The following is a 227,219-nucleotide window of genomic DNA, read 5'->3' as shown; positions in this document are numbered from 1 at the left end:
GACGAGGCCGCCGAAGACAAGCTTGCCGAAGATGCCGATGCCGCCTTTGCGGAAGGCGACGAGGCCGAGGACGACAAGGGCGTGGCGGTTGCCTCCGAGAGCGATGACGCCGACGAAAGCGACGAGCGGCCGCTGACCCCGCCCGACTGGTCCGAGGAGACGGCGGCCGCGGACGCACCCAGCGCCGAGCCCGCCGCAATGACCCTTCCCGCCGTCGCGGGCGAGACGCCGCCGGTCGACGAGGAAGCAGCGCTCGAAGAAACGATCAGACGCGTGATCCGCGAGGAACTGGTCGAAGGCGAGATCGGCAACAACATCAGCCGCAACGTCCAGCGCATGATCCGCGAGGAAGTCGAGCGGATGCTGGCCCGCCGCGGCCTCTGAGCCCCGGCCATCGTGTATTGACGGACGGCCGCATTGCGGCCGCCGCGCCCCTTTCCCTCGCCCCGTGCTCGCGTTAAGAGACACCTCCCAAACGACGCTTGAGAGACGGGTGCGATGGACAAGACCTTCGACGCGGCCGAGGCCGAGGGCAGGATTTATGCGAAGTGGGAGGAGGCCGGCGCCTTCCGTGCCGGGGCGAACGCCTCGCGGCCCGAGACCTTCTGCATCGTCATCCCGCCGCCGAACGTCACCGGCTCGCTCCACATGGGGCACGCACTCAACAACACGCTACAGGACATCCTGATCCGCTGGCACCGGATGCGCGGCTTCGACACGCTGTGGCAGCCGGGGCAGGACCATGCCGGCATCGCGACGCAGATGGTGGTCGAGCGCCAGCTTGCCGCCGAGCAGCAGCCCTCGCGCCGCGAGATGGGCCGCGAGGCCTTTGTCGAGAAGGTGTGGGAGTGGAAGGAGAAATCCGGCGGCACGATCGTCAACCAGCTCAAGCGCCTCGGCGCCTCCTGCGACTGGTCGCGCAACCGCTTCACCATGGACGAGGGGCTGTCGGCGGCCGTGCTCGAGGTCTTCGTCGCGCTCTATAACCAGGGCCTCATCTATCGCGGCAAGCGGCTGGTCAACTGGGATCCGCATTTCGAGACCGCAATCTCGGACCTCGAGGTCGAGAACATCGAGGTCGACGGCCACATGTGGCACTTCAAGTACCCGTTGGCCGGTGGAGAGACCTACGAATACGTCGAGAAGGACGAGGACGGAAACGTCATCCTGCGCGAGACCCGCGACTACATCTCGATCGCCACGACGCGGCCCGAGACGATGCTGGGCGATGGTGCGGTCGCGGTTCACCCCTCGGACCAGCGTTATGCGCCGATCGTCGGCAAGCTCTGCGAGATCCCGGTCGGACCCAAGGAGCACCGACGCCTGATCCCGATCATCACCGACGAATACCCCGACCCGAACTTTGGCTCGGGCGCGGTGAAGATCACGGGCGCGCATGACTTCAACGACTATGGCGTGGCCAAGCGGGGCAATATCCCCTGCTACCGCCTGATGGACACCAAGGCGCAGATGCGCACGGACGGCGCGCCCTATGCCGAGGCAGCGGCCATCGCGCTCAGGATCGCAAGGGGTGAGGTCGCGGACCTCTCGGAGAACGAGATCGACGCGATCAACCTGGTGCCCGACGATCTGCGCGGCCTCGACCGCTACGAGGCGCGCAAGCGCGTGATCGAACAGATCACGGCCGAGGGGCTCGCGGTGATGACGGTCGACGAGGAGGGGAACGCCATCCCCCTTGTCGAGAAGAAGAAGATCACCCAGCCCTTCGGCGATCGCTCGAAAGTCGTGATCGAGCCGATGCTGACCGACCAGTGGTTTGTCGACGCCAAGGCCCTGGCCGAGCCTGCGCTGGAGGCCGTCCGCGACGGGAGCACCGTCTTTGCCCCGAAGGCATGGGAGAAGACCTATTTCCAGTGGCTCGAGAACATCGAGCCCTGGTGCATCTCGCGCCAACTCTGGTGGGGGCACCGGATTCCGGTTTGGTATGGGCCGACGCCAAAATTGATCAAAGAGACTGGTGCCGGACTATGGGGCCATCGCGCGCAATATTTGGCCGATTACAGCCCGGGCAATTTGGTCCCCTTCTGTGCTCCAAATCAGGAAACCGCTATTCAGTTGGCTAAGGAGTACTATGAAGCCTATGGGGGTGCCGAAATCCAAGTGGTGGATACACTAGATCAAGCCGTAAACTTCGACGACACGGACGGTGAGGATATTCCGATATTTCGCGATCCCGATGTCCTCGACACCTGGTTCTCCTCCGCCCTCTGGCCGTTCTCGACCCTCGGCTGGCCCGAGAAGACGCCGGAACTCGCGCGCTATTACAAGACCGATGTCCTCGTCACCGGCTTCGACATCATCTTTTTCTGGGTGGCCCGGATGATGATGTTCGGCCTCTTCGCCATGAAGGAGGTGCCGTTCCACACCGTCTATGTCCACGCTCTCGTCCGCGACGAGAAGGGCAAGAAGATGTCGAAGTCGCTCGGCAACGTCATCGACCCTCTCGACCTGATCGAGAAGTTCGGGGCGGATGCCGTGCGCTTCACCCTGACCTCGATGGCGGCCATGGGGCGGGACATCAAGCTCGCGGTCTCCCGCGTCGAGGGCTATCGCAACTTCTCGACCAAGATCTGGAACGCGGCGCGCTTTGCCGAGATGAACGGCTGCAAGCCTGTCACGGGCTTCGACCCCGCCAGCGTGAAGGAGCCGGTCAACCGCTGGATCGTGGGCGAGACGATGCGGATCGCCCGCGCGACCGACGAGGCGCTGGCCTCCTACCGCTTCAACGACGCGGCGAACGGGCTCTACAGCCATGTCTGGGGCGTCTTCTGCGACTGGTACCTCGAGCTGACCAAGCCGCTGCTGAACGGCCCCGACGGCCCGGCCAAGGACGAGACGCGGGCGACCATGGCCTGGGCGCTCGACCACTGCCTGATCCTGCTCCACCCGGTCATGCCCTTCGTGACCGAGGAGCTTTGGGGCCAGATCGCGCCGCGCGAGAAATTGCTGGTCCACACCGACTGGCCCGACCTGCCGGAAAGCCTCGCGGATGCCGAGGCGGACGCCGAGCTTGGCTGGGTCGTCCGCGTCATCGAGGGCATCCGCTCGGTCCGGGCCGAGATGAACGTGCCGCCGTCGGCCGAGATCGACATGGTGATGACCGGGCACAACGCTGCCACGGGCGAGCGCCTCCTGCGCAACTCGGCCCTCATCAAGCGCCTTGCCCGGCTTGGCGAGATCGCCGTGGCCGACGCCGCCGACAAGGGATCGGTGACCCTCGTGCTCGAGGACTGCGCCGTGAACCTGGCGCTTGCCGGCGTGATCGACGTGGCCGTCGAGAAGGCGCGCCTAGGCAAGGCGCTCGACAAGGCCGGAAAGGAAATCGGCGGGCTTCGCGCGAAGCTTGGCAACGAGAAGTTTCTCGCCAATGCGCCCGAGGACGTCGTCGAGGAGAACCGCGAGCGTCTTGGCGCGGCCGAGGCCGAGGTGGCGCGGCTACAATCCGCTCTGGCGCGGCTGGCCGAACTCGGCTGATCGCACGCCTCGTCATCCCGAACGTGAAAGGCCCCGGAGCGGAGTCGCTCCGGGGCCTTTGTCTTGATCAGCGCATCAACATGGCGCGGCGGGCAGTTCACTCCTCGCCGTCGCCTTCGGTGCGTTCGATCTTGGTGTATTCCGCGGCCCGATGCCCGTCGTCGCGCGTGCGCGGCTGCCGGCGGAGGGTCTGGACCTGCTCGCTCTCGCCACCCGCACCGCTCTCGCGCTCGATCTTGGTATAGGCCTTCGTGCGCGCGCCGTCGTCGCGCTTCTTGGGTTTGTCGATGATGTGCTTGCTCATCGTGCGATCCTTTTGTTGCTTGCTTTGACGGTGCGTCGGATCCGCCTTCGAGTTGAAACATAGCAGACGCGGCCCCGGTGAAAAACCCGCGCACCAGTTCATCATGCGATACGCGCTGGAATCGCCGCGAGCGCCCGGATAGGGTCGCGGCCATCCGATTCACAAATCCTCAACATTCGCCGGGGAGGCCGCGCCAATGGACGCGAAGACGCATGACAAGACCAGGCTCGTAAGCCGGCACGTGACCGAGGGGCCGCAGCGCGCGCCGCACCGTTCCTACTACTACGCGATGGGTCTGACCGAAGAGGAGATCCATCGTCCCCTGATCGGTGTCGCGACCTGCTGGAACGAGGCCGCGCCTTGCAACATCGCGCTCAATCGCCAGGCGCAGGCCGTGAAGCTGGGCGTGAAGGAAGCGCTTGGCACGCCACGCGAATTCACGACCATTACGGTGACCGACGGCATCGCCATGGGGCACGAGGGGATGCGCTCGTCGCTGCCGTCGCGCGAGGCGATCGCGGATACCGTCGAGCTGACGATGCGCGGCCACGCCTATGACGCGATCGTGGGCCTTGCCGGCTGCGACAAGAGCCTGCCGGGCATGATGATGGCGATGGTTCGCCTCAACGTGCCTTCGGTCTTCATCTATGGCGGCTCGATCCTGCCGGGACGGTACGAGGGCAGGGACGTCACCGTGCAGGACGTCTTCGAGGCGGTCGGCCGTCATCAGGCGGGCACGCTGTCGACCTGCGAGCTCGAGAAGCTCGAGGCGGTTGCCTGCCCGTCGGCCGGATCGTGCGGCGGGCAGTTCACGGCGAACACCATGGCCTGCGTGTCCGAGGCGATCGGGCTCGCGCTGCCCAACTCGTCGGGCGCGCCGGCGCCCTACGAGAGCCGCGACCAGTATTGTGAGACGTCGGGCAGGGCGGTGATGAACCTGCTCGCGCGAGGGATCCGCGCCCGTGACGTGGTCACCCGCGAGAGCCTTGAGAACGCGGCCCGCGTCGTCGCGTGCACCGGCGGCTCGACCAATGCCGGCCTGCACCTGCCGGCCATCGCGCACGAGGCCGGGATCAAGTTCGACCTCGACGATGTCTGCCAGATCTTCCGCGAGACGCCCTACTTCGTCGACCTGAAGCCCGGCGGGCGCTACGTCGCAAAGGACCTCTACGACGTGGGCGGAATTCCGGTGGTCATGAAGATGCTGCTCGAGGCCGGCCTGTTCCACGGAAACTGCGTCACCGCCACCGGCAAGACCATGGCCGAGAACCTCGCCAATATCGCAGGCGAGGCCGATGGCAAGGTCATCCATCCGGTGTCGAAGCCGCTGAGCGCCACGGGCGGCGTCGTCGGGCTCAAGGGGAACCTGGCTCCGGAAGGCGCGATCGTGAAGGTCGCGGGCATGAAGAAGCTGAAATTCGAAGGGCCCGCGCGCGTCTTCGAATCCGAGGAGGATGCCTTCGCCGCCGTGCAGCGGCGCGAATACAAGGAAGGCGAGGTGATCGTCATCCGCAACGAGGGGCCCAAGGGTGGCCCCGGCATGCGCGAGATGCTGGCCACGACCGCCGCGATCTCGGGGCAGGGGATGGGTTCGAAGGTGGCGCTCATCACCGATGGCCGCTTCTCGGGCGCGACCCGCGGGTTCTGCGTTGGCCATGTTGGGCCCGAGGCCGCGGTTGGCGGCCCGATCGCGCTCTTAAAGGATGGCGACATCATTCAGATCGACGCCCGGAAAGGGACGATCAAGGTCAAGCTATCGGCAAAAGAGCTGAAGGAGCGCCACAAGGCGTGGAAGCAGCAACCGCCGCGCGAGACCTTCTACGGCTCTGGCGCGATATGGAAATACGCGCAGCTGGTCGGGCCCGCGAAGGATGGCGCGGTGACCCATCCCGGGAAGGACGGCGAGCGGCACGTCTATGCCGACCTCTGAACTGTGCCGCGCGGGGCGTTCCCGCGCGCGGCACCTCGCGCTTTCGGCTTCCGTGGCACTGGCGCTCTCGGGATGTCTCGCGGTCGGTGAGAGCGGGCTCGACGCTGAACTCGAGCGGATCCGAGCGATCCGCGGTTTCGCCGTGGTCTCGGCATCGCCCGAGAAGGCGGTGCTTGCCGCGCGTGGTCGCCGCGTGATCGTCGAACCGGCGCCGGGGTCCTGCATTGCGAGGGATTCGATCGAGGTCTCGTCCAGTCTCGCGTTCCTGATCATCTCGGACTGCGTGATCGAGCATGCCGCTGCTCTGTTGCCCGTGACCTCGGACGCCATCGAGATCGAGCTTCCGCCGGCGTTTCCCGGCGTCATTACGGTTTCGGTTTCGGGCGCGCCGATGGATGACGACGAGGGCGGGGGAAGCGAGGCCGTCGGGAATCTCCGGGCCTATCTCGAAACCGTCGAAGGGAAGGCACAGCTTGGCCGCGGGGGCGACGCCACGATGGTCGAGATCGAGGAAACCCGCATCGTCGGCGACACGCTCTACGTGCTGGTCCGGGATCGAAGCGAAGACGCGTCGCCACTGTTGGCGCCGGCTTTCTGGCGTGCGTTCGTCGAGGTCAACGGCCGGATGGTGATGGCAACGGTCAGCGGGTTCCGCGATCGGCCGGTCGGTTCGGAGGCGATGCTGCGCAAGCTTGCGGCTCAAGTCAGTGCCCTGCGGGCTGCGAACGGCCTCGACCGCTTCGAGGCGGTCGCCGGCGAGTTGCCAGCCGCACTGCCGCCTGATCGCGAGAACGAACGTGCGACGCGGATCGCGCCTTATCTTTCCCCGATGGTTGAGCCAGCGCCGCGCAAGCGCCGCGCGAAGACCGTGACGGCGGAGGTCAAGGCTCCCTCACCGCCCGCCGCACCCGCCAGTGTCGACACCGGCAGCGCCCAGGCACCCAAGAATGCGCCCGCCGCTCTGCGGCGCCCGAGCGGGGCCTGACGCCGCCCAAGGTGGCGGCGATGCCGGATCAGACGTCGAGTTCGACCCAGACGGGAACGTGGTCCGACGGTTTTTCCCGGCCGCGAACGTCCTTGTCGATCCCCGCCGCGACCAGCCGGTCCGCTGCTTGCGGCGTGAGCAGAATGTGGTCGATGCGGATCCCGTCATCCTTCTGCCAGGCCCCGGCCTGGTAGTCCCAGAAACTGAATACCCCGTCGTCCTGGGTCACCTCGCGGGTCGCGTCGTGAAATCCGAGATTCACAATCCGCCGCCACGCATTGCGGGTGTCGGGCAGGAACAAGGCGTCCTTGACCCAGGCATCGGGGCGCGCTGCGTCCCGGCGCTCGGGGATGACATTGAAATCGCCGGCGACGATGCAAGTTTCTTCTTGTTTTATAATTGACTGGGCGCGATTCTTTAGGCGCTCCATCCATGCCAGCTTGTAGTCGTACTTTGGCCCCGGGGCCGGGTTTCCATTGGGGAGGTAGAGCCCGCAAAGCCGGAGCGCGGTCTTCGGCCCGACGACCGTGCCTTCGATCCACCGTGCCTGCTCGTCGCTCTCGTCGCCGGGAAGCCCGCGCTCGACATCTTCAATCGGGAACTTAGAAAGGATCGCAACGCCGTTGAAGCCCTTCTGGCCGTGCGTCTCGACATTGTAGCCGAGGTCCTCGATCGGGCCGCGCGGGACGTTCTCATCGACGGACTTCAGCTCCTGAAGGAGCACGACGTCCGGGCTCGTATCTGTCAGCCACTCGGTCAGCGACTCGATGCGTGCCTTGATGCCATTGATGTTGAAAGTCGCGATGCGCATGCCGCCAGTGACCCCGGCCCGTCGGGCAATGTCAAGCGACTCGCCGAGGTGGACGCGAGTCGCGCTGGTTTGCATGCATCGCGTGCTTGGGGATACTGCATTCTGAGCATGTCGGGTCAGACCGATTCGCGAGCGCCGGTCAGGAACATAGAAGCGATCCCTGACACGATGCTGGGCGTCGGCCACCGATCCGATCGGCAGCGCGCAGGAGATGCGAATGGCGAAACTGGAAGAAGCGGTCGGGAGGCTGACGGCAGCGCTTGAGCAACTGGAGCGCGCTGTGGGCGATAGTGGTTCCTCTGCCAGCGGCGGAGAGGCCGGCGGCCGTATCGCCGCCCTCGTGGCGGAGCGCGACCGTCTCGCAGCCGAGGTCGAACGCCTCGAGCGCCAGGTTGCGGAGGATGCCGAGCTTCGCACGGAGGCCGCCGAGGCGGTTCGCGCGGCGCTTGGCGATCTGCGTGCAGTTGCGGGCGAGCAGGGGGGACGTCATGGCTGAGGTAACGGTTGACGTCGGAGGGCGAAGCTACCGCCTTGCCTGCGAGAATGGCGAGGAAGAGCATCTCGCGGCGCTGTGCGCGCGGATCGACGCTGAGGCCCGGCGCCTGGCCCGTGGAATGGGGCAGATGCCCGAGGGGCGGCTGATGCTCATGAGCGCGCTCATGGTCGCGGACAGGCTGCATGACGCCGAGAAGGAGATCGCGGCGCTCGGGCGCAAGCTTTCTGAGACCAAGAAACAGGCCGAGCAGCGCGATGCCGGCAGTGATCTCTTCTCGAAGGAACGCGAGGCGAGCCTAGAATCCGAGATCGCGGATCTTGCGGCGCGTCTCGAGGCGCTGGCCGAAGTGGTGACGCCCGCACCGAGCCTTCCGCTCGACGGCGGCGGTAGCTGAGTTCGAAATCAGGTCTTTTCAGCGCGCGGCAGCTATCCTACATCTGGTCTCGGCGGGTGCTATCCTTCTCGTGCGAGGACAGTTTCCTGGTGGCCTAAGCATCTTCGCGGGAGCTGGCTCTGCGCTTGACCGTGGTCTCGCGTAACTGGCGCCCACCTGGTTATCCAGGCTCGCGAGGATCTGAAACCTTCACGGTCGCGACGGGCCCGCCACCTCTTCTTCTTGCCGTGGGCGCATCGCCGCGCTACGCGGAAGCATGACCCAAGCCCTGAGCGAGACACCTGCCGATCCTGTGGACGCGAAGGCGCGTTTGCGCCGCGAAGCCTTTGCCGCACGCAAGGTTGCCCATGCCGCGAGCGCGGCCGACGCGGCGGCAGCCGCTGCCGCGCGCTTTCAGCGGGATGGGCTCGCGGCAGGGCATCACATCATCTCGGGATACCGACCGATCCGCACGGAGATCGATCCGACCCCGCTGATGGAGGCGCTGGTCGCGCGTGGGCATCGCCTGTGCGTGCCGGTGATCGAGGGGGCGGGCTTGCCCTTGTCGTTCCGCGAGTGGACGCCAGGATGCGAGATGGTGGAAGGGGCCTTCGGTGCCGAGGTTCCGGCGCAGGGCGAGTGGCTTGTTCCCAGCCTGCTGATCGCGCCGCTGGTGGCCTTTGACCGCGCCTGCAGGCGCCTCGGGTATGGCGGCGGCTTTTACGACCGGACCCTTGCCAAACTTAGACCTTCGGGCCCGACCATGGCCGTTGGCCTGGCGTATTCGGCTCAGGAGATGGCGCAGATCCCGGATGAGCCCACGGATCAGCGGCTCGATGCCATCGTGACCGAAGCCTCGGTGATCCGGCCGGAGGCCGCCTGATGCGGCTGCTCTTCCTCGGAGACCTTGTCGGACGGGCAGGGCGGAGCGCCGTGATCGACGCGCTTCCGGCCCTGCGCAAGGATTGGCGGCTCGACTTTGTCGTGGTCAACGCGGAGAACGCGGCCTCGGGTTTCGGTCTCACCTCCTCGATCGCCGACGAGCTGCTGGCCGCGGGTGCAGATGTCGTGACGCTGGGTGACCACGCGTTCGATCAGCGGGAAATGCTGACCCATGTCGAGCGCGAGCCGCGGCTCCTGCGTCCGCTGAACATCGCGCGCGAGGCTCCGGGCCGCGGCGCAGGCGTGTTCGAGGCGACCCGTGGGCGCAAGGTGCTCGTTGCCTGTGCGCTCGGGCGCATTTTCATGAACAAGCCATATGACGACCCCTTCTCGGCGCTCGAGCCGGTTCTGCGGCAGGCCCCGCTGGGCGGGGCGGTCGATGCCGCGGTGGTCGAGATCCATGCCGAGGCAACGTCGGAGAAGATGGCGGTCGGACATTGGTGCGATGGCCGCGCCAGCCTCGTGGTCGGCACACATACGCATGTGCCCACCGCCGATGCCATGATCCTCTCGCGCGGCACCGCCTACCAGACCGATGCCGGCATGTGCGGCGATTACGACTCGGTCATCGGCATGGACAAGGTCGAGCCGTTGCGCCGCTTCATCACCGGCATGAGCACCACACGGTTCGAGCCCGCCTTGGGGGAAGCCACGATCTGTGGGACGCTGGTCGATACCGACGATCGGACGGGCCTTGCGCGAAAAGTCCAGCCCATCCGGATTGGCGGGCATCTCGCGCGCACGGATATCGGCGCGTGACGCGGGGTGCGAATTCGACCCGGGCGATGATGCACCGGAACCCGGCTCCTTGGGTTTTCCACTTCTATCGTTGCTCCGAGCGCGCTAATCCTGAATCGGACGCGGGGATCAATGCCCCGCCGCGTTCATGACGCCAGCATCTCCGGGCGCGCGCCCGGGCCCGAGCGCCAAAGGATCCGCCCCCGAATGACAAGCCTCACCGACCCGAGCCTCTGGCCCGCGCTGGCGACGCTGATCGTCATCGCCGCGATGTTCGGGCTCTTCTGCACCGAACGGTATCCACCCGAGGTCGTGGCGATTTGCGGGGCGGCGGTGCTTCTGGCGCTGGGCGTGCTGGATACCTCGGACATGCTGGACGTGTTCTCCAACCCGGCGCCCTTGACGATCGGGGCGATGTTCATTCTCTCGGGCGCGCTCGTCCGGACCGGGGCGCTCGACGCGTTCAGCCGTGGCATCGCTTCGCGCGCCGAGACCAAGCCGAAGCGGGTGGTTGCGGGGTTTGCGGGGTTCACGGTCGGCGCCTCGGCGTTCATGAACAACACGCCCGTCGTGGTCATGCTGATCCCCGTGGCGATCCGAACGGCGCACGCGCTCCGCGTGACGGGGAGCCAGGTGCTGATCCCGCTCTCGTATGCCGCGATCCTGGGGGGCATGTGCACCCTGATCGGCACCTCGACCAACCTGCTGGTCGACGGTGTCGCGCGGTCCCAAGGGCTGAAGCCTTTCGGGCTCTTCGAGGTCACACCCGTCGCGCTGATCGTCGTCGCCGTCTCGATGACCTTCATCATCTGGGCGGCGCCCCGTTTCCTGCCCCGCCGCGACGCGATGATCGACTTCCTCAGCGAGCGGAAGAAGCTCAAATTCTTCACCGAGGTCGTCATCCCCGAGGGATCGACGCTGATCGGGCGGAAGGTTCTCGAGGTCGGGCATTTCACCCGGTCGGGCATGACCGTGATCGACGTCATTCGGGGCGATCTCTCGCTGCGTCGCGCGATGCAGTCGGTCGAGCTGGCCGCTGGCGATCGCGTCGTCATCCGGACGGGCGTGAACGAGCTCCTCAGTCTTCGCGACAACAAGTCACTGTCGCTTCTGGGCCAGATCGATCCGATCGGGCAGAAGTCCACGGTCACGGTCGAGGCCCTGATCACCCCCGACTGCAAGCTGGTCGGCAGGCTGATCGGTGATCTGCGTCTGCGGCGGCGCTATGGCGTCTATCCGCTCGCGTTGCATCGTCGGGCCGAGCGGGTGGGGCCGGTGCTGGACGAGGTCCGCATTCGCGTCGGTGACACGCTGCTGCTCGAGGGCGATCCCGAAGACATCCAGCGGCTTGCGACCGAGCAGAACCTCGCGGACCTCACGCGGCCATCGGACCGGCCGTACCGGCGCGAGAAGGCGCCGCTGGTGCTGGGCATTGTCGGCCTCGTGGTGCTGGGCGCGGCATTCGGGATGATGCCTATCGCCGGGCTTGCGGTGATCGGCGTGGCGCTGGTGCTGGCGACACGCTGCATCGATGCGGACGAGGCCTTCCAGATGATCGAGGGGCGCCTGCTTGCGCTGATCTTCGCGATGCTCGCCATCGGCAAGGCGATGGACAGCACCGGCGCAGTGACGCTGATCGTCGATCAGATCGCGCCGTGGATGAAAGGATTGCCCGCGCCCCTGATGCTATGGCTGGTCTTCGTTCTCGCCTCGGCGCTGACCGAAGTCGTCTCGAACAACGCCGTCGCGGTCGTGATGACGCCCGTTGCCATCGCGCTGGCCGGATCCCTTGGGGTCGATCCGCGCCCCTTCGTGGTCGTGGTGATGATCGCCGCGTCGGCCAGTTTCGCGACCCCGATCGGATACCAGACCAATACCCTGGTTTATGGCCCGGGCGGTTATCGGTTTACCGACTACATGCTGCTTGGGATTCCACTGAACCTGATCGTCAGTGTCGTCGCTTCGCTGAGCATTCCGCTTTTCTTCTCCTTCTGAGCGGGGCTTGCCGCAACGGCCGGCCACGCCTAAAAGATCGCCCGACATGCATGACGGAGGTTGAAGATGGCCGGCCATTCCAAATGGGCGAACATCCAGCATCGCAAGGGCCGGCAGGACGCCGCCAGATCGAAGCTGTTCTCGAAGCTCGCGAAGGAAATCACGGTCGCCGCCAAGATGGGCGATCCGGACCCGGACAAGAACCCCCGACTGCGCCTGGCGGTGAAGGAAGCCAAGGCCAGTTCCTGCCCGAAGGACGTGATCGAACGTGCGATCAAGAAATCGCTGGGCGGGGATGCCGAGAGCTACGAGGAAATCCGCTACGAGGGCTACGGCCCCGGCGGCGTTGCGGTGATCGTCGAGGCGATGACCGACAACCGCAACCGCACTGCATCGAACGTGCGCGCGACGTTCGGCAAGAACGGCGGAAACCTTGCTGAAACCGGTGCGGTCAGCTTCATGTTCGACCGCAAGGGGCAGATCCTCTATCCGGCAACGGCGGGCGACGCGGACGCGGTTCTCGAGGCGGCGATCGAAGCGGGTGCCGAGGACGTCGAGTCCTCGGAGGACGGTCACGTGATCTGGTGCGAGGCCGGCGACCTTTCCGAGGTCTCGACCGCGCTCGAAGCCGCGCTGGGCGAGGCCGAGTCGACCAAGCTGGTCTGGAGGCCCCAGACACTGACCCCCGTTGATGAGATCGCGGGCGCGACGCTGATGAAGCTGATCGGTGCGCTTGAAGACGATGACGATGTCCAGTCGGTGACCACCAACTTCGACATGTCCGACGAAGTCATGGCGAAGCTCGCAAGCTGACGTCATCGCCGCGTGTCCGCTCGGGAGGAAGGCCAATGACGCCGCGTGAGAAGCTCGAGGCACTCGGCGGGCGCGTCCCGGCGCGCTGCATATGGCTGGGGCTTCCGTCGGGAACGACGGCTGAGATCGCGGGACATGCTGGAGCGGAGATCGCGGTGATCGACGCCGAGCACGGCCCGATCGGTGTCGAGCGGCTCGCCGAGATGGTCCGCGCCTTGTTGCCGTCGCGAACTGGCGTCCTCGTCCGTGTCGGCGAGTTGTCCGAGGCCCGCATCAAGCATGCGCTGGATTCCGGGGCAGGGGGCGTGCTGATCCCTTATGTCGAGAGCGCTGGCGAGGCCGAGGCGGCGGTGCGTGCGTCACTCTATCCGCCGCACGGCGCGCGTGGCCAGGCGGGCGCGGTCATTCGCGCGACCGGTTATGGTCGCGATCCGGGATACGCGGAAACGTGGAACGATCGCGCCGTCGTTGCCGTCCAGATCGAAAGCCACAAGGGCCTGACCAATGTCAGGTCCATTGCCGAGGTCGAAGGCGTCGACATGCTGTTCTTCGGCCCGTTCGATTACGCTCAGGACGCCGGGCTCGACCCGGCAACCGATGGCGCGGTGCTTTGGGAGGTGTTCGGCCAGATTGCCACTGCGGCCCGCGAGGCGGGAAAAACGGTGGGTGTTTTCCCGTGGCCCAACGCGGCTCCGGCCGAGCTTGCGGCCGCCGGAGCCGATCTCGTCACCGTTGCGTCCGACGTCGCGACTCTGTCCGGCGGACTGGAAGCCGCGGTTCAGGCGATCTCGCTTTCGATCTCGGACGTGTCGTAGCCGAGGATCTCGAGACCCTCCTCGAGGTGATCGCCAAGCATCGGTGACCCCAGCAGGTACCGAGCCGTGCCGCGATGCTGGTTTCGGCGGGCTTCGGTGACCAGATCCGGCAGATCCGCGGCATCTCCCGAATCGCGTCCCAGCCAGAAAAGCGCAACCAGCTCCGCCTTTTCGGTGTCGGTCAGGTCCTCGATCCAGCTGGTGAGTTCCGTGACGGTCGGATCGTCGTCACGATCTGCGAGGACGCCCAACGGGTTATCCTCGTCTCCTTCGATATCGGCAGCGTCGCTGCCCATGTCTTTGACGTCGAACTCACGTGCCTTGACGATGATCCAGGCAACAGTCGAAATCGGTATGGTAAGCATGGCTTTCCTCCCTGGCGCGTGCCGACACTGCGGAGCCTTCGGAGCGGGCGCCTTGATCTTGCGCAACCCTGCGACGACGGAGCGGTGACAAATAATGGCAAAGACAGGCGCGCACGCACTCGACCCACGTGGGCTGATCCTCGAAGCCTACCGCATGGACGGCCTCACAATCGAGGAGGCGCGCGCCATTTTTCTCGACTGGGCGCTGGGCCTCGCGGCTCAGGAGGACCCGCGCGCCGCGGCGCAAGCGCTGCTCGCCCATCACGGTGCGCCCGAGGCACATCCGATGACACGGTTGCTGCGCGAAGCGTCCGACAGCGCCGAGGCTGCGCCGCGCAGGTCCGGTGGCCGCGCCGGCCGGATCGGGCGGCTTTAGGTCGAGCCAGCAGAACGAGCGTCAGGGCCGAGCCCCAAGCTCTCCGGCGATCGGACGGGTGAAGAAGGCCTCGGCCTCCGCGTCGCTCCAGTGCCGCGTTGCGGCGAGCGCGAGGGTAACATGCAGCTTGGCCTGCGCGGCGGGCATCGTCATGTCGCCCGTCGGAAGCACGCCGATCTCTCCAAGCCACGAACCGGCGCCATAAATATCCGGCGCGACCGCGCCCGCGGGCACCTGCGTGCCGATCGCGATCATGATCCCGCGTGCCCGTGCAGCGCGCAGCTGTGGAGCGACTTGCCGAGGCGCCGGAATGTTGCCTGTCCCGTATCCAAGCAGCAAGATCGCGCCGAGGCGCTCGCCAAGCGCCGAAACCACTCCCGCAAGGCCGGCGGCCAGCGCCGAGGGTGGATTTGGGGTCGGGCCGACGGCGATGACCGCACGATGGCCGAGTTCCGGTGCGAGCTCGTCAAGCTGGTCGATCAGCGCCGATGGGTCCGCGGCGGGAAGTGTCGCAGCCCGGACCGGCCCGTTCGGACAGTCGAACGCGTGATCCTCGAGCGTCGACACCTTGAGCACGCGGGGTCCCGGGTAGGTGCCGCCGGCGAAGACCAGGTGCACGCCTGGCTCCATGCCGCGCATGCGGGAAAGCGCATCCATGACATTGGTGAAAGCGTCGGTCCCCTCCCGGATGTTGCCGGCGTCGTCGAACAAGGGACGCTGGGCTCCTGTCAGGACGACGGGAATGTCCAGGCGCGCGATCGGTGCGCCGGATGTATCCAGAAGCGTCGTCATGTAGCCAAGTGCTGCGGCGCTTGCAGCCATTGTATCCGTGCCATGCAGCAGCACGACAGCGTCGGCGCCGACCTTGGCGGCGCTCAGGACCGTTCGGGTAAGCCGGGCCCAGTCCGTGGGTTCCGCCTGGCTTGAATCAAGCGGCGGGTCGAAGTCGATCCAGAACGGCGCAACACCCTCGGGCAGCTCAGGTGCGATCTTCCGCGCCCACCAGTCACGGAACTGGGCAGCCGGCATCGGATCGAGCGGCTGGCCGACCGACCCGATCGTTCCTCCGGTATAGGCGAGCGCGATACGCATCCCGACGCTCCGCAGGCTCAGGCTTCAGCCAGAGCCGCCAGGACACGCGCCCAGCTCCGCCTGCCCTTGTCAAAGGATCGAAGGTCATACTTCTCGTTCGGCGAGTGGATCCGGTCGTCGTCCAGCGCGAAGCCGATCAGCAACGCGTCGAGGCCAAGCTTGCGCTTGAACTCGCCGACGACCGGGATCGAGCCGCCCCCGCCGACAAAGACCGCGTCTGTCTCCCACTCGTCGCTGAGCGCCTGGCGCGCCCGGGCGAAGGGCGGGGCCTCGACGGGCATCGTCACCGCGGGCGAGCCACCATGTTCGATGAACTCCGCGCGGCAATCCGGTGGGATGCGCGCGTTGATGAAGGCGCGGAACGCCTTCGACACCGCCTTGGGATCCTGCTCGCCGACTAGGCGGAACGAGACCTTGGCACTCGCCTGGGCCGGGATCACGGTCTTGAAGCCAACGCCCGTGTAGCCACCCGTGATGCCGTTGATCTCGGCCGTCGGTCGCGACCAGACCAGCTCGAGGCAGCTGCGGTCGGTTTCACCAGCGGGATGCTTGAGGCCGACCTCTCCAAGGAACTCTTCTGCTGTGAAATCAAGCGATTGCCACTGTTCTTTCACCTGATCAGAGGGTTCGGACACGCCGTCATAAAAGCCCTCAAGCGTGACGCGCCCTTCGCCGTCGTGCAGTTGGCCGAGTGCGCGCGCCAGGATGGCGATCGGGTTCGCAGCGGCGCCGCCGTAGTAGCCCGAGTGGAGGTCGCGGCTGGCGGCGTGGATGATGACCTCTTCGCTCGCCATGCCGCGCAGGCTGGTGGTGATCGCAGGGGTGTCTGGGCTCCACATGCTGGTGTCGCAAACCAGGGCGATGCCGGCCTTGCTCAGGCGCTCCTTGTGCGCGTCGAGAAAGCCCGGAAGATGCGCGCCACCCGATTCCTCCTCGCCTTCGAGCAGGATCGTCACCTTGCAGGGCAGGCGTCCTGCGGCCCGCTTCCATGCCCGGCAAGCCTCGATGAAGGTCATCACCTGGCCCTTGTCGTCCGATGCCCCACGACCACAGATCTGCCGCGTACCATCCTCACGCGCGGTCACGGCGGGGTCGAACGGATCGCGATCCCAAAGCGAGAGCGGATCGACGGGCTGCACGTCGTAATGACCGTAGAAGAGGACATGAGGGCCCGCGGAATCATGATCTTCCGCGAGAATGATTGGATGTCCCGCAGTCTGATGCGCCTGCGCCTTGAACCCGATCGTCTCTAGGTCCTTGACGAGCCAGTCGGCCGTGCGCGCGCAGTCCGCCGCGAAGGCGGGATCGGTCGAGATCGAGGGGATGCGCAGCAGTTCGAACAACCTCTCGATTGCGGCGTCCGTGTCATTGTCGAGATGGTCGAGCACCGAGGCGAGTGCGGACATATGAATGGCTCCAGCTGAAACTGGAGCCAACCTAGCAAGGCCCGGCAATGGTGTCATGCATCCGTCGATGGCTCAGCGCTCGGGCGAACCAGATCGGACCAGCGCAGTTGTGCCGGCTCAAGAATTCGAGCAACTGCGCCCGGCCATGGCCTCACGATCGGCCCTGATCCAGCCGCCACCCAGAACGCGGCTGCCCTCGGGGGCATAGAACACGCAGGCCTGACCCGGAGCGACACCTTCCTCGGGCGTCAGCAGTTCCACGATGGCCCCCGTTTGGGTCGGATGCAGCCGGGCCGGCACGGGCTCGCGGGTCGAGCGCACGCGGGCCAGGATCTCGTACCCCTCGTCGGGTGCCTCGTCGAATGCGGTGTCGCCCAGCCAGTTGACCTCGGCCAGCGTGATCCGTCGTGTTGCGAGAGCCTCGCGCGGGCCGACGATCACTCGCCGGGTCTCTGGGTCGAGCCGCACGACGAAGAGCGGTGCGCCACCGCCGATCCCGAGGCCGCGACGCTGGCCGATCGTGTAGTGAATGATGCCTTCGTGCTCGCCAAGGACGCGCCCGTCGAGATGGACGATCTGCCCCGGCTCGGCGGCGCCGGGGCGGAGCTTCTCGATCACCTGCGCGTAGTTGCCGTTGGGCACGAAGCAGATGTCCTGGCTGTCGGGCTTGTCGGCCACGGGAAGTCCATGGCGCTCGGCCATCGCGCGGGTTTCCTGCTTGGACGCGATGCCGCCGAGCGGGAAGCGCAGGTATTCGAGCTGGTCCTGCGTTGTCGCGAAAAGGAAATATGACTGGTCGCGGCGCGGATCGGCCGCGCGATGGAGCTCGGGCCCGAGCGGGCCGTCCTTGCGGCTTATGTAGTGTCCGGTCGCAAGGCAATCCGCGCCCAGATCGCGCGCGGTGGCGACGAGGTCGCGGAACTTCACGCGCTCGTTGCAACGCACGCAGGGGATGGGCGTCGCCCCGGCAAGGTAGGAGTCGGCGAATTCGTCCATCACGCTTTCGCGGAACCGGGTCTCGTAGTCGAGAACGTAGTGGGGGAAGCCCATGCCCTCGGCCACCCGGCGCGCATCGTGGATGTCCCGTCCGGCGCAGCAGGTCTTGCCCCTGCCGACGGCCGCTCCGTGATCATAGAGCTGTAGCGTGATCCCGACGACGTCGAACCCCTGCGCGGCAAGTTCTGCCGCGACGACCGAGCTGTCGACGCCGCCCGACATCGCGACAACCACGCGCGTATCGGCCGGCGCTCGATCGAAGCCAAGGGCATTTAGGCGTGTCATCGCGCTCCAGCCGCCATTTTTCCTTTAACCGCAGGGCTTCACCGCTCCTTAAGTGCGGCGGGCTAGCCTCCGGGCTACATAGGTGGATGCAAGACGGAGGACAATGACCAACACTGTTCGGGTTAGCCATGTCATCGGCCCTGATGGTGAGCGGATGACGAAAAAGGACCTGCCCGCGCCCGACAACGGACGCTGGGTGCCGAGGCGGAAAGCCCGGGTTGTAGTGGCGGTCGAGGGTGGCCTGATCACTCAGGAAGAAGCCTTTAGCCTCTATGACATTTCGGAAGAGGAGCTACGCTCTTGGCAACGGGCGTTCGGACAGCTGGGCCTGAAAGGCCTGCGGATCACACGCCTTCGCGAAACCCGGCCGGCCTCAGAATGAGGCCGCTGCGGTTCACGATCGGAAATTGATGGGAACCCGTGCCGTTTCGTCGTCATTCTATTGACGTAAGCAGTAACCAAGCGTTTACCCAATGCATCTTAACTGTAGCGCGAGGTAAGGTTAGCTTGCGGGACGGAGTGGTTGAGCATGCGGATTCTGTTGATCGAGGACGACCCATCCACGGCCCAGAGCATCGAGCTGATGCTGAGACGGGCCGATCTGAATACCTACGTCACGGATTCGGGCGAAGAGGGGATCGAACTCGCGAAGCTCTACGACTACGACCTTGTCGTTCTCGACCTCTCTCTGCCGGACATGAATGGGTATGACGTCCTGCGAAAGCTTCGCCTTGCCCGCATCGAGACCCCGATCCTTATCCTGACCGGACTGCACGGCGCCGAGAATAAGGTCAAAGGCTTCGGTGCCGGGGCCGATGACTATCTCACCAAGCCGTTCAATGCCGATGAGCTGGTGGCGCGGATCCACGCGATCGTGCGGCGCTCGAAAGGGCATGCCCAGTCGGTCATCAGCACGGGCAAGATCTCGGTCAATCTCGACGCCAAGACCGTCGAGGTGGCCGGCCGTCCGGTTCACCTGACCGGCAAGGAATACCAGATGCTCGAGCTCCTCTCCCTCCGGAAGGGATCGACGCTGACGAAGGAGATGTTCCTGAACCACCTCTACGGGGGCATGGACGAGCCGGAGGTGAAGATCATCGATGTCTTCATCTGCAAGCTCCGCAAGAAGCTCGCATCCGCCACCGGTGGTGACAACTACATCGAGACGGTCTGGGGCCGCGGATACGTTTTGCGGGATCCGGTGTCTGAGGCGAGGCTCTCCGTGGCGAGCTGAAGCCCGCGAGCGAAGGGGGGAGACGCCGAGCCTGGCACTGGCTGCGAAATTTCGCATAGCCAACAAAGAATTACGGGCGCCATTGGCGCCCGCATTCATTTTTCGGAACTTTAAAGTCGAGCTCAGCTCGCGTCGGAGGTCGCGCGCGGCGACGAGCGGTTTTTCGAGTCGCCCAGCGGGTCTTCCTGACGCTGGACGGATCCCTCGAAATGGGCGCCAGACTCGATCGCGATTGTCTTGTGAACGATGTCGCCCTCGACGCGCGCGGAAGCCGTGAGGCGGACCTTCAGCCCACGCACTCGACCCACGACCTTGCCATTGACGACAACGTCGTCAGCGACGATCTCGCCGTGGATCTCGGCGCTCTCGCCGACGGTCAGAAGGTTTGCCCGGACATCGCCTTCCACCTTGCCTTCGACCTGGATGTCGCCGGAGGTGATGACGTTGCCCTTGATGGTGAGGTCGCTCGAGAGAAGCGACGGCGACGGCTTCGGCTTTGCCGAATAGGTCGGAGAGGGCGCGGCGCTGGCGCTTGTGCTGGGCGCCGGCGCGCTTGCCGAGTTGGTCGATCCGACCGTCGGCGTCGCAGCCCGGGGCTGCTCGGACTTTTCGTTGGTTTCAGAGATCTTGCTCTTAGAGAACATCGCGTGCCGCCTCTATGAACTTCATCGGATTGACGGGTTCAGCGTCGATCCGGACTTCGTAATGCAGATGGGTCCCGGTACTCCGACCGGTATTCCCCATGTCTGCGATGAGATCGCCCCGCTCGACGCGTTGACCCAAGGTTACGCGGGCGCGGTCGAGGTGAGCATAGACGGTTTCAAACCCGAAAGCATGCCTAATCTTGACCACGATGCCGTAGCCTCGCTGGCGTCCGGCATAGGTCACAACTCCATCCGCGGTGGCATGCACCGGAGTGCCGCGCGGACCTGCAATGTCGATACCGGCATGCATCGACATGCGTCGCCGCAGCGGATCGCGCCGCGGCCCGAAGTTCGACGTGTAGCGCCCGCCCTTCACGGGCATCGCAAACGGCAGTCGCTCCGCCGCGAAGCGCATGAGGTTCACCTGTTCGAGATCGTGCATCAGGCTCGCGACGCGCCGATCGGCCTCGCCGTCGGGCGCGTTGGCCTCATCGAGCGGCAGGAACGGTCCACCCGATCCCGAGTAATCGCGCGACAGTTCACCAAGGATCCGGTCGAGGTCCACGTTCGCGCGCCGGAACATCTTCTCGAGCCCCGACAGCCCGAACTGCGTCGCGCCTTCGAGCTGGGCAAGCAGGCGCTCCTGGCGGTCCTCGTAGCTCGAGACCTCGCTCTCGAGTTCGGCAACGCGATCGTTGAGCGTCTCGCGGCGCGCGATCGCGAAATCGCGCTCGACGATCACGCGATCGATCGCCCCGCTCACGGATCCGAGCGACGCGGCAAGGCCGTTGCGCGACGCCTGGGCGTCAGCGACGCCGAGCCGGAGCGCGATCAATTCGCCACCCAGTCGCTCGAGTCTTTCCTCGGCCTCGCGCCGGGCGCGGTTGAGCGTATCGACCTCGAAGCGCAGGGCCGCAGCCTCGGTTTCGACCTCGTTGAGTTCGTGGGTGACGCGCACCAGACGCTGCTGTTTCTCGGAGAGGCGGGCGGTGGCGGCGTCGCGCCGCTCATTGGCGCGGTTGAGTTCTGCCTCGAGCGCCAGCTGCCGGTCTTCCATCGCGCCGATGCGGGCCTCGTAGGCCTCCTTCATCGCGCTGAGCCGGGACTCGGCGCCCTTCACGTCAAGCGCGCGAGAGACAAATGAATGCGTCGCGAAGCCCGTCCACCCGACCGTGGCGAGCAGCGCCGTGGCGATTGCGAGCTGTGAGACTGGCCCAAGCGCAAAGTACCGGGTTCGCTGACCCGTTCGCAGATAAACCCGGCGCTCCGGCAGCAGTCGGGACAGCAACCGTGAGGCTTGCCCCTCATCACCAGATGACATTCAGTGCTGCTCCCTCACTGATCCCATTCCGAAATATTTTTGTCATGCGTCTTTTGCGCAACGCTATATCGGATGACAGCGACTCAGGCAAACGATTTTCCGTCGCTCTCGCCTTCGAGCCGCAGGAGAAAACACGCTGGTTACGATCCGGAAAACAACTCGAGCGGAGGCCCCACACCCTCCGCGAAACGCTGGCTCGCGCAACTGCAGCGCGGGCCTTCAGCGTGGTGTCGAGGCAACCCCAACCCCGATCACCTGGGTAAGTTATAGTCCGGCCCCGCTCGACCCGGCAAGCCATGGATTGATGGAGAGCCTCACTTGGCCCAATAGCTGGTGTATCCGAACAGGGCCGCGCTGCCGCCAGTGTGCAGGAAGACGATGCGCTCGCCGGATTTGAAGTGCCCCTTGCGAACCAGATCGATCAGGCCGGCCGCACCCTTGCCGGAATAGACGGGGTCGAGCAGGATCCCCTCGCATCTCGCGAATAGGTCGATTGCGGCCAGTGTGTCCTCGCGCGGAATGCCGTAGCCCGCCCCGACGTAATCGGTGTTTGCAACGACGTCCTCGCGGGCCACGACACCGGGAACGCCCAGCTTCTCGGCCGTCTTTTCTGCGAGGGCGAAGACGTTGGCTTCCTGCTTCTCGCGCGGCGCCCGCACGCCGATGCCGAGCAGCGGCAACCCCGCATTGATCGCCTTGAGCCCGACGATGAGCCCTGCCTGCGTGCCGGCGCTGCCGGTCGCCGTGACGAAGTGGTCGAACACCAGCCCCATGTCCTGTGACTGGCCCATCAGCTCGTAGGCGCAGTTGACGTAGCCCAGCGCACCTGTCGCGTTCGACCCCCCACCCGGGATCACGTAGGGCGTTCGGCCCTCGCTCCGGAACCGCTCGGCGACGGGCTCCATCTCGGCGTTCATGTCCCGGCCGTCGCCGGGTCGCTCCTCGGTCGTCGCGCCATGCAGGTGGTCGAGAAACACGTTCCCGCTGCCACGGTAATTCGCGTCATTCGATCCGGTGCGGTTCTCGAGGAGAATGTGGCACCCCATGCCCAGGCGCGCTGCAGCAGCCGCGGTCTGGCGGGCGTGGTTCGACTGTGTCGCCCCTTGAGTGATGACGATGTCGGCGCCTTGCGCCTGCGCTTCCGCCATGAGGAACTCGAGCTTGCGGGTCTTGTTGCCGCCGGTCGAGAGCCCCGTGCAATCGTCGCGCTTGATCCAGATCTCCGGGCCGCCGAGATATTCCGAGAGCCGGGGCAGAGGTTCGAGCGGCGTCGGCAGATGGGCAAGACGAATGCGCGGAAAACGGGCGAGGTTCATGTCGTCACTCCGGAGCTTGGCGAATGCCAGACCCAAACATGAACCGCGCCCGCAGGCAAACGCGATGTGCTGGCGCAGGGCCCCATCAAAGAGCGCGCACCGCCGAGAGAACCTCGTCGACGTGTCCGGGAACTTTCACCCCGCGCCACGCCTGCACGATGTGTCCATCTTTGCCGATGAGGAAAGTGGATCGCTCGATGCCCATGTACTTCCTGCCGTACATGGATTTCTCGACCCAGACGCCGTAGCGCTCGCAAACGTCGCTCGACTCGTCCGATGCCAGCAGGACCTTGAGATCATGCTTTACTGCGAACTTGTCGTGCTTCTTCGCAGGGTCCTTCGACACGCCGATCACCACCGCGCCAGCGGCATCGAAATCGCCGATGGCTCCGGAGAACTCGACCGCTTCGCGCGTGCATCCGGGTGTATCGTCCTTGGGGTAGAAATACAGCACGACCGCCTTGCCCGCATGGTCGTCGAGCGCGACCGTCTGGCCGCCAGTGCCGGGGAGCGAGAACGTCGGAGCCTTTTCTCCGACCGCGGGGGAGGGTGTGTCCGTCATGTAGGCCGATCCTCGTCCGTTCTGGTGAAGCCGCGTGTGGCCGTTCCTGAGAGTTGGCGGGGCCGCAGGCAGTTGCAACGCCGCCGCGCAGCGAGCAAATTAATCCAGGGGTGTGATCTGACAAGCCGTCAGTGGCGGCCGGGCAGGGCGGGGCGCATCGGGCCATGACCCACGCCCGCGGAACGGAGCGGATGAACGTCCTCGCGACATCGCAGGAAGCGCAAACAGCCTCGCGGCCTCCGCAGCGACCGGGGAAGGTCATGCGGGCTTGCGCCGGGACGGCGGATTTGTGCTGGTCATTCTGCCGGAACGGGTTTCGCGCTTTTCTTGCGCTTGCGACATTGCTCGTGATGGCCGTTGGCCTCGTGACCCTGTCGCTGCGTTCGGGTCCGATCGAGGTCCAGACATTCGCGAAGTTCGTCGAGCATGGCGTTAACGACGGTCAGCATGAACTCCGCCTCAGCGTCGGGTCCGCGTTCCTTGCTCTCAGCCGACGCGCAGGCGAGCCGGCACTGCGCTTTCGCGACGTCGAGCTGCGGTCGATCGAGGGCGACTTGCTGCTCGCCGTCCCCCGGATCGGCGCCCGCTTCAACCTGTCGGACCTCCTGGTGGGTGAACTGAGGGTCACCAACCTGTACCTGCGCGGCCCCGAGGCCGAGATCGTTCGCAGGCGCGATGGCCGATGGCAGCTTGGCCTCGGGATCGGAATGACGATCACCGAGGCCTCCGGCGACGACGCCATCGGCGATGATCTCCAGGTTGCTGAGGGGGACAGGCAAGACCTGGCGCGGGGCTTCGCCGTGGCCACCGCGATTCTCGACGGCCTCGCGGGCGGCGATCCGGCCTTGCCCGAGCTTGCGCGCCTCGAGTCGGTCACCATCCGGGATGCCGCGCTCACATACCGGAATGCCGAGACCGGCGCGGTCTGGTCGACCGAGGGCGCGACGCTTCGAGCCCGCCGATCCGGTGACGGCCTGGCCGCAGCGCTCGGGATTGGGTTGGAAGAGGATGAAACGTCTCCCCTTCGGACGATCCGCGTGGCCATCCGCCGACAGCGCGGGGTTGCGGGAACCGACATCGATCTGTCGCTTCACGGTGTGCGCCCCGCGACCCTCGCCGTCGGTGTGCCTGAATTCGACTGGCTCTCGCTGATCGACGCCCCGATCGACGCCACGCTGACCGGCCGCCTCGCGGACGATGGTGACCTTGGCGTTGTGTCCGGAACGATCTACGCGGGCGAGGGCAGGCTTGTCGGCACGGACGGGGCCGAACTTGCCTCCACCGGTTTCGACCGGCTCAAACTGGATTTCAGCTACGACCCCTCGGCCGAGCGTCTCGCCCTTGCCGAGCTGTCGGTCGCGGCCGAGGCGGGATCGGCCAGCCTGTCGGGCTTCGTGGACGTGGAGCGCACGGAAGCCGGTCAGCTACATGGCCTGGTCGGGCAGCTTGGCATCGGTGCGCTCGGCATCGACATGGCCGAGGTCTTCGCCGAGCCGATCGGCTTTGACGGCGGCGAGGTCGTGGCGCGTGTCGGGTTCTCGCCGGTCACGGTCGATATCGCGTCGGCGCGCCTGGACCGCGGCGCCTTAACGATGGGCGCATCAGGCCGCCTGCAACAGGAAGGCGGCGCTTGGCTCAGCGACATCCGCGCCGAGGCGCACAACCTGACGATCGCGGGCCTCAAGTCACACTGGCCTTTGCCATTCGCGCGCAACGCCCGGACCTGGGTCGTCGAGCACCTGCAGTCGGGCGTGGTCGACACGCTGGTCGCACATGCACGCATCGGACACGGCCAGCCGCAGATCGCGCTCGATTTCAGCTACCGCGACCTTGTCTCACGCTATCTCGGAGACATGCCGGCGATCCGCAACGCCCACGGGCGCGGCTATCTCAGATTGCACGATTTTGTCCTCGAGATGGATGGCGGCCGGGTGGCTGTCGGCTCCGGTGAGGACATCGCGCTGGACGGGTCCTGGCTCAGGATCAGCGAGCTCTGGGCAGAAACCACGCCAGCGGACATTCACCTGCGGGGCGCCGGGCCGCTGGGCGGGATCCTTGCCCTGATCGACGAGAAACCCCTGGGTCTCGTCTCGAAGCTTGGGCTCGATTCCGGGTCGATCAGCGGCGATGCGCAAGTCGAGACGCGGCTAAGCTTTCCACTGATCAACGATCTCCTCCTCGAACAGATCGACGCTGATGCGAAAGCCGATGTCGTGGGCCTCGTGATGGAATTGCCTTTCGGCAGGGACGACCCGATTGCCATTACGGGCGAGGCGGTGGCGCTTACGGCCTCGACCACGGAGATGACGGTGGCGGGTGACGTGCTGGCGGACGGCATCCCGCTGAACATCGACTGGCGTGAGATCTACGGAGCGACGCCCGATCGCCGGGAAGTGATCGCACGCGGCCAGGTGACGCCAGGCCTGATGACACGCCTCGACGCGTCGCTTCCCGGGTTCGAGTCGGGGACCGCGGATCTCGTGGTCCGCATGTCGCAGGAGGGGGCGTCGCCGCCCGAGATCGTCGCGAATGCCGATCTCGCGGCGTCCCGCCTGGCGCTCCCGGTTCTCGGGTGGTCCAAGGCGCCTGGGATCAGGGGGACACTCGAGGCCCAGGTGCGGCTGCTCGACGGTGGGGCGGCCGAGATCACGCGGATCAAGCTCGACACCGCGGGTCTCGCGGCTCAGGGATCGCTCGGCATCTCGCCGTCCGGAAGGGTCGATCGAGCCACGATGAGCCGGGTCGTCCTCGACGAACGGGCCGATCTGAGCGTCGAGTTCTCGCGGCCCGGCGATCGGGGCCTCGCGGCAACCCTGCGCGGCCGCAAGCTCGATCTCGCCTTGATTGACCAGGCTCTGGGCGACGGCGACATCACCGCGGGATCTGCGTCGGAGACCGACGCGCAGGGCGAGGGGGCGACGGCGCTTCCCGAGATCGCCGTCGAGTTCGACCTCGCCGAGGTCGTCGTCACGCCCGAGCTCAGCGTGACTTCCGCGCGGGGTCGGGCGGATTCGAGCGACGGCGGCGGTGTTACGGTCTCGCTTGACGGCAAGGTGAACGATCTGGCCCCTGTCGACGCCGAGCTGAGCCTGCCGCCTGACGGCGAGGGTTCTCTGCGCATGGACGTTTCGGATGCCGGAGCGTTCCTGCGGGCAACCGGCTTGTCCGAGACCGCGCGCGACGGCCAGCTGAGCCTCTCGGCCAAGGTGCTCGACAGTGCGTTCACGCAGTTTTCGGGCGAAGTTCGGATGAGCAATGTGACGCTGCGCGAAGCATCGACATTCGAGGGCATCCTGAACCGCGGTGGCATTTCGCAGACCGTGGCCGGCGGGCTCGCGTTTTCCAAGGTCCAGATCCCGTTCGAGTACCAGGCCGGGACCATCACCTTGGGCACGTCGATCGCGACGGGGCCCGCGCTCGCGGTCAAGCTCGACGGCACGATCGAGCAGGAGAGCCGCGCGCTCGATCTGTCGGGTGTGATTTCGCCTGCCTACGCGCTCACCGGCGCGCTGGACAATGTCCCGCTGCTTGGGGCGCTGCTGTCTGGCGGCAAGGGGGAGGGGATCCTTGCGATGACCTTCACGGTCGGAGGCACCATCGACGACCCCAGCTACAGCGTGAATCCGCTGTCACTCCTGACGCCGGGCATCCTTCGCCGGATCTTCACCTCGAAGGCGCGCGAGCCGGACGAGCGCTTCCTCGAAGGGCTGCGAAGCCCCGACTGACCGGTCCCTGCTCACGCCCGCAGGCCGAGGCCCCTGAGGACTTCCTCGGGCGTGGCGCCGGCCGCACGCAGGGCGCTCAGGCTGAGGTCGCGATCACGCTTGGCCAGCCTGCGCCCGGATTCATCCCGTATGAGCCGGTGATGGTGGTATTCGACCTCGGGCAGACCCAGCAGCGCTTGCAGCAGCCGCTGCACCGGGGTCGCGACAAAGAGATCGCGGCCGCGCGTGACGCGCGTCACCTCCTGGAACGCATCATCCACGACGACCGCGAGATGATAGGCGGGCGCGCCGTCGCGCCGGCGCAAGACGATGTCGCCGGTGCCCTCGATCAGGGCTCTCGCATCGAGCGCGATCCGGCCCGACTCGCCATCGGGGCCTGCACCGGTTTCCGTGAACCCGATCCGGGCGACCACGTCGGCGCCGCCCAGCCATTCAACCGCGCGTGCCATGTTCAGGCGGATCGCGGCCGGGCTATCGCTCACGGGCTGTGCCCGACAGGTTCCCGGGTAGACGAGGCCGTCCGGTCCGTGAGGTGCGGACGCGCCCTCTTGCGGCGCCGAGGCGGCTTCCAGGATGTCCCGCCGCGAGCATGTGCACCGGTAGGTCAGGCCCTGGGCCCCGAGGTGCTCGAGCGCAGCCAGATGCGCGGGGATCCGCGTCGACTGGAACAGAACTTCGCCGTCCCAGTCGATCCCCAACCAGCGAAGATCGCGCAAGATGTCATCGACGAACCGGGCGCGAACGCGGCCCTCGTCGAGATCCTCCATTCGCAGCAGATAGCGTCCGCCACCAGCCCGGGCATGGGACCAGCCCACACATGCGGAGAACGCGTGCCCCAGGTGCAATTCGCCCGTCGGGCTCGGTGCGAAGCGGTCGGTCAGCATGCCGCCGCCATGCCCGCGACCGAAGGCGCGACGCTCGAGAGGGCTGGGTCTAGCGCATGCTTGGCGGGGCGCGGCGTCCGCCGCGTGCGGCAGCGTGACTTATTGCGGCGCAGCATGGCTTCAGGTAATGTCTCGCAAATGCAGCAATCCGACAGGCGAGCAGGATCGATATGATGTTCACTAAGCAGGTCGAAAGCTTCGAGGCGTGGACGAAACCTACCAAGGCGGCGTTTGACTTCTGGGTCAGCTTCTGGCCTGTCGCACCCGCCTTTGGCGTGGAATGGCGCTTTGCTGACGCGATGCCGCGCTTCACGCCCCGGATCCTCGAAACGGGGATGGAGCGGGACGAAGACGGCAAGAAGGCCGGCACGCGCGCCAAGCCCGCGGCCAAGCCGACCCGCAAGGCTGCCACCAGCAGCAAGGCAAAGGCGCCGGTGCCCCATGCCGAGCCCGCGGTCGCGGTCATCGAGGCGGTCGAGGAAGCCATGGCCCCGGTCGAGGCCGTGGTCGAGGCAGCCATCGAGAACGTCGAGGACATCGTCGACGCGATGAGTGAAGCGGTCGCCGCACCCGCCGCGAAGCCGGCGCCCGCGGAAAAGGCCATGGCCACCGAGACCGCCGCGGCCTCGGGCAAGCCTTCCTCGCTGATGGCCAAGGCCCCCGCGAAGATCGACGATCTCAAGCTGATCAAGGGCATTGGACCGTCGCTCGAGAAACAGCTCAACGGGCTTGGCGTCTACACCTTCAAGCAGATCGCGGGCTTCTCGGAAGCCGATCTTGCCTGGATCGACGATCACCTGACCGCGTTCAAGGGCCGTTGCTTCCGCGACGACTGGATCGGCCAGGCCGGCGCTCAGCTCGGCTGACGCCACCCGCGGGTATCCCTTGCCCTCAGGATCTTCGAGGCCCGTGCCAGCAACTGGCGCGGGCCTTTTCACGTCAGCTTGCCGCGGCAATGATCGGCAGGAAGTCCGAGGCCTTGAGGCTCGCGCCTCCAACAAGGCCGCCATCGACGTTGGAAACGGCGAAGATCTCGGCGGCGTTCCCGGGTTTGACCGAACCGCCATAGAGCAGGCGGATCCCGTCGGCCGCCTCGGTGCCGAAGCGGTTCGCCAGGTCAGCACGCATGAAATCATGTACTTCGGCGATTTCGGCGAGAGTGGGCGTCCTGCCGGTGCCGATCGCCCAGACCGGCTCGTAGGCGATCACGGTGTTCGCGGCTGTTGCGCCCGCGGGCACCGAGCCGCGCAACTGACGCCCCACGATGCCGAGGGTATCGCCTGCATCGCGCTGGCTTTCGGTCTCTCCGACACAGATGATGGCGACGAGACCGGCGCGCCAGGCCGCTTCTGCTTTCGCGCGCACCGTCGCATCGTCCTCGGCATGATCTGCCCGGCGCTCGGAATGGCCGACGATGACATGCGAGCCGCCGGCGTCGCCGATCATCTCGGCCGATATGTCGCCGGTATGGGCGCCGGAGGCGGCGGGATGGCAGTCCTGGGCGCCGATCTTCACCCCTGTTTCAGCGGCGCGCGCGGCGAAGGACGCGAGCAGCGTTGCCGGCGGGCAGATGACCACCTCGGCCGAACCGGTCGCGCCCGCGATCATCGCGTCGAGCTCGGCCGTCGAGGCGCCCAGCCCGTTCATCTTCCAGTTCCCGGCGGCAATCTTCACGCGCGGCATCGCGGCCTCTCTCGCTTCTTCAGGGCTTGGCGAAAGTCATAGGCGAGCCGCACGGGCTGGGCAACGTCTCCGGCGCAGCCAGGGGGCTCAGGCGTCCTTGAACTTGATGGATTCGCCGCAGCCGCAGGATTCCGAGACGTTCGGATTGTTGAAGACGAAACCCGACTCGAGCAGCGAGGTGCGATAGTCGATCTCGGTTCCTATCAGGAACATCTGCGCCATCGGGGCAATGAGCACGCGCGCGCCCTCGCGCTCGACGATCGCGTCGTGCTGACCGATCTCGGTCGCGTGCTCCATGGTGTATTCCATGCCGGCGCATCCACCCTTCTTCACGCCGATCTTGAGCCCCTTCACCGCGCCGTCCGACGTCTCGATCAGCTTGCGGATCTGGCGCACGGCGGCAGGGGTGAGCGTCACCGGGTCTTTGCCGGGGATGCCGAACATTGGGGTCTCCTGTTCATCTCACACAGAAAGTAAGGCGCATAACGTTGCGCCTCAAGGGGAAGGGATCGGCGTGAAGCCTCGGCAGATCCGGATGCAAGCGATCCTCAGATGAACCCAAGCTCGAGACGCGCCTCCTCGGAGAGCTTGTCCATGCCCCATGGCGGCTCCCACACGAGCTGGACATTCACGGTCTTGACGCCAGGAAGCGGCTCGACCGCCTCCGCCACCCAGCCCGGCATCTCGCCGGCCACGGGGCAGCCGGGCGCCGTCAGCGTCATGTCGATCTCGACGTTGCTCTCGTCGTCGATCGAGATCCGATAGATCAGGCCGAGATCGAAGATGTTCACCGGGATCTCGGGGTCGTAGACCGTGCGGCAAGCCTCGACGATGTCGCCGTAGAGAGGGTGGTCGGTCGAGGAGGGCGCAACCAGCGGCTCGCCCTCGTTCTGGGTCATCGCGTCCATTGTGCTCACCTTTGGGACGAGAGATTCGCGATCAGGGCTTCGGTCTTGCGGCGGATCTCGTCGGCCAGCTTATGCGCCTTGTCCTGGTCCCCGAGTGGGTACTTCAGCATGACGTCGACCGTGCTCTCCTGCGTATGCTGCGTGGCTTTCCTGATCGCGCCCTCGATCGCCGCGACGATCTCGTCGCGCTTCTCGGCCGAAAGCTGATCGCCCAACGACTTCTCGATCAACTCGATCGCTTCGTCACGGAAACTCTTGAGGTTGGCCATCGCGCGACTCCGTGTGCATTTCCGAGTGTTCATATAAGGAATTGGCCGTCTGCGTCCAGACCACAGGCGCGTCACGACGGCCGCGTGCGCGCCCTGCGATCGGTTTGACGCGCCGCCGATCGACCGCGCCGCCGGGGGCGTCCTCGTGGCGTAGCGTCTCCATGACCGGCGCGCCGTATGGCACCAAGCGAGCAGCGCCACCGGATTGCGCGCGTCGGGCACACACTTTAGGACGACCGCAGGCAGCAGGGGACCCGGACAGGCATGACCTCACCCTTTCGTTTCCAGATCGAGGCGCGCGATGGGCGCGCGCGGCGGGGGCGCATCTTCACGCCGCGGGGCGAGATCCGTACGCCGGCCTTCATGCCGGTGGGCACGGCCGCGACCGTCAAGGCGATGATGCCCGAAAGCGTCGCGGCCACGGGGGCCGACATCATCCTCGGCAACACCTACCACCTGATGCTGCGGCCTGGCGCCGAGCGGATCGATCGGCTCGGCGGCCTGCATCGCTTCATGAACTGGGGCAAGCCGATCCTTACCGACTCGGGCGGCTTCCAGGTCATGTCGCTTGCCGAGCTTCGCAAGCTGACGGAAGAGGGCGTCCGCTTTTCGAGCCATGTCGACGGCTCGCGTCACCTGCTGACCCCCGAGAGCTCGATGGAGATCCAGCGGCAGCTCGGGTCGGACATCGTGATGGCCTTCGACGAGTGCACGCCATACCCGGCTGACGAGCGGACCGCGCGGCAGTCGATGGAACTGTCGATGCGATGGGCCCTGCGCTCGCGCGAGGCCTTCGGGGACCGGCCGGGCCATGCGCTGTTCGGCATCCAGCAAGGCAGCGTCTATCCCGAACTGAGGGCCGAGAGCGCCGAGAAGCTGACGGCGATTGGCTTCGAGGGCTACGCGATCGGCGGTCTTGCCGTGGGCGAGGGGCAGGACCAGATGTTCGGCGTCCTCGACTACGCACCGGGCATGCTGCCCGAAGATCGGCCGCGCTACCTGATGGGGGTCGGCAAGCCGGACGACATCGTCGGCGCGGTCGAGCGCGGCGTCGACATGTTCGACTGCGTGTTGCCGACCCGGTCGGGCCGGACGGGGCAGGCCTTCACCCGGCGCGGCCCGGTCAACATCAAGAACGCGCGCCATGCCGAGGACCCGCGACCGCTAGACCCCGACTGCAGCTGTCCCTGCTGCGCCGCCTATAGCCGGGCCTACCTCCACCACGTCTTCAAGGCGGGCGAGATCATCGCCTCGATGCTGATGACCTGGCACAACCTCCATTACTATCAGGAGCTCATGGCGGGCCTGCGCCGGGCTATCGGGGAGGGGCGCCTGACCGCGTACGCTGCGGCCTTCCACGCTCAGCGCGCCGAAGAGGATATCGAGCCGATCTGAGGGGCTCGAGGGAGCCGGTCTTGACGCCTTTCACGCGTGAAAACGATGTTAAATAATTGAAATAAATAAGAGAGGCGCGCGTCCTGGCCGGACGCTCCGGCCGCGAGGTTAAAGAGTCTCGGGCAATGACGGGCGCCGGAAGACCCGGCGCCCGACTGCTCGAAGGCAGTCAGAAGCTGATGGTGCCGCCAAGCGAGAAGATGTGGGCGCCGGCGTCGTATTCGAGCGAGGTCCCGGCAAGGGGCCCGTTGCGCAACGTCACCTCGGGATTGCCGAGGGCGTGCAGGTAGGAATAGGCGGCGTCGAGCGACATGGTCTCGGTGAGCCGGTAGCTCGCGCCGGCGGACATCCAGAGCCGGTCCTCGTCGGGCACGCGCACCGTGCGGTAGGCATCGTTGGTCGGCGTCTCGTCCCAGGCCACGCCGCCGCGTAGCGTGAAGCTGTCGGAGATGTCGTACTCGGCGCCGAACGAGACGAAGAACGCGTCGTCATAGTTCTGCGCGTCCGAGAAGTCGAAACCTGCCGTGGTGCTCACATCGATCCGGTCGAAGCGCGACCAGTTGATCCAGCGGCCCTCCACCATCAGGCGCAGATCGTCCGTGACGTCCTGGGTAACTCCGATCTGGACCCAGCTGGGAAGCTCGGTCTTGGCCGTGCCGGTGATGCCAGCGGATTCGGGGATGCCGCCTGCAAGCCCGCCGAAGATCGCCGTGTTGAGGCCGAGATTGTAGCCGTGGTGATAGGCCGCGCCGAGCCTCGTGCCCTCGATGGGCTCGTAGAGCGCGCCGGCCGAGAAGCTGACGGCGAACTCGCTGCCGTCGAGGTTGACCGCCGCGCTGGTGAGGCGCGCGTCGACATAGGCGAAGTTGACGGCCAAGCCCAGAGTGAAGTTGTCGAGGACGTCGTATGCGATGGTGGGAGCAACCACGACCATGCGCAGTTCGGACGTGCGCCCGTCGGCCTGGCCGGGCCAATTGGTGGGATACTCGGTCTTCAGGCCGAACGGCGAGTAGCTGGTCAGGCCGACGACGAGATCCTCGTTCACGCGCAACCCCGCGGCAAAGGTGGGGACCACGCCCATTCGGTCGGCGTCGTATTCCTGTCCCGCGAATGGCCCGTTCTGGAAGGTGCCGTCGGCGATCGGCGCGACGATCGAGATGTTTCCGCCGACCTCGATGTTCTCGACGGTCGTGAGCGAGGCGGGGTTGAACGCCGCGAATGTGACGTCGGACGCTGCCGACGCCGTGCCCGCAAGCGACGTGCCCATCGCCTTCGCCGATCGTTCGTTGAGCTGGAAGGCGCCCGCACCGGCCTCGCCCGTCGAGATGCCGATCGCCATCATTGCGGTGGCTGCGATCCTGCCACCGGCCATAGTCAGTCTGTCCACGCGAATCCTCGTCAGTCCTGGTGTCGTCCTCGCCTTTCGGCGCTCGCGGTTGCATTTCTCGCGCCGCGTTACGCCGGGGCCGCTCAATGGTGGGTTACGCGCGCGTAAGCAAGACGTGACGTTGCGGAAAGGGGACCGAATTCGGGAGAACGTGCCGCTGACGACCGAAACGATCCCGTGACGGTGCAGTAATGAAACAGTGACGGCGAGCGAGTCGCGGCGTGGGCCTGCGGCCAAGCGGCACCGGCTTGCCGGGGCACTGGACGTATCCCGGCGCCCGCGCCATTATCGCGCCGCATCGAAGGGAACGAGTCGCATGAGCATACTCAGCCAGATCTTCACCTGGTGGAACGGCCAGACCCTGGGCACGCGGGTCTATACCGCGCGCAACGGGCAGCTGGTGGGCGAGGACGAGGCGGGCAACCGCTTCTACCAGAGCCGCGACGGCAAGCGCCGCTGGGTGATCTACAATGGCGAGGCCGAGGCGAGCCGCGTCTCGCCCGACTGGCATGGCTGGCTGCACCACACATTCGACGACGCCCCGTCGAGCACGCCGCTGCCCAGGAAGGCCTGGGAGAAGCCGCATGTGCCGAACATGACCGGCTCGGCCGAGGCCTATCGCCCGCCCGGAAGCGTCCTGACGGCAGCAAGCCGCCCGCGCGCGACCGGCGACTACGAAGCCTGGCAACCCGAGTAACCGGCATGGCAAGCAACACGGCCGAGACGCTGATCGGCGCGATCGTCCTGGCCGTGGCCGGGGGGTTCCTGGTCTATGCCGCGAACACCGCGGACCTGGGCCTGAACAAGGGCGACGGGTACCGCGTCGTCGCGAACTTCCGCAAGGCCGAGGGAATCGCGGTTGGGGGTGATGTTCGGATCGCCGGCGTCAAGGTCGGATCGATCACGAATATGGAGCTCAATACAAAGACTTATTTCGCAAAACTCACGCTGAACCTGCGTGAGGGGATCGAGGTCCCCGAGGACTCGGTCGCCAAGATCACCTCGGCGAGCCTGCTGGGCGATTCCTATATCGCGATCGACCCGGGCGGGGCGGAGTTCATGCTCGCCGATGGCGACGAGCTGGTGAACACGCAAAGCTCGGTCTCGGTCGGCGACCTGATCGGTCGCTTCATCCACGGGCAGTCCAGCGAGTGAACTCCGGCGGGTCCGACACCGCGCGCGAGCCGGGGCGGGAGGACGCCTGGTCAGCCGGGGACTATGCCCGCAACGCCCGCTTCGTCTCGGACCTGGGCGCGCCGGTGGTGCAACTCCTCGACCCGCGACCGGGCGAGGAAATCCTGGACCTGGGCTGCGGCGATGGCGTTCTGAGCCAGCGGCTGGCCGAGGCCGGTGCGCGGGTCGTGGGGGTCGATGCCTCGCCCGACATGGTCGCGGCGGCGCAGGCGCGCGGCGTGGATGCGCGGCTGGCGGATGCACATGCGCTGCCGTTCGACGCGGCCTTCGACGCGGTCTTCTCGAATGCGGCGATGCACTGGATGACCCGGCCCGACGCCGTGATCGCGGGGGTCGCGCGGGCGCTGAGGCCCGGCGGGCGCTTCGTGGCCGAGTTCGGCGGCGCCGGGAACGTCGCGGCGATCCGGACGGCGATCATCGCGGTGCTCTCGCGCGATTACGGGATCGACACCACCCTGGACCAGATCTGGTACTTTCCGACGGATGCCGAGCATCGCGCCCGGCTCGAGGCAGGCGGCTTCGCGGTCGAGGAGATCGCGCTGATCCCGCGGCCGACCCCGGTCACCGCCGGGATCGAGGCGTGGCTTGCGACGCTTGCGGCGCCGGCGCTGCGGCTGCTGCCCGAGGCGGAACGCACCGAGGCGGCCGCCCGCATCGGAGCGCTGCTGGCGCCGGCCCTGCGCGACCAGGCCGGGAACTGGCGTGCCGATTATGTGCGATTGCGCTTCCGCGCCCGGCTGCGCTAGGACAAGGCCGATGCGCAGCACCCTTTTCATCGCCGCGATTCTGACGGCCGGTCTTGCCGGTCCGGCGTGGCATGCCGCGGCGCAGGATCAGGGTTCGACGATCGAGACCGCGCCGCTCGAGCCGCTGCGGCCGCGGCTGCCCGGCGGGACCATTGTTGGCCCCGAGACCCGCCCGAGCCTGCCCGAGGGCGTGACGGTGGCGACGCCGCCGCAAACCGCGGCGCCCGGGGTTCAGGAACCAGGCGTCACGCCAGGGCAGGGCGCATTGGGTGAGGCCCCCTCAGGCGAGGGCGCGGCGGTTGAGGTGGTTACGCCGGGGCAAGGCGCAGCGACCGAGGGAGCCGGGCCCGATGGTGCCGCCGCGGAGGCTGTTGCCCCGTCGGACGGCACGGCGCCGCAGGGCGCGCCCGGCACGGTGGGCGAAGGCGGTGTCGCCGTCGGTGCCGCGACGACGATCGTCCCGCCCGAGTCCGAGGAAGCGCCGGCTACCGACCTCTTCAAGCGCGCGCCGCCGGGGACGGGGACCACGCTGGGTCCGCAGTCGCCGCAGCTGATCGACCCGGTCTCGCGGATCGACGCGCCGGGCGCCACGCTGCGCCAACTCGACAAGCTGACGGGCGAGATCAGCACCTTCGACCTGACGGCCGGCGCCGAGACCGAGGTCGATCGACTGCGCGTCGCGCTGGTCGAATGCCGCCTGCCGTCCGACGGCACCACCTCCAACCACATCGCGTTCCTGCGGGTGTGGGACACGAAGCACCCGGACGAGCCTCCGGTTTTCTCGGGATGGATGTTCGCGGACAGCCCCGCGCTCTCGGCGATGGATCACCCGCGTTACGACGTCTGGCTGATCCACTGCACGACCGTGCCGGGGTCGGCGTCGGCCGAGAAGCCGTAGAAGTCGGCCCGCTGACTGACCGCCTCGTCGAGCAGCCGCAGATACACGGCACGCGAGATGCTGATCGCGCCGAGGCTTTCGAGATGCGGCGTCAGGAACTGCGTGTCGAGCAGCGTGTAGCCGCCGGCCCTCAGGCGCGCCACGAGATGGGCAAGCGCGAGCTTCGAGCCATCGGTGCGGCGGGAGAACATGCTCTCGCCGAAGAAGGCGCCGCCCCGGCTGACCCCGTAGAGGCCGCCCGCAAGCTCGCCATCCATCCAGATCTCGACGGAATGGGCGTGTCTCATCTCGAAGAGCGCGGCATAGAGATTTCGGATCGGCCGGTTGATCCATGTCTCGGGCCGGTCGGCGCAGGCGGCGAGCACGGCCGGAAAGGCGTGATCCACGGTGACCACGTAACCGCCGCGCCGGATCCGGCGGCGCAGGCTGCGCGAGAGGTGAAAGCCGTCGAGCGGGATGATCCCGCGCTGGCGGGGCTCGACCCAGAAAAGCTCGTCGGCATCGGCCGAATCGGCCATGGGAAACACGCCGGCCTCGTAGGCACGCAGCAGGAGTGCCGGGGTAATCTCGGGCGATTGCGGGTCGTGGTCCTTCATCAGCGGAACCCTAACGCAGGAATACGCCGAAATTAGGCTCCACGAATGCGCTGCGCCTTGAGCGAGATCATGTCATCTCGCGTTTCAGCCATTCCTCGAGCCAGTGAATGTTGTAGGCGCCTTGCTGCACGCTCGGCGTCTCGAGCAGTTCGCGGAACAGCGGCGCGGTCGTGTCGATGCCATCGACGACGAGTTCGCCAAGCGCTCGCTTCAGCCGCTGGATCGCGACCTCGCGCGTGGCGCCGTGCACGATCAGCTTGCCGATCAGGCTGTCGTAGTAGGGCGGCACCCGGTAGCCGGAATAGAGGGCCGAATCCATGCGCACGCCATAGCCGCCCGGCGCGTGATAGGCGGCGACAAGGCCGGGGCAGGGCGAGAAGCTGGGCACGCGCTCGGCGTTGATCCGCACTTCGATGGCGTGGCCATTGGGCACGAGCTCGTCCTGCGTGACCGAGAGGCCCTCGCCCGCGGCGACGCGAAGCTGCTCGACCACGAGGTCGATGCCGTAGACCATCTCGGTCACGGGGTGCTCGACCTGCAGGCGAGTGTTCATCTCGATGAAGTAGAACTCGTCGTTCTCGAACAGGAACTCGATGGTGCCGACGCCGCGATAGCCCATCTCGGCGATCGCCTTGGCGCAGGTCTCGCCGATCCTTGCGCGGGTCGCGGCGTCGATCACGGGCGAGGGCGCCTCCTCGAGCACCTTCTGATGCCGGCGCTGGAGCGAGCAGTCGCGCTCGCCGAGATGCACGGCATTGCCTCGGCCGTCGCCGAGCACCTGGATCTCGATGTGCCGGGGAAGCGTCAGGTATTTCTCGAGATAGACGGCGTCATCGCCGAAGGCGGCCTTGGCCTCGGACCGCGCCTGGCTGAAGGCGGCGGGGAGCTCTGCGGCGGTCTTGGCGACCTTCATGCCGCGTCCGCCACCGCCGGCTGCGGCCTTGACCAGCACCGGGTAGCCGATCTCCTCGGCGATCTTGCGGGCCTCGTCGACCGTGGCGACGCCGCCCTCGGACCCTGGCACGCAGGGCACGCCGAGACGCAGCATCGTCTCCTTGGCCGCGATCTTGTCGCCCATCAGCCGGATATGCTCGGAGCTGGGACCGATGAAGGTGAGCCCGTGCTCCTCGACCATCTGGGCGAAGCCCGCGTTCTCGGACAAGAAGCCGTAGCCGGGATGCACCGCCTCGGCGCCGGTGATCTCGCAGGCCGTCAGGATCGCGGGCTGGTTGAGGTAGCTCTGCAAGCCCGGCGGCGGCCCCACGCAGACGCTTTCGTCCGCGAGGCGGACATGCATGGCGTCGGCATCGGCCGTCGAGTGGATCGCGACGGTCTGGATGCCCATCTCGCGCGCCGCGCGCACGACGCGGAGCGCGATCTCGCCGCGGTTCGCAATCAGGATCTTCTTGAACAAGGCTCCGCCCCGCTCACTCGATGATCATCAGCGGCGCGCCGAACTCGACCGGTTCGGCATTCGCCACGAGGACCTTGACGACCTTGCCCGCGCGGGGCGCGGGGATCTGGTTCATCGTCTTCATCGCCTCGATGATGAGCAGCGTCTGACCCTCGGTCACGGTGTCGCCCACCTGGACGAAGGGCGCCGAGCCGGGCTCGCTGGCGAGGTAGACAGTGCCGACCATGGGCGAGGCCACCGTCCCGGGATGCGGGCCGGCATCGGCCTGCGGGGCCGGTGCGGGGGGCACCGCCGGCTGCGCCGCGGGGGCGGGGGCCGGGGCGTGAACGATCTGCGGGGCCGGCGCCGCATGGACGACCTGAGGCGCGGCACGCGAGAGCCGGACCTTCATCTCGTCGTCCTCGCCATACTCGCGTTCGACCTCGATCTCGGTCAGGTCGGAATCGCGCAGCAACTGGGCCAGCGCGCGAATGAAGGCAACATCGTCCTCGGTACTCTTGCTCATCGGTCCTCCCGTGCGCCTCGGAGGCCGGCGCCGTCACTGCGCGAGGGATGCTGCGCGATGCGTCGCCGTGCCTTTGCCCGCCCGGAGCGCGCGGTCCCGCTGCCATGCAAGGCATGGGCGGGAATGCACACGGGCCCCGTGGGGCAGAGAGTGGGGTTATACCGAAAGGCGGCGCGCGTCAAAGGCATTGGGGGCCGCCCGCGCGCCTTGCGCAGGCGGCCCGGCCGCTCAGTTGGCGGCGCTTGCGCGCGCGCGGTCGACGGCCGCGAGCATCGCGTCGGCCTCGACATAGCCGCGCACGATCTCGCCGCCGATGATGAAGCTGGGAGTGCCCTGGATCCCCAGTGCGTCGGCAAGCTCGTGGTTGGCGCCGATCTTCTCGGTCACCGCTTCACTTGCGGCGCGCTCCTTGAGTTCGGTCAGGTCGTAGCCGGCATCGGCGGCGATGCGGTAGGCGGCGGCCTCGGTCAGATTGCCCTGGAATTCCATGAGCTCGTGGTTGAGGTCTTCGTACTTCTCGGGGTCAAGCTCGAGCGCCGCCATGGCCATGCGCGCCGCGGCGACCGAATCGGGGCCGAGGATGGGGAATTCCTTGACGATCAGCCGGACGTTCGGATCGGCCTCGAGCACGGCCTGGACATGCGGGTGCGCCCGCTTGCAATAGCCGCAGCGGTAATCCGAGAACTCGACGATCGTCACGTCGCCGTCAGGGTTGCCGCCGACCCAGGAATGCCCGTCGTCGAACAAGGCGCCGGAATGCGCGATCACCAGGTCGCGGTCGGCGCTGGCGGCGGCGGCGTTGCGTCGCTGCTCGAGGATCCGGATGGCGTCGTAGATCACCTCGGGATTCTCGAGAAGATAGGCGCGCACGGCTTCGCCAAAGGCGGCGCGCTCCTCGACGTTCATCCCGCGGAAATCGAGGCCGGCCTCCTGGGCACTGGCGGGCAGCGCGGGCAGGGTGATCGCGGCTGCGACTGCCAGGCTTGCGGTGAGGCGCTTCATGGGGTCGTTCTCCTTTCCGGTCCTCGATGGGCTGGCGCGACAGTGCACCGGGCGCCCGAGTGGTCAATCCTTCTCGTCCGCCAAGGCGACGATGTCTTGCGCCCGCAACCAGCCGGGCGAGCCTTGCGGGAGTATAGTGGATGCGCGGCGGGCGTGAAGCGCCGCATCCTTGCGGTCGCCGTTCAGGGCGAAGCGCTCGGCCGTCACCAGCGCCGCCATGCCGTCGTTGCCCGCGCGGCTGTAGGCGATCGCGAGATCGCGCAGCATCGAGGGGTCGCCGGGGTCGTCGCGCCGGGCAGATTCGAGCACCTTCAGCGCCTCGGCATCGGTCGCCTTGGTGTTGAGCGCGATCAGCACGCGCCCGAGCCCCGCCTTCAGCAGGGGTTCATCGGGTGCAGCCGCGACCGCCTTGCGGTAATAGCTGACGGCCTCCTCGGGGTGGGCCTGCTCGAACAGGAGCTGACCCTTCAGTTCCAGGTAGAAGGGGTCGTTCGGCCGCAAGGCGAGCAGGCGGTCCATGGCCGCGAGCGCCTTGGCCTGGTCGGGCAGGCGATGGTAGGCGACTGCCTTGGCATAGAGCACCTGCTCGGTTTCCTCGGCGTTCTCGTACTTGTCGAGCACGCGCTGCGGGTTCGAGAGGAAGCCTTCGAGCTTGGCTCGCATCCGCCCGTGCCAGTAGTCGCGCTCGGGATCGGAGGGATAACTGCGGCCCTTGCTCTCCGCCACCTCGCGCTCGATCAGCTGCATGCGCTGGGTCGAGAGCGGGTGGGTCAGGGTGTATGGGTCGAGGTTGCCGACGCTGAGCACCTCCTGCCCGCGGAACCGCTCGAGAACCTTGAGCATCCCCTCGGGATTGACGCGGGCGCGCGCCATGTAGTCGAGCGCGGCCTGGTCGGCTGCGGCCTCCTCGCCCCGGTTGAAGCGCAGGAGGTTGCGGGTGATCAGGCTCTGGCTGCCCGCCGCGATGGCAGCGCCCGCATCGCCCGAGCCCGCGGCTGCCGCCGCGGCGATGCCAAGCAGCAGCCCGATCAGCGCCGGGCCCTGTGCGTTGCGCAGATTGATCATGCGCCGCGTGAGGTGGCCGCCGGCGATGTGGCCGGTTTCATGCGCGATCACGCCGATGAGTTCCTCGGGCGTGCCAAGCTGGACGAGAAGGCCCGTGTGCAGGAAGACGTTGCGCCCGCCCGCCACGAAGGCGTTCAGGCTGGGGTCGTTGATGATGTAGATGTCGATCGTCGCCGGGCTGAGGCCGGCGGCCGAAAACACCGGTGCCGACATGTCCGCCAGGGTCCGCTCGATCTCGGCGTCGCGGATCAGGCCGAATGCATGGGCAAGGTTCGGGAGCGTCGCCCCCAGTCCGATCACCGCGGCGGCCGTGAGGCGCGCCAGGCGCGATGCTCTGCGTGTCACGTGTCCTTCCCCTGCCTGTCCAGGCCTGTCCCCCGGCGGCTCCGGGTTTGTCCTTGCCCGCCGCCGGTACAACGAATATCGGGATCGGATCCGTCAATGTCCATCCGAGGAGACGGCATCGTGAAGATCTCGCGCCGCAGCCAGACCGCCCCCTTCATTGCCATGGATGTTCTGGCCGAGGCCGGGCGGGCCGAGGCCGAGGGGCGCCACGTCATCCATCTCGAGGTCGGCGAGCCCGCCCATGGCGCGCCGCAGGCCGCGCGCGAGGCGGTGGCGCGTGCGATCCGGGACGGGGTGGGCCTTGGCTATACCGGCGGCCTGGGCCTGCCGCGGCTGCGCGAGGCGCTGTCAGGGCTCTACATGGCGCGCTACGGGGTCTCGGTCGATCCGGAGCGGATCGTCGTGACCGCCGGGTCGTCGGCGGGTTTCGTGCTTTCTTTCCTTGCGCTGTTCGATGCAGGCGCCCGCGTGGCGATCGCCGATCCCGGCTATCCCTGCTACCGCAACATCCTGCAGGCGCTGGATCTTTCGCCGGTCCGGCTTGCCGCGGGCCCGGCCACGCGGTTCCAGCCGACGCCCGAGTTACTGGCCGAGGCCGGGCCGATCGACGGGCTGCTGGTCGCGAGCCCGGCGAATCCGACCGGCACGATGATCGACCGCGACGAGATGGCGGCGCTGATCGGGTATTGCGACGCGGCAGGCGCGCCGCTGATCTCGGACGAGATCTATCACGGCATCACCTACGAGGCGCCGGCGGTCTCGGCCCTCGAGCTCACCGACGAGGTGGTGGTGATCAACAGCTTCTCGAAGTTCCACGCCATGACCGGCTGGCGGGTGGGCTGGATGGTCGTGCCGCACGACATGGTGCGCACGGTCCAGAACCTCGCGCAGAACCTGTTCATCTGCGCCCCGCACCTGGGCCAGATCGCCGCCCTCGCGGCGATGTCGGCCGACGGCGAGGCCGAGGTGGCGGGGCATCTTGCGCAGTACCGGGCCAACCGCGCGGCCCTGATCCCGGCGCTCGAACGGCTGGGATTTCGCGACATCGCACCCGCCGATGGCGCTTTCTATGCCTATGCGCGCCTGCCCGAGGGGTGGGAGGACAGCCGCGCGTTCTGCGCCCGGCTGCTGGCCGAGCATGACGTCGCGGCGACGCCGGGGCTCGATTTCGACCCCGAGCGCGGGGCGGGGACGGTGCGCTTTTCCTTCGCTCGGAGCGGCACCGAGATCGCCGAGGGGATCGCACGGCTCGAGCAGATGATCGCCGCGGGCCCCAGGCCCGAGAAGGCGAGCGCGCCCGCAGGCTGAACGCATCCACAGCCCGGAGGCGGCGGAACGATCAAGGGGGCGGCCATGACGGCCGCCCCCTTTGTGCATGCGTCAGCGGTGGAGCCGGGCGGGCGCCGGGCTCAGCGCAGAGACCACCAGCCGCGGCGTTTCGGGCGCGAAGGCTCGGCCGCCGGCTCTTCCGGCGCGGGCTGCAGCTGGACCTCGGCCTGGGCCTCGGGCTCCTGCTCGGGAGCGGCAGGCTCCAGCGCTTCGGACGCCGCGATGGGCTCCGCAGTCGCGACGGTGTCCGGCTCCTCGACGGGCGCGGCATCGGGCTGCGGCGCGGCTTCCGGCTGCGGCTCGGCTGCCGTTTCCGCGGGGGCGGGTTCGGCGGCTGCCTCGGCGGCGGCGGCCTTCGCCGATTTCCGGCGGCGCGGCGCGGGCTTCTTGGCGGGCTCGGCCTCGGCCGGTGCCTCGCCTGCATCCGCCTCGACGTCGGCCTTCTTGCGCCGGGTGCGCCGCTTCTTTGGCGCGGGCTCGGCGGTCTCGGCCTCGACGGGCGCAGGTGCGGCTGCCGCCTCGTCCGATGCGCCTGCCTCGGCGGGTGCGGCGTCCTGGACCGCGGCTTCGGCGGGCTTCGCGGGCTCGGCATCCGATGCGCCTGCCGTTTCGCCAGCTTCCTTGGCCTGGGCATCGTCGCCCTCGCCCGAGGACTGGCGCCGGCGTCCGCCCCGCTTGCCGCGGCGGCGGCGCTTGCCACCCTTGCCCTCGGCGTCGTCGCCCGACGGCGCCGGGCGTGCCGGCGCGGGGGCTGCCGCTTCCTCTGCGACTTCCTCGGCGTCCTCGATATTGGTGTCGAAGTCGAAGTCGCGAGCCACGGACTGCGCGGTGATGGCGGGCGCGCCGCTGGTCATGACCGCGCGCGACTGGGTCTTGGAGCGCTCGATCTTGTAGTTCGGCGTGAGCAGCGTCGCGTCGCCGAAGACATTGATCACCATCTCGTAGCGCTCCTCGATCGAGGCGAGGTGGCGGCGCTTGAAGTTGATGAGGTAGTTCGCGATCTCGACCGGCAGCGTGACGCTGACCTCGGCCGAGCGGCCGCGCACGCCCTCTTCCTCGATCTCGCGCAGGATGGCGAGCGCCATGTTCTCGTCCGACCGGATGATGCCCTGGCCATGGCAATGGGGGCAGGGCTGGGTCGTCGCCTCAAGCATGCCGGGGCGCAGGCGCTGGCGGCTCATCTCCATCAGGCCGAAGGCCGAGATGCGGCCGACCTGGATGCGGGCGCGGTCGGTCTTCAGACGCTCCTTCATCCGCTTCTCGACGGCGCGGATGTTGCGGCTGTCCTCCATGTCGATGAAATCGATCACGATCAGGCCCGCGAGGTCGCGCAGCCGGAGCTGCCGGGCAACCTCGTCGGCGGCCTCGAGGTTGGTCTTGGCGGCGGTGTCCTCGATCGAGCCCTCGCGGGTCGAGCGGCCCGAGTTCACGTCGATCGCCACCAGCGCCTCGGTCACGCCGATCACGATGTAGCCGCCCGACTTGAGTTGGACCACCGGCGAGAACATGCCGTTGAGGTAGCTCTCGACCTGGTATCGGATGAAAAGCGGAACCTTGTCAGCGTATTGCTGGACGTTCTTCGCGTGCGAAGGCATGAGCATCTTCATGTAGTCCTTCGCCTCGCGGTAGCCCGCATCGCCGGCCACGAGGATGGTGTCCACGTCCTTCGAGTAGATGTCGCGGATCGTGCGCTTGATCAGCGAGCCTTCCTCGTAGATCAGGCATGGCGCCGAGGATTTCAGCGTGAGCTCGCGCACCTGCTCCCACTGGCGCAGCAGGAACTCGTAGTCGCGCTTGATCTCGGCGCGGGTGCGCTCGGCGCCCGCGGTGCGGACGATGAGGCCCATTCCCTCGGGCACGTCGAGCTCGGCCACGATCTCGCGCAGCCGCTTGCGGTCGGCGGCCGAGACGATCTTGCGGCTGATCCCGCCGCCGCGGGCGGTGTTCGGCATCAGCACGCAGTAGCGGCCGGCGAGCGACAGATAGGTGGTCAGCGCGGCGCCCTTGTTGCCGCGCTCCTCCTTGACGACCTGGACCAGCATGATCTGCCGGACCTTGACCACGTCCTGGATGCGGTAGCGGCGGCGGCGGTGGGCGCGGGCCTCGACCTCTTCCTCGCGCAGATCCTCGGAGCCGATCGAGTCGACCTCTTCGGCCGCGGGGACGTCGTCGCCGTTATCGTCGGCGGCGCTGGCTTCGGCGGTCTCGCCCTGGCCTGCCTCGGCCTTGGGCGCATCCTCGCGCGAGCCGCGCGAGCGGCGGCGGCGGCGGCGCGATTTCGGGCGCGAGCCTTCGGCGGGGGCGTCCTCGGCTTCGTCGCCATCGGCCTTCGCGGCTTCGGCCGTGCCGGACTCGTCGGCGCCGGTCTCTTCGGCTTCGGATTCTTCGGCGGCGTCACCTTCGGCAGGCACCGCCTCGGTCTCGGCGGCGGCCTGAGCGTCAGTGCCCGCGGCTTCGGCCTCGGCGGCGTCCGTCTCTTCCTTACGGGCCGGGCGGGCGCCGATCTCCTCGGTCACGCGCTCGTCCTCGCCGTCGAGGCCGGTGTCCTCGGCCATCGAGCGGGGCGTGCCGCCGTCTTCCTCCGTCTCGTCTGCCGCATCGGCGGTGTCGGAGCCGGTTTCTCCCTCGGCGGGCCGCGGCGCCTCGTCGGCCATTATCTCGTCGGCCTCAACCTCGGCGGCGGTGGTCTCGTCGGTCGCGGCCTCGGCGGTCGCAACGCCAGCATTCTTGTCGCCGGCGGATGCCACGGCCGGGGTCTCCTCGGCGCCGCTTTCGGCGGCGGGCGCGGCGGCCGGTGCGGTTGCATCGCCCATCGAGAGCGGGCCGTCGTCGTCCTCGGCGCTGTCGCCCTCGGGCTCGATCACGGCGAAGCCCGCGATCTCGGCCCCCGGGGCGGGAGCGGCCTCGCGCTGCGAGCCCTTCGCACCGCCAGTCCCCTGGTCGCGCTTGCCGTCGCGCCGGTTGCGGCTGCGGCGGTTGCGGCTGCGGCCGCCACCTTCGCCGTTCTCCTCCTCGGCAGCCTCGCGCTGGGCCTGGGCCTCCTCGCGCAGCAGGGCCTGCCGGTCGGCGACCGGGATCTGGTAGTAATCGGGATGGATCTCCGCGAAGGCCAGGAAACCGTGGCGGTTGCCGCCATAGTCGACGAACGCCGCCTGCAGCGAGGGTTCGACCCGGGTTACCTTCGCGAGGTAGATGTTTCCGGCGAGCTGGCGCTTGTTGATCGACTCGAAGTCGAAATCGTCAACCTTGTTTCCGTCCACCACGACGACCCGGGTCTCTTCCGGATGCGTGGCATCGATCAGCATTTTCTTTGACATAAATTCCTGCGCCACACCTTCCCCGTCCGCCGCGTGCGCGGCGGGCAGGGGATGGGCGTCTCTCGATCTGGGGATGTGCCTGCCCGGCGCCGCGCGCGTCGATCGCCGGGGAGCGGTGCTCGCTGGCGGTAACGCGGTCTTGGCTGTGCGGGCGGGTCATCACTGTCTCTTGTCCGGGCGCCGCATGGCGCGGCGCGATGATGTGTTCTGTCGTCTGTTGCGCAATCTGCGCGGCCGGAGCCCGGTGCCGGACCCGGTTCCGGCGCGCCGCTCAGCGGGCGCCATGGCCGGATGGGCCGGTCTGATCCTCGGGTCCCTCGGTCCCGGACGTATCGCCGGTCACGATCAGGGCCGATTGGCTCCGACTCCGCTATAACGGCGCGCCACATTCATGACAAATGGATTTTGTCACTGCGCGGCCTCGCGTGCTAGGCTGCGCAGAGAGGCAGACAGACCGCGGCGGCAAAGATCGCGGCAGCATTGAACCGGAGCAGGAGCATGTCACGAGGGTTGAGCCGGGCACGGCACCCGGTGCGCGCGGCGCGATGGTTCGCGGCGCTGGTCGCTGCGTCCCTTCTCTGGGCGCCGCTGGGCGCAATGGCGGCGAGCGAACCCGCGGGGGCCGACGTCCCGGACGAAGACGCATCCACTGGGGCTCGACGGGGCGCGGCGAGCGTCCCCGAGGTGCGGCTGAGCGGGCTCGCGACGCGGGACATTCCGGGCGGGATCGTGCTGTCGATGACGCTCAGCGAGGCCGCGCCCTTCACCTTCTTCACGCTCGACGAGCCACGGCGGCTGGTGATCGACTACGTGTCGTCGACCGGCGAGGGCCCGGCCCGAACCCCGGCACTGGAGACGCCGCTGGGAACGCCACGCTTCGGTCTGTTCCGGCCCGACCGGGCGCGCGTCGTCGTGCCGCTCGACCGCCCGATGCGGGTGAGCCGGGCGGCGCAGGTCGATGGCGGGGCAGGGGTCGAGTTCACGCTTCTCCAGGTGTCGGCCGAGGATTTCGCGGCCCGTGCGGGTTGGCCGGCGGGCGCGCGCTGGGAGGCTGGCGGCGCGCCGGTACCGCCAGCGCAACCGGGCGACCCCCGGCTGGTGGTCGCCATCGATCCGGGCCATGGCGGGATCGATCCCGGCGCGACGGCCGGAGACGTGATGGAGAAGCACGTGGTGCTGGCCTTCGCGCAGCGGCTTGCGCGCCACCTCGAGGCGAGCGGCGAGGCGCGCGCCGTGTTGACGCGCGACCGCGACATCTTCCTGCCGCTGGGCGAGCGGGTGCGCATCGCGCAGCGCGCGGGAGCGCACGTCTTCATCTCGCTCCATGCCGATACCGTCACGGAGGGCGAGGCCTCCGGGGTTTCGGTCTACACCCTCGCGCCCGAGGCGACGGATGCCGCCGCCGCCCAGCTGGCCGAGCGCGAGAACCGCGCCGACGTGCTTGCCGGCGCCGAGGCCGGGGCGGTCGGGGACGACGTGGCTCGCGTGCTGATCGAGCTGGCGCACCGGGGCAGCATGGCCGAGGCAGACCGGCTGGCTGAGGTGACGCTGACGGCGCTGAACGACGAGGTCGAGTTGTTGCGCAGCCGCCCGCACCGGCGCGCCGAGTTCCGGGTCCTGAAGGCACCGGGGACGCCGTCGATCCTGATCGAACTGGGCTTTCTCACGAGCCTCGTCGACCGGGAGCGCATCAACACCCCGGCCTGGCAGGAAATGGCAGCCGGCGGGGTGGCGAGAGGCGTTCTCGACTGGGCGGCCGAGACCGCGCCGGCATGGCGCGCGCCCCGCACCGCCGCGCGGCCCTGACCCCGTGGCGGCGGCCCCGGGTCCGGGCCGCGATCTGGGCATGGTCTGCGGCCGCGTTCTGAGGTATGAGGAGCGATCCATGCAACGCCTCGCGCACGAGATGCGTTCGCAGGGCAGGCATCGAATGACATACCGAGCACCATCAGGGGACCAAAGTCCGGCATGATCCGCTTTTTCGGCTCTATCTTCAGCGCGTTGACCTCGGCGGCCCTGTTCGCCGTCGCGGGCGCTTTCGCGCTGGTGCATCTGTTCGGCAATGACCTGCCGAAATACGACGAGCTGGTGAACTACCAGCCCAAGATGTTGAGCCGCGTCTATTCCGGCGAAGGCAAGGTGATCGCGCAGTTTGCCACCGAACAGCGTGTCTTCGTGCCGATCGACGAGGTGCCGGAACTGGTGAAGGAAGCCTTCATCTCGGCCGAGGACAAGAACTTCTATCTCCACCCGGGGGTGGACGCGGTGGGCATTGCCAAGGCGGTGGTGCGTTTTGCGCAGGCGCGTGCATCGGGTGGCGACACGCGGCTCTCGGGGGCCTCGACGATCACCCAGCAGGTGATGAAGAACTTTCTCGTCGGTAACGAGCGGTCGGTCGAACGCAAGATCAAGGAGGCGATCCTGGCGGTGCGCCTCGACGGTGCGCTGTCCAAGGACCAGATCCTCGAGCTCTATCTCAACGAGATCTTCCTGGGCGCGCGTTCCTACGGGATCCTCGCGGCGGCCCAGAACTATTTCGGCAAGGCGCTCGAGGACCTCACGCCGGCCGAGGCCGCGTATCTCGCCGCGCTGCCGAAGGCGCCCTCCGACCTGCACCCGGTGCGCAACCGCGACCGCGCGATCTCGCGGCGCAACTACGTGATCCGGCAGATGGAGGAGAACGGCTACCTGAGCGCCGAGGAAGCGCAGGCGGCCATGGAAAGCGCGTTCGAGACGCTGCTCGATGGCGACGCGCCGGTGGCCGCGCTCAACCCGGATCCCGACTACTTTACAGCCGAGGTGCGGCGCCAGATGGTGCGCGAGGTCGGGCAGGACCAGCTCTACGAGGGTGGCCTGAGCATTCGCGCGACCATCGAGCCCGACCTTCAGGCCATTGCCGGCCGCGCGCTGCGACGCGGGCTGGAGGGATATGACCGAGGCCGCGCGGTCTGGCATGGGACGCTGGGCGAGATCCAGAGCATCGCGGAGGGTACGACCGACGACTGGCGCGCGGCGCTGGCCGCGTACCGGGTGCCGCGCGACATCGAGGGCTGGAACCCTGCCGTCGTGCTCGAGGTCGGCGAGAAGACCGCGATCGTCGGGGTCGAGGGGATCGACGCCGAGGGGCCCGACGGTCCCGGCACCGTTCGCCTGCAACTGGCCGACGAGAAATGGATTCGCGCGGTCAGGCGCGGCGGCAAGTCGGCGCGCGCGCCCCAGCGGGGCGACGACCTCTGGCAGAAGGGCGACGTCTTCTACGTTGCCCCGGCCGAGGAGGGCGAAAGCTGGCGGATGCACCAGATCCCGGACGTGCAGGGCGCCTTCATGGCGATGGACCCCGCATCGGGACGCGTCCTGGCGCTGTGGGGCGGCTTCTCGTACGAGCAGTCCGTCTTCAACCGTGCCACGCAGGCGCTGCGCCAGCCCGGCTCGTCGTTCAAGCCCTTCGTCTACGCCGCGGCGCTTGATGCCGGGTACACGCCCGCGACCATCGTGCTGGACGCCCCGGTCGTGGTGCGCCAGGCGGGGGCCGAGGACTGGAGGCCCAAGAACTCGTCGGGCCGGTTCTACGGGCCGTCGCCGCTGCGCGTGGGGCTGGAGCAGTCGCGCAACCTGATGACGATCCGCATCGCCCAGCAGGTCGGCATGGACCGCATCGCGACCTATGCCGAGCGCTTCGGTGTCTACGAGAACATGCCTCACCACCTGAGCTATGCGCTGGGTGCGGGCGAGACCACGCTTTACGAGATGGTCGCGGCCTATGGCATGTTCGCCAATGGCGGAAAGCGGGTGCGGCCGACGGTGATCGACCGTATCCAGGACCGCAACGGCAACACGCTTTACGCGCACGACCCGCGGTTCTGCCGGGGCTGCGAGATCGAGGGCCCCGCGCCGCGCGGCGAGCCCCTGCTGTTCGACCAGCGCTCGCAGATCATGAACCCGGTGACGGCGCACCAGATCGTCTCGATCCTCGAGGGCGTGGTCGCGCGCGGCACCGCGAGCCGCACGGTGGGCGGCCTGGGTTTCCCCGTGGCGGGCAAGACTGGCACGACCAACGACGCCAAGGACGCCTGGTTTATCGGCTTCACGCCGAGCATGGTGGCCGGCTGCTTCATCGGCTACGACAACCCCGAGCCGATGGGCCGCGGCGCCTATGGCGGCACGCTGTGCGGACCGGTGTTCCGCGAGTTCATGGCCGAGGCGATGAAGACCCGCGTTCCCGGCGAGTTCCGCGCCCCCGAGACCGGCGGCATGGTCACCGTCAAGATCGACCGTCTGAGCGGCGAGCGCCTGCCCGACGACGCGTCGGGCCCCGACGTGATCGTCGAGGTGTTCCAGCAGGGGACCGAGCCCGAGCTTTACGCCGAGGCCAGCGCCATCGCGGGCGACGAGGAGCTGTTCGGGAGCTTCGGCGGCGATCTGCCCTTTGCCCTGGCGGGCGAGGAGGCGGATTCGGGCTGGGGATCGGGCGCGCTTCCGCCGGACTCGGAAGGGAGTGGCGACGCGGGCGCGCGCCGGCCGCAACCCAACGTGCCAAGCGTGGGGCTTGGGACGGGCGGACTCTACTGAAACCGGCCTGCCGCTTTACCCGCAGCGTTTCCGCCGCTATGTGACGCGGAAGACGCATCCGCATCACGACGAGAAATTCGCATGAAATCCGAGACCGCCGCCATCGTCGCCGATATCGAGAAGTCGCTCGCGCTGCTTCGCCAGCGGCTCAACTGGGATACGGCCGAGGCACGGCTCGAGGAGTTCAACGCCTTCGCCGAGGACCCGGAACTGTGGAACGACCCGGCACGCGCGCAGAAGCTGATGCGCGAGCGCCAGATGCTCTCGGACGCGGTCGAAGGATACAAGGAACTGTCGCACAGCCTCGACGACCACCGCGAGCTGATCGAGCTGGGCGAGGCCGAGGGCGACGATGAGATCGTGGCCGAGGCCGAGGCCGCGCTTGCCACGCTGCGCGAGAAGGCGGCCGCCAAGGAGGTCGAGGCGCTGCTCTCGGGCGAGGCGGATGGCAATGACTGCTATCTCGAGGTCCATGCCGGCGCCGGCGGCACCGAGAGCTGCGACTGGGCGCAGATGCTGGCGCGCATGTATGTGCGCTGGGCCGAAGCGCATGGCTACAAGGTCGAGCTCCAGTCCGAGAGCGGCGGCGAAGAGGCGGGGATCAAGTCGGCGACCTACCTGGTCAAGGGCGGCAACGCCTATGGCTGGCTCAAGACGGAATCGGGGGTGCACCGGCTGGTTCGCATCTCGCCCTTCGACAGCCAGGCGCGGCGGCACACCTCGTTCTCGTCGGTCTGGGTCTATCCGGTTGTCGACGACTCGATCGAGATCGACATCCCCGCGAACGATATCCGGATCGACACCTACCGCTCGTCCGGTGCGGGCGGCCAGCACGTCAACACCACGGACTCGGCCGTGCGGATCACGCATATCCCGACCGGGATCGTGGTCACGAGCTCGGAAAAGTCGCAGCACCAGAACCGGGCGAACGCCATGGCGGCGCTGAAGGCGCGCCTCTACGACCTCGAGATGAAGAAGCGCACCGCCGCGATCCAGGAGGCCCACGAGGCCAAGGGCGAGGCCGGCTGGGGCAACCAGATCCGGTCATACGTTCTGCAGCCCTACCAGATGGTCAAGGACCTGCGGACGGGGGTCGAGACGTCGGACACCGGCGGCGTGCTGGACGGCGATCTCGACCGCTTCATGGCCGCCGCGCTGGCGCAGGAGGTGACGGGCAAGACCCGCGCCGAGGCGACGGCCGAGGAAGTCTGACGCGGCAGGACGCGCGAGGGGGTCGCGATGAGCGAGACGCCGGCCGCTGACCTCGACCCGCAAGAGGCGAAGGCCGAGATCGCGCGCCTGTCGGCCGAGATCCGGCGCCACGACAGGGCCTATTTCCAGAAGGATGCACCCGAGGTCGCGGACGCCGAGTACGATGCGCTGAAGCATCGGCTGGCGGCGCTGGAGGCGGCGTTCCCCGAGTTCATCGCGCCCGACAGCCCCTCGCTGAAGGTGGGGGCGGCGCCGGCCGAGGGGTTCGGCAAGGTGCGACACCGCGTGCGCATGCTGTCGCTGGGCAACGCCTTCACCGACGAGGACGTGGCCGACTTCGTTGATCGCATCCGCCGCTTCCTGAGCCTCAAGGAAGAGGCGATCGTCTTCACCGCCGAGCCGAAGATCGACGGGCTGTCGCTGAGCCTGCGCTACGAGGGAAGGCGGCTGGTCGAGGCCGCGACCCGCGGCGATGGCGAGGAAGGTGAAAATGTCACCGCAAATGTCAGAACCATAAAAGAAATCCCGGACAGCCTTCCGGAAGATGCCCCCGACCTCTTCGAGGTCCGCGGCGAGGTCTACATGCGCCACGCCGATTTCGCCGCGCTCAATGCCGCGCAGGCCGAGGCGGGTGACAAGATCTTCGCGAACCCACGCAATGCCGCAGCGGGGTCGTTGCGCCAACTCGATCCGGCGGTGACGGCGAGACGGCCGCTGCGGTTCTTCGCCTATGCATGGGGCGAGGCGCCAGAGCTTCCGGGAGCCACGCAGTACGAGGTGGTGCAGGCGCTCGGCCGCTGGGGGTTCCCGATCAACGACCGGATGGAGCGCTGCAAGGGCGTCGAGGACATCCTCGCCCATTATCGCGCGCTCGAGGCCGACCGCGCCAGCCTTGGCTATGACATCGACGGCGTGGTCTACAAGGTCGACCGGCTCGACTGGCAGGAGCGGCTCGGCTTCGTCAGCCGCGCGCCGCGCTGGGCGATCGCGCACAAGTTCCCGGCCGAGCACGCCACCACGGTTCTGGAGGGGATAGACATCCAGGTCGGTCGGACGGGCGCGCTCTCTCCGGTGGCGCGGCTCAGGCCCGTCACGGTCGGGGGCGTGGTCGTTTCCAACGCGACGCTGCACAACGAGGACTACATCGCCGGGCGCGGCGCGAATGGCGAGCCGATCCGCGAGGGTCGCGACCTGCGCATCGGCGACACGGTGACGATCTACCGCGCCGGCGACGTGATCCCCAAGGTGCTCGACGTCGACATCTCGCGCCGGCCCGCCGATGCGGCACCCTACGAGTTCCCCACGGTCTGCCCCGCCTGCGGCAGCCATGCCGTGCGCGAAACTGGCGAGGCGGTGCGCCGGTGCACCGGCGGGTTGATCTGCCCCGCCCAAGCGGTCGAGCGGCTCAAGCATTTCGTCAGCCGCGGCGCAATGGATATCGAGGGATTGGGCGCGCGGCAGGTCGAGGCCTTCTGGGAGAAGGGTTGGGTGCGTGAGCCCGCCGACATCTTCACGCTAGAGGCGAGGTTCGGACCACAGGGGTCTGAAATACAAAGACTGTCGAAGCTTGAAGGCTATGGCCAGAAATCCGCGGACAACCTCTTTGACGCGATCCGCGCGCGGCGTGAGGTGGCGCTCGACCGGTTCATTTTCGCACTCGGCATTCGGCATGTGGGCGAGACGACGGCACGGCTTTTCGCGCGCCAGTATCTCGGCTGGGATGCCTTTGCGCAGGCGATGATCGCGGCGGCGAGCGACCCGGAGGCGCGCGACGCGATCCTTGCGATCGACGGGGTCGGCGAGGTGTTGGCGGATGCCGTGATCGCCTTCTTCGACGACGAGCATAACCGTCGCGCGCTCGACCGCCTGCTCACGCATGTGACGCCGCGCGACGCAGAGCGGCCAAAGACCGAAGGCAGCCCCGTTGCGGGCAAGACGCTGGTTTTCACCGGCACGCTGGAGCGCATGAGCCGGGCCGAGGCCAAGGCACGCGCCGAGGCGCTTGGCGCCAAGGTCTCGGGCTCGGTCTCGGCCAAGACCGACCTGGTGATCGCGGGGCCCGGCGCCGGGTCGAAGCTCAAGCAGGCGACGGCACTTGGCGTCGAGGTGATCTCGGAGGATGACTGGCTCGCGCTTCTGGGCGCGGGGGAGGGCGCATGACCCATCGCGCGAGTTGCCATTGCGGCGCGGTGCGCCTGAGCTTCCCGAGGCTCGACCTCGAAAGCCGGCGGCGCTGCGACTGCTCGATGTGCCGGCGCCGCGGCGCGATCGTCGTCAGCGTGCCGGTTGCCGAACTCACGGTCGAGGCGGACGAATCCTTGCGCATCTACACCTTCGGCACGCATGTCGCGAAGCACTATTTCTGCGGAATTTGCGGGATTTACACCCATCACCGGAGGCGGTCGAACCCCGACGAGTACGGCGTGAACCTGGGCTGTGTCGAGGGTGTCGAGCTGCGCGGGCTCGAGGTGCCCTGGGTCGATGGCGTGAATCACCCCAGCGACAAACCCGGATGAACCCGCGCGCTTGACGGCTCGCGCGGTGCGCGCCATCACGAATGCGATGGCACGCCCCGAGATCCTCTTTCCGCTTTTTGCCGACGCCGCCGGGATCATGGGGGTCGGTCCGCGCACGGCAAAGGCGCTGGCGCGGATCGGTCTCGAGCGGGTCATCGACCTGATCTTCCACCTGCCGACCGGCGTGATCGACCGGCGGCCGCGCGAGAGCCTGATCGGCGCGACCGCGGGCGAGGTGGCGACGGTTCGCATCGAGGTCGGCGAGCATCATCCCCCAAGGCGCGAGACGCAGCCCTATCGGATCGTCGTGCATGGCGGCGGCATCGTGTTCGAGCTGCTCTACTTCCGGCCGCGCAAGGACTGGCTGAAGGGCGCGCTGCCCGAAGGCGCGGTGCGGGTCGTCTCGGGCCGCGTCGACTTCTACGACGGCCGGCTGCAGATGGCGCATCCGGACCTGGTGATGACCGAGGCCGAAGCCGCCGGTCTGCCGCCCTTCGAGCCCGTCTATGGCCTGACCGAGGGGGTGACCGGTCGGCTTATGGCAAAGGCCGTGAGCGGCGCCCTGGCGCGCGCGCCCGATGTGCCCGAATGGCTCGATCCCGCAATGATGACGCGCGAAGCCTGGCCCGACTGGCGTGCGGCGCTCGGCGCGCTGCACATGCCCGACGGCCCGCCCAGCCTGTCGCACGGCGCGCCGGCCCGGCGGCGGCTGGCCTATGACGAGCTGCTGTCGCATCAGCTTGCGCTGCAGATCGCGCGCGAGAAGATGCGCCGCGGCAAGGGACAGGCGACCGCGGGCGACGGCAGTCTTCGCGCGCGCGCCGCGGCTGCCTTCGGCTACCCGCCGACCGGGGCACAGAAGCGCGCAATCGCCGAGGTCGGGGCCGACATGGCCGAGGACACGCGCATGATGCGATTGCTGCAAGGCGATGTGGGCGCAGGAAAAACCTGGGTCGCAGCCATGGCACTGATGATCGCGGCCGAGGCGGGGGGGCAGGGCGCGCTGATGGCGCCGACCGAGATCCTCGCGCGCCAGCACGCGGCCAACCTCGCGCCCATTGCGGCCGCCGCCGGCGTCGAATGTGTCCTGCTGACCGGGCGCGACAAGGGCGGCGCGCGCGAGGAGAAGCTCGCGGCGATCGCCGGTGGGCGCGCTCGGCTGGTGATCGGAACACATGCGCTGTTCTCGGGCGATGTCACGTTTCGCGACCTGCGGCTCGCGGTCATCGACGAGCAGCACCGCTTCGGCGTGCGCCAGCGCATGGAGTTGACGTCGAAGGCGCCAAAGGGCTGCGACCTGCTGGTGATGACGGCGACACCGATCCCGCGCACGCTGGCGCTGGCGGGCTATGGCGATCTCGACATCTCGGTGCTGGACGAGAAGCCGCCCGGACGCCAGCCGGTCGAGACGCGGCTGGTCTCGCTGTCGCGCGCCGACGAGGTGGTGGCGCGGCTCAAGGCGGTTCTGGCCGAGGGGCGGCGGGCCTATTGGGTCTGCCCGGCGGTCGAGGAGAGCGACGCCTCGGACCTGGTGGCGGTCGAGACCCGCCACAGGCTGCTGGCGGACGCGCTTGGCGCCGAGCACGTGGCGCTGGTGCACGGCCAGATGCCGGCCGACGCCAAGGACGCCGCGATGGCCGCCTTCCAGTCCGGCGAGCGGCCGGTGCTGGTCGCGACCACCGTGATCGAGGTCGGCGTCGACGTGCCCGAGGCCACGATCATGGTGATCGAGCAGGCCGAGCATTTCGGCCTGGCGCAGCTGCACCAGTTACGCGGCCGGGTCGGGCGCGGGGCAGGGCGTTCGTTCTGCCTTCTGCTCTACGCTCCGCCGCTGGGCGAGACGGCACGCGCGCGGCTCGAGATCATGCGCGCAACCGAGGACGGCTTCCGCATCGCCGAGGAGGATCTGCGGCTGCGCGGTGCCGGTGATCTGATCGGCACGGCGCAATCGGGGCTGCCTCGTTTTCGCATCGCCGATCTCGATGCCGACCGCGGCTTGATGGAGATGGCCCGGGACGACGCACGCCTGGTACTGACCCGTGAGCCGGGGCTCGACGGTCCGCGCGGCGTGGCGCTGCGCACGCTCCTTTACCTCTTCGAGCGCGATGCGTCGGTCCGGCTTCTCAAGGGTGGGTGAGGCACGCCCGGAACGGATGTTCTAAAAATGTTCTGGACTCTTTGTGGAACTTGTGGTGAACATAATGACAACACCGCAAGTTTCGATGGAGAAGCCATCATGGCACAGATGATCAAGGCCCGGGACTTTCTCGCCCACGCGCCGCGTGAAGCGCTGAGCGACGTCGCCGGTCTCGCCGTGATGTGCGCGCTGATCTTCGCCGGATTTACGCTGCCCGCGATGTTCTGACTTCGCCTGCGGTCCAGACGGGATCCAAGCCGGGCCCACCTCACCCCATGTGGCCCGCGACTCCCGAAGCCGGTGCCTGCTGCCGGCATCCCTCGCTGCGCTCCGGTCTGCCACGCCCGGGTCGCATCGATCCCGATTGATCTGGAACGCCAACTCGGCCGCTGCCCGGAAACGGGTAGCGGCCTTTTTCATAATCGGGATAGCCGATGCGCGCGCCACCCGGGCGGATTGGCCCGGGCGGGCAGGGAATGCGACAGATCAGGCGGCGCGATGCGGTCCGCGCAGGAGGTAGTCGAGCGTCGAAAACGTGCCCGAGGCGGCCACGCTGCCCGCGGCCCGCTCGATCGAATCCGACCAGTCGAGGGCGGTAATCTGCGCGTCCTCGGACAGGCCGCAAAGACTGTCGCCGAGTCCCGCCTTGAGCCGCGCGACCAGCGAGATCACCGCCTCGAGGCGATAGTTCTCGAGTGGGCGTCCTGCCAGGGCGCGGTCGAAGTTCAGGATCCGCGTCTCGGCCGCCGAGCGGAAGCTGTGCACGGCGTCTTCCTTCGCGGCGGCCAGCGTATGCCGCGCCGAGGCGAGGTAGCCGCGCACCGTCGCGTTCTCGAGCATCAGGCGCTTGTAGTCGAAGATCGGCCCTTCGAACACGTCCTTGCCGTCACCATGGACGCCGTAGACCGAGACGCTGCCGCGATAGAGATCGACGGTGATCGGCTTGAGGTCGAGCCCCGCGGGCTGGGCCATCAGGATGTCATAGTCGCCGGAAAGGTCGACGAAATCCGGCTCGCCGAACAGGGCACAGAATTCGAGCGCGGTGCTGAGCGCGCCGATATCGCCCTTGCGGATTTCCTGGCGATGCGCCGGGGCCTCCTCGACCATCATGTCCGAGTCGGGAGCGTGGATGAACATCTCGGCCATCTCGCGGCCCTTGAGCGCGCGCGCCGCGATCCCCCGCAAAGCATGCGGCACGGAAGGGAAGTGCAGACCGCGGCCTGCCTGCCATTTCGCATTGGGTCGGCGTTCGCGGATCCGGATCGACGCGGTGACGGTCGGAAAGCCGACACCCGTCACGGCGGCAAGATGGCGCGAAAGCTTTTGATCAAACTCGGTAAAGACGTTGCGGTAGACGACGTGAGAAATCTCGCACTCACGATCATCGACAACATCAAAACAACGCACGTCGACGAGCGGGATACGTTCCACGCTCGTTTCGACGACTGCCTCGAAGACATTGAGGTCACGCATGGCGGTAACTGCCGTACTCCAAGAAAAAAGTTTTAGGTCTCGTTACTCTGCGATTCTATCTGAGATCAGGGGGGCGTGAAAGCATATTGCTGTTCCAATGCGGCACATTCACACGGATCTTCGTCGATAGTGGTCCCGTAATCCAACATTCCGGGGCTTATATCGGAAATGCGCAGAAGAGATATTATGTTAAATAAAGCATGATGTGCTTGCCGGAGATCACTGAGCCGCAAGCGCTTCGCGCCGCAAGACTTCAGCTTTCTCGCCGAACTCCTTGCGGAACTGGAAGAACTCCTTCTCGGTCATTTCAATGTCGAGCCGCGTGCCATGCTCGTCATCCTCGCGCTCGCGCACGTCTGCGTGGCGATACAACCAGGCGACCGCCTGGCCGTCGCCATGCCCCAGGTGCAAGGAAAGCGCGAGCCGCCGCGGGAAGATCCGCGCCTCGATTTCACGCAGCAGCGCGCCGCAACCCTGGCCGGTCACCGCCGAAAGAGCGATCGCGTCGAGGTCGCGCCCGGCCTGCGCCTCGACCGCTGCCGCCGCCTCGGCGTCGAGACGATCGATCTTGTTGAGCGCCACGACCATGCCCTCGCGCTTCTCGGACGGGACGCCGAGATCCTCGAGCACGGCCATCACCTCGGCCGCCTGTGCCTCGGTCTCGGGATGCGAGATGTCGCGGACATGAACGATGAGGTCCGCTTCGAGAACCTCCTCGAGCGTCGCGCGGAACGCGGCCACCAGCTGCGTCGGCAGATCCGAGATGAAGCCCACGGTATCGGAAATGATCGCCGTCCGGCCCGACGGCAACGCCAGCTGCCGCATGGTCGGATCGAGCGTCGCAAAGAGCATGTCCTCGGCCAGCACCGTGGCATCGGTCAGGCGATTGAACAGCGTCGACTTGCCCGCGTTGGTGTAACCCACCAGCGCGACGATCGGATAAGGTACCCGCTTGCGCGCCGCGCGATGGAGCGTGCGTGTCTTCACGACCTTGGCGAGCTGCCGGCGGATGCGCGTGATCCGCTCGTCGATCATGCGCCGGTCCGCCTCGATCTGCGTCTCGCCGGGACCGCCGACGAACCCAAGGCCGCCGCGCTGGCGCTCGAGATGGGTCCAGCTGCGCACGAGACGGGTCTTTTGGTAGTTCAGATGCGCGAGTTCGACCTGGAGGACGCCTTCGCGCGTCTGCGCGCGCTCGCCGAAGATCTCGAGGATCAGGCCGGTCCGGTCGAGAATCTTGACCTTCCATTCGCGCTCGAGATTGCGCTGCTGGACCGGGCTGAGCGGACCGTTGACGATGACGAGCTCGACATCCTCCTCGGCGAAACGCGCCTTGAGCTCGGCGACCTTGCCGGCGCCGAAGAGCATTCCCGCATGGGGCTTAGGCAACGGCACGACCACGCCGCCGACCGGATCAAGGCCGATGGCACGGGTAAGGCTCAGCGCCTCCTCGAGCGCGGCCCCAGGCTCGGGCGAGTCGGGGGCCCTCAGGTCCACGTGAAGGACAAAGACGCGCGTCACGCCTCCCCTGCCCCGGACAGGCTCATTGACTGCCGTCTCCGTCGAAGAGGCTGAATGGCTGTGCCGGCATCACGGTCGAGATCGCGTGCTTGTAGACGAGTTGCGACTGGCCGTCGCGGCGGAGAAGCACACAAAAGTTGTCGAACCAGGTAATGACACCCTGCAGCTTGACGCCGTTCACGAGGAAAACGGTGACCGCCACCTTCTGCTTCCGAACATGGTTCAGAAAGGTGTCCTGCAGGTTCTGCTTGGTCTCGCTGGCCATCTTGTTTCTGCCCTTTTTTGGGATTTGGTATTGGCGCGTCGTGGCCGTTCCGGTGACTCACCAGCCCGAATGTGATGGTCCGGGACGCGCTTTTCCAGAGGTTTTTTTACGGTTCTGCAAGCGGCGCCATAACTCGGGGCTGAAGAGTGCAATTATGGCAAGGGCCTCGATGCGCCCGAGGATCATGCCAACCCCCAGGATCGCGCGCGACACGGGGTCTAGCAAGCCGAAGCTTGCCTCGGGCCCGAGCACCGTCTGGTAGGCAGGGCCGGTATTGGAGATCGCGGCAAGTGCCGAAATCAGCGCGCGCTCGAAGCTTTGCCCCGCAAGCCCCATGCCCAGCGTCACCGAGAAGACGGCAACGACATAGAGCATGACGAAGGCCCAGGCGATGAAGGCGCCGCGGGTCGTCTGGCCTCGAAGGCCGGTGCCGCGGCCGAGCACGATGTTCGGCTTGGCGAGCCGGTCGAGTTCGTGGCGCCCGTGACGCAGGAGCTCGACCGCGCGAACCAGCTTGATGCCGCCGGCGGTCGTCGCCACGCCGCCACCGATCGAGCACAGGCCGAGCAGGATCAGGCCGGGGTTTGAGAGCCCCGACCAATTGCGCGCCCTGTCCCAGAAATCGCTTTCGAATCCGGTGGTTGTGAGGAAGCTGAGCGTCGTGAAGAAGATCCCCCAGAACGCCGCGACGGCATCCGCGAGGCCGGCCCGTGCGACGGCTTCGATACCGAGCACCCCGAGCCAGTGCCGCAGGAAAAGCGCGAGCGTGACCATCATGACGAGCGCGGCCATCAACCGCAGTTCGGTGTCATGGAACGCCGAGGTGCGCGAGCCGATCTGGCTCGCGCGGGAATAGATCAGCCGCGTCGCGGCGAGCACCATGAACGCCGCGGCAGCCACCTCGGCCGGGAGGCTGGGCTGCGCGGCAAAGCCCCCCGCATAGGGCGAAATGCCGCTGGTCGAGAGGATCGACATCGCGTGGATCCCGGCCACGACCCCTTCCTGCCCCAACATGTGGAGGATCAGCGCCAGCGCGGTCGTGAGCCCGGCATAGACGGGAAGGATCGCGCGCAGCGCCCGCTCGACGCGGCTTTCCACGGGCGCGATCCCTGCCCCGATGTCAATCCTGCCCGTTTGCCCGTGCGCGGGATCCTGTGCGCTGGGATCTTCGTGGCCCGAGTGCATCAGCACCTCGAAACCGCCGAGCCGGCGCGGTGCGAGGATCGCGTAAGCGGCCGTGAGCGTGAGCAGGCCGCCGAGCCAGCCCACGAGGCCGCGCCAGAAATGCACCGACAGCGGAAGCGTGTCGGGCGTCGCGTAGACCGTGCCGCCGGTGGTGGTCAACGCTGCGACCATCTCGAACCACGCGCCGCCAAAGCCGATGCTTGGCGTGATCAGGTGGAGAGGAACCGCTGCAAAGATCGGGAGGATCAGCCAGCAGGACACGAGCAAAGCGAGCTCGCCCGGCCCGGGCGGCAGGCGGCGCGGGCCCGAAAGTCCCACGCCGAGGATCGCGGCGACGAAGCCCGTGGCGATGGCGCTGTAGAGGAAGCCGCGCGCCGGTCGCCATTCCCCCATCAGGGCAGCCGCCCCGCAGGACACGAGCATCCCAACCGCCAGCACGCTCACCGCAAGCGAGAAAAGGGGCGGAAGGGGGCGGCGCATCGCTTTAGAAGTAGTCGACGCTGACGCGGAACATCTGCTCGACCTGATGCACCGCGCTGCGTTGCGCGAAGATGACGAGCACGTCGCCCACGCGGATCCCGAGGTCGCCGTGCGGCATCTTCACCTCGCCGCCGCTCTGGATCGCCCCGACGATCGACCCGGCCGGAAAGTTGATGTCTCTCAACCTCTTGTCGGCGAGAGGTGAGGTTGACATGACCTGCGCTTCGATCACCTCGCCCTCGCCGCCGCCGACCGAATAGACCGCACGGATCTTGCCTCGGCGCACATGGCGCAGGATGGACGAGACCGTGGTGGCACGCGGGTTGATCAGCGCGTTGACCCCCAGCGGGGCGGCGATCCGCTCGAAGGTCGGGTCCTTGGAAAGCGCGATCGAGATCGGGCAACCCGCCTGCCCCGCCAGCGCACAGCCCAGCAGATTGGTGCGGTCGTCATCCGTCAGCGCGACGATGGCGTCGGCATCGGCGATCCCCGCCTCGGCAAGGATGGCGGAATCGAGTGCGTCGCCGTGGAGCACGATGGTCCGTTCGAGCCGGTCGGCGGCGAATTCGGCGCGGTGGCGGTCGCGCTCGATCAGCGTGGCGCGGAAATGCGGTCTCTGTTCCAGTTCGCGGGCGACCCGCAGCCCGACATTGCCGGCGCCGACGATGACCACCCGGTTGGCCTGGAGGTTCTGTCGGCCGAAGATGCCGAAGGTGCGCTGCACGTCCTCGCGCGCCGCGATGAAATAGATCTCGTCATCCGCGTAGAGCTGGTCCGAGGGGCTGGCGACGAACAGTCGGCCTTCGCGCCGCACCGCCACGACGATCGCGCGCAGTGTAGAGAACAACTCGCTGAGCTGCCGCAACGGCGTGTTGAGGACCGGGCAGTCGGCCTCGAGCTTGACACCGACGAAATGGACGGCGCCGTCGAGGAAGGGCTCGATGTCGAGGGCCGCCGTCGCGCCGAGACGGCGCAGCGTCACGCGGGCGACCTCGGTCTCGGGCGAGATGATCACGTCGATCGGCATGTGGTCGCGCCGGAAAAGGTCCGACCACTCCGCCTCGAGGTAGCTTTCTGTGCGCACGCGCGCGATCTTGGTCGGCACCTCGAAGACCGAGTGCGCGACCTGGCAGGACACCATGTTGACCTCGTCCATCGAGGTCGCGGCGATGATCATGTCGCAGTCGTGTGCGCCGGCGCGAGAGAGGATGTCCGGGTGCGAGGCGAAACCGATCACGCCCGAGACGTCCAGCAGATCGGTGATCCGCCGCACGAGTTCGGGATTGTTGTCGATGACGGTGACGGCGTTGCCTTCGTCCGAAAGGTGTCGCGCGATCTGGAAACCCACCTGACCGGCGCCGCAAACGATGACCTTCATGCGGTCCACTTCCCTCGCGGGCACTGCCCCGCTGCCGGCCCAGGAACATACCGGGTGGCGCAGCGAGGGCAACCCGTCCGCGCGGCACCGGTCCGAGGCACAACGTGGGCGAGCCTAGGGCCGCCGCGCCGCGCGCGTCAACGGCCCTTTCGGCGCAGCGGCGCGAGCGCTCGCACCATGCCTCACTCGTTTGAACTCACGCAAGAATCGCACCAAGGCAAGGGCCGGCGACTGCCGCGCTTCCGGGTGTGAAGCGCCCTGCCCGCTTTGGCCGACCGCGCCGACGCTCGACCAGTCGATCAGAGCTCGGCCGCCTCGTTCTCGGCGTCGTCGCCCTCCTCGGCGCTGGCGACACGGACACCGCCGCGCGAGATGGTCGACACGCCGAGCATCTTCAGCTTGCGATGCAGGGCCGAGCGTTCCATTCCGACGAAGCTCGCGGTCTTCGAGATGTTGCCGCCGAACCGGTTGATCTGGGCGATCAGATACTCGCGTTCGAAGAGCTCACGCGCCTCGCGCAGCGCGAGCGACGCCACCGCGCTCATCAGACCCTGAAGCCCACCTTCCGTCGCTTGCGTCGGGCCCGCGCCCGGAAGCTCGTCGGGGTCGATCGTCGTGCTGTCGGCGCCAAGGATCAGCAGCTGCTCCATCATGTTGCGCAGCTGGCGCACGTTGCCGGGCCAGGTGCGCGTCTGAAGCGCGGCGATCGCACCGTCTGACAGACGCCGCCGCGGGAGGCCGTGCTCGCGAGCGAACATCTCGAGGAAATGCTCGGCCAGCGCCGGGATGTCCTCGCGCCTGCGCTCGAGCCCCGGCACATCGATGGGCACGACGTTGAGTCGGTGGTAGAGGTCCTCGCGGAACCGCCCCTCGCGGATATGCGCCTGCAGGTCACGATTGGTCGCCGAGATCACGCGGACATCGACACGGACGGTCGTGCTGTCGCCAAGCCGGGCGAAGCTCTGGTCCACCAGAATGCGCAGAATCTTTGACTGCGTCGCGAGGGGCATCTCGCCCACCTCGTCGAAGAACAGCGTGCCGCCATGCGCCTTCTCGAGCAGGCCCGGCTGCGGCGGCGCGCCCTCGGGCGTGCGGCCGAAGAGAACCTCCTCCATGCGGGGCGCTTCGATCGAGGCTGCATTCACGACAACGAACGGCCTGTCGGCCCGATCCGAGTGCTCGTGGATGTAGCGCGCGGCGATCTCCTTGCCGGAGCCCGGCCCACCCGTCAGCAGCACGCGCGAGCCGCCGCGCGCGACACGGTCGAGCTTCTGCTTGAGCGAGACGAGGGCGGGCGAGCCGCCGATCATCTGCCAGCCCCGGCTTTCGGTTTCGCGCAGCCGGGCGTTCTCGCGGCGCAGCCGGGACGCCTCGAGCGCACGGCCGACAACGACGAGCAACTGGTCCATGTTGAAGGGCTTCTCGATGAAATCGTAGGCGCCCTGCTGGACGGCCGCGACGGCGACCTCGATGTTGCCATGCCCCGAGATGATGACGACAGGGACGCCCGGATTGTCGCGCTTGACGGCCTTCAGGATCTCGATCCCGTCCATGCGGCTGCCCTGCAGCCAGATGTCGAGGATGATCAGGTCCGGCGCGGCGCGCTCGATCGCGGCGAAGGCGCTGTCCGCGTCATGGGCCATGCGCGTCTGGTGCCCCTCGTCCTGCAACAGATCCGCGATCAATTCGCGAATGTCGGCCTCGTCGTCGACGATCAGGATGTCTGCCATGCTGCCTCCTTCGTCTTCTCGTTAGGCTTGCGTGGCGCCCGCTTGCGCCACGGATTTCTCTGCGCCAGAGGTCTTGTTCCCGGCAGGCCGCGGCAGCTTGAGGACTACCTGCGCCCCATCGAGGCCGGAGGCTGCCGGCGCATCGCCCAGCACCAGTTCTCCGCCATGTTGCTCGACGATCTTCTTGACGATCGCAAGCCCCAGCCCGGTCCCCTTCTTGCGGTTCGTGACATAGGGATCAGTCAAGCGGTCACGCCCTTCTGCAGGCAGGCCGATCCCGTTGTCGACGATCACCACGTGCAGGCTGCGCTCGCCCTCGCGCAGGCAGACCGAGATGCGTCCCGGGGGAGCATTCTCGCCATCGCGCTCGCGCCGACCCTCGATCGCGTCGGCCGCGTTCTGCAAGAGGTTCGTGAGGCATTGATTGAGGAGGCCGCGGTCGGCCATGACGGTTACTGCGTGTTCGGGCAGGTCAAGGGCGTAGTCGATCTCGGCCTGCCCCTCGCTCTGAAGCAGCACGGCCTCGCGCACCAGCGCGGAGAGGTCTTCCTCGCGCGCCACGGGTTCGGGCATTCGCGCGAAGCGTGAGAACTCGTCCACCATGCGGCGGATATCCCCCGCCTGGCGGGTGATGACGTCGAGCAGGCTTTCCAGCTGTGCGCCGTCCTCGCCCAGCCGGCCGACGAACTTGCGCCGCATCCGGTCCGCCGAGAGCTGGATCGGCGTGAGCGGGTTCTTGATCTCGTGCGCGATGCGGCGAGCGACATCGCCCCACGCGGCCATGCGCTGCGCCGCAGCCAGCGCCGTGACATCGTCGAAGGTGAGAACATGGCCCTCGTCGGGACGGCCCGGCAGCTTTGGCGCGACGCGGCACAGGAACTCGCGCGGCTGCCCGGCTACGCTGATCGAGACCTCGCCGCGCGCGATGCCCGAGGGCGCGTCGCTTGCCGCCCCCACCAGCTCCGCGAAATCGGGCGCCGCCTCGGCGAGGGGACGGTGAAGCAGATCCGTGGTTTCGAGGCCCAAGAGCTCGGAGGCCGCGAGGTTCACGAGGTCGATCCGCCCGTTGCCGTCGATCCCGACGACGCCTGCCGTGACACCCGAAAGCACGGCCTCGATCAGGCGGCGGCGGCGCTCGCTCTCGCGGTTCGTGGCGACCAGGGCGTCGCGCTGGCCCTGCACCTGTCCCGCCATGCGGTTGAAGACGCGCGAGAGGAGCGCGATCTCGTCCTTGCCGCGCTCCTCCTTCACGCGCGCGTCGAGATCACCGCCCGCGATCCGCTCGGCAGCGCCGACAAGCCGCCCGACGGGCCTGGCCAGTCGCTCGGCAAACCACAGGCCAAGCATGATCGCGGCGACGATCACGAGCAGCGCGAAGCCGAGATAGATCAGCGCGAAGTCGAACAGGATGGTGCCGCGCTCGCGCTCGAGCTGCTCGTAGAACTGCACCGTCTCGCGGGTTCGGTCGAGCAGGCGCAGCACGTCGCCCTCGACGTCGCGGCTGACATAGAGAAACGCGTCGAAGAAATTGGTCAGGTAGACCAGCGCCCGGATCTCGTTGTTGCGCTCGTCTTCTGTGACCACCACCTCGCCGGCGCGTGCGCGCGCGAGCTGCTCGTCCGTCGGGGGCTCGAAGCTGAAGAGATAGCTGAACTCGCCGCGCGCCACGATCTCGCGCTCGGAGTTGAAGACGAAGGCCTCGGGCAGCTCGCGCAGCAGCGCCTGCCTGACGACCAGGTCCTGAAGCTGCGCACCGGTCAGCCCGTTGACGGCCGCCCGGTTCAGGTCGTTCGCCATGGCAAGCACGTCGCCCTGGATGTTCATCCGGTGCTCGCGCTCATAGGCCTCGGCGGTCGCGAGCGAGTTTCGCACCACGCTGCCGACGCGCTCGGAGAACCACGCTTCGATGCCCAGGTTGATCGAAATGGTCGCGAAGACCGCGACGATGATGGTCGGGATCAACGCGACGGCCGCGAAGACCCCGGTAAGGCGAAGGTGCAGCTTGGAGCCGGCCGAGCCGCGCCGGCGCGCCGCGATCAGGGCGCCGATGCGAACGCCGATCAGGCTTGCCAGGATGAGCAGGTAGCAAAGGTCGGCCAGCAGCACCGCGCGCAGCAATGCGGACGATGCGCCGCCCTCCTGCCTGCCAAGCGCTAGGCTGGTGAGGATCGCGAGAACTGGTCCGAGCGCCGCCAGGGCGACGGCACCTTGCCGTCCCATCCAGCGCGACAGCGCCCTTCCGCGCTCGCCGCCGGAGAAGGCGCCCGCAAGAGCGTCCAATCGAGACACTGCTCTCCCTCGGACCTTTGCCAAGGCGTGTCGGCGCGAATGCAATCCGCCGACTGTTGCCAATCTACATCAGCTTCTTGCCACGTGTGACCGGGATGTCAAGCTCTCTGATCTTCTTGCGCAATGTATTTCTGTTGATGCCCAGAAGATCCGCGGCCTTGAGCTGGTTGCCACGCGTGGCGCTGAGGGTGAGCGCGATCAACGGCAGCTCGATCTCGCGCAGCACCCGGTCGTAGAGACCTGCCGGCGGTAAGCTCTCGCCATGCATGTCGAAATACCGCTTGAGATGCATCTCGACCGAGGCCGAGAGAGTGCGCCCCTCGGCACCGTTCATGCCGGTCTCGCCGCCATCCTCGCCGCGGGCCGTGAGCTCGGCCTCGACTGCCGAGGCAGGGACAAGGTCGTCGGGGCAAAGCGCCGCGATTCGCCGGATGATGTTCTCGAGCTCGCGAACGTTTCCTGCCCAGGAGTGCGTCTTGAGCCGCTCGATCGCTTCTTTCGATAGCGTCTTGCGCGGCAGCCCCTCTTCCTCGGCGCGCCTGAGGAAATGACGTGCGAGATCGGGAATATCGTCGAGACGCTCGCGCAAGGGGGGAAGGCGGACCGGCACGACGTTGAGCCGATAGAACAGGTCCTCGCGGAAACGCCCCTCGTTGATGAGGTTCCTCAGCTTCTGGTGCGTGGCCGCGATGATCCGCACATCCGCGCGCCGGGGGACCCGGCCGCCCACGGAGGTGTACTCGCCCTCCTGCAGCACGCGCAGAAGCCGCGTCTGCGCCTCGGCGGGCATGTCGCCGATCTCGTCGAGGAAGAGCGTTCCGCCCTGCGCCTGCTCGAATTTGCCGACGAAGCGCTCGGTCGCGCCGGTGAAGGCGCCCTTCTCGTGGCCGAACAGCTCGGACTCGATCAACTCGCGCGGGATCGCAGCCATGTTGATGGCGACGAAGGGGCCGCGCGCGCGCTTGCCGAAGTTGTGCAGGGCGCGCGCCACGAGTTCCTTGCCCGTGCCGCTCTCGCCCGAGATCATCACCGTCAGGTCGGTATGCATGAGCCGGGCCATGACCCGGTAGACCTCCTGCATCGCCGGGCTGCGTCCGATCAGGGGAAGATTCTCGTCCTTGCCCGCCTGCTGGCGGTCGGCTTCGGGTGCGCGCTCCCTCTTGCGCCGGTCGTCGAGGCCCTTTTCGACGACAGCGAGCAGCTCTTTCAGATCGAAGGGCTTGGGCAGGTACTCGTAAGCGCCGACCTCGGCCGCACGGATCGCCGTCAGAACGGTGTTCTGGGCGCTCATCACCACCACGGGCAATTCGGGCCGCTTGCGCCGGATCGCCGGCAGCAGGTCGAGCGCATCGCCGTCGGGCATGTGGACATCGGTGACGACGAGATCGCCTTCGCCGTCCTCGACCATCCGCCACAACGCGTTGGCCGAGCCGGTGGCCCGCACCCGGCAGCCGATCCGGGCGAGCGCCTGGCTCAGGACGGTGCGGATCGTGCGGTCGTCATCCGCGATCAGGACTGTGCGGCCCTCGCTCATGCTGCACTCTCCTCGCGATCGCCGTCGCGGTCTTCACCCAGCAGTTCAAGATCGCGCGCGCTCGCGATCGGCAGGCGCAGGCGCATTCGCGTCCAGCCTGGTTCGGATTCGCACGAGATGACACCGCCATGGTCGGCCACGATCTTCGAGACGAGTGCGAGGCCGAGCCCCGAGCCGGTGGATTTCGAGGACACGAAAGGCTCGAAGATGTGCCGGCGGATCGACTCGGGCACGCCCGAGCCATTGTCGGCGATGACCACCTGAAGCGGCAGGCTCTCGTACTTACCCGTCGGGCCGCGCACCTTCATCCCGGCCCGGTACGAGGTCCGCACCGTGATGAGCCCGCCAACCTTCGGTGTCGCTTCGGCGGCATTCTTCAGAAGGTTCTGCATCACCTGCATCAACTGGTCGGGGTCGCCGAGCGTCGGAGGGAGCGAGGGATCGTATTCCTCGATGAAGCGGGCATGGCTTGCGAAACCCGCCTTGGCAGCGCGGCAGGCGCGATCGAGCACGTCGTGAATGTTCACCGGCACGTGTCGCGCGGGGCCCATCGCGCCGAACTGCTCGACGCGCTCGAGCAACTTTCCGACGCGCTCGGTCTCGCCGCGGATCAGGTCGGTCAGCTCGCGCTCCTCGGGGCCGAGGGTCATGGCCAGAAGCTGCGCCGCGCCCGAGATTCCGGCGAGCGGGTTCTTCACCTCGTGCGCGAGCATCGCCGCCATGCCGGTGACCGAGCGCGCCGCATCGCGATGGGTGAGCGAGCGATCCATCGATTCCGCGATGGCGCGAGGATGGAACACGAGCAACACCGCTTCTGCGTCCTCGCCCAGCGGCGCCGCGTGCAGATCCACAAGCCTTGGCGGCGCATCTGGCCAGGTGAACTCGACATCGTATTCGGCCATGTTGACGCCCTTGTCGGCGACCTGCTGGACAAGGGCTGCGATCCGGCTCGTCTCGCCGGCAAATGCCCGCAAGGATTGCCCGATCATGTGCCGCTCGGACGCGCCCAGGAAGCTCTCGGCCGAGCTGTTGACGGCGGCAATCAGCCCGTCGCGCCCGACCGAGATCGCGGGATTCGGCAAGCTGTTCCAGATCAGCGCGAAGTCGCGCGATGCCTGAGTCGTCGTCATGCCGCAAGCCTCCCCTGCCCGTTCGCGGACCCAATCCCGTTCGCCAGCAGGCGGGCCACATCTTCGGGTGTCGTTGCGCGCATCAGTCTTGCCCGGAGTTCGTCTGCACCATCGAGCCGTTCGAGATACCATGCGAGGTGCTTTCGAGCGGTCCGCAGGCCGAAGTCTCGGCCGTAGAAGGAAAGCTGAGCCTCGTGGTGCCGGGCGATCAGCTCGCCCAGCGCCCGGCCTTCGGGAATCCTGGGGCGCCGCGTGCCGTAGAGTTCGGCCGCCACCAGCGCCGGCACCCAAGGCGCGCCGCGTGCGCCGCGACCGATCATCACCCCGGCCGCGCCTGACGCCGACAGTGCTGCACGCGCCGTCCTGGCATCGACGATGTCCCCATTCGCGATCACGGGGATCCGCACGGCCTCGACGACGGGTCGAATTGCGGCCCAATCGGCGTGACCCTTGTAGAAGTCGCACCGCGTGCGCCCGTGGACGGTGATTGCGCGCACCCCTGCCCGCTCGGCACGGCTCGCGATTTCGGGCGCATTCATGCTTGCCCGGTCCCAACCGAGCCGCATCTTGAGGGTCACGGGAACCGCGACGGCGCCGACCACCGCTTCGATCAGGCTCAGGGCGTGGTCAGGATCGCGCATCAGGGCCGAGCCCGACATTCCGCTGGTGACCTTCTTGGCCGGACAGCCCATGTTGATGTCGATGATCCGCGCGCCCTCGCCTTCGAGCAGACGAGCCGCCTCGGCCATCCAGCGTGCCTCGCGCCCGGCGATCTGCACGGCGCTGCCCGGCGCGTTGGCTGCGAGCTCGGCCTTTGCGCGAACGGAGGCCTTGGCTTGCACCATTTCCTGCGATGCCACCATTTCGGACACCACGAGACCGGCGCCGAATTCCGCGACAAGTTCTCGGAACGGTCGATCGGTAATGCCCGCCATTGGGGCAAGTATCACCGGCGGTGTGATCGACTCGCCACCAATCGTGACCATCGTGCTCAATCCCTGTGCATCGCAGCCCCGGCTTACCCTGCGCTCTTGTGCAGTGCAAGAGGGCGCACTAGAACGCAAAGCCGCATTTCGCTGCAGTCCGGGGGTTTGATCCATGCGTGCGGGCGCGATCATCGTGGCCGCGGGACGCGGGCTGAGGCTCGGCGGTCCGGTCCCGAAACAGTATCAGGCCATCGCGGGTGAGGCCGTGCTCGCGCGGACCATTCGTGCGGCGCTGGCCTGTCCCGAGCTTTCCTCGGTGACCGTGGCCATCCATCCGGACTTCGCCGAGCATTACCGGCGCGCCGTCGCGGCCATCGACGACGCGCGCCTTTCGCTGCCCGTGCATGGCGGCGCGGAGCGCGCGGACACGGTGCGCCTTGCGCTCGAATCACTCGAGGATGCGGCACCCGAAGTCGTGCTGATCCACGACGCCGCGCGGCCCTTCGCGTCGCCCGGGCTGTGGTCGGCCTTGGTGGCGGCCACTTCCGGGGGTGCTGGCGCGATCGCGGCGGAGCCGGTCGTGGATGCCCTCTGGCGCCAAGACGGCGAGTGTGCCGACGTTCCGGTTCCGCGCGCGGGCCTCTGGCGGGCGCAGACACCGCAGGCCTTTCCGTTCGCGCCCCTGCTGGCGGCGCACCGTGCCGCGGCCGCATCCGACGCGCCACCGGCGCTCGACGACGCCGAGGTGTTTCGCAGGGCGGGCGGCATCGTACGGCTCGTGCCGGGCGAGCCCGACAACTTCAAGATCACGACGGCTGCCGATCTCGCCCGCGCCGGGCGCATGGTCGCTGCAAGGGAGACCGAGATGGACATCCGCATTGGCCACGGATTCGATGTGCACCGCTTCTGCGACGGAGACCACGTCACCCTGTGCGGTGTGCAGATCCCGCATACGCGTGGTCTGCTCGGGCATTCTGATGCCGATGTCGGCCTGCACGCGCTTGCCGACGCGATCTACGGCGCCCTGGCCGAGGGCGATATCGGCACCCACTTCCCGCCCTCGGACCCGAAATGGAAAGGCGCGCCAAGCCACATCTTCCTGTCGCACGCGGCCGAGCGCGTGCGCGCCCGCGGCGGCAGGATCACCAATGTCGACGTGACACTGCTGGCCGAGCGCCCGAAAATCGGGCCCCATGCCGCCGAGATGCGCGCGACCGTGGGGCGCCTGCTGCGCATCGGCGCCGATCGCGTCGGGATCAAGGCCACGACGATGGAACGAATGGGCTTCGTAGGCCGCGAGGAAGGCATGGCCGCCATCGCCACGGCGACCGTCATCCTCGGTGCCGCGGGGGAGGCATGAGCGCCCTGCCCCGCCTGATCGCCACCGGCCTTGGGCTGGGGCATCTGCCGGCCCCGGGGACGGTGGCCTCGGCGGCAACGATCCCGCTTGCCTGGGTTCTGCACGCCGCAGGCGGCTTCTGGCTGGTCGCAGCGGCGACGCTCGCGGCCATCGCCGGGGGGTATTGGGCAGCCGCGAGATACACGCAAGGCAAGGCGGATGCCGACCCGTCCGAGGTCGTCATCGACGAGGTCGCCGGAATGCTGATCGCGCTCTGGCCCCTGTCGTTTGGCCTGACGCTCAGCGGTGCCGAGCCGCATGTCTTTCCGTGGCCGGGCTGGGTTCTGGGCTTCCTTCTCTTCCGGTTTTTCGACATTCTCAAACCTCCCCCCGTGAGCTGGGCCGAGCGCGCCCCCGGGGCGCTTGGCATCATGCTTGACGACCTTGTTGCCGGAGCGCTGACCGGCGTTATCGCGACGATCGCGGCGGGAGTTGCACATGGCTGGTTCTGACGGACGTGAGCCGGGCGCCATGGCGCCGGGAGATCCCGTCGTCGATGCGATCGGTACGGAAGAACTTGCGGAGCTCGCGGTCGAGCTGCTCGACGTCTGCCGCAAGAAGCGACTGATGGTTGCAACTGCCGAAAGCTGCACGGGCGGGCTGGTCACGGCGTGCCTCACGGATATCCCCGGCTCGTCCGCGGCGGTCGACCGGGGCTTCGTCACCTATTCGAACGAAGCGAAGACCGAGATGCTGGGCGTGCCGGCCGCCCTGATCGCGCAGCATGGCGCGGTCTCGGAGCCCGTCGCCCGGGCAATGGCGAGAGGCGCGCTGGCTCGCTCACGCGCGCATCTGGTCATCGCGATCACTGGAATTGCAGGCCCGGGCGGAAGCGCCGTGAAGCCCGAGGGGCTGGTGCATTTCGCCTGCGCCACGCGGCGAGGCGATCTGAACCACAAGCGCATCGAATTCGGGCCGATCGGCCGCGGCGCGGTGCGCGCGGCGGCGGTGACACACGCGCTCAGGATGCTTCTGGAGGCGGCGCAGGCATGACAACCTCTCATCCTTCCCCGGACGGTCTGGCGGAGATCGCGGCCGAGGCGTGGTGCAGGCTTGCCCGCGGCGCCGCCGACCGACGCACGTCCTTCCACCGCATGCAGGTTGCAACTCTGGGGCACCAGGGCTGGCCCGAGTTGCGGACCGTGATCCTGCGCGAGGTCGACGAGCCGGCCCGCCGGGTGGCGTTTCATACCGACCGGCGCTCGGCCAAGGCCGCCGAGATTGCCGCGGATGGGCGTGTGGCGCTGCATCTGTGGGATACGCGCGCCGAGCTGCAGCTGCGCCTGTGGGGTCAGGCCGCGCTCGAGACCGAGGGGTCGGCGGTCGAGGCCGCATGGTCGAAGCTGACCACGCGGCAAAGGGACGTGTACGGCGCCCCGCATGCGCCGGGTGCCGTGCTGTCCGCGCCCGACGAGGCCGATCCGCCGCATGCAGGTGCGGACGCCCGCGGCGCTTTCGCGCTCGTGCAGGTGACCATCGCGCGTTTCGAATGGCTGCAACTGCGCGGGGCGGGTCACCGGCGCGCGCGGTTTGACTGGCGGAAGGAATGGCAGGGCCGCTGGCTCGCTCCCTGAATGCGGCGCTGCCTTCAGGATGGGCCGTAGAGCGCGGCGGCACGCGCCTCGAACGCGCGCACGATGCGCTGCATCGCCTCGTTGAACACCACGCCGATGATGGCCTGCAGCGTGCGCGAGCGGAACTCGAAGTCGACGAAGAAGTCGACCTCGCAGCTTTGACCGTCAAGCTCGCGGAACTGCCAGTGGTTGTTCAGATAGCGGAACGGGCCGTCGAGATAGGCGACGTCGATGCGGTTGGCCTCGGGCCTGAGAACGACACGGCTGCCAAAGCGCTCGCGGAAGACCTTGAACGAGATCACCAGGTCCGCGTCGATCACCTCGGTCCCGTCCGGCTGCGGCTTGCGCCCACGGATACGCGCCGCCGAGCACCAGGGAAGGAACTCGGGATAGGCCGAAACATCCGCGATCAGCGCGAACATCTGATCCGCGGAATACGGCAGTTCGCGCGTCTCTGCGTGTGTCGGCATGCTGCTCCCCCGTTTGCCGATCATCGTTACCGAACCCTGCCCGTAGCAAGAAAAAGGACGCAGGGTCGCGGCGTCTTGGCAAAATCGCGTGACAGTGGTCAAGAGCGGCCTTGGCCCGAGAGCCGCCAAGACTAAGCTTAGTTGCATGATGCTGCTTGCACCCCGCCGCACAGATCGGACCGGCGACGACACCCCCGCCCGGTCGCTGGCCGGCTATGTTCGGCGCATGTCCGGATGGCACCAGGCCGGCGTGGCCGCCTTGGCGGTCGCCGTCTCGTCGTTGGGCCTCGTGCCTCTCGAACTTCAGCGCCGCATCGTCGACGACGCGATCTCGGCGGGCGATGGCGGGCTGCTGGTGACGCTCGCCGCCGTCTACCTGGGCATCGTGATCGTCCAGCAATGCCTGAAGCTCGCGCTGAGGATGGCCCAGGGCTGGCTCGCGGAGAGTGCGGTTCGCTACACGCGAGGCCACCTGATGCGCCTTCAGGTCGAGCGCGCCGAGCGCGACGGCGCGGGCGAGCGTGTTGCGGTGCTGACCTCCGAGACCGACCAACTGGGCGGCTTCGTCGGCGAGGGGCCGAGCAGTGCCGCCGCCAACATCGCCACGCTTGCCGGTGTCCTCGCCTACACCTTCTGGGTCGAGCCGCGCATCGCGCTCATCGGCCTGGCGCTGCTGGTGCCGCAGATCGCGGTGGCCCCCCTCATGCAGCGCAAGGTCAACCGGCTGACGGCCGAACGCCTTGGCATGCTGCGCGCCTTCGGCCGGCGCGTCTCGGACCTCGATGCATCGGAGCCGAGCGAGATCGACGCGCTCTACGGCAATCGCATGGCGATCCATCTCTGGAAGGGCTTGATGAAAGCGGTGCTGAACCTCGCGAACCAGCTTGCGCCGCTCGGAATCCTGCTCTGGGGCGGCTTGATGGTGATCCAGGGAGAGACGACCCTGGGCGTGCTGGTCGCCTTCACAGCGGGGTTCGAGCGCATGGCGGGACCGGCGCGGGAGCTCATCGGCTTTTATCGCAAGGCCCAGCAGGCCGGCGTCCAACACCGCATGATCGCCGAGTGGATGCAGGCGCCGAACTGACGCTCAGACCTTGGCGTGCCTGTGCTGCCTGGCCGCCCGCAGCCGCGCGAAGTCCTCGCCCGCGTGATAGCTCGACCGCGTCAGCGGCGTCGCGGAAACCATCAGGAAGCCCTTGGCGTAGGCGGATTTTTCGTAACCGGAGAATTCCTCCGGGGTCACGAAGCGCGCGACGGCGTGATGCTTCTGGGTAGGCTGCAGGTATTGACCGATGGTCAGGAAGTCGACATCGGCCGCGCGCATGTCGTCCATCACCTGCATCACCGCCTGGCGGTCCTCGCCAAGCCCCACCATGATGCCGGACTTGGTGAACATCATGGGATCGATTTCCTTCACCCGCTGCAGCAGCCGCAGCGAGTGGAAGTAGCGCGCACCCGGGCGCACCTCGGGGTAGAGCCCCGGCACCGTCTCGAGGTTGTGGTTGAACACGTCCGGCTTCGCCTCGACGACGCTCTCGAGCGCTTCCGGGCCGCAGCGCAGGAAGTCGGGCACGAGAACCTCGATCGTCGTCTCGGGCGTGCGGCGGCGAACCGCGCGGATCGTCTGGGCGATGTGCGCGGCGCCCCCGTCGTCGAGGTCGTCGCGATCGACCGAGGTGATCACGACATGTGCAAGCCCCAGCTTCGCGACCGCGTCGGCCACGCGCGCGGGCTCGAACGGGTCGAGCGCATCGGGCCGGCCGGTCGCGACGTTGCAGAAGGTGCAGCCGCGCGTGCAGATCTCGCCCATGATCATCATGGTGGCGTGGCCCTGCGCCCAGCACTCACCGACATTCGGGCAGCCCGCCTCCTCGCAGACCGTCACCAGCTTGTGCTCGCGCATGATGCGATGGGTCTCGCGGTAACCCTCGCTCGTCGGCGCCTTGACGCGGATCCAGTCGGGCTTGCGCGGGCTCGCATTATCCGCACGGTGCGCCTTCTCGGGGTGGCGGGCGGCAGGGTTCTTCAGGTCTCGGTCCAAGGTTCGTGCTCCCGGCTTCGGGCTCGAAGCGAATATAGGTAGGCGTGGCCGGCAAGTCTCGCGGCAAATCCACGGTGCGCCGCCAATTTCCACGTCATGCGGGTTGGTTGACGCGGCGCTGCGCCAACTGCCGGCAGGACTCAGGCGGCGCGTTCCGGAAAGAGTTCGAGCAGACCCGCCGCCGAGGCCGTCGTCACGCCGCGTTCGGTCACCAGCCCGCTGACCAGCCGCCCGGGCGTCACGTCGAAGGCGGGATTGGCGGCGCGGCTTCCGGGCGAGACGACGCGCGCCTGCACCAGATGGCCATTGTCGGTCAGGCCGGTCACATGCGTCACCTCGGTCGCGGCGCGCTCCTCGATCGGGATCTCGGCGATCCCGTCATTCACGGTCCAGTCGATCGTGGGTGACGGCAGGCAGACATAGAACGGAACGCCGTTGTCTTTCGCGGCCAACGCCTTGAGATATGTGCCGATCTTGTTGCAGACATCCCCCGTCGCCGTCACCCGGTCGGTGCCGACGAAGCACAGGTCGACGTCGCCGTGCTGCATCAGGTGACCGCCCGCATTGTCGACGACCACGGTGTGGGGAACGCCGTGATTGTGAAGCTCCCACGCGGTGAGGTGACCGCCCTGGTTCCTGGGGCGCGTCTCGTCGACCCAGACATGGACCGGAATTCCCGCGTCATGGGCATGGTAGATCGGAGACGTTGCCGTTCCCCAGTCGCAGGTCGCGAGCCAGCCGGCATTGCAGTGGGTGAGGATGTTGACGGGGCCTTCCTTGGCGCGGGCGGCCTCCTCGATCAGTGCAAGGCCGTGGCGGCCGATGAGGTGGTTGATCTCGACATCCTCGTCCGCCATCTCGGTGGCGCGGGCATAGGCGGCGTCCACGCGCTCGGCCGGCGGCAGGCTGCGCAGGCGCATGCGCATGTCGTCGAGCGCCCAGCGCAGGTTGATCGCGGTCGGCCGGGTCCGCATCAGCCGCTCGTGCGCCTCGGCCAGCCATGCGTCGCCGGGATCCTCGCGCATCGCCAGTGCCATGCCGTAGGCGGCGGTCACGCCGATCAGTGGTGCCCCGCGCACCAGCATGTCGCGGATCGCGCGCGCGGCATCCTCCGAGGTTTCGAGCGTTGTCACCTCGAAGGCAAACGGAAGCCGCGTCTGGTCGATGATCCTGACGCGCCAGCCATCCGCATCGAGCCAGATCGGCCGGTAATGTTTGCCTTGCACCTTCATGCTTCGCTCCTCGGGTGGATGCTTTCGCCAATCATGCCGTCACATGCGCCCCGACGCAAAGGCGCGGCGGCCCGGTTGCATCGCCGGCCGCGGCGCTGGCACGGGCAGCCGGCGACCAATGCACAGGTTTGGCCGACGCATCAACCGCAGTGCTTGCGTTACATCAATTTCATCGTTCTTGAAGGCAACGCAATGCGTTCACACGTGTTAGGCTAACACGTACGGCAACCGCAGATGGACCGCCTCCATGACCCGGAAAACCTATGACGACGACTATGACGACGCACCCGCGAGCGAGCCGCGGCGCGATCGGAAGCCTGTCTGGATTCGCGGCGCCTTCATGCTCTTCTTCCTTGCGGCCTTCTCCCTCGCGCAGGGGCTGCTGGCTGCAACCGCGGTGATCCAGTTCCTTTCGCTGCTGATCGCCGGAAGCCCAAACGCGTTCCTCGTTGATTTCGGCAAGTCGCTGGGGCGCTGGCTCGACCAGACCGCAAAGTTCCAGTCGGCGGCCAGCGAGGAGCGTCCCTTCCCCTGGGCGCCGTGGCCGCGGGCCGACTGAGGCAGAGAGGGGCAACAGGCCGTCGCGCGCAGGGCATGATCTCCTGATGTGGCGCGCGCCGGCCTGCGCCCGACGGGGGACTCGACGCGGGCGCTCCAATCGCTAGCATCCGCGCCATGAACAGCGCTTACCCAACGCCCGCCTCCCCCGTTCGCGTCGGCCTGATCGGCGCGGGCAAGTTCGGCTCGATGTTCCTGTCGCAGGTTCCGACGACACCGGCACTCGATGTCGTCGCCATCGCCGACCTCGATCCCTCACGGGCGCGCCGTGCCTGCGAGGGTGTGGGCTGGGATGCCGACCGGATCGGCAGGACAACCTTCCTGGACGACGGCGGCGCCATGGCGCGCGAGGTCGATCTCGACGTCGTGATCGAGGCCACCGGAAACCCGCTTGCCGGGATCCGGCATGCGCGCGCGGCAATCGGCGCGAAGCGCCACGTCGTCATGGTCAATGTCGAGGCTGACTGCCTCGTCGGCCCGCTACTGGCGGCCGAGGCGGCCGAGGCCGGTGTCGTGATCTCCATGGCCTATGGCGACCAGCCTGCCCTCGTCGCCGAACTGGTCGACTGGGCGCGCGACTGCGGCTTTCGGGTGATCGCGGCCGGCAAGGGCACGAAGTACCTCCCCGGCTATCACGAGATGACGCCCGACCGCGTCTGGGATCACTACGGTATCACGGCCGAAGGGGCCAGGGCCGCCGGTATGAACAGCCAGATGTTCACGTCGTTCATGGACGGCACGAAATCCGCGATCGAGATGGCCGCTATAGCCAATTCCTGCGGCCTCGATGCGCCCGCGATGGGGCTCGCGTTCCCGCCCTGCGGGGTCGACGATCTCGCGCATGTTCTCAGGCCGCGCGACGATGGTGGAATTCTCGACGCGAAGGGGATGGTCGAGGTCGTCGCCTGCGACGAGCGCGACGGCCGCCCAGTCTATCGGGATCTGCGCTGGGGCGTTTATGTCGTGATCGAGGCGCCCAATGACTATGCCGCCGCCTGCTTCGCGCAATATGGCGTCAAGACGGACAAGACCGGCCGCTATGCCGCGCTTTACCGGCCATGCCACCTGATCGGGCTCGAACTTGGGCGATCGGTCCTCAGGATCGCCCGCGAGGGCCATTCGACGGGCACGGTGAGCGAACTCAGAGCCGATGTCGCGGCCGTGGCCAAGCGCGACCTGAAGCCCGGCGACAGGCTCGACGGCGAAGGCGGCTACGCCGCGTATGGCCGGCTGGCACCCGCCGCCCGGACGATGACCGAAGGCGCACTGCCGATCGGTCTTGCCCATGACGCCATCGTGAGGCACCCGATCGTCCGAGGCGAGGTTATCCGCTGGGATGCGGTCGAGATCGACGAGATGCGCACTGACGTGCAGGCCCGGCGCGAGATGGAGGTGCGGTTTGCGCCGAAGGGCTGATCGCTCGCTTTCGCGGCCGGGTTTCCCCGGGCGGGACGTGGCCCTTCCCTTGACCCTTCCGGCCCGGGTGCCTATCCCCACCGCATGACAGACCCCATCCACATCATTGGCGGCGGCATGGCCGGGTCCGAGGCCGCCTGGGCTGCGGCGTGCCTCGGCGTGCCCGTCGTGCTTCACGAGATGCGCCCCGAGGTGGGGACCGACGCGCACCAGACCGGCGGCTTTGCCGAGCTTGTCTGCTCGAACTCGTTCCGCTCGGACGATGACGAGTCCAATGCCGTAGGGCTGCTGCATTGGGAAATGCGCCGCGCGGGCTCGATCATGATGGCCGGGGCCGAGCATGCCTCGGTGCCGGCAGGCGGCGCGCTCGCCGTCGACCGCGATCTGTTCTCGGACTTCGTCACCGCGAGGCTCGAGGATCACCCACTCATCACCATCGAGCGCGGCGAGGTCGCGGGGCTCCCGCCCGAGACCTGGTCAAGCGTCATCATCGCGACGGGCCCCCTCACCTCGGCGGGGCTGGCGCAGGCGATCGGCAGCCTGACCGGCGAGGAAAGCCTCGCCTTCTTCGACGCTATCGCCCCCATCGTCCATGCCGAGAGTGTCGACATGTCCCGGGCCTGGTTCCAGTCGCGCTACGACAAGGGCGAGACCGAGGACGAGCGCACCGCCTATCTCAATTGCCCGATGTCGCGCGAGGAATACGAACGCTTCATCGACGCGCTGTTGGCCGCACCCAAGACCGAGTTCAAGGAATGGGAGCGCACGACGCCCTATTTCGAGGGCTGCCTGCCGATCGAGGTGATGGCCGAGCGGGGGCGCGAGACCTTGCGCTACGGTCCGCTGAAGCCTGTGGGCCTCACCAATCCGCACCAGCCCGATATCAAGCCGCATGCCGTGGTCCAGCTGCGGCGCGAGAACCGGCTCGGCACGCTCTACAATCTCGTCGGATTCCAGACAAAGTTAAAGTATGCGGCGCAAGCTGATGTTTTTTCATTGATTCCTGGCCTCGAGAATGCGCGCTTTGCGCGTCTCGGAGGCATCCACCGCAACACGTTCCTCAACTCGCCGCGCCTGCTCGATGGCGAGATGCGCCTGCGCGCCCTGCCCCGGCTCCGCTTCGCCGGGCAGATCACAGGTGTCGAGGGATATGTCGAATCCGGCGCGATGGGCATCCTCGCGGGCCATTTCGCGGCAGCCGAACGCCTGGGCCGCCCGCTTGCCCCGCCGCCGCCCGAGACCGCGATGGGCGCGCTTCTCGCCCATATCACCGGCGGCGCCGATGCCACGACCTTCCAGCCGATGAACGTGAACTTCGGTCTTTTCCCGCCTCTGGACGCGATGAAATCCGGCCGGAAGGGGAAGCGCGACCGGGCACGTGCCTACACCGCGCGGGCAAAGACGGCGTTCGATGCATGGATCGCGGCCGCGCGGCCCTCGGCGGCGGCCGAATAGCCCGGTGAATCGTCCGGGATGTTATGATTCATCCGAATCGGCTTGGAGCGACTGCATGATTGCGCCTCTCATCCCTGACGAATCCGACGCGCCCGAGGCGTCTGACGAGCCCGAGGATCTCCGGGCCTTCTACGATGCGCGCGCTTCGGATTACGAGGGGGATGCGGGGGATCCGACCTATGCCGAGGCGCGTCGTTGTGCCGAGGCGCTGGCCCGGTTCGCCACCGACCAGCGCGCGCCCCTGGCCGAGTTCGGTTGTGGCGCCGGCCTCGGCGGTCTCGCGCTGAGGGCCGCAGGCTTCGACTGCATCGACGGGTTCGATGGCTCCGAGGAGATGCTGGAGCGCTCGGCCGAGAAGGGCATTTACCGCAGCTTGTCGACGCTCGACCTCTCGGGACCCCTCGGGGTCGAGCCTGGCCTCTATGCCAATGCGGCAGCAATCGAGAGCATCGATCCCGCCTCGATGCCCGCGACCGTGGTCGATGCGATGGTACGAATGCTGCCGTCGGGAGGCTGCCTAGCCTTGTCGCTCGGCGCAGGCGCGGCCGCCGATGGATCGATCCGCGGCCGCATCTTCGAGCTGACCGATACCGGCTGGGCCGATCTCATGCTGGCCGAGGAGGCGGGCTCGAACGATGCCGGCGCAACGATCTACGTGCTGCGTCGCCGCTGACCGGGCGACTTTTCCGCGAAGGCTCACCACCGTCCTGTCAGTGCGCGCGACAGCAGGTTGATTGCCCGACGGGCCCCGTCCGGCGCGGCAAAGCCCGTAACGAAGTCGAAGTCGGGCCTGAGCGCCGCCTTCAGGTCGCGCTCGGCTCGCCACAGGTGAAGGAACGCGGGCGCCGCAGCGCGTCCCAGCTTGCCGCGGTCCGCACGGGCCGACGACAGTGCAGCAAGCCCTTCTTCGGCAAGCCCTTTTGCCACGCGCCGCAGCGCCTCGCCGGTCTCGCCACGCGCGAGCGACAGGCGCGCACCATCGTCGAGGTCCGGCAACAGGCTGCCGCCGGAGTGGGCGGCCATCGTGGCGGCCTGGCGCAGGACGAAGGCGATGCCGCAGGCACGACCCGCCGATTTCGCTGCTTCGCTGCCAGCCTCGGCCACCAGCACACCCTTCGCCAGCCGCGTAAGCCCCCCGAACCGGGCGTCGAGCCAGCCGTCGAACTGCGCCCTGTCGAACGGTACCGCAAGCTCCATCTCCCGCGCCTCGATCAGGCCTTCCAGAAGGTCGCGCCGCACCACCCCGTCGGCGATCAGCGCCGCGAGCGGGCCGGCAACCTCGTGGCGCTCGACGCCTTCTCCTGCGACGACGTCACGCCAGAACTGGAGCCGCATCCGGGCGATGATCGGGCCCGCGTCGACCCGGTCCGCGCGCTGCACGGCTCGCGAAAGCTCGATGTCGAAGGCATAGAGCACCATGAGGCGCTCGCGCGCGGGCTCGGGTGCGAAGAGTGCGGCTTGAAACAGGTCCGGATCGTAGCGCCGCACGATGGCGGCCGCGGGGCTCAGCGTCGGCTCAGCCATGCACGGCCATGCGAACGGCGGGCGCCTTCATCCGGATCAGCTTGGTGACGATGGCGTCCTCGAGCGCCTGGAACGACGCGTCGACTATGTTGGCCGACACCCCGACCGTCGACCAAACCTCGCCGGTGTCGTCCGAACTGTCGAGAAGAACGCGGGTCACTGCTTCGGTCCCGGCGCCAATTATTCGCACCTTGAAGTCGACCAGACGCAGATCGTCGATGTATTCTTGGTAGCGCCCCAGGTCCTTCTGCAACGCGAGAGCCAGCGCGTTGACCGGGCCCTGGTCCTGGTGCGTCACCGGATCGATGGATTCCGAGGCCGAGATCATCCGCTCGCCGTCGACATGCACGGCCACGACCGCCTCGGAGGCCGTCACGCGCTCGCCCAGCGCGTTGTAGCGCCGCTCGATCGAGACGCGGTAGCGGTCGATCTCGAAGAACACCGGCAGGCAGCCCAGCATCCGGCGCGCGAGCAGGTTGAACGAGGCCTCGGCCGAGTCGTAGGCAAAGCCCTGGTCCTCGCGCTCCTTCACCGCGGCCAGCAGATGGCCCAGGCGCGGGTCGTCGCGGTCAACCTCGATCCCCGCGTCGCCCAGCCGGCGTAGCAGGTTCGAGCGCCCCGCCTGGTTCGACATCGGGATGACGCGCTGGTTCCCGACCATGTCGGGGTCGACATGCTCGTAGGTCGAGGGGTCCTTGATGATCGCCGAGGCATGCAGCCCCGCCTTGTGGGCGAAGGCCGCGGCGCCGACATAGGGCGCATGCCGGTCGGGCTGGCGGTTCAACACCTCGTCAAGCAGGTGCGAGGCGCGCCGCAACTCCTTCAGGCCGTCCTCGCTCACGCCGATGTCGAAGCGCTCGCGATAGGGCGATTTCAGCATCAAGGTCGGGATGATCGAGCACAGATTGGCGTTGCCGCAGCGCTCGCCCAAGCCGTTCAGGGTGCCCTGGATCTGGCGCGCGCCGGCATCGACCGCCGCGAGCGTGTTGGCCACCGCGTTCTCGGTGTCGTTGTGGGTGTGGATGCCGACATGCGTGCCCGGGATATGCGCGGTCACGGCCGCGGTGATCGCGCCTACATCGGCGGGAAGCGTGCCGCCATTCGTGTCGCACAGCACGACCCAGCGGGCGCCCCCTTCCATCGCCGCGTCGAGGCAGGCCAGAGCGTAGTCGGGATTGGCCTTCCAGCCATCGAAGAAATGCTCGGCGTCGAAGATCGCCTCGCGGCCCTGCGCGACCAGGTGCGCCACGGACTCGCGGATGTTTGCCAGGTTCTCGTCGAGCGAGATTCCCAGCGCCATTTCAACGTGATAGTCGTGGGTTTTGCCGACCAGACAGACCGCACCGGTGCCGGCGTTCACCACCTCGGCCAGCACGTCGTCATTTGCCGCCGAGCGCCCTGACCGCTTGGTCATGCCGAAGGCTGTGAACGTCGCGCGCTTGAGCTTCGGTGCCTGGCGGAAGAAATCCGAATCCGTCGGGTTCGCGCCGGGCCAGCCGCCTTCGATGTAGTCGATCCCCAGCGCGTCGAGCGCCCTCGCGATCTTCACCTTGTCGGCCGCCGAGAAGTCGACGCCCTGCGTCTGCTGCCCGTCGCGCAGCGTGGTGTCGTAGAGATAGAGGCGCTCGCGGGTCATTCTTCACCCTCCAATCGGAGCGCCTCTAACTCCGCATCCCAAGCCGTGGGGAAAAGCATGGTAAGTTCACGAAAAGTACGGGTGTCTCTCAGCCGCCAAAACCCTGAGTCATCTTTTACAGCGTTGTACTCGGCATCTTTACGAGATCCGCTATCGCGTTTCGCAGCAATGATCGCGCGGATGCGTTTTTTGATCTTTTGATGTGCTCCTCGCTCAAGCTTGCGCCACCGCCAGTCTCCGTTTCCATCTTGATATACCTGAATACCGCCCTCGAGCTTTTGACGACTCCCCACTTTCCACTCGGTACCTTCCTTGGTATCGAGCGCAACAACACCACACTCGGTTATCGCCTCTCGGATTATGTCGGATAATTTGAAGTTTCGATGCTTTCGCGCTTCTCCCCTCACCTCTACCAATGCATCGATGTGAGCGCGCAAGTCCTCATCGATGGCTTGTTCTCCAGCCCAGCCGCTCAACTCGTCGCTCAGTAAGCCAAGCATCTCGGCCCCACGCCGCAGCGCAGCTGCGTCGCTCGCGGCGAGCGCGTGCAACTCGGCAACCGCCTTCGGCGTGTTGAGATCGTCTGCCAATGCCGCAACCACGCCTGCCGGCACGGCCGGCGATGGCTCGACGCCTTCGGTGAGCGAACGCCACTTGCGCAAGGTCGCCTCGGCTTCCTCGACCCGCTTCTCCGTCCAGTCCAGCGGCTCGGTATACTTTGTCGAGAGCAGGACGAAACGGATCACCTCGCCCGGCACGCCCTTGTCGCGCAAATCCTTGACCGTGAAGAAGTTGCCGAGCGATTTCGACATCTTCTCGCCTTCGACCATCAGGTAGCCGTTGTGCATCCAGACATTGGCCATCACGTCGGTGTGGTTGGCGCAGCAGCTTTGCGCGCGCTCGTTCTCGTGATGGGGAAACACGAGGTCGATGCCGCCGCCATGGATGTCGAAGGTCTTACCCAGCAGCGCCTTGGACATGGCCGAGCATTCGATGTGCCAGCCCGGACGCCCCCGGCCCCAGGGGCTGTCCCAGCCGGGCAGCGTCGGGTCCGATGGCTTCCACAGCACGAAATCCATCGGGCTCTTCTTGTAGGGCGCGACATCGACGCGCGCGCCGGCCAGCAGCTCGTCGGTCGAGCGGCGCGAGAGCGAGCCATATTCGGGCCAGGACGGCACATCGAACAGAACATGCCCCTCGGCCTCGTAGGCGTGGCCCGAGGCGATCAGTTCCTCGATCATCGCGATCATGTCGCCGATATGCTCGGTCGCCCGCGGCATGTGGGTGGGCCGCAACGCCCCCAGCGCATCCATGTCCTCGAGATACCAGCCCGCCGTCTCGTCGGTGATGCGCCTTATTGCCTGCAGCTCGGTCTCGCCCGCGCGCTTGGTCTCGGCCGCGCGGGCATTGATCTTGTCATCCACGTCCGTGAAGTTTCGCACGTAAGTCACAGCTTTATCGCCATAAACGTGGCGCAGAAGCCGGAACAGGACGTCGAACACCACCACCGGGCGCGCGTTGCCGATATGGGCGCGGTCGTAGACCGTGGGGCCGCAGACATACATCCGCACGTTCTGCGGATCGATCGGACGAAACACCTCCTTCGTCCGGGTTCGGGTGTTGTAGAGCTTCAACTCGGTCATGGCCCATGCTCGCGGCGGTTTCCCCGCGGCGGGCTAGCATTTCCGGTCGGATGTGGAAAGGCGAGAACGCGCCGCGGACAATATGTCAGCGGGTAATGCAGATCCGGCAGATGAGGATCGCGGCGTTCATGCGTCTTCTGTGCCGCCTGCCGGCCCGCCTGTCAACCGCGGTGGCGCCAGCAGCGGCATCAGTGCCGCCATCTCGGGGCCACGGTCGCGCCCGGTCAGCACCCGGCGCAGCGGCAGGAACAGGCCTCGGCCCTTGCGCCCGGTCTTCGCTTTCACCGCATCCGTCCAAACCTTCCAGGTCCCCTCGTCCCACGGGCGCGGCGGCAGGATGGCAAGCGCATCGGCCACGAAGCCTTCGTCCTCGGGCGCGACGACAGGCTGCGCCCCGTCGCGGCAGATCGACCACCATTCGCCCGCATCTTCCAGCCGGTCGAGGTTCGGGCCGATCGTGCTCCAGATGTCCGCAGAGATTTCTTTTGGTATACCAATGCCTTCCAGGCGATCTCTCACGTACTCGAATGGCATGCCGCGAAGGGTCTTCGAGGAATGGGCGGTAAGTTCGTCCGGGTCGAAACGCGTGGGCGAGGCGCCGAAACTCGAAATATCGAAGCCGTCGATCACCGCCTGCATGTCGCTCACCACCTCGACCGGCGCCGACGAGCCAAGCCGCGCGAGGAAGCTGACCAGCGCGACGGGCTCGACGCCCGCCTCGCGCAGGGCCGCGACCGACAGGCTGCCCAGCCGCTTCGACAAGGCCTCGCCCCCGGGGCCCGTGAGCAGCGAGTGATGGCCGAAGGCAGGCGGCTCGGCCCCCAGCGCCGAGAAGATCTGGATCTGGGTGCCCGTGTTGGTGACGTGATCGGCGCCGCGGATGACATGGGTCACCCCCATCTCGGCATCGTCGACGACCGAGGCCAGCGTGTAGAGGATCTGCCCGTCCTCGCGGATCAAGACGGGATCCGACAGCGAGGCCGGATCGACCCGCTCGTCGCCGCGGATCAGGTCGTTCCACTCGATCGGCGCGTGCTGGAGCAGGAAGCGCCAGTGGGCCGCCCTGCCCTCAGCCTGAAGGCGCGCGCGGTCGGCATCGCTCAGCTTCAGAGCCGCGCGGTCGTAGACTGGCGGCAGGTGGCGCGAGAGCTGGACCTTGCGCCGCAGATCAAGTTCGGCCGCGGTCTCGTAGCAGTCATAGAGCCGCCCCGCGTCCCGCAACCGCCCAGCGGCGTCATGGTAGAGGTCGAGGCGCTCGGACTGCCGATGCTCGGCGTCCCAGGTCAACCCCAGCCATTCCAGATCGCGCCGGATCGCGTCGACAAAGCGCTCCTCCGATCGCTCGGGGTCGGTGTCGTCGATCCGCAGGATGAATCGCCCGCCCTGCTTGCGGGCGACCAGCCAGTTGAGCACCGCCGTGCGCAAGTTGCCCGCGTGCAGCAGGCCTGTGGGCGAAGGGGCGAAACGCGTCACGGTCATCACGGGCGCTCCAGATCCGGGCGCAGGCCGCGACAGGCCAGCACCATCGCGTCGAAGCCGCGTGGCACGAACCAGTCGCTCACCACCAGGTCCGCGCCCATCATCATCCGGTTCAGCGAAATCTCGCTCTGGCGCCGCCGCGGGAGGACGCGCCGGTCGGTCAGCCACACGGCAAAGACCGTTTGGTGCAGCACCGGCAGCCACGGAATCCGGCGACGCGCGATACCCCAGCCCGCAACCGCATTCCAAGGCAGGTGAACGAGGCCCAACATTCCCACGGGCATCGATATCCCGGCCTCGTCGGCCTCGAACACCGGACGCCAGCGCAGCGCCAGTCCCGTTCCGCAGGCCAGCAAGATGATGGCGAGCCCCATCACGAACGGTGCGAAGACGAGCAGATCGACGACGCTCGCGCGCTGCGGCCCGGCCATCACGAGCATCATGCTGGCCAGCGCTGCGCCTAGCGCCACGAGGATGACCGCGTTGCCGCGCGAGGCATGGATGCGGATGCCGTCGCCCCCGTCGGTCAAGCCAGATCCCTCCAGCGGTTCACGACCGGGTAGCGGCGATCGAGCCAGAACGCCTTCTTGGTGAGCTTGGTGCCCGGAGCGGACTGGAAGCGCTTGTATTCCGAGATGTAGAGCAGCCCCTGGACCTTGAGGATGGTCGCGCGCTCATAGCCCTCGTCGACCAACTCCGCGACCGAAAGCTCGCGCTCGACCAGGCCCTCGAGAATGCCGTCAAGAATGGCGTAGGGTGGCAGGCTGTCCTCGTCGCGCTGACCCTCGCGCAGCTCGGCCGAGGGCGGCTTGTCGATGATGCGCGGCGGGATCACCTCGCCTGCGGGCGCCTGCATCCAGGGGTGATGCGTCTCGTTGCGCCACCTCGCCGCCGCAAAGACGCGCGTCTTGTAGAGATCCTTCAAGGGGTTATAGGCACCATTCATGTCGCCATAGAGCGTCGCGTAGCCGACCGCGATCTCGGACTTGTTGCCGGTGGTCAGCAGAAGCTCGCCAAACTTGTTCGACAGTGCCATGAGATAGAGGCCGCGCATGCGGCTCTGGATGTTCTCCTCGGTCACATCCGGCGCGTGCCCCTCGAACAGCGGTGCAAGACCGGCATTCACGGCAACGACGGCGTCCTCGATGGGCAGGGTCTGGTGCAGGACGCCCAGGCGGCTCGCGCAGCCCTCGGCGTCCTCCAGGCTCTCGCGCGACGTGTAGCGCGACGGCAGCATGACGCAGCGGACGTTGTTCGGGCCCAGCGCGTCGGCGGCGATCGTCGCGACCAGCGCCGAGTCGATGCCGCCCGAGAGCCCGAGCAGAACCCGCGAAAAGCCCGACTTGCGGACGTAATCCCGCGTCGATTCCACCATAGCGCGGTAATCGAGCGCCGCCGGCCCGGGCACGGGCGCCAGCGGGCCCTGCACAAGGCGCCAGCCCTCGTTCGTGCGGCGCACCTCGATCGTTTCGATGGCCTCGTCGAAATAGGGCATCTGGAACGCGAGCTTTCCGCCCGGGTTGATGCCGAAGCTGCCGCCGTCGAAGACCTGGTCGTCCTGGCCGCCGATCAGGTTGAGGTAGACGAGCGAGAGGCCCGTCTCGACCACACGCCCGACGGCGTGGTTGGTGCGGATATCCAGCTTTCCCGGCCCCTCGTAAGGCGAGCCATTGGGCGAGAGCAACAGCTCGGCCCCCGACTCCTCGAGCGTCTCGCACACATCCGGGAACCACATGTCCTCGCAGATCGGAAACCCGATGCGCACGCCGGCGATCTCGATCGGCCCGGGAAACGGCCCTTCGGCGTAGAGTCGCTTCTCGTCAAATACCCCGTAATTCGGTCGATGATGCTTGAGAAAGCTCGCGCGAAGATGGCCCCGCTCGATCAGGTGGTAGGCATTGTAGACGCCCGCACCCTCGGGGTGCGGCGCGCCGATCCCAAGCGCCGGCCCGTCGGCGCAATCGGCGGCCAACTGGCGCACCGCGGCGTCGCAGTCGCGCAGGAATGCCGCGCGGACCGACATGTCCAGCACCTGATAGCCGGACAGGAACATCTCCGGAAGCAGGACGAGATCGGCGCCCGCGGCGCGTCCCCGCGCCCACGCCCGGCGGGCGAGATCGGCATTGCCCGCGATGTCACCGGCGACCGGGTTCATCTGGGCAAGCGTGATCCGGATCAGGTCGGGCTCGGACATCAAGGGGCACTCCGCTCAGGCACGCGCACGGGGATTACGCATCCCCGGCATCCAGAGCAAGCCCGGCATCGCTCTGCAACACCTTGCGTATGCTCCATATGGGCCCGCAATGGGCCGTTGTCTTGCCACAGTTTGGTTCATAGACTGCGCAAAACCACAAGACACAGGGACGGGCGCACGAGCATGCCTGCCGACAGTCGAGGGAAGACAGGAATGCGCAGGATCGCAACTGCGGCCGCCGCGGCGGCTCTTGCAAGCGGGCTCGTCATCGGGGCGGTACAGGCACAGGACGCGTCGACCGCCGTCGCGACCAAGGAATACGAATCGGGCGCGATCTACCAGGGCCAGTTCAAGGACGGCAAACAGCATGGCGAGGGCACCTACATCGCCCCCGACGGCTACGAGTATTCCGGTCAATGGGTCGATGGCGAGCGCGAGGGCAAGGGCCGCGCCAAGTTCGCCAACGGTTCGATCTACGAAGGCGATTTCCTCGACGACGTACCCAACGGCCAGGGCACGATCACTTATGCGAACGGCGGCAGCTACACCGGCCAGTGGCGCAATGGCGTGATCGAGGGGACGGGCGTCGCCGATTACGGTAACGGCATGACATACGAGGGCGAGTTCAAGAACTCGGCCCATCACGGTCGCGGCGTCATGACCCGTGACAACGGCTATCGCTACGATGGCGACTGGGTCGAGGGCGTCCAGCAGGGCAAGGGCACCGTCGCCTACCCGGACGGCGCCGTCTACGAAGGCGACTTCGTCAACGGTCTGCGCCACGGACAGGGCAAGATCACCCTGCCCGACGGCTTCGTCTACGAAGGCGAGTGGTCCGAGGGCCAGATCACCGGCAAGGGCGGCGCGACCTACGCCAATGGCGACCGGTACGAAGGCGACTTCCTCGAAGGCCGCCGCCACGGCCAGGGGGTCGCGACCTATGCGAGCGGCGATCGTTACGAGGGTGCGTTCCGCGACGGCGACCGGCATGGCAAGGGCAAGTTCATCGGCATCGACGGCTATGTCTACGAAGGCGACTGGGTAGCCGGGCAGATCGAGGGCCAGGGCGTCGCTTCCTACCCGAACGGTTCGCGCTACGAGGGCAGCTTCGCGGCAGGTTCGCCCGAGGGCAAGGGCAAGATCACCTATGCCGATGGCGGCTCGTACGAGGGCGAATGGAAGGGTGGCGTGATCGCCGGCAACGGCATCGCCCGATACGCCAACGGCTCGGTCTACGAGGGCCAGTTCGCTGCCGCCCGCCACGACGGCGAGGGGATGATGAGCTATCCCGACGGCCATATCTACACCGGTGGATGGAAGGCCGGCATTCAGCACGGGACGGGCAAGCTGACCTACCCCGATGGCGCCGTCTACGAGGGCGGCTTCGTCGAGGGTCAGCGCGAGGGCGACGGCAAGCTGACGCTTGCGGACGGCTTCATCTACGAGGGCGGCTGGCTCGGCGGCGACATCCACGGCGAGGGCAAGGCCACCTATCCCAATGGCGACGTCTACACCGGCAACTTCATCAAGGGCCGGCAGCACGGTTTCGGCGTGATGAACTATGCGACCGGCTCGGTGTTCGAGGGATGCTGGGAGGATGGCGCGCGCGGCGGACCTGCCGACCAGAATGGCGACTGCCCCATTCCCGAGGCCGAAGCCTCGGACAGCAATGCAGCCGCGGCCAACTGATCCACCGGGTGCGTCGGCCGTCATAATGTCGGCGCGCAGGATGCGATTTCCGCTTCACTTTCACCATCGACGCGATATTGTGCGCGCCATGTGTTTCGACATCGGCATCGCGATCCGCGCATACCCTGCCCTTTCCGGCGGGCTCCTTCTGCTTAGCCGCCCCTGAGCGTGCCGCGATCCGCGGTGCGCGCGCTCAGGGGATTGAGTGACGCACCGCCGAGACCCAAGGCACAACGAAGCACAAGGCCACCGACATGACCGATCGTATTCCCCCCGCGGACCAGGACCGCGTGAAGATCTTCGACACCACCTTGCGTGACGGCGAGCAGTCGCCCGGCGCATCGATGACGCTGGACGAAAAGCTCCAGATCGCGACTCTGCTCGACGAGATGGGCGTCGACATCATTGAGGCCGGGTTCCCCATCGCATCGGAAGGCGACTTCGAAGCGGTCAGCGAGATCGCGAAAGTCATCCAGAATTCGGTCGTTTGCGGACTGTCGCGCGCCTCGAAGCGCGATATCGACCGGGCATGGGAGGCGCTGGCGCACGCCAAGCGCGGCCGCATCCACACCTTCATTTCGACCTCGCCGCTCCACATGGAGTACAAGCTGCAGCTCTCGCCCGCCAAGGTCATCGAGAAGATCGCCGAGAGCGTCAGCCATGCGCGCACGCTGACCGACGACGTCCAGTGGAGCCCGGAAGACGGCACCCGCAGTGAGCATGAGTTCCTCGTCGAGGCCGTGACCGTCGCGATCCAGTCTGGCGCGACGACGATCAACATCCCCGACACCGTCGGCTACACCGCGCCGGGTGAATCCGCGGCCCTGATCCGCATGCTGCGCGAGCGCGTGAAGGGCATCGATGCGGTAACGATCTCGACGCATTGCCACAATGACCTGGGCATGGCCGTGGCCAACGCCCTCGCCGCAGTGCAGGCGGGCGCGCGGCAGATCGAGTGCACGATCAACGGCCTCGGCGAGCGCGCGGGCAATGCGGCGCTGGAAGAGGTCGTAATGGCGATGCGCGTGCGCAACGACATCATGCCCTTCCGGACCGGTATCGACACGACGAGGATCATGCAGGCCAGCCGTCTGGTCTCGAACGTCACCGGCTTCCCGGTGCAGTTCAACAAGGCGATCGTCGGCAAGAACGCCTTCGCGCATGAAAGCGGCATTCACCAGGACGGCATGCTGAAACACGCCGGCACCTACGAGATCATGCGCCCCGAGGATGTCGGCCTGTCCGAGTCGAACCTGGTCATGGGCAAGCACTCGGGCCGCCACGCCTTCCGCACCAAGCTGACCGAGTTGGGCTTCGACCTGGGCGACAATGCCTTCGAGGACGCGTTCGTGCGCTTCAAGGCGCTGGCCGATCGCAAGAAGGAAGTCTTTGACGACGACATCATCGCCCTGGTCAGCGAAGCCAAGGCCGACGAGGCGGCCGAGCGCATCAAGCTCAAGTTCCTGCGCGTCATCTGCGGCACCGAGGCGCCGCAGTCGGCGGACATCATCCTCGAGATCGACGGCAAGGAGCACCGCCACACCGCCACCGGCGACGGCCCGGTCGACGCGGCCTTCAACGCGGTCAAGGCCCTGGTGCCGCATGACGCGCGGCTCGAGCTCTATCAGGTGCACGCCGTGACCGAGGGGACAGACGCCCAGGCCACCGTCAGCGTGCGCATGCGCGAGGGCGGCAAGATCGTCACCAGCCAGTCCTCGGACACGGACACAGTGGTCGCGTCCTGCCGGGCCTATTGCCACGCGCTGAACAAGCTGCTCGTGCGCCGTGAGAAGGGCAAGCCCGAGGCGATGGCAGGCGAATAACCCCCCGGTGCCGCCGGGCGCTCGTGCTTGATGAGCCCGCCATCGCCTTTGCGATGGCGGGTTCTTCGCGATTGACGGGCGTTATCGGGCCATTCTCCCTTTGCAGCCTCGCGCGCGCGGTCCTATAAGCGACAAATCCCGGTATGGACGGCAGGCCAGAACGGGCAACAATGCCCCAGCGTGGAAAGCGCGGGCACGGAACGCAGGCACGAAACGGAAGGCACGCGCATGTTCGGCGGACTGTTCGGCATGTTCTCCAATGACATGGCCATCGACCTTGGGACGGCGAACACGCTCGTGTACGTCAAGGGCAAAGGGATCGTGCTCAACGAGCCGTCTGTCGTCGCCTACCAGACGATCGCCGGCAAGAAGGAAGTCAAGGCGGTCGGCGAGGACGCCAAGCTGATGCTGGGCCGAACGCCCGGCTCGATCCAGGCGATCCGCCCGATGCGCGACGGCGTCATCGCGGATTTCGACGTCGCCGAGGAGATGATCAAGCACTTCATCCGAAAGGTGAACCCGCGCAAGTTCCCGGGCGGCGGGCCTCTGGTCGTCGTCTGCGTGCCCTACGGCGCCACCGCGGTCGAGGAACGCGCGATCGAGCAATCGGTGCTCTCGGCGGGCGCACGCAAGGCCTACCTCATTCCCGAGCCGATCGCGGCCGCCATCGGCGCCGGGCTGCCGATCACCGAGCCGACGGGCTCGATGATCGTCGATATCGGCGGCGGCACGACCGAGGTCGCGGTGCTGTCGCTTTCGGACATCGTCTATGCGCGCTCGGTGCGCGTCGGCGGCGACAAGATGGACGAGGCGATCATCAGCCACCTGCGCCGCCAGCATAACCTCCTGATCGGCGAGTCCACCGCCGAGAAGATCAAGACCGCGATCGGCACCGCGCGCATGCCCGCCGATGGCGTCGGCAAGACCATGACGATCCGCGGCCGCGACCTGCTCAACGGCGTGCCCAAGGAGCAGGAGATCACGCAGGCGCAGATCGCCGAGTCCCTGGCCGAGCCGGTGCAGCAGATCGTCGAGTCGGTTATGGTGGCACTCGAATCCACCCCGCCCGACCTGGCGGCGGACATCGTCGACAACGGCGTCATGCTGGCGGGGGGCGGCGCATTGCTTGGCGAGCTCGACCTCGCGCTGCGCGAGCAGACCGGCCTCGCCATCTCGGTCGCCGAGGAACCGCTTCACTGCGTGGCGCTTGGCACCGGCCGTGCCCTCGAGCACCTCGAGCGCCTTGCGCATGTGATGAAGATCAGCGTCTGAAGCCAGCGGAGGGCGCAATGGCACGCCCGGGCGACGACAGGACAGGCGACGTCGAGCGCAGACTGCGCCGCGCGCTTCTGGGCATGGCGACAGTGATCTGCCTCGCGCTGTTCCTGCTCTGGCGGATCGACAACCCCCGTATCGAGCGGCTGCGGATGGAGCTTGCCGACGCCGTGCTGCCGGGCATGTCCTGGGTCGCGGGACCGATCGAGCTTGGCACGGCGATGGTCCGCGACTACCGAAACTTCCTCGATGTCTACGACCAGAACCGCGAACTTCGCCGTGAGATCCAGCGCCTTCGCGTCTGGCGCGAGACCGCCCGCGCGCTCGAGGAAGAGAATGCCCAGCTCCGCGCGCTCAACCACGTCCGGCTGGCGCCGCGCACGGTCTTTGTGACCGGTGACGTGATCGCGGACTCCGGCGGCCCATTCTCGCACACGGTGATGGTGAATGTCGGTGAGCGCGACGGCGTGCTCGACGGATCGGCCGCCGTGGACGGATCGGGACTGGTCGGCCGCGTTGTCGGCACGGGACAGACGGCGGCTCGGATCCTGCTGCTGACCGATTTCTCCTCGCGCGTGCCGGTGATGATCCGCCCGTCCGGACGCCGTGCCATCCTGGCCGGCGATGGCGCGGCGGCGCCTCGTCTCGAGTTCGTCGACGGGATCGACGAGCTGCGCCCCGGCGACCAGGTCGAGACCTCGGGCGATGGCGGCGTGTTTCCCTCCGGCCTGCCCGTGGGGCGCATCATCGCGATGCCCGATGGCAGCCTGCGCGCGGCGCTCGCGGCCGACTACAACCGGCTCGAGTTCCTCCGCGTGCTTCGCTACAAGCCCGATACGCAGATCGACCGGCCCGGTGGGATGGTCGTACCCCCGGGGCCGGCCTCGAGCCCGTTGATCGGGCCGACGCGCCCGCTGGGAGCGATCCCGCAAGGCGCGCTCCCAGCGGATGGTCTGCCCTCGGCGACGGCGGGGAACTGAGGCGATGCGGCTTTCCACGCTCCCGTCGGGTGCTCGGCTTCTTCGGATGGCGCTGCTCGCCAGCCTCGGCACGCTTGCGATCTTCGTCGAGGCGGCGCCGATCGGGGTGGGCGCTCAAGCGACCCCCTCGCCCGATCTTCTGTTCTGCGTCACCGCCGCGATCGCGGTTCGGCGGCCGGCTTCCGCACCGCTCCTCATCGTTCTGACGCTGGGCCTGATGCGCGATCTGCTGACGGATCTGCCGGTGGGAATGGGTGCCCTCGCCCTGGTGCTCGGCATCGAGGCACTGCGCATGCGCTCGGTCGCGATGGCGCGGCGCTCGCTGTTGACCGAGTGGAGCCTCGTGAGCGTGGTCTTTCTCGGTATCCTGGCCATGCAGTGGCTGGCGCTCTTCATCACCTTCGTCCAGCCCCCCTACCTCTTCGATCTCGGCCGCCAATGGGTCGCAACGATGCTGGCCTACGTGCCCGTCGTGGCGACCGTCCGCTGGGTGTTCGGCATCGGCTGGCGTCGTGTGCCGGCGCCGGGCCGGGTCGGTTTCAAGGGCGAGGCCTGACCGATGCCGCTTTTCCGCAAAGCCACGACAGGTCCACGCCGCTTTCAGCAGCCCGTTGCCGACGACAACGCGCCCGCGCGTTCCACGACGCGCCGCGGCGCGATACTCCTGGGCGCGCAGTTTCTGGTCGCGGGCGCGCTCGCCTGGCGGATGCGCCAGCTCCAGATCGTCGAGACCGAGCATTATCGCCTGCTGGCCGAGGAAAACCGGATCAACATTCGCCTCATCGCGCCTGCCCGTGCCGAGATCTTCGACCGCAATGGCGTGCCGCTCGCCGTGAACCGGCAGAACTACCGCATCGTGATGGTTCGCGAGCAGGCCGGCGACCCCGAGGAGATGCTCGACCGCCTGGCCCGGATCATCGACATCCCGGACCACGAGATGCGGCGTATCCTCAAGGAGTTCCGCACGAAGCCAGCATTCGTGCCGGTCCCGATCGCCGATTTCCTCGACTGGGAGAGCTTCGCGGCGGTCAACGCCAACGCGCCCGCCCTGCCCGGCGTGCTGCCGGAGGTCGGCCTCTCGCGCCACTATCCGCACGGCCCCCAGACCGCCCATGTCGTCGGCTATGTCGGGCGCGTGACCGAGCGCGATCTCGAGAACCCCGACGACCAGGATCCGATCCTTCAGGTGCCCGAGTTCCAGATCGGCAAGGACGGAATCGAGCGCGCCGCCGAGAGGGAGCTGCGCGGCTCAGCCGGCACGCGGCGGATCGAGGTCAACGCGGTCGGGCGCGTCATCCGCGAGATCGACCGTGTCGAGGGTGCCGGCGGAAAGGACCTCCAGCTGACGCTCGATCTCGGTCTTCAGCGCTACTGCCACGAGCGGCTGGGCAGCGAGAGCGCGGCGGTCGTCGTGATGGATGCGACCAACGGGGATCTGCTCGCCCTCGCATCCAACCCGACCTTCGAGCCCAATCTCTTCGTTCAGGGCATCTCGCAATCCGACTATGCGGCGCTGATCCAGAACGACCACCGGCCCCTGCATAACAAATGGGCCTCGGGCATGTATCCGCCGGGCTCGACATTCAAGATGGTGGTGGCACTGGCCGCGCTCGAAGCCGGCATCATGGGGCCTGGCGACACCGTCTTCTGCAACGGCGGCTACCAACTGGGCAATCGGCGCTTCCACTGCTGGCGCCGCGGCGGGCATGGCCATGTCGACATGCGCGAGTCGCTCGAGCAGTCCTGCGACGTCTATTACTACGATGTCGCGAGGAGGGTCGGCATCGACCGCATCGCCGCGATGGCCAACCGGCTGGGCCTGGGCGTCGAACATGATCTGCCACTGCCCTCGATCAAGTCGGGGCTCATTCCCACGCGCGACTGGAAGCGAGCCGCCAAGAAGCAGGGCTGGCAGGCCGGCGACACCCTCAATACCGGCATCGGCCAGGGCTTCGTCCTCACGACACCGCTCCAGCTGGCGATCATGACATCGCGCATCGCGACCGGCCGGATCATCGCGCCGCGCCTCGTGCGCACGCGCGACGGCGTGCCGATCCCCGAGCAGGAGGCACCGCCCCTGGGGCTGAGCGAGGCGCAGCTTCGGGTGGTCCGCGATGGCATGCACAGTGTCGTCAACAGCCGTCGCGGTACCGCATGGCGCTCACGCATCGTCGATGATGCGGCGCTGATCGCCGGGAAGACGGGCACCAGCCAGGTCCGCAACATCACCGCCGCCGAGCGTGCGCGGGGCGTCTTCCGCAACGAGGACCTTCCCTGGGCGCGGCGTGACCATGCTCTCTTCACCGCCTACGCCCCGTCGGACCGCCCGAAATACGCGATCGCGGTCGTCGTCGAGCATGGCGGCGGCGGCTCGGCCGCGGCCGCCCCGGTCGCACGCGATATCCTGATGCATGCGCTCTATGGGCCCGAGCCACCGCTGACCGCCTATCCGGCCGACCAGAGGCCCGAGCGCCCGACTGCCGAGCCGCCGGCGGACGCCCCCGCCACTGGCACCTCGCGGATGCCGACATGATGCCGGTCGCCGAAGCCCGCGCCCGCCGCAATGCGGGGCGCCTCACGCTCATCGGGCGGCTGTTACGGCTCGACTGGGCGCTGGTCCTGCTGATCGGCGCCATCGCGGGTGTAGGCTTCCTGATGCTCTACTCGGTCGCCGGGGGCGACCTCGACCCGTGGTCGGGCCGGCAGATGACGCGTTTCGGCGCTGGTCTCGTGATCATGCTGATCGTGGCCATGATCGACATCCGCTTCTGGAAATGGGCCTCGCCGCTGGCCTACCTGGTCGCTCTCGGCCTCCTCGTCGCGGTCGAGATCGCGGGCGAGACGGGAATGGGTGCGACCCGATGGATCGCGCTGGGGCCCATCCAGCTGCAGCCGTCCGAGCTGATGAAGATCGCGATCGTGCTGGCGCTCGCGCGCTACTACACATGGCTCTCGCAGGACCTGGTGAGTCATCCGCTCTGGCTCGTGCCGCCCCTGATCATGATCCTCCTGCCGATGGTGCTGGTCCTCAAGCAGCCCGATCTCGGCACCGCGCTGATGATCGCGATGAGCGGCGCGGTGGTGCTCTTTCTCGCCGGCGTCTCGCTTTGGTACTTCATTTTCGCGGCGGCGGCGGCGGGCGGCGCGGTCTGGGTCGTCATGGCCTCACGCGGGACCGAGTGGCAGTTGCTCAAGGACTACCAATACCGCCGGATCCTGACCTTCCTCGACCCCGAGCAGGACCCGCTCGGCGCGGGGTATCACATCACCCAGTCCAAGATCGCGATGGGGTCCGGCGGGTTCTCGGGCCGCGGGTTCATGCAGGGGACGCAGTCGCGCCTCAACTTCCTGCCCGAGAAGCACACCGATTTCATCTTCACCACGCTGAGCGAGGAGTTCGGCTTCGTCGGTTCCGCCTCGCTTCTCGGGCTCTACGTCCTTGTCATGGCCTTCTGCTTCGTGTCGATGGCGCGCAACCGCGACCGCTTCGGTTCACTGATCACCGGCGGCCTGGCGGCGACCTTCTTCTTCTTCTGGGCCATCAACATGGCGATGGTGATGGGCCTCGTCCCCGTCGTGGGCGTGCCCTTGCCGCTGGTCAGCTATGGCGGATCTGCGATGATGGTCCTGCTCATCGCCTTCGGCCTGATCCAGTCCGCACACATTCACCGCAAGTAACGAGGTCCGCTCGATGGCCCCTCTCGTCCTCTACGCGGGCAAGCCCGCAGACCGCGCTGCCTACGAGCGCCACATCGCCCGCGCAGCCCGCGAGGCGGGCGTCGAGATCCGCCTGTGCATGGATCTCGCCGAGGTCGATCCCGCCGAGGTCGACTACCTGGTCTTTGCCGGCAGCGGCCCGGTGAGCGACTTCGCGCCCTTCACGAACCTCAAGGCGATCCTGAGCCTCTGGGCGGGCGTCGAGAACATCCTCAAGCTGCCCCTGCCCGCTGACGTGCCACTCGTGCGCATGGTCGAGGACGGGCTGACGCTCGGCATGATCGACTATGTCGTCGGCCACGTGATGCGCCATCACCTAGATATCGATCAGTATATCGAGGGCAACTTCGCCGGTGAGTGGGGCGTCGGCTACCCGCCGCTGGCTCGCGATCGGCATGTCGGCGTGCTCGGCCTCGGCACCCTCGGCACCGCCTGCGCCGAGCGGCTTGCGGCCAACGATTTCCGCGTCAGCGGCTGGTCGCGCAGCGAAAAGAGCGTCCCGGGTGTGCGCTGCCTTGCCGGCGAAGAGGGCCTTGAACGTGTTCTTGCCGAGGCCGAGATCCTCGTCCTTCTTCTCCCGCTCACGCCGGACACCACCCGGCTCCTCGACGCGCACCGCATCGCCATGCTGCCGCAAGGCGCCTGCATCGTGAACGCGGGTCGCGGCCCGCTGATCGACCACGACGCCCTGCTCGCGGCGCTCGATGCCGGCCGCCTGCGCCATGCCACCATGGATGTGTTCGATATCGAGCCCTTGCCCGCGGGCCATCGGTACTGGGGCCACCCGCGGGTGACGGTCACCCCGCATATCGCGTCGGCGACACGGCCCGAGACGGCCTCGGAATCGCTTGTGCGCCAGATCGCGCGGGGCGAACGGGGCGAGCCCTTCACCAACGTCGTCGACCGCGCGCTGGGTTACTGAGCCCCCCTGCCGCCGCCCATGCGAGCGCCATTGCGGAGCGCGCGCCATGCCACTAAGTCTTTGGCGCGAGTGACGGGGAGCGGCAGGCGATGGCCAATGGAAACGGAAACGGTGGACGCAAGATCCGGACCTCCCGGCGGCGCCGCGTTTCGATGGGACATCGCCTGAGGGCGAATTTCCTCACCGGCCTGATCGTCGTGGTCCCGGTGGTCGTGACGCTCTATCTGACCTGGGCGTTCATCACCTTCGTCGACGGCCAGGTCCTGCCCCTTGTCCCGGCCCCCTACAACCCCCGCACCTATATCGACGCAGACATCCCCGGCTACGGGCTGATCGTCTTCCTGATCTTCACCACGGTCGTCGGCTACTTCGCCAAGAAGGTCTTCGGCAAGCAGCTGATCCGGCTGGGCGAGGATTTCGTCGACCGAATGCCCATCGTCCGGTCGATCTACAACGCGCTCAAGCAGCTCGTCGAGACGGTGCTGAGCCAGTCCAAGACGTCCTTCCGCCAGGCCTGCCTGATCGAGTATCCCCGCAGGGGCCTCTGGGCGATCGCGTTCATCTCGACGGACACGAAGGGCGAGATCCTCAAGCGCTCGAACTCGGGCGAGATGGTGTCGGTATTCCTGCCGACCACGCCCAACCCGACCTCGGGCTTCCTGCTCTTTGTGCCGAAGAGCGATGTCGTTCTTCTCGACATGACGATCGAGGAGGCAGCCAAGCTGATCATCTCGGCCGGTCTCGTGAGCCCGCCCTCGCACGAGGAGGTGGCAGCCGAGCAGGCCCGCATCGCGCGCCGCAAGGAACAGCTCGCCCGCGTCGCGGGCGCCGACATGAGCAACGACAAGAAGAGCTGACGCCGCCCGCACATCGCACGGCCGGGGGCTCAGCGCCTCTTCAATCCCAGAGCGAAGGCGCCGAAGCCGACGGCCAGCACCGCCACGCAGATCGCCAGCAGCTTCGAGTACTTGTGCTCGAGCCCCGTCAGATCGCCCACGATCCGCATGCCGCCCTCGCTCTCGACCCCGTAAGCCGCCGCGCCCGCCACGGCCGCGAGGAATGCCGCCAAATAGGCCCAGCGCGCCACCTCGCGCCGGCCGAGGATCGACACCACCGCGACCGGCGCAAGGAACATCGAGGCGGTCCCCGAGACCGCGACCGCGGTGTAGAGCTCGTCCCAACCCAGCGCGAGAAACCCGAGCCCACCGGCCATGCACGACGCCATGGCAACCCGCCCGTTCGCCAGCGTTGCCCGCGCGAGCCCCATGTCGACGACCGCGAGCTTGGCCGCGCTCGACAGCGTCGAGTCCATCGTCGACACGGCCGAGACGATGAGCGCCAGGTTGACGAGCACCATCAGCGGGGCCCCCAGAAGGCCCGCCAGTGCCTGCTGGAAATCGGTCGCACCGCCGGCATGATGGGCCGCCACAACCCCCAGCATCGCGAAGGCGAAGATCGAGCCCATGCCGAGGAGCCCCGCCAGCCAGAAGCTTCGCCGCGTGGTCTCACGGTCGGCGATGAAGCCTCGGTCCGTCATCACCGGGTCGTGCAGCGGATAGCTGATCACCTGCAGGAGCGCGACCACGAGCAGGACCCAGCCCGGCCCCTGGTCGATGCGCGCAGGCGTCGCCAGATCGCCGGCATTCACCTGCGGAAGCGCCGCCACGGCCAGCCAGACGGCGGCGAGAAGCCCCAGGAAGACCAGCATCTGCACGACGTCCGTTCGCAGCGATGCCGAGAGCCCGCCCATCATCGAATAGGCCAGCGTGAGCACCGAGATCGCCGTGATCGCGCCCCAGTAGCCCAGGCTACCCGTCCCGCCAAAAACGAGCCCGACCACGAGAAGGTTCGCGAAGACCTCGGACAACAGACGCGCCGCGACGACGATGTTGAAGCAGGTGGTGCCCGCCGCGCCGAAGCGCGCGCGCAGGAACTCGTGGATCGAGCCGGACCCTTCGGCCGCGCGCAGCCGGTCGATCACCAGCCCGCCCGTAAAAAAGCTCAGATAATAGGCCGTGTAGGCCAGCGCGCCGGCCACGCCATAGTGAAACGCCAGCACGGCCGCGGTCAGCAGCGACCGGGCGAAGATCCAGGTCGTCACCTGGCTCAGCACAAGCGTCCCGAGGCCCGGCGCACGGCCATCGACGCCGGTCCCGCGAAAGAACCCGTCGGGGGTTGCCGCGCGGCGCGACGCGGCGAACGAGGCGGCCAGCACAAGCGCCGTCGCACCCAGTGCGAGCGCGGTATCGAAGGTCATGCTAAGCTCCCGGCAAATAGCGGCAGGCCAGAGCGTTACCAGCCGGACGGCTGAAATCGAAGTCAACGAGGCGTGAGACGATGCAGGCGCATGACGAGTGGCTGATGGCGATCCTCACGCGCCCGGCCACGGTCGACGATTATTTCTTCACGCCGGACATCGACCCGCCGCACGCAACCGAGGCCGAGTTCGCGGATCACCTGGCCTGGCTGCTCGACGCGCCCGGTGCGCACATGGCCCCGTATGACGATCTGTCGGTCGCTGCCGGACTGCGCTGGATCTTCGATTCGTCCGAGCCCCTGATGTTCCGCTGCATCGGCGCGCCCGGGGTCACGCAGGACACGCGTATCGCGATCGCCGCAGGGCTTGTCCCCCTCTTCTCCGAGGTCATCGCGCCGCGCTGTCCGCAGTCGCTCGGCCATCGTTCCGAGGATGGCGGCCCGCTCGCGCTCACGGCCTACATGTTCTTCGATCTCATCTGGATCGACCCCCCCGGTTTTCCCGCCGAGGCCGAGGCCCTCGACGCGGCGATGATCGAGGCGATGGGGGCGATCCTCGCCCTGCCCCATGCCGCCTGCCAGGAAGCCGCGCTCCACGGTCTCGGCCATTGGCATGACCGCGCGCCTGGGCGGGCATCGGCGCTGATCGACGATTATCTCGCCGGGGACCGCGCCGCGCGGCCCGAACTGGTGGTCTATGCGCGCGCGGCGCGCACGGGCTGCGTGCTCTGAGCTAGCCGGCCGCTCGGATCACCTCGAGGAAAGTGTCGCCATAGCGCTCGAGCTTGGCCGCTCCAACGCCATGGACGTCCGCCATCGCCTCGGCCGTCGCGGGCCGGTTCTGCGCCATCTCGACGAGGCTTCGATCCGAGAACACCACATAGGCCGGCACATTGGCGGCGCGGGCGATCTCGGCGCGGCGCGCTTTCAGGGCGGCCAGCAGCTCGGCATCCTCGGGCGCCATGTCGGGCGCGACGGCCGCGGCACGCCTGCGTTCAAGCCGGCGCGGCGTCTCCCGCCTCAGCTCGACGGTCCGTCCGCCCCTGAGCACCTCCCAGCCCGCGTCTGTGACGCTCCAGGCGCCGCCACGGCTGCCGTCGATGCCACAGAGGCCCAATGCCAGCATCTGGCGGAGCCAGGCCTGCCAGTCGCTGCGTGCATGGGCTGCGCCGACTCCGAAGGTGCGGATCTGGTCGTGGCCCAGACGCTCGATACGCTCGTCGCTCTCGCCGCGCAGGACCGAGACGACATGACCGGCACCGAACCCCTCGCCGGTGCGCAGCATGGCCGACAGTGCCATCTGCGCGATCTCGGTGCCGTCGATCCGCTCGGGCGGCTCGCGGCACAGGTCGCAGTTGCCGCAAGGTTCGGCATCGCTCTCGCCGAAATAGGCGAGCAGGGTCTGGCGGCGGCAGCGCGGCGCCTCTGCCAGCGACAGCAAGGCCGAAAGCCGCGCATGATCGGCGCGCTTGCGCTCGGGCGGCGCGTCGCCCTCGTCGATCCGCGCGCGCGCCAGCCGGATGTCGTCCGCGCCGTAAAGCGTCAGCGTGTCCGCCGGCAACCCGTCGCGGCCGGCGCGGCCGATCTCCTGGTAATAGGCCTCGATCGATTTCGGCAGGTCGGCCTGCACCACGAACCGCACGTCCGGCTTGTCGACACCCATGCCGAAGGCCACGGTCGCCGCCATCACCACGCCGTCGCCGCGGGTGAAGAGCGTCTGCCGCCGGCTGCGCTCCTCGGCCTCCAGCCCCGCGTGATAGGCCTGCGCCTGGCAACCGGCGCCGCGCAGCGCCTCGGCCATCGCCTCGGCCCGGTCGCGGGTCGCGCAATAGACGATCCCGGACTGGCCACGACGCGCGGTGACGAAGTCCAGCACCTGGCGACGGGGGCTCGCCTTGGGCTGGAAGGCGAGGAACAGGTTGGGCCGGTCGAAGCCGCGAATGAACTGCTGGGGCGCACGCCCGTCGAACAGCCGCCGGACGATCTCGGCGCGGGTCTCCTCGTCGGCAGTCGCGGTGAAGGCGCCAACCGGCACGGCCAGCCGCGACGCGAGATCCCCCAGCCGAAGGTAGTCGGGCCGGAAATCATGCCCCCACTGGCTGATGCAATGCGCCTCGTCGACCGCGAGGCGGGTGACGCCCAAGCCGCCGAGCCAGTCGCAGAAGCGCCCGGACGCCAGGCGCTCGGGCGCGACATAGAGCAGCCGAAGCCGCTCCTCGCGCGCGGCGTCCAGGATCCATGCCCGCTCGTCGGCGCCGGTGGCGGACGACAAGGCCGCCGCGGTGACGCCGTTCGCCCGCAGCGCCGCGACCTGGTCCTCCATCAGCGCGATGAGCGGCGAGACCACCACGGTCAACCCACCCCGGACCAGAGCCGGCAACTGGTAGCACAGCGACTTGCCGCCACCCGTCGGCATGATGGCCAGCACGTCGTCGCCCGCCAGCATTGCCTCGACGATCTCGGCCTGGCCCGGCCGGTAGCCGTGAAAGCCGAAGACCCGCGCCAGCGCCTCGGATTCAGCCGTGCCGGGTGCAGCTGCCGCGGCCGTCATTCGCGCCACCAGGTCGCGGGCCCCGCCCACCATCCCCACCAGCCATAGAGCGGCGCGCGCTCGGGCCGGTGCATCGCGGACGAATGGGCGATCCGGTCGGAAGGCAGCACTCCGAATGGCACGACGTAGATGCCCGCGCTCAGAACCCGGTCGAGCGCGCGCACGGCGGCACGGAAATCGGCCTCTTCCTCGGCGGCAAGCATCGCGTCGATTGCGGCCTCGACCGCGGGGTCCGCGACGCCCATGTAGTTGCGCGTGCCCGGCGCGTCGCGCCCCGCGGCGCCGAAATAGAGGCGCTGCTCGGTCCCCGGGCTCAGCGACATCGACCACCGGTTCGTCACGATGTCGTAGTCATATTCCTGGCGCCGCAGCTGGTATTGCGCGGCATCGACGCGCCGCACGCTCAACGTCACGCCCAGCCGCGCCAGCGCCTGCGCCCAGAGGCTTGCCAGCGTCTCGTCCTCGGTCGACAGGACGAGCGCCTCGAGCGTCAGCGCCTCGCCACCGGGTCCGCGGCGTTGGCCGTTGCTGACGGTCCATCCCGCCTCGTCCAGCAGCCGCGCCGCGCGCCTCAGGTTGCGCCGGTCGCGGCCGGTCCCGTCCGAGACCGGCGGCCGCCAGCCCTCGTCGAGCGTCCCCTCTGGCAGGCTTGCGGCGAAGGGCTCGAGAATCGCGCGCTCGTGCCCCTCCGCACGCCCCTCGAACCCCAGAACCGAGTTGTCGAAATAGGACCGGATGCGCCGCAACTGGCCGCGGTAGAGGCGCTCGTTCATCCACTCCCAGTCGAACGCCAGCGCCAGCGCCTCGCGCACCCGCCGGTCGTCCAGCGGCGCGCGGCGCGTGTTGAACACGAAGCCCTCCATGCCCGTGGGCCGGCCGTGCTCGATTTCCGCGCGGCGCAGCTTGCCCTGCGCCGCGGCCGGAAAGTCATACCCCTCAGCCCAGCGGACCGGGTCCGAATCGGCAAAGAAATCCACCGCTCCGGTCTGCACCGCCTGCCAGAGCGCATCGGCATTGCGGAAGAACTCGTAGCGGATCTCGTCGAAATTGTTCAGGCCGCGGTTCACCGCGAGGTCCGCGCCCCACCAGTCGGGGTCGCGACGGAAGGTGATATAGCGGCCAGGCTCGAAATCGGCGATGACATAGGGCCCCGAGCCGATGACAGGCTCCAGCCCGGACTCGGCGAATCCCCGGCCATCGGCGCGATTCTCCCACTGCTCTCGCTTCAGGACCGGGCGCAGGCCGAGGATCAGCGGCAGTTCGCGGTTCGGCTCCGAGAAGTCGATGCGCAGCGATCGCGGCCCCGTCTTTCGGATATCCGAGACCGCGTCCCATGCATTGCGGTAGCGCGGATGCCCCTCGCGCCCCAGCGTCTCGAATGACCAGATCACGTCCTCGACCGTGACCTCGCTGCCGTCGGAGAATCGGGCGCCCTCGCGCAGCGTGAACGCCACCCACGACCGGTCCGGCGGCGTTTCGATTGTCTCGGCAAGCAGCCCATAAAGCGTAAAGGGTTCGTCATAACTGCGCGCCATGAGCGACTCGACCATGTGCGGCGACACCGCCCAAGGCGCCCGGCCCTTCAGGATGAACGGGTTCAGACTGTCGAAACCACCGATCTCTCCGAAGGTCGCACGCCCCCCGGAACGAGCTTCAAAATTGGTGTAAGGAAGAGCCGTAAAGCCCTGAGATAATTCTGGTTCACCGTGCATCGCGATACCATGGGATTCCCCCTCGCCAGCCCCTGCGCGGGGGGCTTGGACCGTTATGGCAAGAACCGTGAAAAGCGCGATGGCAGCGTGTCTTACAACTGTCACTGAATCTGCCGCGAAAACCCCCTTGCCGAAACGGGTAACTTTGCGTATCTTGATCTCACTGCTCGATAGGTTTCTTGCCTGTATGAAACCTGCCTCAACACCTGACGCGCCCCCTTCGTGGGGCGCTTTTTTTTGGCTCTGCGTCCTGCCCGCCGCGCTGCTCGCCTCGGTCATCCCGGGAATTCACTCTCGCATTTTTGCATTGCAACATTATGCTGGCCGCCGCATCTCAGCAGCGGCCGCCCGGCAGGGTGGCCCGGAAGGCGAGCCAAGGTAAAGGGGCAATGGACATGACGCTCAACGGCAAGGTCGCGGTGGTCACCGGATCGAATTCCGGCATCGGGCTGGGGATTGCCCAGGTCCTGGCAGAGCGCGGCGCGAAGGTCGTGATCAACTCGTTCACCGACCGGCCGGAAGACCACCAGCTCGCCGCCCAGATCGCCACGGACACTGGCTCGGAGGTCACCTACGTCGCCGCCGACATGTCCAGCGGAGATGACTGCCGCGCGCTGGTCGAGAAGGCCAAGGCGCGCTTTGGCTCGGTCGACATCCTGGTCAACAACGCCGGCATCCAGCATGTCGAGCGGATCGAGGACTTCCCCCCCGAGAAGTGGGACGCGATCATCGCGATCAATCTCAACTCGGCCTTCCATACCTCGGCTGCCGCCCTTCCGATGATGCGCGCGGCCGGCTGGGGCCGCATCGTCAACATTGCCTCGGCCCATGGCCTCACTGCCTCGCCCTTCAAGTCGGCCTATGTCGCGGCCAAGCATGGCGTCGTCGGCCTTTCGAAGGTCACGGCGCTCGAGACCGCCGGCGAGGGCATCACCTGCAACGCGATCTGCCCGGGCTACGTCCTGACCCCGCTGGTCGAGGCTCAGATCCCCGACCAGATGAAGACCCACAACATGGACCGCGAGACCGTGATCCGCGAGGTGATGCTCGCGCGCCAACCCTCGCGCCAGTTCGCGACGACCGACCAGATCGGCGGCACCGTGGCGTTCCTGTGCTCGGAGGACGCGGCCCAGATCACCGGCACCACCATCTCGGTCGACGGCGGCTGGACGGCGCTCTGAGCGGTCAGCTCCAGCCCGACAGGACCTCGCCGACCTCGACCCCGCGCGGCGGGCCCGAGGCGATGACGTCGCCAAAGCGCGGAGCCGGACCCGGCATTGGCGGGATACCCCCGATGGTCGCGCGATCGGCGATATGGGGGTGGGCCGCCGCCTCGCCGAGGGCGAGCACCGGCGTCACGCAGGCATCGCTGCCGGCGAAGCGCGCGGCCCAGGCGTCGCGATCGCGGGTCGCGAACCGCTCGGCCAGTGCCTCGGCAAGCTCCGGCCAGCGCGCGCGTTCGGCCTGGTCCCAGGTATCGGGGTCGAGCCCGACCCCCTCCATCATCGCGCGGAAGAACTGCGGCTCGATCGCGCCCACCGCGACATAGCCACCGCAGGCGCAGGCGTAGCAGCGGTAGAACGGCGCGGCCCCGTCCAGCAGGTTGTCGCCGCGGCGGTCGCGCCACACGCCCGAAGCGGTCCAGGCGTAGATGAAGGCCATCTGGCTTGCGGCGCCGTCGACCATCGCCGCATCGACGACCGGGCCGCGTCCGGTGCGCGCAGCCTCGATCAGGCCGCCCAGCATGCCCAGCGCGGCCAGCATGCCCCCGCCACCGAAATCGCCAACGAGGTTGAGTGGCGGCACCGGAGGCCTCTCGGGTTCGCCGATCGCGTGCAGCGCCCCGGTGAGCGCGATGTAGTTGATGTCGTGGCCCGCCGTCTGAGCCAGCGGGCCGCCCTGCCCCCAGCCGGTCACCCGAACGTAGCAAAGGCGCGGGTTCGCCGCCTGCGCCTCGGCAGGCCCCAGGCCCAGACGTTCCATCACGCCGGGCCTGAGCCCCTCGATCAGCCCGTCGGCGCGTGCGGCGAGCGAGAGCGCAGCCGCGCGCCCCTCATCGGCCTTCAGATCAAGCGTGACGATGCGCTTGCCCCGGTCCATGGCCGCCGCACCCGTGTCCTCGATCAGCGGCCCGCGCGCGGCCGAGGGCCGGGCGATCTTGACCACGTCCGCCCCCATGTCGGCCAGCAGCATCCCGGCATAGGGTGCCGGCCCGATGCCTTCGAACTCGATGATGCGGTTGCCCGCCAGCGGTGCTGCCATGGCGCTCGCCCCCCCTCGTGATTTTCAACCAGAGTGTCGGCGTGCATCCGCGCTTGCAAGCGCCAGCCCCTGTTGCGCCCGCTGGCCGCGCGTATAGGCTTGGCGCGCAAGAGCAGGATGGGGGCACGGATGATCCGGCCGGGACCGCGGAACTCGATCACTGATGTTGCCGGCCTCGCCGTCGGCAACGCCGAAGACCGCACCCTTCTCACCGGCGTCACGGCGGTCATCCCCGCAACGCCAGCCGTTGCCGCCATCGACGTGCGCGGCGGCGGCCCCGGCACGCGTGAGAGCGACGCGCTCGGCCCGCTCGGCACGGTCGAGGTCGTGCATGGCATCGCGCTTTCGGGCGGCTCGGCCTATGGGCTCGATGCCGCCGGCGGCGTGATGGACTGGCTGCGCAGCCAGGCGCGCGGCTTTGCCGTGGGCGACGCGCGGGTCCCAATCGTGCCGGGCGCGATCATCTTCGATCTGGCGACCGGCGGCCCGAAGAGCTGGGAGACGCCGCCATGGTGGCGCCTCGGCCGCGCCGCGGCCGAAGCCGCGGCTGCCGATTTCGCGCTCGGAAATGCCGGGGCGGGCCTTGGCGCCAGGGCTGGTGGGTTGAAGGGCGGGCTCGGCACCGCCTCGTTCGTGGCGGATGGCGTGACGGTGGGCGCATTGGCCGTGGCAAATCCGCTCGGATCGGTCGTCATGCCGGGCACGCGCGCGCCCTGGGCCTGGTGGCTCGAGCAGGCAGGCGAATGGGGCGGTGTCACCCCGCCCTCCGGCGCACCTTCCACGCTCGAGCACGCTTTCTCGGGCGGGGCGCGCGCGAACACGACGCTCGCGGTGGTGGCGACCGACGCGCGCCTCACGCGGGCCGAGGCGGGCCGCATTGCCACGATGGCCCATGACGGCTTCGCCCGCGCGATCCGCCCCGTTCACGCGCCGCTCGACGGGGACACGGTGTTCGTGCTCGCGACCGGCAGCGCAGGGCCGCCAGGCGACCTTGCCGCGCTCTCGCGGCTTGGTATGCTGGCGGCTGACTGCGTAGCGCGCGCCATCACGCGCGGCGTGGTCGAGGCCGAGCCGCTCGCGGGGCTGCCCGCCTGGCGTAACCTCCCGGGTTGAGGCGTTCGCGCGTCAGTCGTGCTCTTCCGGACCCAAACCCTTCACTCGCGCTCGATCAGCGTGATCGAGCTTTGCGCCCCGCTGGCAGCGTCGAAGGCGCGCAGGCGTTCGACGCCCTCGGCGTCGCGGGTCGCGATCAGGACGCGGCCGCCGCCCTGCCCCATCGCCACGATCATCTCGCCCGCCGGCAGCACCAGCCGCTCGGCCGCGATCGGTGGCGCCGCAGCGGGTCCCAGCGCGCCAAGCCGGATGACAAGCGTCGCGGCAACCGTTACCACCCCAGCGATGAGAACGAAGATCAGGGCGCTGACCATCAGCCTCAGGCGCCGCACAGGCGCGGGCTCGGGCAGTTCCTCCTCGGGGTCGTAGCGGCGGGCATCGGACATGGACGATCCTCTCGACGACGATCTGCCGGTACCGGCCGAAGCATCCGGCACGGGCGGGCAGATCCACGACCTTACCATCCCGGACGACGCCGATGGCCTGCGCCTGGACAAGGCCCTGGCCGAGGCTGCCGCCGGCATCGCGGGGCTGTCGCGCTCGCGGCTTGCGGACGCGATCGCGGCCGGACGCGTGACCGACCCGAGCGGCGCGACCGTCACCGCGCCGCGCGCGAAAGTCAAGGCGGGCGCGATCTACCGCGTCACCCTGCCCGAACCGGCGCCCGCCCGGCCCGAGCCCGAGGACATTCCGCTGGTCGTGGTCCACGAGGACGCGGACCTGATCGTCATCGACAAGCCCGCCGGCATGGTGGTCCACCCCGCACCGGGGGCCGAGCGCGGCACGCTGGTCAATGCGCTGCTCGCCCATTGCGGCGGCAGTCTCGCGGGGATCGGCGGCGAGCGGCGGCCCGGCATCGTGCATCGCATCGACAAGGACACCTCCGGCCTCCTGGTCGCTGCCAAGACCGAGGCGGCCATGGCCGGCCTGGCCGCGCTGTTCGCCACCCACGACATCGAGCGCGAATACCGCGCGATCCTCTGGGGCATGCCTGACCGGGCCGAGCCGCGCCTTGCGGGGCTTCCGGGCGTGAGCTTCGAGGATGGCTGGATCCGAGTCGAGGCAGCCCTTGCCCGCCACCCGGTCGACCGCAAGCGCATGGCGGTCGCGCGTTCGGGCGGCCGCCACGCGGTGACGCGGCTCAGGCTGGACGAGGGCTTCGGCGCGCCGCCCTTCGCCAGCCTCGCGACCTTCCGGCTCGAGACCGGGCGCACCCACCAGATCCGCGTCCACGCCGCGCATATTGGCCACCCTCTGGTCGGCGATCCGGTGTATGGCCGGCCGAGGCGGCTTTCGCCCGACCGAGTCGACGAGGGAACCCGTGCCGCGCTTGCAGCGTTTCCACGTCAGGCGCTTCACGCGACGCGGCTTGGCTTCCAACACCCGGTTACGGGCGCATATCTTGACTTCGAGAGCCCGATTCCTTCGGACATGAACACGCTTTTGTGTCTTTTGCGCCGGAATCCGTCACACGCGCGTTGATAGGATAGGCACGCGGGACGGGGATATTATATCTCGCCGACCGCAGACCCCGCGCGCCTGGACAAGAACAAGAGAGAGAGGGATCAATGAGCAGCACCTATTCGGCGCTTCCCGCGCCCTCGCCGGAACAGGGAATGAGCCGGTATCTTGCCGAGATCCGCAAGTTCCCCATGCTGGACCCGGACGAGGAATTCATGCTGGCCAAGGCCTGGGTCGATCACGGCGACCGCGAGGCCGCGCACAAGCTCGTCACCTCGCATCTGCGCCTCGCGGCGAAGATCGCGATGGGCTATCGCGGCTATGGGCTACCCACGGCCGAGGTCGTGTCCGAGGCGAATGTCGGGCTGATGCAGGCGGTAAAGCGCTTCGACCCGGACAAGGGCTTCCGGCTCGCCACCTATGCGATGTGGTGGATCCGCGCCTCGATCCAGGAATACATCCTGCGGTCGTGGTCGATGGTGAAGCTCGGCACCACCGCGGCGCAGAAGAAGCTTTTCTTCAACCTTCGCAAGGCGAAGGGCAAGATCGGCGCCCTGGAAGAGGGCGACATGCGGCCCGAGCATGTGAAGAAGATCGCGACCGACCTTGGCGTGTCCGAGGACGAGGTCATCTCGATGAACCGCCGCCTCTCGGGCGGTGGCGACAGCTCGCTCAACACCTCGATCAAGGGTGACGGCGAGGGCACCACCGAATGGCAGGACTGGCTGGCCGACGAGGACGCCGACCAGGCGGCGCAGTATGCCGAGACGCAGGAGATGGACGCCCGCCGCGAGCTCCTGATGGAGGCGCTCGAGGCTCTGAACGAGCGCGAGCGCCATATCCTGACCGAGCGTCGGCTGAAGGACGAGCCGGTCACCCTTGAAGACCTCTCCAAGGTCTACGATGTGAGCCGCGAACGCATCCGTCAGATCGAGGTGCGCGCCTTCGAGAAGCTGCAAAAGCGCATGCGCGAACTGGCGACGAGCAAGGGCCTTGTCCCCGCCGCCGACTGAGCTCGCCGCCCCGCTTTATCAGCGGACAGACCGAACCGAACAAGGCCCTGGCGCGCAACGCCGGGGCCTTCTTCATCCTGATCCTCGAGCCGGTCAGCCGGCCGGTGCGGTGCAACCCCTGATGTCGGCCGCGACGTCGCCGGCAAAGACGCTGATGCGCAGATTGCCACGCCCGACCCACGCTGACGGGTCGCCCAGCGACAACTTGGCATGGACTTCGATCTCGGCCCCCTGCGCGGCGATCTCGGTTCCGTGGAACCAGCTGTCGGCGGGTCCTTCGAGGACCACGACCGGATCCGGCAATGCCTGCACGAACGTCAGCCGCGCCTCGAAGGCACGATCAGCGCCCGCGCCGGTCAGCCGGCAAACCGCCGAGACAAGCCCCTGCCCCTCGCCGGGCCCCGGAACGGCGGCCCGTGCCGCCGCGATCAGCGCCGCGCCGTCGCCAACCTCGGCGACAGGGATGTCGCGCACGACGCGCGTCTCCTCGAGCACGCAGATATCCGAGCACACCCCGAGGGCAAGCTTCAGGTCCAGGCCGATGGGCGCCAACGGGTCTACCGGATGGATGCGCAGCGGCAGCACGACCTCGCGTGCATATCCCAGCGTGCGCATCCCGAAGCTCTCGAAGCTCAGCGGTCGCGGCCAGTCGATCTCGATATCCGCGATGTTGGTCGACCCCGCCCAGTCGAACGAGGGCGGGATGCCGGCCTCGCCCGGATTGCGCCAATAGGTCTTCCACCCCTTCGACATGTTCAGGACGAGCCCCGCCTCGCGCACGCCGGACGCGCTCCGCGGGCCGACGGCAAGGTCGGCACGGAGGAAGGATTCTCCGCTCGACACGAGGGCTTGCGCCTGCACCGTGCGGGCAGGCAACGCCGCCACCAGCGCGGTCGCGAGGATGCCAAAGGCGGTGGTCCAGTCGAGTATCGCTTTCATGCCTCCTAAATAGTCGCGGGGGCATGAAATGAACATAGCATCTGCGTTATTACGCGTGTGCCTGGTCCACGCGCCCCCATGCCGCCTTGCCCTTGCCCAGATGCGGGTCCACATTTGAGGGATGAGCCAGACACGCGAGAACGATGGCGGCATGGAAGGCGGCCCCGGGCACGATCCGGGGGTGGCTCAGTTTCTTGACGGCCAGATCCTGATCGCCATGCCCTCGATGCGCGACCCCCGGTTCGAGCGCAGCCTCGTCTATCTCTGCGCCCATTCGGCCGAGGGGGCGATGGGCATCGTCATCAATCGCGAAGCGGGTGAGCTGACGCTCTCGGATCTTTTCGGGACGCTCGAGATCCCGATCGGGGCCGCGCTGCGCGCCGTCCACGTGCGCTATGGCGGCCCGGTCGAGCCCGGCAGGGGTTTTGTCCTGCATTCCTCCGACTACGAAAGCCCCGAGGCAACGATGCAGGTCGACGAGGAGATCTCGATGACCGCGACGCTCGACATCCTGCATGCCATGGGCGCGGGGCATGGCCCGCGCGACGCGATCGTGGCGCTCGGCTATGCCGGCTGGGCACCGGGCCAGCTCGAGGACGAGCTGCGCAACAATGGCTGGCTGACCTGCAACGCCGACCGCGAGCTCCTGTTCGGCGACGAGCAGGCTCCGAAATGGGAACGCGCGCTGGCCAAGCTCGGCATCAGCGCCTCGATGCTGGTGTCGCCCGGCGGCTCGGCCTGAGGCCAGCCCGGATCCGGACGACGGGGCGCGTTCACCGCGCCATGTCGTCCACCCTGCCCCGCCGATCGGACCGCAGCGATGCATAGAGGACGTGGTTGCGCCACCGCCCGTCGATCTGCAGATAAGCCTGCGCCACGCCCTCATACTTGAACTGGCAGCGCTCCAGCAGCCGCCGAGACGCCGCGTTGTCGGGCAGGCAGGCGGCCTCCAGGCGCGAGAGATCCATCTCCGCGAAGGCATGCTCGCGCAAGGCGCCCAGCGCTTCGGTCATGTAGCCCGCACGCGCGAATTGCTCGCCGATCCAGTAGCCGAGCGTCCCCGCCTGCGCCGGCTCGCGCCGGATGTTCGAAAGCGTGAGCCCGCCCAGAACCGCGCCGTCCTCGGTTCGGATCAGGAACAGCGGCAGCGCGTCGCCCTGCTTGATCGCGCGCTCGGCCCAGATCACGCGGTTTCGGAACGAGCGCGAGCTGAGGTGGTCGCGGGCCCAGGCCGGCTCCCATGGCTGCAGGAACCCCCGGCTCTGGCGCCGCAGCTGCGCCCATTCCGGATAGTCGACCATCTGCGGCGCGCGCAGCAGCAGCCGCGCGGTCTCGATCTCGGGCAGCCTGTTGCGGGGGCGACGCAGAAACATCGGCCTCAGGCGGCGAGGCGCCGCGCCAGCTCGGCCGCAGGCCGCGCACCCGACACGGGACCGTAAAGTGCCACCGCGGGCGCTGCCGAATGAGTGAAATCCGCGACAGCGGCACGCGCCGCGGCGACATCGACACGCTCGACGCGGGCGACGGTCTCGTCGACCGGGATCGCCCGGCCCCAGATCGATACCTGCGTGGCCAGCCGCTCGGCCCGGGCCGAGGCGCTTTCCAGCCCCATCACCAGCCCCGCGCGGGTCTGCGCACGGGCGCGCGCCACCTCGGCCGCCGAGAGGTCCTCGATCGCGCGGTGCAGCTCGTCCACCGTCAGGTCCACCAGCCCGCCGATCGCCTCGGCACCGCTTCCGGCATAGACGGTCAGCATTCCCGAATCCGCCCAGCCCGCACACTGAGCAAAGATCGTGTAGCAAAGGCCGCGCTTCTCGCGCGCCTCCTGGAACAGGCGCGAGGACATGCCGCCCCCCAGCGCCGTCGCGGCGATCTGTGCGGCGTAATAGCGCTCGTCGCGATAGCTTGGCGACGACAGCGCCAGCGCGAAATGCGCTTGCTCGAGGTTCTTTTTCACCCGCCGCTCGCCGCCGCGGAAGGCGGCGGGCTCGGGCAGCGGCTCGGCCCCGGGGGTCATGTCGCCGAACAGGCCCTCGGCCAGGCGCAGGATCGCGGCGTGATCGACGGCGCCGGCCGCCGCCAGGATCATCCGCTCGGGCCGGTAGTGCTCGGCGATGAAGCCCGCCAGGTCGGCCCTTCCGAACCGTCTGACCTCGGACGCGGGCCCCAGGATCGAGCGGCCCATCGCCTGCTCGGGGAATGCGACCTCCTGCAGCCAGTCGAAGATGATGTCGTCGGGGGTGTCCAGCGCCTGCCCGATCTCCTGCAGCACCACCCCGCGCTCGAGCTCGATGTCGGCCTCGGCCAGCTTCGGCTCGCGCAGGATGTCGGCAAGGATGTCCAGGGCCAGCGGCACGTCGCCCGGCAGAACCCGGGCGTAATAGGCGGTGCGCTCGCGCGAGGTATAGGCGTTGAGATACCCGCCCACGTCCTCGATCGCCTCGGCGATGTCGAGCGCAGAGCGCCGCGCCGTCCCCTTGAACGCCATGTGCTCGAGGAAGTGGGCGATACCGTTCTGGTCCGCGCGCTCGTGACGGGTTCCGGCGTCGATCCAGATGCCGATGCTGGCCGAGCCGAAGCCCGGCATCACCTCGGTGGCGACGCGAAACCCGTTCGAGAGGCGCGAGATCTCGATCGTCATTGGCGACGCTCCCGGACCACGGCCTCGATCCGCTCGAGATCGTTGGGCACGACGCTCACACGCTCGGGCCGCTCGTAGAGATCGGCCATCCGCGCGGGCAGCGCCGGGCGCACACCGCAGGCGGCTTCGACGGCATCGGGGAACTTGGCGGCATGGGCGGTACCCAGCGTGACCATCGGAACCTCGGCCTCGCCGCGCGCTCGATCGGCCGCCACCACGCCGATGGCGGTGTGCGGGTCCAGCACAAGGCCCGTGTCGCGATGCATGCGCGCGATCAGCGCCATCGTCGTGTCCTTGTCCGAGCGCGCCGAGGCAAACCCCTCGCGCAGCTGCGCCACCGCGCCCTGCGGCAGCGCGAAGCGTCCCGTCGCCTTCAACTCGTCCATCGCCGCCGTCACCGACGCACCATCCTCGCCATACAACTCGAACAGGAGCCGCTCGAAATTCGAGCTCACCTGAATGTCCATAGACGGCGCGATCGTCGCAACCACGCCGCGGCTTTCGTAGACGCCGCTCTCCAGCGTCCGGTGCAGGATATCATTCTCGTTGGTGGCAATCACAAGCGTATCGACCGGCAATCCCATGCGGCGCGCGATGTGGCCCGCGAAGATATCGCCGAAATTGCCCGTCGGCACCGAGAAGCTGACCCGTCGTCCGGGCGCGCCCAGGCTGACCGCGGCGGTGAAGTAGTAGACCGCCTGCGCGAGCACTCGCGCCCAGTTGATCGAGTTGACGGCCGCCAGCCCCACCTCGTCGCGGAAGGCGAAGTCGTTGAACATCGCCTTCACAAGCGCCTGGCAGTCGTCGAAAGTGCCTTCCACGGCCAGTGCGTGCACGTTGCCCTCGACCGGGGTGGTCATCTGGCGGCGCTGCACCTCGGACACCCGGCCATGCGGGTAGAGGATCACCACGTCCACGGTATCGAGCCCGCGGAACGCCTCGATCGCCGCCGAGCCCGTGTCACCGCTGGTCGCGCCGACGATGGTCACCCGCTCGCCGCGCCGCCCCAGAACCGCCTGGAACATCTGGCCGATGAGCTGCATGGCCACGTCCTTGAAAGCCAGCGTCGGGCCGTGATGCAGCTCCATGATCCAGTCGTTCGGGCCGATCTGGACCAGCGGGCAGCGGGCCGGGTGCGGAAAGCTGGCATAGGCCCGCGCGATGATCTCGCGGAAGGCGCTGTCGGTGAAGCAGTCACCGATGAACGGGCGCATGACCCGGAACGCCACTTCCTCGTAGCTCAGCCCCGCCAGCGCCGCGATCTCGGCGGGCGCCATGTGCGGCACCTGCTCGGGGACGTAGAGCCCCCCGTCGCGCGCAAGGCCGGTCAGCATCGCCGCCTCGAAATCGAGCGCCGGCGCCTGGCCTCGGGTCGAAATGTAACGCATCGGATGGCTCCCCTCGTTCCTGTCGCGCGTCATACAGCAGCGCGCGAGGGGGGACAATGTCCATGCCGGATGCGGCGTACGGCGTCGCGTTTCACCCGTCTTTCGAGGCCGCCAGCTCACGCCTCAGCCAGACGCCCGCCATCACCGCCCAGACCAGCGCCAGCGATCCCCAGGTGATGGCGTAGTTGAGGTGGCTGTTCGGCAGATCCACTGTCAGAGGCATGGGCTGCGGCCACGCCCCGCCCACCGCCGTCGGCGTCTCCGACACGACCAGAACGGGCTCGGTCCCGAAGATTCGCGCCATGGCCGCCAGATCGCGCGCGACCCAGACGTTGTCGCGGGCGCCGAAGGGCGGGTCCGCGGTCTCGTCGGGAAAGCGCAGCGCACCCGTCAGCGTCAGATCCTCGGCCGGCGCGGGCGTGGGCCGCACGGCGCGGCCATCCTCGTTCTTGAGCGATGCCGGCAGGAAACCCCGGTCCACCATCACGTGCCGCCCGTCGCTGGTCGCGAAAGGCTGGATGATCCGGTAGCCGGGCTCGCGCTCGCGCGTCGTCAGGAAGGGCGCGTCGGCGAAGCCATGGCCGCCGGGCGCGTCGTCGAATCGCCCCGTGATCCGCACGCGCAGAAACTCGTCAGCTGCGTCCGGTCCCGCGGGCAGCGCCACCGGTTCGCTCGAGAGCCGCGCCTCGAGCGTGTCGATCAGCGCCTCCTTCCAGGTCATCCGCTGGATCTGCCAGACGCAAAGACCGATGAGAATCGCGACCCCGCTCACGCCGATCACGATCGGGGCGAATATGCCGCGGTGGCTTCGGGTCATGCGCAACGCTCCGTCTCCAAAACGAAACCGCCGCCCGGGGTGCGGGCGGCGGCCAGGTCCATGTCCCGCGCTGAGGCTCAGCCGCCCCAGATGTAGACGCAGGCGAAGAGGAACAGCCAGACGACGTCGACGAAGTGCCAGTACCAGGCGGCCGCCTCGAAGCCGACATGCTGCTCGGGCGTGAAAGCCCCGGCCCGGGCGCGCATCAGGCAGACGAAGAGGAAGATCGTCCCGACGACGACGTGGAAGCCGTGGAAGCCCGTCGCCATGAAGAAGTTCGCGCCGTAGATGTTACCGCTGAAGCTGAAGGCCGCGTGGCTGTACTCGTAGGCTTGGAACATCGTGAAGAGCGCGCCGAGCAGGACGGTCGCCAGCAGGCCATAGATCAGCGCGGGCCGCTTGCCCTCGAGCAGCGCATGGTGTGCCCAGGTCACCGTGGTGCCCGACAGCAGCAGGATCAGCGTGTTGATCAGCGGCAGGTGCCACGGGTCGAAGGTCACGATCCCCACGGGCGGCCAGACGCCGTCGGGGGCGTCGGCGGTCGCGATGGTGCCGAAATCGCCCGTCATCGGGAAGATCGCGTGCTTGAAGAACGACCAGAACCACGCCGAGAAGAACATCACCTCCGAGATGATGAACAGGATCATCCCGTAGCGCAGGCCGATACGCACGACCGGAGTGTGGTCGCCGGCATTGGCCTCGGCGATGACGTCGCGCCACCAGACATACATCGTGTAGAGGACGACGGCGAGGCCGAGGAGCGCGATGGCGGGCGTGCCGCCCTTCATGAACACGACCATGCCGGCCAGCATGGTGAACGCGCCGACCGCGCCCATGAAGGGCCAGGGGCTTGGCGGCAGGATATGGTAGTCGTGGTTTTTCTCGTGGGCCATGGCCTCTCCCTCCAATGCGCCGTCAGTTCCGCCCGGCGGACGCGGCGGCGCCACCCGGTTCCGTGTCGAGCCGGGCCTGCTGCTCGGGCTCGGTCTCTGTCTCGTAGAAGGTGTAGGACAGCGTGATCGTGTGCACGCGGTCGGTCTCGGGGTCCTGCAAGATGTCGGGGTCGACGTAGAACGTCACCGGCATCATGACCCGCTCGCCGGGCTGAAGCGTCTGCTCGGTGAAGCAGAAGCAGTCGATCTTGGTGAAATACGCGCCGGCCGCGAACGGCGTCACGTTGAACGTCGCGGTCCCGGTGATCGGGTGGTCGGTCGGGTTGTGCGCCTCGTAGAAGGCCAGCCCGGTCTCGCCGATCCTGATTTCCATCGGCGGCGTCGCGGGCCGAAACTCCCACGGCATGCCGCGATTGGTCGAGCCGTCGAAGCGCACCGTGACCGTCTGGTCCAGCACCTCGACGTCGGTGCCTGCCGCCGCCACCTGCGTCGTGCCGGCAAAGCCCGTCACGCGGCAGAACCAGTCGTAGAACGGCACGGCGGCATAGGCCATGCCAAGCATGCCGAACACCACGCCGACCAGCGGCACGGCTTTCTTCCAAAGCCGCTTCTCGCCGTTTCCGCTTCGTCTCATGTCGAGCTTCGTCATCTCAGCCCCACGGGTTGCCTGCGTGGGTACCCATCTTAACGACGGTCACCCAGAAGAGGAGGAACACGAAGGCAACAAGCACCGCAAGCACCCCAAGGTTCCGCCCGCGCCGGCGCCTGTGCAGCTCGTGGTCCTCTCGCATCGCCACCGCTCCCCTCAGAACCACACTGGCCAGGCAAGGGGCCCGACCGCGGCGCGCAGGGCAAAATCGGCGATGAAGGCACCGAAAATCGCGAAGAGATAGAGGATCGAAACGCCGAAAAGCTTCTTCTCGGCGCGGAACCGGTCGGCCTCGGCCGAGGCAGCATCGCGCCGGCTCACGGTCCAGGCGCGGCGCAGGAAGTCGGCCGTCGCCAGCACCGACACCGCCAGATAGATCGGCCCGCCAGCCACCGTGAACGCCGGCGCAACCGCCACCGGGGCGAGCAGCAGCGAGTAGATCCAGATCTGGCGCCGCGTCTCGGCGTCGCCGGCCACCACCGGCAGCATCGGCACCGAAACTTTCGCGTAGTCCGCGCGCCGCCACAGGGCCAACGCCCAGAAATGCGGCGGCGTCCAGAGGAAGATCACCAGGAACATCAGGACCGGCGCGAGCGTGACCTCGCCCGTCACCGCCGCCCAGGCGATCATCGGCGGGAACGCGCCCGCCGCGCCGCCGATCACGATGTTCTGCGGCGTCGCGCGCTTGAGCCACATCGTGTAGATCACGGCGTAGAAGAAGATCGTGAAGGCCAGCAGCGCCGCCGCCAAAGGATTGGCGAACAGGCCCAGCATCGTCACCGACAGGATCGACAATCCAAGCCCCAGGGCCAGCGCCTCGCCGGGCTCGACCTGCCCCGTGGGCACGGGGCGGCCCTTGGTGCGCGCCATCTCGGCGTCGATGTCGGCGTCATACCACATGTTCAGCGCACCCGAGGCGCCCGCGCCGACCGCGATGCAGACCAGCGCGGCGAAGGCCTCGACGGGATGGACGACCGAGGGCGCGGCCAGCATCCCGGCCAGCGCCGTGAAGACCACGAGCGACATGACGCGCGGCTTGAGCAGGCGCACATAGTCCCCAAAGCCCGGCTCGGCGGCCCCGGCGCGTGCGGTGAGATCGGGAGCGATGTCGGTCACGCAGTCACCATCTCTCGGCGGATCGGTCACGGCGCCCCCGCATGGGGCGCGCTCGGCGCCGGGCCATCGCGCTCAGCGGCGCGCGGCCCGGCATCGGTTCAGTTCGCGGCGTTGGCGACCTTGGTCGCGCCGTCGCGCGCCGCGGTCTGCTCGAGCACCCAGGCGTCGTAGTCCTCCTGGCTCACGACCTCGACCACGATCGGCATGTACGAGTGGTCCTTGCCGCACAGCTCCGAGCACTGGCCGAAGAATGTGCCGAGCTGCTCGGCGCGGAACCAGGTCTCGTTGGTGCGCCCGGGGACGGCGTCGATCTTCACGCCGAAGGCCGGCACCGCCCACGCATGGATCACGTCCGAGCCGGTCACCAGCACGTGCACGTTCTGGTTCACCGGCACGACCAGACGGGTATCGGTCGCCAGCAGGAACTCGTCGTCGGTGTAGCCCGCATCGGCCAGCTCGGCGCGGATCTCGTCGGTCAGGTGGGCATTGCCGCCGCCGATCATGAAGGCATCCATGCTGATGTCCTGGTCCGGGTACTCGTAGCTCCAGAACCACTGATTGCCGGTCGCCTTGATCGTCAGGTAGGGCTCGGGCACGTCGAGCTGGTTGAACAGCAGCTTCAGCGACGGCACGGCGATGACGAAGAGGATGACCACCGGGATAGCCGTCCACACCACCTCGAGCACGGCGTTGTGGGTGAAGCGCTCGGGGTTGGGATTGGCCTTGGCGTTGTACTTCATCACCACGGCGACCAGCAGGCCCAGGACGAACAGCACGATCAGGGTGATGATCACCAGAAGCATGTCGTCGAGCCAGTGGATGTCTTCCGCCACCGGCGTCGCGGCGACCTGGAATCCGGTTCCCAGCGGCACCGGCTTGCCCGTCACGATTTCCTGCGCCTGCGCCAGCCCCGCGGACGCTGTCATCAGCGCCGACATAGCGAACGCGGAGATCCTTGCCATCTGCATCATGCCTTCCCCGTCGAGATGCCCAGTTCTCAGGGCAAAGCTAGGGCCGCGGGTGTGCCGCTCAAGCTCCCGTACCTTGCCGTTGTGCCTCTATCACCATATTGACCGTAAGAGGGCAAGCGGATGCTGCGCGGCAAGACGCCGCTTTTTGATTTCGATCAAGGCTTGCTGTCGTCACAACCAAACGCTGGAGCGCCCATGTCTGCCCCCGAATCCCCCTTCCGGCCCTTCGAGACGCATCTCGACGAGGCCCGCGCCCTCGCGGTCCTGCGCGAGGCCGTCGCGGGGGCCGATGACGGCGAGCTTTTTCTCGAGCGCTCGCGCTCGGAGATGCTGGTCTTCGACGACGGGCGGCTGCGCACCGCGTCCTACGATTCGGGCGAAGGCTTCGGGCTGAGGGCCGTGGCCGGCCCGACAGCGGGCTACGCCCATTCCACCGAGCTGAGCGAAGCCGCGCTGCGCCGCGCCGCCCAGACCGCCCGGCTCGCCGCCCGCGAGGGCGGCGGCACGCTTGCAGACTCGCCCTCGCGCACCAACCGCGTTCTTTACCCCGCCGCCGACCCGGTGGGCGAACGCCCGCTCGCCGAGAAGATCGGGCTGCTCGCCGAGATCGACGACTGGCTCAGGGCACGCGATCCGCGCGTGGTGCAGGTCACGGCCGCCCTCTCGGCCAGCGTGCAGGAGATCGAGATCCTACGCCCCGATGGCTGGCGCGCCCGCGACCACCGCCCGCTGGCCCGGCTCAACATCTCGGTGATCGTCGAGGGCGACGGCCGCCGCGAATCCGGCAGCGCGGGCGCCGGCGGCCGCCACGGACTCGACGCGCTCCTGTCCACCGCGAACTGGCAGAGCATGGCGAGCGAGGCGCTGCGCCAGGCGCTGATCAACCTCGAGGCCCGCGATGCGCCCGCCGGCGTCATGGAGGTCGCGCTTGGCCCTGGCTGGCCCGGCATCCTGCTGCACGAGGCCGTGGGTCACGGGCTCGAGGGTGACTTCAACCGCAAGGGCACCTCGGCCTTCTCGTCGCTCATGGGCAAGCGCGTGGCCGCGCCCGGCGTGACGGTGGTCGACGACGGCACCATCCCCGACCGGCGCGGCTCGATCACCATCGACGACGAGGGCACGCCCTCGGGGCGCACGGCGCTGATCGAGGACGGCATCCTCACCGGCTACATGCAGGACCGGCAGAACGCCCGCCTGATGGGGGTCGCCCCCACCGGAAACGGGCGCCGTCAGTCCTATGCCCACATCCCCATGCCGCGGATGACCAACACCGTCATGCTCGGCGGCGACGCCACGCCCGTCGAGATCGTGGCCAGCGTCAAGGACGGCATCTACGCCGTCAATTTCGGCGGCGGGCAGGTCGACATCACCAACGGCAAGTTCGTGTTCTCCTGCACCGAGGCCTATCGCGTGAAGAACGGCAAGGTCCTGCACCCGGTGAAGGGCGCGACCCTGATCGGCGACGGTCCGACCGCGCTCCACAAGGTGCGCGCCATCGGCAACGACATGGCGATGGACCCCGGGATCGGCACCTGCGGCAAGAACGGCCAGGGCGTGCCGGTCGGCGTGGGCCAGCCGACCTTGCTGATCGAGGGGCTGACCGTGGGCGGCGCCGGCGGCTGATCAACGCGCCGCCCCGCGCGGCCCGCGTCACGCCGACGACCATGATCCATGTCATGCAGGGGCGTCGGGAAGGCTGGCTATACTGCGGGGCGAGAGCGTGAGCATCTCACCGGCAATACAGGAGCCCGCCCCGTGCCCGACGACCATACCAGGCCTGCGCCTGCCCATCCCGTAGCGCCGACCGACGCGCACCCGCCGCAGATGATTGCCCGGCTGGTCGAGGAGGTCGGCGTGCGCAAGGCGACGCTCGGCCTCGTCCCGATGGTCATGCTCGGGCTGCTGGCGGGCGCCTTCATCGCCTTCGGGGGCATGCTCGCCACGCTGGTGCTGACCGATCCGGTGGCGGGCTTCGGGCTCACCCGCTGGCTCGCGGGGATCGCCTTTTCGCTCGGCCTCGTCCTCGTCGTCGTGGCGGGGGCCGAGCTTTTTACCGGCAACAACCTGATCGTGATGGCCTGGGCTGACGGCAAGGTGACGACCCGGCAGCTCCTTCGCGCCTGGGCGATCGTCTGGGCCGCGAACTTCGCGGGCGCCCTCGCCATGGCGATCGCGGTCTGGATCTCGGGCGTCTACGCCGCCGGGGACGGCGCCGTCGCGGACACCGCGATCCGCATCGCCGAAGCCAAGACCGCGCTCGGCCCGCTCGCCGCGCTGACCCGCGGCATCCTGTGCAATGCGCTCGTGTGCCTTGCGGTCTGGCTCGCGATGGCGTCGCACACCGTCGCCGACCGCATCCTGGCCGTGATCTTCCCCGTCGCAGCCTTTGTCGCAATGGGCTTCGAGCACTCGATCGCCAACATGTACCTCATCCCCGCCGGCTGGCTGCACGGCGCGGCGGTCAGCCTCGCGGGCTTCATCGGCAACATCTTCTGGGTGACGCTGGGCAACATGATCGGCGGCGGCATCTTCGTCGCCGGTGTCTACTGGGTGGTCTATCTGCGCCATGCCGAGCGGGGCTGAGCCCTGCCCGGCACCCGCCGTTCGGCGCGTCAGCTCTGGGGCTCGCCCTTGCCGCCCGCCATGCCGCCCAGGCGCCGGGCCGCGAGTCCCAGGACGATCATGCCCCAGCCTTCCATGATGAACGAGAAGCCGGCGATCAGGCCCAGCACCACGACCGCCGAGGCTGGGAAGTTCGCCCAGATCACGACGCCCGCCAGTGTCGAGGCCAACCCGCTCAGGACGATCCAGCCCCAGCCGTCCTCGGGCCGCAGCTGCCATCCGGCGACCAGCCGAACCACGCCGCCCGCGAGGAACGTCGCGACGACGACCAGCGTGACCGCCATCAGCCCCGCCAGCGGCTTGAACAGCACCAGGAGCCCGCCCACCGTGTAGAGCACGCCCGCGAGCACGTGGAGCGTGCCGCCCTTCCAGCCCTGCGCCCCGAAGGCCTGCACGATCTGCGCGACGCCCGCGAACAGGAACACGACCCCGATGATCGACAGCACGAAAACGCTCGCGACGAAGGGCGAGAGCACCGCGCAGGTGCCACCCACCACCAGGACGCCTCCCAGCACCAGAAGCCATACCGAGTTGCGCCGCAGCGCCTCGGGCATCTCCTCGATCTTCAGCATGTTGTCCATCGACGGGGTCCTCCTGAAGCATGCACCGGACCGAGACTTCCGGTCTTTCGCGTCAGTGTCTACCCCGCAGCGTGGATTTGCCGTGTTTCAGCCGCCCTGCGTGCGGCGGAACGGTGATGCGGGGTAGACGCCCAGGATCTTCACGCGCTTGGTGAAGAAATCGAGCTCCTCCATCGCCAGCCGCACCGGCGTGTGCTCGGGATGGCCCTCGATGTCGGCGTAGAACTGCGTGGCGGTGAACGAGCCCCCGACCATGTAGCTCTCGAGCTTGATCATGTTCACGCCGTTGGTCGCGAATCCCCCCATCGCCTTGTAGAGCGCGGCGGGCACGTTGCGCACCTCGAAGACGAACGAGGTGATCGCGTCCCCGCCCAGCGGATCGGCCTCCAGCTTCTGGCGCGACATCACGTAGAACCGCGTCGTGTTGTGCGCGGCGTCCTCGATGTCCTCGGCCAGGGCCTCGAGCCCGTAGACCTCGCCCGCAAGGCGCGAGGCGATCGCGCCCCTCCCCGCGAAATCGCCCTCGGCCACCTGCTTGGCGCTGCCCGCGGTGTCGCCCCCGGTCACGGGCTTGATGCCGTGCTTCTTCAGGAACTCGCGGCACTGGCCCAGCGCGACGGTGTGGCTCTGCGCCTCGCGGATGTCCTCGAGCCGCGTGCCGGCCTTGGCCAGCAGCTGCAGCCGGATCGGCACGAAATGCTCGCCGATGATGTAGAGGCCCGAGTCGGGCAGCAGGTGGTGGATATCCGCGACCCGGCCGTAGAGCGAATTCTCGACCGGCAGCATCGCCAGCCGCGCCGCGCCGCCACGCACGGCAGCGATCGCGTCCTCGAACGTGGCGCAGGGCATCGGCTCCATCGCGGGATAGACCTCGCGGCAAGCCTGGTGCGAAAACGCGCCGATTTCGCCCTGGAAGGCGATCTTGCCGGTCATGTCGCTGTTCATCACACCCCTCCCGCGCCGCGCCGAGCGCGCCCGTCACCCGAAAAAACCTGCCCTTAGGCGTTTCGTCGCGGCTTATACGGCTTGGCAAGGCCTTGGGGAAGGCGCTATTCAGCCCCCCAAACGGCTGTGCCCCGCTGCGGGCGATGGAGGATGTGAGATCCATGGATTCGGGCGAGTTCAACAAGATCGCTGGCGCCGTCATCGGCGCGCTCCTGCTCTTCTTGCTGCTGGGCTTCTTCTCCGAGCAGATTTTCCACGGCGGGCATGAAGACACTCTGGCCTACGCGGTCGAGGTCGAAAGCGCCGAGGCCGCCGAGGCCGAAGCCGATGCGATCGACCTCGCGATGCTGGTCGTCGAGGCCGACGCGGCCGCGGGCGAGAAGCTCTTCAAGCAGTGCGCCGCCTGCCACAAGGTCGAGGACGGCGTGCACGGCGTCGGCCCGTCGCTGTGGGGCGTGGTCGGCCGCGAGGTCGCGGCCGCCGAGGGCTTCGGCTACTCGGATGCGCTGGCGGGCAAGGACGGCGTTTGGGATCTCGAGCATCTCAACGCGTTCCTCGAGAACCCCAAGGGCTACGCGCCGGGCACCAAAATGGCCTATGGCGGCATGAAGAAGGCCGAGGACCGCGTGAACCTGATCGCGTGGCTCAACGAGGCCGACGGCTCGCCGATGGAACTGGCTGCCGCTCCGGCCGAAGCCCCGGCCGAGCCTGCCGCCGAAGCGCCCGCTGAAGCAGCGCCCGCCGAAGAGGCCTCGACCGAGACGGCCGCCGCGCCCGCGGAGACCGCTGCCGAGGCGCCGGCCGCCAGCGCAGGCGGCGTCTACGCCGCTGCCTCGGCCGAGGCCGGCGCCAAGGTCTTCAACAAGTGCAAGGCCTGCCACACCCTCGAGGAAGGCAAGAACCGTGTTGGCCCCTACCTGTGGGGCATTATCGGCCGGCCCGTGGCCAGCGCCGAGGGCTACGCCTATTCCGATGCGCTCAAGGCCAAGGGCGGCGAGTGGACGGCGGCGAACCTCGACGCCTTCCTGGCCGATCCCAAGGGCTGGGCGCCGGGCAACAAGATGTCCTTCGCCGGTGTCCGCGACGCCGAGGACCGCGCCAACCTGATCGTCTATCTCAACGAGGCCGACGGAAGCCCCGAGCCGCTCGAGTAACGCACCTCGCGAGCCAAACCTGAACCGCGCCGCAACGAACATTGCGGCGCGGTTGCTTATTTTTAATCCCCCGGAACGAGCGCCTTCGCTTGAAACCCCCAGCGCCAGCCCCTAGTCGTTAAGGCGGGTGCCATGGAAGGGGTCGACATGCGCTGGACACGCCGGCAGATCGGACAGCTGGGACTTGGCCTGACGGCCGCGAGCCTCCTGCCCGCGGGGTTTGGTGCGCGGGCCTCGGAGGGCATCATCCGCGCCCATGGCGTCTCGGCGTTCGGCGACCTGAAATACCCTGCGGACTTCGCGCATTTCGACTACGTGAACCCCGACGCGCCCCGTGGCGGCACCTTCTCGACCGGCGGCGGGCCGGGCACCTTCGACAGTCTCAATCCGTTCATCCTCAAGGGGAACCCTGCCACCCTGATCGGGCTGACCTTCGACTCGCTGATGGACGGATCCGCCGACGAGCCGGATTCGATGTATGGCCTCGTCGCGTCGTCGATCGAATACCCCGAGGACCGGACCTGGTGCGCCTTCGAACTGCGACCCGAGGCCCGCTTTGCCGATGGCTCGCCGATCACGGCCGAGGATGTCGCCTTCTCGTTCAACATCCGGCGCGAGAAGGGGCACCCCTCGTTCCGCCTCCAGTATGCCGCCGTCACCGGGGTGACGGTCGAGGGGCCGCACCGCGTGCGCTTCGACTTCGACCGGAGTGCGGCGCTGCGCGACATGCCGATGGCGGTGGCCGGGCTTCCGGTCCTGTCCGCGAAGTGGTGGGAGGGCCGCGACTTCGCCGCATCCTCGCTCACGCCGATTCTCGGCTCGGGCCCCTACCGCATCGAGACCGCCGATCCGGGCCGCGTGATCTCCTTCGTCCTGCGCGACGACTACTGGGGTTGGGACCTGCCCGTGAACCGCGGCCGATGGAACTACCAGCGGATCAGCTTCGAGTATTACCGCGACCGCTCGGCCAGCTTCGAGGCATTCAAGGCCGGCAAGTTCCTCTTCAACGAGGAGTTCTGGTCCAAGCAGTGGGCGACCGGCTACGACTTCCCGGCGCTCAAGCGCGGCGACGTCGTGCGCGCGACCCTGCCCGACAATCGCCCTTCCGGCACGCAGGGCTACTGGTTCAACACCCGGCGCTCCAAGTTCTTGGATCCGCGCGTGCGCAAGGCAATCGCCATCTGCTTCGACTTCGAATGGTCGAACAAGACGCTCTTCTTCGACCTCTACACCCGCACCGACAGCTTCTTCGAGGGCGGGCCGATGGAGGCCTCGGGCTCACCGACGCCCGGCGAGACGACGCTGCTCGAAGGCCTCGCCTCAAAGCTTCCGCCCGACCTGCCCGAGGACGTCTTCGGCACCGCCTACGTGCCGCCGGTCACTGACGGATCGGGCCGCAACCGCCGCGAGCTGCGCGAGGCCGCGCGCCTGCTCGACGAGGCCGGCTGGAAGATCGTGGACGGCAAGCGGCGCAACGCGCAGGGCGAGGTTCTGGAGATCGAGTTCCTCGATGCCTCCTCGGCCTTCGAGCGCATCACCGTGCCGTTCATCCGCAACCTCGAGCGCATCGGCATCGTCGCGACCAACCGGGTCATCGACCCCGCGCAGTACCGCAAGCGCATGGAGGATTTCGATTTCGACATCACGACCGACCGCAAGGTGATGTCGCTGACGCCGGGGGTCGAGCTGCGCGACTACTTCCACTCCTCCAGCGCCAACTCGCCGGGCTCCGACAACACGGCGGGCGTCGACAATCCCGCGGTCGACGCGCTGATCGAGACCATCGAGCGCTCGAACGACCGCGAGACGCTGACCAACGCGGTGCGCGCCCTCGACCGCGTTCTGCGTGCGATGCACATCTGGGTGCCGCAGTGGTCCAAGGCCTCGCACCACATCGCCTACTGGGACATCTACGACCGCCCCGAGGTGAAGCCCGCATACTCGCTGGGCAACTTCGACCTCTGGTGGGTCGATCCCGACAAGTTCGCCTACCTCAAAGACCGGATCGGGGGCTGAACCCCGAATGGGCGCCTACATCCTCCGACGCCTGCTACTGATCCTCCCCACCCTTCTGGGGATCATGGCGCTGAATTTCCTGATCATCCAGTTCACCCCCGGTGGACCGGTCGAGCAGATCCTGGCCCAGATCGACGAGGGCGCCCATGGCGGCGGCGCCACCGAGCGCTTCAGCGGCGGCGGCGAGGGCACCGGCGGCGGCGCATCGGCGAGCGCGGGCTCGGGCGAGAGCAGCTACCGCGGTGCCCAGGGCCTCGACCCCGACTTCATCAAGGACCTCGAGCGCCAGTTCGGGCTCGACAAGCCGCCGCTCGAGCGCTTCGGCATCATGGTCTGGAACTACCTGCGCTTCGATTTCGGCGAGAGCTTCTACCGCTCGGTCTCGGTGATCGACCTGATCCTCGAGAAGATGCCGGTCTCGGTCTCTCTGGGGCTCTGGACGACGCTGATCTCCTACCTCGTCTCGATCCCGCTCGGCATCGGCAAGGCCGTGCGCGACGGCTCGCGCTTCGACGCCGTGACCTCGGGCGTGATCATCGCGGCCTACGCGATTCCGGGCTTCCTGTTCGCGGTCATCCTTCTGGTCTTCTTCGCAGGCGGCTCCTACGTGCAGTGGTTCCCCCTCAGGGGCCTGACATCCGACAATTGGGAGAGCCTCAGCCTCTGGGGCAAGCTGGTCGACTACCTGTGGCACATCGTGCTGCCGGTCAGCGCGATGATGATCTCGGGCTTCGCGACGCTGACGCTGCTGACCAAGAACTCGTTCCTCGACGAGATCCGCAAGCAATACGTCATGACCGCGCGCGCCAAGGGCCTGAGCGAGCGGCGCGTGCTCTACGGCCATGTGTTCCGCAACGCCATGCTGATCGTTATCGCGGGCTTCCCCGGGGCGTTCGTGTCTATCTTCTTTACCGGCGCGCTCTTCGTCGAGACCGTGTTCTCGCTCGACGGGCTGGGGCTCCTGGGCTTCGAGTCGGTGGTCAACCGCGACTACCCGGTGGTGCTGGGGACGCTCTACCTCTTCGGCCTGATGGGCCTGGTGGTGAAGCTGATCTCGGACCTCACCTATGTCTGGATCGATCCGCGCATCGACTTCGAACGGCGGGAGGGCTGAGATGGAAGCCCCTGCCCCCGCCGTCACCGCCCCTGCCCCGAAGCGCGGCCTGTTCGAGTTCTCGCCCCTCAACCGGCGCCGGCTCAGGAACTTCCGCGCCAACCGCCGCGCGCTCTGGAGCCTCAGGCTCTTTGGCCTTCTGTTCCTGCTCAGCCTCTGCGCCGAGCTGATCGCGAACGACCGCCCGGTGCTCGTCAGCTTCCGGGGCGAGATCATCTCGCCGCTTCTGAACACCTACCCCGAGACCTTCTTCGGCGGCGACTTCGAGACGGCGGCCGACTACTCCGACCCGGTGGTGCGGTGCCTGATCCGCACCGGCGGCAACATCGACGGCTGCCTCGACGAGTCCGACGGGCTCGGCCCTGCCCAGACGGTCGAGGGAGAAAGCGCCGGCTGGGTGCTGCGGCCGCTCATCCCGTTCAGCTACGCGACCGTCGACTACGAAGTCGCAACCGCCCCCTCGCCGCCCGACGCCCGCCACTGGCTCGGCACCGACGACCAGGCGCGCGACGTGCTGGCCCGGGTCATCTACGGCTTTCGCCTCTCGGTGCTGTTCGGCTTCGGCGTGACCGCGCTCTCGGCCATGATCGGCGTGCTGGCGGGCGCGGCGCAGGGCTTCTTCGGCGGCTGGGTGGACCTGACCTTCCAGCGGATCGAAGAGGTCTGGTCCTCGATGAACACGCTCTACGTGATCCTGATCATCTCGTCGGTGCTGGCGCCGAACATGTGGGTGATGTTCTTCATCTTCGTGGCCTTCGGCTGGACCCAGATCATCGGCGTGGTCCGGGCCGAGTTCCTGCGCGCGCGCAACTTCGAATACGTGCGGGCGGCGCGCGCGCTGGGCGTGGGTGACTGGCGCATCATGGTGCGCCACCTGCTGCCCAACGCGATGGTGGCGACCGTGACGCTGCTGCCCTTCATGCTGACCGCGTCGATCGGGCTGCTGGCGGGTCTCGACTTCCTCGGCTTCGGCCTCGGCCAGGGCTATCCCTCGCTGGGCGAGCTGGCGCTCCAGGGCAAGAAGTACCTGCAGGATCCGCACCTGGCGATCACCGCCTTCCTGACCTTCGCGATCATGCTGTCGCTGATGGTCTTCGTCTTCGAGGGCATCCGTGATGCCTTCGACCCCCGCAAGACCTTCCGGTGAGAGCGCGATGACCGAGCCTCTGCTTCAGGTCCGCGACCTGTCGATCACCTTCCGAACCGAGGGCCGAACCGTCCGCGCCGTCGACGGCGTCTCGCTCGCGATCGCCCGCGGCGAGACGCTGGCGCTGGTCGGCGAATCCGGCTCCGGCAAGTCACTCACCGCCCTCTCGACCGTCAAGCTCCTGCCCGACACGGCCGAGGTCGAGGGCTCGGTGACCTGGCGCGGGCACGAGATGATCGGCGCCGACGCCCGCAGCCTCCAGCAGATCCGCGGCAACGACATCAGCTTCATCTTCCAGGAGCCGATGACCTCGCTCAACCCGCTGCACACGATCGAGAAGCAGATCGGCGAGAGCCTCGCGCTGCACCAGGGCGTCACCGGCGACACCGCACGCGCGCGTATCATCGAGCTGCTCACCAAGGTCGGCATCCGCGAGCCCGAGTCCCGCCTCGGCGCCTTTCCGCACCAGCTCTCCGGCGGCCAGCGCCAGCGCGTCATGATCGCGATGGCCCTTGCGAACAAGCCCGAGCTCCTGATCGCGGACGAGCCCACCACCGCGCTCGACGTCACGATCCAGGCCCAGATCCTCGCGCTCTTGGCCGAGCTGCGCGACGCCGAGGGCCTTGCCATGCTCTTCATCACCCACGACCTCGGCATCGTGCGCCGCGTGGCCGACCGGGTGGCGGTGATGCAGGCGGGCAAGATCGTCGAGACCGGCCCGGTCGCCGAGGTCTTCGACAACCCGCAACACCCCTATACCCGCAAGCTGCTCGCGGCCGAGCCCAAGGGCCGGCCCGGCCCCTGCCCCGATGGCGCCGAGCCGCTTCTGGCGGGCGAGAAGGTCCGCGTCTGGTTCCCGATCAAGCGCGGCTTCTTCAAGCGTACGGTCGGGCACATCAAGGCCGTGACCGACATCGACCTCACTCTCAACCGCGGCGAGACCCTTGGCGTTGTCGGGGAATCGGGCTCGGGCAAGACGACGCTGGCGCTGGGGCTCATGCGGCTCATCGCGGCGCAGGGACGCATCAGCTTCCTCGGGCGCGACATCCAGGGGCTGCGCGGCTCGGGCCTGCGCGCGCTCAGGCGCGACATGCAGATCGTCTTCCAGGACCCTTACGGCTCGCTCAGCCCGCGGATGTCGGTGGCCGAGATCATCGCCGAGGGCCTTGGCGTCCACGGCGTGCGCGAGCCCGGCGTCACCCCGCGCGAGGCGGTCGCGCGCCAGATGGCCGAGGTCGGCCTCGACCCCGCGACGATGGACCGCTATCCGCACGAGTTCTCGGGCGGCCAGCGCCAGCGCATCGCCATTGCCCGGGCGATGATCCTCAAGCCCGAATTCGTCGTGCTGGACGAGCCGACCTCGGCGCTCGACATGACCGTGCAGACCCAGATCGTCGACCTCCTGCGCGACCTTCAGCGGCGCTATCGGCTGGGCTATCTCTTCATCAGCCACGACCTAAGGGTCGTGCGCGCCATGGCGCATCGCATGATCGTCATGCGCCAGGGCGAGGTGGTCGAGAGCGGCACCGCCGACGAGGTGTTCGACAATCCGCGCACGGAATACGCTCGCGCGCTGATGGCCGCGGCCTTCAACCTCGAAGCGGTCGAAGGCGTCGTCGCCGACTGAACGCCCGGGCCTTGACGTTCCCCCTCTGTTCCGGCCATCCTTGCCGCTGATCAGAGGCAGGAGCGATGCGCGCAATCCCCACCACGCCCGAAGCACCCGGCGTCACGCTCGCACGCGGCGTGAACAGGATGCTGGTCCAGCGCGGGCTTGCGGCGATTGTCGAGTTTCCGACGACCGATGGCCGGCGCATGGACCTGTGCGCGCTTGGACCCAAGGGCGAGATCTGGTGCATCGAGGTCAAGTCGTCGCGCACCGACTTCATGTCCGACATGAAGTGGAGCGATTATCTGCCTTGGTGCGACCGATTTTTCTTCGCAGTCCCCGAGAATTTTCCTGCCGAGATCCTGCCGCCCGAGCACGGCCTCATCCTCGCCGATCAATGGGGCGCCGAGGTGATCCGCATGGCGCCGCACGACCCCGTCGCGTCGGCCCGGCGCAAGGCCGTGACCCTGCGCTTCGCCCGCATGGCTGCCGAGCGCCTTACGCGCCTCACGGACCGCTGAAGCCACTTGCTCGCCACCGAAACGCATGTGAAGAACTCAGCGCAACCACCTCAAGCTGCGACGAAATGCACCCCGGAAAAGCGCTGCCGGAAGCCGCTGACATCGGCGGCCACCGCCTCCGGGTCGTCTCCCAACCCCCGGACGATCAGGCGTGCAAGTTCGGGCATGTCGCCAGGCCCCATCCCTGCCCGCACGATCTCGGGCACGCCGAGGCGCAGGCCGTTCAGATCGCCCTCGACCGGCGCAACCGGCAGGCCTATGCCGCAGGTCAGGATGTTTGCCCGCCGCAGGTGCCGCGCGGCGGCCTGGCCCCCGCCCAGCGGCGCCGCCTTCAGCGCGAACTGGTGCGAGCGCGTGGCGACGCCTCCGGGTGCGAACAGCGCGACCCCCTCGGCGGCCAGCTCCGCCGCCAGCGCCGCTGCCGTCTCACGCATGGCCGCGGCATAGGCCGCACCCTGCGCCTTCCAGTCGGCCAGCGTCACGGCCAGGGCCGCCACACGGCCCGCGTCAAAATTCGCCGTCAGCCCCGGAAAGGCGATTGCGTCGAGCCGCTCCGCAAGCTCCGCCTCGGTGGTGACGATCAGCCCACCCGCGGGGCCACCCAGCGACTTGTAGGTCGACATCGTCATCAGGTGCGCGCCCTCGTCAATCGGATCGGGCCATGCGCCTCCCGCGATCATCCCGCAAAGATGCGCCGCGTCGAACATTAGGCGCGCATCAACCTCGTCGGCGATTTCCCTCACCATGCCAACCGGATGCGGGGCAATGTTAAGGCTTCCGCCAATGGTGATCAGGCGCGGTCTGACCTTGTGCGCCAACGCGCGCAGCCCCTCGACATCCACCGTGTAGCCATCCGCGTTCACCGGGGCCCGATGGATCTCGAGGCCGTAAAGGCCTGCCGCACCCGCCTCGTGATGGGTGACGTGGCCACCGATCTCGGCCGGCGGAACGATGACCGCGTCGCCCGGCTCGGCGCAGGCCATGAAGGCATAGAGGTTCGACAGCGCGCCCGACGCTACCCTGACCTCGGCAAAAGGCGCACGAAAGACCTCGGCCGCCAACTCGGCTGCGATTACCTCGATGCGCTCGATGGCTTCGAGGCCCATCTCGTATTTCGCGCCGGGGTATCCCAGCGATGGGCGCGGCCCTAGGCCCGAGGCCATCAGCGCCTCGGCCCGCGGGTTCATCATGTTGGTCGCGGGGTTCAGGTTGACGCAGTCGCGTTCGTGGATTTGCCGGTTCCAGCCGGCGAGGCGCTCGATCTCGGCCGCAACGTCACCGGCCGCGAGATGCCCGGCCGCGGCCGCGATCTCCTGCACCAGTCCCTTGACGTCCGTCGGAACCCAGTCTCGCTGTGCCAGTCGCGTCATCGTCGTCTCCCCTGATCCGGCTGCGCGTCAGCCCTGCCCGCGCGTGCCCCGGCGCTGTGGTCCGATCCCGTCGACCCGGATCTTGCTTCGGCGCGACGACGTCGTGCGATCCGCTCTCGTGGCGGCGTCGTGCGACAGGAAGTTCCACACAATGAATCCGATTCTCACTTTATTTCAGTGGGTTGACCTGTTTTTCACGCGTGAAAGTCATGCCGTCTCCGCCAGTGGCAGACACCTCGCGGCGGCGAAGCCCAGGCGCATCTGCGCCCCCGTGGCGCTGCCCGTCGGCAGATCCAGCGTCCCCCCGGCCATTGCCGCAAGCGCGCGGAGCTGAGGGTCCGGCCGTGGCGGCAGCCGCGCCGGGTTCCGTGCAAGCGAGCGCAGCGTCGCCGCCTCCCCCACGCTCGTCGATGGCTTCGCGACGATCGTCAGCGCGATGCCGCCATCGGCCTCGACCTCGATCACCGGGCTCACCCTTCCTCCCGCCCCGGCCCCACGGATCGCACGCCGCAACAGGTCATCGATCACGCCCCACAGCACGGTCTCGTCGGTCAGAACTCCCGCCATCACACCGCAGGTCGGCGCTGCGATCGGCTCGAGCGTCACCGACGCGGCATCGGCATCGGCCAGCGCCATCCGGCGGGCGCGTCGCGCCAGGCGACAAAGGTCGACCTCGACCAGCGTCTGGCGCGCGGCGCCCTGCCCGGCGCGGTCGATCTGCGACAGCTCACCCGCAAGCCGAAGCACCCGCCACGACGCCACCGCGACATCCGATGCATGCCGCTCGACCGAGGCGGGCTCGGGCGCCGGTCCCTCCCCCCTCAGCGCCTCGGCCGTGGCGATCAGCGCTCCCAGCGGCGCGTGCATCTCGTGGGCGATGCGCGCGACATCCGGATGGAAGCCGCCATGCGATGCCGGGGCCTCCGACGATCCGGCGGCGAAGGCAGCGACCAGGCGCAGCTTGTCGCCGCCTCGCTGGCGCCACAGGCTCACGCGGAACGGTCGCACGCCCGCGGCCGTGATGAGCGCCGCGCGCGCCTCCGCCGCGCCCTCAGCCACGGCCCGCGCCAGCAGGGCCTCGCCTGCCAGCGGATCGGCAAACCGCTCGACGAACCTCTCGGCCGCCTCGCCGAACAGTGCGAGATCGACCGGGCTGCGCTCGCGGCACTGCCCCGCGACGGTAACGGCGGCGAGCGCGATGGGCAGATCGGCATCCGGACCCGTCGCGTCCTCGCTCTCTCTCGCACTGTGCATGATCACCGACCGGCTGAGCCGCCCATAGCGCCGCGCTCAGCGCGCGCGCTCTTTCGGCGATGAACTGCCACCACGAGGCGCGCTGCCACGCGCCTTCTCGGCCGCCGCGCGCAGTTCCTCGGCAATCTCGAGGGCCTCGTCCGGGTCGAAATCCATCGGAATCTCGAAGCCTTCGCCCTCGATGTAGATCCTGACCATCCCGAGCGAAGTCGGCCCGATCGCGAGCGTCGCCGCAACGTCGCTTTGCTTGTTTATGCCCATGCTTGAACGCCCCCGCCGCTTTGTAATTGTTACGGTTCTGCGAGATGCTACGCCATTCCGTTAATGGATACAGCCCCGATCGCTGAATCGCTCAGAGGTTCTTGAAAATTCCGACACCGGGCTGTAAACGAGCCCCCACGTGCCGACGTAGCTCAGTTGGTTAGAGCACCGGATTGTGGATCCGGGGGTCCGGGGTTCAAGTCCCTGCGTCGGTACCATTCCTTCCCTTTGGATCAGTTGATATTTCCCGCGCCGGCGGGCGAACAACCCGTCCCCGAGCACATTGGAAGTGCCGAGCCCGACGGCCGGCATCAACGCGCCTGGCCGCCCACTCCATCGCGCGCGCCGCCGAGGTTCTTCCGGGATGAGGGCCCGGAATTTCCCTCGATGGCTGGCCAGACCCAGGCTGGCCGCTCGCCCCCGCTGATCAACCAGCGATAGGCTGCAAGCATCTGACCGGCGACCGCTTCCTCACGGAACGCTGCTGACATCCATTCACGACCGTTGCGTCCCATCTGGGCGCGCACCTGCGGCGCGAGATCGAGGGCAGCGAGAAGCGCCTCGGCGAGGGGCTCGACACCGTGGTCGACCCACCAGCCGCACTTGTTCTCGACAAGGCCTGCCCATGGCGCTCCCTTGGTCGAAATCACCGGCGTGCCGCTGGCGAGGCTCTCGGCCACCGTCATCGCGAAGTTCTCGCCCAGCGTCGGAAGGACGAATACCTCGGACGACGCGAGGCGTTTGATCTTGGCCTCGCCAAGGAGCGCGTCATGTATCTCGACAGTTGTCAGCCGAAGCTCGTGGATGAGCGAGCGAAGCTCGGCGACGTGGCCCGCTTCGTCGGGTCCCACGATCACCAGGCGCCAATCTGGCCTGAGGGGCGCGACCTTGCTCCATGCCCGGATCAGTCGGTCGATGCCTTTCTTCGGATGAATGCGGCCCAGGGTGATGACAGTCCTTCCGTCCTTGGGCGCAGCGTCGAGCAGGACAGGGTCCGGTAACGCGATGCCATTGGGGACCACGGCGATCGGTTGCGTGAAGCCCAGCGCCCGAATTTCCTCCGCTTCTGCCTCGCTGGTCGCGTGGAACATGTCCACGCGTTCGAGCGCCTTGCGCTGGAACAGAAGGCTGAAGATTGCTTTCCGAGAACGTGAGAACCGAAGCGCGACGGGCGAAAGCATCCCCCGAGGCGCAAGGACGAACTTCGCGCCCAACATCCCGGCCGCACGGGCCGCATAGATGTTCGGCATGAGCCAAAGGCCATGATCGTGGATGATGTGGGCGTGACGCGAAACAAGGCCCCGCCACAGGTCCGACGAGAGCATCATGCGCCCTAGGACCGGCCACCCGCAGAAGTCCGCGCGATACCGCAGATCGTCAAAGACATGGCCCGAAGGGTCCGGATCACCCACCGACAACACAGCCACGTCGGCACCAAGGCGTGCTTGTGCATTGGCGAGCGCGGTGACGGAGTATGACGGCCCCGCCGTCGCGCGGTCGAGTGAGGCCACGACATGGCTGACCGCGCAGTCCCCCGCGCCGTCTGCGTCAAGGCGGGTCGCGACGGGGCGATCGTCGCGCGCTGCGCTCATGGACGGGTCGTATGCATGTGAGGGCTCAGGCCACACGGGGCGTCATCTCCGGGTGGCTCGGCCCAGCGTCAAATTGCCGGCGGGATGCGCCTTTCTCTGGGCAGTCGCGCTGGTTGGCGATAAAGTCCGTTGCAGTCATGAAAGCCGCTTGCCGAGGGGCGGCGCCGCGGGGAAGAGGCTCGCCTTGTCCGATAAGGGGCTCAGCTTCAGGCCCATCGCAAACCTGGAACTCGATCGGTTCGAGCGGCCGGAGATCCCCGGCGCGCCCGGCTTCGCGCGTCGCGCGGCGTGGTACCTCGTGAACGCAATGTTCTTCCAGGGGGCGGTGCTGGGGCTGGTTCCCGGTGGCCTCAAGTGCGCCCTGCTGCGAGGCTTCGGCGCCAGGGTGGGTCGCGGCATAACAATCAAGCCCCGGGTCTCCATCAAGTCGCCCTGGTTCCTCGAGATCGGCGACCATAGCTGGATCGGCGAGTGCGCATGGATCGACAATCATACCGCGGTCCGCATCGGCTCGAATGTCTGCATCAGCCAGGGCGTCTACATCTTCACGGGAAATCACGACTGGAGCGACCCGAAGTTCGCGTTCTTCTGCAAGCCGGTCGAGATCGGTGACGGAGTCTGGGTCACGGCATTCCAGCGGATTCCTCCCGGCACGGTGGTGCCCCCGAATGTCGCGGTCCTGACGGCCGCGACCACGACCAGCAACGAACCTTGACCCGAGCATCGACTTCGCCGCGCACCGGCCGCGCCGAGCCATCTGGCGCGGCTGATGCCGCCTGTCACCGAACCCCGTAATACTTGTCGATCGAGCGGTACGAGTAATAGCCGTATCCGTAGCGCGCGAGCTTCTTGGGGTTGATCTGGTTCATCACGATCCCGGTCACCGAGAGGTCGGCGTGGTTATAAAGCTGCAACGCCGAGCGCAGCACCTCGCGCGTCGACACGTTCCAGCGGATGGCGAAGACCGTTGCATCCGCATGGCTCGCGATGACGCGCGCATCCGGAACGACCAGGACCGGCGGCGTGTCCAGGATGATGAAGTCATAGTAATTGCGCAGTTCCGAGATCAGGCGCGCAAAAGCCTCCGACGAGAACACGTCCATCGTGTAGTTGCGCGTGCGCTCGGCAAACATCACGTCGATGCCGCTTTGCGCGTCGTGATGGATGGCGTCCTCGAGTTGCGCCTCGCCGCCGAGATACGAGATCAGCCCGTGCGTCGCGCCATCCTTCTGCGCGGGGTCGCCGAAGAATTCCTTCATCACGGGCCGGCGAAGGTCACACTCGATCAGGATGGCCTTGCGCTTGGTGCGCGCGGCCATGATGGCGAAGGATACCGAAAGCGAGCTCTTTCCGTCGCCCGGCACCGCCGAGTTGAACATCACGACCTGCGGCGGCGAGTCGACGTTCGAGAGCATGAGCGTCGCGTGCAGATTGCCGATCGCCTCCGCAAAGCGCGAACCGGGCTGCTGGGTCAGCGAATTGACAAGGCGCTTGCGCCCGCGCGCGCTGGCCAGGGGCACCTCGGCGATCACGGGAATGCCCGTGATCCGCGCAATATCGTCCCGGGTCCGGATGCGCGTGGTCAGGAACTCGGACGTCAGCGCATAGAGAACCGCGAACACGCCGCCACCGACGATGGCGAGGAGCAGCGTCGCCATCTTGTTCGGGGATGTCGGCGCCGAGCGCACGACCGCCGACGAAAGGACGCGGGCATCGGCCTCCTGCAGCCCCTGCTGGACCGAGATCTCGTTCATCCGCTGAAGGAAATACTCGTAGAGGGTCCTGGTCGCCTCGGTCTCCCGCTCGAGCTCCCGCAGGCGGATCAGGTCGGCCGATTTCGCCTCGCGCCGCGCCTCGAGATCAGCGATGGTTCGCTCGAGCAAGGGCAGGTTCTGCGCCGCCTCGTCGGCGCGCTGCGCCGCGCGATCAAGTTCGAGCTGGACCAGCGCGGCAATCGGTTCGACATGCTCGGCGGGATAAGGCCTGGCCAAGTTCGCAATTCGCTGCAGCCGCGAGGCGAGTGCCTGCGATGGATCCTGGATCAGACGCGCCGCTTCGACAGCCTGGCCAGATGCCAGAAGCGCCTCGATTTCGGCGCGATTGCCCGACAGTCCGTCGAGCTGGGCGCGGCCGCGGGCGACGCGGTCCCTGAGTTCCTTGATCTGCCGGTTCTCGGCTTCCAGCGCCTCTTCGCTGAGGACGCTCGAACCCGCGGTGTAATCTGCCAGCCTCGCCTCGGAGGTCTCGAGCCGGACCTTGAGTTCGGCGACACGGTCCGAAAGCCAGAGCGTCGCCTGCTCGGTCGCGGCGAATTTCGACTCGAGCTGGTCGAGGATGTACTTCTCGGCGACCGTGTTCGCGATCAGCGCGGATTTCGCCGCGCTCTGGGTTTGCACCGAGATCGTGAAGACGGGCGCCCAGTCATCCGTCACGACCTTGACCTTGGCGGCGAGGATGTCGACGGCCGTGATCATCGTCTGCCGGGCCGCCTCCTCGGGGGATGGCGACGCGGGCGCATCACTTGCTGGAGCGGGGAGCAGGGCAGCGATGGCCAATCTGACGCTACCAATGACCTTGCGGACGATCCCGACGTCATCCGAGGCGGCAAGGGAAGGATTGAATTCGGGGTCGTTCGTGAGGTCCAGCGCCTTCACGACGCGCTCGAACAGCGTGCGCGACCCGATGATCTTGGCCTGTAGCTGAACGCTGGAGAAGTCGCTCTGGACGCCCGCGACGACTGAATCGAGATCGACGACGTTGGTCTTGCGACTGTCGAGCGCGACGACTGCGTCCGATGTGTAGAGCGGCGTCGCGACGGAGAGCCGGTAGACCGCGAACGTAACCGCCATGGCTGTGATCAGCAGGATCGTCCAGATCCTGCGGCGAAGCGTCATCGCAATTGCGCGAAAATCGAGGTCGGAAGATCCATCGCCCGAAGTCACGTGATCGGGCACACGCGCAACTCTGCCCCTCAGAGGCTTGCTCTCATTCATCCCCAAATCGCCCCCAATGAGCTCTTACGCAAAGCGCCAGCGGCGGTCCGTGCCACCGAAAGAAACTCTCTACCCACCACAGGAGAGGAGTACCATGATCACCTCCCCGTCACAACCTGCACCGGGCCCGGACGCGGGCATGCGCGCGGTCCTCGGGCAACCGCGCAACACCCCGTCGACCGGGCCAAACATGCGCGCAAACACCAACGCGAATGGAGTGCTCTCGATGCGCATGAAGGACTGGCTCAGCCGGAAGCCCTGCCCCGTAAGCTTCGGGCGCCGCGGAGGTGGCATCACCTCGCTGCAACGCGACGCCTCGTCGATGTTCCTCATCTCCGACACGGGCGCGACGATCGAGATCCCGCCGGCCGGAAGCGGCATGGCCGGCATTCTCGATTCAGACGGCCGTGCGCGGCTCGATGCGATCCAGGTTGCAGGCATGTCCCGCGCAAGCGCAGGATCCGTCGACACCGCCACGACGCTCAACGTGCCAGCCACGGTCCGATTCCTCGATCTTGGGAGGGTGGGCCCGCAACCGGCCCCATATATCCGCGTGGCGCAGGAGCCCTCTCACACACTCAAGCTGAGAACGGCAGATCGCTTCCTGCCCGACACGGGCGAGGACCCGACCCATGGCGGCTGGTGGGAATTCGCGCCCCAGGGCCCGATCTATCTGAGCATGGCCGGTGTTGTCGCGGACGGGGTGACCGACAATGCTTCTGCACTTGCCGCGGTGCGGGACTTCTGCACTACGAAGGGCCGGGATCGCCACTGGCATTGGATCTTCCCCGAGGGGATCTGCCAATACACGGCGAACAAGTGGGCATTGGGCCTCACCGATCTTCGGCTCACCGGCTACGGCACGACACTTCAGAACGTGACCGATCTGCCCTTCTCCAGCGACTATTTCCCGCTGCCGCGCGAGGGGATATTCCGCGGGAACGGCTTCCTTCAGTCCAGCTTCCCCGCAACGCTTGTCGTCCAAGCGGGCCAGCGCTTTGGAACCGCCGCGGCTGGCAGCACCACGATCGCCATGACGGCACCAGCGGACGCTGCGCTCTACGCGCCGGGGGACCGGGTGTTCCTGCACGGCTTCTGCACGCAGGTTGGCGGATACTCTCCGAACCTTCGATACTTCGAGTGGCACGAGATTGCCGAGGTCGATGCCGCAAGCGGCGTGATCACGCTCGAGCGGCCGCTGGCATATGCGTACAATGGCGATTGGCCGGATATTTACTATCGCGGCGCGATCACGACGGCGAGTTTCCCCGCCCTCTCGGCTGGTGAGCCCGAAACGCGGTTCGGCAAGCCCCGGATCCTCAAGCTGAACGGCCGCCCCCAAGCCGATGGGAGCCTGCATCACTATCCCGAACGCCTGACGATCGAGGGATTCCGGTTTGCCGCGAACCCCAATGCCTCGACTTCGCAGCGATTTACCGCCCAGGCACGCAATGTCGTCCTGCGTGACCTCGACCTGGGCACCGACGCGACGAATGGCTTCTTTCTCGATCCACGTGAGGCAGAGAATTTCGTGATCGAGCGTTGCAGGGTCAGTCCGCTGATCGAACTCGACAAGATCGTCCAGCACTGCGCGATCCGCGACTGCATCGTAGGGGGCGAGCCGACGTCGCAAGCGTCGATCCTCAACGGAACGGGGGTCAACACCCTCGAGATCACCGGGTGCACCACGGCGAGGCGCGTGCTCGTGACCGCACGCGACGGTATTCACATCCGTGGGAATCGCATCGCGAGCCTCGACCTCAGCAACGTCGTCACGCGCGGTCCGGTCGAGTTCGTCTCGGGCCACTGGGGAGGCGCCTATGCCGAGATCGCGGGCAACACCTACATCAAGGCGTCCGCACAGGCGAAGGTCGGCGAGTCGAGCTTTCTGCGCGAAGCCACAATCCCCGCAGTGGATGGCGACGGGAACGCGCTTGTCGCCCGCATTAAGGATGCGTCCGGCAATGACACCGACACGCCATCGCTTGTTCGCGCGATGCGTCCCGGCGTTGTCGTCTGGCTGAAATCCGACCCTCGCGTGCGCGGCATCGTGGCCGACGTGGTGGACGATGGCGCCGGCAACTTCTGCGTCAAGTGGGCCGCGAGCGGCAACCTGAAGAGCCGGCTGGTTCCCGGCAGCGTCATCGAATGGCACCATATGCAGGCCGTTCGCCTCGACGGGACCAACCCCCTCGACCGGTTCGGGGTGCAGACGCCGAACCCGGGGCTCCTGCGCTGGGAAAGCCTCGTGCTCGGCAGCCCCTGGTCCGCCAATGGCGTGACCCTTTCGGATACCGGAGCGGGGACCATCGGCAATGCTGCGAAGTGGCCGGGCGCGCTCCTTGCCGGCCGGGCCTATCGCCTGACCTACGACATGACGCGCACCGCGGGCTCGGTCATCATCCGAACCCCGGCGGGGACGACCAATCTGGCGACGCTCAGCACGACGGGCACCGGTCTGCAGGCAAGCTTTGTCGCCCAAGGATCGGATTTCGACCTCCGAACCAATGCGTTCAATGGCTCGATCACGCCGATCTCGCTCGTCGAGTTGTGACCGGCCGGCGGTGGAGCGGCGATGCCGCTCCGCCCACCCCCTCCCCCACTGCACCGCGGCTAGCGCGATGCGACGTCCTCGGCTTCGATGAACCGCAGTAGCGCCCTCGCAACGATCTCGGCTCCCTGGACGCTAAGGTGGTTGGTGTCACCGTAGAGCAATTCGTCGTCTCGGATCACGGCGCAGTTGACGTCGTCGCACAGCACGGTTGCCGGATCGAAGATACGCACGTTGCCGAAGCCGCTCGCGGCTTCCCGGATCCCGGCTTCGGTCAGAGCTTTCTGCCGGTCGTAGGCATCGCGCGTCATGCGGCATTCAGGAACCGCGGCCTGGATCGGCCGCCTGATGCAGCGCGACGGGTGAAAGGGCAATTCGGGCATGCCCAGCACGATCACGATCGTCCCCGAACTTGGTGAAAGGGCCGCCAGCATCTGGCGGAGCCCGTCCGTCAGCCCCGCTATCGCTTGCGGATCGAGGGGCTGCCAGTAGGGCCGGAAGAAGTATCCGTGCAGGATCACGGCGTCGGGCCGCGCCGCAGCGACCCTCCGGGCAATATCCGCCATCGCCGTGGCACAGCCGAGCGGCTTGCCGTGGCGAACACCGTCGCCACCCAGAACCGGGATGCAGGCGCGCTTGCCGATCATCGCAACGCCATGCGGGGCGACACGCGACAGACCCGAATAGAGCCGGTTGGCGTGCGAATCCCCTAGAACAACCATCCGCGAGAGATCCGATCCGCTCGCGACACAGAAATCCCGTCCGGGGTTGAACCCCTCACGAAACAGGTCCCCATGCGCACTGACACATGTCCTGGTGTGCAGCTCGTCCGACGCGGGTGCCTGCGGTGCTTCTGCGAGGTTCCAGGGGCCGCGCAACTCGGCGGCGCCACGGGACGCCACGAGGCTCGTGGCGACCAGCACCACCATGGCCATGCCGGCACTCAGTTTCAGCGCCTGGCCGTACCGGACGCCCCGGCGGAGCGGCAGTTCGAGGAAGTGATACGTCGCCATCGAGGCCAGCAGCGCGAGCATCACCGCGGCAAGTTCCGCGACAAGCCGCAACTCTTGATCCTGGATCTGCACGATCGCGATGAACGACAGCAGCGGCCAGTGCCACAGATAGAGCGGATAGCTGATCAGGCCGATGTAGACGACAGGCCGACGCGCCAGCACATATCGATTGACCAAGCCGTTCGGCCCCGCCGCGATCATCAGGACGCTGCCGAGCACCGGAGCCACCGCAGCCCATCCCGGATAAGCGAGTGTCTTGTCGAGAGAGACGAACGACAGGATGCAAAGCACCCCTCCGCCGAGCGATGCCGCATCCGCAAGCGGCTGAGGCAGAAGCTGTCCGTCGCGCAGGAATCGGCGCCGCCTGAGCTCCCAGATCGCCAGCCCGCCACCTGCAAGCAACTCCCAGAAGCGCGTGACGGGAAGATAGAAGGCACCGTCGGGGTCGGACAAGACGAGCATAAGATTCGCCGCAAACGACGCGAGCCCGATGGTCACCACGACGGCGACCCGTCCCCGTGCGAGGCGCCACGTCGCGGCCAGGAGCACGGGCCAGAAGATATAGAACTGCTCCTCGACACCCAGAGACCACAGATGGAGGAACGGCTTCCGGGCCGCATCGATGTCAAAGTAACCCGCTTCCAGCCAGAGCAGGATGTTCGACGAGAAAAGCGCGCCCGCAATCGCATGACGTGCGAGTGACTCGTACTCGTCCGGCAGAAGGATCCACCAGCCCAGACCCAGGGTCGCGGCGATCACGAGGACCAGCGCGGGAAAGATCCGCCGGATGCGCCGCCCGTAAAACCCCGCGTAGGAAAAGGTCCCGCTTTCGATCTCGCGAAGGATGATCCGCGTGATCAGGAAGCCCGAGATGACGAAGAAGATATCAACGCCCGCGAAGCCGCCTGGCAGGCCTGAGCTGGCAACGTGAAACGCCACGACAGAGAGCACGGCGACGGCGCGCAAGCCATCGATGTCGGCACGGTAGTCGGCGTCATTCGGCCGGAGTGGTGATACCATCGCCCCCTCGTCCGATCTGGGCCGGGCCCATGGCTGCAGCACCGCGCAGTTGCTCCCTCCGCCGCGCCGACATCGCGGCCGGAATACCGATGGCCAACGCCATCACCGTCGCGACGATTGCACCCGTCATGGCAAGGGCAAAGCTCGACTGCATCATGACCCAGGTGACGGGAAGAACGACGAAGATGTAGAGCCAGGCCGATCCGTAGCGCTCGACATTGCGGACGCTCAGGCACCACACCTCGAAGCGACGGAGAGCGAACCCGTAGACCACGCCGACGAACACGCCGCCCCACCCGAAATTCAGATAGGCTTCTGTCGGAAGCGGCGTGTTGATGCCGCCAAGCGCACGACCGACGCCGTAGATCTCGGTGCGGACAAAGATCCCGACCGAGATGGCAGGCTTGTCGGGCCAGAACTCGCGCGGAATGAACGACGTGACGAGACGAGTAAAGCTCTCGCCCATCAGCAGTTCATGATCCTCCATGCGCCACATGATGGTCGCGAGATTGTTGATGTCGGTGAAATAGGTCGATCGGAAGACATGCATAAACGCGATATCCGCGGCTTGCTGCAATCCGATACCGCCGCTGTCCGCGCCGAAATGACGGAACACGCTCATCGCCGTGAAGACCCCGAACATGACGGGGAAGGTAATCGCGAGACCTGCCCACATCTTCGTCGAGATGTGCCCCCGCACGATGTAGCAGGCAATCACGAAGAACAGCAGAATGTTGATCAGAGAAAGCCGTTTTCCACGGATCAGCGACTCGAACAGGACCAGCGCCAGAAGAATTAGAACCGCCGCAACATGACTGCGCGTTCGATTATCCGAAAGCGACGAACAGACGATGACGATGAAGCTGAACCAGATGACGCCGAGAAAGGCGAAAATGAACGCATATGATTTGCCGAAACCCTCGACTCTCGAGATCATGTCGAGCTTGGAACGGTTGAGATCGGCAATCTTCTCGAACGTGAGCAGGTCCGTCAGGTCGGAGAACCCGTGCTTCCGCGACTGCAGCAGGACGAGCACGATCGCGAACATCGCGACCGACACGACGAGCAGCACCAGCGTCGCTTGCGGCCCGATCGCCTGAGCGCGCAATACCGGGCGCGCGTCGAAGCGTTCCTCCCTGCGCATGCCAAGCGCGTATCCCACCGACACGAGCACCATGAACAGCAGGATGTAGACGAGCGCATATTCCAGCGCACTGTCCGGCCGCTGGAACCACGGCGCCGAGAGATCGGATGCGAACAGGTAGGTGTAGGCGACCTTCATCGGCACGCCGAGGAACAGCGCGAAGGATACCAGCAAGAGCGGCCCGCCTCCGGGTGCGAAGGCATAGCGCCACGCCGTCAGCAACGGCACGAGCGGCACAAGGAGCGCGATTGCGAGATATGCGGCGACCATCCCGCTCTCAATCCTCCGGATAACCGGCCAATGCAAGTTCGCGACCGAAATCTTCGGCGAAGCGGGCCTGCAGATCGGCTGGCATCTCGGCACGCCATCCGCCGGCGCTGCCTTGGCGCCGGGTGCGCGCGAGGTTGTCGACCCGGGACGTGGCCCGTGCCTTCTGCCGCTCGATCGCGTTGCGCTCGACTGCGAAATCGATGACGAAATCCTCGGGCACGGGCATGCCAAGCGCCGCGATCGTCTCGCGCAACGCGCTCCTTGGGTCCTGTTTGAGGGCCTCGAAGCGGATGATCGTGGCTGCCGCGCCATCGTCGGGGGCGAGCCAGTTGCGAACGTGCTTGCCCCAACTTGCACTCGTGCCGACCGGGCGCAGGCGCCACTCGTCGTAGAAGCGGACCATGCGACGCTGGGTCCCGCCGTGGTCCTCGGCAAGGCTCGGGTGGTATTTCAGGACGCGCCGCCGAGACGCGGTGCCACCTTCGACCGCCGCCATCGCATGCCAGAAATGCGACACGAACACATCCCGCCCGTCACGCAGGACATAGGCGACAGGGGCGCTTCGGATAGGATCGGGACTGTGGGTCTGCAGGATCGCCGGAAAGGTCACGGGAAACAGCGGGTGCCGCGGGACCGGCAGTTGCAGGCAGTCGCCGAGCAGATCGCGCACCCAGTTCACACCCGAGCGCGGAAACTCCGCAAGCATGATGAAGGGACAATGCGACGGGAAATGCCGCGCGACGAAATCGTTCGCCTTCGCGGAAGACATGATCATCGCGGCACGCAGATGCGGGATCATCGATTTCATCGTTGCGTTGCCTGCCACCGGCAGTTGTCCCTGCCGCACTCGCTCGAGCTCACAGGGTCCACCCAAATCAAAGCTAGAATGTGGCGATCCGGGTTTTCGCACGTACGGCGACGCTCATGACGCCGTTCAGCAGAACCGTCATGGTGACGGTCCCAAGCGCAACGCCGGGTGCGCCAAGGAACATGCCGCCGATCACGGCGACGAGCGATCCGATCACCAGCGCACCAATTCTGACCGACAGCGTAAGGCGTTCCAGCCCGCACTGGCTCGCATAGATGATCGAGAGCCCGAGGAAGGCCGTCGCGAGATTCGCCGCGAGCAGCAGCGCCAGCACCAGCCAGGGCCAAACCGCGTCCAGAGGCACATGGTAGAGGTAGAACCAACCGGGCGACGTCAGCGCGAGCACCGCAGCCCCGGCGATGGCCGGTTGCGTCGAGAGCCGCCGGCCATCGGCAAGACATTCACGCAGGGCATCTGAGTCACCAAGCGCCCAGGCGCGCGCCACGCGCGTGGCGATCGCCCAGTTCGCGATCATGCGCGGGATCGCGACCAGGTTCGCCACGTTCCTGATCAACGCGTAGCTGCCAAGTTCCTCCTCGTGGACGAACGCCGCTGCGATGACGATGTCGACCTGCGTGGCAATGGTGATCAGCAGCCCGTTGCCCCAGAATGGCGCTGCCTCGCGCATCGCGCGGCCCAGGTCCAGACGTGCGCCGCCGGCGCCGATAACCCCCGTTCGCCGTCGCCACTGCCAGAGGATCAGACCCGCGGTCGAAACGAGCAGCAGCGCTGCGGCAACGAGCAACAGTTCCGGCACACCATAGCGGACCCCGAACAGGCGCGGCACGAACGCGAGCGCGATCGCCGCGAACGGTAGCGCCTGCTGCACGGCCATGCCGGCGAAGCTTCCCGAGCCGACGCGCACCAGCGTCCCTGCCGTGGAGACGAGCGAAAGCGCAAATCCCAAGATGAGAACGGTCGCCACGAGCAGCCCGCCGCCGGTCGCGACCTCCCGGAACGACATGAAGTCGACGGGCAGATCGCGAAGCGCGACCCAGGCGAGCAAGCAGATCGTCAGCGGAATTCCGACAGACAGCACCGCGAGCTGAGCGGCCGGGACGGGCCCCCGTCCGGTCGCAAGCCGAGCGGGGAGTTCGCGAAGCAGGTATCCCGGCACACCGCAGGAGATCCCCGACGCTGCCATGCGGGCCACCGCGAACGCGAACGCAAATCGCCCGAACTCATCAGGCGCCATCACCGCAGCAAACGACAGGAATACCACCGCCTGCAATGCGACGACGAGACCGCGGGCGGCGTAGAGCCACCAGTCCGACCGGCGCCGCCGGCCGGAGACGTGCTCGGGGGTCGGGCCCTCAGCCATTGCTTGCCCCGGCCCGGCGCAGGATCGCGACCCGTTGCCCGGTGATTTCCGCCACGTCGTCCTCGATCCCCGCGAAACGGTCACGAAGGCGCGCGATCGTGTCCTGCGGAAGCGAAACCTCGATACCCTCGGATTTGCGCGACAGGGCGGACTTGACGGCGGCGCGCAGGCGCCGGGGGAGGACAGCCCTCACGCCATAGCGGTAAAGATCCGACTGCGTCAGCCGGGCGACGCGGCCCTCGCGCAACGCGCGTACCTCGTTCGACGCATTCGAGATCCCGCCGTGCACACGCACGCGCCCCGGATCCCCGCCAAGAAAGCTCACCACGCGTGCGACGGTGACGTCCCGTCGGGTGCAGAGATCCTCGAACGAGACACAAAGCAGGCTCTCTTGACCGAAATTGTCGACCCACGGCCGAAGACGGTTCGGATAGTCGCTGACAGCAACGTAGTGGTTATCCTCCGAGAACAGCTCATCCGCCGCGGCGCCCGAGATGCGTCCAGCCGCGTGGTCATGACGCAGATGGCTCAGGATGCGCTCCACCGGATCGCGCAGGATCATCACCAGGCGAAGGTCTTTCCCGCAGACTGCACGAGCCCGTGCCGCGACATCGGGATGCTTCGGTTGCTGGGTGTAGATCGTGCTCGCCTCGCCGCGCAGCCGGCCCTGAACCCCGCTGAAGTGCCTTGCGTAGCGTCTGGCAGCCTCGGCGTCTTCACGCGACGTGGCGAGGATCCCGGGTTCCTTGATGTCCGATAGCGCGAACTCGTCGCTCGAACGAAGATCGTCGTAGAGGGTCGTTGTCCCCGACTTCATGGCGCCGAGGATCAGGAAATCCGGAACCGGGGTCATATACGCGTCTCACGCACGCAGCCCCCGCGATCGGTTGCTCCCCCGCCTGTCATCGGGCTGCCGCGTGCGCCGTTCCGACCATCGATCTGCTCGCTCACTGTTCTGTCATGTAGTGCGGGCCGTTGGCGTTATGCGCGAGATCGGAGCGAGATGCCAATGCCAACGAGCGGATCGTCTTGGATGACGGCGCATCTGCAGCAATCGTGGGCTCTTCCGATCCGAGGCCGGATCGCGCCATCCGGTGAGCCCCGTTTGCGGGGTTCCATGTTCCTTGCTCCCGATGCGTCATCTCGCACGGCGGCCAGACCTTCATTCACATGCCGTGACGTTGATCGCGCGGCTTCTGCGAGGCACAGCACGTCCTCATGGCCCGCCCTTGCGCCTCGCCTCCCACAGCTTCGCGTCCACGAGGAAGCGGTACCAGAAGCCTTGGAGAAAGTGGAAGACGAGCCCCGGCAGGCCGTCGAGGAATCCGCCCCGCAAGACGTACCGGAAGACCCAGTAGGCAAAGGGGCGAAAGAACATCGGAAGGCGCATGTAGACCCGCTCCTTCAGGATTCGGACATGCGCCGCCTGTCCCGACGGTTTCTCGTTGCTCGTGGCGCCCGTTTCCGCCGCGAGGATGTCGAGAACTTCCAGATCCGCATATCCGTTGTGCTTCGCGATCCAGAACCCGATGCCCTTGTGATTCTCGTCGATGATGTCGTGCTCGAGCGCGATCTCCCGACCTTCTGTCAGCACCACGTGCTCGTCCATCCAGCGCGACTCGACCCGGGCCTGCCCGGTGCGCCAGACCCTTAGCAACCAGACGGGGTAGTATCCGCCATGCCGGATCCAGCGCCCCCAGAACCAGACCTGCCGCTTGACGTTCAGGCCGCCGACGTCCGATCCGAGCCGGGACAGGCGATCGTTCAGTTCGTCAACGAGTTCGGGCGTAAACCGCTCGTCGGCATCCATGCGCATGGTCCATGGCGCATCGGTCTCGATCGTGTCGAGCGCCCAGTTGAACTGGTCGGCATGGTTCGTCCATTCGCGAACATGAACGGTTGCGCCCGCGCGTTTCGCGATACCGACCGTATCGTCCGTCGAGCCCGAATCGACGACGTGCAGGTCGAGGTCGAGCGCACGCGCGCTCTCGAGAAGGAACGGCAGGTTCGCCTCCTCGTCCCTGGTGAGAACGATCAGGCAAATGCGGCTCACGTCGCGGCTCGTCGGGTTACGAAGGCGAACGTCATGACGTCATCGCACTGCGTATTGGCCAAGCTTGCCGAGGGGCTTGGCGAAGAGTGCCGCGTCGACGATGCCCGATCCGAGCCATTTTCGCCGCGCCTTCAGGGACTCGAGATTGCCGCGCAGATAAGCGCTCCATCCCGCGGTCGAGGTGCCGCCGGCCAACATGTCCACCAGAACCCGGTCGAGATGCGCGACGCGTGGCGACGCGCCCCCGCGATCGAGCTCGAGAGCGCGCAGCATGTAGTCGTAATCGGCCGCGATCCTGTAGCCGGTGTCGAAGAGCCCCGTCCGCTCGGCCAGTTCGCGCCGAATGTAGAAGGTCGGGTGCGCGGGCATCCAGCCACGCCGAAAGGCGCCGGGTCTGAAAGGGCGTCCGCGCCAACGGCGAACGACCCTGCGCGAGGCGTGGTCGGCGATGAAATCAAGATTGCCGGTCACCGCATCGCTCGCGCGCAACGCCTCGGCGATGGCAGCCAGTGCCCCGTCATCGTGATAGCTGTCGTCGGCATTGAGGAACCCGACCGCGTCCCCCGAAAACAACCTCAAGCCCTTGTTCATCGCGTCGTAGAGCCCCTCGTCGGGCTCGGAGATTAGCCGAACGCGCGGGTCGTCGTAGCCTTTCACGATCGCGAGCGTCTCGTCGGTCGAGGCGCCATCGATGATCAACAATTCGGCGTCGCGATGGGATTGCCCGAGGAACGACTCGATCGTGTTCCCGATGGTGCCCTCGGCGTTCCAGGCGACGGTGACGACCGAGATCTTCATGCGACCAGCCCCCGCCCCTCGCCGGACAGGAAGGCTGCATAAGCCGACGCAAGCCCGTCCTCGAGCGAGATCGATGGCCGCCACCCAAGGCGGGCGAGGCGCGCCCCGCTCGCGAGTTTTCTCGGGGTTCCGTCCGGCTTGCTCAGATCATGGGTCAGTTTCCCCTCGAAGCCCACGACCCGCATCACGGACCGCGCGACCTCCTCGATCGTCAGGTCCTCGCCAGAGCCGACATTGATCGGTGTATCGCCCGAATAGACCTTCATCAGATGGACCAGCGCGTCGGCGCAATCATCGACATGAAGGAACTCCCGCCGCGGCGTTCCCGTCCCCCAGATCTCCATCGACGGCCTTCCCGCCGTCTTCGCTTCATGCGCCTTGCGGATGAGAGCCGGGATCACGTGGGACGACGCGAGATCGTAGTTGTCTCCGGGACCATAAAGATTGGTTGGCATCGCTGCGATGAAATCGCAGCCATGTTGCCGGCGGTAGGCCTGCACCAGCTTGAGGCCCGCGATCTTGGCCACCGCATACCATTCGTTGGTCGGCTCGAGCGAGCCGGTCAGCAGCGCCTCCTCGACGATCGGCTGCTCGGCGAACTTCGGATAGACACAGGTGGACCCGAGGAAAAGAAGCTTCTCGACGCCAGCCAGCCATGCCGCGTGGATGATGTTCGAGGCGATCATGAGGTTGTCGTGGAGGAAATCCGCCGGGCGGCGTGAGTTCTCGAGAATACCGCCGACCCGCGCTGCCGGAACGAAGATTGCGTCTGGGCGCGTGCCGGTCAGCCAGTCCTCGACCGCGGCCTGGCGCCTCAGGTCAAGCTTGTCGCGTCCGACCGTCAGCACCTCGCAATCCTCGCGCGCCAGCCGCCGGCACAAGGCGGACCCGACCATGCCGCGATGACCGGCAACCCAGACCCGCTTGCCCTTCAAACTGTAGACTTGTGCCGCCATCCGTCGGCTCACCCCGTCCGGCGCGGCTTTTCAGCGAGCAGGACCATCGATTTCGCGAGCGCTGGAACACGCCCGACCCGCAACACCTCGACGACATCGAGCCCTGCCTCGGCGAGCAGCTCCGTCAATGTGCGGACCGACCAGAACTTGATGTGTCCGTGATCCCAGAGCGCTGTGAAATGCGCGTCCATCTTGCCCGTGACTGCAAGCGCGAGGTTCTTCAGATACCCGTGATACGGCGTGGAGATGATCGCGTGCCCTCCCGGCTCCAGAAGATCGGCAAGCGCGCGCGCGTAGTCGCGCGGCGCGTAGACATGCTCCACGACCTCGAGGCTCAGAACAATTGGAAAGGTGCCGTAGGTCTCGCTCAGCGGCTCGTAGGCGCTCCCCTGCGCAAGGCGCAGGTGGGGGTAAGCCTCCCGCGCGCGGGCGATGCCCTCGTCGGACGGGTCGACGCCAGTCACCTCCCACCCTTCGGCGGTGAGGATATTCGCGACCGCGCCATTGCCGCAGCCCACCTCGAAGATCCGCCGATCCGCCGACCCGCACCGGGACAGAAGCCTGCGAACCGCCGGGAGCAGATAGGCGTGAGACGGGTTAACGTTTGCAGAGTGGTAGCGATAGCCGCGCGACGTGTGCACGGGCGCTGCCCGAAATTCATCCATGCCGGTCCCTCCGCTCGTGCTCACGAGCGACGGCGCCGAGATCCGAGGTGACCATCTCTGCGACCATCTCTGTCAGCGACACGGTATGCTGCCAACCAAGGCGTTGGCGCGCCTTGCCGGGGTCGCCGACCAGCAGGTCGACTTCGGTCGGTCGGAAATAACGCGGATCGACCCGCACAACGATGTGGCCATCCTCCGCGCAGCGGCCCGTTTCATCGACGCCTTCCCCGTCCCATTCGATCGTTCTCCCGGTCTCGGCAAAGGCGAGCTCGACAAAATGACGGACCGAGTGAGACTCGCCGGTGGCCAGCACGTAATCGTCGGGCTCGGCCTGCTGGAGGATTCGCCACATGCCCTCGACATAGTCGCGCGCATGCCCCCAGTCGCGCCGCGCATCGAGATTGCCGAGCCAGAGGCAGTCCTGCAGCCCGAGGTGGATGGCGGCCGCAGCCCGCGTGATCTTGCGGGTTACGAACGTCTCGCCGCGGATGGGGCTCTCGTGATTGAAAAGGATCCCGTTCGAGGCATGCAGCCCATAAGCCTCGCGATAGTTCACCGTGACCCAATAGGCGTAGAGCTTTGCCGCGGCATAGGGCGAGCGCGGATAGAAGGGCGTCGTCTCGCGCTGAGGCACCTCCCGCACCATGCCGTAGAGCTCCGAGGTAGAAGCCTGGTAGAAGCGCGATTTCCCCTCGAGCCCGAGGATGCGGATGGCCTCGAGCAATCGCAAGGTGCCCAGCCCGTCGGCGTTTGCGGTGTATTCGGGGGTCTCGAAGCTCACCTGCACATGGCTTTGGGCTGCGAGGTTGTAGATCTCGTCCGGCTGAACTTCCTGCACGATGCGGATCAGGTTGGTCGCGTCGGTCATGTCCCCGTAATGGAGGAGCAGACGAACGTCCTGCTCGTGCGGGTCCTGGTAGAGATGGTCGATCCGCTCGGTATTGAACGAAGACGAACGCCGCTTGATGCCGTGGACCTCGTAGCCCTTCGACAACAGAAGCTCGGCCAGATATGCGCCATCCTGGCCGGTCACTCCGGTTATCAAGGCTCGCTTGGTCATTCCCCACCCGCGCGCGGCATCGGCTTTGGCCGAGGCTTGTCATATCGCCGGGAACCGTTCAAGCGCTTTGGCCGAGCGGAAGGATGACCGCCGCGCGGCGGGAATGGGGCAATATCAATGGCCCGTCAGATGATCCAGCGCCGTGTCTATTACGTCCCACGCGTCCGGCTCGAGCGCGACCTGCACCACCATCACCTCGCGCCTGAACGCGGCAGGAAGGCGTGCGGCATCCTTTTCCGTCGTTACCAGCATCGCGCCACTGCCACGCGCGAGCCGCAGCATTCGCGACAGAACGCGTGCGTCATAGACGTGATGATCCGGGAACCCCTCGGCCGCTACGATCCGCGCACCCAGTTGGCGGAGCGTGTCGAAGAACTTGCCGGGCCGGCCGATCCCGGCGAAGGCAACCACGGGCTCTCCCTCAAGCGGCAGGCCGGTCGCGACCGGGACGAGCCGTGCGCCCACGATCTTGCGGTCACGAAGCTGCGGCCATTCCGAGATCACCTGCGCCCGGGCCTCCTCCGCACCGATCAAAAGCACGAGATCCGCGCGGCGAAGGCCCGTCTCCACCGGCTCGCGCAGCGGGCCCGCCGGGATGAGGCGGCCATTGCCAAAGCCCTGTTCGGCATCCACGACCAGGATCGAGAGTGCCTTCAGCACATGGGGGTTCTGAAATCCGTCGTCCATCAGCACGACGCGCGCCCCGGCCCTGGCAGCGGCGCGTGCGCCCGCGAGCCGGTCGCGCGAGACCCATGTCGGCGCAATGGCGGCATGAATGAGCGCCTCGTCACCAACTTCCGCCGCGCCGTCGCGATCCGGGTCGACGCGGTGAGGGCCAGAGACGCTCCCGCCATGACCACGCAAGAGAACATGCGGCTCGACGCCTTGCGCCTGCAATCGGCGCGTCAACGCCACGACGGTCGGCGTCTTCCCAGCGCCGCCGGCTGTGAGGTTTCCGACGCAAACCACTGGCACGCCTGGATCTTCCGAATCCCCGCTCGCGCGGATCGCGGCGCCGACACGCCATAGCGCCGCAAGAGGCGCGAGCAGCCGCGCCTGCCAGCCCGGCCGTCGCGGTGACGCCCACCAGAACTCCGGCGCCCGCATCATTCCGACCTCGGAAGGAGGGCCAGCGCCTCGGTCACCAGCGCGCCGACATCCGGACGCGATTGTTCGAGCGCCTCTCTCGCAGCCGCGACCAGCGCCGATCTGTGGGTGGGATGCAGCAACAGCGTCTTCGCGGCTTGAGCCAGCGACGCCGCATCGCTCACGACCAGCGCCCCTCCGGAGGCCGTCAGAACAGCATAGGCGGGCGCGAAGTTCTCGACATGGGGCCCATGAAGGATCGCCGCGCCCAGCTCGGCGGGTTCGAACGGGTTGTGCCCTCCCATGTCGGCCAGCGATCCGCCAACCAGCGCGATCGGCGCAAGACGCAGCCAGAGATCCATCTCGCCCAGGGAATCGGCCAGGTAGATCTCGGTCTCTCGCGTCGGCAGGTCACCCTCGGACCGCAGCGCAAGCGCGAGCCCCTCCTGTCTCAGCCAGCGCGACAGTTCCGCTGCCCGTTCTGGATGGCGGGGCGCGAGGATCGTGAGCAGATCGGGCACGCTCTGCGCGATCAGGCGGTGCGCGGCCAGCACGACCTCCTCCTCGGGCGGATGGGTCGACGCCGCCAGCCAGACCGGGCGGTCGCCCAAGGCGTCGCGGAATTCTTCAAGGGTGGCCTGGTCGACGCGTGGCGGCATTGCCAGCATCTTGAGGTTCCCGCCTTCGCGCACGCGCGCGGGATCCGCGCCCATCGCAATCAGGCGCTCTCGCGTGGGGGCGTCCTGCGTCACGATCCGGTCGAAGAGGCGCACAAGGATCCGCGCCATGCCGGGAAGGCGCCGCCAGCGGCTTGCGCTCCGTGCCGACACGCGCGCATTGACCAGCATCATCGGGATGTGACGGCGCGAGGTCTCGATCATCAGCCGCGGCCAGAATTCGCTCTCGGCCCAGATAGCGAGATCCGGCCGCCAGCGATCGAGAAACCGGCGGACGCTGCCCGCCGTATCGAGAGGGACGAACTGGTGCACGGCATAGGCGGGAAGCTCGGACGCCAATCTTCGCGCCGAGGTTACCGTGCCGGTCGTGACCAGGACATGCAGGTCGGGGTCCCTCGCGCCGAGTTCACGGATCACGGGCAGCAGCGACACGGCTTCGCCGACGCTTGCGCCATGCAGCCAGACGAGGCGTCCCGCTGGCCTCGCCACATCCGCGCGGCCGAGGCGCTCGGCAAGCCGCGCCGGATCCTCTTTGCCACGCGCGAGACGGCGCCTCAGTATCATCGGCGCGACCAGACCTGCCGCGCGGCTTGCGATCAGGTATGCCGACAGGGCCGCCGAGAACGTCATCCCCCTGCCCCGGGCTGCCCGGCACCGGGATCGCTTGGCACGCGACGCGGCACCGCCGCCGGAACGCGCTCGCGCTCCATCAGATCGTCTGCGCGGTTCATGACGCTGGTGGTCTGGGCTTCGATCGATTGCCGGAATTGCTCGATCGCTTCAAGGCTTGCCGGCGGAGGGTCGAGCGGAGGGCCATAGACGAGCGCACCGCGGCCAAAGGGGAAAGGGACCAGGAAGCGGTCCCAGCTCTTCAGGACGACGCCGCGCCGGGTCGAAAAGGCGACCGGCAGGATCGGCACCCCCGTCTCGATCGCCAGCATCGCGGCGCCGGTCTGGGCGTGCATCCGCGGGCCGCGCGGCCCGTCAGGGGTGATTGCGACCACGGCGTCGGCGCCGGTCAGCTCGACGGCCGCCCCGTCATATGCGGCGCGCCCGCCTTTGTCGCGGTGCTTCTGCTTGTCATATGTCGAGCCGCGCACCGTGTGGACGCCGAACCAGCCCACCACACCGGCGATCAGGTCGCCATCGGCATTGTTCGAGATCATCGCCACCGTGCGCCGCCCCGGTGGCGCCCAGGTCGGCGACATGAAGAGCCGGCCGTGCCAGAGACAGGGGATGAACCCGCCGCCACGGCGAAGCAGCGCGTCGAGATGCTCGGCACCCTCCACCTGCCAACGTGTCGTGCGCAGGACCAGCCAGATATAGAACGCCCCAAGCGCCGCGAGGATGCTGCGGCCCACCGCCGAATGGCGCAGGCCGCGCAGGATCGAGGCACCGACGCCTGCCATCCCGGAACTCAGTTCTCGAGAGCGGAAACTTCTGCGCTGTCGCGCTTCTCCTCGTCCCGCAGGCGGTGCAAATGGGCAATGAAGTAGCGCATGTGGGCATTGTCGACGGTCGCTTGCGCCTTGCCTTTCCAGGCCGCGTAGGCGCTTGCGTAGTCAGGATAGATCCCGACGATATCGATCGCCGAGACGTCGCGGAAGGCGGACTTCTGCGGGTCGACGAGTTCGCCACCGAACACCAGGTGAAGGCGCTGCGCCATTGTGTGCTCCCGTAACTATCGGCACCGGTTCATGTTGCGCCGCACATTGGCCTTCGCGCGGTCGCGCGTCAATCGAGCGTACGCGGACGCCTGTGCTCGATGAACGCCTGATGGAGCGCGGGCGGGGCCGCGATCACGCCCGGAAGCCGCGCGCTGCGGCGATTGAACTCGAGCGTCCCGCCGTCCCGGTCACTCACCGCGAGTCCGGCCTCGGAGGCAATCAGAGCGCCGGCCGCGATATCCCATTCCCAGGTGTCGCGAAGCGTCAGCATCGCATCGAAGCGCCCTTCCGCGACGAGACACAAGCGCCAGGCGAGCGAGGGCCGAAAGCTTCGCACGACGCTCGGAGCGCCGCCCGGCCAGTGGGCGGGGTCGAGGTGAGGTCGCGCTGCCAGGGTCTGCGCACCGGTCAGAATCGCGCGGCCGGATCCGCGGATCGCCGCTCCGTCCAGCGTTGCCCCTTCGCCCAGCGCCGCCGCGAAGCTTCGGCCCTGCGCAGGCAGGTGAACCGCGGCTGCAACCGGCCGCCCCGCCTCGATGACAGCGACCGCGATGGACCAACCCACTTCGCCTGCAATGAAGGCGCGCGTGCCGTCGATTGGGTCCACGATGAAGACGCGCTCGCTCGAGAGCCGGCTTTCGTCGTCCTCGCTTTCTTCGGAGAGCCAGCCATAACCGGGCCGCGCAGCCAGCAGGTGCTCGGCCAGGCACTCGTTCACCGCCTTGTCGGCCACGGTCACCGGGCCGGCGCCCCCGGGCTTCTCCTCGACCGCCAGCGACGTGCGAAAATGCTCGAGCGCCACCTGCCCCGCCTTGCCCGCCACCGCGGCGAGCAGGTCGCGATCCTCGCGCGCGTCAGGCACCGACAGTGAGCCCTTCGACCAGCAGCGAAGGCACAGACACCGCCTTCTCGGGATCGGCGTCGTTCGCGGCCACGATGGTCGGCAGCATCTCGGGAAGCGAGCCCGCCAGGGTGATCTCGTTGACCGGGTGCACGATCTCGCCGCCCTCGACCCAGAACCCGCTGGCACCTCGGCTGTAGGCCCCGGTCGTCGGATTGATCGACGCGCCGATGAACGAGGTCACGATGAGGCCCCGCCCCATCTCGCGAACCAGATCGTCGCGGGTGCGGCTTCCTTGCGTGACGCGGATATTCGTGGTGCCAGGCGATGGCGTTCCCGAGATGCCGCGTCGCGCGTTTCCGGTCGTGCGCATGCCCAGTTGGCGCCCCGTCGCAAGGTCGAGCACCCAGCTTTGCAGGACACCATTCTCCACGAGGTTACGGCGCGCCGCCGCGATCCCCTCGGCGTCGAACGGGCGCGAGGCGCGTCCGCGCAGGATCAGCGGATCCTCGATCACGTCGAAACCTGCGGGCAGGATCTGGCGGCCCATGGCATCGCGCAACCAACTGGCGCCGCGGGCGACCGAACTGCCATTGATCGCGCCCAGCATGTGGCCGATCAGACCACCTGCAACGCGCTCGTCATAGATCACCGGGAAATTGCCCGAAGGCGGACGGCGCGGCGACAGCAAGGCCGCCGCGCGGTGGCCGGCGCGGGTGCCAACGACGCCGGGGCTCGGCAGGTCCGACCAGAACCTCCGCGTCTCGGCCGCCCAGTCGCGCTCGCGCGCCAGTCCGTCGCCGGCGATCGCAGACACGGCGATCGAGCAGGACGAGCGCGTATAGCTTCCCGAGAACCCGTTCGTCTGAACGATCGTGACACGGTCGCGAGACCATGACGTCGCGGCTTGCTCCACCTGCGTGACACCCGGCACCGCGCTCGCCGCATCCTCGGCCTCGCGCGCGAGGGCCTCGAGCACGTCCGGGCCCGGCATCTCGGCCGGGTCGGACAGCTCGAGCGACGCGGCGTCGACCGCTCCACCGGTCTCGCCCGGATCCGCCAGCCCGCACCAGGGGTCGTCGGGAGCGGCACGCGCCATCGCGACGACACGCGCGGCCATCTCGCTGACGGCAGCCTCACGCAGGTCCGATGACGACACGCTGGCCTGCCGTTTCCCGAGAATGACGCGCAAGCCGATATCCGTCGCCTCCGCCCGCTCGGCTTCCTCGAGCGAGCCGCCGGCAACCCCCACGGCGCTGGAGATCGCGCTGACGACCATGGCGTCCGCCTGGTCTGCACCCTCCCGCCGCGCCGCCTCGATCAGCTGAGCCGCAAGGCCAATGTGGTCGATGTCGTTCATGCCCCCACCATCAGACGCAATGCCGAGTGACCTACCAGACCGACCGAAAGCGCGGCGATGGTGCCGACGGTCAGCACCATGCCCCAGAAGCGCAGGCGCATGGGCTTGGGATAGGTCACGAAATGCACGCCATGCAGCACCCGTCCTGTCAGCAGCGACAGGCCCGCGACATGCAGGATCCAGCCCGGCGTTCCCATCCCTTCGGCAAGGCCAAGCAGGATCAGCCCGATCGGGATCGTCTCGGCCGCGTTGCCATGAGCCCGGATCGCCCGCTCCAGTTCCGGCTCGCCCCCGGACCCCAGCGACACGTCATAGCGCCAGCGACGGCGCACCACCTCATAGGCGAGAGCGAGCAGCCAGAGGCCGAGAAGTCCTGCGTAGAGCGCGGTGACAGGCAGTGCCGACATGCGATGCGGGGCCCTTCGGGTTGATCATTTTTCGCGGCGCGCGGGGTATGCGCGGACCCGTGCACAGCCACATAGCCCCCAAGCGCGGCAGAGGGAAGGCCGAGGCGGACTCGCGGGCCTCGGCGCCTGAGGCTCAGCCGCGGGCGTAGTCGTCCTCGTAGCGCACGATGTCGTCCTCGCCAAGATAGACGCCGGACTGCACCTCGATCAGGCGCAGCTCGACCTTCCCGGGGTTTTCGAGCCGGTGCACCGCGCCCAGCGGTACATAGATCGACTGGTTCTCGGTCAGCAACCGGACGTCCTGGTCGACGGTGATGCGCGCCGTGCCGGCAACCACGACCCAGTGCTCGGCGCGGTGAACATGGCTTTGAAGCGAGAGCCGCGCCCCGGGCTTCACCACGATCTGCTTCACCTGGAACCGGTCGCCGAGGCCGATGGTCTCGTACCATCCCCATGGCCGGTAATGCCGCGGGAACTCGGTGGCCTGGCGCGCACCAGCAGAGGTGAGAGCCGTGACTGCCTCGCGCACGTCCTGCGCGCGGTCCATGTTCGCCACCAGAACGCCGTCCCGGGTCGCGACGGCAACGATCCCCTGCAACCCCAGACCCACGAGCCGGACGTCAGGATCGTCCGATCGCAGCAGGGTCGCCTCGCAGTCGAGCGCGATCGCGCCGCCCTCGGTGACCACGCCGGCATCGTCGGGCGCGCTTTCCTGCCAGACCGTGCGCCAGTTGCCCAGGTCGTTCCAGCCGCACTCCACGGGGACCACCTTGCCGGCGACGTGCTCCATGACCGCGTAATCGATCGAGATGTCCGGGCTGCCAAGGTACTCGGCGGCGCTCAGGCGCAGGAAGTCGAGGTCTTCCCGGCCCGCTGCAACCGCGCCACGCGCCGCCGCGATGACCGCCGGGGCGTGCTTCTCGAAGGCGTCGATGATCGCACCCGCACCAAACAGGAACATGCCCGAGTTCCAGAGATAGCGGCCGGACGCCAGCATCTCGGATGCGCGCGCGGCATCAGGCTTCTCGACGAAACGCGCGAAGTCCAGAACCTCGCCCTCCGCCCCCGGCGAGAGCTCGATGTAGCCGTATCCGGTCTCGGGGCGGTCGGGACGAATCCCGAAAGTGACCAGGGCACCCGTGGCGGCCGCCCTGGACCCCGCCTCCACCGCGCGATGAAAGGCGGCATCGTCACGAAGCACGTGGTCCGAGGGCAAGACCAGCATCAGCGCATCGGGATCGGTCTCGGCAATGATGAGCGCAGCGGCGCAAATCGCGGGGCCGGTATTGCGGCCATCGGGTTCGACGACGATGCGTCCGCCATCCACACCCGAGGCGGCCAGTTGTTCGGCGACCACGAAGCGGAAGTCCTGATGCGTGAGCAGGATCGGAGCCGCATAGCCCGCCCCAGCGACGCGCCCAAGCGTGCGCATGAAAAGAGAGCCGCCGGAAAGGAGCTGCGTGAACTGCTTGGGGTGCGCCTTCCGGGACACCGGCCAAAGGCGCGTGCCCGAACCGCCGCACATGATGACCGGATGGACGCGCAGGCTATGCGGCATCGCTCACTCCTCGGCACGAGCGCAGCCGCAATGTTCGCCCGGCGCCGCCGCGATCATGCTTTGTCGCAGAATTCAGTGCGTCCAGGCGATGCGGCGGTTGTGGGCATAGTTACCGCCATACCCCAGCGGGCGGATCGTCTTGCCGCGCTTCTTCGGCTCCTCGACGCGATGGGGAATTCCGTGGCGCACGGCATAGTCGATGGCGGCCTCGCGCGTCGCGAAACGCAGGCGAACCTGAGACCCCATGTCACCCGTGCTGGTCCAGCCCATCAGGGGATCGATCGACTTGCGCTCGGCCGGTTCGAACTCGAGCACCCACGATCGCGTGTTCCCCTCGCCCGAGGTCATGGCGCTCTTCGCGGGCTGGTAGATACGTGCGGTCATCGGTTCCGTCGCCTCGCCTGCTCGGTTTGCATGATGCCTTGCGGCGGAAGGTATCGCCAGATTCCGAGAGGAAGGCAAGTTGCATCACGCCGCATGAACGGGGCTATGGCGACACGAGGGCCAAGCCATAGATCCCGGCATGCAGGCCACGCAATCATGCGAAGATCATGTAGAGGATAACGCCCCAGATACCGGCACCGATCACGGGCGCGAGGAAAACCGCCAAAGCGGGATCGTGGCGCTCGATATCCGACTGAACTCGCGGATGCTGCGAGTCGTGAATTCCGTGCTTTCTCGGGAAGTCACGCCGCCAACCTGATGCAGGGAGCGAGGGTGGGGTGGATGTTGCATCAAGCTGGCGGCGATCTGCTGCTTGCAGGAACATCTTTACACCTATAGCGCGAGCGCCGTCAATCAGCGACTACTCTTGAAACCCCATCGTGAGGCGAATTAATTAACGTTCGATTAATGTTCGCCGGTGCATTGCGCGCCAACGCCCCATGTTCCATAGCTTTGCGCACCAGGTTGGAGAGAACGAATGACCCTCACGCTGCCGACTCCGAATCGCCCGGCGCGCGAGAAACTCGAAGGTGGCCGGCGCATCGTCATGCACACCGCGTTCGAGCCGGCAGGCGACCAGCCGCGCGCGATCGAGGAACTCGTGGCCGGTGTCGATGGCGGCGAGCGCGACCAGGTGCTGCTGGGCGCCACGGGAACCGGCAAGACCTACACCATGGCCAAAGTGATCGAGGCAACGCAGCGGCCAGCGATAATTCTTGCGCCAAACAAGACACTTGCGGCCCAGCTTTACGGTGAGTTCAAGTCGTTCTTTCCCGACAACTCGGTCGAGTATTTCGTTTCCTACTACGACTATTACCAGCCGGAAGCCTACGTCCCGCGCTCGGACACCTACATCGAGAAAGAGTCACAGATAAACGAGCAGATCGACCGGATGCGCCACGCCGCGACCCGGGCGCTGCTCGAGCGCGACGACGTGATCATCGTCGCGTCCGTCAGCTGCATCTACGGCATCGGGGCGGTCGAGACATATGGCGCGATGACCCAGGATCTCGTGGCCGGCGGACAGCACGACTTGCAGGCGGTCACGCGTGAGCTCGTCGCCCAGCAGTACCGCCGCAACGACGTCGCCTTTCAGCGCGGCGCCTTCCGGGTGCGTGGCGACGCGCTCGAGATCTGGCCGGCGCACCTCGAGGACCGGGCCTGGCGCTTCAGCTTCTTCGGGGACGAGCTTGAGAGCATTACCGAATTCGACCCGCTGACGGGCGAGCGCAGCGGCAAGCTCGAGCGCGTGCGCATCTACGCGAACTCGCACTATGTGACGCCGCGCCCGACGCTGAACCAGGCCATCAAGTCGATTCGAAGCGAGCTTCGCGAACGGCTCGATTTCCTTACGAAAGAGGGCCGCCTCCTCGAGGCGCAGCGGCTCGAGCAGCGGACCAATTTCGACCTCGAGATGCTCGAGGCGACGGGCGTCTGCAACGGCATCGAAAACTACTCGCGCTACCTCACGGGCCGGAAGGCGGGCGAGCCGCCGCCGACGCTGTTCGAGTACATCCCCGACAACGCGCTGGTGTTCGCGGACGAGAGCCACGTCACCGTCCCGCAGCTGGGCGGCATGTACCGGGGCGACTACCGCCGCAAGTTCACCCTCGCGGAGTACGGCTTCCGCCTGCCCTCGTGCATGGACAACCGGCCCCTCAAGTTCGAGGAGTGGGACGCCATGCGGCCGCAATCGGTGTTCGTCTCTGCGACGCCGGGGCCGTGGGAGCTCGAGCGCACGGGCGGCGTCTTCGTCGAGCAGGTGATCCGGCCGACCGGCCTGGTCGATCCGCAGGTCGAGGTGCGTCCGGTGCGCGCGCAGGTCGACGACCTGCTCGACGAGTGCCACAAGGTCGCCGCCGCGGGGGGCCGCGTGCTCTGCACCACCCTGACCAAGCGCATGGCCGAGGATCTGACGGAATACCTGCACGAACAGGGCGTGAGGGTGCGCTACATGCACTCGGACATCGACACGATCGAGCGCATCGAGATCATCCGAGACCTGCGTCTGGGCGCCTTCGACGTGCTGGTCGGGATCAACCTCCTGCGCGAGGGGCTCGACATCCCGGAATGCCAGCTGGTCGCGATCCTCGACGCCGACAAGGAAGGGTTCCTGCGCTCCGAGACCTCGCTGATCCAGACGATCGGCCGTGCCGCGCGCAATGCCGAGGGCCGCGTGATCATGTATGCCGACCGCGAGACCGGCTCGATGAGCCGCGCCCTGGCCGAGACCGAGCGCCGCCGAGCGCGCCAGGTCGAGTACAACCGCGAGCACGGGATCACGCCGGCCACGGTGAAGAAGAACGTCGAGGATATCCTCAAGGGGCTCTACGAGGGCGAGACCGACATGTCGCGGGTGACAGCGACCATCGATCCCAAGATCGCCGCGAAGGGAGGCCAGAACCTCGCCGCCGTGCTGGACGGGCTGCGCCGCGACATGATGAAGGCGGCCGAGAACCTGGAGTTCGAGGAGGCGGCCCGGCTGCGCGACGAATTGCGTCGCCTCGAGTCGATGGAACTTGCGATCTCGGACGACCCACTCGCCCGCCAGTCCACGCTGGAGGACAAGGTGTCGGACGCCGTGCGGCCGCGCTCGACCGCCGGGCGCCCGGGCACTCGGAACTACAAGGCGAAGCCCCGCAAGAAGATGTGAGGGAGCGAGACCGATGGCCCGCGCCGCGTAGCGGCGCGACTTTCACGCGTGAAATTCAGTATAACTTATTGATATGAATGCGTTCTCGCATCATCACGCTTCGATGGCGATGTGATGCTCGGCCGAGGCGCCCATCCGCCCCTCATGCCAGCGCCCAGGCGAGCAGCAGGAAGCGGCCCGTCTTGGCGATCGCGACGAGGCCGAGGAACAGCCAGAAATTCGTGCGCATGATGCCCGCGACGACCGTGAAGCCGTCGCCGAACGGCGCCCAGCTGAGCAGCAGCGTCCACACGCCCCAGCGCGCATACCAGTCCTGAGCGCGTGCGAGCTGCTTCTCGGTCACCGGGAACCAGCGGCTGGCCTTCCAGTGCTCGATGAAGAGGCCCATCGCATAGTTCACGACCGAGCCGAGCGTATTGCCGACCGAGGCCACCGTGACCAGCAGCCAGAGCGGCGCCACCTCCTCGACCGCCATGGCGGCGAAGACGACCTCGGACTGGAAGGGAAGAACGGTCGCGGCACCGAACGCCGCGAGGAAGAGCGTGCCGAGGGCGGCCAGCATGGTGATCGTCATGGCATCGCCGGCAATCGTATGCCCGCCCGCAAGGCAGCCGGCAGCGCGCCGGCAAGCAAGGGCGGACATCGCATCCGGCGATGCCCGCCCCGCACAGGATCAGCCCATGACTGGGATCGAGAACTCGGCGCCTTCCTTCACGCCCGAGGGCCAGCGCGCGGTGACCGTCTTGGTGCGCGTGTAGAAGCGGATCGCGTCGGGCCCGTGCTGGTTGAGATCGCCAAACACCGATTTCTTCCAGCCGCCGAAGGTGTGATAGGCCAGCGGCACCGGGATCGGCACGTTGATGCCGACCATGCCGATGTTGATCCGGTTGGCGAAGTCGCGCGCGGTGTCGCCGTCACGGGTGAAGATGGCGGTGCCGTTGCCATACTCGTGGTCCATGGCAAGGCCCAGTGCCTCCTCGTAGGTCTTGGCGCGCACGGTGCACAGGACCGGGCCAAAGATCTCGGTCTTGTAGATGTCCATGTCCTTGGTCACGCGGTCGAACAGGCAGCCACCGATGAAGTTGCCGTCCTCGTAGCCCTGAAGGCGGAAATTGCGGCCATCGACCACCAGGTCGGCGCCCTGCTTGACGCCGCTGTCCACCAGCCCCTTGACGCGGGTATAGGCTTCGCGGGTCACGAGCGGGCCGAAATCCACGTCTTCGCCAGCAGTATACGGCCCGATCTTCAAGCTCTCGACGCGCGGTGCCAGCTTGGAGATGAGACGATCCGCCGTCTCCTCGCCCACCGGAACGGCAACCGAGATCGCCATGCAGCGCTCACCCGCCGCGCCATAGCCCGCGCCGATCAGAGCGTCGACCGCCTGGTCGATATCGGCATCGGGCATGACGATCATGTGGTTCTTGGCGCCACCAAAGCACTGCACGCGCTTGCCGGCCGCGGTGCCGCGCGAATAGACGTAGTGGGCGATCGGCGTCGAGCCGACGAAGCCCACCGCATGGATGTCGGTGTCGTCGAGGATCGCGTCCACCGATTCCTTGTCGCCGTTCACGACGTTGAGGATGCCCTCGGGCGCGCCGGCCTCGAGCATAAGCTCGGCCAGCATGAGCGGCACCGAGGGATCGCGCTCGGACGGCTTGAGAATGAAGGCATTGCCGCAGACCAGCGCGGGGCAGAACTTCCACATCGGGATCATGGCGGGGAAGTTGAAGGGCGTGATGCCCGCGACCACGCCAAGCGCCTGGCGCATCGAGTACATGTCGATGCCGGGGCCTGCGCCGTCGGTGTATTCGCCCTTCAGCAGATGCGGCGCGCCGATGCAGAACTCGGCTACCTCGAGGCCGCGCTGCACGTCGCCGCGAGCATCGGGCAGCGTCTTGCCATGCTCGCGCGACAGCGCCTCGGCCAGCTTGTCCATGTCGCGATGCAGAAGCTGGACGAACTTCATCATCACGCGGGCGCGCTTCTGCGGGTTCTGCGCGGCCCATGCGGGCTGGGCGGCCATCGCATTCTCGACCGCGGCGCGCACCTCGGCCTTCGAGGCGAGCGGCACCTTGGCCTGGACCTCGCCGGTCGCCGGGTTGAACACGTCGGCGAAGCGGCCCGAGGTGCCCTTCACATGCTTGCCGCCGATGAAATGGGTGAGTTCCGTGGTCATCTCGCGTCTCCCTTGGTCGGGCGTGGCCCGTCTAGAATTCTTGGCCGCAGGCGTGCCGGAGCGGCCGCGCATGGGGCGTCAGCCCCGTTTTCGTCGTTTCGGTGCCGAGGTCAAGCGCAGCCTCGACGCACCCCGACGGGGTCCCGGGTCACAATTCACCCGCCGGCCCGCCGTGCATAGTGCCAAGCCAGTTGTGCAAGCCGGTCCACGTCCTTGCCCATCGTCAGCGCTTCCTCGGACGCCGCGTTGCCCTGCAGGCCCCGGTGATAGACCCCCTGGAGGATCGCCGCGAGGCGCCAGATGTTGTAGGCCAGCAGCACGTCGAGGTTGGCCACCCCGTCACGCCCGGTCAGGCGGGAATAGGTGGCGACCATCTCCTCCATCGAGGGGATCCCCAGCGCCGCGAGGTCGAGATGCGCCATCCCGAAGCGCAGCCCCTGGGGGAACACCCAGGTCATGAGGAAATAGCCAAGATCCGCAAGTGGATGGCCAAGGGTCGAGAGTTCCCAGTCCAGAACGGCGATCACCTCGGGGCGGTCGGGGTGCAGCATCACGTTGTCGAGCCGGAAGTCGCCATGCACGAGGCAGGTCTCGTCCGGGATCGCGTCGACCGCGCCGGGCAACCACGCCTCGAGCCGGTCCATCGCCTCGATCGTGCCGGTGGCCGAGGCGCGATACTGCTGCGACCAGCGCCGCACCTGGCGCGCGATGTAGCCGCCCGGCTTGCCGAAATCCGCGAGCCCCGCCGCCTCGGCGTCTACGCGGTGGATCGCGGCAAGGGCGCCAAGGACGGCATCATAGGTCCGGCGGCGCTGGTCTGGCGTCATCCCGGGCAGATCGGTGTCGAAGAGCACCCTGCCCGTCAGGTGCTCCATCACGTAGAACTCGGACCCGATCACGTCGCGGTCGTCGCACAGAACCAGCATCCGCGGCACGGGCACCCCCTGCCCCGCAACCGCCTGCATCACCCGGTACTCGCGGTCGATCGCATGGGCCGAGGGCAGGAGCGCGCCCGGGGGCTTGCGGCGCAGCACGTAACGCCGGCCGGCCGCGTCGGTGATCAGGTAGGTCGGGTTCGACTGCCCGCCACTGAACTGGCGCAGGGCGACGGGCGGCGCGAAATCGGGGATCTCGCGCCCGAGATAGGCGACGAGCTTGTCGATATCGAGTTCCAGCCGAACATCACCGGTGGTCATCCGGATCCCTCCGTCGGTTCAAGTGGCCAGGACCATGCCAGCACGGCCGGCGGGCCAGGTCGCGGGGCGGCTGGGCCTAGCGGAACAGGCCGCGCAGCAGCGAGCGCACGACGCTGCGGCCGAACTGCGACCCGGCGGCGCGCGCGACCGACTTGATCAGCGCGTCGCTGGCGCTGTCGGTGCGCGACGAGCGGCGCGGCTGGCTCTTTGTCCGCTCGCCGCCCCAGGGCGAGCCGCGGTTGTATTCGCGCGGGGTCTCGGATTCGGCCTCGGAGGCACGAGCCGTTTCCTGCGCGCGTTTCTCGGCGCGAGCGCGCAGCATCTCGAAGGCGGAGTCGCGGTCGAGCACCTTCTCGTAGACCCCCGCCACCGGCGATCGCGCGATCGCGGCTGTCCGGGTTGCGTCTGCGCAGGGACCGAGCCGCGAGGACGGCGGCCGGATCAGGACGCGCTCGACCATGGCAGGGACACCCTTGGCCTCGAGGCAGCTCACCACCGCCTCGCCGACCCCGACCTCGCGGATCGCGGTCTCGGTGTCGAAGCGCGGGTTCGGGCGGAAGGTCTGCGCGGCGGCCCGCAGCGCCTTGGCGTCTCGCGGCGTGAAGGCGCGCAGCGCGTGCTGGATGCGGTTGCCAAGCTGCGCGAGCACGTCCTCGGGCACGTCGTCGGGCTGCTGCGTCACGAAGTAGACGCCCACCCCCTTCGAGCGGATCAGACGGGCTACCTGCTCGACCTTGTCGACCAGCGCCTTGGGGGCGTCGTCGAACAGCAGATGCGCCTCGTCGAAAAAGAACACGAAGCGCGGCTTGTCGGGGTCGCCGATCTCGGGCAGCTCCTCCCAGAGTTCGGAGAGCAGCCACAGCAGGAAGGTCGCGTAGAGCCGGGGCGAGTGCATGAGCCGGTCGGCGGCCAGCAGGTTGATCCGTCCGCGGCCGTCAGGGGTGGTCGAGATCATGTCCGAGAGCGACAGGGCGGGCTCGCCGAAGAAGCCTGCCGCGCCCTGGTTCTCGAGCACCAGCAGGCGCCTCTGGATCGCCCCGACCGATGCCTTGGAGATGTTGCCGTAGCGGAGCGAGAGATCGCGCGCGTTCTCGCCGGCGAAGACCAGCAGCGCCTGCAGGTCCTTGAGATCGAGCAGCGCGAGGCCTTCCTCCTGGGCCAGCCGAAACACGATGTTGAGCACGCCCTCCTGCGTGTCGTTGAGCTCGAGCAGCCGCGCCAGCAGAAGCGGGCCCATCTCGGTGATGGTCGTGCGAATCGGATGCCCCTTCTCGCCGAAGAGGTCCCAGAAGGTGACGGGGAACGCGTCGTAGCCGTAATCGTCGAAGCGGATCTTCGTCGCGCGGGCGATCAGTTTCTCGTGCAGCGGATGCGACGGGTCGCCGGGTTCCGCGAGGCCCGAGAGATCGCCCTTAACATCCGCGAGGAACACCGGGGTGCCAGCGGCCGAGAAGCTTTCCGCAAGGATCTGCAAAGTCACGGTCTTTCCCGTCCCAGTCGCCCCCGCGACCAGGCCATGGCGGTTGGCGTAGCCAAGACGCAGGACTGACGGGGTCGCGTAGCCTTCGCCGCCGCCGCCCAAGAAAACTGTCTCGTTATCGGACATCACGCCCCTCTCGCCCCGGAATTTCCTCAATTCCCTCGTATCGTCAGAAGCGTCTTAACCATTTCAAGTCACTCTGACCATGCAGTGACTTTCACGCGTATCAGGATTTGTGGTTTTTCTCCTCCCTGTCGACTTGGCCGCGCCTCTGGCGCGGTTCTTTTTGCGGCATCGGCGCGTTCATCTGCCCGAATGCTCGGCATTTGCAGGAAATGCACGGATCGTGACGGCACAGAGCGAAATCGGCTGTTGACGGCGCCAAGTATCGCGGCCAAAGATGCTTTCGCGAACGGCACGGCCAGTTCGACAGGGAAAAAAATATCATAATCACACGCGGGTAACCGCAGTCAGGGGCGCTTCGGGCGCCCCTGTGCTTCATGGAAGACCCTGCGTCCGTGGCCATCGGTGACGCGCCAAACACCAAGCGCGCGACGAGGAAGCCGGTGAAACCCGCGAGGTGACCTTGATTTCGCCGCGGGGCGCTGGCAACACATGCGGAAGCCGCGATCGGTTTGATGCGGCGCAAACAGGACAATGACCTTGAGACTTCTGACAACACTCGCGGCTGCGACCTTGGTTGCGGCAGGACTCAACAGCGCGTCGCTGGCGCAGCAGGGACAGCCCAAGGAGGTCGAGAAGACGACGCATGGTGACTGGTCGGTGCGGTGTCTCGAAGGGACCGACGACTGCCGGATCACCCAGATCGGCAAGAACGCGAACGGCCAGGACGCGCTGCTGGTGTCGCTCCAGCGGATCTCGGGCGCCAAGACGCAGAACGGCGCGGCCATTCCCGCGGCGCTGCAGGTCCAGGCGCCACTCGGCGTGCTGATCCCCTATGGCGTGCGCCTCAAGATCGACGACGGCGAGACCGCGCCTCTGGGCATCACCCGCTGCCTGCCCATTGGTTGCGTCGCCGGCGCGCCTATGACCGACGAGGCGGTGAGCCTGATGAAGAAGGGCACCACGGCCAACTTCTCCTACGTCCTTCAGAACGAGACGGTCATCAAGATCTCGCTCAAGGGTTTCACCAAGGCCTACGAGTCGCTCACGCCGCTGCCAAGGCCGACCCAGTAACCGGCCCCGCGCGACAAGCGGACACAAGCATGAGAGAGCGCGGCGCCATCCGGCGCCGCTTTTCGTTTCAGCCCTGCCAGCGGCGGAAGGCGAGCACGGCGTTCAGCCCGCCAAAGGCAAAGGCATTCGACAGCGCCGCATCCACCCGGGCCTCGCGCGCGGTGTTGGGAACCACGTCGAGGCCGATCTCGGGGTCCGGCGCGGCGTGGTTGATGGTCGGCGGCACGATGCCCCTGCCCAGCGCCATCAGGACGGCCGCCGCCTCGAGGGCACCCGCCGCCCCGATCGCGTGGCCGTGCATGGACTTGGTCGAGGAGACCATCACGCGCTCGGCCGCCGGCCCCAACGCCAGACGGATGGCCGCGGCCTCGGTCTTGTCGTTGAGCGACGTCGCGGTGCCGTGGGCGTTGATGTAGCCGACCTCGTCGGGTGCCATCCCGGCGTCGGTCAGCGCGATCGTCATCGCGCGGGCGGCACCATCCACGGCCGGCGCCACGATGTCGGCCGCATCGGCCGTGGCGCCGAAGCCCGCGATCTCGCCCAGGATATCGGCCCCGCGTTCCATCGCGCGGTCCATCCGCTCGAGGATCAGGATCGCGCAGCCCTCACCCAGCACCATGCCGTTGCGGTCCGCCGAGAACGGGCGGCACCCGTCGCGCGACATGACCCGCAACCCTTCCCATGCCTTGATGCCGCCGAAACACAGCACCGACTCGGTCCCGCCAGTGACGGCGGCATCGACCATCCCCGAGCGGACCATGTGAAAAGCCTGGCCGATGGCGTGGTTGGACGAGGCGCAAGCCGTCGAGACCGACCAGGCCGGCCCCATGAGACCGTGCTTCATCGAAATCTGGCTGACCGGCGCATTGGCCATCAGGCGTGGGATGATGAACGGGTGAACGCGGTTCTTCTGCTCCTGGTAGACGGTGCGGTAGTTCTCGTCGCAGGTATGCAGCCCCCCCATCGCAGTCGCGATGATGGTCGCCGTGCGCAGCCCCAGCGCCTCGTCGAACTCGATCCCCGACTGGGCCCTGGCCTCGTCCATCGCGACCAGCGCCATCTGCGTGATCCGGTCGAACAGCAGGAGTTCCTGCCGGTCGAACCGCTCCTCGCCCCGGAAGTCCTTGGCCTCGGCCGCGATCTTGATCATCAGCCGCTCGGGATCGATCAGCTCGATCGGGCCGATGCCGCACCGCCCCTCGGCAAGGCCCGCATAGTGCGCCTCCCTGCCAGTCCCAAGCGCCGAGACGACCCCGATGCCGGTTACCGCTACGCGATGCATCCTCAGCCCTTCTCGGCGAGGAGCGTCTTCACACCCGAGATGACGCCACCGACCGTCGAGATATCGAAATCAGAGTCCTTAGGATCGTTCGCGTTGTAGGGGATCGTGATGTCGAACGCCTCCTCGATCGCGAACACGATCTCGACGATCGCGAGGCTGTCGAGCCCGAGCGCCTCCGGCGTCTTGTCGGGTGTCACATCGGCGGCATCGACCATTGCCTGTTCGGCAATGATCCGGCTAACTTTCGCGCTGACGTCATCGCTCATGGCCAGTCCCTCCTTGGCAGGCCGCTGTTGTCCCGGCCCTGCTCGATCCGCTCGGGGTCACGAACCCGCGCGCGGATCAGAGCCCCATCTTTTGCCGCAGCTCGCGCAGCTGCTCGAGTGCGCGCGGCAGGCGGCGGATCGCCATTATCTGCTCGATCGCCTTGCCGCGAGGCATTGCCGGAACCCCGAGCATGACGCTCTGCGGCGGAATGTCCGAACCGACGAGCGAGCCGCCCGCGACCACCGAGTCGTGCCCGATCGTCACGTGATCGGCGACGCCCACCTTACCGCCCAGAACCACGCGGTCACCAACGGTAATCGAGCCAGCAAGACCAACATGCCCGCACAGCATGCACGTCTCGCCTACGCGGACGTTGTGGCCGATCATCACCAGGTTATCGATCTTGGTGCCGCGCCCGATCACCGTGTCGGCGACGGTCCCGCGGTCGATGCAGCTGGAGGCGCCGATCTCGACATCATCGGCGACCTCGACCGAGCCGAGCGAGGCGATGCGCGTGAGCGACAGGTTGCGCCCCGCATCCGAGACGGCACCCGAAGTCTTGGCGGATTCGACGCTGCCCGGCTCGGGCGTGACGTAGGAAAAGCCGTCCGCGCCAAGGCATGCATTGGGGTGGATCGAGACGCGCGCGCCGAGCCGAACGTCCCGGCCGATGCGCACGCCGGCGCGGATGATCGCGTTCTCGCCGATCTGCGCCCCACGCTCGATCGAGACATGCGACTGGATCCGCGCGCCGCGCGCGATCACGACGCCAGGGCCGATCAGGGTGTAGGGGCCGACCCAGCAGTCCTCGGCCAGCACGGCGGACGGATCGATGATGGCGGTCGGATGGATGCCCGGCTCGAGATCGAGCGCCGGCTCGAACATCCCCGTGATCCCGGCCAGGGCGACCCGGGCGCGCGGCGCGAACAGCGCGGCCTTGAGCCCCAGCGCCTTCCAGTCGGCGCCCGGCCAAAGGACCGCCGCCTGCGCCTGGCAGGCCGCGACGGCCTCTTCGTACTGTCGGGACATGGCGAGCGCGAGCTCGTCGCGCGCCGCGTCGGATGGCTCGGACGGACGCACGACCGACAGGCTCAGATCGCCCTCGGCCGACAACCCCGTATGTGCCGCGATCTCGGCAATCGTGTATCCCATGAGCCCGTCCGGAACTGCCCTGCCCGCGCCCGTTCTATCCGCGCAGCCACCCCCGACGCAAGCGAAGCGCCACCGGGCGGACCGCACCGCCCGAGCCATGCCGGGAGCTGCGCGAGGGGACCTCTGCGCAACGGAAGAGCCGGCCATTCCGGGGAATGGCCGGCCCGCTTGAACTTGCGATCGGGTACGGGCGCGGCGCCTCAGCTGCCGACGAGCGAAACCCCGGCCGAGCGAAGCGCGTCCATGACCAGCGTGTCGCGCCCGTAGATGTCGCCGCGGAACTGGTCCACGCCATACGCATCGACCCACGCGGTCCGGTAGGTGATGTGCACGGGCAGATGTTCCTCGAGCGTCACGTAGCGCTCGCGCCCCGAGGCCAGCCAGCCCTGATACGCGGTGGCGGGGTCCGTTTCCTGGTAGGAGAGGAGCAGCTCAGCGAGCTCCTGCGGCTTCTCGACGCGCACGCAGCCGTGGCTATAGGCACGAACGTCGCGCGCAAAGAGATGACGCTGCGGCGTGTCGTGAAGATAGATCGAATAATCGTTCGGGAACATGAACTTGACCCGTCCCAGCGCGTTGCGCTCGCCGGGCGATTGACGGATCGAGCCGGGGAAGGTCGACGCGGTCACCGTCTCCCAGTCCACCGTCCACGGGTCGGCGCCCTTCAGCACGTAGCCGCGCTGCTCGAGGTAACCGGGATCCTCGCGCAGTTTCGGCAGGAACTCGTTCACGGCGATCGAGCGTGGGACGAACCATGTCGGATTGATCACGAGATGGTCCATCTCGTCCGAGAACTCGGGCGTCTGGTGCCGGCGGGTGCCGACGACGACGCGCGACTCGAAGATCTCGCGGCCGTCGTCAATCACGCGCATCTTGAAGCCCGCGATGTTCACCATGATGTGCCGGCTGCCGAGATCGCGGTTGAGCCAGCGGATGCGCTCGAGGTTGACGGCGATCTGGTCCGCCCGGAACGCCGGCGACTGGTTCAGCTGGGCGCGCGTCGCCGGGCCGACCACGCCGTCCTCGTTCAGGCCGTGCCGGCGCTGGAACGCGCGCACCGCCTTGGCAAGCGCCGCGTCATAGAGCTTAGGGTCGGCAGCGGCGGCCATGGTGGCGTTCGCATCGTTCACCACGTCATTCGCGGCGACCACGACGCTTTCCTCGGATTGCGCCTGCACGAGGCCGTGCGTGGCTGCCCCGAGGTCGCCCAGACCGGCAAGGCGGGCGCGCAGCTCGAGTACCCGCGGCCCCGTGCTCCCCTCTCGCAGGGTCGGTCCCTCGGAGATCTGGGGTCCCCACGCATCGGGCTTCGCCGCAAGCGCGCGCAGGCTGGCGAGCCTTTCGATCAGCGCCGCGTACTCGGGAGAGGCCGGCGCGAGCCCGGCCAGGTATGCCGCCGGATCACTCGTCGAGGACACGCCGGCGAGAAGCCCCGCGCGCTCGGGGCGCGGCGGCTTGACGGCCAGGTCGCGATCCAGGCTCTGCGGGGTCAGCACGCCCGAGGAGAGGTCGCGCGCGTAGCCGAGAAAGGCCCGCGACAGCGTAATCTCGTCCGCCGCCGTGTCGCCACCGCTGCCCAGGGACGTGACGGCGCGGGCGTAGCGTTCGGCCGGCAAGGCGTGACGCGGCGCATCCTTGAACGCCGCCACCAGCGCCTGCCCCGCATCGGAAAGGCGGCCGTCCTCCGAGACCCAGATCGGCGTGTATGCCCGCGCCGCGTAGACGGCCACGAGCTCGGGCTCGTCGCCGAATGCGGCCTCGACATAGGGCGCGAGCCGGGCAGCCGGCTGCACCGCCGCGGGCTCCCGAAGGCTCGACGTCTGGGCGTTCGCCGGCGCCAGTGCTGCTGAAGTGATTCCCAGCAGCAGCAGCGCCGCAACCCCATTCGTCGCAGTCAGGAGTGGACGATTCATCGCATCACCAATGTTGCGCAAAAGCTACAAAAGAGTTGTTTGAGGTCTATAGCATGACATTACACCAGCTTGCCTGAAGCCGCACCGAGCTTCACGTAATTTTCATTCCCAGTGTGAAAATTGCAGCAGCGGGAACGCAAGCATGGCGCCGCGCGTTAAACGATTCGAATGCGGCCCGAGTTCACCCCCGACCCGCTCGTTGCAGCTTTGCAACTTGGAAGGGATTTTCGGATATGGCATAAAATAGGACAAAAGAGCCGCGGAAATGTGACGAAGCTCACAGCGCCGTGGACACGGGCAGACAGTGAACAGGCAAGAATCTCACCATGACAATGGATCGTCGTCGCTTTATGACTGGCGCCGCTGCGCTTGCAGCGCTTGCTGCAAGCGCCACGCCCGCCGCCCCGGCCGTCCTGCGCGGCCGCGGCGATTTCCGCTCCCTGTCCCTGGTCAACCGGCGCACGGGCGAGTGGATCAAGAGCGTCTACTGGATCGAGGGCGAATATGTCCCCGAGGCGCTCGAGTCGATGAACCACATCCTGCGCGACTGGCGCCAGGATCGTGAGATGGAGATGGATCCCACGGTTCTCGACATCCTCTCGGCCACCCATGGCCTGCTGGACACGACCGAGCCCTTCGAGGTCATTTCGGGCTATCGCACGCCCGAGACGAACAGCCTGCTGCGCAACCGTAGCAAGGGTGTGGCCTCGAACTCCTACCACATCAAGGGCATGGCCGTGGACGTGACGCTCAAGTCGCGCAGCGTCCGGCAGATCTCGGGCGCCGGGCTCTCGCTCCGGGCGGGCGGCGTCGGCAAATACAGCCGCTCGCAGTTCGTCCATCTCGACTCGGGTCCCGTACGCGAGTGGGGTCGCTGAGATGCCCGCGATCGCGGCATCCGGTTGAAACGCGGCGCCCAGGGGGCGCCGTTTTGATTTCCGGAACGGGCGCATGCCGCGCGCCTCACGCGGGCGCGCGGGACCTCAGGGGCGGATGGTACCGTCGCCCTCGACCAGGTACTTGAAACTGGTCAGCTGCTCGGCGCCGACGGGCCCGCGGGCATGCATCTTGCCCGTCGCGATCCCGATCTCGGCGCCCATCCCGAACTCGCCGCCATCGGCGAACTGGGTCGAGGCGTTGCGCATCAGGATGGCGCTGTCGAGGCGGGCGAAGAACCGGGCGGCGGTCTCGTCGTTCTCGGTCAGGATCGCCTCGGTGTGGCTGGAGCCGAACTGGCGCACATGGCCGGTCGCCGCATCGACGCCATCGACCACGCGCGCGGCGATATCCATGTCGAGATATTCGCGCCCCCAGTCCGCATCCGTGGCGGGGATCACGCGGTCATCGAGTGCCTGCACGCCCTCGTCGCCATGGACGCGGACGCCGGCGTCGATGAGCGCCGCCACGATCTCGCGGCCCAGCGTGCCGGCGACCGGGCGGTCGATGAGCAGGCATTCCGCCGCGCCGCAGATCCCGGTGCGCCGGGTCTTGGCGTTGACGACGACCCTGAGCGCCTTGTCCCGATCTGCCTCGCGGTCGAGATAGACGTGGCAGATCCCCTCGAGATGCGCGAAGACCGGCACGCGCGCCTCGCTCTGCACGAGGCCGACCAGCCCCTTGCCGCCACGCGGCACGATCACGTCGATGAAGCCGGTCATGCGCAGCATCTCGGCCACCGCCGCGCGGTCCCGGGTGGGCACGCGCTGGATCGCGTCGGCCGGCAAGCCGGCCGCGACCAGCCCCTCGACGAGGCAGGCATGTATGGCGCCGGACGAGTGAAAGCTCTCGGACCCGCCCCTGAGGATGGCGGCGTTGCCCGACTTGAGGCACAGCCCTCCGGCATCGGCGGTCACGTTCGGGCGGCTTTCATAGATCACCCCGACAACGCCCAGCGGCGTGCGCACCCGCCTGATGTGCAGCCCCGAGGGCATGTCCCATTCGGCGATCACCGCGCCTACCGGATCGGGCTGAGCCGCCACGGCCCTCAGTCCGTCGGCCATCGCGCGGATGCGCGCCTCGTCCAGCATCAGGCGGTCGAGCATGGCCGGCGAGAGACCCTTGTCGCGTCCATATTCCATGTCGCGCGCGTTCGCCTCGATGATTTCAGGCGTCGCCCGGATCAGGGCGTCGGCGGCGGCTTCGAGCGCGGCCGCCTTCGTAGCGGAGGAAGCAAAAGCCAGTTCGGCGGCCGCGTCGCGCGCGCGCCGGCCGATCTCGTGCATCGTCGCGGCGATGTCGTCAGCCCGATGGTCCATCACATCCCCCAGATCACCATGTCGTCACGATGGGCGATCGCCGCGCGGCCCGGATGGCCCAGCACGGCCTCGATCCGCTCGGACCGGACGCCCGCGATCAGCGTTGCCTCGGTCGAACTATAGCCCGAAAGTGCCGCGCCGATCGCCTCACCCGTTTCGGTCACGATGGCGACCGGATCGCCCCGCTCGAAGTTGCCTCCGACCGCACGCACGCCCGCAGGGAGCAGCGAACTGCCGCGCCGCAAGGCGTTCACAGCGCCGGCATCGACCACCAGCTGGCCCATGGGCTTCATGCCCGCGATCCACTGCTTGCGCGCCGCCGAGGGGCTGCGGCGCGGCCGGAACCACGTGACGCGCGCGCCGTCGTGCAGGGCGCGCAGCGGGTGCTGGCACGCCCCCGCGGCAATGGCCATGGCGCAGCCGCCCTGCATCGCGGTCTTGGCCGCCAGGATCTTCGTCTTCATCCCGCCGCGGCTGAGACCCGACCCGGCATCGCCGGCCATCGCCTCGATCTCTGGAGTGATCTCGGTGACCTCGGGCAGATGCTGGGCCTCGGGATCGACGCGCGGGTTGGCGGTATAAAGGCCGTCGACATCGGAAAGCAGAACCAGCGCGTCGGCCCCGGCCATCAGGGCCACGCGGGCGGCAAGGCGGTCATTGTCGCCGTAGCGGATCTCGTCGGTCGCGGTCGTGTCGTTCTCGTTCACCACGGGGATCGCGCCGAACCCCATCAGCGCCTCGAGCGTCGCCTTGCCGTTCAGGTAGCGCCGCCGCCGCTGGGTGTCGTCGAGCGTGAGCAGGACCTGGGCCGTGCGGTATCCGAGGGGAGAGAGCGCCTCTTCCCAGGCGCGCGCGAGGCGCATCTGGCCGATCGCGGCCGCGGCCTGGGCGTGCTCGAGCGCCAGGTGCCCGGCCCCGAGCCCCAGGATCCCGCGCCCCAGCGCGATGGCGCCCGACGAGACGACCACGACGTCGCGCCCGGCCGCGCGCTCGGCGGCGATGTCCTCGGCAAGGCCCGCAAGCCAGCCGGCGCGCAGATCGCCCTTCGCATCGACCAGCAGGGCCGAGCCCACCTTCACGACCAGACGGCGCGCGGCTTCGAGAGGACTCTGCACCACCGGCACCTTCAGGGTCTCCATTCGCCCGCCTCCGCCGGCGCCTTCTCGGCCTTGCGTGCGCGAAGGATGTGCTGGCGCAGCAGCCTGAGCACGTCACGCACGCCCTGGCCCGCGGCGCCCGAGATCGCGAGCTTGACCGGCACCCCCTCCTCGCGCAGCAGGATCGTGAGGTCCTCGGCTTCCTGCTCGGTCAGGGCGTCGCACTTGTTCAGCACGACGATCCGGGGCTTGTCGGAAAGGCCGCCGCCATAGGCCTCGAGCTCGGCAACCACGGTGCGGTAGTCGCCCAGAACGTCGGACGAGGTCGCGTCGATCAGGTGCAGCAGCACCGCGCAGCGCTCGATATGGCCGAGGAAGCGGTCGCCGATCCCCCTGCCCTCGTGCGCGCCCTCGATCAGGCCGGGAATGTCGGCGAGGACGAACTCGGCGCCGTCGACCTCGACGACGCCCAGATTGGGGTGCAGCGTCGTGAACGGATAGTCGGCGATCTTGGGCCGGGCGTTGGTGACCGCCGCGAGGAAGGTGGACTTCCCGGCATTGGGCAGCCCGACAAGGCCCGCGTCGGCGATCAGCTTGAGGCGCAGCCACAGCGTGCGCTCGACACCAGGCTGCCCAGGGTTGGCACGGCGCGGCGCCTGGTTGGTCGAGGACTTGAAGTGGAGGTTGCCCCAGCCGCCATTGCCGCCCTTGGCCAGCAGGACACGCTGCCCCAGTTCGGTCAGGTCGGCGATCACGGTCTCCTCGTCCTCGTCGAGGATCTCGGTTCCCACGGGCACGCGCAGCACGATGTCGTCGCCGTCCTTGCCGGTGCGCTGGCGGCCCATGCCGTGCTCGCCGTTCTTGGCGAAGAAGTGCTGCTGGTAGCGGAAGTCGATCAGGGTGTTGAGCCCGTCGACCGCCTCGGCCCAGACATCGCCGCCGCGGCCGCCATCGCCGCCATCCGGGCCGCCGAACTCGACGAACTTCTCGCGCCGGAAGCTGACGCAGCCGGGGCCGCCCGAGCCCGACCGGACATAGACCTTGGTGAGATCGAGGAACTTCATCGGGCGCCCTCCGGCACGTGCTGCGCCGCGAGCCAGTCGGCCCGCTCAAGCGCGAATTCGCGGACCGGCACGACGCAACCCCGCGCAGCCGAGAACATCTCCCCGATCCCCGTCTGGGTAAAGCCGATCTTTTCGAGCACATGCGCCGAGGCGCCGTTCTCCTCGATCACCCTGGCGGTCAGCCGGTCGAGGCCCGCGCCGAAGAGATGCGCGACCAGTCCCGCCAGCGCCTCGGACGCATAGCCCGTGTTCCAGAACGGCGGGCCGACCCAGTAGCCGATCTCGCCCGTGTCGGGGCGATGGAGGATGATGCCGACCAGCTCGGCGCCGCCCTCGGGCATCGCGTCGATCGCCCACACGGCCTCGCCGGTGCGCCCCTCGAGGCGCGCGGCGATGTAGGCCTCGGCTGCCCCCGGCGGATAGGGATGCGGGATCGAGGTGGTCATCCGCGCGAGCCGGGGATCGGACGCATAGAGCGTCATCGGCCCCGCATCCGAGGGACGCAGCGGGCGCAGGATCAGGCGTTCGGTCGCGATCGTGTCGACTGTCATGGTGGCGGCGCCTCCTTGCAGCGCCGTTCGGGAGCGGTGCCGAAAAAGCAAAAGGACCGGCCGACCGGCCGGTCCCAGGATCATCGTGTTCCGGGGGGAGGCCGGTTTACTCGGCAGCCTCGGTCGCCGGGATCACCGACACGAAGGTGCGCCCCTTGAGTCCCTTGTGGAACTGGACGTGGCCCTCGACGGTCGCGAAGATCGTGTGGTCCTTGCCGAGGCCGACATTCTGGCCGGGCCACCACTTGGTGCCGCGCTGGCGGACAAGGATATTGCCCGGAATCACGGCTTCGCCACCGAACTTCTTGACGCCAAGGCGCCGGCCGGCCGAGTCGCGGCCGTTGCGGGACGAGCCGCCTGCCTTTTTATGTGCCATCTCGTATTCCTCCTCAGCCCGCGACGATCTCGGTCACGCGCACGGTCGTCAGGTGCTGACGATGGCCGCGCATGCGCTTCGAGCTGTGCTTGCGGCGGCGCTTGTGGAACGTCACCACCTTGGGGCCGCGGGTCTGCTCGACCACCTCGGCCTTGACCGAAGCCCCCGCCACGGTGGGCACGCCGACGGTGACGTCGTCGCCGCCCAGCATGAGAACCTCGTTGAATTCCACGGTCTCGCCCGGCTCGGCGCCAAGCTTCTCGATCGTCAGTTCGTCACCGGCCACGACGCGGTACTGCTTGCCGCCGGTCTTGATGACTGCGAACATCTCTTCGTCCTTTTCTGCCGCGTCCTGTGGCGGCCCCTCGGGGCACTTGATCGCGGACCTGGCCCGCGCCGTCGGACAGCGCGCCCCGCAAGGGGCGATACCAACTGCCGGCCGGGCCGAAAGCCCCGCCGGAGAGCCGCGTTTATGATGAGATCACGCCCGCAAGTCAAGCCGCCGAAAGTTTGAAAAAATCCTGCGAATGCCGCTTGCAGAAGAACGCCGACCTGTCTAGGTTCCGCCCACCCGAAAACTACCCCCCTGCGGAGAGGTGCCGGAGTGGTCGATCGGGGCGGTCTCGAAAACCGTTGTACCTTTGCGGGTACCGTGGGTTCGAATCCCACCCTCTCCGCCATTCACTCCCTATGGAATCCCGTCCACCTTATCCCCGTTTCCCCCGGGCTCGGAGCGGCCGGCGCCCTCGCGGTCGCGCTCGTAGCTCCTCGCGAGGGGAAAAGGCGGCAGCCAGGATTCGCGACGGACGGTCCAGAGCTCGTATGTCGGCTTGAACTGGTCGGGCGCATCGAGGGAGCCGAGGTTCACCTCGATCTCGTCCGCGCTGCGGCCGAAGACGGGCGAGCCACAGCGGGGGGCAGAAATGGCGCCCTTCATAATCGCGCGTCTCGCCCTCGACGGTCACTGCCTCCTGGGGGAAGATCGCCGAGGCGTGGAACAGCGCCCCGTGATGCTTGCGGCAGTCCATGCAGTGGCACAGTCCGACCCGGTAGGGCGCGCCCGACGCTACGAATCTGACGGCGCCGCAAAGGCAACCGCCGGTGAAACGATCCATGCTGCCTCTCCTATGAACCCAATCGGCAGCAGACCCTACACCCGGGTCCGCCGCCGTTTCCATGGCCCGCTTCTCACGCAGATGTGTGCAGCGCGAAAGCGTGAACTGCGCCGCCGGCGTTCCGGTTTCTTTGCCCGTTCGCCGGATCACGGTGTAGGCTCGACGCAGCGCAAGCCATGTGGTTCGTGCTGATCTGGCTCGGGCCCCGGTGCGGATGATGACAATGCTTCTCGGCAGGAAGGCTTGTCTGGGGTTCTGTGTGGCGCTCGGCATGGCGGTGCTCGCCGCGACCGCTGCAGCCCAGGTGTCGCCCGGTGGCGTCCACCCTGCCCCGGCCGAGGCGCAGCCTTCGGTATCCGTGACGGACCTCTCACCCGAGGCCGTCGACGCACTGCTGTCGCGCCTGACCGACGCGGATGTCAGGGCGCTACTGCGCGAGGAACTCAGACGCCGCGCCGACGAGCAGGCAGCCGCGGCCCGGTCCGCGACGCAGACCGGCGTTCGGGAGCGGCTGGCCGAGATGGCATCAACCATCGAGGCGCGCCTGGCAGACTGGGCGCATGCGCTTGCCAATCTCTCGGACCGGCGCGAGCCGATCCACCAAAGCCTCGGCCGCGCCGAGCATGGCATCGGCGGCATGCTGGCGGCCATGCTCGGCGTGGCGCTGGCCGGAATCGCGGCCGCCGGGCTGGCCGGGCATGCAACCCGCAACTGGCGAGCCTGGCTCATGGCACCGCAGAACGCAGGCTACTGGGATGCGGTGGTGCGCACCGTGGCCCTCGGCCTTGTCGAGCTCGCGCCCGTCGCAGCCTTCGACTTCGCCACCGTCACGATGGCGCCGATGGTGGCCGGCGCGCTCGGGCCGATGGTCGACTATGTCTGGATCTACGAGGTCGGGGTCACGAACAGCTGGGGCTTCATCGTGCTCTCGCGGCGTGCCTTCGCGCCCGACGCCCCGGGAATCAGGATCGCGCCGCTCTCGGATGCCGCGGCGCGACGGATCCACGGGATCGTGCGGCGGGCCGTGCAGATCGGCGCGGCCGGCTGGCTGATCGCCGGGCTGTCGCCGACCCTCGGCCTCGGCTTCCCGCCGGCGCTGATCACCGTCGCGCTGGCAGGCACCGCTGTCGCGGCACTGCTGATCGTCGCCACCCTGCGCAGCTACGGCCGGATCCGAGCCACCCTCGCAAGCGTCATGCTCGACCGGGGCGGCGAGCCGAGCGCGCTTGCCCGCATCGTCATCGCCGCCGCGCCGGGGATGCTGATGGCCTACCTGGTGCTGGCATGGGTCTACTGGCTGGCAAACTGGCTCGAGAGCGGGCAGCAGCACCTCTACGGCCCGGCGGGCACGCTGATCCTGTTGCTGTCTCTGCCCATCCTCGACGCGCTCGGTGGCGAACTGGTGCGCAACGCGTTCCGCGCCGACACCCCCAGTGCCGGACGTTTCCGCGCGGTCTTTCGCGGCGCCTGGAGGATGCTGCTGGGCATCGCGGCGGTCTTCGTGGCCGCGCGCCTCTGGGGCCTCGATCTCTACGCGCTGGCCAAGGGCGACGGGGCGCAGGCCTGGGCCGATGCGCTGTTCGACGTCGCGGTGACGTTGCTGCTCGCGCGCTTCGTCTGGAAACTGATCCTCGCCGCCCTCCACCGCGAGCGCGTCGCCGCGGCGGGCGAGGAGGACGACGCCGAGGCCGCGGGCTCGCGGCTCGACACGCTGGTGCCGCTGTTCCGCAACCTGCTGCTGACCGTTCTGGTCGTCGTGGTCGCGATGATCCTGTTGTCCTCGGCCGGCGTGAACATCGGGCCGCTGCTCGCCTCGGCGGGCATCGTCGGCATCGCCGTCGGCTTCGGCGCGCAGACGCTGGTACGCGACATCTTCGCGGGCGCCTTCTTCCTGATCGACGACGCCTTCCGCGTGGGCGAATACATCGAGCTCGACGAGAAGCTGCGCGGCGAGGTGGAGGCGATCTCGATCCGGTCGCTGCAACTGCGCCACCACCGGGGCGCGGTGATCACCATTCCCTTCGGCGAGCTCAGGAGCGTGGTCAATCACAACCGGGACTGGGTGATCTACAAGATGAACTTCCGGATGGAGCCCGACACCGACCCGGTCAAGGTGAAGAAGCTGGTCAAGGAGGTCGGCAAGGAGTTCGTCGCGCATCCCGAGCACGGCCCCAAGTTCATCGAGCCGCTCAAGAGCCAGGGCGTCTACATGATCGACGACGACTCCGCACTGGTGATCCGGGTGAAGTTCAAATGCCGCCCGCGGGCGCAGTTCGTCCTGCGCCGCGAGATCTACCACCGCCTGCGCGAGGTCTTTGCCGAGCACGGCATCCACCTTGCCCGCCGCAAGGTCGAGGTCGTTTCGGGCGGGGATGCCTCGTCGGCGCCGCCTGCCCCGATCCTGGGATCGGCGGCCGCGGTCGATGGGGACGCCGCGCGCGGCGCGGGTGGCGACGGATAGTCACGCCCGGAACAGCGAGGACGCGGGCCAAAAGCACATGCGGGTTCAGCGGTAGGTGCGTTCCCCGATCGGAGCGGCCTCGATCCCAGCAACAAGGCGGTCGCGAAAGGCGGCTTCGGCACGGTTCATCCGCGAGGCCGGGTTCCAGACCACGTGGACGTCGATCGCCGGCGGGTCGTCATAGGGCGGCAGGCGCCAAAGCCGGCCCGCCTCGACATCCGGGCGCGCGACGTGGATCGGCAGCGAGCCGATGCCAAGCCCCGCGAGGATCATCCGGCGGACCTCCTCGAGATTCGCGGACGTGCCGACGATGCGCTGATCGAGGCCCGCAGCCGCACGCAGCAGCGCGACGGGGCGCAGCGCGTCGTCCATCTGGTCAGTGACGAAGCTGACCGAGCGGTGGCCGGCAAGGTGCTCGATCGACAGAGCTTCGCGCCCGAACAGGGGATGCATCGGGCCGCAGAACAGCCCGAAGAACTCGCGATAGAGCCTGCGGTATTCGAGCTTCGGGCTGCGCTTGTGCACGAGGCACACCGTGAGCGACGCCCGCCGGCCGACCAGCGCCGCCAGCGCGTCGCGGCTGCGCTGGATCTCGATCGAGAGGGTCGCGCGCGGGTGCGCGTGGTGAAAGTCGCGCAGCGCGTCGTCGAACAGGGGGCACACCACGTGGCTCGCCATCGCGATGCGGACATGACCGCTGACCTCGTCCCCGACGTCGCGGATCGCGGTCGCGATGCGGGTGATGGCACCCTGCACCTCGACCGCCTCGTCATAGAGCCGGCGGCCGGTCTCCGTCAGCCCGTATCGTCCGGGCGAGCGATCGAGGAGGCGCTTGCCCAAGCGCTCCTCGAGCCGCTTCAAGGCGTTCGAGACACTCGGCTGCGCAAGGTGCAGGCGCTCGGCGGCGTCGGTCAGGCTCGACGCCTCGGCGATGACGATGAAGGTGCGCAGCAGGTTCCAGTCAAGATTGCGTGCGAGCTTGGCGGCATCATGCAGCTTTCCCGGGCCAGCCATTCACCAATCCTATAGCGACAATTCCAATTATCTATTTGCTGAATGCCGACCGTCTTGCAACCCTCGCATCGCGGGCGGCCTGGAGGACGATGATGACCGTCGAGGCGCGGGAAGCGCGACAGCCCTGGATCCTGCTGACACCGGCGGTTTCGGCCGTCCTGCTGCTGCTCTTCGTGCCCCTTGCCTTCATCGCGGTCTATTCGTTCTGGCTGCGGACGGCGACGGGCGCCGACCAGGTCGGCTTCTATCTCGACAACTGGCGCGAGGCGCTGGGCGACGCGTTCTACCGGGACATCCTGCTCAACACCCTCAAGATCGCGGCGATCACGACGGTCTTCTGCGCACTGATGGGATACCCGGCGGCATATTTCATCGCGCGCTCGCGGGGCAACAAGGCGATCCTGCTGCTGCTTCTGATGCTGCCCTTCTGGATCAGCTACATCATCCGCACGATGTCGTGGATCAACATTCTTGGCGTCTCGGGCGCGGTCAACTCGGCGCTGATGGCGCTCGGCGTGATCACCGAGCCCATCCAGATGCTCTACAACGAAGCAACCGTGATCCTCGGGCTGATCCACTTCCTCCTGCCCTTCATGGTGCTCAATGTGTATGTGAGCCTCGAGGGCATCGACGAGACGCTCGAGGACGCCGCCTGCTCGCTGGGCGCGACGCGCTGGCAGACCTTTCTCGAGGTAACCCTGCCCCTTTCGCTTCCGGGGCTCGCGGCCGGCGGCCTGCTGTGCTTCGTGCTGGCGGCGGGAACCTACATCACGCCGCTGGTGCTTGGCGGGCCCACGGATGCGATGTTCGCCAACCTCGTCTTCGAGGCGATCATCACCCAGCTCAACTGGCCGCTGGGCTCGGCGCTGAGCCTGATGCTGCTCGCGGTGCTCGGGGCGCTGGTGCTCCTCTACAACCGCTACCTCGGCATGGCCCAGTTGATGAAGGGACTGGGCTGATGGGCTGGAATCTCGTCCGTGTCTGGACGCTCCTCGTCTATGTCTTCATGTTCGCGCCGGTCGCGGTCGTCCTGCTGCTGAGCTTCAACGCCAGCCAGTTCGGGTCCTTCCCGATGACGGGCTTCTCGTTCCGCTGGTTCGTCGAGCTGGCCGAGAACGAGGCGATACTGCGTGCCTTCCGCACCTCGATCGTCCTGGGCCTGCTGACCGCTCTGATTTCGACCACGCTCGGCGTGCTGGCCAGCCTCGCCCTCGTGCGCTACCGCGTGCCGGGCGCGAACATGATCTCCACCATCCTGATTGCGCCGATCCTGGTGCCGGAGGTGGTCCTCGCGGTCGGGCTGCTGCTGTTCCTCAACTTCCTGGGAATCCCGAAATCCTTCCCGCTGCTGCTGGCGGGGCACGTGATCTTCACCCTGCCCTTCGTGGTACTGGTGGTCCAGGCGCGGCTGGTCGGCATCCGCCGCGACGTCGAGGAGGCCGCGCTCAGCCTGGGCGCGAGCCCGGTCCAGACCTTCTTCGAGATCACGCTTCCGCTGCTTATGCCGGCCGTGCTGGCGGGCGGGCTCTTCGCCTTCACAATCAGCTTCGACGACATCACCGGCACGCTGTTCTGGAAGCCCGGCGGCGTCGAGACCGTGCCGACGCAGATCTTCGCCATGCTCCGCAACTCGATCAGCCCGGAAATCAACGCGCTGGGAACCGTGATGATCGTGATGACCGTGGGCCTGCCCCTGCTGGGGGCAGCCATCGCGCGGCGCATGGCGGCAGGCCGGGGCGCCTGACCCGCCCCCAACAACGACCGACTTCGACAGGAGAGAGAACATGGACAACACCACGCGTTACGAACGGCTTCGCGAGCGGTATCTCAACGGCGACCTCGACCGGCGCCGCTTCCTCGGACTCATCGGCGCGGCAGGCCTGGCCTATGGCGTGCAGACGCCCTTCGCGCGCCACGCCCTCGGCGCGGTCGAGGAAGTGCGCTTCGACGGCTGGGGCGGCGTGGTTTCCGAGGCTTTCCGCAAATACGCCTTCGACCCCTACACGGCGAAGACGGGGATCAAGGTGGTCGACGGGACGTTCGGCGGCGGCGACGAGTACCTGTCGCGCGTCAAGGCCAGCCAGCCGGGCGAATACAACATCGCCCATCTTTCGGGCGTTTTCGACTACGCGCGCTACCACGGGCTTGGGCTGACATCGGTGCTGAACGAGGGCAACATTCCCAACCTGCAATACGTCATCCCGAAGCTGGTCGACGTGTTCCGCAAGGTGACGGACGGCACGCTCTCCTGCGTGCCCTATGACTACGGGACGACGGGCCTGGCCTATAACCGCAAGCACATCTCGGACGACGAGATGAAGGAGAAGGGCGCGAAGATCCTGATCGACGACGCCTACAAGGGCAAGATCTCGGGCTGGGCCGACTGGCGCACCCGGATCTGGTTCGGCTCGCTGCAGACCGACCAGGATCCCAACGGCGCGACCGACATGGATGCCGTCTGGGATGCGATCCGCAAGCACCGCGACCTGAGCCTGAAATACTGGAGCTCGGGCGCCGAGTTGATGAGCCTGCTGGCCGAGGAGGAGGTGTATGTCACCGAGGGCTGGTCGGGCCGCATCTACGCCCTGCAGGAGCAGGGCCACGACATCGGCTACATGGATCCGCCCAACGGCTATGGCTGGCAGGAATGCCTGTTCGTGATCAAGGGCTCGCCAATGGAGGCCTGCGAGGAGTTGCTCAACTTCATGCTGGCGCCCGAGACCTCGATCGCCGTGGCCGAGGGGCAGAACTACCCGCCCGCGCTGGACCCGCGGAAAGTCGATCTGGGCAGCAAGATCCCGACCCTGCCCGCCTTCGACCCGTCCGGCACGCTCGAGGGCCTGACCTTCGCCAATCCCGCATACTGGAACGGCCACGAGCAGGAATGGTCGAAGACCTTCGGTCGGATCCAGAAGGGTTACTGACCGGCCGGCACCACGAGGCCCTCTCCGCATGGCGGAGGGGGCCCCTTCACAATCCAAACGGAACACCTCGCAATGAGCGCCGTCACCCTGACCGACATCGTCAAGCGCTTCGGCAGCTTCACCGCCGTCCACCGGATGTCGCTCGAGATCCCCGAGGGCAGCTTCGTCACCTTGCTGGGCCCCTCGGGCTGCGGCAAGACGACGACGCTGCGGATGGTCGCGGGCCTGCTCGATCCGACCGAGGGCGACATCTCGATCAAGGGCCGTCGCGTCAACGACCTGCCGATCCACAAGCGCAACCTGGGGCTGGTCTTCCAGAACTACGCCCTGTTTCCGCACAAGACTGTCGCGGACAACATCGCCTTCGGCCTGAAGTATCGCGGCGTGCCGCGCGACGAGGCCGCAAAACGGGTCGCCGACGCGCTGGAGCTTGTCCAGCTTCCCCATGTTGCCGAGCGCTACCCCAAGCAGCTTTCCGGTGGTCAGCAGCAGCGCATCGCGCTTGCGCGCGCCATCGTGATCGAGCCGGACGTCCTGCTGCTCGACGAGCCCTTGTCGGCGCTCGACGCCAACCTGCGCGAGGACATGCGCGTCGAGCTAAAGCGAATCCAGCACCGCATCGGCGTCACGACGCTGTTCGTGACGCACGACCAGTCCGAGGCACTGGCGATGTCCGACCGCATCGTGGTCATGTCCGCGGGCCGGGTCGAGCAGACCGGACCGCCGGAAGAGGTCTACAACACCCCTGCCTCCGAGTTCGTCGCGCGGTTCCTTGGCGCGTCGAACATCATCGACGCGCGCGCCGGGGGGGGCAGCGGCGACGGCATCGCGCTCGATGCCGACGGGTTCGGCCGCGTCGTCGTGCCGTTGGCCCGCGCGCCGCAACTCTCCGCCTCGGGCCCAGCCCGGCTCGTGATCCGCGCCGAGAAGCTCTCGGTCAGGGCAGCCGGCACGACCGCCGGCGATGGCGCGATCGGCGTGCCCGCCCGCATCGAGGCCGTTGACTACCAGGGCCAGGCGGCACGCTATTTCCTGCGTCTGGGAGATCTTCAATTGCAGGCCATCAACATGATCGACGAACACCCGTTCAACGAGGGAGACGAGGTTTCGGTCCACCTCCGCCCGCGCGACTGCACGGCGCTGCCGGGAGCCCCCGCATGACAGCCCCACCCCCCAGCCACCTGTTCTACCAGACGCGCCGGCGGCGCCCGATGCTGGACCAGGCGCGCGGCGTCTACATGTGGGACGTCGACGGCAAGCGTTATCTTGACGGCTCGTCGGGCGCGATGGTCTGCAACATCGGCCATTCCAACCCGCGCGTCCTCGAGGCGATGCGCCGGCAGATGGAGAAGTCGACCTTCGGCTACCGGCTGCATTTCGAGACCGAGGCTGCCGAGCGGCTTGCCGAGAAGACCGCCGCACTCTCGCCGCCGGGCATGGAAAAGGTGTTCTTCGTCTCGGGCGGGTCCGAGGCGGTCGAGAGCGCGATCAAGCTGGCGCGCCAGTACGCACTGGCGACCGGCGAGGCGCAGCGCTGGAAGGTCATCTCGCGCTATCCCAGCTACCACGGCTCGACGCTCGGGGCGCTCGCGGTCACCGGCTACACGCCGATGACGGCGCCGTTCGATGCCATGATGCGTCCGATGCCGAAGATCCCCGCGCCACGGGCGTATCTCGACGGCCTCGACGCCTCCGACCCCGAAACCGGGCGCCACTACGCCGACAAGCTCGAAGCCAGGATTCTCGAGGAAGGCCCCGAGACCGTGCTCGCCTTCATCGTCGAGCCGGTGGGCGGCGCATCGACCGGCGCGCTGGTCCCGCCCGCGGGCTACATGGCGCGCATCCGCGAGATCTGCGACCGCTATGGCGTGCTGCTGATCCACGACGAGGTGATGTCGGGCGGCGGCCGCACCGGGCGCTTCTTCGCGGCCGAGCACTGGAATGTCGCGCCCGACATCCTGGCCGTGTCGAAGGGTTTCGCGGCGGGCTACGCGCCCCTTGGCGCCATGGTCGCACATGACCGAATCGTCGAGGCGGTGCTGGACGATGGCGGCTTCATCCACGGCTATACCTACGCAGGCAATCCGCTTGCCTGCGCGGCCGGGCTCGCGGTGATCGAGGAGATCGAGACCCAGGGGCTGATGGAGAACGCCACGCGCATCGGCGCCCTTCTCAAGGCGCGGCTCGCCGGGTTGATGAACCGCTTCCCGATCATCGGCGATGTGCGGGGCGAGGGCCTGCTGCTGGCCTTCGAGCTGGTCTCGGACCGCGCGGCCATGACACCCCTGCCGAGGGAGGTCAAGGCCTTCGACCGGCTGGTCGAGATTGCCTATGGCCACGGGCTGATCATCTATTCGCGGCGCACCCGCGGCGGGCATGAAGGCGACCATTTCCTGGTCTGCCCGCCGATGATCGCGACCGACGAACATGTCGACGAGATCATCGAGGGGCTGACCCTTTCGCTCGACCAGTTGATGCAGGAACTCGCGCCCGCCCCGGGCGCGGCGTCCGCCTGAGAGGCTTCATGGATCCGATCATCATCACCTGTGCCATCACCGGCTCGATCCACACGCCGACGATGTCGCCGCACCTGCCGGTCACGCCCGACGAGATCGCGCGCCAGGCGATCGAGGCGGCCGCGGCCGGCGCGAGCATCCTTCATCTGCACGCGCGCGACCCCGCCAATGGCCGCCCCTCGGCGCGGCCCGAGCATTTCATGGAGTTCCTGCCCACCATCGCGTCGGGCTGCGACGCCGTGCTCAACATCACGACCGGCGGCAGCGCCATCATGACGCTCGAGGACCGTCTGGCCGGGGCGATGGCGGCCGAGCCGGAGATGTGCTCGCTCAACATGGGCAGCATGAACTTCGCGCTCCATCCGCTCGCCAGCCGCTACAAGGAATGGAAGCACGACTGGGAAAAGCCCTTCCTGGAAGGGTCAGAGGACCTGGTCTTCAAGAACACGCCGCGCGATATCGCCCATGTGCTTGCCGAGATGGGGAAAAAGCGCGGCGCGCGCTTCGAGTTCGAGTGCTACGACATCGGGCACCTGCACATGCTGCGCCATTTTGCGGATCGCGGCGCGGTGAAGCCGCCCTTCTTCATCCAGTTCGTCTTCGGCGTCCTCGGCGGGATGGCAGCGGATCCGGATTCCTTCATGCACATGCGGCGCCTTGCCGACCGGCTTTTTGGCGACGATCACCGTTTCTCGGTTCTCGCCGCGGGGCGCAGCCAGATCCCGTTCGCCACCATGTCGGCCGCGATGGGCGGGCATGTCCGCGTCGGGCTCGAGGACAACCTCTACATCGACCGCGGCAGGCTGGCCGTGTCAAACGCCGAGCAGGTCGTCCGCATCCGCGAGATCGTCGAGCGGCTGGGACGCAGGGTCGCCTCTCCCGACGAGGTGCGGGCGATGCTGGGCCTCAAGGGCGCGCAACGGACACGGTTCGCAGCCTGACCCGCGGGCCGGGCGAAGTCACAGATTGGCCGGGGCGGGACGCACCGCCCCCGGAGGAGCCGGATGAAAGCGATCTTCAACGAGCGCCAATGGCGCCACGACCCCAAGCATTTCATGGCCAACGGCGTCGTTCTTCCAAGCCCCGAGCAGCCCGAGCGGATCGCCCGCCTCAAATCGGGAGCCGAGGCCGCGGGATGCGCCTTCGCCGCGCCGTCGGACCATGGCACGGGCCCGCTCGCCGCGGTCCACACGCCCGAGTATCTCGTGTTCCTCGAAACGATCCACGAACGCTGGCGCAGAATTGCCGGCGCCTCGGACGAGGTGATCCCCAACATCCATCCCGACCGGCGCGACGTCAGCTATCCCCGCTCGGCCGTCGGCCAGGCCGGGTATCACCAGGCCGACACCGCCTGCCCGATCGCGGAGGGAACGTGGGAGGCCGCCTACTGGTCGGCCCAGAGCGCGCTGACCGGGGCCGACCTGGTCCTGGGCGGCGCGAAGGCCGTCTACGCGCTCTCTCGCCCGCCGGGGCATCATGCCTTCGCCGATCTCGCGGGCGGCTTCTGCTTTCTCAACAACGCGGCGATCGCGGCCGAGCACCTGCGCGGCCAGGGACTTCGCCCCGCGATCCTGGATGTCGACGTGCATCACGGCAACGGCACGCAGGGCATCTTCTATGCACGCAGCGACGTGCTGACGGTATCGATCCACGCGGACCCGGTGCGCTTCTACCCGTTCTTCTGGGGCCACGCGCAGGAGCGCGGCGAGGGCGCGGGGCTGGGCTGCAACCTGAACCTGCCCCTGCCCCGCGGCACGACCGACGACGTGTATCTCGACACGCTTGGCACCGCGCTCGGCCGCATCCGCGCCTTCGGGGCGGATGTGATCGTCGTCGCGCTGGGGCTCGACGCGCACGAGAACGATCCATTCGAGGGCCTCGCGCTGACCACGCCCGGCTTCGGGCGCATCGGCGCCGCGATCGCCGCGACCGGTCTGCCCCTCGTGATCGTGCAGGAGGGCGGCTACCTTTCGGACGACCTCTCGGCCAACCTCACGAGCTTCCTCGGAGGGGTCGAGGGCGGATGAGGCGCCCGTCCCCCGCCCTGCGCGCCCTGCGCGCCCTGCGCGCCCTGAATGGGCTTACGTCGGCGAGCGTCTTCGCTATGGTGTCCCGACGACGTGGGCACCGAAAGAACGAGGCGTGCCCCGGGGCCGGGTGGCAACGGCTCGGGCCCTGAAAGCGAATGCAGGATCAACCTGCGAGTTCTGGACACGGAGGTATCACCATGAACAACAAGCTGATGACGGCCGCGGTCACCGGACTGACCGCCCTGAGCCTCGCCTCGGCGACGGCCGGCGCGGCGGAATGCACCAACGACACCTGGAAGAAGGTGATGGAGCGCGGGAAGATCGTGGTCGGGGTCAAGGCCGACTACAAGCCCTGGGGCTTCCGGAACGACTCGGGCGAGCTCGTGGGCATGGAGATCGACATGGCCAGGGACGTGGCCGACACCATGGGGGTCGAGCTCGAACTGGTCCCCGTGCAGTCCTCGAACCGCATGCAGTTCCTCGAGCAGGGCAAGATCGACCTGATGATCGCAACCATGTCGGACCGCAACGACCGGCGCGAGATCGTCGGCATCGTCGGCCCGAACTACTACACCTCGGGCACCAACGTGATGGCCCCCAAGGCGCTGGCGCTGAAGGAGTGGGAGGACCTGCGCGGCAAGCCCGTCTGCGGCAAGCAGGGCGCCTTCTACAACAAGATCGTCGAGGAGCGTTACGGCGCCGAGATCGTCGCCTTCACGGGCAACGCCGAGGCCAAGCAGGCGCTGCGCGACAAGAAATGCATCGCCTGGGTCTATGACGACAGCTCGATCATGTCGGACCTCTCCTCGGGCCAGTACGAGGAGTTCGAGATGCCGCTCGCCTCGGAAGACGACAACCCCTGGGGCCTCGCGGTGCCCAAGGCCGAGGAGCAGTGCGTGTTCGGCCAGTTCATGTCGGGCATGCAGTACAACTGGCATCGTGACGGCACGCTGATCGAACTGGAGAAGAAGTGGGGCATCCAACCCACCGCCTATCTCGAGAAACAGGCCGAACGCTTCAAGGACTGGCTGGCCGAGTGAGCCATGCGCCGGCGGCGGGCGATGGCTCCGCCGCCGGTCCCGCGCGTCCTTTCACGCGTGAAATCGACAGCAATACATTGATATAAGAACATTTTTCCATGACCTCCGCGCAACTGCATCAAACCCGCAGCGCGGCGTCCGGCCCGGATTGCCGCCCTTGCTACCGCGCACTATCGTGGGTCGCAGCAGCGGCGGTCATGGGTTGGCCGGGGTCGCGAGACCCGAGGGCCCGGGCGGGGCATCCCCGCCCGACGACCAAGACCTGGCAAGACGTGGCATGCCCGTCCGTGGGCGCAGGCCCACGCAGGGGCATGCGGGACCGAGTGAGGCCATGACCGTTCGCTGCACCCCGGCCAGGTCCGCCGCCCGGCGCTCTACCGCATGAAGCCCCGCGCCCTTGCCTACCGGCTGGCGGTCAGCGCGACGCAAGGCGCCTGGAGCCTGCCCGAAGTGCAGGCGGTGCTGGCGCGCCGGCTTCCCCCTGCGCACCGGCACCTCGCGAAAGATATTGCCGCCGCGATGCTGTCATGCGGCGAGGGGTCGGACCTCACCCCGCCTCCGCAGGTGGTGGCGAGGGCCCTGCCCGGCACGCCCGCCTTCGAGAATCTCTATCTGCACTGCCGGAACACGAACGTCTGGCCCGCGCCCGAGACCGAGCCGCCGGTCATGCGCCCGCTGCCGCCCTTTGACGGCCTCGACCTGCCGCAACTGCCGACCGAGGGCGAGCTGGCGGCATGGCTGATGCTCTCGCCCGAGCGGCTCGCGCAGTTCGCCGATCTCGCGGGACGGGCCGAGGCATCGCCGGAGACCGCGATCAACCATTATTTCTACCGCGTGGTGCCCAAACGCGCCGGCGGCGTGCGCCTGATCGAGGCCCCGAAGCCCGCGCTCAAGGGCCTGCAGCGCCAGGTCCTGCGCGGGATCCTCGACCCGGTGCCGGTTCATCGCGACGCCTTCGGCTTCGTCCGCGGGCGGGGCGTGACGGCCGGCGCCGCGCGCCACGCGGGCGAGGCGGTGGTCCTGCGCTTCGACCTGGCCGATTTCTTCCACTCGGTCGGACGCGGCAGGGTCTTCGGCATCTTCCGGGCGATGGGCTACCCGCACAACGCGGCGCGCTGCCTTGCGGGGCTGACCACGACCGCGGCGCCCCCCTGGATCATGGAGCGCCTGGGCGCCGGCGACCGGCCTTATCTGCGCATCCCGCACCTGCCACAGGGCGCTCCGACCTCGCCCGCGCTGGCCAACCTATCGGCCTTCGGGCTCGACCGCCGGCTGGCGGGACTGGCACGCCGCCTCGGGGCGGCATGGTCGCGTTATGCCGATGACATCTGCTTCTCGGGCGACCCTGACATCGTCGCGCCCCTGATGGCCGCGGTGCCCGGCATCGTGGCCGAGGAAGGCTTCCGCCTCAACGCGGCGAAAACCCGGGTGATGCGCGCCCAAGCCCGGCAATGCGTGACCGGGCTGGTGGTGAACCGCCACCTCAACTTGCCGCGCGAGGAGTTCGACCGGCTCAAGGCCATCATCCACCGCGCCGCCAGCCCCGGCGACGCGCGCCTCGCCGATCCGCGGTTTCGCGCCGCGCTCGCGGGCAGGATCGCCTGGGCCGAGGCCGTCAATCCCGCCCGCGGCGCGAAGCTGCGCGCGCGGCTGGAGGCGGCACTGGCCCAAAAGGTTGCGCTTTGACACTTGGGGCGTGCAGAGTGTCCGGGACAGAAAGTTGCGGGGGCGGCCCAGCGCCCCGGCCGGAATGGGAGGCGTGATGGAGGACTTCTTCCGTCAGCTGGCCGAGGACGCGCCGCGCTGGAACTTCATCTGGATGTATGACGAGCGCCAGCAGGGCAAGATCCTGTCGGGCATCTGGATGACCATCAAGCTCGCGGTCGCCTGCGTGGCCCTTTCGGTCGTCATCGGCATCGTCGGCGCCTGGTTGCAGGGCGCGCGCGCGGCGCCGGTGCGGCTGTTGGTGGCGGGCTACATCCAGTTCTTCCGCAATACGCCGCCCTTCGTGCAGCTGCTGTTCTTCTACTTCGCGCTGGGACAGTTCACGCCGACCTATTCGCCCGATGGCTGGCTGCAGCAGCCGATCATCTCGAACGTCGGCTGGGCGATCATCTCGCTGTCGTTCTTCGCCGGCGCCTTCAATGTCGAGATTTTCCGCGCCGGCATCGAGGCCGTGCCGCAATCGACGCAGGAAGCGAGCGAAAGCCTCGGCTTCTCGCGGCTGCAGAGCTATCGCTACGTCGTCCTGCCGCTGGCCTTCCGGGTCTGCCTGCCCGCCCTGAACAACAACCTGGTGAACCTGGTGAAGACCACGACGCAGGCCTTCGCCATTGCGGTGCCCGAACTGCTCTACCAGTCGGTGTCGATCTGGAACGACTACCCCAGCGCGCAGAACCCCACGATGGTGCTGCTGTTCGTCGTCTACATCCTCCTGGTCGCGGTGCTGGTCTTCGGCATGCACCGCTGGGAGCGCGCAATGAGGATCCCCGGCTATGGCACGTGAGGCGCTGACGATGGGCCGTCCCGCGCCGCGCGGGATCCGGTCGATCCCGGGCCTGGGCGCGCCCGGCCGCACGGACCTGCCCGTGCTCAAGCCCTTCCGCCCCGCGACCACGGGCCCCGACCCGATGCTGGTGGTGCGCTGGGTCGCGGGCATCCCGCCCTGGGTGCCGGTCATGCTGTTCGTCGCCGCGCTTGCCTGGCCCGCGATCGCGGCGGCGCAGGTGCGCTATTCCTATGGCGACGCGACCGAGGCGCTGTGGCGCTGGATCCCGTTCCTCGTGACCTCGGGCTTCTTCTTCAACGTGCTGATCTCGGTGCTGTCGATGGCGATCGGGACCGTGCTGGGCGCCGCGCTGGGTCTTGCGCAGATCTCGCTCTACCGCCCCGTGCGGCAGGCGGCCTGGTTCATCACGCAGCTGTTCCGCAACTCGCCGTGGCTGGTGCTGTTGTTCATCGTGCTGCTGGCCTTCCCCTTCGAGGTGACGCTGTTCGGCACGGTGATCCCGATCCCCGACTGGACCAAGGCGGTGTTCGGCCTGTCGCTGCCGGTCATGGCCAACATCTCGGAAATCGTGCGCGGCGCGGTCCAGTCGGTGCCGACCGCGCAGTGGGAGGCGTCGGAAAGCCTGGCCTTCAGCCGGCGCCAGACGCTGTGGCAGATCATCCTGCCGCAATGCTACAAGCGGATGATCCCGCCCTGGATGAACTGGTACGCGATCCTGACCATGGCAACGCCGCTGTGCTCGCTGCTGGGCGTCGAGGAGCTGATCACCCTGACCCGCCAGGCGATGGAGAGCGAGAACAATCACCCCGAGCTGCTGGTGCCGTTCTACACCTTCGCGCTGCTCCTGTTCTTCGCCTACTGCTACCCGATCGCGCGGCTGACGATCGCGCTCGAGCGGCGCTTTGCCGTCAAACTCTGAGGTGCAGCCATGACCTGGACCCCCGACCAACCGATCATCTCGCTCAAGGACGTGCACAAGTCCTTCGGCGATCTCGAGGTGCTCAAGGGCATCACCTTCGACGTGATGAAGGGCGAGGTGATCTGCATCATCGGTCCCTCGGGCTCGGGCAAGTCGACGCTGATCCGCTGCATCAACGCGCTGAATGACATCCAGCGCGGCTCGATCACGGTCGAGGGTCAGGAAGTCCACGACCCGAACCTGGACAAGCTGGAACTGCGCAAGAAGGTCGGGATGGTGTTCCAGCAGTACAACCTGTTCCCGCACAAGACGGCGCTGGAAAACGTGATGATGGCGCCGCTCCTGGTGCTCAAGCAGGCCAAGGCCGATGTCGAGCAGCGCGCCCGCCGGCTGATGAAGAAGGTGCGCCTCGAGGGGAAGGAGAACTTCTACCCGGGCGAGTTGTCGGGCGGCCAGCAGCAGCGCGTGGCGATCGCGCGCAGCCTGGCCATGAACCCCGACGTGATGCTGTTCGACGAGGTGACGGCGGCGCTCGACCCCGAGACGGTGAAGGAGGTGCTGGTCACCATCAAGGAACTGGCGGCCGAGGGCATGACCTGCATCCTGGTAACCCACGAGATGGGCTTCGCGCGCGAGGTGGCCGACCACATCTATTTCACCGACAGGGGCGTGATCGTCGAGCACGGGCCGCCCGCCACCTTCTTCACCGAGGCATCCGACCCGCGCACGCAGGAATTCCTGAGCCAGATCCTTTGACGCCGCCGCCGCGCGCCGTCAGGCGTCAGGGGCGGCGCGCCATCGCCGCCGCCGCGCGTCTTGCGCATGATCAAGGAACGCGGCCAGAGTGGCCCTATGCTCGTGCATGGCTTCCATCGGAAGGATCATGCCATGTGCCGACTCTTCGCGCTCAAGGCCAACGAACCGACGCGGGTCGAATGCGGGCTGGTGCGCTCGCAGAACGCGCTCATGCGCCAGAGCGCGCGCGATGCCGAGGGGCTGATGAACGGCCACGGCTGGGGCGTCGCCGACTTCAAGGACGGCCTGCCCCTGATCGAGAGGCAGACCTGGGCCGCCTTCCATGGCGAGCATTTCACGAAGACGGCCGCAAGGGTCTATGCCAAGACGGTCATCGCCCATGTGCGCCGCGCCACGGTGGGTGAGCCGAGCATCAAGAACACCCACCCCTTCGCGCTGGGGCGCTTCATCTTTGCGCATAACGGCACGGTGCCAGGCTTCGAGCAGGTGCGCGAGCGGCTGCTGGAACGTACCGATCCGCTGCATCGCACCGAGATCAAGGGACAGACCGACAGCGAGCACGTCTTTCATTACCTGATGACGCTCTGGTCTCACGGGCCGCAGACGGACATGCTGGGCACGGTCAAGCAGGGGCTCGAGCAGGTGATCGCCTGGTGCGCCGAGGTGGCGCCCGGCCGGCCCGTGGGGCTCAACATCGTGCTGACCGATGGCGAGCGCATGGTCGGCTCGCGTCTCAACCGCAGCCTCTGGTTCCTCGAGCGCCGCGAGGTGACGCCCTGCCCGATCTGTGACGAGACGCATGTGCATCACCACCACGCCAGCAGATATCGTGCGGTCGAGGTCGCCTCGGAGCCCCTGCACCCGAACGACGACTGGAAAGGCGTGCCCGACGGCACGGTCTTCGAGGTCGACCCCGATTATGCGCTTCATTTCGTGCCACTGCGCCTTCCGGCCTAGAATGCGTGGCAAACCCGCCGGGGCGGCACGGGGCATCGTGTTCAGGGATGAAGGCGCGCGACGCAGCTTCACGCGCTTCGCGAGCGTCATGCGGGGCGGCGAGGCGCGTGGCCGCGAAGCCCCGACCCACCCGGTTCGCTCAACCCCAGAGCCGCGATCGGTTGCCAACGATCCTCTGCACAGGTCCAGATGATGACCCAGACGCTTCCTCCGCCGGTGACGCCCGCCGACCACCGGCTCGGCCAACACCTGAAGGACATTCTCGGGGCGATCCACCGCGTTCCGGGCCATCTCGCGCTTTACGCGTTGTGCCTGGGCGTCGTCGCCGTGATCGGCCTGACCGCGGTCGCGCAGGTCGCGCTCAACGCGTGGAACGAGCCGTTCTACAGCGCGGTGCAGAGCAAGGACCTGGACGGGTTCCTTCGGCAGCTGGTGGTCTTTGCCGGCATCGCGGGCGTCCTTCTGTTCCTCAACGTCGCGCAGACCTCGCTCAACCAGCTGATCCGGCTGAAGCTGCGCGCGCTGGTGACCCGCGACCTGATCGAGACCTGGATGACGCGCAAGCGCGCGGCGCGGATCGGGCGGGCCGGAGAGATCGGCGTGAACCCCGACCAGAGGATCCACGCCGATGCGCACCACCTGGCCGAGGTCAGCACCGACCTCGGCGTCGGGCTCCTGCAATCGACGGTCCTGCTGTTCAGCTTCATCGGCGTCCTTTGGGTGCTGTCGCGCAGTATCGTGCTGCCGATCGGCGGCGAGGCGATCAATATTCCCGGCTACCTGGTCTGGGCCGCGCTGCTCTATGCGCTGAGCGGCTCGTGGCTGTCCTGGCGCATGGGGCGGCGGCTGGTGCCGCTGGAGGTGCGGCGCTACGGCCGCGAGGCGGACCTGCGCGTGGCGCTGGTGCGCGGGGCCGCGCAGGCCGACGGCATCGCCCTCAGCAGCAGCGAGCCCGACGAGCGCCGCCAGCTCGACGCCGATCTTGGTCGCGTCCTCGCGATCAGCGGGCGGATCGTGCTGGCGCGCGTGCCGCTGACCTTCGTGACCGTGAGCTATGGCTGGGTCGCGATCATCGCGCCCTTCGTGCTGGCGGCCCCCGGCTATTTCGGCCAGGCTCTGAGCTTTGGCGAGCTGATGATGGTGGTCGGCGCCTTCATCCAAGTCCAGCAGGCGCTGCGCTGGTTCGTCGACAACACCGGCGCCATTGCCGACTGGCGCGCAACCCTCTCACGCGTCATGGATTTCCGCGCGGCCCTGCTCGACCTGGAAAAGGCCAATGGCGGCCAAGGGCGGCTCGAGCGCGCGGATCACCCCGAGGGCAAGCTCGAACTGCGCGGGCTGGTCGTGACCAACCACCATGGCAGCATCGCGCTGAGCGAGCCGGTCCTGGCGCTCGAGCCCGGCGAGCGGGTCCTGCTGACCAGTCCACCGGGCACGGGCAAGACCACGCTCTTCCTGGCGATCGCGGGCCTGTGGGAACGCGGCACCGGTCGGATCAGCGCGCCGCCCGAAGGCGAGACGATGTTCCTGTCGCAGCGCCCCTTCGTTCCGGCCGGCACGCTGCGCCGCGCGCTGACCTGCTGGCCCTCGCACAAGCCCTGCGACGACGCGCGCCTTGCCGCGGCGCTCGAGCGCGCGGGGCTGGGGCACCTCGCCTCCTCGCTCGACCGCGTCGAGCGCTGGGACCGGGACCTGACCGCGAGCGAGCAGGAGCGGATCGGCTATGCCCGGCTGCTGGTCAACAGGCCGAAATGGCTGATCTCGGACGACGCGCTCGCGCCGGTGGACGAGGCCAACCGCGAGATCCTGCTGGGGATCCTCGCGACCGAGCTTGCCGAGAGCGCCGTGCTCAACATCGCCAGCAGCCCCCTGCCCCAGAACTTCTATTCGCGGATCGTGCGCCTGATCGTGCATCCGCTCGACCGGAACGCGGATCTTGTGCCGACGGCGGCCGAAGGCATCCGCGTGCCCTGATGCGCGGGTGCGACACCGCCAAGCTGCCGCACGGGGCCGGCTTCACATCCGTCGCATGCCGGCGGTCATTGCCCGAGCGTCATGCCTTTCTACCGAATTTCCGCGGATAATTTCTGAATCGGCATAAATCCGCCATTGATATGTCTCATTCCGGGATGATAGCTTACCTTAGGTCATGCGGGGAATTGCCCGCAATTGATGGATAATTTCTTTTCGTTGCGTGGGGTGCCCGGCATGGAATTTCCGTTCAGTGACGCAGAGGTCAAGAACGTCGACGCCGCCGTCTTGAGTGCATTCGAGGTCGTGAGGGATTTCTCGGAATCCGATATCGGCAAGCGTCTCACCCCCAAGCAGTTGCTGGCGGCCGTCACGATCGCCGCCGTCGAGCGGGCCAACCGCATGGGCCTCTCGGGCCAATCCGTCTCGGCGACACTGCGCGACCTCGCGGACGGCGTCGAGTCGCTCTGACGCCCGCCTGAGTTTCACCCGGCAAAGAATGGAAGCCCAGCCAGCGGGTCGGCGTCGAGATCGACCAACTGGTCGCGCTTCGCGCCGCGATTGAGGCTGATGTAGCGATCCGGGATGTCGGCGAGCCGCGTGTAGACCGTCCCGTCGGGCAGCCGCCAGCGGCAGTTGTAGGCCGAGACGCGCGCACCGCCGATCAGCTCGATGAAATGCCGGCCCAGGCCCAGAGACAGGTCGCTGTTGGCGATCACGATCTCTCCCTCGTCACGCCAGACCTTGAGAAGATGAAGCGCGTTTCCCCCGCGCAGGTTGTCCACCACGGCGCGGTGCTTGGCGTCGATCAGCGCGTCGGTGACGTTGTGGATCTCGGCGTCGCGCAGCATCGTGACTGCGAGCGGACCGCCGCGCTCGAGCGCGACGCCGTCGATGTTCCACTGCTTGTAGTTGGTGCTGGGGCCGTGCCCCATGTCGGCGTGCAGGTTGGCGATGTAGACCGGTCCGGCCGCCGCAACGGTGACCGCCGCGCCATAGGCGTCGAAGCGCTTCCAGCCCTTGACCGACAGGTCGCGGATCAGGCTGGCCTCGCCCTCGCGGGCCTTGAGGCCGCTGCCGTCGATGCCCACGCCATACTTCACGTCGACGAAACGCCCGCCAATCAGCGAAAGCCCGCCGGTCCGCCGCAGCCGGTAGCCATAGCGCCGGTTCTGGGCCGAGATGCCGGCCACCCGGATCTCCGCCTGGTCGTCCACCGCCCGCTGGAACTGCGGCAAGCCCGCCTCCGCGTCACGGGAGAACAGCCCCGCGACACGGTCGCAGCCGCCGAGCGTCACAAGGGCGAGGCCGCACAGCGCGCCCGCAAGACGCCGCGCGCCCAGTTCCGATCGCCGCCGCATCTCTACCCCCGGTTCCGACCGCCTGCGCGAAGTCTAGGCATGGCACGGGCGCGCGGTCCATGCCCGGTTGCGGCGGGGGTTGCGCGCCCCCGCGCCACGCGATTGAGTGGTTGCGGCGGCGAGCAGCGGGGACAGTCATGTCGGACGGAACGGCGGGCACGGCGGACGTGATCATCATCGGGGGCGGCATGGCCGGCGCGGGCGCCGCGGCGCGGCTGGCGCCGCATGCCTCGGTCGTGGTGCTCGAGGCCGAGGACGCGCCCGGATACCACGCCACCGGGCGCTCGGCCGCGGCCTTCCTGCTGAACTACGGCAACGCCACGATCCAGGCGCTGACCGCTGCGAGCGAGGCGACCCTTGCCGATCCCGACCCGGCGCTGGCCGAGGGCAGCCTGCTGGTCCGGCGCGGCGAGATGATCGTCGCGGCCCCGGGAGAGGAAGAGGCGCTGGCAAGCCACATGGCCGCGGCCCCGGCGCTCGCGCCGCTCGACCCCGGCGACGCGGTGCGCATGTTCCCGATCCTGCGGCGCGAGATGGTGGTCGCCGCGGCCTTCGAGGCGAGCGCGCGCGATATCGACGTCGACCGGCTGCTGCAGGGCTTCCTGCGGATCGCGCGCGTGCATGGCGCGCAGGTGGTGTGTCGCGCGCGCACGGGCGCGCTTGCCCGCCGCGATGGCGCCTGGCGGGTCGACACGGCCGCGGGCGTCTTCGAGGCACCGGTGGTGATCAACGCGGCCGGCGCCTGGGCGGGCGCGGTCGGCCGTCTGGCCGGCGCGACGGCGGTGCCGCTTACGCCGATGCGCCGCTCGGCCGCGATCATCCCTGCGCCCGGCGGGCACGACGTGACGGGCTGGCCGCTGATCGCGAACGCGACCGAGACGTGGTATGCACGTCCCGATGCGGGCCGGCTGATGGTCAGCCCGGCCGACGAGGACCCCTGCGACCCGATGGACGCCTGGGCCGACGACATGGTGATCGCCGAGGGGCTTGCGCGCTACGAGGCAATGGTCACCGAGCCGGTGACCCGGGTCGATCGGACCTGGGCGGGCCTTCGGACCTTCGCACCCGACCGCACCCCGGTCGCGGGCTTCGACCAGGCCGCCGAGGGCTTCTTCTGGCTGGCCGGGCAAGGCGGCTACGGGATCCAGACGGCGCCCGCCCTCTCGGCGCTCGCCGCGCATCTGGTGGCCGGCGCGCCGCGCCCCGACGGCGTCGGGGACGAGGTGATCGCGGCGCTCTGCCCCACGCGGTTCGCCGCGTGAGGGCCCCATGACCACGGGCTGCCCCGCCGGGGCGTGCGCGGACCAGCGAGAGAGGTGAGCCATGCCGCAGCGAGCCGAACTGCCCACCAATCTCTCGCGCGACGCGATGGCCTTTGTGCTGGCCGGCGGGCGCGGCTCGCGGCTCAAGGAACTGACCGACAAGCGCGCGAAACCCGCGGTCTATTTCGGCGGCAAGACGCGGATCATCGATTTCGCCCTCTCGAATGCCGTCAACTCGGGCATTCGCCGCATCGGCGTGGCGACGCAGTACAAGGCGCACTCCCTGATCCGCCACCTTCAGCGCGGCTGGAACTTCTTTCGCGCCGAGCGGCGCGAGATGCTCGACATCCTGCCCGCGAGCCAGCGGGTCGACGAAGGGCAGTGGTATCTCGGCACCGCCGACGCAGTGGCCCAGAACACCGATATCATCGAGAGTTACGGCCCGGCCTTCATGGTGATCCTTGCCGGCGACCACATCTACAAGCAGGACTACGAGATGATGCTGCGCCAGCATGTCGAGACCGGCGCGGACGTGACCGTGGGCTGCATCGAGGTGACCCGCGACGAGGCGTCCGCCTTCGGCGTCATGGCGGTCGACGCGACGGGGCGGATCGTCGATTTCGTCGAGAAGCCCGCCGACCCGCCCGAGATGCCCGGCCAGCCGGGCCTGTGCCTCGCCTCGATGGGGATCTATGTCTTCGCGACCCGCTTTCTGCTCGACCTGCTGCGCGCCGACCAGGCGGACCCCGGTTCGAGCCACGATTTCGGCAAGGACCTGATCCCGAAACTGGTCAAGGGCGGCAAGGCGGTGGCGCATCCCTTCTCGGAGAGCTGCATTACCACCGGTACCGAGAAGGCGCCCTACTGGCGCGACGTGGGCACGATAGACGCTTTCTGGCAGGCCAATATCGACCTCACGGATTTCGAGCCCGAGCTCGACCTCTATGACAACACCTGGCCGATCTGGACCTATGCTGAGCAGACGCCGCCCGCCAAGTTCATCCACGACGAGGAGCGCCGGCGCGGCTCGGCGGTGTCCTCGATGGTGTCGGGCGGGTGCATCATCTCGGGCGCGGCGGTGACGCGCAGCCTGCTGTTCACCGGCGTGAAGGCGAATTCCTGGTCCGAGCTGACGGGCGCGGTCGCCCTGCCCTATGTCGATATCGGCCGCCATGCGCGCCTGAAGAACGTGGTGATCGACCGCGGGGTCAGGATCCCGCCCGGGCTTGTCGTGGGCGAGGACCCCGAGGCGGACGCCCGCCGCTTCCGCAGGACCGAGGCGGGGGTGTGCCTGATCACGCAGCCGATGATCGACCGGCTGGAGGCCTGAGCGGGCGATGCGCGTCCTCTTCGCCGCCTCGGAATGCGTGCCCTTCGTCAAGACCGGAGGCCTCGCCGACGTCGTGGGCGCCCTGCCCGCCGCGCTGGCGGCCGAGGGCGTCGAGGTCCGGGTGCTGCTGCCGGGCTATGGGCCCGTGATGGCGGCGCTGGAGGGCGCGGCCACGCTGGGCCCGATCGAGACGCCCGGCGGCCCGGCGCGGCTGGTCGTGGGGCGCGCGGCGGGCCTCGATGTCGTCGCGCTCGACGCGCCCGCGCTGTTCGACCGGCCGGGCGGGCCATACTCCGACACCGCGGGGCGGGACTGGCCCGACAATCACCTGCGTTTTGCGGCATTGTCGCATGCCGCGGCGGCGCTCGCGCAGGGTGCCGACCGCGACTGGCGGCCCGACGTGCTGCACCTGCATGACTGGCAGACCGGGCTCGCGCCGGTCTACCTGCACCAGCGGACGGGTCCACGGCCCGCAACGGTGCTGACGATCCACAATGTCGCCTTCCAGGGGCTGTTTCCGGCCTCGGTGATCGGTCCGCTTGGGCTCGACCGGTCCGGTTTCGCGCAGGACGGCTACGAGTTCTGGGGCAAGGTGGGCTTTCTCAAGGGCGCGCTGGTCCATGCCGACCGGATCACGACCGTCAGCCCGACCTATGCGCGCGAGCTGATGACGCCCGAATTCGGCATGGGGCTCGACGGCCTGCTGCGCCATCGCCGCACAGTGGTGAGCGGGATCCTCAACGGGATCGACACCCGCGCCTGGGACCCCGAGACCGACCCCGCGCTGCCCCGCCCCTACAGCGCACGCGCGATGGCCGGCAAGGCGGCAGCGCGGCGCGCGCTCGAGAGACGGCTCGGCCTCGCGGCGGGGATGCCGGGCCCGCTGCTGGCGGTGGTCAGCCGGCTGACCGAACAGAAGGGCCTCGACCTGCTGGCCGAGGTGCTTCCGCGGTTCCTGGCGCGCGGCGGGCGGCTTGCGCTGCTGGGAACCGGCGCGACCGGGCTCGAGGCCGCCTTCCGCGCCCAGGCCGAGGCCGACCCAGACCGGGTCGCGGTGGTCATCGGCTTCGACGAGGCGCTCGCCCACCTGATCTTCGGCGGCGCGGACGCGATCTGCATCCCCTCGCGGTTCGAGCCCTGCGGCCTCACCCAGCTCTACGGACTGCGCTATGGCTGCCTGCCGGTGGTCGCGCGCACCGGGGGCCTGGCCGATACCGTCATCGACGCGAACCCGGCGGCGCTGGCGACCGGGGTGGCGACCGGCATCCAGTTCGCCCCGGTCACCGCCGCCGCGCTGGGCGACGCGCTCGACCGGCTCTGCGATCTCTGGGCCGACCGGCCGGCATGGCGGCGGACGATGCGCCGTGCCATGGGCCAGCCGGTGGGCTGGGAGGTCTCGGCCGCGGCCTACCGCGCGCTTTATGACGGCCTTGCCGGATAGAATCGCCGATTTCGGCCATTCCCTTGACGCCGCAGGGCAAATGCCAATTCAATCGGGGGCCGCACGGCCCCGCCCGAACCTGGAATTCCCGGACCGCATCGCAGACAGGGCCCGATGACACCGCTCTCGCCCCCCGCCCCCGCCGAGATCCGCGCCGGCTCGCCCGACCGGCTGGGCGCGCATCTGACCGGCGAGGGGGTGAACTTCGCGGTATTCTCGGCGAACGCGGCGCAGATCGAGGTCTGCCTCTTTGACACCGAGGGACGCGAGACCGCGCGCGCAGCCCTGCCCGAGCGCACCGGCGACATCTGGCACGGCGAGATCCCGGGTCTTTCCGCCGGCACGCTCTACGGCCTGCGGGCGCATGGCGCCTATGCGCCCGAGCGCGGCCTGCGCTTCAACGCGCACAAGCTGCTGATCGACCCCTACACGCGGGCACTGTCGGGCCGGTTCGTGGAATCGGACGCGATTTACGGCTACGACCGGCGTGCGCCCGGGGCGGATCTGACCTTCGACACGCGCGACAGCGCGCCCTTCGTGCCCAAATGCGTGGTTGTCCCGCCCGAAGCCGCGCCGCCCCCCCCGCCCCGGCGCGACTGGGGCGAGACGCTGATCTACGAGGCGCATCTCAAGGGGCTGACCAAGCGGTTTCCCGGGCTCGACCCCGAGCTTGCCGGCACGTGGGAGGCGCTGGGCCAGCCGCGGGTGATCGAGCATCTCCTGCGCCTGGGGGTCACGGCGATCGAGCTTCTGCCGGTGCAGGCCCTGCGCGACGAGGGATTCCTGATCGAACGCGGTCTCACAAACTACTGGGGTTACAACAGTATCGGCTATTTCGCGCCCGAGCCGCGCTACATGGGCCCGCGCGGCCGCGAGGGGATGCGCGCGACAATCGCGGCCCTGCACGGGGCGGGTATCGAGGTGATCCTCGACGTCGTGCTCAACCACAGCGCCGAGGGCGACCACACGGGGCCGACGCTCAGCTTCCGCGGGCTCGACAACCGGTCCTACTACCGGCTCCAGCCGGGGCGCGCGCGCTTCAACATCGACGACACGGGCTGCGGCAACACGCTCGACCTGTCGAACCCCATGGTCGCGCGCATGGCGCTCGACAGCCTGCGGCACTGGGTGACGGACTGGGGCGTCGACGGCTTCCGCTTCGACCTCGCGACCACGCTGGCGCGCGAGGCCGGCGGCTTCGACCCCATGGGCGGATTTCTCGACGCGCTGCGCCAGGACCCGGTGCTGGCCGGCGTGAAGCTCGTGGCCGAGCCCTGGGACGTCGGCCCCGGCGGCTACCGGCTGGGCGGGTTCCCGCCCCCCTTCGCCGAGTGGAACGACCGTTTCCGAGACGATGTGCGCCGCTTCTGGCGTGGCGACGATCATGCGGCGCCAGACCTTGCCGCGCGGCTGATGGGATCGGCCGAGATCTTCGACCGGGCCGGCCGGCGCAGCTGGTCATCGGTGAACTATGTCGCCAGCCATGACGGCTTCACCCTGGCCGATCTCACCACCTATGCCCGCCGGCACAACGAGGCGAACGCCGAGGGCAACCGCGACGGCCATGCCGAGAATTTCAGCGACAACTGCGGCACCGAGGGGCCGGCCGACGTGGCCGGGATCCTGCTGCGCCGCGCGCGCCGCATGCGCAACCTGCTGGCCACGCTGTTTCTGTCGCAAGGCACGCCAATGCTGCTCGCCGGCGACGAGGTCGGCAATTCCCAGTGGGGCAACAACAACGCCTATTGCCAGGACAACGGGATCGGCTGGGTCGACTGGGGGGGCGCGGACGAGGCGCTCCTGCGCTTTGTCGCGCGGCTCTCGGCAGTACGGCGCGCCCATCCCGTACTGCGCCAGACACGCTTCCTGCATGGCGGGACGCGCGACGAGGACGGCGCGCCGGATGTCGAGTGGCAGGACCTGGCGGGCGGCGCGCTCAACTGGCGAAACCCGCGGTTGCGCGGCTTCTGCCTGCGTCTGCGCGGCGCGGCCGAGGCCCCGCCCAGCGCGCGCGTCGCGGGCGACGTGCTGATCGCGGTCAACGGCACGACACAGGCGGCGAGCCTGGCCATGCCCGCCGCGCCCGACGGGATGCGCTGGATGCGCGTGATCGACACGGCCCGTCCCGAGCGTGACGAGGTCCCCGCCGACGAAACCCGGCAGGCGCTCGAGGGCGATTCAGTTGTGCTCTTCGCGGCCTCGCCCGCGCCGGAGGCCGCATGACGCCCGAGCCCCTGCCCGACCCGATCCTCGACCTGGCGGGGCTGGCGGGCATCCTGCCGGCCTGGGTCGACCTTTCGGGCCATGTCCACACCACCACGCGCGAGACCGCCGTGGCGCTCTTGTCCGCGATGGGCCTGATCCGCGCGGCAGGCGACGCCGCCGAGGCCGCCGCGGCGATGCGGGCGGCGCGCGCCGCACGCCACCTGCCGCGGGCGCATGTCGCGCGTGCCTGGCGGCCGTCCGACCTCTCCCTGCCCCGCGGTGCCATCGAGTGGCGGCTGACCTTCGAGACCGGCGGCATCGCCGAGGGCCGCTCGGCCGGCGTGCTCGAACTCCCGGCTCTGCCGCCGGGGCTGCACGAGCTTGCGGTCGGCGACGAGCGCTGCCTGGTGATCGCCTCGCCGGCCGAGGCGCCGTCTGTCGCGGATCTCTGCGGACGCACGCGCATCTGGGGCTTCACGGGAGCGGTGCATGCGCTGCACTCGACGCGCAATCCCGTCGGGCCCGGGGATTACGCGGATCTTGGCGCGGCGGCCGCGGCCCTTGCGCCGCTCGGCGCCGATTTCCTCGGGATCAATCCGCTGCATGCCCTGGGTGCGGCCTACCCCGGATACAGCCCCTACTCGCCGGGCCATCGCGGGTTCCTCGACACCCGCGCCATCGCGCCGGACCGGATCCCGGGCTTCGAACACGATTCCACGGCACAGGCGCTGATCGCGGCGCGTCACGGCCCCGCGGCCAATGGCCTGATCGACCACGAGGCGGCGCGGGCCTGGCGCGACGCCGCGCTGCGAGCGCTGCATCGTGCCTTCGCGGACGATGCGCGTGCCGAGGCGCGCGCGGCGCACGACGCCTTCCGGGCAGCACGCGGTCGCGCGCTCGCGGATTTCGTGCTGTTCGAGGCGCTCTCGCTTCGGCATGGGGGCGACTGGCGAAACTGGCCCGCGGGCATCGAGAGCCCCGAAGCGCCCGGCGCCCGCGCCTTCGCCAGAGAGAACCCCACCGAGCTTGATTTCCACGCCTGGCTGCAATGGGTTGCAGACAGCCAGCTTGGCGCCGCGCAGGACGCGGCGCGCGCAGCCGGCATGGCGCTGGGGATCTATGCCGACCTCGCGGTCGGCGTGCGCCCCGACGGAGCCGAGGTCTGGGCCCGCCCGGGCGTCTTCGCCATGGGCGTGTCGCTGGGTGCACCGCCCGACCAGTTCTCGCCCGACGGGCAGGCCTGGGGCCTCGCGCCCTTCTCGCCCGAGGGGCTCGCCGCTGCCGGCTACCGGCCGTTCATCGAGACAATCCGCGCCGTCATGCGCCACGCGGGGCTGGTGCGGATCGACCATATCCTGGGCTTCGACCGGACCTTCTGGGTGCCGCGCAACGGGGCTCCCGGCAGCTATGTCCGGATGCCGCGCGATGTGCTGATGGCGATCGTCCGGCTCGAAGCCGTCCGCGCCAGCGCCGTCGTGATCGGCGAGGACCTTGGCGTGGTGCCCGAGGGGCTGCGCGAGCGGATGGCCGAATCTCACCTGCACGGCTCGGCCGTGATGCAGTTCGAGCGCGATTTCGCCGGCGATTTCCGTCCGCCCGCGGACTATCCGGCGCGGGCCGCCGCCTCGGTCGGCACCCACGACACCCCGACGATCGCGGGGTGGTGGGAGGCGCGCGACATCGACTGGGCCGAGCGGTTGGGCCGCACCACCGCCGAGGATGCCGCGCGCTGGCGTGGCGCGCGGACCGAGGACCGCCGCCGCCTGCTGCACCTGCTGGCGCGCGAGGGACTGCTGCCCGAGGGCATCGACCCCGCATCGCCGCCGGACGGCCCGCTACCGCCCGCGCTCAACGCAGCGATCCATCGGGCGCTGGCGCGGGCGCCATCCGCGATCCTCGCCGTCCAGATCGACGATGTGCTGGGCACGGTCGAGCAGGCCAACATCCCCGGCACGGTCGATGCCCATCCCAACTGGCGCCGCCCGGTCGCGCGGCCGGTCGAGGCGCTTGCCGGCGACCCGGTGCTCGCCGCCGTCGCGCGCGCCGTGGCCAGCGAGCGGCCGCGCTGAGCCGCCACCCCCTTCCCCCTCGGCCGGGATGCGTTAGTATCCCGCACCGACCCGGCCCGGCAGAGGCCGGTGCAAAGACGACCGCGGGAGACAGACGCGCCCGGAACGGGTCCCGACAGGCAGGCAACCCCGCGCATCCGCACGACGCGCCGGGAAAGGAGAACCCGCGCATGACCTTCGACCACAGCCGCATGCCGCGCGAGCTCGCGCCCGCCGAGCTGGCCGAGGCGACACGCCACCACCTGGTCTACTCGATCGGCAAGACACCGGACGCGGCGAAGCTGAGCGACTGGCGTCTCGCGCTCTCGCGCGCGATCCGCGACCGCATCGTCGACCCATGGGTCGCGACCACGCGGCATGTCTACGCGCATGATCTCAAGCGGGTCTATTACCTCTCGATGGAGTTCCTGATCGGCCGCCTGATCGAGGACGCGGTGAACAATCTCGGGCTCGAGCCGGCCGCGCGCGAGGCGCTCGCCAGCCTCGGTGTCGATTTCGACGCGGCGATGCTGGACGAGCCGGACGCGGCGCTGGGCAATGGCGGGCTGGGGCGGCTCGCGGCCTGTTTCCTCGATTCCATGTCGACGCTTGGCATCGCCGCCCATGGCTACGGCATCCGCTACGACCACGGCCTGTTCCGCCAGAGCTTCCGCGACGGCTGGCAGATCGAGGACGCCGAGGACTGGCTGGCGCAGAGCCACCCCTGGGAGTTCGAGCGCACCGAGGCCGTCTGGCCCATCGGTTTCGGCGGCGAGGTCACCACCCGCGACGGCCGCCCGCGCTGGGAGCCGGCCGAGACCGTGCTGGCCGCGGCCTATGACACGCCGATCCCCGGCTGGCAGGGCCGCTGGGTGAACACCCTGCGGCTGTGGTCGGCCAAGCCCACGAAGATCTTCGACCTCGAGCCCTTCAACCGCGGCGACTACATGGCCGCCGCCGCCCCCGCGGTCCTGGCGCAGACCATCAGCCGGGTGCTCTACCCCGACGACACCACGCCACAGGGCAAGGAGCTGCGGCTGAAGCAGGAATATTTCTTCACCGCGGCCAGCCTGCGCGACCTGATGCGGCGCTTCTTCAGCGACCATGACGACGCGGGCCTGCTGCCGAGCCGCGTGGCGATCCAGCTCAACGACACGCACCCCGCGATCGCGGGGCCCGAGCTCGTGCGGATCCTGATGGACGAGCGCGGCCTGGGTTTCGACGAGGCCTTCGCCATCGCCCGCGGCACGCTTCACTACACCAACCACACCCTGATGCCCGAGGCGCTGGAGAAATGGCCGGCCGAGCTGATGGCGCGGGTCCTGCCGCGCCACATGCAGATCATCGAGCGGATGGACGCCGCGCATGCCGCCGAGATGCGTGCCGCCGGGCGTCCCCGGCCCGACAGCGTGGGTTGCATCCGCGACGGCGAGGTGCGCATGGGCGACCTCTCCTTCATCGCCGCGCGGCGGGTCAACGGCGTCTCGGCGCTGCACACCGACCTGATGCGCCGCACGGTGTTCCGCGACCTGCACGCGCTGCACCCCGATCGGATCGTCAACCAGACCAACGGCGTCACGCCGCGGCGGTGGCTCAGGAGCTGCAACCCCAAGCTCTCGGCCGTGATCACCGAGGCCGCCGGCGAGGGCTGGGAGGCCGATCTCGACCGCCTCGCGGCGCTCGGGCCGCTGGCCGGCGACGCCGCGTTCCGCGAACGCGTGATGGCGGCGAAGCAGGCCAACAAGCGGCACCTCGCCGACTGGATCGGTGCGACCTGCGGGCTGACGGTCGACCCCGGCGCGATGTTCGACGTGCAGATCAAGCGCATCCACGAATACAAGCGCCAGCTGATGAACGTGCTCGAGCTTGCGGCACTGTGGAACGAAATGCGCCGCGACCCCGGCGCCCCGGTGCCGCCGCGGGTGCGGATCTTCGGCGGCAAGGCCGCGCCCGGCTATGCCATGGCCAAGGCGATCATCAAGCTCATCAACGACATCGGCCGCACGATCAACGCCGACCCGGCGATGAAGGGCCGGCTCGCGGTCGTCTACCCGCCGAACTACAACGTCACCATGGCCGAGCGCTTGATCCCCGCGGCGGACCTGTCCGAGCAGATCTCGACCGCCGGGATGGAGGCCTCGGGCACCGGCAACATGAAGCTCGCGATGAACGGGGCGCTGACCATCGGCACGATGGACGGCGCGAATGTCGAGATCCACGAGGCGGTGGGCGCCGACAACATCTTCATCTTCGGACTCGACGCCGAGGACGTGAGCCGGCTGCGCGCCGAGGGGTATGACCCCGGCGCCCATGTCGCCCGTTCCGGGCGCCTGTCCGAGGTGGTGGCGCAGATCCGCGCCGGCGTCTTCTCGGACGGCGATGGCGAGCGTCACCGGGCGGTCGCGGACAATCTGACCGGGCACGACTGGTTCATGGTCGCGGCCGATTTCGACACCTACTGGGACGCGCAGCGCCGGGTCGATGCCGCCTGGGCGGACCCGAACGGCTGGGCGCGCAAGGCGGTGCTCAACATCGCGCCGATGGGGCGGTTCTCGTCGGACCGCACGATCAGGGGCTATGCCCGCGATGTCTGGCAGGTGACGCCGCAATTCTGACCGTACGCGGGGTGCAGAAACGCGCGCCTCGGCCCGGCCCCGCCTCTCAGCCCTCGCCGCCCTCGGGCCTAAGCGGATGCGCCACGGGGTCCTTCGCGCGCAGAAGGTGCCGCGCGAAAACCTCAGCATACGAGCCGTAGACATAGCCGCGGTTTCGGCGCAGCACCTCGTCGCGCCGCGCGCGATAGAGTTCTGGCAGCCGGTACCAGGCGACGCGCGGGCTGGCGTGGTGCACCGCGTGGTAATTGTTGTTGAGAAACAGCAGCGCCAGCGGGCCACGATCCTCGATGATCACGCTGCGCCCGGCCGCCTTCTCATGCGCTCGGTGCTCGAGGAAGGTGCGGATCTTCAGCAGCGACAGCCCCAGATAGGCCGCGAGGAGATACTGCCAGAACGGCACGGTCGCGACGGTGAACAGCCAGGCCAGCACAGGCGCGACGCCCATTGCGTGCAGCACATAGGCGCGGCGCACCGCGCGGTCGCCCGAAGCGATGAGGTGCAGATCGCCCGCATAGAAGGCCGTCAAGCCGATCGCGGGCCCCAGCGCCATGCGCCCGGCCAACGTGTTGTTCGCGCGCAGGAAGGCCTTGCGCCAGCCCGGCAGCCGGCTCCAGACTTCGGGGGCCAGGTAGTTCGATTCCGGATCGTCGTAAGGGTCGGTTAGGATCTCGTCGCGATGATGCGCCAGATGCGTCTCCCGGAACCGCTCGTAAGGCACGAAGAAACCAAGCGCCACGAAGACGAGCGCATCAGACCGCCGCTGGTCCGCGAAGGGATGCCCATGCAGCACCTCGTGCTGCAGCGACGAGTGCAGCGCCAGCACCACACCCAGAAGCGGCACCGCGAGCCAGCCGCCCAGCGCATCGGCATTGAGCGTCAGCAGGGCGAATGCAACATAGCAAAAAACGATGAGGATGAGTGTAGGCCACTCGAAGGGAACCGGTTTTTTGAGCGCGTCGAGCGATTCGGACATCTTTGACCACACGAAAACGTGATCTTTGTTACACCGAATCGTCGCGGTTGCGAAGAGGAATATTGCAGTTGCGTGACGCTCTCAGCGCATGGCTGCAACAGCCAGCATGCCGTCGAGATCGAGGAACTTCTCGAGATGATCAGCCAGCGCGTCCAGCGTCGCCTCGACCGAGGCGTCGTAACCCTGCCCCGACGGCGCCACGCCCATTCGCGCAAGAAACCCCGCCCGGTAATCGTCGGATGTGAACAGGCCGTGCAGGTAGGCGCCCATGACCCGGCCATCGGGGCTTGCGGCGCCCTCGGCCTCCGCGCCCAGCCGAAACAGAGGGCGGGCCCGGTCGGGGCCGTCGGTGCGACCGATATGGATCTCGTAGCCGGCGACCGGCAGCCCCGTGGCGATCTCGACCGCATCGATCCGGGTCAGCGTCTTGTCGGGCGTCATCACCGTCTCGACGTCGAGAAGGCCCAGGCCCTCGCTCACGCCGGGCGCGCCCTCGATCCCCTCGGGGTCGGCAATCCGACGTCCCAGCATCTGGTAGCCGCCGCAGATCCCCAGGATCCGCCCGCCGCGCCGCCGATGGGCCAGGAGGTCGATGTCCCAGCCCTGCTCGCGCAGGAAGGCGAGGTCGCCACGCGTCGATTTCGAGCCGGGCAGGATCACGAGGTCGGCATCCCCCGGCAGCGCCTCGCCCGGGCGCACCATCACCACCGACACGCCGGGCTCGAGCTTGAGCGGGTCTAGATCGTCGAAATTCGCGATGCGCGAGAGCATTGGCACGGCAATCTTCACGCGCCCGCCAGCGGTGTCGGCGCGGATGTCAGCGGCATCCTCGGCAGGCAGCCGATTGGCACCCTGAAACCAGGGCACGATGCCGAATCCCCGCCAGCCCGTGGTCTCGGCGATCATCGCAAAGCCGTCGTCGAACAGCGTAACATCGCCACGAAACTTGTTGATCAGAAAGCCTTTTACGCGTCCAGAGTCCTCGGGCGGAAGCACCGCCTTCGTGCCCACGATCTGGGCGATCACGCCGCCCCGGTCGATGTCGCCGGCCAGGATCACCGGCAGGTCGGCGGCTTCGGCAAAGCCCATGTTGGCAATGTCGCCCGTGCGCAGGTTCACCTCGGCCGGGCTGCCCGCCCCTTCGACCAGCACGAGGTCGGCCTCGGCCTCCATGCGTCCAAAGCTGTCGAGCACGCCGGCCAGCAGCTGCGGCTTCAGCCGCGCGTAGTCGCGCGCCATGGCATGGGTCAGCCGCCTGCCCTGCACCACCACCTGCGCGCCCTTCTCGGATTCGGGCTTCAACAGCACGGGGTTCATGTGGACCGTGGGCTCGACGCCGGCCGCGCGGGCCTGCAACGCCTGGGCGCGCCCGATCTCGCCGCCATCCGCGGTGACGGCGGCGTTGTTCGACATGTTCTGCGGCTTGAACGGCCGCACCTTCAGCCCGCGACGCGTGAAGGCGCGCGCAAGCCCCGCGACCAGCACCGACTTGCCGACATTCGAGCCGGTGCCCTGGATCATCAGCGCGGGCGTGCGCGTCATCGCGGCCCGCCCTTGAGCGTCAGCGGCAGGCCTGCGGCCACGAACTCGACATGGTCGGCCACGGCAGCGATGCGCTGATTGAGTCGCCCCTGTGCATCGCGAAAGGCCCGGCCCAGTTCGTTCATCGGTGCCAGCCCCAGCCCGATCTCGTTCGACACCAGCACGATCCGGCCCGGAGCCGCCTCGATCGCGGCGACCAGGCGCGCCGTCTCGGCCTCGGGGTCGCGCCCGTGGTGCATGAGGTTCGACAGCCACAGCGTCAGGCAGTCGACCAGGATCGTCGTGCCCTCGGCGGCATGGGCGGCGATCGCTCCGGCAAGGTCGAGCGGCTCCTCCACCACCTGCCAGCTGTCGCCGCGCTCGGCCCGGTGGCGGGCGATGCGGTCGGCCATCTCGGCATCGAGCGCCTCGGCCGTCGCCACGAAGACATGCGGCGGCTCGGCCGCAAGCGTCAGCGCCCGCGCCGACTTCCCGGAGCGCGCGCCACCAAGAATGAGCAATGTTTCATGCATTTAAGTTGTCTTTCACGCGTGAAAGCACGATCGGCCGGGCGTAGGGCACGGGCGTGGTGAAGACCGTCTCGAAGCTCGCCCCGGCAAGGATCATGCGCGCCGCCCGGATCGGCCCGGCATGGCTCACGATCACCGCCCCACGCGGCGCGCGCGCCAGCATCGCGCCGACCCGGGCATGGAGCGCGCCAAAGGTCTCGCCGCCCGGCGGGGCGACGCGCCAGGGGTCGGCGGCCCAGGGGTCGCTCTCGGCGCGGTCGATGTCGTCCCAGGCTCGCCCCTCCCAGGCGCCGAAATCGAGCTCGGCAAGCCCGGGCTCGATCGCAACCGTCAGCCCGTCGCGGGCAGCCAGCGCATCGGCCAGCGCCCGGCAGCGGGCGGCGGGGCTGGCGAGCACGGCCTCGGCCCGCGGCGTTGCCGCCAGCGCTTGCCCGATCGACGCACCCGCATCGGCCGCAAGCCCCAGGTCGAGGCGGCCATAGCAGATGCCGGGGGCCACGTCGGGCCGTGGATGGCGCAGGAAGATCATGTGCCCCCCCATGCCGCGGCGAAGACCAGCATTGCCGCCGTTTCGGCCAGCGAGGCAATGGCGCCATAGCCGTCGCCGGTCATGCCTCCCACGCGCCTGCGCATGATCCGCACGACCAGCCCCATCACGACCAGCGCAGCCACCAGCGCGCCGAGGCCCGCCCAGCCGCCAGCCAGCGCGGCGGCGAGGCCCAGCCCCAGCGCCAGACCGACACCACGCCCATCCGCGCCCTGCCCGAGCATCCGCCCCAGCCCATCGGGCCGCGCGGGCGCGGCGATGCAGCTTGCCGGCACCATCGCGGCCCGCGCCGCGGTCGCCGCGATCACGAGCGCGAGCGCGCCATCGGCAGCGCTCAGGGCCGCCAGCGCCGCCCATCTCAGGCCAACCGCGAGGCCGACGGCCAAGAGCGCATAGCTGCCGATCCGCGAGTCGCGCATGATCTCGAGCGCGCGCTCGGCCGTGGCGCCGCCGCCCAGCCCGTCCGCGACGTCGCCCAGCCCATCCTCGTGCATCGCCCCGGTCGCGAGCAGCATCGCCGCCAAGGCCAGTCCCGCTGCGACCGCCGCCGGCAGGACCTGCACCGCGCCCCACCAGACCCCCGCGCCGATCAGGCCCACCAGGGCCCCCGCGACGGGAAAGAACGCCAGCGCCGCGCGCAGCCGCCCCTCCTCCCATCCCGGGTCGGGCACGGGCAGGCGCGTGAGAAACTGGATCGCGCTGAGGACCGGGCCAAGGCGCATCGCTCAGGCCCCGCCACGTCCCGAGACGCCCGCGCTCTCGAAGGTCGCCATCTCGGCCAGCATCCTCGCGGCCGCGCGGACGATGGGCACGGCCAGCAGCGCGCCCGTCCCCTCGCCCAGCCGCATGTCGAGGTCGAGCAGCGGGTCGACGCCCAGATGCGCCAGCATCAGCCGGTGGCCGGGCTCGTGGCTGCGATGGGCGAAGAGGCACGACGCCCGCGCCTCGGGCCGCGCCGCCAGCGCCACCATCGCCGCCGCGGTCGAGATGTAGCCGTCGACCAGGACCGCCACGCCCGCCGAGGCCGCACCGATCAGCGCGCCCGCCATTGCGGCGATCTCGAACCCCCCGAAGGCCGCGAGCGCGTCGAGCGGCGCGAGGCGTCCCGGCCGGCGCGCGGCGGCGCGCTCGAGGATCGCGATCTTGCGCGTCACGCCGGGCGCGTCGAGCCCCGCACCGGGGCCGGCCAGCGGCGCCAGCGGAAGGCCTTCGACTGCATGGGCCAGCAGCGCCGCGGTCGAGGTGTTGCCGATCCCCATCTCGCCCAGCGCGATCACCCGTACGCCGCGCGCCGCGGCATCGCGCGCAAGCGCCGCGCCAAACTCCAGCGCGGCCTCGACCTCGGCCGGGCTCAGCGCGTCCTCGGCCGCGGCGTTGCGGGTGCCGCGCCTGATCCCCGCGCGGACCAGGCCCGGGGCGACGGGCAGGTCCGAGGCGACACCGGCGTCGATCACCTGCACGCCCACCCCCGCCGCGCGGGCGAAAACATTGGCCGCAGCCCCGCCGCCCAGGAAATTCAGCACCATCTGCGCCGTGACCTCGGCCGGCCAGGCCGAGACCCCCTCGGCCACGATGCCGTGGTCGGCCGCGAAGATCATCAGCTCGGCCGGATCCGCCTCGGGGTCATCGCGCCGCTGGGCTAGCCCAAGCGCAATGGCGAGATCCTCGATCCGGCCCAGCGAGCCGGGCGGCTTGGTCTTGGCGTCGATGCGCGCCGCGATGCGGGCGGCGAGGCCTTCGGGCACGGGCGGGATGGTCAGCGCCTCGAGCATCTCAGTCGTCGAGCCTCGGCGGCGTCGGCGCAGCGGCAAGGACCGGCAGCCGCGCGATGAAATGCCCCTTCACGCCTTGCGGCCACTGCTTGAAGGGCACCTGCCCGGTCGCGCTGTCGCGGTGAAGCCCCGCGTAATCGACGACCGCCCCGGCTGCCTCGGCATCGGGCGCGAACTTGCCGAGCACATAGGTGATCTTGCCATCGGCCATCACGGCGGTGTTGCAGTGGCGCTCGCAGCCCATCAGGCACGAGGTGCGGCGCACCTCGATCCCCTCGCGCCCGGCGGCGAGGCGCTCGACCTCGGCGGCCAGGATCTCGCCGCCGGTCATGCCGCAGGGCGCGGTCTTCTCCTCGACCGAGTAACGGCAGGTGTCGCAGACGACGATGGTGGTCACAGGCTGGCGCATCTTCTCCCCGGCTCGGCATGGCGCCCGGCTCGCGGGGGCAACCGCGCGCGACCTTGGGACAGCGGCGCGCGCCCTGTAAAGCGGTTTTGGACGCGCGCGGCACGCCATGTCGCGCCACCGCCCCGATGCGGCGCTTTTTCGTTTGAGCCTTGGGCGCCGGACGCGTAAGCACGTCGGGTGAACAGCGCACCCGGTGGACGGGGGCGGAGCGGATTCGGGCACGGAGCCGACCCAACACGGGGTCTCCACCCGAGGCTGTTCGTACCGGGCACGCACTGGCGCGCCCGCCCGTCCTGCCGGCCATTGTCAGGAGGGGATCCCCATGAAGAAGCTCGCAGCCCTGCTCGCCGCCGTGCCCGCCACGGCCCTCGCCCATCCCGGCCATTACGCCGAGACTGCGGGGCACACCCACTGGCTGGCCCTGGGCGCGATGGGCCTGGCGGGCCTCGTCACCGCCGTCGCGGTCGTGCGCCGCGCCCGCAGCATCCGCCGTGCGCGGAAGGATGTGCGGGCGGAGACCCGCTGATGTCCCGCATCGGGGTGATGGTCTGCGGCCACGGCTCGCGCAGCCAGGCCGCGGTCGACGAATTCGCCGTGGTGGCCGAGCGCCTGCGCCCGGTCTTTCCGGACTGGCCGGTCGAATACGGCTATCTCGAATTCGCGAACCCCGTGCTTCGCGACGGGCTCGACCGGCTGCGCGAGGCCGGGTGCGACCACATCCTGGCGGTGCCCGGGATGCTGTTCGCGGCGATGCACGCGAAGAACGACATTCCCTCGGTGCTCAACACCTATGCCGCGCAGCACGGCATCAAGATCCAGTACGGACGCGAGCTTGGCGTCGACCCCAAGATGGTCGCGGCGGCGGGCGAGCGCGTGCGCGAGGCCGTCGACCGCGCCAATGCCGAGTTGGGTGAGGTGCCGCTTTCCGACACCTGCCTGGTGGTGATCGGCCGCGGCGCCTCGGATCCGGACGCCAATTCCAACGTCGCCAAGATCACGCGGCTGTTGTGGGAGGGGATGGGCTTCGGCTGGGCCGAGACCGGCTATTCCGGCGTGACCTTCCCGCTGGTCGAGCCCTGCCTCGAGCGCGCCGCTCGGCTCGGCTTCCGCCGGATCGTCGTGTTCCCCTATTTCCTCTTCACCGGGATCCTGATCGACCGCATCTACGGCTTCACCGACCAGGTGGCGCGGGCGCATCCCTATCTTCAGTTCGTCAAGGCGGGCTATCTCAACGACCACCCGCAGGTGATCGCGACCTTCGCTGAGCGCGTGACCGAGATCCTCGAAGGCCAGAACGCGATGAACTGCGCGATGTGCAAGTACCGCGCGCAGGTCCTGGGCTTCGAGGCCGAGGTCGGCATGCCGCAGGAGAGCCACCACCACCATGTCGAGGGCCAGGGCGCCTCGGCCCCCGGCTCGAACGTCGAGGACTGCACGCTCTGCGACACGTTCTGCACGGGGGCATGCCGGCTGGCGATGGAGGATGCGGGCCAGGGGCATCATCACGGGCACCATCATGTGCACAGCCACGGGCACGGGCATCACCGCCACGACCATGACCACCCGCACGATCACACCCATGATCATGATCACGACCACGATCATGCCCACGGGGATGACGGGCACGACCATCACCACCCGCCCTACCCGCACGCCAAGCACCCGCTGGGTCCCGAGAGCGTGCGCAAGTACCTCAAGGGCGTGAAGGGGTGACGACGCTCTTCGACAGCGTTCTTATCGTCGATTGGTCCTCGGCCGCGTCCCCGGTGACCGGCGCCAACAGCATCTGGCTGGCGCTGGCCTCGGACGGCGCGGTCAGGCTGGTCGAGAACCACCCGACCCGCGCGGCCGCCATCGAGCGGATCGCCGGGCTTCTGGCGGCCGAGGCGGATGCGGGCCGACGCGTGCTCGCGGGTTTCGACTTCCCCTTCGGCTACCCGGCCGGCACGGCACGGGCCCTGACAGGGTGCGACGGCTGGCGCGCGATCTGGGATCACCTCGCGACGCTGATCGAGGATGCCCCCGACAACGCGAACAACCGGTTCGAGGCAGCGGCACGGCTCAACGGCGCCTTCCCGGGCGACGGGCCGTTCTGGGGCCGCCCTCGGGGACGCGCCCTGCCCGCCCTGCCCGAGAGGAAACCCGTCCGCCATCGGGACCACCCGCCCGAGCGCCGTGCCGTCGAGGCGCGCTGCCGCCGGGCGCAGCCCGTGTGGAAGCTCTACACGACGGGCGCTGTGGGCGGTCAGGTGCTGACCGGGCTCCCCGCGCTCGCGCGCCTGCGCGCCGGCCCCCGGCTTTCGGGCCGCGTCGCGATCTGGCCGTTCGAGACGGGGCTCGCGACCCCCGCAGCGCCGGTGGTGCTGGCCGAGGTTTATCCCTCGCTGCTCGACGCCGAGATCCGGGCGGCACAGGCGGCGGACGAGGTGATGGACGCAGCACAGGTCCGCGTGACCGCCGCAGCCTATGCCGCGCTCGACCGCGCGGGTGGGCTGGGGCCCCTCTTTGCCGGCGCGCCGGGGATGACGGACACCGAGCGCGCCGCAGCCGAGCGCGAAGAGGCCTGGATCCTGGGTGTCGGACACGAGCCCGCGCTGGCGATGGCGGCACGCCGCGCATGCGCACGGCCCCGGGCCGCCGCCTGCGCGGCGGAGGGGGACCAAACCCGCAGCGAGGTCATCGCTTTCCCCACCACCCCCAAGCCAATGCATTACGAGCGCGACCCGCACGAGATCTACCGCCAGTCGTGGGAGACGGTTCGCGCCGAGGTGCGGCTCGCTCACCTGCCTTCCGACCTGCACGAGGTCGCGATCCGCATGGTCCATGCCTGCGGCATGACGGACGTTCCGAACCGGCTCGCCTGGTCGGACGACGTGGCGGCTGCGGCGCGCGGTGCGCTCGCGTCGGGCGCGCCGATCCTGTGCGACGCCGAGATGGTGGCGAGCGGCATCGTCCGCGCGCGCCTGCCTGCCGGAAATGACGTCATCTGCACGCTCAACGATCCCGCCGTCGCGCCCCTGGCGGCCGAGATCGGCAATACCCGCTCCGCCGCCGCCGTGCGCCTGTGGCGCGACCGGCTCGCGGGCGCGGTCGTGGTGATCGGCAACGCGCCGACCGCACTTTTCCACCTTCTCGAGCTCATGGACGAGGGCTGGCCGCGGCCGGCGGCGATCATCGGGCTGCCGGTGGGCTTCGTCGGCGCGGCGGAATCCAAGGCGGCACTTTGTGCCGACCCGCGTGGCGTGCCGTTCATCACGCTGCGCGGGCGCCGTGGCGGATCGGCGATGGCGGCGGCTGCGGTGAACGCGCTGGCAGCGGGGCTCGAGGCACCGCGATGACGGCGCCCTGGCTCACCATCGCAGGCATCGGCGAGGACGGGATGGCCGGCCTCTCGGCCGCCGCGCGCCGCGCGGTCGAGCAGGCCGAGATCATCATCGGCGGCGAACGCCACCACGCGCTGGCCCCCGGCCTCACAGCCGAGCGGGTCGCATGGCCCTCGCCCTTCGACGCGCTTGTCGATCTGATCCGCGCCAATCGCGGACGCCGCGTCGTCATCCTGGCGACCGGCGACCCGCTGTGGTTCTCGGTCGGCGCGCGGATCGCCAGCGCCATCCCGCGCGAGGAGATCGTCTTCCACCCGCAGCTCTCGGCCTTCCAGTGGGCGTCGTGCCGGATGGGCTGGTCGCTCGCCGATGTCGAGACGCTGACCGCGCATGGCCGTCCGGCGGCACAGGTTATCCCCGCCTTCTGGCCGGGCGTGCGGCTCCTGATCCTGACCTCGGGGCCCGAGACGCCGGGCGAGATCGCCCGGCTTCTGGTGGCGCGCGGTTACGGCGACTCCGCGATGACCGTGCTTGGAAACCTGGGGGGCGAGGCCGAAAGCCGGATGGAGGGCACGGCGCGCGACTGGGCGGCGTCGAACCCCGCGGTGAACGTGCCGCCCCTGCACACGCTGGCGGTCGAATGCCGCGGCACGCCCGACCTGCTGCTGGGCCGCGTGCCTGGCCTGCCGGACGAGGCCTTCACCCATGACGGCAAGATCACCAAGCGCGAGGTCCGCGCGGTCACGCTCTCGCGCCTGATGCCCTCGCGCGGCGCGCTGTTGTGGGACATCGGAACTGGCTGCGGATCCGTCGCCATCGAGTGGATGCGCGCGGCCCCCGACGCGACCGCCGTGGGTTTCGACCTCAGGCCGGAGCGGCTTGAGATGGCCCGCCGCAATGCCGAGGAACTGGGCACCCCGCGCCTTGCGTTGATCGAGGGCGCGGCACCGGGCGTGTTGGCATCCCTGCCTGCGCCCGTGGGCACCAAGCCCGACCTGCGCCGACCCGATGCCGTCTTCATCGGCGGAGGCCTAGCGCGCGAGACCGTGGCTGCGGCCTGGTCCGCGCTGAAGCCCTCGGGCCGGCTGGTCGCGAATGCCGTGACGCTCGAATCCGAGGCGCTTCTGATCGCGCTCCAGTCCGAGTTGGGGGGTGAACTCACCCGCCTATCGGTGGCGCGCGCGGGCCCGGTGGGCGGGCTGACCGGCTGGCGCCCGATGATGCCGGTGACGCAGTGGAGCCTGTTGAAGTGACGGCAACGACAGCGAATAGCGGCGACGCGGCGCCGGGCACGCTCTCAGGCACGCTCTGGGGCGTGGGCGTGGGTCCCGGCGACCCCGAGCTGATGACGCTCAAGGCCCACCGGCTGATCAGCGGCGCGCGCGTGGTGGCCTATCCCGCCCCCGACACCGGCCCGAGCCTTGCGCGCGAGATCGCGGCCGGGTCGATCGCCGCGGGCGCCGAGGAAATCCCGATGATCGTCCCGATGCGCACCGATCGCTTCCCGGCGCAGGAGGTCTATGCCGACGCGGCCGAGCGCATCGCCGCCCGCCTTGCCGCGGGCGAGGACGTGGTGTGCCTGTGCGAGGGCGACCCGTTCTTCTACGGATCCTTCATGTATCTCTTCGCGCGCCTCGTCGACCGCTTCCGGATCGAGGTGGTGCCCGGCGTTTCCTCGCTGGGCGCCTGCGCGGCCGCGCTGCGCCGCCCTCTGACCGCCCGCAACGACGTGCTCACGGTGATCCCCGCGCCGCTGCCCGATGCCGCGCTGCGCGCCCGGATCGAGGGCGCGCAGGCCGTCGCCATCATGAAGCTGGGCCGGCACCTGGGCCGGGTGCGCCGCCTGCTCGACGAGCTGGGCCTGACAGTGCAAGCGGGCTATGTCGAGCGCGCCTCGCTGGGCGCCGAGGCTGTGCGCCCGCTGAGCGAGGCCCCCGACCCCGCGCCCTATTTCTCGATGATCCTGCTCTACAAGGGGGATGACCCGTGGCTGAGCTGACCCCCGTAGTGATCTGCCTCTCCCGCTCGGGCGAGGACGTGGCGAAGCGTGTCGCCCTGGCCCTGGGCGCGCCCGTGCATGGCCGCGAGGGCCGCGTCGCGAACGCCGACGCGTTCTTTGCCAATGCGCTCGACCATGTGCGCAACCTGTTCGCCGCGCGCGTGCCCGTCGTCGGCGTCTGCGCCGCCGGGATCCTTGTGCGCGCAGTGGCGCCGCTGCTTTCCGACAAGCGGGCCGAGCCGCCGGTGCTGGCGGTGGCCGAGGACGGCTCGACCGTCGTGCCGCTGCTGGGCGGGCACCGGGGGGCGAACCGGCTGGCGCGCCGCGTGGCCGATGCGATCTCGGCCGTTGCCGCGGTCACGACCGCCGGCGACCTCTCGCTCGGCCTCGCGCTCGACGAGCCCCCCGCGGGCTGGCGCCTCGCCAACCCGGACGACGCCAAGCCCGCGATGGCCGCGGTGCTGGCCGGCGCGCCGGTGGTGGTCGCGGGCGAGGCGGACTGGCTGGCCGCCACGGCACGTGCCGGAACTGGCGCGCCCGTGACCCTGATCGCCACCGAGGCGCCGGTGCCCGGCGGGGCCGACCGCCTCGTCTACCACCCGCAGCGCATCGCGCTGGGCGTGGGCTGCGCCCGCAACTGCCCCGAGGACGAACTGGGCGCGCTGGTCGATGCCGCGCTGGCCGAGGCCGGGGTCGCCCCGGGCGCCGTCGCGGGGGTCTTCTCGCTAGACCTGAAGGCCGACGAGGCGGCCGTGAACGCCGTTGCCCGACGGCTCGGCGTGCCGCTGCGGGTGTTCGACGCCGCGACGCTCGAGGCCGAGGCGCCGCGCCTCGCGACGCCCTCGGAGGTCGTCTTCGCCGAGGTCGGCTGCCACGGCGTGGCCGAAGGCGCCGCGCTCGCGGCCGTCGGCCCGGCGGGCACGCTGATCCTCGACAAGCGCAAGTCGGCCAACGCCACGGTCGCCATCGCCCGCGCGCCCGAACCGCTCGCCGACCTGCCGGGCCGCGCTCGCGGCCGCGTCGCCCTTGTCGGCATCGGGCCCGGTCAGGCCGAATGGCGCACGCCCGAGGCCTCGCGCCTGATCGCCGAGGCCGACGAACTGGTGGGCTACGGGCTCTACATCGACCTTCTCGGCCCCCTCGCCGCCGGCAAACAGCGCCGCGATTTCCCGCTGGGCGGCGAGGAGGACCGGTGCCGTTATGCGCTGGAGCGCGCGGCCGAGGGCGTCAACGTCGCCATCATCTGTTCGGGCGACGCCGGCATCTACGCCATGGGCGCGCTGGTCTTCGAGCTTCTCGACCGCGCGGCGCATGGCGTCTCGGACGCAGCCCGCCGGGTCGAGGTGCTTTCGGCCCCGGGCGTCTCGGCGCTCCAGGCCGCAGCGGCGCGGGCGGGCGCGCCGTTGGGCCATGACTTCTGCGCGATCTCGCTCTCGGACCTCCTGACCCCGCGCGAGGACATCATCCGGCGGGTGCGCGCGGCGGCCGAGGGCGATTTCGTGATCGCCTTCTACAACCCCGTCTCGATGCGCCGGCGCACGCTGCTGGCCGAGGCGCGCGAGATCCTGCTGCGCCACCGCCCGGCGGACTGCCCGGTGCTGCTGGCAAGCTCGCTTGGCCGGCCGGAGGAAACAATCCGATACCGTGCCCTCGCGGAACTGCAGGTCGACGAGGTCGACATGCTGACAGTGGTTCTGGTCGGCTCGTCACAGTCACGGCTCGCGCGGCTTGGCGAAGGGCCGCGGATGTTCACGCCGCGGGGTTACGCAAAGAAGATCGAGGGAGCGGCATGACCGTCCATTTCATCGGCGCGGGTCCCGGCGATCCGGATCTGATCACCGTCAAGGGGCTCAGGCTGATCCAGTCCTGCCCGGTCTGCCTTTATGCCGGCAGCCTGGTGCCCGAGGCCGTCGTCGCCGCCGCGCCCGAGGGCGCGCGGGTGATCGACACGGCGCCCATGACGCTCGACCAGATCATCGCCGAGATCGAGGCCGCGCATGCGCGGGGCGAGGACGTGGCGCGGGTCCATTCCGGCGACCCCTCGCTCTACGGCGCGATCGCCGAGCAGATCCGGCGGCTCAGGACGCTTGGCATCCCCTTCGACATCACGCCCGGCGTGTCGGCCTACGCCGCCGCCGCCGCCGCGCTGGGGCGCGAGCTCACGATTCCCGAGGTCGCGCAGACCGTGATCCTGACGCGCACGGCGATGAAGTCCTCGGCCATGCCGCCGGGCGAGGATCTCGCGACGCTGGGCCGGACCGGCGCGACGCTGGCGATCCACCTCTCGATCCGGAACCTGCTGGAGATCGAACGCACGCTCGCGCCGCTCTACGGGCCCGACTGCCCGGTCATCGTCGCCTACCGCGTCGGCTGGCCCGACCAGTGCTTCATCGAGGGCACGCTGTCGAACATTCGCGAGAAGGTTCGCGCCGCCAAGATCACGCGCACGGCGTTGATCCTGATCGGGCGGGCGCTCGCGGAACAGGACTTCCGCGACTCGGCGCTCTACGACGGGGCGCATCCCCACATCCTGCGCCCCAAGCGCAGCGCGTGAGGCGAGAGCGCCCCGGCACTTGGCGCCTAAGTCCTCGGCGCCTCAGTCCTTGGCGTAGGGGTTCTCGCCCTTCCTCAGCGTGAAGCGGATCGGCACGCCCTCGATGCCGAAGTCGCGCCGCAGCCCGTTGACGAGGTAGCGGACATAGCTGTCCGGCAGGTCCTCGGGCCGCGAGCAGAAGGCGACGAAACCCGGCGGGCGCGTGCGCACCTGGGTCATGAAGCGCAGACGGATCCGGCGACCGCGGACCGCCGGCGGCGGATGCATCTCGGTCTGCTCGATCAGCCAGCGGTTCAGCCGGTTCGTCGGCACGCGGATGTTCCACATCCGGTGCATCTTGCCGATCGCCTCTCGCAGGCGGTCGAGCCCCTTGCCGGTGAGCGCCGAGACGGTCACCAGCGGCGTGCCCT

The 227,219-nt window shown here is 68.1% G+C and carries 200 protein-coding genes, 2 tRNA genes and 3 pseudogenes (2 of these 205 only partly in view); 97 read left to right on the top strand and 108 right to left on the bottom strand.

Features of this window, described 5'->3' with window-relative positions; genetic code table 11:
- Both H0I76_RS02365 and H0I76_RS02360 read left to right on the top strand, forming a co-directional pair.
- Positions 1-384, top strand: the final stretch of a protein-coding gene (locus H0I76_RS02365) for a putative sodium/potassium/calcium exchanger (RefSeq protein WP_200606495.1). 684 nt of this gene lie to the left of the window's left edge; the window shows 384 of its 1,068 coding nt (coding positions 685-1,068); its start codon lies off the left edge, out of view; its stop codon occupies positions 382-384.
- A gap of 114 nt (positions 385-498) precedes the next feature.
- Positions 499-3,495 (top strand): valine--tRNA ligase, encoded by a 2,997-nt coding sequence (locus H0I76_RS02360; protein ID WP_200606493.1) that lies wholly within the window; start codon positions 499-501, stop codon positions 3,493-3,495.
- 97 nt (positions 3,496-3,592) lie between these two features.
- On the opposite strand, the gene H0I76_RS02355 is transcribed toward H0I76_RS02360, so the two are convergent.
- A complete protein-coding gene (locus H0I76_RS02355; RefSeq protein ID WP_200606491.1) occupies positions 3,593-3,799 on the bottom strand; it encodes a hypothetical protein in 207 nt (68 codons plus the stop codon).
- Between the two features lie 196 nt (positions 3,800-3,995).
- Here H0I76_RS02355 and ilvD point away from each other — a divergent pair, with 196 nt between their 5' ends.
- Both ilvD and H0I76_RS02345 read left to right on the top strand, forming a co-directional pair.
- Positions 3,996-5,729 carry a dihydroxy-acid dehydratase gene (ilvD, locus tag H0I76_RS02350; RefSeq protein WP_200606490.1) on the top strand — a complete coding sequence of 578 codons (1,734 nt, stop codon included), beginning with the start codon at positions 3,996-3,998 and terminating at the stop codon, positions 5,727-5,729.
- A complete protein-coding gene (locus H0I76_RS02345; protein ID WP_200606489.1) occupies positions 5,716-6,714 on the top strand; it encodes a hypothetical protein in 999 nt (332 codons plus the stop codon). Before ilvD ends, H0I76_RS02345 begins: the two co-directional genes overlap by 14 nt.
- Before the next feature lie 28 nt (positions 6,715-6,742).
- Here H0I76_RS02345 and xth read toward each other — a convergent pair whose 3' ends face one another.
- On the bottom strand, positions 6,743-7,525 hold the full coding sequence (xth, locus tag H0I76_RS02340; RefSeq protein ID WP_200607806.1) for an exodeoxyribonuclease III: 783 nt from the start codon (positions 7,523-7,525) through the stop codon (positions 6,743-6,745).
- Between the two features lie 217 nt (positions 7,526-7,742).
- Between xth and H0I76_RS02335 the strand changes: the two genes are divergently transcribed.
- The 7 genes from H0I76_RS02335 to H0I76_RS02305 all read left to right on the top strand — a co-directional run bounded on the left by H0I76_RS02335 (position 7,743) and on the right by H0I76_RS02305 (position 13,697).
- Positions 7,743-8,021, top strand: a complete 279-nt coding sequence (locus tag H0I76_RS02335; protein ID WP_200606487.1) for a DUF4164 family protein — start codon at positions 7,743-7,745, stop codon at positions 8,019-8,021.
- Entirely contained in the window at positions 8,014-8,415 is a 402-nt protein-coding gene (zapA, locus tag H0I76_RS02330; RefSeq protein ID WP_200606485.1) for a cell division protein ZapA, read from the top strand. The genes H0I76_RS02335 and zapA overlap by 8 nt, the downstream gene beginning before the upstream one ends.
- 256 nt (positions 8,416-8,671) lie before the next feature.
- Positions 8,672-9,277, top strand: coding sequence for a 5-formyltetrahydrofolate cyclo-ligase (locus tag H0I76_RS02325; protein WP_200606474.1), 606 nt, complete (start codon positions 8,672-8,674; stop codon positions 9,275-9,277).
- Positions 9,277-10,095, top strand: a complete 819-nt coding sequence (locus H0I76_RS02320) for a TIGR00282 family metallophosphoesterase (RefSeq protein WP_200606472.1) — start codon at positions 9,277-9,279, stop codon at positions 10,093-10,095. The genes H0I76_RS02325 and H0I76_RS02320 overlap by 1 nt, the downstream gene beginning before the upstream one ends.
- A 186-nt stretch (positions 10,096-10,281) precedes the next feature.
- Complete coding sequence (locus H0I76_RS02315) at positions 10,282-12,069, top strand: SLC13 family permease (RefSeq protein WP_200606471.1); 1,788 nt, start codon at positions 10,282-10,284, stop codon at positions 12,067-12,069.
- 66 nt (positions 12,070-12,135) lie between these two features.
- Positions 12,136-12,882: a YebC/PmpR family DNA-binding transcriptional regulator gene (locus H0I76_RS02310; RefSeq protein WP_200606469.1), complete on the top strand. Its 747-nt coding sequence runs from the start codon at positions 12,136-12,138 to the stop codon at positions 12,880-12,882.
- A gap of 35 nt (positions 12,883-12,917) precedes the next feature.
- Positions 12,918-13,697, top strand: coding sequence for an HpcH/HpaI aldolase family protein (locus H0I76_RS02305; RefSeq protein ID WP_200606467.1), 780 nt, complete (start codon positions 12,918-12,920; stop codon positions 13,695-13,697).
- On the opposite strand, the gene H0I76_RS02300 is transcribed toward H0I76_RS02305, so the two are convergent.
- Positions 13,661-14,062: a DUF3775 domain-containing protein gene (locus H0I76_RS02300; RefSeq protein WP_200606465.1), complete on the bottom strand. Its 402-nt coding sequence runs from the start codon at positions 14,060-14,062 to the stop codon at positions 13,661-13,663. The two genes, H0I76_RS02305 and H0I76_RS02300, sit on opposite strands and share 37 nt — an antisense overlap.
- A gap of 94 nt (positions 14,063-14,156) precedes the next feature.
- Between H0I76_RS02300 and H0I76_RS02295 the strand changes: the two genes are divergently transcribed.
- The gene (locus H0I76_RS02295) at positions 14,157-14,438 is read left to right on the top strand and encodes a hypothetical protein (protein WP_200606458.1); all 282 of its coding nucleotides are present in this window, start codon (positions 14,157-14,159) and stop codon (positions 14,436-14,438) included.
- A gap of 21 nt (positions 14,439-14,459) precedes the next feature.
- On the opposite strand, the gene H0I76_RS02290 is transcribed toward H0I76_RS02295, so the two are convergent.
- The 3 genes from H0I76_RS02290 to mnmA all read right to left on the bottom strand — a co-directional run bounded on the left by H0I76_RS02290 (position 14,460) and on the right by mnmA (position 18,217).
- Positions 14,460-15,530 carry an asparaginase domain-containing protein gene (locus H0I76_RS02290; RefSeq protein WP_200606456.1) on the bottom strand — a complete coding sequence of 357 codons (1,071 nt, stop codon included), beginning with the start codon at positions 15,528-15,530 and terminating at the stop codon, positions 14,460-14,462.
- Between the two features lie 17 nt (positions 15,531-15,547).
- Complete coding sequence (locus H0I76_RS02285; RefSeq protein ID WP_200606453.1) at positions 15,548-16,936, bottom strand: M20/M25/M40 family metallo-hydrolase; 1,389 nt, start codon at positions 16,934-16,936, stop codon at positions 15,548-15,550.
- 117 nt (positions 16,937-17,053) lie between these two features.
- Complete coding sequence (gene mnmA / locus H0I76_RS02280) at positions 17,054-18,217, bottom strand: tRNA 2-thiouridine(34) synthase MnmA (RefSeq protein WP_200606452.1); 1,164 nt, start codon at positions 18,215-18,217, stop codon at positions 17,054-17,056.
- A 103-nt stretch (positions 18,218-18,320) separates the two neighbouring features.
- On the opposite strand from mnmA, the gene sciP reads away from it, so the two are divergent.
- On the top strand, positions 18,321-18,599 hold the full coding sequence (gene sciP, locus H0I76_RS02275) for a CtrA inhibitor SciP (protein WP_200606450.1): 279 nt from the start codon (positions 18,321-18,323) through the stop codon (positions 18,597-18,599).
- Positions 18,600-18,746: 147 nt separating this feature from the next.
- Positions 18,747-19,451, top strand: a complete 705-nt coding sequence (ctrA, locus tag H0I76_RS02270) for a response regulator transcription factor CtrA (RefSeq protein ID WP_200606448.1) — start codon at positions 18,747-18,749, stop codon at positions 19,449-19,451.
- A 122-nt stretch (positions 19,452-19,573) separates the two neighbouring features.
- On the opposite strand, the gene H0I76_RS02265 is transcribed toward ctrA, so the two are convergent.
- The 4 genes from H0I76_RS02265 to H0I76_RS02250 all read right to left on the bottom strand — a co-directional run bounded on the left by H0I76_RS02265 (position 19,574) and on the right by H0I76_RS02250 (position 23,294).
- Positions 19,574-20,095: a polymer-forming cytoskeletal protein gene (locus H0I76_RS02265; protein WP_200606446.1), complete on the bottom strand. Its 522-nt coding sequence runs from the start codon at positions 20,093-20,095 to the stop codon at positions 19,574-19,576.
- A complete protein-coding gene (locus H0I76_RS02260) occupies positions 20,085-21,416 on the bottom strand; it encodes a DUF5930 domain-containing protein (protein ID WP_234455054.1) in 1,332 nt (443 codons plus the stop codon). The genes H0I76_RS02265 and H0I76_RS02260 overlap by 11 nt, the downstream gene beginning before the upstream one ends.
- A gap of 314 nt (positions 21,417-21,730) precedes the next feature.
- Positions 21,731-22,732 carry a D-cysteate sulfo-lyase gene (cuyA, locus tag H0I76_RS02255; protein ID WP_200606437.1) on the bottom strand — a complete coding sequence of 334 codons (1,002 nt, stop codon included), beginning with the start codon at positions 22,730-22,732 and terminating at the stop codon, positions 21,731-21,733.
- Positions 22,733-22,817: 85 nt separating this feature from the next.
- Positions 22,818-23,294, bottom strand: coding sequence for a peroxiredoxin (locus H0I76_RS02250; protein WP_200606435.1), 477 nt, complete (start codon positions 23,292-23,294; stop codon positions 22,818-22,820).
- A gap of 350 nt (positions 23,295-23,644) precedes the next feature.
- On the opposite strand from H0I76_RS02250, the gene H0I76_RS02245 reads away from it, so the two are divergent.
- Positions 23,645-27,019 (top strand): AsmA-like C-terminal domain-containing protein, encoded by a 3,375-nt coding sequence (locus tag H0I76_RS02245; protein ID WP_200606434.1) that lies wholly within the window; start codon positions 23,645-23,647, stop codon positions 27,017-27,019.
- Between the two features lie 11 nt (positions 27,020-27,030).
- Here the strand turns inward: H0I76_RS02245 and gluQRS are convergent, their stop codons facing one another.
- Positions 27,031-27,903, bottom strand: coding sequence for a tRNA glutamyl-Q(34) synthetase GluQRS (gluQRS, locus tag H0I76_RS02240; protein ID WP_200606432.1), 873 nt, complete (start codon positions 27,901-27,903; stop codon positions 27,031-27,033).
- A 173-nt stretch (positions 27,904-28,076) separates the two neighbouring features.
- Here gluQRS and H0I76_RS02235 point away from each other — a divergent pair, with 173 nt between their 5' ends.
- Positions 28,077-28,769 (top strand): hypothetical protein, encoded by a 693-nt coding sequence (locus H0I76_RS02235; protein ID WP_200606418.1) that lies wholly within the window; start codon positions 28,077-28,079, stop codon positions 28,767-28,769.
- Positions 28,770-28,842: 73 nt separating this feature from the next.
- Here H0I76_RS02235 and tpiA read toward each other — a convergent pair whose 3' ends face one another.
- From tpiA to H0I76_RS02215, 4 genes are all read right to left on the bottom strand, one after another.
- Entirely contained in the window at positions 28,843-29,586 is a 744-nt protein-coding gene (gene tpiA, locus H0I76_RS02230; protein WP_200606416.1) for a triose-phosphate isomerase, read from the bottom strand.
- Positions 29,587-29,673: 87 nt separating this feature from the next.
- On the bottom strand, positions 29,674-30,030 hold the full coding sequence (locus H0I76_RS02225; protein ID WP_200606414.1) for a HesB/IscA family protein: 357 nt from the start codon (positions 30,028-30,030) through the stop codon (positions 29,674-29,676).
- Positions 30,031-30,134: 104 nt separating this feature from the next.
- A complete protein-coding gene (locus tag H0I76_RS02220) occupies positions 30,135-30,494 on the bottom strand; it encodes an SUF system Fe-S cluster assembly protein (RefSeq protein WP_407704243.1) in 360 nt (119 codons plus the stop codon).
- Between the two features lie 5 nt (positions 30,495-30,499).
- Entirely contained in the window at positions 30,500-30,763 is a 264-nt protein-coding gene (locus tag H0I76_RS02215) for a hypothetical protein (protein WP_200606412.1), read from the bottom strand.
- A 264-nt stretch (positions 30,764-31,027) separates the two neighbouring features.
- Here H0I76_RS02215 and tgt point away from each other — a divergent pair, with 264 nt between their 5' ends.
- Positions 31,028-32,158 carry a tRNA guanosine(34) transglycosylase Tgt gene (gene tgt / locus H0I76_RS02210; RefSeq protein WP_200606411.1) on the top strand — a complete coding sequence of 377 codons (1,131 nt, stop codon included), beginning with the start codon at positions 31,028-31,030 and terminating at the stop codon, positions 32,156-32,158.
- 169 nt (positions 32,159-32,327) lie between these two features.
- Here tgt and H0I76_RS02205 read toward each other — a convergent pair whose 3' ends face one another.
- Positions 32,328-33,545, bottom strand: a complete 1,218-nt coding sequence (locus H0I76_RS02205) for an OmpP1/FadL family transporter (RefSeq protein WP_200606404.1) — start codon at positions 33,543-33,545, stop codon at positions 32,328-32,330.
- Between the two features lie 316 nt (positions 33,546-33,861).
- On the opposite strand from H0I76_RS02205, the gene H0I76_RS02200 reads away from it, so the two are divergent.
- Genes H0I76_RS02200 through H0I76_RS02185 form a run of 4 tightly spaced genes read left to right on the top strand, consistent with a single transcriptional unit; the run spans position 33,862 to position 36,383 of the window.
- Positions 33,862-34,242 carry an NADH:ubiquinone oxidoreductase subunit NDUFA12 gene (locus H0I76_RS02200; protein WP_200606394.1) on the top strand — a complete coding sequence of 127 codons (381 nt, stop codon included), beginning with the start codon at positions 33,862-33,864 and terminating at the stop codon, positions 34,240-34,242.
- A gap of 5 nt (positions 34,243-34,247) precedes the next feature.
- Positions 34,248-34,700: an outer membrane lipid asymmetry maintenance protein MlaD gene (mlaD, locus tag H0I76_RS02195; RefSeq protein ID WP_200606392.1), complete on the top strand. Its 453-nt coding sequence runs from the start codon at positions 34,248-34,250 to the stop codon at positions 34,698-34,700.
- On the top strand, positions 34,697-35,485 hold the full coding sequence (locus H0I76_RS02190) for a methyltransferase domain-containing protein (protein ID WP_325166262.1): 789 nt from the start codon (positions 34,697-34,699) through the stop codon (positions 35,483-35,485). Before mlaD ends, H0I76_RS02190 begins: the two co-directional genes overlap by 4 nt.
- Positions 35,486-35,495: 10 nt before the next feature.
- Positions 35,496-36,383, top strand: a complete 888-nt coding sequence (locus tag H0I76_RS02185; RefSeq protein WP_200606390.1) for a DUF2155 domain-containing protein — start codon at positions 35,496-35,498, stop codon at positions 36,381-36,383.
- On the opposite strand, the gene aat is transcribed toward H0I76_RS02185, so the two are convergent.
- The 5 genes from aat to H0I76_RS02160 form a co-directional block, all read right to left on the bottom strand.
- On the bottom strand, positions 36,320-36,979 hold the full coding sequence (gene aat, locus H0I76_RS02180) for a leucyl/phenylalanyl-tRNA--protein transferase (protein WP_200606388.1): 660 nt from the start codon (positions 36,977-36,979) through the stop codon (positions 36,320-36,322). The genes H0I76_RS02185 and aat overlap by 64 nt on opposite strands.
- Before the next feature lie 67 nt (positions 36,980-37,046).
- Entirely contained in the window at positions 37,047-38,393 is a 1,347-nt protein-coding gene (accC, locus tag H0I76_RS02175) for an acetyl-CoA carboxylase biotin carboxylase subunit (protein WP_200606386.1), read from the bottom strand.
- Positions 38,394-38,406: 13 nt separating this feature from the next.
- Positions 38,407-38,898: an acetyl-CoA carboxylase biotin carboxyl carrier protein gene (accB, locus tag H0I76_RS02170; protein ID WP_200606384.1), complete on the bottom strand. Its 492-nt coding sequence runs from the start codon at positions 38,896-38,898 to the stop codon at positions 38,407-38,409.
- 228 nt (positions 38,899-39,126) lie between these two features.
- A complete protein-coding gene (locus H0I76_RS02165) occupies positions 39,127-39,900 on the bottom strand; it encodes a DsbA family protein (RefSeq protein ID WP_200606382.1) in 774 nt (257 codons plus the stop codon).
- Between the two features lie 63 nt (positions 39,901-39,963).
- Positions 39,964-41,310 (bottom strand): M48 family metalloprotease, encoded by a 1,347-nt coding sequence (locus H0I76_RS02160; RefSeq protein ID WP_200606380.1) that lies wholly within the window; start codon positions 41,308-41,310, stop codon positions 39,964-39,966.
- Between the two features lie 96 nt (positions 41,311-41,406).
- Here H0I76_RS02160 and H0I76_RS02155 point away from each other — a divergent pair, with 96 nt between their 5' ends.
- Entirely contained in the window at positions 41,407-42,618 is a 1,212-nt protein-coding gene (locus tag H0I76_RS02155) for a pyridoxal phosphate-dependent aminotransferase (protein ID WP_234455053.1), read from the top strand.
- Between the two features lie 101 nt (positions 42,619-42,719).
- On the opposite strand, the gene H0I76_RS02150 is transcribed toward H0I76_RS02155, so the two are convergent.
- Positions 42,720-45,956 (bottom strand): Rne/Rng family ribonuclease, encoded by a 3,237-nt coding sequence (locus H0I76_RS02150; protein WP_200606372.1) that lies wholly within the window; start codon positions 45,954-45,956, stop codon positions 42,720-42,722.
- Between the two features lie 498 nt (positions 45,957-46,454).
- Here H0I76_RS02150 and H0I76_RS02145 point away from each other — a divergent pair, with 498 nt between their 5' ends.
- The 7 genes from H0I76_RS02145 (at position 46,455) to H0I76_RS19555 (ending at position 56,618) form a co-directional block, all read left to right on the top strand.
- Positions 46,455-47,762 (top strand): N-acetylmuramoyl-L-alanine amidase, encoded by a 1,308-nt coding sequence (locus H0I76_RS02145; protein WP_200606370.1) that lies wholly within the window; start codon positions 46,455-46,457, stop codon positions 47,760-47,762.
- A gap of 162 nt (positions 47,763-47,924) precedes the next feature.
- Positions 47,925-50,525, top strand: coding sequence for a penicillin-binding protein 1A (locus tag H0I76_RS02140; RefSeq protein ID WP_200606368.1), 2,601 nt, complete (start codon positions 47,925-47,927; stop codon positions 50,523-50,525).
- 81 nt (positions 50,526-50,606) lie between these two features.
- A complete protein-coding gene (gene prfB / locus H0I76_RS02135; protein ID WP_200606366.1) occupies positions 50,607-51,737 on the top strand; it encodes a peptide chain release factor 2 in 1,131 nt (376 codons plus the stop codon).
- 27 nt (positions 51,738-51,764) lie between these two features.
- On the top strand, positions 51,765-53,897 hold the full coding sequence (gene ligA, locus H0I76_RS02130; protein WP_200606364.1) for an NAD-dependent DNA ligase LigA: 2,133 nt from the start codon (positions 51,765-51,767) through the stop codon (positions 53,895-53,897).
- On the top strand, positions 53,894-54,253 hold the full coding sequence (locus H0I76_RS02125; protein ID WP_200606362.1) for a GFA family protein: 360 nt from the start codon (positions 53,894-53,896) through the stop codon (positions 54,251-54,253). Before ligA ends, H0I76_RS02125 begins: the two co-directional genes overlap by 4 nt.
- Positions 54,254-54,299: 46 nt before the next feature.
- Positions 54,300-56,390 carry an ATP-dependent DNA helicase RecG gene (recG, locus tag H0I76_RS02120; protein ID WP_200607797.1) on the top strand — a complete coding sequence of 697 codons (2,091 nt, stop codon included), beginning with the start codon at positions 54,300-54,302 and terminating at the stop codon, positions 56,388-56,390.
- A 99-nt stretch (positions 56,391-56,489) separates the two neighbouring features.
- Complete coding sequence (locus tag H0I76_RS19555) at positions 56,490-56,618, top strand: hypothetical protein (protein ID WP_267913242.1); 129 nt, start codon at positions 56,490-56,492, stop codon at positions 56,616-56,618.
- Positions 56,619-56,876: 258 nt separating this feature from the next.
- On the opposite strand, the gene H0I76_RS02115 is transcribed toward H0I76_RS19555, so the two are convergent.
- From H0I76_RS02115 to dusB, 10 genes are all read right to left on the bottom strand, one after another.
- Positions 56,877-57,863 carry a hypothetical protein gene (locus H0I76_RS02115; protein ID WP_200606360.1) on the bottom strand — a complete coding sequence of 329 codons (987 nt, stop codon included), beginning with the start codon at positions 57,861-57,863 and terminating at the stop codon, positions 56,877-56,879.
- A 219-nt stretch (positions 57,864-58,082) separates the two neighbouring features.
- Positions 58,083-59,384, bottom strand: a complete 1,302-nt coding sequence (hflX, locus tag H0I76_RS02110) for a GTPase HflX (protein ID WP_200606358.1) — start codon at positions 59,382-59,384, stop codon at positions 58,083-58,085.
- Between the two features lie 22 nt (positions 59,385-59,406).
- Complete coding sequence (hfq, locus tag H0I76_RS02105; protein WP_200606355.1) at positions 59,407-59,649, bottom strand: RNA chaperone Hfq; 243 nt, start codon at positions 59,647-59,649, stop codon at positions 59,407-59,409.
- Between the two features lie 57 nt (positions 59,650-59,706).
- On the bottom strand, positions 59,707-61,257 hold the full coding sequence (locus H0I76_RS02100; RefSeq protein ID WP_200606347.1) for a TrkH family potassium uptake protein: 1,551 nt from the start codon (positions 61,255-61,257) through the stop codon (positions 59,707-59,709).
- Positions 61,258-61,318: 61 nt separating this feature from the next.
- A complete protein-coding gene (gene trkA / locus H0I76_RS02095) occupies positions 61,319-62,692 on the bottom strand; it encodes a Trk system potassium transporter TrkA (protein WP_200606345.1) in 1,374 nt (457 codons plus the stop codon).
- A gap of 299 nt (positions 62,693-62,991) precedes the next feature.
- Entirely contained in the window at positions 62,992-64,422 is a 1,431-nt protein-coding gene (gene ntrX, locus H0I76_RS02090; RefSeq protein WP_200606343.1) for a nitrogen assimilation response regulator NtrX, read from the bottom strand.
- Positions 64,423-64,443: 21 nt separating this feature from the next.
- Positions 64,444-66,711 carry a sensor histidine kinase NtrY-like gene (locus H0I76_RS02085; protein WP_407704242.1) on the bottom strand — a complete coding sequence of 756 codons (2,268 nt, stop codon included), beginning with the start codon at positions 66,709-66,711 and terminating at the stop codon, positions 64,444-64,446.
- A 64-nt stretch (positions 66,712-66,775) separates the two neighbouring features.
- Positions 66,776-68,245 carry a nitrogen regulation protein NR(I) gene (gene ntrC, locus H0I76_RS02080; RefSeq protein WP_200606341.1) on the bottom strand — a complete coding sequence of 490 codons (1,470 nt, stop codon included), beginning with the start codon at positions 68,243-68,245 and terminating at the stop codon, positions 66,776-66,778.
- Positions 68,242-69,375, bottom strand: a complete 1,134-nt coding sequence (locus H0I76_RS02075) for a two-component system sensor histidine kinase NtrB (protein WP_200606339.1) — start codon at positions 69,373-69,375, stop codon at positions 68,242-68,244. The genes ntrC and H0I76_RS02075 overlap by 4 nt, the downstream gene beginning before the upstream one ends.
- A complete protein-coding gene (gene dusB, locus H0I76_RS02070) occupies positions 69,372-70,361 on the bottom strand; it encodes a tRNA dihydrouridine synthase DusB (protein ID WP_200607793.1) in 990 nt (329 codons plus the stop codon). Before dusB ends, H0I76_RS02075 begins: the two co-directional genes overlap by 4 nt.
- Positions 70,362-70,473: 112 nt before the next feature.
- On the opposite strand from dusB, the gene H0I76_RS02065 reads away from it, so the two are divergent.
- Genes H0I76_RS02065 through H0I76_RS02050 form a run of 4 tightly spaced genes read left to right on the top strand, consistent with a single transcriptional unit; the run spans position 70,474 to position 73,274 of the window.
- Positions 70,474-71,661 (top strand): bifunctional 2-C-methyl-D-erythritol 4-phosphate cytidylyltransferase/2-C-methyl-D-erythritol 2,4-cyclodiphosphate synthase, encoded by a 1,188-nt coding sequence (locus tag H0I76_RS02065; protein ID WP_200606329.1) that lies wholly within the window; start codon positions 70,474-70,476, stop codon positions 71,659-71,661.
- Positions 71,658-72,152: a phosphatidylglycerophosphatase A family protein gene (locus H0I76_RS02060; RefSeq protein ID WP_200606327.1), complete on the top strand. Its 495-nt coding sequence runs from the start codon at positions 71,658-71,660 to the stop codon at positions 72,150-72,152. The genes H0I76_RS02065 and H0I76_RS02060 overlap by 4 nt, the downstream gene beginning before the upstream one ends.
- A complete protein-coding gene (locus H0I76_RS02055; RefSeq protein WP_267913241.1) occupies positions 72,139-72,693 on the top strand; it encodes a CinA family protein in 555 nt (184 codons plus the stop codon). Before H0I76_RS02060 ends, H0I76_RS02055 begins: the two co-directional genes overlap by 14 nt.
- Positions 72,690-73,274: a pyridoxamine 5'-phosphate oxidase family protein gene (locus H0I76_RS02050; protein WP_200606325.1), complete on the top strand. Its 585-nt coding sequence runs from the start codon at positions 72,690-72,692 to the stop codon at positions 73,272-73,274. The genes H0I76_RS02055 and H0I76_RS02050 overlap by 4 nt, the downstream gene beginning before the upstream one ends.
- Positions 73,275-73,288: 14 nt before the next feature.
- On the opposite strand, the gene H0I76_RS02045 is transcribed toward H0I76_RS02050, so the two are convergent.
- Positions 73,289-73,744 carry a type II toxin-antitoxin system RatA family toxin gene (locus tag H0I76_RS02045; RefSeq protein ID WP_200606324.1) on the bottom strand — a complete coding sequence of 152 codons (456 nt, stop codon included), beginning with the start codon at positions 73,742-73,744 and terminating at the stop codon, positions 73,289-73,291.
- A 148-nt stretch (positions 73,745-73,892) separates the two neighbouring features.
- On the opposite strand from H0I76_RS02045, the gene H0I76_RS02040 reads away from it, so the two are divergent.
- Entirely contained in the window at positions 73,893-74,828 is a 936-nt protein-coding gene (locus H0I76_RS02040; RefSeq protein WP_200606322.1) for an ABC transporter transmembrane domain-containing protein, read from the top strand.
- Between the two features lie 3 nt (positions 74,829-74,831).
- Here H0I76_RS02040 and lipA read toward each other — a convergent pair whose 3' ends face one another.
- Positions 74,832-75,785 carry a lipoyl synthase gene (lipA, locus tag H0I76_RS02035; RefSeq protein WP_200606321.1) on the bottom strand — a complete coding sequence of 318 codons (954 nt, stop codon included), beginning with the start codon at positions 75,783-75,785 and terminating at the stop codon, positions 74,832-74,834.
- Positions 75,786-75,925: 140 nt separating this feature from the next.
- The gene (mtnA, locus tag H0I76_RS02030; protein WP_200606317.1) at positions 75,926-77,017 is read right to left on the bottom strand and encodes an S-methyl-5-thioribose-1-phosphate isomerase; all 1,092 of its coding nucleotides are present in this window, start codon (positions 77,015-77,017) and stop codon (positions 75,926-75,928) included.
- Between the two features lie 247 nt (positions 77,018-77,264).
- Here mtnA and H0I76_RS02025 point away from each other — a divergent pair, with 247 nt between their 5' ends.
- The 4 genes from H0I76_RS02025 to H0I76_RS02010 all read left to right on the top strand — a co-directional run bounded on the left by H0I76_RS02025 (position 77,265) and on the right by H0I76_RS02010 (position 81,119).
- The gene (locus H0I76_RS02025; RefSeq protein ID WP_200606315.1) at positions 77,265-77,576 is read left to right on the top strand and encodes a DUF4389 domain-containing protein; all 312 of its coding nucleotides are present in this window, start codon (positions 77,265-77,267) and stop codon (positions 77,574-77,576) included.
- A 116-nt stretch (positions 77,577-77,692) separates the two neighbouring features.
- A complete protein-coding gene (locus tag H0I76_RS02020) occupies positions 77,693-78,991 on the top strand; it encodes an NAD(P)H-dependent oxidoreductase (protein ID WP_200606313.1) in 1,299 nt (432 codons plus the stop codon).
- Positions 78,992-79,075: 84 nt separating this feature from the next.
- Entirely contained in the window at positions 79,076-80,446 is a 1,371-nt protein-coding gene (gene trmFO / locus H0I76_RS02015; protein WP_200606304.1) for a methylenetetrahydrofolate--tRNA-(uracil(54)-C(5))-methyltransferase (FADH(2)-oxidizing) TrmFO, read from the top strand.
- A 55-nt stretch (positions 80,447-80,501) separates the two neighbouring features.
- On the top strand, positions 80,502-81,119 hold the full coding sequence (locus H0I76_RS02010) for a class I SAM-dependent methyltransferase (protein ID WP_200606297.1): 618 nt from the start codon (positions 80,502-80,504) through the stop codon (positions 81,117-81,119).
- A 23-nt stretch (positions 81,120-81,142) separates the two neighbouring features.
- On the opposite strand, the gene H0I76_RS02005 is transcribed toward H0I76_RS02010, so the two are convergent.
- From H0I76_RS02005 to H0I76_RS01980, 6 genes and pseudogenes are all read right to left on the bottom strand, one after another.
- Positions 81,143-81,970 (bottom strand): squalene/phytoene synthase family protein, encoded by an 828-nt coding sequence (locus tag H0I76_RS02005; RefSeq protein ID WP_200606296.1) that lies wholly within the window; start codon positions 81,968-81,970, stop codon positions 81,143-81,145.
- Complete coding sequence (cimA, locus tag H0I76_RS02000; protein WP_200606295.1) at positions 81,963-83,606, bottom strand: citramalate synthase; 1,644 nt, start codon at positions 83,604-83,606, stop codon at positions 81,963-81,965. Before cimA ends, H0I76_RS02005 begins: the two co-directional genes overlap by 8 nt.
- A gap of 284 nt (positions 83,607-83,890) precedes the next feature.
- A pseudogene (cysS, locus tag H0I76_RS01995) lies at positions 83,891-85,249 on the bottom strand (cysteine--tRNA ligase); the annotation flags it as partial.
- A 126-nt stretch (positions 85,250-85,375) separates the two neighbouring features.
- The gene (gltX, locus tag H0I76_RS01990; RefSeq protein ID WP_200606293.1) at positions 85,376-86,728 is read right to left on the bottom strand and encodes a glutamate--tRNA ligase; all 1,353 of its coding nucleotides are present in this window, start codon (positions 86,726-86,728) and stop codon (positions 85,376-85,378) included.
- A complete protein-coding gene (locus H0I76_RS01985) occupies positions 86,728-87,258 on the bottom strand; it encodes a hypothetical protein (protein WP_200606292.1) in 531 nt (176 codons plus the stop codon). Before H0I76_RS01985 ends, gltX begins: the two co-directional genes overlap by 1 nt.
- Positions 87,255-88,922: an NAD+ synthase gene (locus H0I76_RS01980; RefSeq protein WP_200606291.1), complete on the bottom strand. Its 1,668-nt coding sequence runs from the start codon at positions 88,920-88,922 to the stop codon at positions 87,255-87,257. Before H0I76_RS01980 ends, H0I76_RS01985 begins: the two co-directional genes overlap by 4 nt.
- 213 nt (positions 88,923-89,135) lie before the next feature.
- On the opposite strand from H0I76_RS01980, the gene H0I76_RS01975 reads away from it, so the two are divergent.
- From H0I76_RS01975 to H0I76_RS01935, 9 genes are all read left to right on the top strand, one after another.
- The gene (locus tag H0I76_RS01975; protein ID WP_200606290.1) at positions 89,136-90,611 is read left to right on the top strand and encodes an MORN repeat-containing protein; all 1,476 of its coding nucleotides are present in this window, start codon (positions 89,136-89,138) and stop codon (positions 90,609-90,611) included.
- A 254-nt stretch (positions 90,612-90,865) separates the two neighbouring features.
- Positions 90,866-92,434, top strand: coding sequence for a 2-isopropylmalate synthase (locus H0I76_RS01970; RefSeq protein WP_200606288.1), 1,569 nt, complete (start codon positions 90,866-90,868; stop codon positions 92,432-92,434).
- Positions 92,435-92,662: 228 nt separating this feature from the next.
- Complete coding sequence (locus tag H0I76_RS01965) at positions 92,663-93,706, top strand: rod shape-determining protein (protein WP_200606286.1); 1,044 nt, start codon at positions 92,663-92,665, stop codon at positions 93,704-93,706.
- Between the two features lie 17 nt (positions 93,707-93,723).
- Positions 93,724-94,689, top strand: a complete 966-nt coding sequence (mreC, locus tag H0I76_RS01960; protein ID WP_200606284.1) for a rod shape-determining protein MreC — start codon at positions 93,724-93,726, stop codon at positions 94,687-94,689.
- Positions 94,690-94,693: 4 nt separating this feature from the next.
- The gene (locus H0I76_RS01955) at positions 94,694-95,245 is read left to right on the top strand and encodes a hypothetical protein (RefSeq protein ID WP_200606282.1); all 552 of its coding nucleotides are present in this window, start codon (positions 94,694-94,696) and stop codon (positions 95,243-95,245) included.
- A gap of 3 nt (positions 95,246-95,248) precedes the next feature.
- A complete protein-coding gene (mrdA, locus tag H0I76_RS01950; RefSeq protein ID WP_200606280.1) occupies positions 95,249-97,222 on the top strand; it encodes a penicillin-binding protein 2 in 1,974 nt (657 codons plus the stop codon).
- Complete coding sequence (gene rodA, locus H0I76_RS01945) at positions 97,219-98,367, top strand: rod shape-determining protein RodA (RefSeq protein ID WP_234455051.1); 1,149 nt, start codon at positions 97,219-97,221, stop codon at positions 98,365-98,367. The genes mrdA and rodA overlap by 4 nt, the downstream gene beginning before the upstream one ends.
- 13 nt (positions 98,368-98,380) lie before the next feature.
- On the top strand, positions 98,381-99,328 hold the full coding sequence (locus H0I76_RS01940) for a 2-hydroxyacid dehydrogenase (RefSeq protein ID WP_200606272.1): 948 nt from the start codon (positions 98,381-98,383) through the stop codon (positions 99,326-99,328).
- Between the two features lie 152 nt (positions 99,329-99,480).
- On the top strand, positions 99,481-100,185 hold the full coding sequence (locus tag H0I76_RS01935) for a DUF502 domain-containing protein (RefSeq protein ID WP_234455050.1): 705 nt from the start codon (positions 99,481-99,483) through the stop codon (positions 100,183-100,185).
- 29 nt (positions 100,186-100,214) lie between these two features.
- On the opposite strand, the gene H0I76_RS01930 is transcribed toward H0I76_RS01935, so the two are convergent.
- Positions 100,215-101,585, bottom strand: coding sequence for an SLC5/6 family protein (locus H0I76_RS01930; RefSeq protein ID WP_200606268.1), 1,371 nt, complete (start codon positions 101,583-101,585; stop codon positions 100,215-100,217).
- Between the two features lie 80 nt (positions 101,586-101,665).
- Between H0I76_RS01930 and H0I76_RS01925 the strand changes: the two genes are divergently transcribed.
- Positions 101,666-102,316 (top strand): hypothetical protein, encoded by a 651-nt coding sequence (locus H0I76_RS01925; RefSeq protein ID WP_200606267.1) that lies wholly within the window; start codon positions 101,666-101,668, stop codon positions 102,314-102,316.
- 1 nt (position 102,317) lies between these two features.
- On the opposite strand, the gene recQ is transcribed toward H0I76_RS01925, so the two are convergent.
- Positions 102,318-104,135 (bottom strand): DNA helicase RecQ, encoded by a 1,818-nt coding sequence (recQ, locus tag H0I76_RS01920; RefSeq protein WP_200606265.1) that lies wholly within the window; start codon positions 104,133-104,135, stop codon positions 102,318-102,320.
- On the bottom strand, positions 104,132-105,685 hold the full coding sequence (locus H0I76_RS01915; protein WP_234455049.1) for an extracellular solute-binding protein: 1,554 nt from the start codon (positions 105,683-105,685) through the stop codon (positions 104,132-104,134). The genes recQ and H0I76_RS01915 overlap by 4 nt, the downstream gene beginning before the upstream one ends.
- 557 nt (positions 105,686-106,242) lie before the next feature.
- Between H0I76_RS01915 and H0I76_RS01910 the strand changes: the two genes are divergently transcribed.
- A complete protein-coding gene (locus tag H0I76_RS01910) occupies positions 106,243-107,028 on the top strand; it encodes a 3-hydroxybutyrate dehydrogenase (RefSeq protein WP_200606261.1) in 786 nt (261 codons plus the stop codon).
- A 4-nt stretch (positions 107,029-107,032) separates the two neighbouring features.
- Here H0I76_RS01910 and H0I76_RS01905 read toward each other — a convergent pair whose 3' ends face one another.
- Positions 107,033-108,109 carry a CaiB/BaiF CoA transferase family protein gene (locus H0I76_RS01905; RefSeq protein ID WP_200606259.1) on the bottom strand — a complete coding sequence of 359 codons (1,077 nt, stop codon included), beginning with the start codon at positions 108,107-108,109 and terminating at the stop codon, positions 107,033-107,035.
- Positions 108,110-108,238: 129 nt separating this feature from the next.
- On the opposite strand from H0I76_RS01905, the gene H0I76_RS01900 reads away from it, so the two are divergent.
- Positions 108,239-109,222, top strand: coding sequence for a P1 family peptidase (locus tag H0I76_RS01900; protein WP_234455048.1), 984 nt, complete (start codon positions 108,239-108,241; stop codon positions 109,220-109,222).
- A 41-nt stretch (positions 109,223-109,263) separates the two neighbouring features.
- Here H0I76_RS01900 and H0I76_RS01895 read toward each other — a convergent pair whose 3' ends face one another.
- On the bottom strand, positions 109,264-109,608 hold the full coding sequence (locus H0I76_RS01895) for a DUF6476 family protein (RefSeq protein ID WP_200606258.1): 345 nt from the start codon (positions 109,606-109,608) through the stop codon (positions 109,264-109,266).
- Between H0I76_RS01895 and H0I76_RS01890 the strand changes: the two genes are divergently transcribed.
- Together H0I76_RS01890 and rpoH are read left to right on the top strand one after the other, a co-directional pair.
- Positions 109,607-110,704 carry an RluA family pseudouridine synthase gene (locus H0I76_RS01890; RefSeq protein ID WP_200606257.1) on the top strand — a complete coding sequence of 366 codons (1,098 nt, stop codon included), beginning with the start codon at positions 109,607-109,609 and terminating at the stop codon, positions 110,702-110,704. The genes H0I76_RS01895 and H0I76_RS01890 overlap by 2 nt on opposite strands.
- 86 nt (positions 110,705-110,790) lie before the next feature.
- Entirely contained in the window at positions 110,791-111,696 is a 906-nt protein-coding gene (gene rpoH, locus H0I76_RS01885; RefSeq protein WP_200606256.1) for an RNA polymerase sigma factor RpoH, read from the top strand.
- A gap of 93 nt (positions 111,697-111,789) precedes the next feature.
- On the opposite strand, the gene H0I76_RS01880 is transcribed toward rpoH, so the two are convergent.
- Positions 111,790-112,635, bottom strand: a complete 846-nt coding sequence (locus H0I76_RS01880) for a protein-disulfide reductase DsbD domain-containing protein (RefSeq protein WP_200606255.1) — start codon at positions 112,633-112,635, stop codon at positions 111,790-111,792.
- Between the two features lie 121 nt (positions 112,636-112,756).
- Here H0I76_RS01880 and H0I76_RS01875 point away from each other — a divergent pair, with 121 nt between their 5' ends.
- On the top strand, positions 112,757-113,377 hold the full coding sequence (locus H0I76_RS01875) for a YqgE/AlgH family protein (protein ID WP_234455047.1): 621 nt from the start codon (positions 112,757-112,759) through the stop codon (positions 113,375-113,377).
- Positions 113,378-113,408: 31 nt separating this feature from the next.
- Here H0I76_RS01875 and H0I76_RS01870 read toward each other — a convergent pair whose 3' ends face one another.
- The 9 genes from H0I76_RS01870 to coxB form a co-directional block, all read right to left on the bottom strand.
- On the bottom strand, positions 113,409-114,008 hold the full coding sequence (locus H0I76_RS01870) for a GNAT family N-acetyltransferase (protein WP_200606254.1): 600 nt from the start codon (positions 114,006-114,008) through the stop codon (positions 113,409-113,411).
- A 5-nt stretch (positions 114,009-114,013) separates the two neighbouring features.
- Positions 114,014-115,276, bottom strand: a complete 1,263-nt coding sequence (locus H0I76_RS01865; RefSeq protein WP_200606253.1) for a M16 family metallopeptidase — start codon at positions 115,274-115,276, stop codon at positions 114,014-114,016.
- Positions 115,273-116,664: a threonine synthase gene (gene thrC, locus H0I76_RS01860; protein WP_200606252.1), complete on the bottom strand. Its 1,392-nt coding sequence runs from the start codon at positions 116,662-116,664 to the stop codon at positions 115,273-115,275. Before thrC ends, H0I76_RS01865 begins: the two co-directional genes overlap by 4 nt.
- Before the next feature lie 91 nt (positions 116,665-116,755).
- Positions 116,756-117,481: an SURF1 family protein gene (locus H0I76_RS01855; protein ID WP_200606250.1), complete on the bottom strand. Its 726-nt coding sequence runs from the start codon at positions 117,479-117,481 to the stop codon at positions 116,756-116,758.
- A 77-nt stretch (positions 117,482-117,558) separates the two neighbouring features.
- Positions 117,559-118,374, bottom strand: a complete 816-nt coding sequence (locus H0I76_RS01850; protein ID WP_200606247.1) for a cytochrome c oxidase subunit 3 — start codon at positions 118,372-118,374, stop codon at positions 117,559-117,561.
- A gap of 22 nt (positions 118,375-118,396) precedes the next feature.
- A complete protein-coding gene (locus H0I76_RS01845) occupies positions 118,397-119,008 on the bottom strand; it encodes a cytochrome c oxidase assembly protein (protein ID WP_200606246.1) in 612 nt (203 codons plus the stop codon).
- 16 nt (positions 119,009-119,024) lie between these two features.
- Positions 119,025-119,165, bottom strand: coding sequence for a hypothetical protein (locus tag H0I76_RS01840; RefSeq protein ID WP_200606244.1), 141 nt, complete (start codon positions 119,163-119,165; stop codon positions 119,025-119,027).
- A gap of 14 nt (positions 119,166-119,179) precedes the next feature.
- Complete coding sequence (locus H0I76_RS01835) at positions 119,180-120,139, bottom strand: heme o synthase (protein WP_200606236.1); 960 nt, start codon at positions 120,137-120,139, stop codon at positions 119,180-119,182.
- 98 nt (positions 120,140-120,237) lie between these two features.
- Complete coding sequence (gene coxB, locus H0I76_RS01830; RefSeq protein WP_234455046.1) at positions 120,238-121,101, bottom strand: cytochrome c oxidase subunit II; 864 nt, start codon at positions 121,099-121,101, stop codon at positions 120,238-120,240.
- A gap of 204 nt (positions 121,102-121,305) precedes the next feature.
- Here coxB and tldD point away from each other — a divergent pair, with 204 nt between their 5' ends.
- On the top strand, positions 121,306-122,733 hold the full coding sequence (gene tldD / locus H0I76_RS01825) for a metalloprotease TldD (RefSeq protein WP_200606232.1): 1,428 nt from the start codon (positions 121,306-121,308) through the stop codon (positions 122,731-122,733).
- 132 nt (positions 122,734-122,865) lie between these two features.
- Positions 122,866-123,693: a formate/nitrite transporter family protein gene (locus tag H0I76_RS01820; protein WP_325166215.1), complete on the top strand. Its 828-nt coding sequence runs from the start codon at positions 122,866-122,868 to the stop codon at positions 123,691-123,693.
- A gap of 29 nt (positions 123,694-123,722) precedes the next feature.
- Here H0I76_RS01820 and H0I76_RS01815 read toward each other — a convergent pair whose 3' ends face one another.
- Both H0I76_RS01815 and H0I76_RS01810 read right to left on the bottom strand, forming a co-directional pair.
- Positions 123,723-124,313 carry an HdeD family acid-resistance protein gene (locus H0I76_RS01815; RefSeq protein ID WP_200606225.1) on the bottom strand — a complete coding sequence of 197 codons (591 nt, stop codon included), beginning with the start codon at positions 124,311-124,313 and terminating at the stop codon, positions 123,723-123,725.
- Positions 124,314-124,400: 87 nt separating this feature from the next.
- Positions 124,401-125,246 (bottom strand): prephenate dehydratase, encoded by an 846-nt coding sequence (locus tag H0I76_RS01810; RefSeq protein WP_200607780.1) that lies wholly within the window; start codon positions 125,244-125,246, stop codon positions 124,401-124,403.
- Between the two features lie 173 nt (positions 125,247-125,419).
- Here H0I76_RS01810 and H0I76_RS01805 point away from each other — a divergent pair, with 173 nt between their 5' ends.
- The 6 genes from H0I76_RS01805 (at position 125,420) to H0I76_RS01780 (ending at position 132,819) form a co-directional block, all read left to right on the top strand.
- Complete coding sequence (locus H0I76_RS01805; protein ID WP_200606224.1) at positions 125,420-126,412, top strand: c-type cytochrome; 993 nt, start codon at positions 125,420-125,422, stop codon at positions 126,410-126,412.
- Between the two features lie 147 nt (positions 126,413-126,559).
- Positions 126,560-128,428: an extracellular solute-binding protein gene (locus tag H0I76_RS01800; protein WP_200606222.1), complete on the top strand. Its 1,869-nt coding sequence runs from the start codon at positions 126,560-126,562 to the stop codon at positions 128,426-128,428.
- 7 nt (positions 128,429-128,435) lie between these two features.
- Positions 128,436-129,542 (top strand): microcin C ABC transporter permease YejB, encoded by a 1,107-nt coding sequence (locus tag H0I76_RS01795; RefSeq protein ID WP_200606220.1) that lies wholly within the window; start codon positions 128,436-128,438, stop codon positions 129,540-129,542.
- Position 129,543: 1 nt separating this feature from the next.
- On the top strand, positions 129,544-130,689 hold the full coding sequence (locus H0I76_RS01790; RefSeq protein ID WP_200606217.1) for an ABC transporter permease: 1,146 nt from the start codon (positions 129,544-129,546) through the stop codon (positions 130,687-130,689).
- 7 nt (positions 130,690-130,696) lie between these two features.
- Entirely contained in the window at positions 130,697-132,316 is a 1,620-nt protein-coding gene (locus H0I76_RS01785) for an ABC transporter ATP-binding protein (protein WP_200606214.1), read from the top strand.
- A gap of 65 nt (positions 132,317-132,381) precedes the next feature.
- Entirely contained in the window at positions 132,382-132,819 is a 438-nt protein-coding gene (locus H0I76_RS01780) for an MmcB family DNA repair protein (protein WP_200606212.1), read from the top strand.
- Positions 132,820-132,869: 50 nt separating this feature from the next.
- Here the strand turns inward: H0I76_RS01780 and H0I76_RS01775 are convergent, their stop codons facing one another.
- The 3 genes from H0I76_RS01775 to H0I76_RS01765 all read right to left on the bottom strand — a co-directional run bounded on the left by H0I76_RS01775 (position 132,870) and on the right by H0I76_RS01765 (position 135,704).
- Complete coding sequence (locus H0I76_RS01775) at positions 132,870-134,189, bottom strand: serine hydroxymethyltransferase (RefSeq protein WP_200606201.1); 1,320 nt, start codon at positions 134,187-134,189, stop codon at positions 132,870-132,872.
- Positions 134,190-134,396: 207 nt separating this feature from the next.
- Entirely contained in the window at positions 134,397-135,443 is a 1,047-nt protein-coding gene (locus H0I76_RS01770; RefSeq protein ID WP_200606197.1) for a HAMP domain-containing histidine kinase, read from the bottom strand.
- A gap of 36 nt (positions 135,444-135,479) precedes the next feature.
- Positions 135,480-135,704 (bottom strand): DUF6324 family protein, encoded by a 225-nt coding sequence (locus tag H0I76_RS01765; protein WP_200606195.1) that lies wholly within the window; start codon positions 135,702-135,704, stop codon positions 135,480-135,482.
- Positions 135,705-135,845: 141 nt separating this feature from the next.
- Between H0I76_RS01765 and H0I76_RS01760 the strand changes: the two genes are divergently transcribed.
- Positions 135,846-135,922: transfer RNA gene (locus H0I76_RS01760), tRNA-His, on the top strand.
- A 93-nt stretch (positions 135,923-136,015) separates the two neighbouring features.
- Here H0I76_RS01760 and H0I76_RS01755 read toward each other — a convergent pair.
- Positions 136,016-137,296 (bottom strand): glycosyltransferase, encoded by a 1,281-nt coding sequence (locus H0I76_RS01755; protein WP_200606193.1) that lies wholly within the window; start codon positions 137,294-137,296, stop codon positions 136,016-136,018.
- Between the two features lie 184 nt (positions 137,297-137,480).
- Here H0I76_RS01755 and H0I76_RS01750 point away from each other — a divergent pair, with 184 nt between their 5' ends.
- A complete protein-coding gene (locus H0I76_RS01750; RefSeq protein ID WP_200606191.1) occupies positions 137,481-138,011 on the top strand; it encodes an LbetaH domain-containing protein in 531 nt (176 codons plus the stop codon).
- Positions 138,012-138,075: 64 nt separating this feature from the next.
- Here the strand turns inward: H0I76_RS01750 and H0I76_RS01745 are convergent, their stop codons facing one another.
- Entirely contained in the window at positions 138,076-140,289 is a 2,214-nt protein-coding gene (locus H0I76_RS01745) for a GumC family protein (protein ID WP_267913238.1), read from the bottom strand.
- A 94-nt stretch (positions 140,290-140,383) separates the two neighbouring features.
- Here H0I76_RS01745 and H0I76_RS01740 point away from each other — a divergent pair, with 94 nt between their 5' ends.
- On the top strand, positions 140,384-142,843 hold the full coding sequence (locus H0I76_RS01740; protein ID WP_200606180.1) for a hypothetical protein: 2,460 nt from the start codon (positions 140,384-140,386) through the stop codon (positions 142,841-142,843).
- 59 nt (positions 142,844-142,902) lie between these two features.
- Here the strand turns inward: H0I76_RS01740 and H0I76_RS01735 are convergent, their stop codons facing one another.
- From H0I76_RS01735 to H0I76_RS01640, 20 genes are all read right to left on the bottom strand, one after another.
- The gene (locus tag H0I76_RS01735) at positions 142,903-144,873 is read right to left on the bottom strand and encodes an acyltransferase family protein (protein ID WP_200606177.1); all 1,971 of its coding nucleotides are present in this window, start codon (positions 144,871-144,873) and stop codon (positions 142,903-142,905) included.
- Complete coding sequence (locus H0I76_RS01730; RefSeq protein ID WP_200606176.1) at positions 144,848-146,287, bottom strand: oligosaccharide repeat unit polymerase; 1,440 nt, start codon at positions 146,285-146,287, stop codon at positions 144,848-144,850. Before H0I76_RS01730 ends, H0I76_RS01735 begins: the two co-directional genes overlap by 26 nt.
- Before the next feature lie 7 nt (positions 146,288-146,294).
- Entirely contained in the window at positions 146,295-147,113 is an 819-nt protein-coding gene (locus H0I76_RS01725) for a sulfotransferase domain-containing protein (protein WP_200606174.1), read from the bottom strand.
- 55 nt (positions 147,114-147,168) lie between these two features.
- Positions 147,169-148,476, bottom strand: a complete 1,308-nt coding sequence (locus H0I76_RS01720; RefSeq protein ID WP_200606165.1) for a lipopolysaccharide biosynthesis protein — start codon at positions 148,474-148,476, stop codon at positions 147,169-147,171.
- Positions 148,469-149,329 (bottom strand): sulfotransferase domain-containing protein, encoded by an 861-nt coding sequence (locus tag H0I76_RS01715; RefSeq protein ID WP_200606161.1) that lies wholly within the window; start codon positions 149,327-149,329, stop codon positions 148,469-148,471. Before H0I76_RS01715 ends, H0I76_RS01720 begins: the two co-directional genes overlap by 8 nt.
- A 363-nt stretch (positions 149,330-149,692) precedes the next feature.
- Positions 149,693-150,529: a glycosyltransferase family 2 protein gene (locus H0I76_RS01710; RefSeq protein WP_200606159.1), complete on the bottom strand. Its 837-nt coding sequence runs from the start codon at positions 150,527-150,529 to the stop codon at positions 149,693-149,695.
- Positions 150,530-150,568: 39 nt separating this feature from the next.
- Positions 150,569-151,327, bottom strand: coding sequence for a glycosyltransferase family 2 protein (locus H0I76_RS01705; protein ID WP_200606157.1), 759 nt, complete (start codon positions 151,325-151,327; stop codon positions 150,569-150,571).
- The gene (gene fcl, locus H0I76_RS01700; RefSeq protein ID WP_325166197.1) at positions 151,324-152,283 is read right to left on the bottom strand and encodes a GDP-L-fucose synthase; all 960 of its coding nucleotides are present in this window, start codon (positions 152,281-152,283) and stop codon (positions 151,324-151,326) included. The genes H0I76_RS01705 and fcl overlap by 4 nt, the downstream gene beginning before the upstream one ends.
- 8 nt (positions 152,284-152,291) lie before the next feature.
- Positions 152,292-152,948 carry a class I SAM-dependent methyltransferase gene (locus H0I76_RS01695; RefSeq protein WP_200606155.1) on the bottom strand — a complete coding sequence of 219 codons (657 nt, stop codon included), beginning with the start codon at positions 152,946-152,948 and terminating at the stop codon, positions 152,292-152,294.
- Positions 152,941-154,008 carry a GDP-mannose 4,6-dehydratase gene (gene gmd, locus H0I76_RS01690; RefSeq protein ID WP_200606153.1) on the bottom strand — a complete coding sequence of 356 codons (1,068 nt, stop codon included), beginning with the start codon at positions 154,006-154,008 and terminating at the stop codon, positions 152,941-152,943. Before gmd ends, H0I76_RS01695 begins: the two co-directional genes overlap by 8 nt.
- 114 nt (positions 154,009-154,122) lie before the next feature.
- A complete protein-coding gene (lpxK, locus tag H0I76_RS01685; RefSeq protein WP_200607776.1) occupies positions 154,123-155,115 on the bottom strand; it encodes a tetraacyldisaccharide 4'-kinase in 993 nt (330 codons plus the stop codon).
- Positions 155,115-156,401 (bottom strand): 3-deoxy-D-manno-octulosonic acid transferase, encoded by a 1,287-nt coding sequence (locus tag H0I76_RS01680; RefSeq protein WP_200606151.1) that lies wholly within the window; start codon positions 156,399-156,401, stop codon positions 155,115-155,117. The genes lpxK and H0I76_RS01680 overlap by 1 nt, the downstream gene beginning before the upstream one ends.
- A complete protein-coding gene (locus H0I76_RS01675; protein WP_200606149.1) occupies positions 156,398-157,180 on the bottom strand; it encodes a lysophospholipid acyltransferase family protein in 783 nt (260 codons plus the stop codon). The genes H0I76_RS01680 and H0I76_RS01675 overlap by 4 nt, the downstream gene beginning before the upstream one ends.
- Before the next feature lie 8 nt (positions 157,181-157,188).
- Positions 157,189-157,437, bottom strand: a complete 249-nt coding sequence (locus tag H0I76_RS01670) for a DUF4170 domain-containing protein (RefSeq protein WP_200606147.1) — start codon at positions 157,435-157,437, stop codon at positions 157,189-157,191.
- Positions 157,438-157,505: 68 nt separating this feature from the next.
- A complete protein-coding gene (locus H0I76_RS01665; protein ID WP_325166192.1) occupies positions 157,506-158,300 on the bottom strand; it encodes a 3'(2'),5'-bisphosphate nucleotidase CysQ in 795 nt (264 codons plus the stop codon).
- The gene (locus H0I76_RS01660) at positions 158,293-159,639 is read right to left on the bottom strand and encodes a TldD/PmbA family protein (RefSeq protein WP_200606145.1); all 1,347 of its coding nucleotides are present in this window, start codon (positions 159,637-159,639) and stop codon (positions 158,293-158,295) included. Before H0I76_RS01660 ends, H0I76_RS01665 begins: the two co-directional genes overlap by 8 nt.
- Positions 159,636-160,046 carry an MAPEG family protein gene (locus H0I76_RS01655; protein ID WP_200606144.1) on the bottom strand — a complete coding sequence of 137 codons (411 nt, stop codon included), beginning with the start codon at positions 160,044-160,046 and terminating at the stop codon, positions 159,636-159,638. Before H0I76_RS01655 ends, H0I76_RS01660 begins: the two co-directional genes overlap by 4 nt.
- A gap of 133 nt (positions 160,047-160,179) precedes the next feature.
- Entirely contained in the window at positions 160,180-161,604 is a 1,425-nt protein-coding gene (locus H0I76_RS01650) for a mannose-1-phosphate guanylyltransferase/mannose-6-phosphate isomerase (protein WP_200606143.1), read from the bottom strand.
- A gap of 72 nt (positions 161,605-161,676) precedes the next feature.
- The gene (locus H0I76_RS01645) at positions 161,677-161,988 is read right to left on the bottom strand and encodes an ETC complex I subunit (RefSeq protein ID WP_200606142.1); all 312 of its coding nucleotides are present in this window, start codon (positions 161,986-161,988) and stop codon (positions 161,677-161,679) included.
- Positions 161,989-162,142: 154 nt separating this feature from the next.
- Entirely contained in the window at positions 162,143-162,373 is a 231-nt protein-coding gene (locus tag H0I76_RS01640; protein WP_200606141.1) for a hypothetical protein, read from the bottom strand.
- A gap of 153 nt (positions 162,374-162,526) precedes the next feature.
- On the opposite strand from H0I76_RS01640, the gene uvrB reads away from it, so the two are divergent.
- Complete coding sequence (gene uvrB, locus H0I76_RS01635) at positions 162,527-164,701, top strand: excinuclease ABC subunit UvrB (RefSeq protein WP_200606140.1); 2,175 nt, start codon at positions 162,527-162,529, stop codon at positions 164,699-164,701.
- A 142-nt stretch (positions 164,702-164,843) separates the two neighbouring features.
- Here the strand turns inward: uvrB and H0I76_RS01630 are convergent, their stop codons facing one another.
- The 4 genes from H0I76_RS01630 to H0I76_RS01615 form a co-directional block, all read right to left on the bottom strand.
- Entirely contained in the window at positions 164,844-165,275 is a 432-nt protein-coding gene (locus tag H0I76_RS01630; protein ID WP_200606138.1) for a YqaA family protein, read from the bottom strand.
- A 99-nt stretch (positions 165,276-165,374) separates the two neighbouring features.
- A complete protein-coding gene (locus H0I76_RS01625; protein ID WP_200606136.1) occupies positions 165,375-166,877 on the bottom strand; it encodes a CoA-acylating methylmalonate-semialdehyde dehydrogenase in 1,503 nt (500 codons plus the stop codon).
- Positions 166,878-167,032: 155 nt separating this feature from the next.
- On the bottom strand, positions 167,033-168,073 hold the full coding sequence (locus tag H0I76_RS01620; RefSeq protein ID WP_200606133.1) for a phosphotransferase family protein: 1,041 nt from the start codon (positions 168,071-168,073) through the stop codon (positions 167,033-167,035).
- Positions 168,074-168,149: 76 nt separating this feature from the next.
- A complete protein-coding gene (locus H0I76_RS01615; protein WP_200606130.1) occupies positions 168,150-169,679 on the bottom strand; it encodes a helicase HerA-like domain-containing protein in 1,530 nt (509 codons plus the stop codon).
- A 537-nt stretch (positions 169,680-170,216) separates the two neighbouring features.
- On the opposite strand from H0I76_RS01615, the gene H0I76_RS01610 reads away from it, so the two are divergent.
- On the top strand, positions 170,217-170,750 hold the full coding sequence (locus H0I76_RS01610; protein WP_200606128.1) for an invasion associated locus B family protein: 534 nt from the start codon (positions 170,217-170,219) through the stop codon (positions 170,748-170,750).
- Between the two features lie 67 nt (positions 170,751-170,817).
- On the opposite strand, the gene H0I76_RS01605 is transcribed toward H0I76_RS01610, so the two are convergent.
- The 4 genes from H0I76_RS01605 to H0I76_RS01590 form a co-directional block, all read right to left on the bottom strand.
- The gene (locus tag H0I76_RS01605; protein WP_200606127.1) at positions 170,818-172,032 is read right to left on the bottom strand and encodes a beta-ketoacyl-[acyl-carrier-protein] synthase family protein; all 1,215 of its coding nucleotides are present in this window, start codon (positions 172,030-172,032) and stop codon (positions 170,818-170,820) included.
- Between the two features lie 2 nt (positions 172,033-172,034).
- Positions 172,035-172,298: an acyl carrier protein gene (locus H0I76_RS01600; RefSeq protein WP_200606126.1), complete on the bottom strand. Its 264-nt coding sequence runs from the start codon at positions 172,296-172,298 to the stop codon at positions 172,035-172,037.
- 76 nt (positions 172,299-172,374) lie between these two features.
- Positions 172,375-173,451 carry a UDP-3-O-(3-hydroxymyristoyl)glucosamine N-acyltransferase gene (lpxD, locus tag H0I76_RS01595; protein WP_200606125.1) on the bottom strand — a complete coding sequence of 359 codons (1,077 nt, stop codon included), beginning with the start codon at positions 173,449-173,451 and terminating at the stop codon, positions 172,375-172,377.
- 200 nt (positions 173,452-173,651) lie between these two features.
- Complete coding sequence (locus H0I76_RS01590; RefSeq protein WP_200606124.1) at positions 173,652-175,364, bottom strand: L,D-transpeptidase family protein; 1,713 nt, start codon at positions 175,362-175,364, stop codon at positions 173,652-173,654.
- A gap of 350 nt (positions 175,365-175,714) precedes the next feature.
- Here H0I76_RS01590 and H0I76_RS01585 point away from each other — a divergent pair, with 350 nt between their 5' ends.
- On the top strand, positions 175,715-176,242 hold the full coding sequence (locus H0I76_RS01585; RefSeq protein ID WP_234455045.1) for a YcbK family protein: 528 nt from the start codon (positions 175,715-175,717) through the stop codon (positions 176,240-176,242).
- 105 nt (positions 176,243-176,347) lie between these two features.
- Here H0I76_RS01585 and H0I76_RS01580 read toward each other — a convergent pair whose 3' ends face one another.
- From H0I76_RS01580 to rplU, 6 genes and pseudogenes are all read right to left on the bottom strand, one after another.
- A complete protein-coding gene (locus H0I76_RS01580; RefSeq protein WP_200606121.1) occupies positions 176,348-177,619 on the bottom strand; it encodes a glutamate-5-semialdehyde dehydrogenase in 1,272 nt (423 codons plus the stop codon).
- The gene (proB, locus tag H0I76_RS01575; RefSeq protein ID WP_200606119.1) at positions 177,619-178,758 is read right to left on the bottom strand and encodes a glutamate 5-kinase; all 1,140 of its coding nucleotides are present in this window, start codon (positions 178,756-178,758) and stop codon (positions 177,619-177,621) included. Before proB ends, H0I76_RS01580 begins: the two co-directional genes overlap by 1 nt.
- Positions 178,746-179,780, bottom strand: coding sequence for a GTPase ObgE (obgE, locus tag H0I76_RS01570; protein ID WP_200606116.1), 1,035 nt, complete (start codon positions 179,778-179,780; stop codon positions 178,746-178,748). Before obgE ends, proB begins: the two co-directional genes overlap by 13 nt.
- Complete coding sequence (locus tag H0I76_RS01565) at positions 179,777-180,331, bottom strand: GNAT family N-acetyltransferase (RefSeq protein WP_200606112.1); 555 nt, start codon at positions 180,329-180,331, stop codon at positions 179,777-179,779. Before H0I76_RS01565 ends, obgE begins: the two co-directional genes overlap by 4 nt.
- 106 nt (positions 180,332-180,437) lie before the next feature.
- The gene (gene rpmA / locus H0I76_RS01560; protein WP_200606109.1) at positions 180,438-180,707 is read right to left on the bottom strand and encodes a 50S ribosomal protein L27; all 270 of its coding nucleotides are present in this window, start codon (positions 180,705-180,707) and stop codon (positions 180,438-180,440) included.
- A gap of 19 nt (positions 180,708-180,726) precedes the next feature.
- Positions 180,727-181,035 (bottom strand): annotated as a pseudogene (gene rplU / locus H0I76_RS01555) (50S ribosomal protein L21); the annotation flags it as partial.
- A gap of 262 nt (positions 181,036-181,297) precedes the next feature.
- Here rplU and H0I76_RS01550 point away from each other — a divergent pair.
- Positions 181,298-181,387, top strand: a tRNA-Ser gene (locus tag H0I76_RS01550).
- 8 nt (positions 181,388-181,395) lie between these two features.
- On the opposite strand, the pseudogene H0I76_RS01545 reads toward H0I76_RS01550, so the two are convergent.
- A pseudogene (locus H0I76_RS01545) lies at positions 181,396-181,822 on the bottom strand (GFA family protein).
- 223 nt (positions 181,823-182,045) lie between these two features.
- Here H0I76_RS01545 and H0I76_RS01540 point away from each other — a divergent pair.
- A complete protein-coding gene (locus H0I76_RS01540) occupies positions 182,046-184,283 on the top strand; it encodes a mechanosensitive ion channel family protein (protein WP_200606104.1) in 2,238 nt (745 codons plus the stop codon).
- 45 nt (positions 184,284-184,328) lie between these two features.
- Here H0I76_RS01540 and H0I76_RS01535 read toward each other — a convergent pair whose 3' ends face one another.
- Positions 184,329-185,297, bottom strand: coding sequence for a LysR family transcriptional regulator (locus H0I76_RS01535; protein ID WP_200606099.1), 969 nt, complete (start codon positions 185,295-185,297; stop codon positions 184,329-184,331).
- Between the two features lie 92 nt (positions 185,298-185,389).
- Between H0I76_RS01535 and H0I76_RS01530 the strand changes: the two genes are divergently transcribed.
- From H0I76_RS01530 to H0I76_RS01460, 15 genes are all read left to right on the top strand, one after another.
- Positions 185,390-186,256 carry an ABC transporter permease gene (locus H0I76_RS01530; RefSeq protein WP_200606097.1) on the top strand — a complete coding sequence of 289 codons (867 nt, stop codon included), beginning with the start codon at positions 185,390-185,392 and terminating at the stop codon, positions 186,254-186,256.
- Positions 186,256-187,041: an ABC transporter permease gene (locus H0I76_RS01525; RefSeq protein ID WP_200606095.1), complete on the top strand. Its 786-nt coding sequence runs from the start codon at positions 186,256-186,258 to the stop codon at positions 187,039-187,041. Before H0I76_RS01530 ends, H0I76_RS01525 begins: the two co-directional genes overlap by 1 nt.
- Before the next feature lie 40 nt (positions 187,042-187,081).
- Positions 187,082-188,221 (top strand): extracellular solute-binding protein, encoded by a 1,140-nt coding sequence (locus tag H0I76_RS01520; RefSeq protein WP_200606093.1) that lies wholly within the window; start codon positions 187,082-187,084, stop codon positions 188,219-188,221.
- 72 nt (positions 188,222-188,293) lie between these two features.
- Entirely contained in the window at positions 188,294-189,382 is a 1,089-nt protein-coding gene (locus tag H0I76_RS01515; protein ID WP_200606091.1) for an ABC transporter ATP-binding protein, read from the top strand.
- The gene (locus tag H0I76_RS01510; RefSeq protein ID WP_200606089.1) at positions 189,379-190,737 is read left to right on the top strand and encodes an aminotransferase family protein; all 1,359 of its coding nucleotides are present in this window, start codon (positions 189,379-189,381) and stop codon (positions 190,735-190,737) included. The genes H0I76_RS01515 and H0I76_RS01510 overlap by 4 nt, the downstream gene beginning before the upstream one ends.
- Before the next feature lie 8 nt (positions 190,738-190,745).
- A complete protein-coding gene (locus H0I76_RS01505) occupies positions 190,746-191,678 on the top strand; it encodes a BKACE family enzyme (RefSeq protein ID WP_200606087.1) in 933 nt (310 codons plus the stop codon).
- 63 nt (positions 191,679-191,741) lie between these two features.
- Positions 191,742-192,764 (top strand): histone deacetylase family protein, encoded by a 1,023-nt coding sequence (locus H0I76_RS01500; RefSeq protein WP_200606085.1) that lies wholly within the window; start codon positions 191,742-191,744, stop codon positions 192,762-192,764.
- A 200-nt stretch (positions 192,765-192,964) separates the two neighbouring features.
- Positions 192,965-193,807 (top strand): transporter substrate-binding domain-containing protein, encoded by an 843-nt coding sequence (locus H0I76_RS01495; protein ID WP_234455044.1) that lies wholly within the window; start codon positions 192,965-192,967, stop codon positions 193,805-193,807.
- A 381-nt stretch (positions 193,808-194,188) separates the two neighbouring features.
- A complete protein-coding gene (locus H0I76_RS01490) occupies positions 194,189-195,493 on the top strand; it encodes a reverse transcriptase family protein (protein WP_200606083.1) in 1,305 nt (434 codons plus the stop codon).
- Positions 195,494-195,569: 76 nt separating this feature from the next.
- Positions 195,570-196,313 carry an amino acid ABC transporter permease gene (locus H0I76_RS01485; protein ID WP_234455043.1) on the top strand — a complete coding sequence of 248 codons (744 nt, stop codon included), beginning with the start codon at positions 195,570-195,572 and terminating at the stop codon, positions 196,311-196,313.
- A complete protein-coding gene (locus H0I76_RS01480) occupies positions 196,303-197,235 on the top strand; it encodes an amino acid ABC transporter permease (RefSeq protein ID WP_234455042.1) in 933 nt (310 codons plus the stop codon). The genes H0I76_RS01485 and H0I76_RS01480 overlap by 11 nt, the downstream gene beginning before the upstream one ends.
- A 9-nt stretch (positions 197,236-197,244) precedes the next feature.
- Positions 197,245-197,991, top strand: a complete 747-nt coding sequence (locus H0I76_RS01475; protein ID WP_234455041.1) for an amino acid ABC transporter ATP-binding protein — start codon at positions 197,245-197,247, stop codon at positions 197,989-197,991.
- A 132-nt stretch (positions 197,992-198,123) separates the two neighbouring features.
- Entirely contained in the window at positions 198,124-198,948 is an 825-nt protein-coding gene (locus tag H0I76_RS01470) for a class II glutamine amidotransferase (RefSeq protein WP_200606080.1), read from the top strand.
- A gap of 189 nt (positions 198,949-199,137) precedes the next feature.
- The gene (locus H0I76_RS01465; protein WP_200606077.1) at positions 199,138-200,922 is read left to right on the top strand and encodes an ABC transporter ATP-binding protein/permease; all 1,785 of its coding nucleotides are present in this window, start codon (positions 199,138-199,140) and stop codon (positions 200,920-200,922) included.
- Positions 200,923-201,156: 234 nt separating this feature from the next.
- A complete protein-coding gene (locus H0I76_RS01460; RefSeq protein WP_200606075.1) occupies positions 201,157-201,390 on the top strand; it encodes a hypothetical protein in 234 nt (77 codons plus the stop codon).
- A gap of 14 nt (positions 201,391-201,404) precedes the next feature.
- Here H0I76_RS01460 and H0I76_RS01455 read toward each other — a convergent pair whose 3' ends face one another.
- On the bottom strand, positions 201,405-202,280 hold the full coding sequence (locus H0I76_RS01455) for a hypothetical protein (RefSeq protein ID WP_200606072.1): 876 nt from the start codon (positions 202,278-202,280) through the stop codon (positions 201,405-201,407).
- Positions 202,281-202,417: 137 nt separating this feature from the next.
- On the opposite strand from H0I76_RS01455, the gene H0I76_RS01450 reads away from it, so the two are divergent.
- The 6 genes from H0I76_RS01450 (at position 202,418) to H0I76_RS01425 (ending at position 213,181) form a co-directional block, all read left to right on the top strand.
- The gene (locus H0I76_RS01450) at positions 202,418-203,542 is read left to right on the top strand and encodes an NAD(P)/FAD-dependent oxidoreductase (RefSeq protein WP_200606069.1); all 1,125 of its coding nucleotides are present in this window, start codon (positions 202,418-202,420) and stop codon (positions 203,540-203,542) included.
- 61 nt (positions 203,543-203,603) lie between these two features.
- Entirely contained in the window at positions 203,604-204,872 is a 1,269-nt protein-coding gene (gene glgC, locus H0I76_RS01445) for a glucose-1-phosphate adenylyltransferase (protein ID WP_200606067.1), read from the top strand.
- A gap of 7 nt (positions 204,873-204,879) precedes the next feature.
- On the top strand, positions 204,880-206,313 hold the full coding sequence (gene glgA / locus H0I76_RS01440) for a glycogen synthase GlgA (RefSeq protein WP_200606065.1): 1,434 nt from the start codon (positions 204,880-204,882) through the stop codon (positions 206,311-206,313).
- Between the two features lie 114 nt (positions 206,314-206,427).
- Positions 206,428-208,536, top strand: a complete 2,109-nt coding sequence (gene glgX, locus H0I76_RS01435; protein ID WP_200606064.1) for a glycogen debranching protein GlgX — start codon at positions 206,428-206,430, stop codon at positions 208,534-208,536.
- Complete coding sequence (gene malQ, locus H0I76_RS01430; protein WP_200606062.1) at positions 208,533-210,587, top strand: 4-alpha-glucanotransferase; 2,055 nt, start codon at positions 208,533-208,535, stop codon at positions 210,585-210,587. Before glgX ends, malQ begins: the two co-directional genes overlap by 4 nt.
- 170 nt (positions 210,588-210,757) lie before the next feature.
- Positions 210,758-213,181 carry a glycogen/starch/alpha-glucan phosphorylase gene (locus H0I76_RS01425; RefSeq protein ID WP_407704239.1) on the top strand — a complete coding sequence of 808 codons (2,424 nt, stop codon included), beginning with the start codon at positions 210,758-210,760 and terminating at the stop codon, positions 213,179-213,181.
- 46 nt (positions 213,182-213,227) lie between these two features.
- Here the strand turns inward: H0I76_RS01425 and H0I76_RS01420 are convergent, their stop codons facing one another.
- From H0I76_RS01420 to H0I76_RS01390, 7 genes are all read right to left on the bottom strand, one after another.
- Positions 213,228-214,154, bottom strand: a complete 927-nt coding sequence (locus H0I76_RS01420) for a fatty acid desaturase (protein ID WP_200606060.1) — start codon at positions 214,152-214,154, stop codon at positions 213,228-213,230.
- Positions 214,155-214,235: 81 nt separating this feature from the next.
- Positions 214,236-215,696: a cobyric acid synthase gene (locus H0I76_RS01415; RefSeq protein WP_200606058.1), complete on the bottom strand. Its 1,461-nt coding sequence runs from the start codon at positions 215,694-215,696 to the stop codon at positions 214,236-214,238.
- Positions 215,693-216,208: a bifunctional adenosylcobinamide kinase/adenosylcobinamide-phosphate guanylyltransferase gene (gene cobU, locus H0I76_RS01410; RefSeq protein WP_200606055.1), complete on the bottom strand. Its 516-nt coding sequence runs from the start codon at positions 216,206-216,208 to the stop codon at positions 215,693-215,695. The genes H0I76_RS01415 and cobU overlap by 4 nt, the downstream gene beginning before the upstream one ends.
- Positions 216,201-216,734, bottom strand: coding sequence for a histidine phosphatase family protein (locus H0I76_RS01405; protein WP_200606052.1), 534 nt, complete (start codon positions 216,732-216,734; stop codon positions 216,201-216,203). The genes cobU and H0I76_RS01405 overlap by 8 nt, the downstream gene beginning before the upstream one ends.
- Positions 216,731-217,474 (bottom strand): adenosylcobinamide-GDP ribazoletransferase, encoded by a 744-nt coding sequence (cobS, locus tag H0I76_RS01400; RefSeq protein WP_200606049.1) that lies wholly within the window; start codon positions 217,472-217,474, stop codon positions 216,731-216,733. The genes H0I76_RS01405 and cobS overlap by 4 nt, the downstream gene beginning before the upstream one ends.
- A gap of 3 nt (positions 217,475-217,477) precedes the next feature.
- Complete coding sequence (gene cobT / locus H0I76_RS01395) at positions 217,478-218,524, bottom strand: nicotinate-nucleotide--dimethylbenzimidazole phosphoribosyltransferase (RefSeq protein WP_200606047.1); 1,047 nt, start codon at positions 218,522-218,524, stop codon at positions 217,478-217,480.
- A gap of 1 nt (position 218,525) precedes the next feature.
- Positions 218,526-218,933 carry a DUF1636 family protein gene (locus H0I76_RS01390; protein ID WP_200606044.1) on the bottom strand — a complete coding sequence of 136 codons (408 nt, stop codon included), beginning with the start codon at positions 218,931-218,933 and terminating at the stop codon, positions 218,526-218,528.
- Positions 218,934-219,255: 322 nt separating this feature from the next.
- Here H0I76_RS01390 and H0I76_RS01385 point away from each other — a divergent pair, with 322 nt between their 5' ends.
- From H0I76_RS01385 to cobM, 7 genes are read left to right on the top strand one after another with little or no spacing between them, the layout of a single operon-like run.
- Complete coding sequence (locus tag H0I76_RS01385) at positions 219,256-219,459, top strand: DUF6732 family protein (RefSeq protein ID WP_200606042.1); 204 nt, start codon at positions 219,256-219,258, stop codon at positions 219,457-219,459.
- A complete protein-coding gene (locus H0I76_RS01380) occupies positions 219,459-220,646 on the top strand; it encodes a sirohydrochlorin chelatase (RefSeq protein ID WP_200606038.1) in 1,188 nt (395 codons plus the stop codon). The genes H0I76_RS01385 and H0I76_RS01380 overlap by 1 nt, the downstream gene beginning before the upstream one ends.
- Positions 220,643-222,271 carry a precorrin-8X methylmutase gene (locus H0I76_RS19825; protein WP_325166157.1) on the top strand — a complete coding sequence of 543 codons (1,629 nt, stop codon included), beginning with the start codon at positions 220,643-220,645 and terminating at the stop codon, positions 222,269-222,271. Before H0I76_RS01380 ends, H0I76_RS19825 begins: the two co-directional genes overlap by 4 nt.
- Positions 222,268-223,509, top strand: a complete 1,242-nt coding sequence (cbiE, locus tag H0I76_RS01370; protein ID WP_200606034.1) for a precorrin-6y C5,15-methyltransferase (decarboxylating) subunit CbiE — start codon at positions 222,268-222,270, stop codon at positions 223,507-223,509. Before H0I76_RS19825 ends, cbiE begins: the two co-directional genes overlap by 4 nt.
- Positions 223,506-224,255, top strand: coding sequence for a precorrin-2 C(20)-methyltransferase (gene cobI, locus H0I76_RS01365; protein WP_325166155.1), 750 nt, complete (start codon positions 223,506-223,508; stop codon positions 224,253-224,255). Before cbiE ends, cobI begins: the two co-directional genes overlap by 4 nt.
- A complete protein-coding gene (cobJ, locus tag H0I76_RS01360) occupies positions 224,252-226,048 on the top strand; it encodes a precorrin-3B C(17)-methyltransferase (RefSeq protein ID WP_200607756.1) in 1,797 nt (598 codons plus the stop codon). Before cobI ends, cobJ begins: the two co-directional genes overlap by 4 nt.
- Positions 226,045-226,809 carry a precorrin-4 C(11)-methyltransferase gene (gene cobM, locus H0I76_RS01355; protein WP_200606032.1) on the top strand — a complete coding sequence of 255 codons (765 nt, stop codon included), beginning with the start codon at positions 226,045-226,047 and terminating at the stop codon, positions 226,807-226,809. The genes cobJ and cobM overlap by 4 nt, the downstream gene beginning before the upstream one ends.
- Before the next feature lie 42 nt (positions 226,810-226,851).
- Here the strand turns inward: cobM and der are convergent, their stop codons facing one another.
- Positions 226,852-227,219, bottom strand: partial view of a ribosome biogenesis GTPase Der gene (gene der / locus H0I76_RS01350; protein WP_200606030.1) — the end only. It continues 1,003 nt past the right edge of the window; 368 of the gene's 1,371 nt are visible here — the last part of the coding sequence; the start codon falls outside the window, past its right edge — the gene reads right to left on this strand; the stop codon is at positions 226,852-226,854.

The sequence above is a fragment of the Thermohalobaculum xanthum genome (genome assembly GCF_016623495.1).
Lineage (GTDB): Bacteria > Pseudomonadota > Alphaproteobacteria > Rhodobacterales > Rhodobacteraceae > Thermohalobaculum > Thermohalobaculum xanthum.
Note: the sequence above shows the minus strand (reverse complement) of the source record. Positions and strands in the feature narration are given on the sequence as shown.

Excerpts from the sequence above, each read along its gene's own strand:
- H0I76_RS02065 (WP_200606329.1), top strand. The coding sequence starts at position 70,474 with ATGCGTGCGGGCGCGATCATCGTGGCCGCGGGACGCGGGCTGAGGCTC.
- H0I76_RS01510 (WP_200606089.1), top strand. The coding sequence starts at position 189,379 with ATGACAGCCCCACCCCCCAGCCACCTGTTCTACCAGACGCGCCGGCGG.
- H0I76_RS01565 (WP_200606112.1), bottom strand. The coding sequence starts at position 180,331 with ATGACAGTCGACACGATCGCGACCGAACGCCTGATCCTGCGCCCGCTG.
- ligA (WP_200606364.1), top strand. The coding sequence starts at position 51,765 with ATGAGCGAGACGCCGGCCGCTGACCTCGACCCGCAAGAGGCGAAGGCC.
- H0I76_RS01515 (WP_200606091.1), top strand. The coding sequence starts at position 188,294 with ATGAGCGCCGTCACCCTGACCGACATCGTCAAGCGCTTCGGCAGCTTC.
- H0I76_RS01810 (WP_200607780.1), bottom strand. The coding sequence starts at position 125,246 with ATGACCGGCAAGATCGCCTTCCAGGGCGAAATCGGCGCGTTTTCGCAC.
- ilvD (WP_200606490.1), top strand. The coding sequence starts at position 3,996 with ATGGACGCGAAGACGCATGACAAGACCAGGCTCGTAAGCCGGCACGTG.
- mnmA (WP_200606452.1), bottom strand. The coding sequence starts at position 18,217 with ATGACACGCCTAAATGCCCTTGGCTTCGATCGAGCGCCGGCCGATACG.
- malQ (WP_200606062.1), top strand. The coding sequence starts at position 208,533 with ATGACGCCCGAGCCCCTGCCCGACCCGATCCTCGACCTGGCGGGGCTG.
- H0I76_RS01465 (WP_200606077.1), top strand. The coding sequence starts at position 199,138 with ATGATGACCCAGACGCTTCCTCCGCCGGTGACGCCCGCCGACCACCGG.
- H0I76_RS02060 (WP_200606327.1), top strand. The coding sequence starts at position 71,658 with ATGAGCGCCCTGCCCCGCCTGATCGCCACCGGCCTTGGGCTGGGGCAT.
- H0I76_RS01705 (WP_200606157.1), bottom strand. The coding sequence starts at position 151,327 with ATGAAGATCTCGGTCGTCACCGTCGCCTGGAACGCCGAGGGCACCATC.
- H0I76_RS01535 (WP_200606099.1), bottom strand. The coding sequence starts at position 185,297 with ATGGCTGGCCCGGGAAAGCTGCATGATGCCGCCAAGCTCGCACGCAAT.
- gltX (WP_200606293.1), bottom strand. The coding sequence starts at position 86,728 with ATGACCGTGACGCGTTTCGCCCCTTCGCCCACAGGCCTGCTGCACGCG.
- H0I76_RS01390 (WP_200606044.1), bottom strand. The coding sequence starts at position 218,933 with ATGCGCCAGCCTGTGACCACCATCGTCGTCTGCGACACCTGCCGTTAC.
- H0I76_RS02290 (WP_200606456.1), bottom strand. The coding sequence starts at position 15,530 with ATGCGTATCGCGCTCGCCTATACCGGAGGAACGATCGGGTCGGTCGGC.
- proB (WP_200606119.1), bottom strand. The coding sequence starts at position 178,758 with ATGGAGACCCTGAAGGTGCCGGTGGTGCAGAGTCCTCTCGAAGCCGCG.
- H0I76_RS01490 (WP_200606083.1), top strand. The coding sequence starts at position 194,189 with ATGAAGCCCCGCGCCCTTGCCTACCGGCTGGCGGTCAGCGCGACGCAA.
- H0I76_RS01470 (WP_200606080.1), top strand. The coding sequence starts at position 198,124 with ATGTGCCGACTCTTCGCGCTCAAGGCCAACGAACCGACGCGGGTCGAA.
- H0I76_RS02200 (WP_200606394.1), top strand. The coding sequence starts at position 33,862 with ATGAGCATACTCAGCCAGATCTTCACCTGGTGGAACGGCCAGACCCTG.
- H0I76_RS02050 (WP_200606325.1), top strand. The coding sequence starts at position 72,690 with ATGACAACCTCTCATCCTTCCCCGGACGGTCTGGCGGAGATCGCGGCC.
- H0I76_RS01505 (WP_200606087.1), top strand. The coding sequence starts at position 190,746 with ATGGATCCGATCATCATCACCTGTGCCATCACCGGCTCGATCCACACG.
- sciP (WP_200606450.1), top strand. The coding sequence starts at position 18,321 with ATGACCAACACTGTTCGGGTTAGCCATGTCATCGGCCCTGATGGTGAG.
- H0I76_RS02040 (WP_200606322.1), top strand. The coding sequence starts at position 73,893 with ATGCTGCTTGCACCCCGCCGCACAGATCGGACCGGCGACGACACCCCC.
- H0I76_RS01785 (WP_200606214.1), top strand. The coding sequence starts at position 130,697 with ATGACCGAGCCTCTGCTTCAGGTCCGCGACCTGTCGATCACCTTCCGA.
- uvrB (WP_200606140.1), top strand. The coding sequence starts at position 162,527 with ATGACCCTCACGCTGCCGACTCCGAATCGCCCGGCGCGCGAGAAACTC.
- H0I76_RS01935 (WP_234455050.1), top strand. The coding sequence starts at position 99,481 with ATGGGACATCGCCTGAGGGCGAATTTCCTCACCGGCCTGATCGTCGTG.
- cbiE (WP_200606034.1), top strand. The coding sequence starts at position 222,268 with ATGACGGCGCCCTGGCTCACCATCGCAGGCATCGGCGAGGACGGGATG.
- H0I76_RS01645 (WP_200606142.1), bottom strand. The coding sequence starts at position 161,988 with ATGACCGCACGTATCTACCAGCCCGCGAAGAGCGCCATGACCTCGGGC.
- H0I76_RS01475 (WP_234455041.1), top strand. The coding sequence starts at position 197,245 with ATGACCTGGACCCCCGACCAACCGATCATCTCGCTCAAGGACGTGCAC.
- H0I76_RS01815 (WP_200606225.1), bottom strand. The coding sequence starts at position 124,313 with ATGGACAACATGCTGAAGATCGAGGAGATGCCCGAGGCGCTGCGGCGC.
- H0I76_RS01790 (WP_200606217.1), top strand. The coding sequence starts at position 129,544 with ATGGAAGCCCCTGCCCCCGCCGTCACCGCCCCTGCCCCGAAGCGCGGC.
- H0I76_RS02360 (WP_200606493.1), top strand. The coding sequence starts at position 499 with ATGGACAAGACCTTCGACGCGGCCGAGGCCGAGGGCAGGATTTATGCG.
- rpoH (WP_200606256.1), top strand. The coding sequence starts at position 110,791 with ATGAGCAGCACCTATTCGGCGCTTCCCGCGCCCTCGCCGGAACAGGGA.
- H0I76_RS01875 (WP_234455047.1), top strand. The coding sequence starts at position 112,757 with ATGAGCCAGACACGCGAGAACGATGGCGGCATGGAAGGCGGCCCCGGG.
- H0I76_RS01925 (WP_200606267.1), top strand. The coding sequence starts at position 101,666 with ATGCAGGCGCATGACGAGTGGCTGATGGCGATCCTCACGCGCCCGGCC.
- H0I76_RS01800 (WP_200606222.1), top strand. The coding sequence starts at position 126,560 with ATGCGCTGGACACGCCGGCAGATCGGACAGCTGGGACTTGGCCTGACG.
- trmFO (WP_200606304.1), top strand. The coding sequence starts at position 79,076 with ATGACAGACCCCATCCACATCATTGGCGGCGGCATGGCCGGGTCCGAG.
- H0I76_RS01455 (WP_200606072.1), bottom strand. The coding sequence starts at position 202,280 with ATGCGGCGGCGATCGGAACTGGGCGCGCGGCGTCTTGCGGGCGCGCTG.
- ctrA (WP_200606448.1), top strand. The coding sequence starts at position 18,747 with ATGCGGATTCTGTTGATCGAGGACGACCCATCCACGGCCCAGAGCATC.
- H0I76_RS01915 (WP_234455049.1), bottom strand. The coding sequence starts at position 105,685 with ATGGTCGAGTCGCTCATGGCGCGCAGTTATGACGAACCCTTTACGCTT.
- H0I76_RS02010 (WP_200606297.1), top strand. The coding sequence starts at position 80,502 with ATGATTGCGCCTCTCATCCCTGACGAATCCGACGCGCCCGAGGCGTCT.
- H0I76_RS02235 (WP_200606418.1), top strand. The coding sequence starts at position 28,077 with ATGTTCACTAAGCAGGTCGAAAGCTTCGAGGCGTGGACGAAACCTACC.
- cimA (WP_200606295.1), bottom strand. The coding sequence starts at position 83,606 with ATGACCCGCGAGCGCCTCTATCTCTACGACACCACGCTGCGCGACGGG.
- H0I76_RS01905 (WP_200606259.1), bottom strand. The coding sequence starts at position 108,109 with ATGGCAGCACCGCTGGCGGGCAACCGCATCATCGAGTTCGAAGGCATC.
- H0I76_RS01600 (WP_200606126.1), bottom strand. The coding sequence starts at position 172,298 with ATGAGCGATGACGTCAGCGCGAAAGTTAGCCGGATCATTGCCGAACAG.
- H0I76_RS01640 (WP_200606141.1), bottom strand. The coding sequence starts at position 162,373 with ATGTTCCTGCAAGCAGCAGATCGCCGCCAGCTTGATGCAACATCCACC.
- H0I76_RS01970 (WP_200606288.1), top strand. The coding sequence starts at position 90,866 with ATGACCGATCGTATTCCCCCCGCGGACCAGGACCGCGTGAAGATCTTC.
- H0I76_RS01715 (WP_200606161.1), bottom strand. The coding sequence starts at position 149,329 with ATGACCCCGGTTCCGGATTTCCTGATCCTCGGCGCCATGAAGTCGGGG.
- H0I76_RS01540 (WP_200606104.1), top strand. The coding sequence starts at position 182,046 with ATGCTTCTCGGCAGGAAGGCTTGTCTGGGGTTCTGTGTGGCGCTCGGC.
- H0I76_RS01660 (WP_200606145.1), bottom strand. The coding sequence starts at position 159,639 with ATGAACGACATCGACCACATTGGCCTTGCGGCTCAGCTGATCGAGGCG.
- dusB (WP_200607793.1), bottom strand. The coding sequence starts at position 70,361 with ATGGTCACGATTGGTGGCGAGTCGATCACACCGCCGGTGATACTTGCC.
- mtnA (WP_200606317.1), bottom strand. The coding sequence starts at position 77,017 with ATGAAGGTGCAAGGCAAACATTACCGGCCGATCTGGCTCGATGCGGAT.
- lpxD (WP_200606125.1), bottom strand. The coding sequence starts at position 173,451 with ATGGGATACACGATTGCCGAGATCGCGGCACATACGGGGTTGTCGGCC.
- H0I76_RS01940 (WP_200606272.1), top strand. The coding sequence starts at position 98,381 with ATGGCCCCTCTCGTCCTCTACGCGGGCAAGCCCGCAGACCGCGCTGCC.
- H0I76_RS01680 (WP_200606151.1), bottom strand. The coding sequence starts at position 156,401 with ATGACGTTCTCGGCGGCCCTGTCGGCATACCTGATCGCAAGCCGCGCG.
- H0I76_RS02045 (WP_200606324.1), bottom strand. The coding sequence starts at position 73,744 with ATGCCGACACACGCAGAGACGCGCGAACTGCCGTATTCCGCGGATCAG.
- tldD (WP_200606232.1), top strand. The coding sequence starts at position 121,306 with ATGTCTGCCCCCGAATCCCCCTTCCGGCCCTTCGAGACGCATCTCGAC.
- glgA (WP_200606065.1), top strand. The coding sequence starts at position 204,880 with ATGCGCGTCCTCTTCGCCGCCTCGGAATGCGTGCCCTTCGTCAAGACC.
- tpiA (WP_200606416.1), bottom strand. The coding sequence starts at position 29,586 with ATGCCGCGCGTGAAGATTGCCGCCGGGAACTGGAAGATGAACGGGCTG.
- H0I76_RS02295 (WP_200606458.1), top strand. The coding sequence starts at position 14,157 with ATGGCAAAGACAGGCGCGCACGCACTCGACCCACGTGGGCTGATCCTC.
- H0I76_RS02075 (WP_200606339.1), bottom strand. The coding sequence starts at position 69,375 with ATGACGACGACTCAGGCATCGCGCGACTTCGCGCTGATCTGGAACAGC.
- H0I76_RS01805 (WP_200606224.1), top strand. The coding sequence starts at position 125,420 with ATGGATTCGGGCGAGTTCAACAAGATCGCTGGCGCCGTCATCGGCGCG.
- recQ (WP_200606265.1), bottom strand. The coding sequence starts at position 104,135 with ATGACGGCCGCGGCAGCTGCACCCGGCACGGCTGAATCCGAGGCGCTG.
- ntrX (WP_200606343.1), bottom strand. The coding sequence starts at position 64,422 with ATGGCAGACATCCTGATCGTCGACGACGAGGCCGACATTCGCGAATTG.
- H0I76_RS01580 (WP_200606121.1), bottom strand. The coding sequence starts at position 177,619 with ATGGACCATCGGGCTGACGACATCGCCGCGACGATGCACGAGATCGGC.
- H0I76_RS01910 (WP_200606261.1), top strand. The coding sequence starts at position 106,243 with ATGACGCTCAACGGCAAGGTCGCGGTGGTCACCGGATCGAATTCCGGC.
- H0I76_RS02165 (WP_200606382.1), bottom strand. The coding sequence starts at position 39,900 with ATGAAGCGCCTCACCGCAAGCCTGGCAGTCGCAGCCGCGATCACCCTG.
- H0I76_RS01530 (WP_200606097.1), top strand. The coding sequence starts at position 185,390 with ATGACCGTCGAGGCGCGGGAAGCGCGACAGCCCTGGATCCTGCTGACA.
- H0I76_RS01615 (WP_200606130.1), bottom strand. The coding sequence starts at position 169,679 with ATGTCCGATAACGAGACAGTTTTCTTGGGCGGCGGCGGCGAAGGCTAC.
- cobT (WP_200606047.1), bottom strand. The coding sequence starts at position 218,524 with ATGCTCGAGGCGCTGACCATCCCGCCCGTGCCCGAAGGCCTCGCCGCC.
- H0I76_RS01765 (WP_200606195.1), bottom strand. The coding sequence starts at position 135,704 with ATGGGCATAAACAAGCAAAGCGACGTTGCGGCGACGCTCGCGATCGGG.
- gmd (WP_200606153.1), bottom strand. The coding sequence starts at position 154,008 with ATGACCAAGCGAGCCTTGATAACCGGAGTGACCGGCCAGGATGGCGCA.
- H0I76_RS02300 (WP_200606465.1), bottom strand. The coding sequence starts at position 14,062 with ATGCTTACCATACCGATTTCGACTGTTGCCTGGATCATCGTCAAGGCA.
- H0I76_RS01845 (WP_200606246.1), bottom strand. The coding sequence starts at position 119,008 with ATGAGACGAAGCGGAAACGGCGAGAAGCGGCTTTGGAAGAAAGCCGTG.
- H0I76_RS02220 (WP_407704243.1), bottom strand. The coding sequence starts at position 30,494 with ATGGACGCGATGACCCAGAACGAGGGCGAGCCGCTGGTTGCGCCCTCC.
- H0I76_RS01780 (WP_200606212.1), top strand. The coding sequence starts at position 132,382 with ATGCGCGCAATCCCCACCACGCCCGAAGCACCCGGCGTCACGCTCGCA.
- H0I76_RS02020 (WP_200606313.1), top strand. The coding sequence starts at position 77,693 with ATGAACAGCGCTTACCCAACGCCCGCCTCCCCCGTTCGCGTCGGCCTG.
- recG (WP_200607797.1), top strand. The coding sequence starts at position 54,300 with ATGGCACGCCCCGAGATCCTCTTTCCGCTTTTTGCCGACGCCGCCGGG.
- H0I76_RS01855 (WP_200606250.1), bottom strand. The coding sequence starts at position 117,481 with ATGACCCGAAGCCACCGCGGCATATTCGCCCCGATCGTGATCGGCGTG.
- cobS (WP_200606049.1), bottom strand. The coding sequence starts at position 217,474 with ATGCGCCTTGGCCCGGTCCTCAGCGCGATCCAGTTTCTCACGCGCCTG.
- zapA (WP_200606485.1), top strand. The coding sequence starts at position 8,014 with ATGGCTGAGGTAACGGTTGACGTCGGAGGGCGAAGCTACCGCCTTGCC.
- xth (WP_200607806.1), bottom strand. The coding sequence starts at position 7,525 with ATGCGCATCGCGACTTTCAACATCAATGGCATCAAGGCACGCATCGAG.
- H0I76_RS01485 (WP_234455043.1), top strand. The coding sequence starts at position 195,570 with ATGGAGGACTTCTTCCGTCAGCTGGCCGAGGACGCGCCGCGCTGGAAC.
- H0I76_RS02125 (WP_200606362.1), top strand. The coding sequence starts at position 53,894 with ATGACCCATCGCGCGAGTTGCCATTGCGGCGCGGTGCGCCTGAGCTTC.
- H0I76_RS01720 (WP_200606165.1), bottom strand. The coding sequence starts at position 148,476 with ATGGCTGAGGGCCCGACCCCCGAGCACGTCTCCGGCCGGCGGCGCCGG.
- mreC (WP_200606284.1), top strand. The coding sequence starts at position 93,724 with ATGGCACGCCCGGGCGACGACAGGACAGGCGACGTCGAGCGCAGACTG.
- lpxK (WP_200607776.1), bottom strand. The coding sequence starts at position 155,115 with ATGCGGGCGCCGGAGTTCTGGTGGGCGTCACCGCGACGGCCGGGCTGG.
- H0I76_RS02245 (WP_200606434.1), top strand. The coding sequence starts at position 23,645 with ATGGCCGTTGGCCTCGTGACCCTGTCGCTGCGTTCGGGTCCGATCGAG.
- H0I76_RS01850 (WP_200606247.1), bottom strand. The coding sequence starts at position 118,374 with ATGGCCCACGAGAAAAACCACGACTACCATATCCTGCCGCCAAGCCCC.
- H0I76_RS01965 (WP_200606286.1), top strand. The coding sequence starts at position 92,663 with ATGTTCGGCGGACTGTTCGGCATGTTCTCCAATGACATGGCCATCGAC.
- H0I76_RS01590 (WP_200606124.1), bottom strand. The coding sequence starts at position 175,364 with ATGAATCGTCCACTCCTGACTGCGACGAATGGGGTTGCGGCGCTGCTG.
- H0I76_RS01620 (WP_200606133.1), bottom strand. The coding sequence starts at position 168,073 with ATGACCACCGGTGATGTTCGGCTGGAACTCGATATCGACAAGCTCGTC.
- aat (WP_200606388.1), bottom strand. The coding sequence starts at position 36,979 with ATGAAGGACCACGACCCGCAATCGCCCGAGATTACCCCGGCACTCCTG.
- tgt (WP_200606411.1), top strand. The coding sequence starts at position 31,028 with ATGACCTCACCCTTTCGTTTCCAGATCGAGGCGCGCGATGGGCGCGCG.
- glgC (WP_200606067.1), top strand. The coding sequence starts at position 203,604 with ATGCCGCAGCGAGCCGAACTGCCCACCAATCTCTCGCGCGACGCGATG.
- H0I76_RS02145 (WP_200606370.1), top strand. The coding sequence starts at position 46,455 with ATGTCACGAGGGTTGAGCCGGGCACGGCACCCGGTGCGCGCGGCGCGA.
- ntrC (WP_200606341.1), bottom strand. The coding sequence starts at position 68,245 with ATGAGCGAGGGCCGCACAGTCCTGATCGCGGATGACGACCGCACGATC.
- H0I76_RS02100 (WP_200606347.1), bottom strand. The coding sequence starts at position 61,257 with ATGCTCGTGTCCTGCGGGGCGGCTGCCCTGATGGGGGAATGGCGACCG.
- H0I76_RS01425 (WP_407704239.1), top strand. The coding sequence starts at position 210,758 with ATGACCTTCGACCACAGCCGCATGCCGCGCGAGCTCGCGCCCGCCGAG.
- H0I76_RS01775 (WP_200606201.1), bottom strand. The coding sequence starts at position 134,189 with ATGACGCGACTGGCACAGCGAGACTGGGTTCCGACGGACGTCAAGGGA.
- H0I76_RS01655 (WP_200606144.1), bottom strand. The coding sequence starts at position 160,046 with ATGTCGGCACTGCCTGTCACCGCGCTCTACGCAGGACTTCTCGGCCTC.
- H0I76_RS02005 (WP_200606296.1), bottom strand. The coding sequence starts at position 81,970 with ATGGCTGAGCCGACGCTGAGCCCCGCGGCCGCCATCGTGCGGCGCTAC.
- H0I76_RS01900 (WP_234455048.1), top strand. The coding sequence starts at position 108,239 with ATGATCCGGCCGGGACCGCGGAACTCGATCACTGATGTTGCCGGCCTC.
- H0I76_RS02150 (WP_200606372.1), bottom strand. The coding sequence starts at position 45,956 with ATGTCAAAGAAAATGCTGATCGATGCCACGCATCCGGAAGAGACCCGG.
- mlaD (WP_200606392.1), top strand. The coding sequence starts at position 34,248 with ATGGCAAGCAACACGGCCGAGACGCTGATCGGCGCGATCGTCCTGGCC.
- H0I76_RS01450 (WP_200606069.1), top strand. The coding sequence starts at position 202,418 with ATGTCGGACGGAACGGCGGGCACGGCGGACGTGATCATCATCGGGGGC.
- cuyA (WP_200606437.1), bottom strand. The coding sequence starts at position 22,732 with ATGAACCTCGCCCGTTTTCCGCGCATTCGTCTTGCCCATCTGCCGACG.
- H0I76_RS01730 (WP_200606176.1), bottom strand. The coding sequence starts at position 146,287 with ATGGTCGCCGCATATCTCGCAATCGCGCTCCTTGTGCCGCTCGTGCCG.
- H0I76_RS01500 (WP_200606085.1), top strand. The coding sequence starts at position 191,742 with ATGAAAGCGATCTTCAACGAGCGCCAATGGCGCCACGACCCCAAGCAT.
- H0I76_RS02140 (WP_200606368.1), top strand. The coding sequence starts at position 47,925 with ATGATCCGCTTTTTCGGCTCTATCTTCAGCGCGTTGACCTCGGCGGCC.
- H0I76_RS02155 (WP_234455053.1), top strand. The coding sequence starts at position 41,407 with ATGTCCATCCGAGGAGACGGCATCGTGAAGATCTCGCGCCGCAGCCAG.
- thrC (WP_200606252.1), bottom strand. The coding sequence starts at position 116,664 with ATGCGTTACATTTCGACCCGAGGCCAGGCGCCGGCGCTCGATTTCGAG.
- H0I76_RS01955 (WP_200606282.1), top strand. The coding sequence starts at position 94,694 with ATGCGGCTTTCCACGCTCCCGTCGGGTGCTCGGCTTCTTCGGATGGCG.
- H0I76_RS01630 (WP_200606138.1), bottom strand. The coding sequence starts at position 165,275 with ATGACGATCACCATGCTGGCCGCCCTCGGCACGCTCTTCCTCGCGGCG.
- H0I76_RS01385 (WP_200606042.1), top strand. The coding sequence starts at position 219,256 with ATGAAGAAGCTCGCAGCCCTGCTCGCCGCCGTGCCCGCCACGGCCCTC.
- H0I76_RS01650 (WP_200606143.1), bottom strand. The coding sequence starts at position 161,604 with ATGCCGCATAGCCTGCGCGTCCATCCGGTCATCATGTGCGGCGGTTCG.
- H0I76_RS01755 (WP_200606193.1), bottom strand. The coding sequence starts at position 137,296 with ATGAGCGCAGCGCGCGACGATCGCCCCGTCGCGACCCGCCTTGACGCA.
- H0I76_RS01770 (WP_200606197.1), bottom strand. The coding sequence starts at position 135,443 with ATGCACAGTGCGAGAGAGAGCGAGGACGCGACGGGTCCGGATGCCGAT.
- H0I76_RS02260 (WP_234455054.1), bottom strand. The coding sequence starts at position 21,416 with ATGTCATCTGGTGATGAGGGGCAAGCCTCACGGTTGCTGTCCCGACTG.
- cobM (WP_200606032.1), top strand. The coding sequence starts at position 226,045 with ATGACCGTCCATTTCATCGGCGCGGGTCCCGGCGATCCGGATCTGATC.
- cobU (WP_200606055.1), bottom strand. The coding sequence starts at position 216,208 with ATGCATGAAACATTGCTCATTCTTGGTGGCGCGCGCTCCGGGAAGTCG.
- prfB (WP_200606366.1), top strand. The coding sequence starts at position 50,607 with ATGAAATCCGAGACCGCCGCCATCGTCGCCGATATCGAGAAGTCGCTC.
- H0I76_RS01695 (WP_200606155.1), bottom strand. The coding sequence starts at position 152,948 with ATGGATGAATTTCGGGCAGCGCCCGTGCACACGTCGCGCGGCTATCGC.
- H0I76_RS02215 (WP_200606412.1), bottom strand. The coding sequence starts at position 30,763 with ATGGCCAACCTCAAGAGTTTCCGTGACGAAGCGATCGAGTTGATCGAG.
- H0I76_RS01980 (WP_200606291.1), bottom strand. The coding sequence starts at position 88,922 with ATGTCCGAGCCCGACCTGATCCGGATCACGCTTGCCCAGATGAACCCG.
- H0I76_RS01895 (WP_200606258.1), bottom strand. The coding sequence starts at position 109,608 with ATGTCCGATGCCCGCCGCTACGACCCCGAGGAGGAACTGCCCGAGCCC.
- H0I76_RS02285 (WP_200606453.1), bottom strand. The coding sequence starts at position 16,936 with ATGTCCGCACTCGCCTCGGTGCTCGACCATCTCGACAATGACACGGAC.
- H0I76_RS01740 (WP_200606180.1), top strand. The coding sequence starts at position 140,384 with ATGATCACCTCCCCGTCACAACCTGCACCGGGCCCGGACGCGGGCATG.
- H0I76_RS01975 (WP_200606290.1), top strand. The coding sequence starts at position 89,136 with ATGCGCAGGATCGCAACTGCGGCCGCCGCGGCGGCTCTTGCAAGCGGG.
- H0I76_RS02315 (WP_200606471.1), top strand. The coding sequence starts at position 10,282 with ATGACAAGCCTCACCGACCCGAGCCTCTGGCCCGCGCTGGCGACGCTG.
- H0I76_RS01890 (WP_200606257.1), top strand. The coding sequence starts at position 109,607 with ATGGACGATCCTCTCGACGACGATCTGCCGGTACCGGCCGAAGCATCC.
- H0I76_RS01585 (WP_234455045.1), top strand. The coding sequence starts at position 175,715 with ATGACTGGCGCCGCTGCGCTTGCAGCGCTTGCTGCAAGCGCCACGCCC.
- obgE (WP_200606116.1), bottom strand. The coding sequence starts at position 179,780 with ATGAAGTTCCTCGATCTCACCAAGGTCTATGTCCGGTCGGGCTCGGGC.
- H0I76_RS01520 (WP_200606093.1), top strand. The coding sequence starts at position 187,082 with ATGGACAACACCACGCGTTACGAACGGCTTCGCGAGCGGTATCTCAAC.
- H0I76_RS01670 (WP_200606147.1), bottom strand. The coding sequence starts at position 157,437 with ATGGCGCAGCGCCTTCACCTGGTGTTCGGTGGCGAACTCGTCGACCCG.
- coxB (WP_234455046.1), bottom strand. The coding sequence starts at position 121,101 with ATGGCAAGGATCTCCGCGTTCGCTATGTCGGCGCTGATGACAGCGTCC.
- glgX (WP_200606064.1), top strand. The coding sequence starts at position 206,428 with ATGACACCGCTCTCGCCCCCCGCCCCCGCCGAGATCCGCGCCGGCTCG.
- trkA (WP_200606345.1), bottom strand. The coding sequence starts at position 62,692 with ATGAAGGTCATCGTTTGCGGCGCCGGTCAGGTGGGTTTCCAGATCGCG.
- H0I76_RS01380 (WP_200606038.1), top strand. The coding sequence starts at position 219,459 with ATGTCCCGCATCGGGGTGATGGTCTGCGGCCACGGCTCGCGCAGCCAG.
- rodA (WP_234455051.1), top strand. The coding sequence starts at position 97,219 with ATGATGCCGGTCGCCGAAGCCCGCGCCCGCCGCAATGCGGGGCGCCTC.
- H0I76_RS01420 (WP_200606060.1), bottom strand. The coding sequence starts at position 214,154 with ATGTCCGAATCGCTCGACGCGCTCAAAAAACCGGTTCCCTTCGAGTGG.
- H0I76_RS01735 (WP_200606177.1), bottom strand. The coding sequence starts at position 144,873 with ATGGTATCACCACTCCGGCCGAATGACGCCGACTACCGTGCCGACATC.
- H0I76_RS02055 (WP_267913241.1), top strand. The coding sequence starts at position 72,139 with ATGGCTGGTTCTGACGGACGTGAGCCGGGCGCCATGGCGCCGGGAGAT.
- H0I76_RS01525 (WP_200606095.1), top strand. The coding sequence starts at position 186,256 with ATGGGCTGGAATCTCGTCCGTGTCTGGACGCTCCTCGTCTATGTCTTC.
- H0I76_RS02310 (WP_200606469.1), top strand. The coding sequence starts at position 12,136 with ATGGCCGGCCATTCCAAATGGGCGAACATCCAGCATCGCAAGGGCCGG.
- H0I76_RS02320 (WP_200606472.1), top strand. The coding sequence starts at position 9,277 with ATGCGGCTGCTCTTCCTCGGAGACCTTGTCGGACGGGCAGGGCGGAGC.
- H0I76_RS01405 (WP_200606052.1), bottom strand. The coding sequence starts at position 216,734 with ATGATCTTCCTGCGCCATCCACGGCCCGACGTGGCCCCCGGCATCTGC.
- H0I76_RS19555 (WP_267913242.1), top strand. The coding sequence starts at position 56,490 with ATGGCACAGATGATCAAGGCCCGGGACTTTCTCGCCCACGCGCCGCGT.
- H0I76_RS02345 (WP_200606489.1), top strand. The coding sequence starts at position 5,716 with ATGCCGACCTCTGAACTGTGCCGCGCGGGGCGTTCCCGCGCGCGGCAC.
- H0I76_RS01745 (WP_267913238.1), bottom strand. The coding sequence starts at position 140,289 with ATGAATGAGAGCAAGCCTCTGAGGGGCAGAGTTGCGCGTGTGCCCGAT.
- H0I76_RS01460 (WP_200606075.1), top strand. The coding sequence starts at position 201,157 with ATGGAATTTCCGTTCAGTGACGCAGAGGTCAAGAACGTCGACGCCGCC.
- H0I76_RS02025 (WP_200606315.1), top strand. The coding sequence starts at position 77,265 with ATGACCCGGAAAACCTATGACGACGACTATGACGACGCACCCGCGAGC.
- H0I76_RS02355 (WP_200606491.1), bottom strand. The coding sequence starts at position 3,799 with ATGAGCAAGCACATCATCGACAAACCCAAGAAGCGCGACGACGGCGCG.
- H0I76_RS01625 (WP_200606136.1), bottom strand. The coding sequence starts at position 166,877 with ATGACCACGGAACTCACCCATTTCATCGGCGGCAAGCATGTGAAGGGC.
- H0I76_RS01795 (WP_200606220.1), top strand. The coding sequence starts at position 128,436 with ATGGGCGCCTACATCCTCCGACGCCTGCTACTGATCCTCCCCACCCTT.
- H0I76_RS01865 (WP_200606253.1), bottom strand. The coding sequence starts at position 115,276 with ATGACGATCGAGATCTCGCGCCTCTCGAACGGGTTTCGCGTCGCCACC.
- H0I76_RS02185 (WP_200606390.1), top strand. The coding sequence starts at position 35,496 with ATGCGCAGCACCCTTTTCATCGCCGCGATTCTGACGGCCGGTCTTGCC.
- H0I76_RS01495 (WP_234455044.1), top strand. The coding sequence starts at position 192,965 with ATGAACAACAAGCTGATGACGGCCGCGGTCACCGGACTGACCGCCCTG.
- H0I76_RS02225 (WP_200606414.1), bottom strand. The coding sequence starts at position 30,030 with ATGTTCGGCATCCCCGGCAAAGACCCGGTGACGCTCACCCCTGCCGCC.
- H0I76_RS02115 (WP_200606360.1), bottom strand. The coding sequence starts at position 57,863 with ATGCGTGACCTCAATGTCTTCGAGGCAGTCGTCGAAACGAGCGTGGAA.
- rpmA (WP_200606109.1), bottom strand. The coding sequence starts at position 180,707 with ATGGCACATAAAAAGGCAGGCGGCTCGTCCCGCAACGGCCGCGACTCG.
- H0I76_RS02305 (WP_200606467.1), top strand. The coding sequence starts at position 12,918 with ATGACGCCGCGTGAGAAGCTCGAGGCACTCGGCGGGCGCGTCCCGGCG.
- H0I76_RS01675 (WP_200606149.1), bottom strand. The coding sequence starts at position 157,180 with ATGGCAGGCGTCGGTGCCTCGATCCTGCGCGGCCTGCGCCATTCGGCG.
- H0I76_RS02265 (WP_200606446.1), bottom strand. The coding sequence starts at position 20,095 with ATGTTCTCTAAGAGCAAGATCTCTGAAACCAACGAAAAGTCCGAGCAG.
- H0I76_RS01880 (WP_200606255.1), bottom strand. The coding sequence starts at position 112,635 with ATGAAAGCGATACTCGACTGGACCACCGCCTTTGGCATCCTCGCGACC.
- H0I76_RS01840 (WP_200606244.1), bottom strand. The coding sequence starts at position 119,165 with ATGCGAGAGGACCACGAGCTGCACAGGCGCCGGCGCGGGCGGAACCTT.
- fcl (WP_325166197.1), bottom strand. The coding sequence starts at position 152,283 with ATGGCGGCACAAGTCTACAGTTTGAAGGGCAAGCGGGTCTGGGTTGCC.
- H0I76_RS02325 (WP_200606474.1), top strand. The coding sequence starts at position 8,672 with ATGACCCAAGCCCTGAGCGAGACACCTGCCGATCCTGTGGACGCGAAG.
- gluQRS (WP_200606432.1), bottom strand. The coding sequence starts at position 27,903 with ATGCTGACCGACCGCTTCGCACCGAGCCCGACGGGCGAATTGCACCTG.
- H0I76_RS01480 (WP_234455042.1), top strand. The coding sequence starts at position 196,303 with ATGGCACGTGAGGCGCTGACGATGGGCCGTCCCGCGCCGCGCGGGATC.
- H0I76_RS01930 (WP_200606268.1), bottom strand. The coding sequence starts at position 101,585 with ATGACCTTCGATACCGCGCTCGCACTGGGTGCGACGGCGCTTGTGCTG.
- H0I76_RS01870 (WP_200606254.1), bottom strand. The coding sequence starts at position 114,008 with ATGTTTCTGCGTCGCCCCCGCAACAGGCTGCCCGAGATCGAGACCGCG.
- mrdA (WP_200606280.1), top strand. The coding sequence starts at position 95,249 with ATGCCGCTTTTCCGCAAAGCCACGACAGGTCCACGCCGCTTTCAGCAG.
- H0I76_RS02335 (WP_200606487.1), top strand. The coding sequence starts at position 7,743 with ATGGCGAAACTGGAAGAAGCGGTCGGGAGGCTGACGGCAGCGCTTGAG.
- hfq (WP_200606355.1), bottom strand. The coding sequence starts at position 59,649 with ATGGCCAGCGAGACCAAGCAGAACCTGCAGGACACCTTTCTGAACCAT.
- H0I76_RS01605 (WP_200606127.1), bottom strand. The coding sequence starts at position 172,032 with ATGCATCGCGTAGCGGTAACCGGCATCGGGGTCGTCTCGGCGCTTGGG.
- H0I76_RS02250 (WP_200606435.1), bottom strand. The coding sequence starts at position 23,294 with ATGACGGACACACCCTCCCCCGCGGTCGGAGAAAAGGCTCCGACGTTC.
- accB (WP_200606384.1), bottom strand. The coding sequence starts at position 38,898 with ATGAGCAAGAGTACCGAGGACGATGTTGCCTTCATTCGCGCGCTGGCC.
- H0I76_RS01415 (WP_200606058.1), bottom strand. The coding sequence starts at position 215,696 with ATGACGCGCACGCCCGCGCTGATGATCCAGGGCACCGGCTCGAATGTC.